We start from the raw sequence: 225172 nt of genomic DNA on the forward strand, positions 1-225172 counted from the left end.
GCGCGCGCCCGATATCCGTGCCGCTGCATTTCGCGAATGGCAAATGGCGGCTCGACCTCGATCGGCTCGAGGCTGCGGTCGGAGAGAGGACGCGCGCACTGTTCATCAACACGCCGTCCAATCCGACCGGCTGGACCGCATCTCGTGAAGACCTCGCGGCCATTCTCGCCCTGGCGCGCAAGCATGGTCTGTGGATCATCGCCGACGAAATCTATGCGCTCTATTACTATCTCGGAGGAAGGGCTTCATCCTTCTTCGACCTCGCAGAGGAGGACGACCGCATTCTATTCGTCAATTCCTTCTCGAAGAACTGGGCAATGACCGGCTGGCGCGTCGGATGGATCGTCGCGCCGCCAGCCATAGGGCAGGTGCTCGAAAACCTGATCCAGTATTCGACTTCCGGCGTGGCGCAGTTCATGCAGCGCGGCGCCGTCGCGGCCCTCGACGAGGGGGATGGCTTTGTCGACGAGAATGTCGCCAGGGCGAGGGCCAATCGCGACCATTTTTGCGATGCGCTGATTGCGACCAATCGGGTTGAAACGCTCAAGCCCGACGGGGCGCTTTACGCCTTTCTGAAGATCGACGGCGTCACCGACTCGCGGCAGGCGGCGATCGACATCGTCGACAAGAGCGGCGTCGGCCTCGCACCCGGGACAGCCTTCGGCAAAGGCGGCGAACTCTTCATGCGCGCCTGCTTCCTGCGCGATCCGGCCCAGATCGCCGAGGCGGCGGAGCGCCTGCGCGCCTACATTCTCGCTCGCTGAGGCCGATCGATAAAACGCGATCGTTTTCGCCAAGCGTGGCTTAACGACGTCGGCGAGAATAGGCGGCGAAGCCCGGCCGAGTGCGTCCGTTTTACCGATTCTGAAAGCAACACCCGTCTTTCCTGTTCCCGGGTTCACAGGGGTGGAAAGCAATCAATGGCCGTACTGGTAACCGGAGGGGCGGGCTATATAGGCAGCCATATGGTCTGGACCCTGCTTGACGCAGGGGAGCGCGTCGTCGTGCTCGACAGCTTGACGACCGGATTTCGCTGGGCGGTGGCGCCCGAGGCGCGCTTCTATTTCGGCGATGTGGGAGACCGGTCCGCTCTTGCACGGATTTTTGCCGAGAACGACATCGATGCGGTGGTCCATTTCGCCGGGTCGGCGGTGGTGCCGGACTCGGTCGCCAATCCGCTCGTCTATTACGACAACAACACGGCAAGGACGCGCACGCTGATCGCTGCGACCATAGAGGCAGGAATCCGCCGCTTCGTGTTCTCGTCGACCGCGGCGGTTTACGGCCCGCAGGACACGCCCGATCCGGTCACGGAAACGGCGACCCTGCGTCCCCAAAGCCCCTACGGCCGCTCCAAGCTGATGTCCGAGATGATGCTCGAGGATGCAGCTGCGGCCCATGATTTCAGCTATGTGGCGCTCCGGTATTTCAATGTGGCCGGCGCAGATCCGCTCGGCCGAGCCGGTCAGTCGACGCGGGAAGCCACCCATCTCATCAAGGTCGCCTGCGAGACGGCGCTCGGCAAGCGCCGCAAGGTGGACGTCTTCGGCACCGATTATCCAACGGCGGACGGCACCGGGGTTCGCGACTATATCCACGTCAGCGATCTGGTAGACGCACACGGGAGTGCACTCGCATATCTGAGAGGGGGCGGCGAGCCCCTGGTCCTGAACTGCGGCTACGGCGAGGGCTTCTCGGTGCTGCAGGTCATCGACGCGGTGCGGCGGGTTTCCGGCCGGGATTTCCGCGTCGACTACGCGCCGCGGCGGCCGGGCGACGCCGCGCAGGTCGTGGCCGATCCATCGCTAGCGCGACTCAAGCTCGACTGGGTGCCGACCCATGCGGGCCTGGAGCACATCATCCAGAGCGCTTTCGATTGGGAGAATTATCTCAGTCGCAAGAACAGTTTCGATGGGGGGGCGGAAGAGAGCCGGCGGCTCGTCGTCAACGGCTGATCCGAGTGGCGATTACAGCGCCGCGCGTCTTTTCAGACGCGCAAAGGTCGCTTTGGCTCCATGCGCCAGGCGCGGTGCGCTCGCCTCATGCCTCGTCTTCACCGAGGATCTGGCGCTCATGCGCGATCGAATGGTCGATCAGTTGCGCCCATAGCTTCGCATAGAAGTTCGGTTCTAGGCCGAGCTCGATCGCAGTCCTGCCGGCGTTTTCCTTGACCTCGGCAACGCGCGCGGGAATGTCTGCCTTCAGCTTCAGCGGGCGTTTGATCTCCGCGGCGCGGTTGATGTAGCCCCAGCGCTCCGCAAACAGCATCATCAGAGCGCGGTCGAGGCGATCGATTTCGGCACGCACATCCGCCATCGTCGTGCATTCTGCGGGTGTCTTTGACATATCCGGCTCCTGCCGGGGCGGTTGCGCCCCGTTCATCGCGCCGAACTGCTACCAAAGCGGATGCCGGCTGAGAAGGGGTAAAAGGGCCGCAGTGCCGGATGTGGTCACCTCGGCGGGCGATCATCCGGGGAAGCAGGGTGCGGTCCTGTCTCCATCCGGCGATCGCCTGCCGACGTGTCTGAAGAAATTAGCTCGGCAAGCTTGAGCGGGGCTTTCTCAATTCCCGAGCACCAGCTTTATCGCCACCCCCACCAGGCTGACGATGACGACGCCGGCAAGCCAAAGGCCGAAGAACCAGAGGAGCTTGCGCCTAAGGCCGTCGGCGCTCAATGGTAGCCCTCCTCCGGATCGACCTTGCCGCGGAAGACCCAATAGGCATAGGCGGTGTAGGCGAGAATGATCGGCACCAGGACGACGGCGCCAACGAGCAGGAAGGCGAGGCTGTCGTCCGGAGCCGCGGCGTCCCAGATGGTCAGCGACGGCGGGACGATGTAGGGATAGAAACTGATGCCGATGCCGATATAGCCAAGGACGAAGAGGCCGAGCGCGGCGATGAAGGGTTGGGTGTCGTGCCGGTCGCGAATGCCGTTCAGCAGCAGATAGAGGCAGCCGAGCACGAGCAGCGGTACGATGACACTGAAGATGGCCGTCGGCCAGCCGAACCAACGTTCGAGATAAACCGGTTCCAGAAACGGCGTCCAGAGGCTGACGATGCCCATTGCCGCGATGGTGGCGAAAGAGCAGCGCAAGGCGATGGTGCGAGCGCTGTCGGCAAGCGCGCCGCGGGTCTTCATGATCAGCCAGGTGGCGCCGAGTAGGGCATAGCCAACGACGATGGCAAGACCCGTCACGATCGAAAAGGGCGTCAGCCAATCCCACCAGCCTCCGACATAGGCGCGATCCTCGACGGGGATACCCTGGACCAGGGCGCCGAGCGCCAGCCCTTGCGCGAAGGCTGCGAGGGTCGAGCCGCCGGCAAAAGCCCAGTTCCACAAGAACTCGCCGCGGCGCGTCCGCCAGCGATATTCGAAGGCGACGCCGCGGAAGATGAGGCCGAGCAACATGGCGATGATCGGCGCGTAGAGCGCCGGCAGGACCGTGGCATAGGCGAGGGGAAAGACGGCCATCAGCCCGCCACCGCCGAGCACCAGCCAGGTCTCGTTGCCGTCCCAGACGGGGGCGACGGAATTCATCATCACATCCCGATCGTGTTTTTCGGGAAACAGCGGAAAGAGGATGCCGACGCCGAGATCGAAGCCGTCGAGAACGACATAGGCGAGAACAGAGAAGGCGATGAGCCCGGCCCAGATCAGCGGCAGGTCAATGTCCATGTTGGCCTCCATGGGGTTGAGCCGGCCCGGGCGCGACGCCGGCGGTGCGTATTGGTCCCTCGCCGAGCTCCGGCAAGGTGTCGCGCGGCAGGCGTGCCATCAGCCGCAGTATGTAGAAGGTCCCGGCTCCGAAGACGAGGAAATAGACCATGATGAAGGCGATGAGCGAAGCGCCGACGGCCGGGGCCTCGATCGGCGAGACCGAATCCGCCGTCATGAGGTGGCCATAGACCGTGTAGGGCTGGCGCCCGACCTCGGTGGTGATCCAGCCCGCGAGTACGGCCACGAAGCCGGATGGGCCCATGATAACAGCGATGCGGTGCAGCCAATCATTCGTGTGGAGCGTGCCGCGATGGCGACACCAGAGGCTCCAGAGGCCGATGCCGAGCATGGAGAACCCCATGAGCAGCATGACGCGGAAGGACCAGAAGACGATGCCGACCGGCGGCTGCAACTGTTCGGGTACCGTATCGAGGCCGGCAAGCGGTGCATCGAGCGAATGTTTCAGGATGAGGCTCGACAGCTTCGGGATTTCGATCGCGTAATCGACCCGCTTGTCCGCGGAGTTGGGAATGCCGAAGAGGATCAGCGGCGCTCCATCGAGATGGCTCTGATAGTGGCCTTCCATCGCCATCACCTTGGCGGGCTGGTGTTCGAGCGTGTTGAGCCCGTGCTGGTCGCCGGCAAAGATCTGGATTGGCGCCACGATCGCCGCCATCCACATGGCCATGGAAAACATGGTGCGGGCGCGGCGCGGCGCGGTGTTGCGCAAGAGGTGCCATGCCCCGCAGGCGCCGACGACGAAGGCGGTCGTCAGGTAGGCGGCGAGCACCATATGCACGAGTCTGTAGGGGAAGGATGGATTGAAGATCACCGCCCACCAGTCGACGGGAACGAATTGGCCCGCCTCGTTGACCGAGAAGCCGGCCGGCGTCTGCATCCAGGAATTCACCGCCAGGATCCAGGTGGCCGAGATCAGCGTGCCGAAAGCGACCATCGCCGTTGCGAGAAAATGCAGCCTCGGACCGACCCGGTTCAGGCCGAACAGCATGACGCCAAGGAACCCGGCCTCGAGGAAAAAGGCCGTCAGCACCTCGTAGCCCATCAGCGGCCCGATGACCGGGCCCGCCTTGTCGGAGAACACGCTCCAGTTTGTGCCGAACTGGTAGGACATGACGATGCCGGACACCACGCCCATGCCGAAGGCGACGGCGAAGATCGTTTTCCAGAAATTGAACAGTTCCAGATAGACATCGTCGTTCTTCCAGAGCCACAGCCCTTCGAGAACGGCGAGATAACTTGCAAGACCGATGGAAAAAGCCGGAAAGATGATGTGAAAGGAGACAGTGAAGGCAAATTGAATGCGTGCAATGAGAGTTGCATCAAAGGCTTCGAACACGGCGCAATCCTTTCGGCGCAAGGAGGATCACTTCGTCCCCGCATTGTCGCTCATCGGCGCCGCAACCGGTGTCGGCGCCGTTGATTTCATCGTGTGATTGAATCTGAGGGAAAATTGCCAAAGGTCAATGACGGCCCTGCCGCCACGTTGTCACACTGCGGCAATCTTTCGCCTGCGGCATTTTGGTCGGAAGGCGGCCTCAAGACCGTGCAAGGTAGGTTTCTGCAAGTTCCGTCCAGAAGGCGGCGCCGATCGGAAGCAGGCCATCGTTGAAATCGTAGCCGGGGTGGTGGAGCGGCTTCTCCTCGCCTGTCGCCTTCGCTCCGAGGTAGAAGTGGGTCCCCGGCCTTTCCTTGAGCATATAGGCGAAGTCCTCGCTGCCCATATAGGGACGGGCAAGGTCGATCACCTTGTCGGCTCCTGCGAAGCGGATCGCGAGGTCGCGGACGAAGTCCGTCTCCTTCTTGTGGTTGATCGTCGCGTCATAGCTGCGCTCGTAGTCGATAGTCGCGCGCATGCCGTAGCTTTCCGCCTGCGCCTCGGCAATCGTGCGGATGCGGCGTTCGAGTTCATCGCGCACGGCCGCGTCGAAGGAGCGAATGCCGACGACCATTTCGGCCCGTTCCGGAATGATGTTGCTCGCCGAGCCCCCGTGAAACGCACCGACGGTGATGACCGCCGGGTCCATCGGATGGATGTTGCGCGATACGATCGATTGCAGCGCCATCACGATGCTGGCGCCACAGACGATCGGATCGGCCGTCTCCTGAGGCTCGGCGCCGTGGCCGCCGCGGCCGTGGACAGTGATCCGCGCCTCATCCACCGCCGCCATCACCGGCCCTTCGCGGAGCGCGAACTGGCCGAAGGGCAGGGCCGGTTCGTTGTGGAGCGCAAAAATGGCGTCGCATGGAAATTTTTCGAACAGACCCTCTTCGACCATGATCCTCGCGCCGCCGAAATTCTCCTCGGCCGGCTGGAAAATGAGGTGCACCGTGCCGTCGAAGTTCCTCCGCTCGGCGAGAGCGCGGGCCGCTCCGAGCAGCATTGCCGTGTGGCCGTCATGGCCGCAGGCATGCATCAGACCCGGCGTCCGGCTTGCGTAGTCGAGCCCCGTCTCCTCGTGGATCGGCAACGCGTCGATATCGGCGCGGATACCAATGGAGCGGGAGCCGGTGCCGTTTGTCAGCGTGCCGACGACTCCGGTCTTCGCAAGCCCGTCGTGACATGATAGCCCAGGGTTTCCAGATGACGCGCGATGAAAGCGGAGGTTCGCTTTTCCTCCAGTCCGAGTTCCGGATGCGCGTGCAAATCCCGGCGGCTCGCAACGAGCTCCGGCGTGGCATTGTCGATGGCGGCGGAAAGTTTCATGTCAGGCACCACGGGTTGGTATGCGGTTTTCGAAATAACGGAAGGCCAGGACCAGAAGGCCTGTCAGGCACATGTAGATCAGCGCGAGGAGAAGCAGCGGCTCGTAGGTCAGATAGGTCTCCTGCCGAACCTTTGAAATCACCGCATAGACGTCGACGACGGTGATTGTGGCCACCAGCGGCGTGGATTTGAGCTGCAACACGGTTTCGCCAGTGAGCGTCGGCAGCGCCCGATGGACGGCACGCGGCAGCCAGATACGCCGGAATAGCGTCCAACGCCCCATTCCGTAGGCGCGCGCCGCTTCCAATTCGCCCTGTGGCACGCCCGCGAAGGCGCCGCGCATCACCTCGCCCTCATAGGCGGCGAAGGAGATCGTCAGCGCCGCCACTCCATAGGGCCAGGCCTCGCGCAGATAGGGCCAGAGGAAAGACTGACGAATTGCCGGGAATTGGGGAAAGAGCGATCCGAGCCCGTAATAGAGCAGCCAGAGCTGCAGGAGCAATGGCGTGCCGCGAACGACGGTGCAGAAGAGACGGGCGGGGCCCTTCAGGAACCACGGACCCGTCACCTGGGCGAGCCCGAGCGGGACCGCAAGCAGGAAGCCCAGGATCGACGTACTGAACAGCATTGCCAGGCTGACGAGAATGCCGGTCCCGAGCCGAGGCAGGTAGCGCGGCAGCCAATCCCAGCGCATGAAGAGGGCGATGGCCGTGACCAGCGCTCCAAAGAGCACGATCAACACGATCCGATGTGGCTTGAAGAAGCTCTCCGCTTTGGGGAGGTCTTCGGGCGCCAAGGCGAGCGCGTGCGTGGTTTCGTTGCTCATCGTCTCTCCACCAGGCCGCGGCGGGCATGCCGTTCGATGACGCCGATGAAGAGGTTGGAAACGAGGGTCAGCGCCAGGTAGAGTGCACCTGCCGCGCAAAAGAACAGGAAATAGGCTTTCGTGGCGCCGGCTGCCTGGCGGGTTACCAGCGTCAGCTCGGCAAAGCCGACGACCGCGAGCAGCGCCGTGTCCTTAGTTGCGATCAGCCAGAGGTTGGCGAGGCCGGGAATGGCATGGGACAGCATCGCTGGCAGCGTGATCCGTCTCACAACCTTGGCCGGCGACATGCCAAAGGCGCGCGCCGCCTCGATCTGACCCGCCGGCACCGCCTTGATCGCGCCGCGCAGCACCTCCGTCGAATAGGCACCCTGGACGACGCCGATGACGAAGATGCCGGCCAGCAGGCCGCTGATGTCGACCGGGCCGATTGCGACAAGGCCGAGCAACTGGTTCAGGAGATCGGTGCCCGCATAATACAGGAGCAGGATCAGCACGAGCTCCGGCACGGCCCGCACGACGGTGGTGTAGCATTCGAGCAGATCGCGCAGCACCGGCCCGCCATAGAGTTTTCCGAAGGCGCCGCCGATGCCGAGCAGGAGCCCGAGCGCATAGCCCCCGAGGGCGATTTCGATCGAGCGGAGGAAGCCCTGCAGCAGAACGCCGCCCCAGCCCGGGGCCGAAAGAGCAAGCAGGCTCCAGTTGACGAAGGAATCCATCGCGGTCAACTCCGAACGCTTCGGCCGGCGGTCTTATGATCGCCGGCCGGTTGCGGCTCAGCCGCCATAGATGTCGAAGTCGAAATACTCCTTCGAGAAGGCCTCGTAGGTGCCGTCCTCGCGGATCGCCTTGATCGCCGCGTTGATCTTGTCCTTGAGTTCGGTCTCGCCCTTGCGCAGACCGACGCCGACACCGGGGCCGAGCACCTCGACATCCTGGGCGACGTCGCCCTTGTAATCGCAGCACGCCTTGCCTTGGTCGCTCTCGAGGAAAGCGTCGAGGGCAATCGCATCCGCCTGCACCGCGTCGAGGCGACCGGCGGCGAGATCCTGATTTGCCTCGTCCTGTGTCTGATATTCCTTGATCTCCACGCCGGCAGGCGCGAAATGCTTGGTCGCATAGGCCTGGTGCACGGTCGAGACCTGCACGCCCAGCGTCTTGCCGGCGAGCCCTTCCGGCGTCGGTTGGATGTCTTCGCCCTTGGCGCCGATGATCCCGGTTGGCGTGTTGTAGTACTTGTCGGAGAAATCGATCGTCTTCAGTCGCTCCTCGGTAATCGACATCGACCCGACGATCATGTCGATCTTCTTCGCGTTGAGCGCCGGGATGATGCCGTCCCAGGCGACCGGAGTCACTACGCAATCGAGCTTGGCCGCGGCACAAACCGCCTTCATGAATTCGATTTCCCAGCCCTCCCAATTGCCATTGGCGTCGGGCGAGGTGAAGGGCGGGTAGGGTTCGGCGGCAATGCCGACCTTGACCGTTTCAGCGATGGCGGCGGCAGCGCCGGCAATCGAGAGGGCGGCGGCCAACGCCAGGAGCTTCAATGTCTTCTTCATGCTGTTCCCCTTGTGGTTGTTGAGCATTCAGGAATTCAATGAATGGAGCGGATGAATTTCTGGAGCCTTTCGGATTTCGGCGCGCCGAAGATCGCTTCCGGCGGTCCTTGTTCCTCGATGATGCCGTTGTGCAGGAAAACGATGTGGTTCGCGACGTTGCGGGCGAACTTCATCTCGTGGGTGACGAGGATCATCGTCCGCTTCTCCTGCGCAAGGTCGCCGATCACCGAAAGCACTTCGCCGACGAGTTCCGGATCGAGCGCCGAGGTCGGCTCGTCGAAGAGCATGCCGAGCGGCTGGATCGCCAGCGCCCGGGCGATCGCCGCGCGCTGCTGCTGGCCCCCTGAAAGAAAGGCAGGATAGGCGTCGCGCTTCTCGTAGAGCCCGACCCGCCTGAGCAACGCTTCGGCCATCTCCACGGCTTCGTCCCTGGATCTGCCGAGCACATGCACCGGAGCCTCGATGACATTTTCCAGGATAGTCATGTGCTGCCAGAGATTGAAACTCTGGAAAACCATGCCAAGCTGGGTGCGGATCCGCTGGACCTGCCTGCGGTCCGCCGGCACCAGTCCGCCCTTCCCATCGGGTTTCATCCGGATCTCTTCGCCGTGAACGCTGATCCGACCGGCCGAGGGCAATTCCAGCATGTTGATGCAGCGCAGCAGCGTCGACTTGCCCGAACCGCTGCCGCCGATGATCGCGATGACATCGCCCGGGCGTGCCGTTAGCGACACGCTCTTCAGCACGTTCAACGGTCCGAAATGCTTGTGGAGGTCACTGATAGCGATTGCCTCGGCCGCCTCCGTCATCGGTGACCGGTTCCCGTGGTTTGCGGGCTTCTCGAAAGCATGAAAACAGTTCCCCTTGTGGCGTGCAGCATTTTTCGGCTTGTCGCGCTGTTTCCTGCCAATATGGTTGCACTTGTGCCGTTATTATTCAAGTGTATAATAGGTGCGCCGTCCAATTTTCTGGCGGAATTCCCGCCCGAACGAACCCTCCGCAGGAGCAGCCCATGAGCCCATTCGGTTGGAAGGCAATGACTTGGACCGGAGACGCCGGGCTCCGGGGGCGGTCGTGATGCGCCGCAGCTTTCACCGCGCTCCGGAAGGCGAGCGCCGGCAGGAGCTGATCGAGGCGACGCTCGACTGCATATCCGAGTTCGGTCTCAAGGGTGCCACCGTCCGCCAGATCGCGGTCCGCGCCGGCGTGACCGCGGGGCTCGTCCGGCACTATTTCGACTCCAAGGATCAGATGATCGCGGAGGCCTACCGGGCCGTGATCGCCTCGTTGACGGAAAAGGCGAAGACAGTCGAGGGCGATCCGGCGACGCGTCTCCGGGAATTTATTTGCATCAATCTCAGCGAGCCGGTGGCCGACAGCCGCAGCGTCTCGCTCTGGGCAGCTTTCATCAGCCAGGTGAGGGTTGATCCTGTCCTGGCAGAGATTCACCGCGAAGGCTATCTGGCCTTCCGCAATGCCCTGCAGGACCTATTGAGCGATTTTCTCGCGGCCAAGGGCAGGCCGGCGAGTGCGGAGCTCTGTCGCCGCTACGCCATCGCAATCAATGGTTTGGTCGACGGGCTCTGGATCGAAGGCTGCCTCGCCGGCGATCTCTTCCGCGAGGGAGAACTGATCAGCATCGCCATGGCCTCGGTCGAATCGTTGCTTGGCCTGCCTATAGACGAATGACGGAGGGGAGAAATCACATGCGCTATGCGTCGATCACCTCGCGGCTGGCCGATCTCGGATCCGGCAAGTGGGCCCTGCACATTCGTGCGCGGCAATTGAAAGCCAGCGGTGCCGACATCATCGAACTGACGATCGGCGAACCGGACCTGCCGCCCGACCGCGCCCTGCTGGACGAGTGTCAGCGCGCCATGAACGCCGGTCGGTATCGCTACTCGAACGGCCGCGGCGAGGCAGCCGTGGTTTCGGCGATTGCGGAAAAATACCGTCGCCGCCGAGCCGACGTGACGGCGAAGAACGTCCTCTGTTTCCCCGGCACCCAGACGGCGCTTTTTGCCGTGATGCTGGGGCTGGCCGAGGCGGGCGACGGCGTGCTCGTCGGCGATCCGCTCTACGCGACCTATGAAGGCGTCATACGTGCGGCCGGCGCCCATCCGGTATTCGTAGCGCTGAAACCTGATTTTGGTTTCCACATGCAGCGGGAAGACCTGGAAAGGTCCGTCACGCCCGAATGTCGCGTGTTGCTGCTCAACACTCCGCACAACCCGACCGGCGCGGTGCTTACGGCCGCCGAAATCGCGGCGATCGGCGAGGTGGCCCGCCGCCACGACCTCTGGATCGTCTGCGACGAGGTCTACGAGGAGCTGGTCTTCAGCGGAACCTTCGTTTCACCCTTCGACGATCCGGATCTCGCCGAACGAACGATCGTCGTTTCGTCTATTTCGAAGTCCCATGCCGCGCCTGGTTTTCGCAGCGGCTGGGCCGTCGGGCCGGCTGAGTTCACCCGGCGCCTCCTGCCGGTTTCCGAAACCATGCTGTTCGGTCAGCAACCTTTCATCGCCGACATGACGGCCTATGCCCTGACGCATGAGATCGATACCGCGCGGCGGATGCGGGAGACCTATGGCCGGCGCGCGCGTCGTATAGTCGACGGTCTTTCCCATGTGCCGGGCGTGGCGGTCCTGCCGCCGGAGGCGGGGATGTTCGCCCTCATCGACGTTGCCGGCACCGGACTCTCCGGCGATGCCTTTGCCTGGGCACTGCTCGAAGAGGAACGCGTGGCGGTGATGCCGGGGGCGTCCTTCGGCACGCAGGCGAAGAACTTCCTCCGGATAAGCCTCACGGTTCCGGATGAGACCATCGACGAAGCCTGCCGTCGCATTGCAGCCTTGGCCGGGCGCCGCACGACGAGAAGGGAACGCCGCGCATGAGTGTTGCGATGAAAACCGTCGGTGAAGCTCTCGTCGAACTCCTGGAGGCAAACGGGGTCGAAGTTGTCTTCGGCATCCCCGGCGTGCACACGGTCGAGCTTTATCGTGGTCTTGCGGCTTCGAAAATCCGCCACGTTACCCCGCGCCATGAGCAGGGCGCCGGCTTCATGGCAGACGGCTATGCGCGCGTCAGCGGCAAGCCGGGCGTCGCGCTGGTCATCACCGGTCCCGGTCTCACCAATACGATTACCGCCATGGCGCAGGCCCGGCAGGATTCGATCCCCATGCTGGTGATCTCCGGCGTCAACCGCCGCGATTCGCTCGGGCATGGCCGCGGCTTGCTGCACGAACTGCCCGACCAGCATGGAATGATGACGACCCTGGCGCTCTATTCGCATACGCTGCTCAATCCGGCCGACCTGCCGCTGGTCATCGACCGCGCCTTTGCCGTGCTGCTATCCGGCCGCGCCGGTCCAGTCCACATTGAGATCCCGACAGACGTGATGGCTGATACGGTCGGGAGCCAAGCGGCAAGGCCGGCCATGGCGACCCGCCCGTGCGCCGACGGAGAAACGCTGCAGAAAGCGGCCGCCTTCTGTGCCGACGCGTCCCGGCCGGTCATTATTTGCGGCGGCGGCGCGCTGGCTGCCGAAGCGGAACTGCGTGTGTTGGCGGAACGAATCGGGGCACCCGTGGTCACGACCGTCAACGCGCGCGGCCTGTTGGCGGGTCACCCCTTGCGCGTGCCCGCGAGCCCGAGCCTCCAAACCGTGCGCGCGCTGTTCCGCGACGCGGATCTGGTGCTGGCCCTCGGCACCGAAATGGGGCAAACCGATTACGATCTCTATGCCGACGGCGGTTTCCCCGAGCTCCGAGATCTCATCCGCATCGATATCGATGCGGCACAGCTTGCGCGGGGTCCGCGCACGGCGCTCTCGATCCTCTCCGGCGCGAAGGCTGCGACGGGCGGCATAGTCGGCTTGCTCCCCGACCGAACAGCGAAGGACGACACATCGCGGGCCGAGGCGACGCGAAAGGCAGCGCTCGAGGAGTTAACATCGAAGATGCGGGCGGAGGTGGGCATCATCGACGCGATTTTTCAGGCGCTGCCGGATTGCACCATCGTGGGGGATTCGACCCAGGCGGTCTATGCCGGCAACCTCTATTGCGACGCGCCGCGGCCGCGCGCCTGGTTCAACTCGGCCACCGGCTACGGCGCGCTCGGCTATGCGCCGCCCGCAGCCGTCGGCGCAGCGATTGCTGATCCAGGGCGACCGGTCGTCTGCCTTGTCGGCGACGGCGGTTTTCAATTTTCGCTGTCTGAGATCGGATCGGCCGTCGATGCGGAGGCAAAGGTGATCTTCCTTGTGTGGAACAATGACGGCTACCGGGAGATCGAAACCCATATGCTCGAGGCCGGCATCGTCCCGGAAGGCGTCAGGCCGACGGCTCCGGACTTCCTGCTGACGGCCAGGGCTTACGGCGTCGCGGCCGTGCGATTGGTCGACATTGAGGAACTGCCGGGCGCACTCGCGGATGCGGCCGCGCGAACGGGTCCCTCGCTGATCGAAATTCACCAGACGAGGACTGTCGGCGCTACCGCCTGAGGGAGAGCGAAAGAAGAAATCCGTGGCCGGTTTCCTGCCGCGTCGCGGCACTTCAGGGTAGGGGCTGCAACAGAAGCACAGGGTTTGACTTTTTCTGCCCGGAGTGGTGTTAAAGGCGCCGGCGTTCGAATCCGGCCACGTTCTTGCGTTAGTCTCCGGATGTCGAGGCCAATTCGTCTCGTGGGCGCCAGGCGCCGAGAGAAAGGAATCGCGTCCTCAATGGACCTCCTGGGTGGCAGCAAGAGCATGCAGGCGGGCCGGCTTCTTGCCGTGCTGTGGCTGTTCTGCGCCTCCTTCGCCGTGCAGGCGATCGCTGTCGGTCAAAGCGTAACGGGTCGGAACGGTCCCGGCGCGCAGACAGGCGATATCGCCGCTCGGGACATGGGCTCTGCCGATCGTCCGGTGGCGCGTCAGGTTTTCAGGGCTGTCGCCTTGCCCGACTTCCGCTTCACCGGCGCGCGGGCGGAGGGGAAGGCGAGCCCCGGCGGCGAGCCAGATCCGGCTCTTCCACTCGCCTTTTCCGTTCTGCCTGCGGTCGTCGGTAATCATCCGGCGCCGGTCGCGCAAACGCTAGCCGTGGTCAAGGCCTCGCGCCAGAGCGAGCGCATTCGCGGCCCGCCTGCGGCCGAGAACGTCCTCGAACGTCCGGGCTCACCGACTATCGGTTCTGCCCGGCATAATGAAATCAGGCCCGGGCCGCCCGGAAAAGGCGCGTCCAGCCGTTCATGGAATTTCCAAATGCGTACATCCAGATGGGCGATTCTCGCCTATGTCGCGATCGCTATCTTCGGCTGCCTCGCGGCGCTACCCAGCATGCTGCCGCCGGCGATGCGGCAGCAATTCACGTCCGTTCTGCCGTTCGAGCCGGTCACGCTTGGCCTCGACCTCAAGGGCGGCTCGCATCTCGTGCTCGAGGTCGACGGCGCCGGCCTGCAAAAGGCGCGGCTCAACACGCTTCTCGACGACACCCGGCGCGCATTGCGCGGCGAGCGTGTCTCCGCCTCTTCGGCCCGCATCAGCGGTAATATGGTAACGGTGAGCATCCCTGATCCGGCGGATCGGGAAAGGGTGCTGCCGAAGCTGCAGGAATTGGCGACGCCGGTCAGTGTCATCGGCTTCGGCGGCTCGGCGCCAGAGGTCGAGGTGACCACGGCCGGCGACGTCGTCACGCTGTCGCTCACCGAAGCCGGCCTTGCCGATCGCATGACCAAGGCGGTCGAGCAGAGCCTGGAGATCATCCGGAACCGCGTCGACCAGGTCGGCGTCGCCGAGCCGCTGATCCAACGGATCGGCTCAAACCGCATTCTCGTGCAGCTTCCGGGCCTTCAGGATCCGACGCGCCTTCGTGAACTTCTCGGTTCCACAGCTCAAATGAGCTTCCATATGCTCGACCAGACCGTGGATGTGACGCAGCCGCCGCCGCGCGGCGTCGAGATCCTTCCCGGCGCAAATGACGGCAACCGCTATCCGATCGAAAGCCGCGTCGCGATTTCCGGTGAACGTCTTGCCGATGCCAAAGTCGGCTTCGACCAGCGTACAAACCAGCCGGTCGTGGATTTCAGCTTCGATTCACTTGGCGCTCGCCAGTTCGCGGAGATCACCCGGGAAAATGTCGGCCGGCCTTTTGCGGTCGTGCTCGACGGCAAGGTTCTGACGGCGCCCGTCATCAACGAGCCGATCCTTGGCGGTCGTGGTCAGATCAGCGGTAACTTCACGGCCGAGGAGGCAACTGTCCTTTCGGCGCTCTTGCGTTCCGGTGCCCTGCCGGCGCCGCTGACGATCATCGAAGAGCGCTCCGTCGGACCCAATCTCGGCAGCGACTCGATCCGTATGGGCCTCTATACCGGTCTCGTCGGCTTCGCTCTCGTCATCGCCCTGATGGTCGTCCTCTACGGTGCCTGGGGCATGATCGCCAATGTCGGCCTGCTGCTGCACACGATCATGACGATCGGCGTTCTCGCGCTCATCGGCTCGACGCTGACCCTGCCCGGCATCGCCGGCATTATTCTTGGCATCGGCATGGCGGTCGACGCCAATATTCTCATCAATGCCCGCATCCGGGAGGAGACAGAAAACGGCGCCGGGGCGATGAAGGCGCTGGACCTCGGCTTCAACAAGGCATACGCCACCATCATCGACGCCAACATCACCACGCTCACCGGCACGATCCTGCTGTTCTGGCTCGGCAGCGGACCGGTGCGTGGTTTCGCGGTGACGATGATGCTCGGGATCGCCATCTCGATGTTCACGTCTGTCACGATCGTGCGCTTGCTCATGCGCGAAGTCGTGATCCGCCGAAAGATGAAGAAGCTCGAAATTCCGTCGCTCTTCGGCCGGGTGCCGAAACTGCCGACCATCTCCTTCATGAAACGGCGCTTCCAGGCGATCGGCCTTTCGGCCTTCCTGTCGATCAGTTCTGTTATCCTGTTTTTCACGCCGGGCCTTAATTACGGGATCGATTTCATCGGCGGTATTCAGGTCGAAGCCGTTTCCAAGGAGAAGGTCGACTTGTCGAGGTTGCGCAGCAGTCTCTCCTCGCTCGAACTTGGCGAAGTGGCGTTGCAGGATTTCGGCAACGGCCAATCGGTGCTGATCCGCGTCCAACGTCAGCCGGGCGGCGAAAACGAGCAGACGGCGGCGCTGAACCGGATCAAGGATGCCGTGACGAATGCCGTGCCGGATGCGACGCTGGAGCGGACCGAGGTAGTCGGCCCGACAATCAGTACGGAGCTTGCGCGTTCCGGCTCGCTTGCCGTCGGTCTCGCCATGCTGGCGATCCTGCTCTACATCTGGTTCCGGTTCGAGTGGCACTTTGCGGTCGGTGCGATCGCGGTGCTTCTGCTCGACATCACCAAGACCATCGGCTTCTTCGCTTTGACCGGCGTGGACTTCAACCTGACGGCGATTGCCGCGCTCCTGACGATGATCGGCTACTCCGTGAACGACAAAGTGGTGGTCTATGACCGCATGCGCGAAAACCTACGTAAGTTCAAATCGATGCCCTTCTCCGAACTCATCGACATGAGCATCAACCAGGTGATCGCACGATGCATCTTCACCTCGGTGGCAACGGCTCTTTCGTTGGTGCCCATGGCCATCTGGGGAGGCGAGGTCGTGCGCAGCTTCGCCTGGCCGATGATCTTCGGCGTGATCATCGCTACTTCCTCGTCTATCTATATCGGAGGGCCGATCCTCCTGTTCCTCAGCCGCTGGTGGAAGGACCGGGAGGTCCGCCGTTCCGGTGCGCAGGAGGCAGGCACGCCGACGGCCTAGCGGACCCAATGGGTTCATTCGGATTTCGGGAACGGGAAGACCGCTCCCGATCCATCGCGAGACTGCAAAAAGGGGTGACTCGGACGAGTTGCCCCTTTTTCGTCCGAAAGAGCTGACTATATACGAGGCGTCCCTTGCAGGTCGATTCGACGCTCACCATGTAGCGCGATAGCCCACCTGGGGCGGCGGGATAATCTGCAGGGCAGTCTCCTGACTAGGTCTTCGAGGCATTGATTTTTCGAGACCGGTTGTCGTTTGACTGAGATGTGAGATTGTCCTAGCTTACGCAGTGTGACGCGGAAGGATTCCGCCTCCCATCGTTCATGAACCGTCGCGGCGCTTTGCGCCGCCACAAGCCAAAGGAGAGTGACATGTCAAGAACCGTCTCGACCGCCGCTTTCTGCGGCTCGCGTTCCCTTTGTCGTGCAACGGTGAAAGGTCTCATTGGCACGCTTTGCCGAATGTGACCGTTCGCACCACCGGACTTATCCCTGCCGAGAATTGAAGATCCGCGCTTGATGCGTGGAGGAGGGTTATTTGCATGAACAAGCAAGTCATCGAACATAATGGTGTGCCCGTCGGCGTCGTTGTTCCCGATGCAGATCAGGTGAAGTTTGTGGCCGTGAAGTATCAGGTCTGGGACCTCGACGCGCAGCGGTTCCGCTCGGCCGATGAGGCGCGCGCGGCGATCCGGCACCTGCTCACCGGTCAGGCTCCCCATGCCCGCCAAGGCGGTGCCGCGGCGGCATGACTTTGTCCGGCCGCGGTTTTTCCTTGTTACTGCGTGAATATCAAGTGTAAGTCCAGGCTTCAGCGCCGTGCAAATGAGATGCACGGCGCTGCGGGTGCGCACCGGTCGCCTCTTCAAAAGTCGGCATAATTTTGTATTGGCAGAGCAATTCTGTGCTATGCCGAACACATAAGCTTGTGCGCGTGTGGACGGTTGCCGACGATCCGCGCGCGGGGAGACTCTGCCGGAATGCTGACAAAAAAGGGAAAATACGGATTGAAAGCCCTTGTCGACCTGGCACGCCTTGAACCAGGCGAAACGGCCTTCATCAACGAGATTGCGCTTCGCAACAACATTCCGAAAAAATTTCTCGATACGATCCTGCTCGAATTGCGCAATGCTGGGGTGCTGCGCTCCAAGAAGGGGCCCGGCGGCGGCTACTCCTTGTCGCGCCCGGCATCGGAGATCCGCATCGGCCACGTCATCCGAACGCTCGATGGTCCCCTTGCACCCATCCGCTGTGCCAGTCGTACCGCCTATGAAGTCTGTGAGGACTGTCGCGATCCGGAGACCTGCCAGGTCCGCATCTCCATGACGTCCGTACGCGATGCGATCGCCTCCATTCTCGATTCGATGACGCTTGCCGAGTTCGCGACCGGAGCCGTATTGATTCCGGAAGTGCCTGTGGAAAAGCGCGCCGGCTGATCACAGCGGCCCGCAATATTCCTGGCGCCGTAGAAATTCGGCCCAGGGGAGCTTGGTTTGCCGGAAGAATGGGCCTATTTGGCTCCAATCGTTTTTCGCCGCGTTTCGGACGGCCGGTACGGCTGCCGATTCCGCTTCAGACCAGGGACCGAAGATGGGCTTGAGACATGTGAAAGCGGAGGGGCATTCGCGCGCTGCGGTGCTCGATTCGATCAATAGGACACTGGCGACGGCAAGCAATGGCATCAAGGTTCTCGCCGATCATGCGGCGACGGACGAAGCCTTTGCGCAGAGCCTCATCGACGCAGTCGAACTGATCGGCGAGGGCCGGGGCCGTGTCGTCGTCTCCGGCGTCGGAAAGAGCGGACATATCGGCCGCAAGATTGCCGCAACCATGGCTTCCACCGGCACCTCTGCCTATTTCGTCCATCCGACGGAAGCCAGCCACGGCGATCTCGGCATGATCACCTCGGAGGACACCCTCATCCTGCTCTCCTGGTCCGGTGAAACGGCGGAACTCGCCAACATGCTCACCTATGCCAAGCGCTTCAGCGTGCCGATCGTCTCGATTTCATCCAACCGCGACAGCATCCTCGCGCGCAATTCGGATGTTGCGCTGGTGCTGCCGAAAGTGCCGGAGGCCTGTCCGCACGGGCTGGCGCCGACGACTTCGGCCATGCTGCAGCTTGCCGTCGGGGACGCACTGGCGATCGCGCTCCTGGAGCGGCGCGGCTTTTCCGCCGAGGATTTCAAGACCTTCCATCCGGGTGGCAAGCTGGGTGCCCAATTGCGCCTGGTTCATGAACTGGCGCATGTGGCGGAACAGGTGCCGCTGCTTACAGTCGGCCGTCCGATGAGCGAGGCGGTCATCGAGATGTCCTCGAAAGGCTTCGGCGTCGTCGGCATCGTCGATGAAGGTGGCGCCTTGATCGGCGTGATCACCGACGGCGACCTGCGCCGTCACATGGCTGGCGACCTGCTCGCTCAGCCGGTCGAAGAGGTGATGTCGCATAACCCTCGCGTAGTGAAAGGCGACGTGCTCGCCAGCGCCGCCATGGAATTCATGCAGGAGCACAAGGTGACCGTGCTCTTCCTCGTCGATGAGGCGCAAATGCCGGTCGGTATCCTGCACATCCACGACCTGCTGCGCGCCGGCGTGGCCTGATCAATCGAACGGAGAGCTGGCGCGAGCGCCTGTGAGCGAATCCCGCAGCGGTGAGGGGCTTCTCTTCTCGGGTTTTTGCCGGGGCGGCGGATCTATGAAGGCGCCCGGCTGGTTGACCATGTTCCTGTGGATACGTTCGGCGATTGCTTCCGCGCCGGCATCCGTCCCCGCATGCGAGTAGAAATTGCCGCGCACCTGGATCGACGCGGCCATCAGCCGGAAAGTCGCCGCGCTCAAGTCGGGATCCGGTTGCGTCGGCGCCGCCCAGAATGCATCGAGCGGCTGCTGGTCCGTCAGCCCGGCAATATCGAAGACCGCCCGGCCGAGCACCTTGACCGGTTTGCCCTGTTTGAGGGCGTGCAGCCCGGCGGTCGAATTGACCGTGACCATGCCGGCGCTCCCGGCCATGAGAAGGTCCAGGTTACCGCCGTCGAGAAAGGCGACACGATCTTCGATGCCAAGCGCCGCCGCTTGGCTGGCGATGATCCTGCGCCAGGGAATGAGGTTGTTGTCGAGAGGGTGGACCTTGATCGCCAGCTTGCTTGTCGGGGGCGCCTGGCGTGCAAAGGAGGCGAGGATATCTCCGATTGCCTCCTCCTGGCTGTTGAAGGGGGAGTGGGCGCGCAGCTGGAAGTCGGTCTCGAGCTGCAGCGGATAGACGAAATAGGGGAGACGATCCGAGGTGAGCGAGCGGATGACGGCCTCAGCCGCCCGCTGCTGGCGCTTGGCTCCGGCAAGGCGCCTCAACCATCCGGCATATTCCGCCAGCGGATGAAAGATCCCATGCCGGTGGTAGCCCGGGAAGAGAAACCAGAGAAGGACGTTCGGCAGGTTGTACAAGAGGTCATAGGCCGCCTCGGCCAGGAATGTCTGCGAATAGCGTCGCTGCCAATCCGGCTCGGGCAGGGATGCGGCGGCCTTGAGGATCTGCTCGGGCTCGGCCGGAAAATGCGAATTGGACGACATGCCGCCGCATTCGAGGGTCAGCCAATCGGGTCGGAGATAGCCCATTTCCACGACGTAGACTGCAGCCCCGTACCTCCTGGCGGCGGCAATGGCCTTCTGGTGATAAGGCCGCTCTTCGCCGAGCAGAACGAGATCGCTGACCCCATGACAGCGAATAAATGCGTCGACATAGCCGGGCCACCTGGCAAGAGAGCCGCGATAATTGTACCCGCCGCGGCGGCGCCAGAAGATCCGGTCGCCGACGTTGAGATTGATCCGGACGCAGCGATGTCCATAGGCTTCGAGCCGGGTGGCGATCTTGGGAAAGATCGACGACGAAGGACCTTGCAGGAACAGGAATGTCCGTCGCCCCGTATGCCTGATCATTGTGCCTTCCGTCATGTCCATTCTGCAGCCGCTATTGCAGCGCATCCTTGTGCAGGTTGGCGTGCTGGAGCAATGCGCGCAGAAGGTTCCATGGATCTTCGTCCTGCGGAGGTCCGGGGCGATGCTTGGCTGGCTTGGCCTTGGCGAGCGGCACGATGAAATAGTCCGTACGCGGGTCGGGGAAGGGATCGGCGAACGATTTCAACAACGGCGCGTGGTCGCCATAGAAGGCAAGCCAGACCGGGCGGTCGAACTTTTCGAGGCTGTCGATCAGATGTTTCAGCGCGGCATCGGATTGTTCGAGGATCGCCAGATATATGTCGACGGGATTGGCGAGCTCTCCGACGCGTCCGGGTTCCCATGGTCCGTGATTGGCCATCGATGCAACGAACAAGAAGCCGCTTTCCTCCAGCGGCAGCCTCCGCGCCTCGGCGACGACCCGCTCCGTAAGAGCCGCATCCGACACATAAAGCCCGTCGCGCGCGGGATCATGGTCGAAGGCGTCTAGCATGGTGAGCTTCTCGAAGCCGAGCAACGGCATCGCCTTGTGACGCAGGAAGAATGTGCGGTCATAGGGATGGATGAAATGCGTGTGCCAGCCGGCGCGCTTCATCTTTCCCGGCCAGACGACGTCGGCATAGTGCGACGCTCGCAGATAGGGATAGCTGGCATCGACATGGATATCGTCGGGCAGCAGCCCGCTCAGGACGGCGAATTCGGTGCGCAGCGTATAGCCGCCCTCGAAGATATTGCTTAGGCGGCCCCATTGAACCGCGTGCTTGCGCAGCCGATCAATCGTCGGCAGCTTGATCGTGTCTACTCCGAAATGCCGCATGTCGATGAACGATTCCGACTGCCAGACGACCACCAGCGGCGCTTCCTCATGGCCGATGAGGTCATGGACCGCCGCAAGCAAGCGTTCCGAGAGTTCGGCAACGATCTTTTCGCGCTTTACGCCCAGCCAGATGATGAAGTGAAAGACCACAGAGCCGAAGGTGCCGAAGCGCACCGTGCTCATCTTGACATTCACCTTGCCGACGAGCCGCTGGACGAGCGCGGCGGTCGGGCGATTGACCGGGCCGTAGAAAAGCGAGATCCAGGGCGCGCTTGCGGCAAGGACCATCAGGACGATCCAGAAGAGCTTGTCCCGCGTCGGCAGGACGCTCGGTTCGAAATACATGTAAAGGCCCGAGACGCCGAAGACATACAGGAAGGCGACGATCCAGAAGACGATGTTGAGCGAAGTCGCGTAGAAGATCGACTTGTACTTGAAGACATCGGCGACGAGCGCGATGTCCGAGAAGACCAGCGGCTCGCGGATGAACTTGAACTTGGCACGGGAAATACCGGTGAAGATGATGAAGAAGCTCATCGTGCCGGCCGCCGCATAGAGCGGGCGCCAGGAAATTGCAAAGAATCCGGCAAAGACGAGCGCAACCACCGGGAGGCGGGCAAGAATGTCGACGGTGTCGTGATTGCGGCCGTAGGGAGAGGCATTCTTTCGCCGCTCCCGCTTCGGCAGCGCGAAGCGGTCGGTAAAGAAGATCACCGCACAGGAGAGAAGATAGCAGCCAAGGATCAGCGCTTTCGGGTGGTCGTGCAATTGAAAGGGAACTAGCGCCAAACCCATACCTTTGAGCCGTTTACTGCCGGCGCCGCCTCGGCAGCGGGGCTCATCGACACTTAAATCCTAATACCGGCAGGAACAAGCACGCATTCTCTCCTGCGATCACCGTCCACGACTGCGTGCGATTGCCCTGTCGAACCACCAATTGAGAAATGGCCGGACGGCCGGACCGAAGCGGCCGAGCAGTAAGAGCGTGAAGCCGAAATAAATCTCGGACCGTCCCCGTACGACGTCGTCAGCAATCTTGCTCGCAACGGCATCGGCGCTCCAGGGCCGAACTGTGCCCATGACGACGGTTGCCTCTGGCGGACGCAATTCGAGCTCCCGCTCGAGTTGCGGGGTCTCGGTATCCGGCGGAAAGGCCACGGTCACCTGGACGCCGTGGCAGCACGCTTCGGCGCGCAACGCCTGCGCAAACCCGTGCAGCGCGAATTTCGATGCGCAGTAGCCGGAATAACCATAGATGCCGATGAGCCCCGCACCGGAGGATATTATCACGATCTGTCCCTGTCGGCGCCGAACCATGTCGGGATAGACGGCGCGCACCGCATTGACGGTTCCGGAAAAGTTCGTCTCCCATTGCCGGCGGAAGGACAGGCTGGGCATGGCTACGAACGGCCCCGGCTCGACGATGCCCGCCGAAGTCACCAGTATGTCGCAGGGGCCGAACGCCTCGACGCAACGGAAGATCGCGGCGTCGATCTGATCCTCGCTCGCCACGTCGGCTGTTTCGATGCGGATGTCTTCGGCGCGGGCCCCGTGCGGCGAAACGAGCTTTTGCGCCGCCTGCTCCAACAAAACGCGCGAGCGGGCAATGAGCGAGAGCCGGGCCCCGCGACCGGCATAGAGGGAGGCGAGTGCCAGGCCTATGCCGCTCGAGCCGCCGGTGATGATCACATGAGTCATGCGGAGATCCCGCTTGCCGCCGCTGACGGCGGATCTGTTAACGTGCCGGAGCGGATGGGGGATTGAAAACCCATGCCAAATCCACCGCACACTTTTCAGCCATAGGCAGCATTAGCGCTCCGAAATCGCTTTAAGCATCTGTTCGATGTCAACCCCGCCAAGGCCGAAATTGCGCGCGGTGAGGTTGTTGAGGCGCTCTGCGGTCAGCGTCACTGTGCGGCGGATCTGCTCCTCGGTGTGGTCGCTGGTGATAAAGAAGCGAAGGCGCGCGAAACCTTCCGGAACGGCGGGATGGATGATCGGCAGGACGTTGATGCCATCCGAAAGAAGGTCGTTCGAAAGCTGCACCGCACGCAGCGAGTCGCCGACGATCACCGGTACGACCGAATAGCCGCCGCTCAAGCCCGTATCGAGCCCCGCTTCTTTTGCGAGTTTCAGGAAAAGACTGCCGTTCCGCCGCAGTGCCGCAGTGCGCTCGGGCTCGCGTTCCAGAATATCGATGCTCGCGACCGCTGCTGCGCCGAGCACCGGCGCAAGGCCGACGCTGTAGACGAAACCGCCGGCTGATGCCTTGAGCACGGCGGCGAGCGCCGCGCTCCCGGCGACATAGCCGCCGCAGCTCGACGTCGTCTTCGACAGCGTTCCCATCCAGATGTCGACCTCGTGCGGGTCGATGCCGAAATGTTCTGCCAGCCCCTTGCCCCGCTTTCCCAGCACCCCCATCGAATGGGCCTCGTCGACCATCAGCCAGAAGCCATATTCCGCCTTGAGCTTGAGCAGTGCCGGCAGATTGGCGACATCGCCATCCATCGAATAGATGCCCTCGACGATCACCATGATGTGGCGGTAGTCACCGGCAACCGTCCGCAGCACATGCTCGAGATCCGCCGTGTCGTTATGCTTGAACAGCCGGCGGGTGGCGCCCGAAAGCTTGATGCCGGCAAGTGCGCTGTTGTGGATGAATTCGTCGTGGATGACGAGGTCCTTCGGGCCCATGAGACAGCTGATGGCCGCCACGTTAGTGAGATAGCCACTGACGAAACAGACCGCGGCATCGACGCCGTAGAAGCGTGCTATCCTCTCCTCGAGCTCCATATGGACGGGCCGCTCACCGGCGACCAGCCGGCTCGCCGAGGCGGAAATCCCGAACGTGCCGATCGTCTCGCGCGCGCGCTCCACCACATCGACATGCTTGTTCAGCCCGAGATAGTCGTAGGAGGCGAAATTGATCAGCATGCGGCCATCGATCACCGTCGTCGCGCCGGCCGCCGTCTGATGCGGGCGGTAGAACGGGTTGGCGATGCCGAGCTGTTCGCTTGCGAACTTCTGCGCCATCACCTGCTTGTATTCGGCGAGGTCCTCGAAGCGGGCCTGTTGGCGACGGGGCGCGGGCGGCAATTCGCGCTCCGACCGCGCCATCCGGTTCCGCTCGGACGATTGGTGCGTGTTCCTCATCCTGTCCAGCAGGTTCTCCTTGAGACTGCTGTTCATCTTGGAGAAGCTTGGGCCGTTTCCGTCGTTGCTCATTGGCTCTGTGCTTTTTCGCGGCTGCCGTTCTCGTTCCTTGAGCCGGCGGTTCAAGGAACGAGAACGTGGATTTAGATCGACCTTTGCGCGTCTGCCAGGGCACGCGGCGCCGTGGTCGCTCCAACATGGCGTTGCGTCAACTCGGTAACGAGCTTGTCGTCGGCGCCTTCGCCTTCATCGCCCAGGTCGCGCTTGCTCACTTTTTCGTAGAGCTTGCGCGCAACATCGCCGACAGTCGTATGGTCGGCAACGCCGCTCAAGGGCATGTCGAAACCGGTGTTCTGCTGGAAGCTGATGCCGAGTTCCACCGCCATCAGGCTGTCGAGGCCGATCTCCTTGAGGATCTTGCCGCGCGTCACGGTATCCTTCGACACACGCAGGATCGCGGCGATTTCTCCCGCCACCAGATCGAACAGAATGTCTTCCGCCTCCTGTGGCGACTTGCCCTCGATCATCGCGACAAGGTCCATCGTGGTGCCCTCGGCGCCGGAGACGTGCTGGTCGGCACTGCGCAGGACCACTTCGAAGAGCGCATTGCGGGCAATCGGCAGGTTGCGCGCCGCCGCCCAGTCGATCTCCGAAATCATGACGACGCCGGCGTCGATGGTTCCCGTGTCCGCGGCGATATGGCTTGCGACCATGTCGAGCGCCATCTGGGCCTTGAGCGCCGTCTTGCCGATGCGCTTGGCGAGCAGGTCGTTGACGTCGGCGTTCTGCGTCAGATAGCCGGCATCCGCGATCGCGCCGAAGCCGACCGCCAGGCCCGCCAGGCCTTCTGCACGTCGCGTCCGGGCCAGACCTTCGAGATAGCCGTTGGCCGCGACATAGTTCGCCTGGCCCGGATTGCCGACCAATGTGGTAGCCGAGGAGAACAGGAGGAAATTGTCAAGCTGGTCTCCGCGCGTCAGCCGGTCGAGGATAGCCGCGCCCTTAGCCTTGGTGTCGATCACGACCCGGTTGCGTTCGCGGTTGAGATTGCTGATCAGCGCGTCGTCGAGCACCATCGCGGCATGCACGACGCTGCGCAACGGTGCTTGCCCCCGAAGCGTGGAAAGCAGCGTTTCGACGGCTGCGGCGTCGGTCACGTCGCAGGCGTGAAGCGAGGCGCACACGCCGGCTTTCTCCCAGCGCGACAGCATCGCCGTGGTCTCCGCGTCGGGCTGGCCGCGTCGGGAGCAAAGGGCGATCTTGCGCGCGCCTTTCTCGACCAGCCAATTGGCCGCCATGAGGCCGAAGCCGCCGATGCCGCCGACGACGAGATGCATGCCGTCCGGATCGACGTTCATGCCCGCGTTCGGCCTCGCCGTAATCTCATGCCTGCCGGTTACCGGGGGCAGCACCACGATCTTACCGATATGACCGGCATTCTGCATCAGCCGGAAGGCATTGCCGATCTCATCGAAGTCGAAGGCGCGGTAGGGAAGCGGCGTTAGCTTTCCTTCATCGAAGAGCGCGCCGATTTCCACGAAGATGCGCTTTGTCAAGCCGGGCTGGTTGACGAGAAGCTGATCCGCATCGATGCCGAAATAGCTGATATTGCGCCGGAACGGTCTCAGGCCGATCTTGCTGTCGGCATAGTAGTCGCGCTTACCGAGTTCGAGGAAGCGGCCGAAGGGCTTGACGAGCGCGAGGCTCTGCTCCATCGCCTCGGCGAAGAGCGAGTTGAGCACGAGGTCCACGCCTTCGCCGCCGGTTACGGCCCGGATATCGTTGACGAAGCCGAGCGAGCGGGAATCGAAGACGTGATCGGCGCCGAGCATCTTCAGGAAGCGCCGCTTTTCCCGGGTTCCGGCCGTCGCGATGACCGTCGCCCCGTTTAGTTTCGCCACCTGGAGTGCGGCAAGGCCGACACCGCCGGCGGCGCCGTGGATGAGGATCGTTTCTCCCGGCCGGACGCGGCCGAGCTCAACCATGGCGTAATAGGCCGTAAGAAAGGCGACGGGCAGGGTGGCGGCTGCCACCGGGTTGATTGTTCGCGGCAGTTTGGCAACGCCGGCGCGCGAGACGACCGCGTGGGTCGAGAAGGCGGAGGAGGCGATCGCCATCACGGCGTCGCCGACGACGAGGTCGTCGACACCTTCGCCGATCTCGACCACATGGCCGGACAGCTCCATGCCGATCGTCGCTCCGGCAAAGCCGTCTTCGAGCGCTTCCTCGGGCAGGAGGCCCATGGCCCACATGACGTCGCGGAAATTGAGGCCTGTCGCGGCGACCGCAACGACGATCTCTCCCGGTCCGGCCCGCGGCACGTCGGTCTCCTCCCAGGCGATGCTGCCGACCTGGGAACTGACGCGCTGGCGAATGGTCGCCGCAGCGAAGCTGCGCGTTTTACCTTCGCTCTTGCCGACGGGGCCGGGCACTGCCCGGATCTCGGAGAAGAGGCCCGAGCTGCGATCGAGCAGCCACTCGCGATTGGAGCCTTCGATTGTCAGGAGCGGCAGTGCGGAGGCGATCATCGCTTCCGCCCCCGCTTCGATCTTGTCGCTGAAATCGAGCGAATGGACGTCGAGAAACTCGTATTCATTCTCGAGCACGCGGACGAAGGTCCACAGACCTGAATTCACGCCGGAGTTCGTCGGGGCGGAAATCGGCGCGCCTCCCGGTGCAACGAGCACGAGGCGGGGACGCTCGTCCCCGCTGCCCTCTCCGACGTGCTGGCGCAGGGCTTCGGCGAAAGCGCTGAGCGCCAACACCTGCGTCTGCAACAAGGCGGAATCGTCGTCGCCGGCAGGACCGGTGGCCGGCGAGAGGAGCACTGCGCGAACCGGCCTTTCTCCAAAGGCAGCGAAGGCGCCGCGAAGCTTGACCGTGTCCGTCGCCATGTCGCCCCCAAGCGAAATGCGCATCGCATCTGCGGGCACCGCTGCCGGTCGGCTCCCTGCAGTTTCGAGTAGCAGATAGGGGATGGCGCCGGAGACAGGTCCTTGCGCCGGCTGGCCTGCCGCCCCGCGGGCTTCGATAAGGATGGCGTTGCCGTGCGGCCATTCGCGCTCGGCGATCCTGACCTCACGCAGTTTGAGATCGCTGAGGCATTTCTGCCAATGCGGTACGGCGGCAAGCTTGCCGATCGGGAACTCCGCCGTCTGGCTGCGCGCGAACCAGCCATCGCAGAGGCCGAGCGCAAAGTCGCGGAAGATCGACGGCGCGCTGACGGATGCGACCAGGGCACCGTTCTCCCGCAGCATCGACCCGAGCGCGTTGCGCACGCCGCTCTCCTCCTCGATCAGCTCATAAAGGCTGTCGGAGGCGCTCACGGCCAGATCGAAGGGACCAAGGGCGGAAAATTCACTCTTCTCGAGTATCCGCACATGTGCGTCCTGCTCGAAGGCGATCTCGAGATTGCGTTGGGCGTTGTCGCGCGGCTCGACGACGGAAAGGCGTGCTCCGTGCCGGAGCGCGAGCTCCGCGAGCCGACGCGTGAAGCCGACGGAAACGCTGCCGAATTCGACGATGCCCAAGCGGCTGCCCTTCGGCTGCCCGGCCAGGGCACGGTCCACCGCAGCGAGGACTTGCTCCATGCGCGACCGGCTTGCCGGAGAATGAACGGCCTGATGGTCGAGCGTCGCCTCGCTGATGAAGGCTCCGTTGAAGGCCAAGGCTTCGCCGCCGAACCGCGCGGAGAGCAGTGCGTCGAGGCGGCTGAGCGCCTCCCGATAAGCATTGTTGATCAGAACCGCTTCGACGGCACGATCCGGGCGCTCGCCGTAAAGCTCGCCGAGGATCTCCTCAACCGTCGGAAGGGTGAACTCCGTGGAGACCTGCCAGTGATCGTTCTGGTGTTCGCAGAGCCCTGCATCTTCGAGAGCATAAAGGCAACTCGTGAGAAAGCATTGGAACGCACGGTCCCCAGGCAGTGCATCGCTCGCGATCAGGCCCTTACCGTTCGCAAGCTTCAGAGCAATCTCCTGGCAGGCGCGATAGATGGCGGCATTGAAGAGCAGCGTCGCATTGTCGACGCCGCTTGCGGCGCCATCCTGCTCCGTCAGCCTTGCCGGCATCGACAGGAGGGGCTTCCTGCCCGGAAGTGCTGCCTCGGACAGCACCGCCTCGTAGTGAAAGGAGAGGTCGCCGAGCGTCTTATGCTTGCGCAGATAGGTGCGCCGGAAACGGCAGTCGTCGAAACGCGCGACCGCCGCGCCCTGCTCGTCGAAGAAGTGGAACCGCGCCTTGATCGAATTGGCGCTGACGCGCTCGATTTCGATCGTTGCACGGGCGATCGTCCGACCCGAATTGACAACGCGCACCGAGCCGAAGCGCACCGGGATGTAAGGCGCGCCGCCCCTGTCACCGGTGAAGCGGTCGAAGAGCGCCACCAGGCCATGGAAGGTCGCATCGATGGAGATCGGATTGAGCGCATAGCTGACAAACGGATGGCCCGGCTTTGCCGGTGCCTTCAGTTCCACGTCGATCAGCCGGTCGCCATAGGCGACGGCCTCAGCGAGCAACTGGAAGCGCGGGCCGTAGTCGAGTCCGAACTGTCTTGCCGTTTCATAGGCTTTTGCCGGCGTTACGATTCCTGTTTTTGCCACGCCCGCGAAGGACGGACAGCCCGCATTTGCGCCCGGTATGGGCTTGCGGCTCCTGGCGACGGCATGCACCGTCCAATCGTCCTCCGACAGGCGCTCGCGCGAGCGGATTTCGATGTCGCCGGTCTCCGGCGACAGGACCGTCGAGAGTTCCATGATGCGGCTGTCGCTGAGTTCGAGCGGTCGGACGATCTCCAGATTGGTGATCTCGACCTCGTCACTGCCGTAATATTGCTGCGCAGCCGAGATCGCCACTTCGATGAATCCGCTGCCCGGCAGGATGGCCTTGCCGTCTACGACGTGTTCGGCGAGATCCGGATAGAGATGCGCATCGATGTGGTTTTTCCAGCTGCCGCTGTTCGGGTCGGCGCGCCAGCCGGACAGGCGGTATGGTTTGCCGGAGCGGCCGAAGAGGTCCGTCGCGTCGCTGGTCGCTTGTGGGCGCAGTTCCACCGGCTCGAAAGGCAGGCAAGGCAATTCGACGAAGGCATCCCGCCTGCCGTAGACGCGGGGCCGGTCGACGGTGGCGCCATGCGCGACGGCGCGGGCCATAGAGGCGGAGATCGGGTCGTGTCCCGGCTCTCCCGCATCGCGCAGCAAGGTCGGCACCACCGTTGCCGGAAGCGCCGCCTGCTTCACGGTTTCCTTGACATAGGAGGAGAGGATTGGGCGGGGGGAAATTTCGACGAACAGACGGCAGCCGAGCTCGAGCGCGGCTTCGGCCGCCGCCTGGAAGCGGACCGGTTCGCGGACGTTCTTCCACCAGTATTCCGGGTCGAGTTCGGTGCCGTCGAGGGCGCCGCCGGTGACCGTCGACAAGTAGGTCAGCTCCGTGCGGCGCGGGGCAATGTCCGGTATATCGGCCAGGAAGGCTTCTTTGGCCTGATCGATGATCGGATGGTGGAACGGATAGTTGATGTCCAGAATCTGGACCGGGATCTTCGCCTTGCGCGCGGCGTCGCGGAAAGCGGTAACCTCGTGCGCCGGTCCGGAGATCGTGACCGAATTATGCGCGTTGACTGCGGCGACGCAGAGCGCGTTCAGCCCACGCGCCTGGGCGAAGGCTTCGGCCGCTTCCTCGCCAAGCATCACGGCGGCCATCGTGCCGTGGCCCGCAAGCCCGTCCTGGTGCAGCGATCGCTTGGCCACGATCGCCACGGCGTCGACGAGCGACAGCGCGCCGGCTGCGTAAGCGGCGGCGATCTCGCCGACCGAGTGGCCGAACACGGCGGCCGGTTTGATACCCATCGCCACGAGCGAGTCGGAAAGGGCCGCCTGGATTGCGAAGAGCAGCGGCTGTGCGACTTTCGTATCAGGGAGCTTCTTGTCGAGCGCCGGATCCGTCAGCAGGTCCGTCAGCGCGATGTCGGCATGGAATCGGAAGAGGGCACTGATGGACGTGAAGGATTGCCGGAAGTGCAGGTTCTCCCGGAAGGCCTCTACGCCCATGCCGGCCCATTGCGAGCCGTTGCCGGAGAAAACGAAGGCGATCGGCGCATTCTTCACCGGTGCCTCGCCGATTTCGCCGATATCGGAACCCGGCTTGTCGAGATGGCTGGCAATGGCCCTGGCGATGTCTTCGGGACTGTCACTGCGCGCAACGAAACGGTGGCGCATATGGGTGCGGTTCGCGCCCGAGGCGGCGATGATCGCGCGCGCCTTCTCCTTCGAGGCGCCGGCGAACGCGGCCTTGTAATCCTTGAGCAACAATTCCAGGCTCGACTGCGTGTGAGCGCTCGCGAGAAACACATGCCCGGAGGGCGCGGCCGCAGGTTTTTGCTCAGGCTGCACGTCCGGATCGCCGATGACGACATGCGCGTTGGCACCGCCAAATCCAAAGGAATTGACCCCCGCGAGGCGCGTACGCTTGCCCTTCAGAAGCTCGATCGGATTGGCCGTAACGCGAACATTGAGCCCATCGAAATCAATGTGCTCGTTCGGAGTGTCGAAGTGCAGCGACGCCGGCAGATAATTGTGTTCGAGCGCAAGGACGGCCTTCATCATGCCAAAGAGACCTGACGCCGGTTCGGTATGGCCGATATTCGACTTGATCGAGCCGATCGGTACCGGGGCACTGCGCTTGGCGCCGATGACCGTGCCGATGGACCAGACTTCCGCCGGATCTCCGACCTTGGTGCCCGTCCCATGTCCCTCGACGAAGGCCACCTGATTGGCATCGATGCCGTTGCCCTCGTAGATGGACCTGAGCAGGTTTGCCTGCGCCTCGCGCGACGGCAGCGAAATACCGTTTGTGCGGCCGGCGGAGTTGACGCCGGTCGCGACGATCTTCGCATAGCTCCTGTCCCGCTCCCGTCGGGCCCGGTCCGAACGGCGCAGGATGAAGACGACGCCGCCTTCGGCGCGCACATAGCCGGCGCCATCATTGTCATAGGCCCGGCAGAGACCTTCGGGAGAAAGCATGCGCGCCTGTGCGAAGCCGACGAAGGGGAGCGGATGGGCCAGCACGTTGACCCCGCCGACGATCGCCGTGTCGATCTCGCCGGCATTGAGCGCCCGCATCGCTTGGTCGAGCGCCACCAGTGAGGAGGAGCAGGCGGTATCCACCGTCATGCTCGGTCCACTCAAGCCGAAGACGTGGGAAATACGGTTGGAGACGATCGACAGCGTGTTGCCGGTCATGAAATAGGGACCGGCGGCGGCCGGGTCTTCGACCGTCAGGTTGGCGTGGTCCAGGCTCGAGGCGCCGACATAGACGCCGACATTCTCGCCATGCAGAGAGGCAACCGAGATGTTTGCGTCTTCCAGCGCGCGCCAGGCAAGCTGCAACAGCACGCGCTGCTGCGGATCCATATACATGGCCTCGCGCTGCGACATGCCGAATACGGCAGGATCGAAATCATAGATGCGATCGAGGACGCCGGCGGCGAATGTGTAGGTCTTGCCCTGCGTCCCCATGCTGGGGTGCCAGAATCGCGCCAGATCCCATCGGTCTTCGGGCACCCGGGACACGGTGCACATGCCCTGACGAAGGATTTCGAATAGCGCCTCTGGTGACTGCGCTCCAGGAGCCAGGCATGCACGCCCAATGATTTCAACTGTCATGTACGATCGAACGCTCTGAACTGTCGTTAAAGTTGTTCCAGCCCATTGCAACGTCGAACGCGGGATTGCAATGGAAGATGCTCTCCTTGGGTGAAATTTCCCCGTTTGAACCCTCTACTGTATTAGCGAGCTTTTAACCGATAGAGCCTAGCTTTCAAGCCCGAAGGCTTAGATATCCCTCGCGCAAGCTCTATCCAACACAAATAAGACGACAGTCTGTAACCGAGATTGCCGAGGTATGACCGTAAAGGCGCAGTGCCGAATAAATTTGGTTGCCGTGACTGCGGGTGACTTGTTGTGGGGCGGCGATTGTGCTTTTCAGGGACCGGCGGATTGCCTGCCGGGAAATATGCGGCGCAGAAACATGAACGGAATCATGGCTGTGCTGAATACTGGAGTATCGTGGTGAAGCGAGTGACTGCCCTTCTGATCTGTACCGCGCTTGCGGGATGTCAGGCCGTACCGGGAGAGGGGCCTCTAACGACTGATATCGTTGCGGAAGCAGGGCAGTCCGGCGCGGCGATCGGCAGGAAGAACGCCACCGTTTTCGATATTGTCGACGTCGATGGACAATCCGCCCGGCTCGTTTCCGATTATGTGGCGACGACGCTCAGCCGCCGCTTTGGAATAGGCGGCGGCGTTGGTCAAGTCGTCATCGGTGTCGGCGATCAGCTGAAGGTCACGATCTTCGAGGCGGGCAGCGACGGCCTGTTTTCCACAACCGAATCGAAGCAGACGAGCATCGATCTCGTCGTCCAGCCGGACGGCAAGGCTGCCATTCCGTATGTCGGCTCGGTCCGGTTCGCCGGCCTGACGCTCGAGCAGGCACGCCAGGCCATTCTCGAGGCCCTCAGGCAGAAAGCGGTGGAACCGGACGTCATCGTGACGAGCACGTCGACTGCCTCGCGCATCGTCACCGTTTCAGGGGCGGTCGGTCGTCCATCGGTCGTGCCGCTCAATCTCGTCAGTGAGACCATCAACGAGGTAATCGCCAAGGCGGGCGGACCCTCGGCGCAGCCCTACGAGACCTATGTCACGCTCGTGCGCGGCAAGAAGACCGGAACGGTCCTCCTGAAGTCGATCATCGAAAGCCCATCGGAGAACATTCACGTCAAGCCGGGCGACCAGATCTTCGTGACCCGCGATCCGCGCACCTTCACGATTCTTGGCCAGGTGCGGCTTAACAAGCGCGTCGAGTTCGGTTCCAACGATCTCAACCTGCTGGAGGCCGTTGCGCTTGGTGGCGGTGGTTCCGATCGGACGGTCGATGCCAAGGGCTATTTCGTCTTCCGTTACGAGGAACCGGACATCGTCATGAGTCTGTTCGGCCAGGAGCGATTCCATGCCATGCTCAAGAAAGGCATGAAGCCCGACAGCGTCGGCCGTTACCCGCTCGTCTATCGCTTCGATATGACGAATCCCGACAGCCTGATCGTCGGCCAGACTTTCCCGATCAAGAACCGCGATGTGATCTATGCATCGCGCCACCCCTCGGTCGATATCACCAAATTCATGGACTTCATCGCAAGACCCATCGGAATTGCAAATTCCGGAGTCAACATCGCCGACAATATCAACGATCTCGGCAACTGATAGCGGGCGCCCGCCTGGAGCAGGTGATCTCATCCATACCGGGCGAAATTCAATTCGCGGCGGATCATCGGCCGCGCCGTGAACATGCTTGCCGCCTCCCGCGTTCTATGATTGATCTTGCGTCCAAATCGATTTGCTGATCGCGAACACGGGATTCGCCGGATCGAGAGGAGGGACCATGGCCGAAGACGCCTTGATCGTCATCGATATGCAGAACGACTTTTGCCCTGGCGGAGCACTTGCGGTCGAGGGCGGCGACGAGATCGTGCCGGTGGTGAATCGCCTGATCGAACGGGCCCGGCACGTCATCCTGACCCAGGACTGGCACCCGCCCGGTCATTCGAGCTTCGCCTCCAGCCATCCCGGCAAGGCCCCCTTCGAAACGATCTCGATGCCCTATGGCGAGCAGACGCTCTGGCCGGAGCATTGTGTTCAGGGCAGCGCCGGTGCCGATTTCCATCCCGGGCTGCGGTGGACTTCGGCGGAGCTGGTTGTGCGCAAAGGCTTCCGCGCCGAAATCGACAGCTATTCCGCATTTTTCGAGAACGATCACAAAACGCCTACGGGGTTGGCGGGCTATCTTCGCGAGCGCGGTATCACGAAATTGCAGCTTTGCGGTCTCGCGACCGATTTCTGCGTCGCCTTTTCCGCGCTCGATGCCGTCGCGCAGGGCTTTTCGACATCGGTCGTGCTCGACGCCTGCCGCGGAATCGACCTGAACGGGTCGCTTGCGGCGATGATTGAGCGCATGCGCCAGGCCGGCGTGCAGGTCGGCTAGGGCTCTGACCCAGTGATGCCGGGCGCGAGGGCGAATGTACCCTTGACCTCCGTCCGCTTTGGCTGACACGAATCGATCACCGGGTTTAGAATCGCTCGACCGTGGTGATCCGAAGGGAGTATTCTCGCAGATGCCTAAGACCGATATTGCGCGGCGGGTCTACAACCATACCTGGAAGCTCGATCCCATTATCCGCAGCCTGCTGGACACGGACTTCTATAAGCTTCTGATGCTGCAGATGATATGGCAGCTCTATCCGGACGTCGACGCGACCTTCTCGCTGATCAACCGTACCAGGACCGTGCGGCTAGCCGAGGAAATCGACGAGCAGGAATTGCGCGACCAGCTCGAACATGCGCGCAGCCTGCGCTTCACCAAGAAGGAGATGATCTGGCTGGCAGGTAACACGTTTTACGGCCGCAAGCAGATATTCTCCCCGGATTTCCTCGCCTGGCTCGCCAAGTTCCGCCTGCCCGATTATGAGCTGTCGCGGCGCGATGGCCAGTTCGAGCTGAATTTCCGTGGCCGCTGGGTGGAAACGACCATGTGGGAAATCCCGGCGCTCGCGATCATCAACGAATTGCGTTCGCGTGCGGCAATGAAGGGTCTCGGTCCCTTCACGCTCGATGTGCTCTATGCACGAGCCAAGGCCAAGATGTGGTCGAAGGTCGAGCGTCTCAGGCAATATCCCAACCTGCGCATTTCAGACTTCGGCACGCGCCGTCGCCACAGCTTCCTGTGGCAGCGCTGGTGCGTCGAGGCGCTGAAGGAGGGCATTGGCGCGTCCTTCACGGGCTCGAGCAACGTGCTTCTCGCCATGGATACCGATCTCGAAGCGCTTGGCACCAATGCGCACGAGCTGCCGATGGTGGCGGCGGCACTCGCACGCGACGACAAAGAACTCGCCGCCGCGCCTTACAAGGTGCTGCAGGACTGGAACCGGCTTTATGGTGGCAACCTCTTGATCGTATTACCGGATTCCTTCGGCACCGCGGCATTCTTGCGCAATGCGCCGGGTTGGGTGGCGGACTGGACCGGTTTCCGGCCGGACAGCGCCCCGCCGATCGAAGGCGGTGAGAAGATTATTGCTTGGTGGGAGAAGATGGGTCGCGACCCCCGCGAAAAGCTCTTGATCTTCTCCGACGGGCTGGATGTCGACACCATCATCAGGACCTATTGCCATTTCGAAGGCCGCGTGCGCATGAGCTTCGGCTGGGGAACCAACCTGACCAATGATTTCGCCGGGTGCGCCCCGACGGAGATCGGCGGCCTCAATCCGATCTCGATCGTCTGCAAGGTCAGCGAAGCCAATGGCCGACCGGCCGTCAAGCTCTCCGACAATCCGCGCAAGGTCATCGGCGATCCCGCCGAAGTGGAGCGCTACCTGAAATTCTTCGGAACGGAGGATTTCGTCGAGCAGACCGTCCGGGTCTGACCGGCCTCACGCTTAGCGTGTCCTGCTCCTGAACTGACACGGTCCATTCCAGCGGAGATACAGGCAATGCGAATATCCGCGATCGCCCAGTCAAATAGGGCCATGGAAGCTTGATCTCGCGTCAAGGTCGTGAAGGTTCAATCCAAAGTGCTACAGCGACCTTTGCGCGTCTAATATGGCGCGCGACGCTGTAGGGGGGCGCTGTAAGGTCCGGGGGAAGCGACGGAAATCCGCACATTTCCTCCAATCATATGACTTATTGAGGCGCCTCACTATTTTCTTGAATTTCGTTCGAAATACCCCATGATGGCGCACATTGAGGTACACCTTGGGAGGGGTTCGTGCGTCAAACCTATTCACCGGATGACGTGGATGTCATGCGCGGAGCGCTCGACATCTGGTGCGCTCTGCACAATGTCGGGAAAGATGGCGCGGAGGCCAACCGGGCAGCCCGGCGGATCCTCGACCTGATGGATCAGAAGAAGTGCTCCTGCCACGAGCTCCTGGCCCGCATGGGAGACTTCATGCCGGCCCAGCATCACCAGCTTTCCTGATAGATGGCGGCTTTCGGCCAGCTCAGCTTGTAGCAGGTATGCGGAAGAGACTTGCGCTTTTCCGCCTGCGGACGGCCGGCAAAGCGTAGACGCCGAGGCCGGGGGAGTTTCCTCGTAGGTCAGGCGGTGCTGCCTCGAGCCGAGCGCCGTTCGCGCGAGATCGTCAGCGCGGTATGGAAGAGGTGATTTCGCCCGAAACGGCGGCGTTCGCTTCCGTCCTGTATTGGGACAGGGCGAGATGCAGGATGCCGCTGACCATGATCGAGACAACAAGAACGGCAATAGTGGCGCCAACACCCGATTTGATCATATCCATGTCCTTCAGAACGCAAGAATTGCGGGGCTCTACAGCGCCGCGCGTCTTAAGAGACGCGCTAAGGTCGCCGTAGCACTTTGAAGTTGCTGCACGTCTTTGCCTTAAACCGAGATCGATTTCAGGAGACGTGCAGTGACCCCCAAAGAACGCTCAATGGAGATAATCCTGTGGCAGTGATCCGTCTGTTCCCCGCGTAACTCAGGATATGGTTAAGAATGTCTTGATCCAGATCTGCACGCAGGATGCGTGGCCGAAGGTCCACACCGAGGCCGAAGTCGCCGCCTATTGCCCCTGGCGATGAGGCGCGATCACGTTTCGGACATCTTACTGGCAACCACTCGCCGGCAATTGCGTTATGCGCGAGAGCCCAGGGAGACCTTCATGAAGAAAATCGGGACAATCGTCGCGGTACTTGTTTCCGGTCAGAAGGGGACGGCGGCCGCCGAAGCCTGAACGACGAAAGCGGTCACGGCAGATGGTCGCCGCGGTACGAGGAGCACCCCCGTCGTTTTTATCGCGAGCATCGCCACAAGCGACGCGGCAATTGCAAGATCGAGCGCAAGTGGGACAAGGACGAATATAAGGAAGAGATCAAGTGCAAGCGCGGCCGTCGGGTTCCCGTCTATTATGACGTATACTGATGTCTCTGCGCATCGCCGCTAATACAGCGCCGCGCGTATTATCGGACGCGCGAAGGTCGGTGTAGCACTTTGAGCTGCTGCATGTCTTTGCCCTTAGGTCGAGGTAGATGCAGTAGGGGAACTGGCGGATCGAGAGCTCGGATGGCGGAAAGCGATGTCGCAAAAGGAAAGCGGTGAGGAGGCCCCCGGAGCGGACGTGCCTCGGCCCGACCGTCGGCTTCGCTCCGGTAGGGCGGAGCCTTCGGCATTCACAAAGACGAAGAAGGCACTTGCCGAACTGGGGCGCGCGGTCGTCAGGCTCGGCCGGGCTCTGCGCGAGGAAGTACCGGCAGCGACCCGTCAAGCCATCGGAAAATCCGGCGCGCGGGGCGTCGCTTTCCGGAAGCGGCAGAAGAAAGCCCTTTCTTCCGAGGCGAAGCCCGCGGCCGCGCCGGCAGCGCCTTCGGTGCAGATGTGGCCGAGGGGCGCCGGCCGCGGACTGGATCCGGTTGCCGGGCCCGGCCGTGGCGTCACGCGATCGGTATTGGTGCGGCGTTTCCTGGTCGGAATCGCCGCGATACTGGTGTTTTTCACCACCGTTTTCGCCTGGGCGCTTTACGACGTTCCGTGGGGCGAAATTGCCGACGGATCGCGGAAACCTGTCGTCGTCCTTGAAACAGCCGATGGCAAGCCCCTCGTCAGCCAGGGACCGCTTCAGGGCCCCTACGCCGCACGAGAAGATTTCCCGACGCACCTGATCGATGCCGTCCTCGCCCGGGAGGATCGCCGTTTCTATGCGCATGCCGGCATCGACTTCCGGGGCATCGCCCGGGCGATCTACAGAAATCTCGGCGCCGGCGAGGTCATCGAGGGCGGCAGCACGATTACGCAGCAATTGATAAAGATTCTCTATCTTGAGCGAGAGCGCACCTGGAAGCGAAAGATCCAGGAGGCGGTGATCGCCTTCTGGCTGGAGCGAAAGCTTGGCAAGGACGAGATTCTTGCGCGCTATCTGAACAACATCTATCTCGGGGCGGGGGCAACCGGCGTGCCGGCGGCCGCGCGCATCTATTTCGACAAGGACGTGCACGAGCTCAATGTCGGCGAGGCGGCGATACTCGCGGGCATCATCCGTGCTCCCTCGCAGCTCAATCCGCTCACCAATCCAGAGGGAGCCCGCCAGCAGGCGGAGCAGGTTCTTGCCGCCATGCGCGCTGGCGGCAAGATAACGCCGGAACAGGCGGAGGCGGCGCGCGCCGAGTTCGCCAGCCTCCGGCCGTCGACGCCGGCGATCCGCTCGGGCAGCTGGTTCGCCGACTGGGTGATGCAGGATGCCCGCGAGCTCGCCGGACCCTATCGCGGCACGATCAAGGTCAGGACGACGATGGTGCCGAGGCTGCAACGGATCGCCGAAAAAGTCGTCGCCGAAGCGCTCGAGCGGGAGGGCGAAAAGGCGGGAGTCTCGCAGGCGGCGCTCGTCGCCATGACTCCGGAAGGGGCCGTCGTTGCGATGGTCGGCGGCCGTGATTATTCGAAAAGCACGTTCAATCGCGCCGCGTCGGCCATGCGCCAGCCCGGCTCGGCCTTCAAATTGTTCGTCTATTATGCCGCCCTGAAGGCTGGTCTGACCCCGTTCGATCCGATCGACGACGCGCCGATTGAAATCAATGGCTGGTCGCCGGAGAATTTCGGCGGCGGTTATAGTGGTCCGGTCAGCATCGCGGAAGCCTTCGCGCGGTCGTTGAATGCGGCGACCGTCGCCCTGGAGATGGAGGTCGGCATCGACAGGGTCGTCGCCGCCGCGCGCGAACTCGGGATCGATGCCAAGCTTGTGGACACTCCAAGCCTTGCGCTGGGGTCGTCGGAAGTGAACCTGCTCGACCTGACCGGCGCGTATGCATCGGTCCGCGCGGGCCGGGCGCCCATCGAGCCTTGGGGCATTGTCTTCGTGCATGCCGACGGCCAGCCGCGGGCCTTCCGGGTGGGACCCTCCAAGCAGCCGACCATCGATATCGGCGAATACCGGCCGGATCTTGTCGGGATGCTGAGGCTCGTCGTCGAGCGCGGCACCGGCCGCGAAGCGCGCATCGATGTGCCCGCCGCCGGCAAGACCGGCACCAGCCAGAACCATCGCGACGCCTGGTTCGTCGGCTTCACCGAGCCCCTCGTCGTCGGAGTCTGGGTCGGCAATGATGACGACACGCCCATGAAGGGCGTCACCGGCGGCAAGCTGCCGGCGCGCATCTGGCGGAATTTCATGACGGCCGCCCTGGCCGAAGGCGATCCCGAGGAGCCCGGTGCCCGGGTAGCCGGCTCGGCGCCCGCCTGCAACTTCCGCGCCTGCGCCCGCGCCTACCGCTCCTTCCGGCCGGATGATTGCACCTTCCAGCCCTATGATGGGCCGCGGCGGCTCTGCGAGAAGTAGGCCGTGTCCCTGACTTCGGCTCAGGCTATTCCTGCCGCTTGCCCGCGACCGCAATCGCAACCTTCCGTCCCTCACCGGTGGCAAGCATCGCAAATCCGAGATGGGTCGGCTCGGAACCAAGAAGCGCTGCCCGGTTCTTGAAATTTTCGAGCCATTGATCGACGAAGTAACGGATATCGGCTCCGGTCGGCTGCGTGCCGCAGCCGCCGCAACCACCTGCTGCCACGGTGATCGTGCGCCACTCCCTTGCAGAACCGGAAGGCAGCAGCTCGAAAAAGCCGTCCGGCCGCTCCATGACCTTGTCGTCGGACAGGTCTTTTGGCAGGAGGCGCTGCGCAAGCGCATTGAGCGCCTCGCTCGTCTTCAAGCCCGCGCGGCCCTCCCGTTCACGTTCTGCGTTTATCAGACGCGCGGCCGCAGCAATCTGCTCCTTCGCCGAAAGCGCGACGGGCTCTTCGTCGGACTTCAGCGCCAATGGCATGCCCGGGCCGGCAAATGTTTGCACCGCAAATTGCCTGCCGCTCTCGCCGATGATGCCGAAGCCGAAGCCTTCCAGTCCCGTGGCGAGAATGTTCCTGCGATGTCCGGGACTGTTCATCCAGCCCTCGTGAAACTCGGAAACGCCCTCGGTCGTCGGCACGCTCGGGCAGCCGGTGCAGCGGGCGATGTTCTCTGCAACTTTTTCCCAGCGGCTCCCGCCGCGCTGGCGATAACGGTCACCGACCTCCTCACCTTCGGGAGCGGTATGGGAATAGTAGTTCCGCGCGAGCATGTCCTCCGCGTGGGCCTGCGCCGCGGAATTGAGTGTCTCCGTCAGGTGCAGTGGATCAAGACCATGCCGGCTGCGAGCCTCATTGACCAGGGCGAGCGCCTCGGCGCGCAGCGGCGCCAGATCCCCCGTATCGCCGACCCGCGCCGCCGCGCCGAAGCAAAGCGGCAGCAGCTGCGACGACAAAGCCTAACCTACGGGCGATTGAACTGGTGATCCAGCCCCTCACGGACCTCCTCCTCTCGGCGCCCACAGCGGGCGTTCATTGGCGCGTACGAACCGCCCTCAGTCCTCGTGGCCACGCCTCATGGCAGGGGACGAACGCAAGCTTGCCGAAGATGTTCCCCTGGCAGAACCCGCGTGGCTCTATCCAGAGGAACCGATGGCCTCGCCGGCGGTTAATCCCCAACAGCGGGATGACGGCTCATCATTCGGAGAAATCGACATGCCTACCTATCATCGGCTTCCTGACCAGCCCGTGCCGGGCGCCGTAATCGTCAAGCTCTACCGTTCCGATGGTCAGGTGAGAGGTTATGTCCGGAAGGTCACCGATGCCTCGGAGGACGACACCATTTTCCCAGGCGAGGAAATGGGACCGGAGGATGCCTTGAAGCTGGCAAAGACCCACAGCCTGGGCGCAGCACCGATCTATGTCGAGCTTGCCGAAGGCGTCGAATGGGACCCGAATTGGGGCGCAACGACCGGATGAGGGTTGAATGGCTCCGGATGGCAAAGCGCTCCAACAAGCACAAGCCCATCGACCCGACAATGGCCCGATGCCAGCATGACTGCCGCTACGGGCTGTCCTCTTTCCAACTGCCTTCGTCCATATAATGGGTCAGGAGAAAGCCGTATTGCTCAAGCCATTCGCGAATGATGAGGCGGATCAACTCGTCTCGCGTCATCTCCAGCTCTTTGCAGGCGGCATCGAGGGCCGGCTCAACATCATCGTAGGCCCTCGTCCGCTGACGCTCCACGCTGGGAAAAATCATGATCGCCCCCTACGCATTACAATCAGGAGCTTCAAGGGTCGCATAGGCGGAGGTGCAGTCAAGGCTTAGTGGCGTCGCCCAATGGGGGTAGGAGAGCAACGGGTAGACCGATGATGTGGCGCAATTCCATATTAAACCTGGGGGTTGTTGCTATTCAGACCACAAGGGCGCAAGGTCCAACCTTCAGTAGCAATATCACGGGCACTACTGCTTGAGGGCTAATTGCCCTAGCCCTCAACGAAAGGAGGACGCCATGTCTTCCACCGTAGACACGATCTCACCTTCCGATAGGCGAATGATCCAGTCTGTCTTGGATGACGCTGGCTACGACTCCGGCTTCCTTGCCGAGGACCACCACCTTTTCAACACTGCTGCGCTGCTTGTGACCAAGCTGTTCCTGGCGGGTGAGTGGTCCCGATCCGGCCTGGCGGCGAAGCTTGAGTGTCAATTGGGCAAGGCCGCCAAAAACAGGCGAACCTGCGCATTTTCGCTGCCGCGCTATGCAATCCAGGGCCTTCCAATCGAGCTACAGTCGCGAAACCTCGCCCAACAAAAAAGGCCGGGCTGAACCCGACCTTCCGCAGCCGCCTCCCGTCGCTGCCAGTACATCCGTGGTCAACGACGAGAGGGGCCGTATGGCTTTAATGTAAGCGCTGGTTGAATTTTAATCAAACGGAAATCACAGCGGCGATGCCGGAGCGGCTGGTGATCAGGCTGTGCCAGGTTTGTGCCACAGGGCTATTCAGGTGGCTGCGCTAGTAGCCGCTAAGGTGCTGTGCGTTGAGAAAAACTGGTGCTGCTAGAGAGATTTGAACTCTCGGCCTCTCCCTTACCAAGGGAGTGCTCTACCCCTGAGCTATAGCAGCATTCGGCGGCTTCGTTGCGAGCCGCATCAAGCGAGGGGCCTATTGCCATAGCTTGGCGGCAAGCGCAAGCAGCATTTCGAAGTTTTTGGTCCGGCTTGGCGGGCGGGCTGTCGCACCGTCCTGCGGACAGCCGAAGGGGGCGCACGGTTTCAATGTCTTAGCCTTGAGGTGGAGAGGGAAACCGGTCTCGCCGCATTCTAGGACTCGGCGCTGCTGGAGAGCGCCTTGCCGCTTCCGGACGTCGCGGTTTTGCGCTAATCCAGAATACATGCAGAACGATGACGACAAGGAGCGCGCACCGGGCTCAAAAAGCGGTGCGCAGGCACCGGCGAGCGGGGCGGAGGTGCGGCGTAAGCGGCTGGCGAAGAACCTGCGCGACAATCTCCAGCGCCGCAAGCAGCAGGCGCGCGCGCGTCGGGCAGGAGCGGCCGACGAGACGACCGGATTGCCTGCCGCAAAAACGGACGAATCGGAAGATTAGGTCCCTGTCCGGCGGTGAGTGGCGCAAAATTTGTGCGTTCTCGCGGTTTCCGGCATTCAACTTGCACTTCAAGGCACTTCTATTTTCACGGCATCTCCACTAAGAGACGCGCTTTAGCAACACTGGAATTTTGGAAAGGCGGGCGGCGCCCGTGCAAGAGGTCTCATGGATCGCATCAGGATCGTAGGCGGAAACGAACTTCATGGGGTCATCCCCATTTCCGGCGCCAAGAACGCCGCTTTGCCGCTGATGATCGCGTCGCTTTTGACCGATGATACGCTGACTTTGGAAAACGTGCCGCATCTTGCCGACGTCGAGCAGCTGATCCGCATCCTCGGCAATCATGGCGCCGACATTTCCGTCAACGGCCGGCGCGAGCGTCAGGGCGAGAGCTATGCCCGCACGATCCATTTTACCAGCCGCAACATCGTATCGACGACGGCGCCCTATGAGCTGGTTTCCAAGATGCGCGCGAGCTTCTGGGTCATCGGTCCGCTGCTTGCCCGCGAAGGCAAGGCGCGCGTCTCGCTGCCCGGCGGCTGCGCCATCGGCACCCGACCGGTGGATCTCTTCATCGAAGGGCTGACGGCGCTTGGAGCCGAGATCGAGATCGATGGCGGTTACGTCAACGCCAAGGCGCCGGAAGGCGGGCTTCTCGGCGGGCGCTATGTCTTCCCGAAAGTTTCCGTCGGGGCGACGCATGTGCTGATGATGGCGGCGACGCTTGCCAACGGCACGACCGTCATCGGCAATGCCGCGCGCGAACCGGAAGTGGCCGATCTTGCCCGCTGCCTCAACGCCATGGGGGCCAGGATTTCCGGCCACGGCACGAGCACGATCACGATCGAGGGCGTGCGCTCGCTGTCCGGCGCCCGCCATCGCGTGCTGCCTGACCGCATCGAAACCGGAACCTACGCCATGGCCGTGGCGATGGCCGGCGGCGACGTCATTCTCGAGGATACCGAGGCAAGCCTACTCGACACGGCGCTCGAGGCGATCCGCCGCGCGGGTGCCGAGATCAGCGAGACCAACAGCGGTATCCGGATCGTCCGCAACGGCGCCGGCATCCGCCCCGTCGACATCGTCACCGATCCCTTCCCGGGATTCCCGACCGACCTTCAGGCGCAGTTCATGGGGTTGATGACCAAATCTACCGGCGTCTCCCACATCACCGAAACGATTTTCGAGAACCGCTTCATGCATGTGCAGGAGTTGGCGCGCCTCGGCGCGAAGATCTCGCTCTCCGGCCAGACGGCGAAAATCGAGGGGGTCAGCCGGCTGAAAGGGGCGCCGGTCATGGCGACGGACCTGCGTGCCTCCGTCTCGCTCGTCATTGCCGGGCTTGCGGCGGAAGGCGAGACCGTGGTCTCGCGCGTCTATCATCTTGATCGCGGTTTCGAGCGGCTCGAGGAAAAACTGACGCGCTGCGGCGCCCATGTGGAGCGGGTCAGCGACTGATTTCCAGCTCCGCACTGAAACCGTTGCGGTTTCGAGCGCGACGTCCTATGTCCTTGGCGGTTGCGGCGCCAAAGACGCTACAGCGCCGCGCGTCGTCTCAGACGCGCAAAATCGCCGTAGCACTTTGAGTTGCTGCATGTTCCTCGTCCTTGATCGGGGACGGAGACAGGCGGTAAGCGAAGAAACAGGGATGGGTGGCATGGATGCTTTGAAACTGCTGGCACTCGACGAGGAGGACCTGGGCGTCGTTTCCGCGCATGTGCAGGACGCAGTCTTCAAGGTGGGCGGCATGGTCTATGACCCGCGCCGCGGCCAATTCTCCCTGGTGATCAATCGTTTCGTTTGGGAAAAGGTAGCGGGTGGCCGCCGCAGCTTCGAACGGCGCCGGTCCGTCCTGCTTTTCAAGCGCATTACCGCCGTTCGCTCGCTCGGCTTCGACCGCAACGACGCGGAAACGGTTCTCGACCTTCTCGCCCTGCGCTTTTCGCAAAAGGAGGAAGGGCCGGAAGGAACGATCGAATTCGTACTCGCCGGTGCCGCGTCCATTGCGCTTGATGTCGAATGCATCGAGGTGCAGCTTGCCGATACAGGCGGCGCCTGGGAAACGGCCTTCAAGCCGCGCCACCCCGAGGGCGTCTGAGCGCACCGCCAGCCATCATTAAAAGGATCAACGCATTGGCAATCAGGCTGAACTATCTCGATGCGAGCTTCGAACGCGAGTTCGCCGCCTTCCTGACGACGAAGCGGGAGGTCTCCGAGGACGTAAACGCCGCCGTGCACGCCATTATCACTGACGTCCGGGCGCGGGGCGACGCGGCGCTTGCCGACTATTCGGCCCGCTTCGACGGCCTTGATTTCGCAAAGACCGGCATGGCGGTCACGGCGGCAGAAGTCGACGCGGCGATCGATGCGGTCGAGCCGGAGGTCCTCGGCGCGCTGAAGGTCGCCGCAACCCGGATCGAGGCGCATCACCGCCGGCAATTGCCGAAGGACGACCTCTATGAGGATGCGATGGGCGTCGGTCTCGGCTCGCGCTGGACGGCGATCGATGCGGTCGGCCTCTATGTTCCGGGCGGCACGGCGAGCTATCCGAGCTCGGTGCTGATGAACGCGCTGCCGGCGAGGGTCGCCGGCGTGCCGCGGATCGTCATGGTCGTGCCTGCAAGCGGCGGCGCCATCAATCCGGCGGTTCTCGCGGCCGCGCGGCTGGCCGGCGTCGAGGAAATCTACCGCATCGGCGGCGCTCAGGCGGTCGCGGCTCTTGCCTATGGCACCGAGTCGATCGCCCCGGTGGCGAAGATCGTCGGGCCGGGCAATGCGTACGTCGCGGCGGCGAAGCGCCAGGTTTTCGGCACGGTCGGCATCGATATGATCGCCGGTCCCTCGGAAGTGCTGGTGATCGCCGATGGCGACAACGATCCGGACTGGATCGCCGCCGACCTGCTTGCCCAGGCCGAGCACGATCCCGGCGCGCAGGCGATCCTGATCACCGACGATGCCGCTTTCGCGGATGCGGTCGAAATGGCGGTCGAACGGCAGCTGAAGACATTGCCGCGGGCCGAGACGGCGATGGCAAGCTGGCGCGATTTCGGCGGCGTCATCCTGGTGCCGGATCTCGAAAAGGCGGTGCCGCTCGCCAATCGCATCGCGGCGGAACATCTAGAGCTGGCAATCACCGATCCGGATGCGATGGTGCCGAAGATCCGAAATGCCGGCGCGATCTTCATCGGCCGCCACACGCCGGAAGTCATCGGCGACTATGTCGGCGGCTCCAATCACGTGCTTCCGACGGCGCGCTCCGCCCGCTTCTCCTCCGGCCTTGGCGTGCTCGATTATATGAAGCGGACCTCGATCCTGCGACTTGGCCCCGATCAGTTGCGCGGCCTCGGTCCGGCGGCGATCGCGCTCGCGCAATCCGAAGGGCTCGAGGCTCACGCCCGCTCGGTCGCCATCCGCCTCAATCTCGGGGGAGAGGGATGAGGGCCGATCGCAACTTGCGCCTTTGCGACATCGTACTGGACGAGACGATCGGACGCTCGACGCCGGACGTGGAGCACGAGCGCGCGGTTGCGATCTTCGATCTCCTCGAAGAAAACCTGTTCGAACCCCTCGGCCATCCCGGCGGCCCCTATAGGCTCAATCTGTCGCTGGTCGACTCGAAGCTGGTTTTTGCCATCTCGACCGATGGCGGCGAGCCGGTCGCCACCCATATTCTGTCGCTCACGCCCTTTCGGCGGATCGTGAAGGACTATTTCCTGATCTGCGAGAGCTATTACGAGGCGATCCGTTCGGCGACGCCAAGCCAGATCGAAGCGATCGACATGGGACGGCGCGGCATCCACAACGAAGGCTCGCAGACGCTGATGGATCGCCTGTCGGGCAAGATCCGGCTGGATTTCGACACGGCGCGCCGGCTTTTCACGCTCGTCTGTGTGCTCTATTGGCGCGGCTAGAGGGGTGGACATGAGTGGGATCGTCTTGCACGATTTTAAGACGCCCCGTTCGATTCTCTTCATGTGCGGCATGAATGCGATCCGTTCGCCTATGGCCGAGGCGCTTGCGAGGGCGGCACTGCCGAAGGGAACCTATGTCGCTTCCGCGGGCGTCCGCCACGGCGAGCGCGATCCTTTCGTCGACGTCGTGCTGGAAGAGGTGGGGTTGACGATCGGCCGCCATCAGCCGCGCACGCTTGACGAACTCGAAGACGACTATTTCGACCTGATCGTCACGCTGGCGCCGGAGGCGCACCACCTGGCGCTCGAATTGACGCGCTCGATGGCCGTCGACGTGGTATATTGGCCGACGCCCGATCCGACGGTTGCGACCGGCACGCGCGATCAGATCGTCGGCGCCTATCGGGCGGTACGCGACCATCTGGCGGGGTTGATCGCCAGCCGGTTGACCGGCCAAAGCCTCCGCAAGGGTGCCTGACCGATACCGGTTGCGACACGGCAAAATTGCGGAAAAAGCGGCATCAAGGCGGGTTCACAAACCCGTGGCGATTGTGTAGTTTCCGGCCAAATTTTTCGACGGATGCGTGGCGCATCCGCGAATGAACGCGAGAAAGAACAACCCTGCATGGCGAAAGAAGAAGTCCTCGAATTTCCGGGCGTGGTCACCGAATTGCTTCCCAACGCGACCTTCCGCGTGAAGCTTGAGAACGAGCATGAGATCATCGCCCATACGGCGGGCCGTATGCGCAAGAACCGTATCCGGGTTCTGGCGGGCGACAAGGTGCTCGTCGAGATGACCCCGTACGACCTGACCAAGGGTCGCATCACCTACCGCTTCAAGTAAGCCCTTTTCCAGCAGGTTCAGCGCGAGAGCGCCCACCCGGTACTTCACGGCTCGATGACAGTGACCCAGAAACTGATATTGGCGTCCGGATCGCCGCGTCGTGTCGAACTTCTGGCGCAGGCCGGGATCGAGCCCGCGCGGCTGCTCCCGATGGATCTCGACGAGACGCCCAAGCGCGCCGAGCATCCGCGCTCGCTGGCGCGCCGGCTGTCCACCGAGAAGGCCAAAGCGGCGCTGGCGGCGATCAAGGGCGAGGCGGACTGGCAGGGCAGCTATATACTGGCGGCCGACACCGTCGTCTGCGTCGGCCGCCGGATTCTGCCCAAGCCTGAGCTGGTCGGCGAAGCGTCGAGCGCCCTCCACCTTCTCTCCGGCCGCAGCCACCGCGTCTATACCGGCATCTGCCTCGTTACGCCGGATCGCACGCTGCGCCAGAAGGTCGTCGACACGAAGGTGCGCTTCAAGCGGCTTACCGGCCTCGACATCGAGAGCTATCTCGCCTCCGGGCAATGGCGCGGCAAGGCCGGCGGTTACGGCATCCAGGGCATTGCCGGCAGTTTCGTCGTCAAGCTCGTCGGATCCTATTCCAATGTGGTAGGATTGCCGCTGTACGAGACGGTCAATCTGCTCGTCGGCGAGGGCTATGAGGTTCACAACAGCTGGATGGAAGGCTGAGCAAGTGAGCGGCGCTGGCAAGAAGAACGGCTCGAACGTCGAGCCCCTGCGCGCACCGCGTCCCTGCCCGGAATGTGGTCGTCCGTCGGCGCGTGAGCACTATCCCTTCTGCTCCGAGCGCTGCCGCAACATAGACCTCAACCGCTGGCTTTCCGGCTCCTACGCAATTCCTGTGGCCGACGACGAGTCGAAGGCCGACGACGGCGACGATCGCTAGAAGTGGCGAGCGGGCGAGCGGTTCCAAACGTCTGCCCAGGGCACCGGCGGTGTGCCTTCCCAGTCGGCCGAGGGGGCGACGGCCCCGCGCGATCCTCCTGAATCCCTTGGCTTTTCGCGGCTTTTTCACCGCACGCCAGATTCCTTCAAAAAAGAGTCATTTGGTGCTGGACACCGCCGAACAAGATGTTATAACCCCGCTCGCTTCCGGCGGCGAACCAAGCGCCCCGGCGGTTTCTCGAAGAAGCCGTTGCCTCACAGGCAAAAAATGCCCGGATAGCTCAGTTGGTAGAGCAGCGGATTGAAAATCCGCGTGTCGGTGGTTCGAATCCGCCTCCGGGCACCATTTTACCAGTTTCCGATCTTTGAGATGCAAACAATCGTCCACGCGTTGCGTGCGCGGCGTGAGCCATGACAATCGGAACCGTTTTTCGGAATGTTCGGTGCGCAGTTCAAGAGGGTTACAGCGCCTTTGCGCGTCTGAAAGGACGCGCGGCGCTGTCATCCTCATTGGCAAGGTGACTTCTTAACCAACTTGCCGGAAAATTCCCGATATTGGGGTGAGGAGCGGGTCGGTCGGCGGCCCGGAAACAGGCCCGCGATTATCATTCGACGGAAGGCGCGGGCGGGGCGAGGAAAATGGCCAAGCACATGATGAAGATGCTGATGAGCATCATTGCCGCGCTGTCGCTCGGCTCGCTCATGGTCCTGGTCGCCGTGCTCTGAATGCCGACGGGCCGCTGTGATTACACACCGCCTTTGCAGCCGATTGTTCAAATCTCCGAGACGTCGATCCACTCCGCCCCGATCAATTCCGCCATGCGGTACGGGTTGATATGCACCGCGGCATTTACGGCGCCTGCGGCGGGCACCACCAGGTCGAAGGCCTTGAGGGATTCGTCGCAGTAAACGCTGTGCGGCCGGACGAGGCCGAAGGGGCAGACGCCGCCGACCGGATGGCCGGTCTCGGCTTCCACTTCGTCGAGACCGAGCATGCGTGCCTTGGCACCGAAGCGGGCCTTATATTTCTTATTGTCGAGGCGTGCATCCCCGCGGGTGACGATCAGGATCACATCATCGCCGACCCGAAGCGCCAGCGTTTTGGCGATCTGCGCCGGCTCGACGCCGTGGCCCTCTGCCGCGAGCGCCACAGTCGCTGTGCTCTGCTTGAGTTCGATGACGTTGATGTCAGGGGCATTCCTGGAAAAGAATGCTTTCACCGAGTCGAGGCTCATGACGGACGATCTATTCTGTGATTGGCAATAGGGAGAGCGGCGGCAGAGCGGCACGCCGGCAGCTTTCGCAAATGCCAATCTTTCAGTCGTCGTTCGATGCGTCAAGCTCTTCCGGACGTAGCCCCTCCTGCTGCGGGGGCAGATAGCCATGGCTCGCAAACCAGTTCTCGAGGATCGCAGAGATCGCCTGCTCGCGCGTCAGGCTGCCCTGATGATCGTTGACATAGGTCTGAAGTGCGATTTCGATCTTATCGGCATAGAATTCGGTCATCTTTCCCTCCGCTCATGCGTTGCGGCGGTGATCCGCGCCTTGGGCGCCTTTCATGCAGCAGCGCGAATCTCTCCAGCGTGCCGGTCAGGCGCAGGAGATCGCTGTCGTGTCTCTACCTCCTGATTTGGTGTCTGGATCGAACCTATCCAAGGGATGGTGCAGGGGCATCGATCATCAGGCCTGCTTTACGATGCGGATCAGCACAAGCAGGATGATCGCGCCGATCGTCGCATGGATGATCGCCGCGAGAACGCCGGTGCCGAGGGTGACGCCCAGCGCCGGGAACAGGTAACCGGCGATAAGCGCGCCGATAATCCCGACGACCATATTGCCGATCAACCCGAAGCCGAAGCCGCTGACGATCAGGCCGGCAAGCCAGCCCGCAATCGCGCCGACGATCAAAAATACCAGAATACTCTCAATACCCATCATAGTTCCTTTCGGTTGTAACCTGAAGGAAAGGATAGCTCATGATCTTGGATCAGGTAGAGGGCAATTCAATCGCGCGGCCATTTTTCTGCGCAATCGGGATTTGTGGTCGCTGAGCGGCTAACCAAGCCGCTTTCGCAAGTTTCAGCGAACTGAAAAAGCCCGGTGAGAGCCGAACCGGTCGTGAAACGATCGCTTGCTCGCGCCGTGGCTTCAGACAATGCCGCCGCCCCCGCCCGCAACCGGCGGGCGCTCCGCCGCCACCCTGGCGCGGTAGCCGCTTGCGCGGTATGCCGCAACCGGCGCAATCGCACCGCCCTTTTCGAGGCGGGCCATTGCAAGGATCGGCTCGACGTCGGTCCGGAAGGCCGCCTTCAGGCTTTCCGATGCCATCAGCGCGTCATTGTCCTGCTGATAGCCCTCGAGCGCCTTGCGGTTGACGAGAAGCGCCTGGGCGTAGGCGCGGCAGACTTCCATGGCGCTCGTCATCAGGCTTTCGATAGGGTCCGTGACATTGTGGCTCTGGTCGAGCATATGTGCCGGCTCGAAGCCCTCGGCCTTGCGAACCTCGGCATCGACGAGCTCGTTGAAGACCAGGAAAAGGCGGTAGGGTTCGATCGAGCCGGTATCGAGATCGTCGTCTCCATATTTCGAATCGTTGAAATGGAAGCCGCCCAGCTTCTTGAATTGGATCAGCCGGGCGACGATCATCTCGATATTGACGTTCGGTGCGTGGTGGCCGAGGTCGACGAGGCAGAAGGCCTTGGGCCCGAGTTCCTGGGCGATCAGATAGTTCGTGCCCCAGTCCTGTACGACGGTGGAATAGAAGGCCGGCTCGAACATCTTGTGTTCGGTGAAGACGCGCCAGTCGTCCGGGAGCGCGGCATAGATCGCCTTCATCGAATCGAGATAGCGATCGAAGACGCGGGTGAAGTTGCTCTGGCCGGGAAAGTTCGAGCCGTCGCCGATCCAGACCGTCAGCGCCTTCGAGCCGAGCGCCTTGCCGATCTCGATGCATTCGAGATTGTGCTCGATCGCCTGCCGCCGCGTGGCGGCGTCTGTGTGGGTGAGCGACCCGAACTTGTAGGAATGCGCCTGGCCGGGCGCATCCGAAAAGGTGTTTGAGTTCATCGCGTCGAAGCCCAGCCCGAGCGAAGCGCCCTTTTCCTTCAGCGCCGGGAGATCCGCGACCTTGTCCCAGGGGATGTGCAGCGACACGGTCGGCGTCGCGCGGGTGAGTTCATGGATGACGCCGCAATCCTCAATCTTGTCGAAGATGTTGCGGGGCTCGCCCAAGCCCGGGAAGCGCGCGAAGCGCGTGCCGCCGGTTCCAACGCCCCAGGAGGGAACGGCAACGCCGTATGCTGCGACCTTTACCCTGATCGCGTCGATGTCGACGCCACGGCGCGCGAGCCGCTCGCCGAGGCCTTCATAGTCGCGCTTCAGTTCCTCGAGCCGTCTTGCGTTCTCGGCCTCGACGAGAGATGTGCTGATGATGACGGTCATGGCAGCCTCTCCTAGCGGGTGAAGGACTGGGCATTGCCCGCGTCGACATTGATGATATTGCCGGTTGATTTCGCCGACATGTCGGAGGCGAGAAAGAAGATGGCTTCGGCGATGTCCTCGGGGAAAACGCTGCGCTTCAGCATGGAGCGCTCGCGGTAATGCGCCTCTAGCGCGTCGACGTCCATGTTGTAGGCAGCCGCGCGCTGCTCCTTCCACTCGCCGGTCCAGATCTTCGACCCTCGCAGCACCGCATCCGGATTGACGACGTTGACCCGGATCTGTGCCGATGCGCCTTCGAGCGCCAGGCAGCGGGCAAGGTGGATCTCCGCCGCCTTGGCCGTGCAATAGGCCGCAGCGCCGGGCGAGGCGGCCAAGCCATTCTTCGAGGCGACGAAGACGACATTGCCGCCGGCCTTCTGGGCGCGGAAGATGCGGAAGGCTTCGCGCGAAACCAGGAAATAGCCGGTTGCGAGAATGTCGATGTTCTTGTTCCAGAGCGAAAGCGTCGTGTCCTCGATCGCCGCCGAGGAGGCAAGTCCCGCATTCGAAACGAGAATGTCGAGGCCGCCAAAGGCGAGAAGCGCATCGCCGAAACCGGATTCGACTGCCGCTTCGCTGGTCACGTTCATGTTGACGGCGCGGACGAAATCCTTGCCGTGACGGGCGGCAAGCTGCCCTTCGGCAGCCTCCAGCGCCCCTTGATCGATATCGGCAAGGACGACGCAGGCGCCTTCCTGCATCAGCCGGTCGGCCGTCGCCTTGCCGATGCCGCCGGCGCCGCCGGTCACGAGCGCGACGCGGCCGGCAAGGCTCTTCGGCTTCGGCATGCGCTGGAGCTTTGCTTCCTCCAGCAGCCAGTACTCGATGTCGAAGGCCTCCTGCTCGGGCAGGCCGACATAGGTCGAAACGCCCGAGGCGCCTCGCATCACATTGATGGCATTGACATAGAATTCGCCGGAGATGCGTGCCGTCGCCTTGTCCTTGGCAAAGGTCATCATGCCGACGCCCGGAACGAGATAGACGACGGCATTCGGATCGCGCATCGCCGGACTGTCTGCGCGCTTGCAGCGACCGTAATAGGCTGCATAGTCGGCGCGATAGGCGGCGATCGCCTCCGGCAGGCCGGCAAGCGTCCTTTCGACATCGGGCGCGGTGGGATCGAAATCGATCACCAGCGGCCGGATCTTCGTCCGAAGGAAATGGTCGGGGCAGCTCGTCCCGAGCGCCGCCAGGGCACCGAAGTCCCTCGACGTCACAAAATCCAGAACCGCTTGGCCGTCGTCGAAATGGCCGACCTTGTTCTCGTCGGCGCTGATCAGGCCACGGATCACCGGCATCAGCCGCTTCGCAACCGCAGTCCGCTCAGCGGCTTCAAGAATCGGTTTGACCGCTCCGCCGAAGGCCGGCACCGTGTTCTCGGCTTCGAACCAGGCAATTGCCCGGTTGATGATCTCGATCGTCGTCTCGTAGGCTTCCTTGGCCGTGTCACCCCAGGTGAAGAGGCCGTGGCTCTCGAGCACGACGCCGCGCGCCTTCGGGTTTTCGAGGCAGAATTTCCCGAGCCAGAGGCCGAGTTCGTAGCCTGGCCGCTTCCAGGGAAGCCAGCCGATCTCGTCCCCGAAGATCTTCCGCGTCAAGTCCTTGCTGTTCTGAGAGGCGGCAATGGCGATGATCGCATCCGGGTGCATGTGGTCGACATGCGCCTTCGGCACATAGGCGTGCAGCGGCGTGTCAATCGATGCGGCCCGCGGATTGAGATTGAAGGTGCAATGCGGCAGGTAGCCGACCATCTCGTCTTCGAATTCAACGCCGCGATAAATGCCCTTGAGCGCTCTCAGCTTGTCCATGTAGAGCGTGGCAAAACCGTCCATCTTTATGGTGCCGACATCGCCCCCGGACCCTTTCACCCAAAGGACTTCAACCGTTTCCCCGGTCAGCGGATCCTTTTCCATCACCTTCGCCGACGTGTTGCCGCCGCCATAATTGGTGATGCGCTTATCGGAGCCGAGAAGATTGGAGCGATAAAGGAGCCGCTCCGGCTCGCTCATTGCTGCCGCCTTGGCGTCATCCCAGAGGTTGGCCAGGCGTGCGCCTTGTCGCTTGTCGAGCATCTCGAAGTCCTCCCGGTCAGTTTTCCGCGGGGCGCTCGCGCCGCGGCGATTGGTTGACATCAGATCACATGCGGGATGCAGGATTGTCAATCAAAAACGATCAAAAGCAGTCATACTGCGCCGCACAATGAAAAAATATGATCGATACTGATTGACAATGTTTGGGCTTGATGGAAGCATGCGGCATCGGAGGAGCGCATGCACGAGAAAGAAAGACACAGGATCATCCTGTCGGCGGTGCAGGAAAAGCCGGTCGTGACCGTGCCGGAACTGGTCGAACTCACCGGCAGCTCGGAGGCGACGATCCGCCGTGATATTGCAGCGCTCCACGTGCAGAAGCGGCTCCGGCGGGTGCGTGGCGGCGCCGAGGCAATCAATCCGCCGCAATTCGTCGGCCTGGCCGGCCGGCCCTTTCGCGTCAATGAAGGCCTGCACGCGCGGGAGAAGCAGGCGATTGCCCGCGAGGCGGTGGCGCTCTGCCAGGACGGCGAGCCGATCATCATCAATGGCGGCACGACGACATTTCAGATGGTGCACTTTCTGGCGAACCGCCGGATGCAGGTCTTCACCAATTCCTTTCCGATCGCCGAGCATCTGCTCAAGCACTCGAAAAACACGGTCATGCTGTCCGGCGGTACGATCTATCGCGAGCAGAACATCATCCTGAGCCCGTTCGAAAACGACGTGACACGCAACTTCTATGCACGTCGCATGTTCATGGGTGCACAGGGGCTCGGGCCGCTCGGCCTGATGGAGGCTGATCCGCTTCTGATCCAGGCGGAGCAGAAGCTGATCGACCAGGCCGACGAGTTGGTCGTGCTCGCGGATGCTTCTAAGTTTCACAAGCGCTCGAGCCTCATTCTTTGCGGCCTCAAGCGCATCACCACTGTGATCACCGATTCGGGCATCGAGGACAGGCATGCCGCGATGCTCGAAAGTGCCGGCGTCAATCTCGTCATTGCCGACACGAAGGCGGCGAGCGACCCGGAGATCGCTTCGACATCCGCCTGAGGGCGGATCGGAGGGGGATGGAAGGCGATTCTGGCGAAGCCGGAACAGGATCGTAAGGGACTGGTTTTTGGGCCTGTGAATGTAGCCGCTGCGGCTGCACGGGCCCCAGGGAGGAGAAACTGATGAAAATCCTGAAATCATTGATGGTAACGGTGGCCGTCGCGGTTGCGCTCATGGCCAATGCGGCCCATGCGGAGAACAAGAAGATCGCGCTCGTGGTCAAAGCGCTCGGCATCGGCTTCTTCGAGGCCGCCAACAAGGGTGCCCAGGAGGCGGCCAAGGAACTCGGCGACGTCGAAGTCATCTATACCGGCCCGACCTCGACGACCGCGGAAGGCCAGATCGAGGTGATCAACTCGCTAATCGCCCAGAGGGTGGACGCCATCGCCGTTTCGGCCAATGACACCGATGCGCTCGTGCCGGCGCTGAAGAAGGCGATGGATCGCGGCATCAAGGTCATCTCGTGGGATTCGGGAGTCGCCAAGGAAGGCCGGATGATGCATCTCAATCCGTCCTCGAACGCCTTGATCGGCAACATGATCGTCAAGCTTGCCGCCGATCATCTGCCCGAAGGTGGCGATGTCGCCGTGCTTTCCGCATCGGCAACGGCCACGAACCAGAACACCTGGATCGCGGAGATGAAGAAGGTTCAGGACAACTACAAGGGCATCAATGTCGTCGCAACGGTCTATGGAGATGACCTTGCCGACAAGTCCTATCGCGAGACGCAGGGCCTCATTCAGTCCCATCCGAACCTGAAAGCAATCATCGCGCCGACCTCGGTCGGCATCGTTGCCGCCGCGCAAGCCGTGACCGACGCCGGCAAGATCGGTGAGATCAACGTGACGGGCCTTGGCCTGCCGTCCGAAATGGCCGGTCACGTCAAGTCCGGAGCGTCGAAGTCCTTCGCGATCTGGAACCCGATCGATCTCGGCTACTCGGCTACGATGATTGCTTACGACCTCATCAATGGCGCCGAAGCCAAGCCCGGCGCGGAGCTGAAGATGGGCCGCATGGGAACCGTGAAGCTCGACGAGAACAATGAAGGCGCCATGGCCGATCCCTTCGTCTATGATGCCTCCAACGTCGAAGAATTCGCGAAGATCTTCTGATCGGGGGAGGGCAAATTTGCCCCTCATCCGGCCTTCCGGCCACCTTCTCCCCCCTCGCGGGGAGAAGGGAACAAGCGGCGCCGCCCTTATAACATCGGCGCGAAGGGGTACCCTCTCCCCGCGTGCGGGGAGAGGGCTAGTCCTCGGGTAACACCCGAGGAGAGGGGCGACCCCGTCCCCAACAGGCTCGACGGTCTCTTTATCTCGAAGAGAGTGAGTGCCTTGCCCAAGACGGCTGAAGCCGAAACGGCAGCCTATTTTAAACGACTGGATTGGTGGACTCTCACTTGTTGCAGGATACGACCACACCGCGGATGAAGCCGGCTATCGCGCTCGAGGGCATATCGAAATCCTTCCCCGGTGTGCGGGCGCTCTCGGACGTCTCCCTCGCGCTTTACCCCGGTTCGGTGACCGCGCTGATCGGCGAGAACGGTGCCGGCAAGTCGACGCTCGTCAAAATCCTGACGGGCATATACCAGCCCGATTCCGGCGTGATCCGGGTCGCGGACGGGAAGACGACCTTCCCGACCGCTCTCGCAGCCGCCCGCGCGGGCGTGACTGCGATCCACCAGGAGACGGTCCTCTTCGATGAGCTCTCGGTGGCCGAGAACATCTTCCTCGGGCATGCCCCGCGCAACCGCTTCGGCCTCATCGACTGGAAGAAACTCAACGCCGATGCTGCCGCGCTGCTTCAGCGGGCAGGCGCGAATTTAGACCCGACGATCCGCCTGCGTGATCTCGGCATCGCCAGGAAGCATCTGGTGGCGATCGCCCGCGCGCTCTCCGTCGATGCGCGTGTCGTCATCATGGACGAGCCCACCGCGGCGCTGTCGCACAAGGAAATTCATGAACTCTACGCGCTGATCGAGCGGCTGAAGGCCGACGGCAAGGCGATCCTTTTCATCAGCCACAAGTTCGACGAAATTTTCCGGATCGCCGATCGCTACACAGTCTTCCGTGATGGCACCATGGTCGGCGAGGGACTGATCGCCGATGTCGCCCAGGACGATCTCGTCCGCATGATGGTCGGTCGCGCCGTCGGCGCCGTCTATCCGAAGAAGCAGGTCGAGATCGGCGAACCGGTGCTGACCGTTTCCGGCTATCGCCACCCGACCGAATTCGAGGACATCAATTTTGAGCTCAGGCGCGGCGAAATCCTCGGCTTCTACGGCCTCGTCGGCGCCGGGCGTTCGGAATTCATGCAGTCTTTGATCGGCATCACCCGGCCGTCCGCCGGTGCGGTCAAGCTCGATGGCAAGGTACTGGTCATCCGCAATCCGGCCGAGGCGATCCGCGCCGGCATCGTCTATGTACCGGAAGAGCGCGGCCGGCAGGGTGCGATCATCGGCATGCCGATCTTCCAGAACGTCACCCTGCCATCGCTTTCCCACACGTCGCAATCCGGCTTCCTGAGGCTCGCCAACGAGTTCGCGTTGGCGCGCGAATACACGTCCAGGCTCGATCTCCGCGCCGCTTCCCTCGACCAGGATGTCGGCACGCTTTCAGGCGGCAACCAGCAGAAGGTGGTGATCGCCAAATGGCTGGCGACGAAGCCGAAAGTCATCATACTCGACGAGCCGACCAAGGGCATCGACATTGGCTCCAAGGCTGCCGTCCATGCCTTCATGAGCGAACTCGCGGCGCAAGGCTTGAGCGTTATCATGGTGTCGTCGGAAATCCCTGAGATCATCGGCATGTCCGACCAGGTCATCGTCATGCGCGAGGGGCGGATCGCCGCCCGGTTCGAGCGCTCCGAACTGACGGCGGAAAAGCTGGTGCGCGCGGCGGCCGGCATCGAGGCGCAGCCTGAGGGGTGGGCCGCATGATGGCGAAGCTGCTCAAGCACCGCGAAGCTCTCCTGGTCATGGCGATCGCCGTCCTACTCGCCCTGATCGCCCTGCGCTTTCCGGCCTTCGTCGCACCGGCAAATCTGGCGCGCGTCTTTAATGACACCTCGATCCTGATCATCCTCGCCCTCGGGCAGATGGCGGTGATCCTCACCCGCTGCATCGATCTGTCGATGGCGGCGAACCTCGCGCTTTGCGGCATGGTAGCGGCCATGCTCAACACAGCCTTTCCCGGATTGCCGATCCCGCTCGTCATCGTCACCGCGATGGCGCTCGGCGCATTGCTCGGCATGATCAATGGCACGCTGGTCTGGAAACTCGCCATTCCGCCGATCGTCGTCACCCTCGGAACGCTGACGATCTATCGCGGCCTCATTTTCCTTCTGACGAACGGCAAGTGGATCAACGCGCACGAGATGAGCGTTGCCTTCAAGGCTCTTCCCCGCCTGGATATCGCCGGCGTGCCCATGCTCTCCTGGCTGTCGATCGCAATGATCGCGCTGATGTTCGTGGTCATGAGCCGCACGTCGCTTGGCCGCGCCTTCTACGCGGTCGGCGGCAATCCGCACGCCGCTATCTATACGGGTATCGATGTCGGCCGCACGCGTTTCTTCGCCTATTCTCTGTCGGGTGCGCTGGCGGGACTTTCCGGCTATCTCTGGGTATCCCGCTACGCGGTTGCCTATGTCGATATCGCCGCCGGATTCGAGCTCGACATCATCGCCGCCTGCGTCATCGGCGGCATTTCGATCGCCGGCGGCATCGGTTCCGTTGCCGGGGCCGTACTCGGAGCTCTCTTTCTCGGCGTGATCAAGAACGCGCTGCCCGTCATCAACATCTCGCCTTTCGCGCAGATGGCGATCTCCGGAACGGTCATCATCATTGCCGTCGCCGTCAACGCCCGCGCCGAGCGTCGCAAGGGTAGGGTCATTCTCAGAAAAGCGGAGGCGGTCTGATGGCTGACGCTCAACTCTCTCCCCGCTACATCCCCGATCGCCTGCAGGGGCGGGGCGCACGTCTTCTGAAGAGCTGGGAGGCTTTGCTCGTCATCGTGGCAATGGTGATCTTCCTCGGCAATTCGCTGGTCTCGCCCTACTTCCTCGACCCGTGGAATCTCTCGGATGCCACCTTCAACTTCACCGAAAAGGCGATGATTGCCTTCGCCATGGCGCTGGTCATCATTTGCGGCGAAATCGATCTTTCGGTCGCCTCGATCATCGCGCTCGCCTCGACCGCGATGGGCTATGCCGTGCAGCTCGGCTTCGATACGCCGGCGCTTGTCGCGGTCGGCCTTGGGGTCAGTCTTCTGTGCGGCGCGATCAACGGACTCCTGATCACCGGCCTGCGCCTTCCTTCCATCGTGGTGACGATCGGTACGATGAGCCTGTTCCGCGGGCTGGCCTTCATCGTGCTTGGAGATCAGGCCTTCACCGGCTACCCATCGAGCTTCTCCTGGTTCGGTCAGGGCTACGTCTGGTGGGTCTTCTCGTTCGAATTCACGCTTTTCCTGCTATTGGCCTTGATCTACGGCGTGCTGCTGCACAGGACGAATTTCGGCCGCACCGTCTATGCCATCGGCAACAACCAGACCGCCGCCCTCTTTTCGGGCGTGCGGGTCGGCCGAGTGAAATTCATCCTCTTCCTGATGACCGGGCTGATGGCGGGACTCGCCTCCGTCTGCCTCACCTCCCGGCTCGGGTCGACGCGTCCCTCGATCGCGCTCGGCTGGGAGCTCGAAGTCGTTACCATGGTCGTGCTCGGCGGCGTCAGCATTCTCGGAGGTTCCGGCACCATACCGGGCGTCGTTCTGGCGGCGCTTATCATGGGCATGGTCACCTTCGGCTTTGGCCTCCTGAACGTTCCCGGGATCGTCATGTCCATCTTCATAGGGCTGCTGCTGATTTCGGTCATCGCCCTGCCCATCCTGTGGCAACGCGCCCGCCGTCATTTCGCGCATTGAGGTAGCCATGGAAAAATACGCCTTCCGTATGCGGCTCAATCCGGGAATGGCCGAGGAATACAAGGCCCGTCACGATGCAATCTGGCCCGAATTGTCCGCGCTCCTGAAGGATGCCGGGATCTCGGATTATTCGATCCACCTGGACGAGGAGGCCAACCTTCTCTTCGGGGTGCTCTGGCGAAGCGAAGACCACAGAATGGCTGACCTGCCCTCTCACCCGGTCATGCGGAAATGGTGGGCCTACATGGCCGACCTCATGGAAACCCGCGCGGACAACGAGCCGGTCGCCGTGCCGCTCAAGACCGTCTTCCATCTGCCATGAAGACCGTTGCCGTCATCGATATCGGCAAGACGAACGCCAAGGTCGCGCTCGTCGACCTTGAGCGTTTCGAAGAGATCGCCGTGCGAAAGACGCCCAATCTCGTGCTCGCGGACGGGCCTTACCCGCATTTCGACATCGAGCGGCTCTGGCGATTCATTCTCGCGAGCCTCGCCGCACTCCATCGTGAGCACCCGGTGGAGGGGATCACCGTTACCACGCATGGTGCGACCGCGGTTCTGCTCGACGAGGAAGGCCGCCTCGCTCTGCCGGTCCTGGACTACGAGTATACCGGGCCGGATACGCTCGCCGAGGAATATGACGAGGCGCGCCCGCCCTTCCTGGAGACCGGCTCGCCCCGTCTGCCGATGGGTCTCAATATCGGCGCTCAGCTGTTCTGGCAGCAGTGCAAGTTTCCTGAACACTTCGCCAATGTCGTGTCCATCCTCACCTATGCGCAATATTGGTCCTACCGTCTCACCGGCATCAAAACCACCGAACTGACCTCGCTTGGTTGCCACACCGATCTCTGGAACCCCAGGGCGGGCACCTTTTCCACATTGGTCGACAAGCAGGGGTGGCGCGGGCTCTTCGCGCCGGTACACAAGGCGGGCGAAGTCATCGGCGGCCTACTGCAGCCGCTTGCCGAAGAAGCGGGCTTGCCGCCGGTACTGCCCGTCTATTGCGGCATTCACGACTCCAACGCCTCCTTGCTGCCTCATCTGCTGACGCGCGGCGCCCCGTTCTCCGTCGTCTCGACCGGAACCTGGGTGATCACGCTGGCCGTCGGCGGCGCGGCAGCCGAACTCGACGAGACGCGCGACACGCTGATCAATGTCAATGCGCTCGGCGACCCGGTACCCTCCGCCCGCTTCATGGGTGGCCGCGCCTTCTCGATGATTGTCGGCGAGGACCCGCCGGCGGCGTCGCCCGACGCCGAGGCGCGCGTGCTGGCGGCCGGTCACATGCTGTTGCCCTCCGTGCCGGGTGGTTCCGGGCCATTTCCTTCGGCAAGTCCCCGCTGGACGGCAGAGGAGAAGTCGCGCGACCCTTCGGAACGACTGGCCATCGTCTCCTTTCACCTGGCCCTGATGACGGCGACCTGCCTCGACCTTATCGGGGCAAAGGGAGAGATCGTTGTAGAGGGCCCCTTTGCGGCCAATGCCGCCTATCTGCGCATGCTTGCGGCCGCAACCGGACGCCCCGTGCTGGCAAACCGGCTGAGCACCACGGGAACCAGCCTTGGGGCAGCCTGTCTCGCGGCGCGCGCGCGTGTCAGGACCGGCGCGGAAGCTTTCAAGGACGAAATTCCGCCAGCCTACGGAGACTATGCGGTTGCGTGGAAGAGGGCGACCGCGCAGCATGTGAAAGCCACCGCAGGCTTGAAGCCAATTGGCGGTTGAGCGGTGAAGTGAACCGCATGGGTTTTCTTGAAGACAGAGGGCGTGGGGTCAGAAGATATTTCTGCTTGCCGCCCGATCATGCTCGATGATGACGACGATCGATATCGCGGTCATTGCCAGGATTGCGGTGATGGCGGCGCTGATTCCAAGAACAATCATTGTTCATTTCCCGAGAGCGCATCCTCATGATGTCGCTTGTGCCCGGATGGGGCAGCATGCGCAGTGGCGCCCATTCGGCTCGATTGGATACCGGACGGAAAGCAGGACCGCAATGCCAAACTCTTGTGATTGAAAAGCTGGCGGTTTGCCGCCGGAGCGAATTTAAAAGGCTGGCAGCAAAGACGCTATTGCGGTTCCGCTCCACTGAATTTTAGCGAGTCCGATAACAAGCCGGCGCTGTTAACCTTCAAGCAAGGAATTAACCATAAACATGGTCCAACACGTCGGATTGGGACAGTTGCGGCTTCCCCTCAAGGCATGACGCCGTACCGCCGTACCGGTTCCGGTCCGGTATGCAATCTTCACCAGTTTTCTTGCGGGACGGACGATCGCACACGCCTTGGGCGCGCAGATCTCATCGATTGGGCGTGACCGGCTACGGCCCCTGGCGGGCCACATCTTCCTTCCGGCAAGTTTTCGAATACGCATCGGCCGGGGTTCAGTGTGAAGCAGGAAGCGTCAGAACAGGCATGGAAGGGCCAGGCGGGCAGTCTGTTCGACCGACTGCGCTTCGCCGGCCTTGACGAGGACGCCTGCACGCTTCTGCGCGATCATCGACAAGCGCTGTCGCCGCGTATCGAGCTTGCGTTGCGTGATCTTTTCCAACGTCTGCAGTCCTATCCCGACGCCGCCCGCCACTTCGACAGCGATCGCCAGTTCGACCGTCTGCACGACTTGCAATCCTCGCATTGGAACGTTTTGACCGACGCCCGTTTCGACGGTCTCTATGCAGAGCGGGTGAAGGTCCTGGCCGATACCGAAAATCGTATGGGGCTCGATCCGCGCTGGCAAATTGCGAGTCACGCGGTGGTATTGGAACATCTGATTGTCGGTGCGATCGAGAGTGCTTGGCCCAGATACCTGCTTCCCCTCGGCAAGAGCCGCAGGAAGGAGCTTTGCGAACTGGTCGCCGCCCTTGTCCGCGCCACATTCGTCGACACCGAAATCGCGGTTTCCCTGCGCTTCAATGCCCTGCGTCAGCGACACCAGCAGCAGCTGTCGGAGCAGCGCAAGAGCGACGAGACCGAAGTAGCCGGTCTTTTCCAGGATTTCCTTGGCGCTCTTGCCGACGGCAACCTTGCGGCCCGTCTCCCGGAAAACGCGCCGGATGCCTATCGCCCGATCGGAGCGGGCCTCAATGCGGCGTTGGACCGGATCCAGGAGTCGCTGGCGGCGGCCGACCAGCGTGCCGCGGCGGCCGAGTCGCTCGCCCGGAGCCTGCGCGACCGCGCTGCCGAGTTCTCCGGCAAGGCCGGCGGCGAGGCTAAGGCGCTGTCCGGCCATGTAGCGCTGCTCGATAGCGTGACCGAGCGCATGCGCTCGGGGTCGATCCGTATCGGCGAGACCGAGACTGCGGCGAGCGAGACCCGGGTGGCGGCCGAGCGCAGCGGCGAGATCGCAGGTCAGGCGATATCGGCCATGGCGGATATCGAGGCCTCGGCGGAAAAGATCGGACAGATCATCGGCGCAATCGATGAGATCGCCTTCCAGACCAATCTATTGGCCCTGAACGCAGGCATCGAGGCCGCACGTGCCGGCGACAGCGGCCGGGGCTTCGCGGTGGTGGCACAGGAGGTCCGCGCTCTCGCGCAGCGCTCGGGGGAAGCAGCGCGTGAAATCAAGCATCTCGTCAGCGGCACGAAAGCGCAGGTCGAAGTCGGCGTCGAGTTCGTCGGCCGCACACAGGACGCGATCAGCAGCATCGTCGAACAGGTAACTACCATCAATGCCGCGGTCTCCGGCATCGCTCGGGACGCGGAGAGCCAGGTAAAGGATCTCGCTGCCACGACTTCCAGAATCGGCGGCATGTCGCAGGCGATGGGCCAGAGCGCCGCACTCGCAGGCGAGACACTGGCGTCGTCGGACGATCTCCATAGCGTGATCCTGGAACTGGGCCAGACGGTCCGCCGCTTCCGTTTCGAGCGCCAGGCGGGACCGGCGGTAAGTGCCTTCTCCCATGCGCCCGCACTGTCGCCGCAGGTCCATGAAGACGAACCGGCGACGCTGTTCAGCGATGACGCCATATCGGAGCGGCGGGTCGCCGGCTGGCGGGACTAGCTTCAGGGGCAAATTGGATTTCAGTCGAGGACGAAATGGCCAGGAAAAACACCGCAAAAAAAACGCTCAAGCTCGCTCCCGTGCTGGATCTGAACGAGGCGACCGCGCTGCACGAGAAGCTCTTGGCATTGAAGGGCAGCTCGGTCGAGATCGATGCTTCCGCCGTCGAGCGGATCGGAGCGCTTTGCGCGCAAGTGCTGATGGCGGGCGCAAGAAGCTGGAAAGAGGACCAGTCGTCCTTCACCTTTTCCCAGGTGTCGGATGCTTTCATTAAAACGACACAGCTCGTCGGCGTGGACATTGCGCCCCTGATGGCAAAGGAGATTTGAGAAAATGAAGAAGAGAGTTCTGACTGTCGATGACTCCCGGACAATCCGGAACATGCTTCTTGTCACCCTCAACAATGCCGGGTTCGAAACGATCCAGGCGGAGGATGGCGTCGAGGGCCTCGAAGTGCTCGAAAGCGCCAACCCGGATGTCATCGTCACCGACATCAACATGCCGCGCCTTGACGGATTCGGCTTCATCGAGGGCGTTCGCAAGAACGACCGCTATCGCGCCGTGCCAATCCTGGTGCTGACGACGGAGAGCGACGCCGAGAAGAAGAACCGCGCGCGGCAGGCAGGCGCCACCGGCTGGATCGTCAAGCCGTTCGACCCCACCAAGCTGATCGATGCGATCGAACGTGTAACGGCCTGAAGTCCGAGGGTAGCCTCCAATGGATATGAACGAAATCAAAGAGATCTTCTTTCAGGAATGCGAGGAGCAGCTCGCAGAACTGGAATCCGGTCTCCTGAAGCTCAACGACGGTGATCGCGATCCCGAAACGGTCAATGCCGTCTTTCGCGCAGTTCACTCCATCAAGGGGGGCGCGGGTGCGTTCGGGCTGGACGACCTCGTCTCGTTTGCGCACGTATTCGAGACGACGCTCGATTGCGTTCGATCCAACAGGCTTGAACCCACACAGGACGTGCTGAAAGTCATGCTCCGCTCGGCGGACGTGCTTGCCGATCTGACGAACGCCGCACGCGACGGCGGCAGCGTCGACGGCGCCCGCAGTCGGCAACTGATAGCCGAGCTCGAGGCGCTGGCGAATGGTGAGCTGCCACAGCCCGCAGTCGAAGCCGTCAAGGCGGCGCCAGTAGCGGAGGCGCCTCGGCCCACCGTGAACGAGGAAGGCTTCCAGCCGGTTGCATTCTCCTTCGATGAATTCGATTCGAGCGAGCCGCCGACGATCGAGCCATCCACCTTCGAGATCGTCTTCAAGCCGAAATCGGAGCTCTACTCGAACGGTAATGACGCGACGCTGCTTCTTCGCGATCTCTCGCGCCTTGGCGAGATGAGCATCCTTTGCGACATGGACGAGCTGCCGGCGCTCGATCGCATGAACCCTGAAGCGGCCTATTTCAGCTGGAAGATTTCGCTGAAGACGGACAAGGGCGAAGACGCGATCCGCGCCGTGTTCGAATTCGCCGAGTGGGACTGCGAGCTCGAGGTGGTGCTCGCGGGAGACGCGCACGCCGGGGCGGGCGAGGAGCTGCCGATGCAGCCGGTTCCTTTCGATCTGTCGCTGCTCGACGACGAGGCGCCGGCGGCCGTGGCCGAAGACGAAGATCAGAGCGCGGATCAGCCGCGCGAACTGCACGACGCGGCTGTTTCAGCTGCCGCGACCGCAAGCAACATCCTGCATATGGCGCAGACCGCCGCGCGTGCAACCGCCGAGACAGCGAAGACTGCGGCCCCCGCGCCCGTTGCTGCGGCCCAAGCGGCGGGCCAGCAGGGAGCCTCCGCCGCCACGCCGACGATCCGCGTGGATCTCGACCGCGTCGATCGCCTGATCAACCTTGTTGGCGAACTCGTGATCAACCAGGCGATGTTGTCGCAAAGCGTCATCGAGAACGACACCAATGGGACGTCGTCGATCAATATGGGCCTCGAGGAGCTGCAACAGCTCACCCGTGAGATCCAGGACAGCGTCATGGCGATCCGTGCTCAGCCCGTGAAGCCGGTCTTCCAGCGCATGTCCCGCATCGTCCGCGAAATCGCCGATATGACCGGCAAGTCCGTGCGTCTCGTCACCGAGGGCGAGAACACGGAAGTGGACAAGACGGTCATCGACAAACTGGCTGAACCGCTGACGCATATGATTCGCAACGCTGTCGACCACGGCCTTGAAACGCCCGAGAAGCGTGTTGCCGCCGGCAAGAACCCGGAAGGCACGGTGCGGCTGACGGCGAAGCATCGCTCCGGCCGTATCGTCATCGAGCTTGCCGACGATGGTGCGGGCATCAATCGCGAGAAAGTGCGTCAGAAAGCGATCGACAATGACCTCATCGCCGCCGATGCCAATCTCTCGGACGAGGAAACCGACAACCTGATTTTCCATGCGGGCTTCTCGACCGCCGACAAGATCTCCGACATCTCCGGTCGCGGTGTCGGCATGGATGTCGTCAAGCGGTCGATCCAGGCGCTCGGCGGCCGCATCAACATCTCCTCGAAGCCGGGGCAGGGTTCGATCTTTACGATGAGCTTGCCCCTGACGCTCGCGGTTCTGGACGGCATGGTGGTCACGGTCGCCAACCAGACTCTGGTAGTGCCGCTGACCGCGATCGTCGAAACGCTCCAACCGGAAGCCTCCGCCATCCACAGCTTCGGTGCCAGCCAGCGGCTGATCTCGATACGCAACTCTTTCTGCCCGCTGGTGGATGTCGGCAGGATCCTGAATTTCCGCGCGACGCAGGCCAATCCGGTCGAAGGCGTGGCCTTGCTGGTCGAGTCCGAAGGCGGCGGGCAGCGCGCCCTCATGGTGGATGCGATCCAGGGGCAGCGTCAGGTCGTCATCAAGAGCCTCGAAGCGAACTACACGCATGTTCCGGGCATCGCGGCGGCGACCATACTCGGCGACGGGCGCGTGGCGCTCATCCTCGACGTCGACGCCATCGTTGCCGCATCGCGCGGACAGTCCCTCAAGCCTGAAATGACCCTAGCTGCAGCCGGATAACATCATGACCTATGCCGCAAAAAATCTGACCACTGGCGGACGGGAGCTGATCGCTTTCCGCGTCGGCGACCAGGAATTCTGCGTCAACATCATGTCGGTCCGCGAAATACGCGGCTGGACGCCCGCGACGCCGATGCCGCATGCGCCGCCCTATGTTCTGGGCGTCATCAATCTGCGCGGGGCGGTGCTGCCGATAATCGATTTCTCGGCCCGTCTCGGTATGAAGCCGGCCGAGCCGACGGTGAGGCATGTGATCATCGTAGCCCAAGTAAACACCAGGGTCGTGGGACTGCTGGTCGACGCCGTCTCCGATATCCTGACGGTCGCCGATTCCGATATCCAGCCCACGCCGGAGATCGCTTCCGATTCCGAGCGAAGCTTCGCCCGCGGGGTGCTGGCGATCCAGGGACGCATGATCTGCCTTGTCGAACTCGATTCGGTCTTCCCGAATGAGGAAAGGGAAGCGGCATGAATTTTCAGGTGACCACCGAGCCGAAGCTCTCGCCGGACGAATGTCTCGCAAGCGGCGAATATCCGCTGACCCGTCGCGACCTTAACGAGATCGCGGCGATGATCTATGCGGACGCCGGCATCTATCTCAACGAAACCAAAGCGTCGCTCGTCTATTCAAGGCTGTCGAAGCATATCCGTAGCCTTGCCCTCGGGGGCTTTCGCGATTATTGCCAGCTCGTCGCCTCGCCCGCGGGCGCGGCGGCGCGCCGCGACATGCTCTCGCACCTGACGACCAACTTTACCCGTTTCTTCCGCGAGAACCATCACTTCGAACATCTGAAGTCGGAGGTCTTGCCGAATCTGATCTTGCGCGCAAAGCAGGGTGGTCGCGTGCGAATCTGGTCGGCGGCCTGTTCGGACGGGCAGGAGCCCTACTCGATTGCGCTCACGGTGCTGTCGCTCCTGCCGAATGTGTCGGACTACGACTTCCGCATCCTGGCAACCGACATAGATCCGAAGATCCTCGCGCTCGCCCGGGCCGGGTGCTACGACGCGACGGCGCTGGAGACGGTTGATCCCGCCATGCGCAAGCAATGGTTCAAGGAGGTCGAAGTCGCCGGCCGGTCCAAGTGGCAGATCGACGACCGCGTCAAGCGCCTGATCACCTTCAACGAGCTCAATCTGATGGCGCAATGGCCGGTCAAGGGGCCCTTTGACGCGATCTTCTGCCGCAACGTTGTGATCTATTTCGACGAGCCGACGCAGATGAAGATCTGGTCGCGCTTTGCCAGCCTGCTCGATAGCGGTGGACATCTCTACATCGGCCATTCGGAGCGGGTGTCCGGAGATGCCAAGGCGCTCTTCGACAACATCGGCGTCACCACCTATCAACATATCGGAAAGTTCCAGGGAGGTCGGGCATGAGCACTCCCGCCCGCGTTCTCGTCGTCGACGATTCGCCTACGATGCGTGGCCTGATCTCCGCCGTGCTCAATGCCGATCCGGAAGTGAGGGTCGTCGGCCAGGCCGCGGATGCGTTCGAGGCGCGCCAGGCCATCAAGCAACTCGATCCCGATGTGGTCACTCTCGACATCGAGATGCCGAATATGAACGGCCTTGAATTCCTCGAAAAAATCATGCGGCTCAGGCCGATGCCGGTCATCATGGTCTCGACGCTGACGCACAAGGGCGCGGAGGCGACGATCGCCGCCCTCGAGATCGGCGCTTTCGATTGTGTCGGAAAACCGCATGCCGGCGATCCGAACCCGTTCGACGGGCTGGTCGACAAGGTTAAGGCGGCGGCGCGTTCGCAGCGTAAGGCGATGATCACCACGAACAGCACGGCGGCGCCGGCCGTCGGCGCCGCAGCCGAATACCGTGCTAGCCGCAAGATCATCGCCATCGGCGCCTCGACGGGGGGCGTCGAGGCATTGATCGCGGTGCTGCAGAAGTTTCCGCCCAGATGCCCGCCGACCGTCATTACACAGCACATGCCGCACACCTTCACCAAGAGCTTCGCCGAACGGCTGAACAGGCTCTGTGCTCCGGCCGTCGCCGAGGCGACCGACGGCGCTCGGCTGGAAATCGGCAAGATCTACCTGGCCCCCGGCGGCGAGAGGCATCTGCAGGTCGCCAACGCGGTCGCGCCTTGCTGCCGGCTCGTCGACCGTGAGCCCGTCAACGGCCATCGCCCGTCTGTCGACGTGCTGTTCGATTCGGTTGCCGAGCTGGCGGGGCGCAATGCAATCGGGGTTATCCTGACCGGAATGGGCCGCGACGGCGCGGCTGGTCTCCTGAAAATGCGGCATGCCGGAGCACGCACCTTCGGACAGAACGAAAAGACCTGTGTCGTCTACGGCATGCCGAGAGTTGCCTATGAATTGGGCGCTGTTGAAACGCAACTCCCCCTCGGATCGATCGGGGACGAGGTTCTCAAAGCGGCAGCAGCCCGGAAGGAAGGAATCGAATAAATGTCCATCGCCGAAAAAATAAAGGTTCTGATCGTCGATGATCAGGTGACGAGCCGGCTGCTGCTCGGGGATGCCTTGCAGCAGCTGGGCTTCAAGCAGATCACGGCCGCCGGTGACGGGGAGCAGGGCATGAAGATCATGGCCCAGAATCCGCACCATCTGGTCATCTCGGACTTCAATATGCCGAAGATGGACGGCCTGGGGCTGCTGCAGGCGGTGCGCTCGAACCCCACCACCAAGAAGGCCGCCTTCATCATCCTGACGGCCCAGGGCGATCGGGCATTGGTGCAGAAGGCGGCGGCGCTCGGCGCCAATAACGTTCTGGCGAAGCCCTTCACGATCGAAAAGATGAAGGCGGCGATCGAAGCCGTGTTCGGAGCGCTGAAATGATGACAGAGGCTGCCGGCAGGCGCGTGCACGTCATCCAGGGCGAGTTCAAGGTCGTCGACGATCCCGATATCGTTCTCTCGACCATTCTCGGCTCCTGCGTGGCGGCTTGCATGCGCGATCCGGTCGCTGGAGTCGGCGGCATGAATCACTTCCTCCTGCCGGGATCCGCGGGTTCGGCAGCATCGGGCGGCGATGTCACACGCTACGGCGTGCATCTGATGGAGCTCCTCATCAATGGACTGTTGAAGCAGGGCGCTCGTCGCGATCGCCTCGAGGCAAAGATTTTCGGCGGGGCGAGGACGATTGCGCGCTTCTCCAATGTCGGGGAGCAGAACGCGGCTTTCGCACGCCAGTTCCTGATGGACGAAGGCATTCGCATCGTCGGTGAAAGCACGGGCGGCGAACATGGGCGCAAGCTCGAATATTGGCCGGTGAACGGCCGCGCCCGCCAATATGCCTTGACCGGCGTGGAAGCCCAGCGGGCGATCCAGCTCGACCAGAAGCCCGCGCCCGTGCCGAAGCCGGCGGAGAGCTCGATCGAGTTCTTCTAGAGGGTGGCCAAGCTCCAGATTTCGACAACCACGTGAGATATGACATGCAGACCTATTGCCAAAGCAACACACCTCACGCGGAAGAAGCGCTGCCGGAAGTGCTGATGCGAATCGTCACGGAGCTCCACGACGTCGCCTATCTCATCGAGCGCATCGAACCCCAGCTTCTGGACAGCAGGGATGGCGGCGCGGATGTCGACAGGATGATGGTATTCCAGGGCATCGACCTGGCGGTCCAGAAGACGCGCGGGCTGGCTGAATTCATCGACACGATCACCGCGTCCATTCCCGACAGCTGGCTGGTGGACGTCAGCACGGCCGTCAATCTCGTCAAGCTGGCGGACATGAAGAAAGCCCTCGGCAACGGCGTTCTTCGCCATGGACACTCGCAGCCGCTGACGAAAGCCTCGGGTGATTTCGAGGCATTCTGACCGGCTGACCGGCTGCGGAATCTTCTCATTCATACCGCCGCACGCGTCGTGAGTGCTCGGGCGATCGTCGCTGGCATACTGCATTCGTCTTCCGACGAATCGCCCACTTTCCAAATCCCCGTCAAGTTCGCGCAAGTTTCGCTGCTTAGCTTCGCTTCCGGGGCTGGTAGATTCGCGTGTATCGAATGTCGGCGATCGAGCCGATACCCAGCAACCCGAATGTTGGATCTACGCATGGCGACGTCGATCATGGGCGAGGCTGTCATGCGGTACTGGGTGCGGAAACAGAATGAATCTGTTCGATCAATTTTCGACGTTTACGAAGAATCTGAGTAGTCTCGGGCAGGGCAAGCTGATCGCGCTTGCCGTCGCCGGCGTCGTTGCAATCGGTGTCGTCCTTGCCGCAGCCATCTACGTCAACAAGCCGTCTTATGAAACGCTCTATGTCGGTCTCGAGCGCAGCGATGTGACCCAGATCAGCCTTGCGCTCGCAGAGGCGAACATCGATTTCGAAGTCGGTTCCGATGGCGCCAGCATCCAGGTTCCCGTCGGCATGAACGGCAAGGCGAGATTGCTGCTTGCCGAGCGCGGGTTGCCGAATAGCGCCAATGCCGGATACGAACTCTTCGACAATGTCGGCTCCATCGGCCTCACCTCCTTCATGCAGGAAGTGACGCGCGTTCGCGCGCTCGAGGGCGAGATCGCCCGAACGATCCAGCAGATCTCCGGCGTTGCCGCCGCGCGCGTCCACATCGTGATGCCGGAGCGGGGCAGTTTCCGCAAGACCGAGCAGACGCCGACGGCCTCGGTGATGATTCGAGCGAGTGCCACGGTCGGTCGCAATGCCGCCGCCTCCATCCGCCATCTGGTCGCATCATCGGTGCCGGGTCTCGATATCGACGATGTCACCATCCTCGATTCGACCGGCCAGCTTCTCGCCTCCGGCGACGACCCTGCCAACAGCGCCCTCAACCAGTCGCTCGGCGTCGTCCAGAACGTTCAGACCGATCTCGAAAAGAAGATCGACAATGCGCTCGCCCCCTTCCTCGGCATGGATAATTTCCGCACCAGCGTAACCGCCGAACTCAACACCGATGCGCAGCAGATCCAGGAGACCGTTTTCGATCCCGAATCGCGGGTCGAGCGTTCCACGCGCGTCATCAAGGAAGAACAGAAATCCAGCCAGCAGCAGCCGGATAATGCCGCAACCGTACAACAGAACGTGCCGCAGGCGGCGCCTCGTGGCGGTGCCGGGCAGCAATCGAGCGACGAGGCGGCCAAGAAGGAAGAACAGACGAATTACGAGATCAACAGCAAGACGATCGCGACCGTCAAGAACAGCTACTCGATCGAGCGCCTCTCGATCGCGGTTGTCGTCAATCGCGGCCGTCTGGCGGCCATGGTCGGCGAGCCGGCCGACCAGGCGAAGATCGATGCCTATCTCCAGGAAATGCAGAACATCGTTTCATCGGCTGCAGGCTTCGATGCCAAGCGCGGCGACGTCGTCACGCTGAAGGCGATGGACTTCGTCGAAACGCAATTGCTCGACCAGGCCGTCGCCGGCCCGGGCATCATGGAAATGCTGACGCGCAATCTCGGCGGCATCATCAACTCGCTCGCCTTCGTCGCGGTCGCCTTCGTGGTCGTCTGGATGGGCATGCGGCCGCTGGTACGCCAGATGGGCTTCGGCGGCCAGGCGGGTCAGCTCGAAGGCGAGGCGGCCGGTCTCGAACTGCCGGACTTTTCGCCGGCCGGCGCCGGCGCCGGGGGCGCCCTCATGGAAGGCTTCGGTTCCGACTTCGGCTTCGACAGCACCGACGACCTGCTCGACATGGGCGACGAGGCCGGCTTCAACCGCCGCGTCAAGGAAGGCCCGGAGCGCAGACTAGCTCGCATGGTCGAGATCAGCGAGGAGCGGGCTGCGAAAATCCTGCGCAAGTGGTCCCTCGACCAAGCCGCCTGATCGAGCAGACATACGGAACGAAAATCCCGCCTCCGCGCGGGACTTTCGTTCTCGTTTGGCGAGCCACGGGATCGCCTCCACCCGACTGAGTGTTCCGGCAGCGGCAACAGTCGATCGAAATATTGTCCGAGACCGACGTTTCCCGACGATCGGGGCGGCGAGTCGGCGACTAGATTCCGTCGTTGCGTTGGAGGCTTGCCCTGGGGATTGGTTGCCGCAATTGAGGAGATCTTAACTTTTATTTATTCCGGGGTGGCCGGCGTCAGCCATTTGCCACTTTCCCGCGCGCCCGGTTGTTTTCCGCGGAATCCAAATTGCGCGAAATATAACTTTGCGGATCGAAATAGAATTTCGTTGCCCCTTCTTGTTCTTCGGAGTTATTCTACATTCTTTCGATCTGCATTTGGTGCATTTTGGCAACAGCCAGATACATTAAAAAAACCCTCCCGGTTGTATTCGCGGCTGCCGGTCTCTTATCTGGCGTCCAGGTTGCATCTGCGAGATGCAGCTGTCGCGCATTTGGGTGCCTCCAGAGTCTCGCGCTGTCCGAATGTCGGAGGAAAAATTGTTGAATATCAACTATATACCTGATTCCTGATATCCGTTTGCGATTGCGAGGCTGGATTTTGAGGAAAGATGGTTCGCGGACTCTGCAAGAGGACGAGGATACAAACCAGCGGGCAATGTCAGTGCCATTTTAGGGGAAGCGATGTACAGTTTATAAAATGATTCGCGTCCTGGTTTTTGCGGTGGTGGCGAGTACCGGCCCGGTCGGATGTCGGTGGGGCAGGCAAGCCTATGGGGACGCCGAATTCGGCATGGGGGCTGAATGTCATGGAGATTTTGCAGGCGAAGGCAGCTCGGTCTTTCGAGGCCGCTGCGCCACGGGCGCGTGGTTGGGGCATATCGCGCGAACAGTTGATCGGAAGGCTTGGCGAAACCGTCAGCCGCAGCGGCCTCGGCAATGGACTGGCGGCGCTGACGGAATATGTCGGGGCGAGTCATTACCTCCTGGCCCGGCATGATCTCTCCCAGGACGGTGGCCTCGACTTCGTCATCTGCTCCGACTGGCCATTCGACGTCGTTCGCCGGCTCTCGCGAATCGTCGTCGGTTTGAATGCAAAGACGAGCGAACTGGACAAGTGCCTGGCGGCGCTTCAGCCATGCTTCCATCCCATGCCGGACGACATCGACCTGCCGCGTGGCATCAGCCGCTCCTATTGCATCCTCGCCTTGAATGTGGGTCGATCCCGTTTGTCGTTCATGCTCCTATTCCCGGAGGACGTCATCTTGTCTCAGGACGGGCTGCGAGACATCGGCGTGCTGGCGAGTTATCTTGCGAGCGTGAAGGCGGACGTCGCCGTACGGCAGGAGCGGGAGTTCGAACTCACCGAACGCGAGATCGAATGCCTGTTCTGGATAGCGGAAGGAAAGACCAGCGACGAAATCGCCGTCATTCTCGGCATCTCCCGCAACACGATCAACAACTACATCACCAGCGTGATGCGAAAGACGGCCACCCGGACCCGGTCGGAGGCGATTGCCCACGCAGTTCGCCACAATCTGGTGTAGGAGCGCGAGGATGGCGCATATCACGACAGGCTCGCGCTACTGCGAAGACACGGGCGGCAGCGGAAAGGCCGCCCGGGCTGCGACGCTGGTCGCACGGCTGCAAGCGATGCAGCGGCAGATCAATGCGAAGAGCTTCGCCGTCCTGCGCGTCAATGGAATGGCCGCGACGCGCAAGCTTACCTGCGTGCTCCATAATTGGGGGGCCGCGTCGGAAGTGAATGCGCACGACCTCATCAAGGTCTATGGGGAGGAGCTGCTCCAGCATCTCGACCGCTCGCCGCTGCCGGTGCTGTGGGACGGCCAGGGGCAGCATCAGGTCGCAGAGGCGTCCGATTTCGAGCCGTTCACGCATCGCTTAAGCGGCCGCAGGCTCTCCTATTCCGGGATCGGTTTTCCTGTGAGGCTTGGCGCTCAGGGGAACGGCTACGTGGTGTTTACCGGCAGCTACATGGATGCGTCCGGCGAACAGCTTGTCGAACTGCACGGACGCTGCGCCCACGTCATGACCGACATGCTGGCCGCCGATGAAAGGCGGACCGTCAAGGCGGAAGCGCTCAGCGACCGCGAGATCGCCTGCTTGCAGATGGCGGGCGACGGCCATATCAGCGAGGAGATCGCCGACAAGATGGGTCTATCCGTCCACACGGTGAACGCCTATCTCGGCGCTGCGACGACGAAACTCGATTCGGTGAACCGCATTCAGGCGATCGCCAAGGCCATACGACTCGGCTATATCAGCTGATATCTGCACCGGAGTTCGCCAAGCTCGCGAAGAATGCAGCGCCGCAGCGCCCGAGAAGACGTGCGGCGCTCGCGCATCGGCCCGAAAATCGTACCCGATCTTCGGAAAGCTCGATGCGCCGGTTCAAAGAGTTACAGCGACCTTTGCGCGTCTGAACAGACGCGCGGCGCTGTAAAGGTGCATTTCTTCTGGTCAGCTTGCCAGCGGGAGCGGATAGGACCTGACGAATTTCGCCTCCGCCAGGCTTCTGGCGAGGAAGGCCGTGTTCTCGTCGGGATCTTTCGAGGGCTTCTGGAAATTGATGTGGCTGATTTCTATGCCGGCCGTTTCCCCGGCAAGGACGAGGCGCACATAGACCGCGACGCCGCGCGGCTTCAGTTCGAGGTCGAGGGTGATCTCGGGGCAACTGTTCCAGTCGAGGCTATAGTTCCCGCCGAGGCCGAAATTGACGGTTCCGGGCTGGAAATAAAGTTCTGCAGCCGATTCCACGAGGTCGGCGAGGCTCGCATAGGACTCGAACCGCAGAAGCGCGATGAAATCCGCAGCATCGATCAGACGCAGTTCCGTTGCTATCGGACGGATCGCCTCTGCCACTATCTTTTCGCGTTCTTCGGAGAATTCGTTCTTTTTCAAGATTATGTCACCCGTCTCTGTTGCGGCTGAGCTGCGTAGACCCGGTGAATCAGCTCGGCGACCGCCTTGTAAAACACCGGTGGAATGACACTATCTACCGAGACTTGTGCAAACATGGAGCGGGCGAGCGGTGGATCTTCGAAAACGGGGATGTTGTTCTTCTCGGCGATCTCGCGGATTTTCAGGGCCACCAGATCCTGGCCCAGGGCAACGACCACCGGCGCCTCGTTTTCCTCGCGCACGTAGCGGAGCGCGACGGCGTAGTGTGTCGGGTTGGCGATGACGAGTGTGGCGCGCGGCACGGAGGCCATCATGCGCTTGCGCGCGCGGTCGCGCTGCATCGAGCGCAGCCGCGACTTGACGATCGGGTCGCCCTGCGACTGCTTCAGTTCTTCCTTCACCTCCTGCTTCGTCATCTTCAGTTGCGTGTACCAATGATGCCTGGTCCAGAACAGGTCGACGATCGCCAGCACCGCCGTCGCCAGAAGGACGACAATCATGATCTGCTTGAGGTCGGACATCATCGTCGTGAAGATCGTTACCGGATCGGAAAACATCAGGTCGAGCGTCGCGAAGTAGTCGTTCCATAGAACGAAGACGACGATGAGCGAGACGATGATGATCTTGAACAGCGACTTGCCGAATTCCACGAGCCCCGGAACGCCGTAAATGCGCTTGAAGCCCGCCACTGGCGACACCCGGTTCATCTTCGGCATGACGCGGTCGAGGACGGGGCGCGGCAGGTTCTGGAAAATCGAGGATCCGACCCCGAAGAGGATGAGCAGGACGAAGATCGGTACGAGCAGCGCAGCCGCCTTCAAGAGGATGTGCGAGACCAGACCGACGACGTCGGTCGCCGTGCCGATGCGCCAGGCTTCCGGCTGTTCGAAGATGTCCTTGAGCGCTTGCGCCGTGTTTGCCACGCCATTCGCCAGGAAGAAGACGATGAAGATGTAGATCGCCAGCGTCGAGGCGAAGACTGTCGTTTCGCGGGAAAAGGGGAGATTGCCTTTGTCGGCGGCATCGGAAAGTTTCTTCTCCGACGGCGCCTCGGTTTTGCTGTCCTTGTCCTGATCGTCCGACATGAACGGAACGCTCCCGCCGCCATAAAGTGGGATGAGAAAAGCCAACGCCGGCGCACATCCCGTGCCATGCGCGCCTGCAGAATCGATCCGCAGGCTGAGACGAGGCGCTTCTCTGGTGGACCGCGCGCGCCCCATATGCAAGAGCCGGCCACTGGTTAGGCGTCCGACTCAACAGAAATCAATGTGTGGCTTCGGATTTGGAGAAGGTCGCGACTGAGAGCCGCGATTGGGTCAGGCTGCTTCCGCCTCTTTCTCTTTGAGTTCCAGTTGTCCGCTCGCGGCGAGGCGAATCGCCTCCTGCGCAATCGACCGCCGCGCGATCGCGACGTCGCGCGGGTTGATGCCGGCGTCGCCGCCGGCCAGATCCGATTCGATCATCCGGCGCTGGCGCGCGCCGATCGACGCGAGGACCGATTCGCGCAGTTCCGCAGCCGAGCCCCGGAGCGCCATGGTGATGATGTCCGTGGAGACGTCGTTGAAGAGCTGCACGCGGCTTCTCTGCGGCATGTAGAGGATGTCGTCGAACAGGAAGATCTTCGGCCGGACCTTCTTGGCCGAGTCGGTGTTGAGCGTCTCGAGCGAGGCAAGCAGCGTATCTACTTGCTTCTTTTCGAGCTCATTCATCACTTCCGCGATCTTGGCCGGTCCGGGCGAATTGCGTTCCGCGTCCATCTCGTCGATCATCTCGACCACGCGGGCTTCGATGATGGCGGCCGCCTTGGGGCTGACATTCTTCATGTTGACCGCGCGGTTGAGAATGTCCGGTCGCTGCCTGTCCGAAAGCTGCAGCAACACCTTGGCGCCGAAGTTCGAGGGCATCATCGACAGAACGTAGGCGATGGTCTGCGGGTGTTCCTCGGCGAGCAGCTTCGAAACGGCGACAGGATCGCAGTCCTGCAGGCGGTCCCAGATGTTGGCCTCGTAGGACTGGAACGTCGCCCGGCGTCCGAGCAGCCCGTCGACCTCATCCGGCGTCAGACCTTCTTCGAGGATGCTCTCCATGGCCTTGGCATTGTCCATCAGGCCCGCGCCTTCGGTGAAGAGATCTTCGAATTCGTTGATGAGCGCTTCGAGCTCGTGGGGAGGAATGGCACGCAGCGTCTGCGCCGCGGCGATGATCGCCTGCAGTTCGCTTTGCGTGAAGAATTTCAGCAGTTTGCCCGCCACGGACTTGCCCATGGCCAGCAGCACGGCCGCCGCCTTTTCCGTCTGTGACAGCGGTTTGGCTAACGCCTGTCCTTCGAAACTTCCGAAATCCGTCATGGATTCATCCTTCGCCCAACATCGGGCTTACTTCTTGCTGCTCTTGATCTCGATGAGCTTGACACCGAACCGGGTTACGTCGCCGTCGAGGACGGTGATCTCGCCGCGGCCGATCACACGACCATTGACCATGATTTCCACGGGCTCGCCGATCTTCCGGTCGAGCGCGATCGTCGCTCCCTCGTCAAGGCCCATGAGGCTGGACACCTGCATACGGCTGGTGCCGAGCACGATCTGGACATCGATCGGGATGTCCATGATCAGGTCCATATTTGCGGTCATGCCGCTGCCCGGTGCGTCTTGTGCCGAGGAGCCGACATCGAAATCATTGCCGCCGAACCCGCTGTCGAGGTCGATGCCTCCGGGCGTGTCGGTTCCGCCGAAATCGCCGCCGAAGCCGCCGTCGGCGAAACTCCCGCCGAAGCCGGCCCCATCGGCTGCGCCGAAATCGCTACCGAAGTCCGAGAGGTCGGCCGCCGGTGCGGGCGCTGCGAAATCGGCGCCGAAATCGGTCGGGGCATTGTCCTTCTTCAGAACGCCGCGCAGGTCGTCGATTGCCTGGTCGAGTTCGGCGTCTTCCGTGAATCCCGCCTGTTCGTCGATGGATGCTGCTTTTTTTCGTACCATGTGCGGATCATTCCAGTTGAAGCTTGCCTCAGGCATTCTGAGAGGCGCGGTTTAACTCATGATGTGGCGAAGGATGTCCTGTTCGGACCCGTGCGTATCCTTGACCCGGACCGTGTATTTGGCGCCGGACCGGCCGAACTCGCAGATGTAGAGCTCCCGTCCGTTGGCGTTGACCTCGACCTGGACGTCCTGGTCGTCATGGAACGGGATCACATCGCCGAGCTGCAGCCGGCTGATGGTGTCAAGCGTCAGGCTGTCCAGCCGGATCCGCGCCTCGAGGGTTACCGCCGATCGGCGGACCTGCTCCTTGATCTGTTCCGCCCACTCGGCTTTCGCACCCGCATTCTGGCCGGCGCTGCCGGGCATGGTGATCTGGGTCTTGAGCAGCGTGCCTTGCGGAATGATCAGGCAGAAGGTCGAGAGCACCGGGCCGAGCCCGATCGTCATGTCGATGGAGGCCGCATAGACATCCGCCATCGCGTGATCCGGTTGCGGGCGGTCCTCGCTGTTGTGGGGGCGGCCGAGCACCGGTTCATGCCCGCCTGGAGCGTTGACGGCCATGCGCAGAACCTCTGCGATCCTGTCGAACACCGGCGCCGCCACGTCTATCTCGATCTTCGACAACGCCCTCGGCTCCGGCTCCTCGATCCCTGTCGGCTCGGCGCCGAGCAGCGCTTCGACGAGGGTGACGAGAACGGGACTGTCGCAGCCGATCTGGAAGTCCTCGCACCAGTTGCGCAGCGAGACGTCGCAGATGAGGAAGCCGTCGCCCAGTTCGGCGATGAGGTCGTTGCGAAGGCCCGTCTTGTATCCCGCATAGCCGATCGTGATGTCGCGGCCCGTCTCGGCCTTGAGAAGGTCCGGCAGGACTTCACCGAGGACCTGGCCGATCTCCAGGGCGGTGCGGCCGATCACCTTGTCGTCGCCGAGCGCGCCGATCATGCGCGCCAACAGCCGCTTGTCGAAGGGATGGATGTTCGATGCCGTGCTCGCAGTCATGGTATCAAGCCGCCTTGCTCTCGCTGCCGCCGCCCGGGTTCATCATTTCCTGCTCGACCGCGTCGATCGACGGCCGCTCATAGGCGGAGATCGTCTTGCGGCCATATTCGAGCGCCACCTGCGGAACGGAGCCGTTCATGTAGGCCAGCAGCGTCTGCTTGACGAGGACGTAGAGCCGGTTCTGCTTTTCGCGGACCGCCTTGATGTTGGAGACGAGTGGGGCAACGACCGAATAGGAGAGGAACACGCCGAGCAGCGTTCCGACGAGCGCTGCGGCGATCTTCGCGCCCAGCACTTCCGGCGCCTCGCTGATTGCGCCCATGGCCTTGATCACGCCGAGGACCGCGGCGACGATGCCGATGGCGGGCAGGGCGTCGCTCATGGTCGTCAGCGCGTGATAGCACTTCATCTTGTCGTGGGTGATCGTCTGGATCTCCTCGTCCATCAGCGCCTCGATCTCGTGCGATCGGGCGTTGCCGATGATGATCAGGCGCACGTAGTCGCAGATGAAGGCCGTCAGTTCCCTGTTCTGAAGGACGGTGGGGGCGGACTGGAAGATCGAGGATTCGTCGGGATTGTCGATGTGGCTTTCGATTTCGTTGCGCGACTTGGTTCTGAGATCGCGCATCAGGCTGTAGAGCACGCCAAGGGTGTCGAGATAGTGGCGCTCCTTCGGTACCTTGTGCTTGAAGGCTTCGCCGAGCGCCTTACCGGTGTCTTTCACCACCTTCATCGAATTCGCCATGATGAAGCCGCCGATACCGGCGCCGCCGATGATCATCAGCTCGAACGGCTGGTTGAGGACTTCCAGATGGCCGCCCATCGCGACGTAGCCGCCGAGAATACAGCCGAAAGTCACAAGGAGTCCGATGATGATGTTCATTGTCGATACCTGTCGCGATCGTGATTTCCCTTGGATGGAATAGGATTTCATCCTTGCGTGAGGCTGGCCGTGAAACCGATCGGCACTCCGGCCGCGGATCAGGTTCGCGCAAGCAAGTCAGGTCAGCATTTTGCCAGCGTCGGGCCCGAATCGCGTCCCGGCTTCTCTACAGGCGAAGCGGGATTCCCGCTCGAATTCGGACGGAACGGATCGTGACGACGACCTACACGAGCTACAGACTGATCACCGCCGATCTCACGAAGTCGCTTGAGCGCGTTTCCGAGCAGCCGGACGTCGCCCGCGAGACGGATTATTACCTTTCCAAGATCGGCAGCATCAAATCGCTCGACGAGTTCTTCGCCGACAGCCGGCTCTATAATTACGCGATGAAGGCGCATGGCCTCGAGGACATGGCCTATGCCAAGGCCTTCATGCGAAAAGTCCTGACCGAGGGCATCGACAGCGACGACGCCTTTGCCAACAAGCTGTCGGATAACCGCTACAAGGCGCTGGTCGAATCTCTGAATTTCGCCCGCCATGGCGAAGCGGCCACGGCCTTCGACAGCGCCCAGCAGGGGGTCGTCGGCAAATATACGCGCCAGACGCTCGAGGAGAATGCCGGGCAGGAGAATACCGGCGTCAGGCTGGCGCTCTATTTCCAGCGCACGGCTCCGGCGATCACCAGTGCCTACGAGATCATCGCCGACGAGGCGTTGGCGCAGGTCGTTCGAACGGTTCTGCAACTGCCGGACGAATTCGCCGCGACCGACGTGGACCAGCAGGCGAAAACCATCGAGAAGGCGATCGAGCTGGAGGATTTCCGGGATCCAGGAAAGCTCTCGGCATTCCTCGACCGCTTCACGGCGATTTGGGAGATCGAGCATTCATCCGACAGTTACGACCCGCTCGCAGTATTCGGTTCCTCGAGTGGCTACGGCATCTCGGCCGACCTGCTGCTGTCCATCAATAACCTGAAACTTGGGGGGCGCTGACGTGCAAACCGGCCTCTATGTCGCGCTTTCGTCGCAGATGGCGCTCGAAAAGCGCCTCAACACGCTTGCGGACAATATTGCGAATTCCAACACCGTCGGCTTCCGCGCTACGGAGGTGAAATTCAACCAGGTGCTCGGCGACACGAAGCCCACCAAGGTCTCCTATGTGTCGGAAGGCGACGAATATCTGAGCACCACCAGCGGCTCGCTGGCCCGGACCGGCGCCACGCTTGACTTTGCCGTCCGGGGGGACGCCTGGTTCTCGATCGAGACGCCCGCCGGTCCGGCGCTTACCCGGGACGGCCGCTTCACCCTGACCGAGGCGGGAGAACTTGTCACCATCAAGGGGTACCCGGTGCTCGACGCCGGCGGCGCCCCGGTCCAGGTCAACGGCGCGGCCGGCGACATAAAGGTGGGCGCCGACGGAGTCATCCACCAGAACGACACTCAGGTTGCGTCCCTCGGCCTGTACCAGGCGGATTTCAGCGGCGGCTTCATGCGTTACGACAACAGCGCCGTGATGCCTGCCATCCAGCCGGAGCCGGTGGTCGACCGATTCGACGTCGGTGTGATGCAGGGCTTCCTAGAAGAGTCGAATGTCAATGCCATTCAGGAGATGACGCAGCTCATCATGGTGACGCGCGCCTTCGACAATGTGACCGCGCTGATGCGCGACAGCGAGGGCTCGCTCGACGAGGCGATCAAGACACTCGGCGGCGCCCGCTAATACGACGGATATCTGCATGGAACGACAAGGTTCTGAGACCATTGCGACATCGACGTCACTGGCAGCCCTTGCCGGGCTCGTCGCGCGTTACGCCAATCCCGACGTCGCGATCGCACCGGGGGGGCATGTCCAGACCATTTCGCCCGGGCACTACACGGTCACCGGGCTGTCGCGGCATGTCCGGCTCGGCGATTTCGTCGCGCATAAGAGCGCGACCGGCACCCACCTCGGCGAAGTGGTCCGCGTCGAGCCGGAACGTGTCGTCGTCTGTCCGATCGAGCCTGGCGACCCGATCGGCATCCATGACGTGGTCATCCGCAAGGGAGCCTTCCGCATCGCGCCAACCGGCAACTGGTGCGGGCGCACGGTCAATGCGCTCGCCGAGCCGATCGACGGTCTCGGCCCGCTGCTGCAGGGCGAGATCCGCCGTTCGATTTCGAATGCCGCGCCGCCGTCGATGACGCGCAGACGGGTCGAGCAGGGTTTCAAGACCGGCGTGCGGGCCATCGATATCTTCTCGCCCCTGTGCCTCGGGCAGCGGCTCGGCATTTTTGCCGGCTCCGGCGTCGGCAAGTCGACGCTTCTGTCGATGCTTGCGCGCGCCGATGCGTTCGACAAGGTGGTGATCGCGCTCGTCGGCGAGCGCGGCCGCGAGGTGCGCGAGTTCATCGAGGACACGCTGGGCGACAATCTATCCAAGTCGGTCGCCGTTGTCGCTACCAGCGACGAGAGCCCCATGCTCAGGAAAATGGCGCCGCTGACCGCGGTCACAATCGCCGAGCACTATCGCGACAAGGGGGATAACGTCCTGCTCATCGTCGACAGCGTCACGCGCTTCGCGCATGCGATTCGTGAGGTGGCAACGACAGCCGGCGAGCCGCCCATCGCGCGCGGGTATCCGGCCTCGGTGTTCACGGAACTGCCGCGTCTGCTCGAGCGCGCCGGACCCGGCGCCGAGGGAACGGGCACGATCACCGCCATCATTTCCATCTTGGTCGACGGGGACAATCACAACGATCCGGTCGCCGATTCGGCACGCGGCATTCTCGACGGGCACATCGTCCTCGACCGCAGCCTTGCGGAGGAGGGGAGATACCCGCCCATCAATCCGCTTGCCTCGATCTCCCGTCTGGCGCGCAAGGCCTGGACGCCCGATCAGGAAAAGCTCGCTGCCCGCCTGAAGTCGCTGATCCACCGTTTCGAGGAAACGCGCGACCTGCGGCTGATCGGCGGCTACCGTGCTGGCGGCGATCCGGATGTCGACATGGCGATCAAGCAGGTTCCCGTCATTTACGACGTTTTGAAGCAGACGCCCGGCGAACGGCCCGCAGTCGATGCTTTCACCGACCTCGCCAACGCGTTGAAGGCTGCCGCAATGGGCAACCAGCCGGGCGCCGGCGCGCCCAGGAGGTCCTAGAATGACCGATTACGACGCGGACGAGATCGTCCGCCAGCGCCGGCGCGTCGCCAGGACGCCGGTGATCGACAGGCTGCTCGGTGCCCTGGGCCTGGCCATGGCGGCCTTCGCGACCTTCTTTCCCTGGTATGCGCTTCTCCACCAGGACGAGTTCAGCATGCCGACGCTGTGGCAGGAGACGAGCCGCGACCTTCCCGAACGTCCCGGCCGCGACGTCGTTTCCGTCTCGCCGCTGGCAATGCCGGACAAAGACGACGAGATCGCCGCCGCCATCGACCGGCTGACGACGGCGACCGTGCCCGGGCCGGAGTACGATCCGCAGGCTGACAAGAACCAGGCGGAAGCCGGACCAGACCAGCCATTCCCGGCGTCGCGCTTCAAGTTGATGCATGTCGCCAATGGCAGGGCGCTCATCGAGGATGAAGGCGGCATGTATGTCGTCCGTGTCGGCTCCGTTCTGCCGGACAACAGCCGCCTTGCGACCTTCGAGCAGCGGGACGGTCGCTGGGTGATGATCACCTCCAAGGGCGAGATCTCCCAGGCGAGGTAGGCGAAGCCCCGGCACGGCAATTCTTGCGCTTTGCATCTGTCGTTCTTTGAATCTGCGCATCGAGCTTTCCTCAAATCGGTTCCGCTTTTCGGGCCGATGCGCCGGCCTCCCGGGTGCATGTGCCCAGGGGAGGCCCGCAGCCGTCTTCGTCCCTTGCCATCACGCGGCCTGCGGCAAACCTGCTTCACGACAAGTCCCACGCAAGATTACCCCCTTAGGTTCCACGTCATAAGCAGGAGCTTTAGATGGAACCGATTCAGCTTTTCGAACTCGCGTCGCGCCAGGCTCAATGGCTGACGGTCCGCCAGAACGTCGTGGCGGGCAACATCGCCAATGCCAATACGCCGCACTACAGGGCCAGGGACGTCCTGCCCTTCGAAAGCGTGCTGCAGAGTACCGGCCTGCAGATGGCCGCCACCCATGCCGCTCATTTCACCGAAAGCCCGGAAGCAGCCCAGGTGACGGAGGTCAGCGCGTTGGACGATGTCGAGGTGCAGCAGTCCGGCAATACCGTCGCGCTCGAACAGGAATTGATGAAGACCGGTGAGATCAAGCGCGACCACGAGCTCAACTCGGGGCTCGTGAAGGCCTTTCACCGCATGATGCTCATGACCGTACGGAAGTAGACACCATGGATCCTTTGACTTCGGCCCTCAAGGTTTCGGCTTCCGGCCTGCAGGCGGAATCGACCCGGCTGCGCATCGTTTCCGAGAACATCGCCAATGCACGTTCGACCGGCGACGTCCCCGGCGCCGATCCCTTTCGCCGCAAGACCGTTTCCTTCGCGGCGGAAGTCGACCGGGCAAGCGGCGCATCGCTGGTTGAGATCGACCGCATCGGCACCGATGATTCCGAATTCAACGTCGAATTCGACCCCGGCAGCCCGGCCGCCGACGAGAAAGGCATGGTCAAGCTGCCGAACGTCAACATCCTCGTGGAAATGGCCGACATGCGTGAAGCGAACCGCGCCTATGAGGCCAATCTGCAGACCATCAAGCAGTCTCGCGATCTCATTTCCCAGACAATCGACCTGCTGAGGGCTTCGCAATAATGATCGACGCAATTCAGTCCATCGGCGCGTTTTCGGCCATGAAGAAGGCCGAGGGAGCGGAGCTGAACGCATCCACCGGGCTCCTCGTGCCGCATGCCGGCGTGGCCGCCCCGTCGCCGCAGAGCTTCGCCGAAGTCCTGGGCAACATGACCACCGACGCCATTCACTCGATGAAATCCGCAGAAGGGATATCGCTGCAGGCCATCCGCGGCGAGGCCAATACCCGTGAAGTCGTCGATGCGGTGATGACGGCGGAACAGTCGCTGCAGACCGCGATTGCCATCCGCGACAAGGTGGTCACCGCCTATCTCGAAATCGCGCGCATGCAGATCTGAAGGAACGTGTCATGAAGGCTCTCTCCATCGCCGCCACGGGCATGAACGCCCAGCAGCTGAACCTCGAAGTCATCGCCAACAACATCGCGAACATCAACACGACCGGCTACAAGCGGGCGCGCGCCGAGTTTTCGGACCTGCTCTACCAGACCGAGCGCGCCCAGGGCGTGCCGAACCGCTCGAACCAGGCGATCGTTCCCGAAGGCGCGATCGTCGGCCTCGGCGTGCAGACATCGGCGGTGCGCAACCTTCATATCCAGGGCAGCCTCGTCAATACCGGCAACAATTACGACCTGGCGCTGGTCGGCCGTGGCTGGTTCCAAATCGAGACGCCGGACGGCGAGACGGTCTATACCCGCTCCGGCGCCTTCAACACCAACGCCACCGGGCAGTTGGTCACCATCGACGGCTATACGGTCGTCCCCGGCATCACCGTGCCGCAGGATGCGAGCGAGATCGTCTTCACGTCCTCTGGTCAGGTGATGGTGCGCATCGGCAATGACACGGAGCTTCAGGAAATCGGCCAGCTGACGATCGCGAATTTCGTCAACGAAGCGGGTCTCGAGCCTATGGGCGAGAACTTGTTCCGCCAGACGCCCGCTTCCGGCGAAGCCATCGTCGGCACGCCGGCCGATCCGGGCTATGCCCAGATCAAGCAGAATTATCTCGAGTCCTCGAACGTCGATGCGGTCAAGGAAATCACCGACCTGATCTCGGCCCAGCGGGCCTATGAGATGAATTCCAAGATCATTCAGGCCGCGGACGAAATGGCGGCCACGGTGAGCAAGAACCTCAGGTAACGCAAGCAGGAGGCAAACATGACGTTTCGCCAGTCCGCCGCAAGGGCAGCAATCGCAAGCGGCGCCGTGCTTCGGGCGCAGGCCATCGGCCTTGTTGCGATCGCCGCGTTTCTGTCGCCGGCGCTTGCCGCCGGGGAACGACCGACAGCCGTCATCCCGACGCAGACGATCTATCCCGGCGAGACGCTGGAAGCCGGCATGCTGGAAGTGGTCGACGTGACCAATCCCGATATCACGGACGGCTATGCGCGCTCGCTCGACGAGGTGGAAGGCAAGGTCACGAAACGGACCCTTCTTCCCGGACGGGTTATCCTCGCATCGGCCTTGCGTGAGCAACATGCGGTCGAGCGCGGCTCCAAGGCCCTGCTGGTCTTCAGCAAGGGCGGACTGACGATCACCGCCACCGGTTCCCCGCTCCAGGACGCGGCGGTCGGCGACCTCATCCGTGCGCGCAATGTCGATACCGGCGTCATCGTTTCGGGTACCGTCATGGCCGACGGCACGATCCATGTGGTGGCGAAATGACGATCCGGGCATGCAAGTGGCTGTTGACCTTCGCCGTCGCCTTTGCGGCGACGCTGACCTTCGCGCACGGCGCCTCGCGCATCAAGGACGTGGCTTCACTGCAGGCCGGGCGTGACAACCAGCTCATCGGCTATGGCCTCGTCGTCGGGCTCCAGGGGACGGGCGACAGCCTGCGGTCCTCGCCCTTCACGGAACAGTCGATCCGCGCGATGCTGCAAAATCTCGGCATCTCGACCCAAGGGGGCGAGTCGCGGACGCGCAACGTCGCTGCGGTCCTGGTAACGGCCACGCTGCCACCCTTTGCGAGCCCCGGCAGCCGTATCGACGTGACGGTCGGCTCGCTCGGCGACGCGACCTCGCTACGCGGCGGCACGCTGGTCATGACGTCGCTTTCCGGCGCCGACGGCCAGATTTACGCGGTCGCCCAAGGCTCGATCGTCGTGACCGGCTTCAACGCCCAGGGTGATGCCGCGAGCCTGTCGCAGGGTGTCACGACGGCTGGCCGCGTGCCGAACGGTGCCGTCATCGAGCGGGAATTGCCGGCGAAGTTCAAGGATGGCTTCAACCTCGTCCTGCAGTTGCGCAATCCGGATTTTTCCACGGCCGTCGGCATGGCTGCGGCGATCAACAACTACGCCGCGACGCAGTTCGGCGGACGCATCGCCGAGGCGCTCGACTCGCAGTCGGTGCTGGTCCAGAAGCCGAAAATGGCCGATCTCGCGCGCCTGATGGCCGATATCGAGAATCTCGTCATCGAAACCGACGTGCCGGCGCGCGTCGTCGTCAACGAGAGGACGGGAACGATCGTCATCGGCCAAGACGTCCGCGTTTCCGAGGTTGCGGTCAGCTATGGCACGCTGACGGTGCAGGTGACCGAAACGCCGACGGTCGTGCAGCCGGCGCCCTTCTCGCGCGGCCAGACCGCCGTGGAGCCGAACACGACGATCGAGGCGCAGGCGGATGGCGGCACGGTGGCGATCCTCAACGGCTCCAGCCTGCGCTCGCTCGTGGCCGGTCTCAACAGCATCGGTGTCAAGCCGGATGGGATCATCGCGATCCTCCAGAGCATCAAAACGGCGGGAGCCCTCCAGGCGGAGCTTGTGCTGCAATGACCGCAGATCTCTTCCATTTCATTCGCAAGTCACGGCGCTTGGCTTTTGGGTCGGCCTGCGGGGCGTTGATGCTCGCTATGCCGGGCGCCTTCGCCCAGGACGTCACGGCACCGCCCGCCGAAAACGCGACGGCGAACGAAATCCAGCAGTTCTGCACCAATATTGCCGATGCCGCGCGCGACCAGCGTTACCTGCTGCAGCGCAAGGACTTGGAAACGCTGAAAGTAAGCGTCGACGAGCGCATCTCGGTACTCGAACAACGCCGGGCCGAATATGAGGACTGGCTGAAGCGCCGCAACGATTTCCTCAAGCAGGCCGAGCTTGGTCTCGTCGACATCTACAAGGCGATGAAGCCGGACGATGCCGCCGGCAAGCTCGAAATGGTGCGCCCGGAAATCGCCGCGGCGATCGTCATGAGGCTGCCGGCGCGCCAATCCTCGCTGATCCTCGGCGAGATGAGTGACGAAAAGGCGGCAGTGCTTACCAATATCATCTCCAGCGCCAGCGATCCGAACACCTCGAAGGAACCGTCATGAGAAAGCAATTCACGGCCGTCCTGGCCGTCGGCCTCCTTGCGGGATGTCAGAGCCAGGCCTTCAAGGAGATCGGCCAGGCGCCATCGATGAGCCCGATCGGCAGCGGCCTGCAATACACCCAGACGCCGCAGCTCGCCGCTTATCCGAAGCAGCCGCATCAGATCACCAACGGCTTTTCCCTTTGGAACGATCAACAGGCGGCGCTTTTCAAGGATGCGCGGGCGATCAATGTCGGCGACATCCTGACGGTCGATATCCGCATTGATGATAAGGCAAAATTCAGTAACGAGACCGACCGCAGCCGCACCAATTCCAGCGGCTTCAACCTCGGTGCCAGCGGCGAATCGCAAACGAGCGACTTCGGTTGGTCCGGCGATCTGGAATATGGCTCGAACACGAAGACCCAAGGGGACGGCAAAACCGAGCGGTCCGAAAAGCTGCAACTGCTCGTCGCTGCGGTCGTCACAGGCGTCCTCGAGAACGGCAACCTTTTGATCAGCGGCTCGCAGGAAGTGCGCGTCAACCATGAACTGCGCATCCTCAATGTTGCGGGCATCGTCCGGCCACGGGATGTCGATGCCAACAACGTCATCTCCTATGACCGCATCGCCGAGGCGCGGATCTCCTATGGCGGCCGCGGCCGCCTGACCGAAGTGCAGCAGCCGCCCTATGGTCAGCAGGTGATGGATCTGATCTCGCCGATCTGAGTACCAGGTGTCGGGCGCCGGAACGATCGCAACGGAACGTCATGATGGAAGAAACTGAAAACAAGCAGCCCCAATCTCCGTCAAAGATCATGACCATCGTCGTCGTCGCGGTGCTGACGCTCGTGGCAGGCGGCGGAGGGTGGCTGGCCGGCGTCGCGCTTGCGCCGCCGCCCCCGGAGCCCGGGAAGACGGCCGAAGTGTCGCCGGAGGCCACCGGCGCCGAGGGCTTGCCGAAACTCGCCACCGAGGAGAACGGCATCGTTCAGCTCGAGCCGATCACGACGAACCTCGCCTATCCTTCGGAGAACTGGATTCGCCTCGAAGTGGCGCTCCAGTTCAACGGCGCCCCCGATGTCGCGCTCGCGGAGGAGATCCATCAGGATATCGCCGCCTATCTGAAGACCGTATCCCTGCAGCAGATCCAGGGGCCGCGCGGCTTTCAATATCTCCGGGATGACATCCAGGAGCGGGTTGACCTGCGCTCTGACGGGCGCGTAACGAATGTGATGTTCAGAACCTTCGTCATTCAATGATTCGCTGATGCTCCGGATTGCTGCGTTCATAGTCGCCATGATGGCGATGTCGGGAATTGCCGGGGCGCAGAGCTTCCCTGCCGATATCCTCAATACCCCCGTCGACGGTTCGGTGGCCTCCTGGATCATCCGCACGTTCGGCCTCTTGACCGTCCTTTCGGTGGCTCCGGGTATCCTGATCATGGTGACGAGCTTCCCGCGCTTCGTCATTGCTTTCGCGATCCTGCGCTCGGGCATGGGGCTGGCGACGACGCCGTCGAACATGATCATGGTATCGCTGGCGCTGTTCATGACCTTCTATGTCATGGCGCCGACCTTCGACAGCGCCTGGCGCACGGGTATCGATCCGCTGCTCAAGAACGAGATCACCGAAACCGAGGCGATGCCACGCGTCGCGGAGCCTTTCCGCAAGTTCATGCTCGCCAACACCCGCGACAAGGACCTGCAGCTCTTCATCGATATCGCGCGCGAGAAAGGCCAGACGGTCGTCGTCAACGACCAGGTGGATCTGCGCGCCGTCGTGCCCGCCTTCATGATCTCGGAAATCCGCCGCGGCTTCGAGATCGGCTTCCTGATCATGCTGCCCTTCCTGGTGATCGACCTCATCGTCGCGACCATCACCATGGCCATGGGCATGATGATGCTGCCGCCGACGGCGATCTCGCTTCCCTTCAAGATCCTCTTCTTCGTGCTGATCGACGGTTGGAACCTGCTTATCGGGAGTTTGGTGCGCTCCTTTACGTGAGGCGGACCGTCGCCACCTCCACTCATCCTGTGCTTGTCACAGGAAGCCACGGCGCGTCGGCGCCGTGAATAGCCTTTAAGAAGCGGCTCCCTCGGCAAGACGGGAAGAGTTGAAGGACATCCCCGGCGCTAACGGCTTTCCGCTGCCCCTTGCCCCCCATACGATCGTGTTAACCTAAGATTTCACGTCTGATTAACCATGACGCGGTCCGCGCCTCTCCAACTTCCCCTGGGTTAAGTACTTGGCAATGAATGACTGCGAGTTTCGTCCTCACACGACGGGTTTGGCGTCCTTCACGAGTTGAGCGGAGCCGAGTGGCATGATGCCGGATCGCCGTGACCGGTAACGAACTCCGGTATGTCCCCCCAATCCGTATTTCGTAAGGGACAAACGAAAATGACGAGCATTCTCACCAACACCTCCGCAATGGCCGCGCTGCAGACCCTGCGCTCGATCTCCTCCAGCATGGAAGAAACGCAGGCTCATGTATCCTCCGGCCTGCGCGTCGGCTCCGCTTCCGACAACGCCGCCTACTGGTCGATCGCGACGACCATGCGTTCCGACAACATGGGGCTCTCCGCCGTGCAGGACGCGCTCGGCCTCGGCGCCGCTAAGGTCGACACTGCTTACGCCGGCATGGAATCGGCCATCGAAGTCGTCAAGGAAATCAAGGCCAAGCTCGTTGCCGCCACCGAAGACGGCGTCGACAAGGGCAAGATCCAGGAAGAGATCACCCAGCTTCAGGAGCAGCTGACGAGCATCTCGGAAGCTGCTTCCTTCTCCGGCGAAAACTGGCTGCAGACGGACGTGACGGCCGCCGGTGGCTCCGAGATCAAGAGCGTCGTCGCTTCATTCGTGCGTGACGCCTCGGGCAACGTGTCTGTCAAGAAGGTTGACTACACCCTGGACGCCACGACGGTCCTGTTCGATGAAGGCGGCACCGCCGGCATTCTCGACAATCAGACATCCATCCTGGACGACAGCGTCACCCTCACCGTCAACATGGATGGTGTTGAGACCGAGGTAACTGTCGTAAGCTACACGACGGATGACGTCATTGCTGATACGGGTAGCGTCTTCACGGGCGACTCGGCGACGGGTGGTGCGCGCAGCTACGTCAGGGTTTCTGACGACACTTGGGTAGAAGCGGTTGACCAGTCCACGGTTCCGACGCAGGAAGTTGCCTATAATGATGGCACGACATCCTGGGCGGTGGACACCACCCAGAACCCGGCTACCGTTCTTACCTCGTCCGTAGCGGACCTGACGATCGACAACACCACGACCTCTGGCCAGCTCGATCAGCTCATCCAGATGGTTGACGATGCCCTCACCTCGATGACCAGTGCGGCCGCCTCCCTGGGCTCGATCTCTTCGCGCATCGACATGCAGAGCGAGTTCGTCTCCAAGCTGAGCGATTCGATTGAGTCCGGTATCGGCCGTCTTGTCGACGCCGACATGAACGAAGAATCGACCCGCCTCAAGGCCCTGCAGACGCAGCAGCAGCTCGCAATCCAGGCGCTGTCGATCGCCAACTCCGACTCGCAGAACGTGCTCTCGCTGTTCCGCTAGTCATCCCCCGGGCGCGGGAGGCTGTACCTGCCCAGACCGACTTCCGAAGAACCGTGCCCGCAACAGGTGCGGTTCTTCACTTTTATGAGGCTGCTTCAGTATTCGTTAACCATAGTAAGGTTAGATGGGCCCATCGAAACGGCGGGTTGACCTTTTATATCAAAGGGTTAACAAGCATGACGCTGACTGCCGTTCCCGGTGCTACCGGAATGTCCCTTTATCAATCAGCCATCAAGGGGCACCATCCTATGACAAGCATTTTGACCAACATCGCGGCCATGGCCGCGCTCCAAACCCTGCGCTCAATCGGCTCCAACATGGAAGAGACGCAGGCCCACGTCTCCTCGGGCCTTCGTGTTGGCGAAGCCTCTGACAACGCCGCCTATTGGTCGATCGCAACGACCATGCGCTCCGACAATATGGCGCTTTCCGCCGTTCAGGACGCGCTCGGCCTCGGCGCCGCCAAGGTCGATACGGCCTACGCCGGCATGGAATCGGCCATCGAAGTCGTCAAGGAAATCAAGGCCAAGCTCGTTGCCGCCACCGAAGACGGCGTCGACAAGGACAAGATCCAGGAAGAGATCACCCAGCTTCAGGATCAGCTGACGAGCATTGCCGAAGCTGCTTCCTTCTCCGGCGAAAACTGGCTGCAGACGGACGTGACGGCCGCCGGTGGCTCCGAGATCAAGAGCGTCGTCGCTTCATTCGTGCGTGACGCCTCGGGCAACGTGTCTGTCAAGAAGGTTGACTACACCCTGGACGCCACGACGGTCCTGTTCGATGAAGGCGGCACCGCCGGCATTCTCGACAATCAGACATCCATCCTGGACGACAGCGTCACCCTCACCGTCAACATGGATGGTGTTGAGACCGAGGTAACTGTCGTAAGCTACACGACGGATGACGTCATTGCTGATACGGGTAGCGTCTTCACGGGCGACTCGGCGACGGGTGGTGCGCGCAGCTACGTCAGGGTTTCTGACGACACTTGGGTAGAAGCGGTTGACCAGTCCACGGTTCCGACGCAGGAAGTTGCCTATAATGATGGCACGACATCCTGGGCGGTGGACACCACCCAGAACCCGGCTACCGTTCTTACCTCGTCCGTAGCGGACCTGACGATCGACAACACCACGACCTCTGGCCAGCTCGATCAGCTCATCCAGATGGTTGACGATGCCCTCACCTCGATGACTAGTGCCGCTGCAGACCTCGGCTCCATCGGCATGCGCATCGATCTCCAGCAAGAGTTCGTCTCCAAGTTGACCGACTCGATCGACTCGGGCGTAGGCCGCCTCGTCGATGCCGACATGAACGAAGAATCGACCCGCCTCAAGGCCCTGCAGACGCAGCAGCAGCTCGCCATCCAGTCGCTGTCGATCGCCAACACCTCTTCGGAAAACATCCTCACCCTCTTCCGTTAATCGGATCAGGCATTGGGATAGTCTCCCTCTCATCGAAATCGAAACCGCGCTTCGCAAGAGGCGCGGTTTCTTGCGTTGCAGCAAAGGGCATGCGCCAGTCCGTCGCCCCCGTCGGCTCTTTACACGTTCGCCCCTTAACCCATTCTTCATGCATCCTAACCATCCATTAATCGCGTTAACCATTTGTTAACCATTGCCCATTAACGCTTTGTTAGGGACGACGGTCTGGCCGCCCAGGGCAAAAAGGCGCCAGCGCGCATGACGCCGCACCGTCGTCGTCGGCGCTTGGCCGGATGCTCCTTTCCCCTACAGGGCAAACACCAATGACCAGTATTTTGACCAATCCAGCCGCCATGGCTGCATTGCAGACCCTGCGCGCGATCAACAGAAATCTCGAAGTGACCCAGGCCCGGATTTCCTCCGGCTACCGCGTCGAAACGGCGGCCGACAACGCCGGCTACTGGTCGATCGCGACGACCATGCGTTCCGATAATTCGGCCCTCGACACCGTTCATGACGCGCTCGGCCTGGGTGCCGCCAAGGTCGACACCTTCTATGCAGGGCTCGACACCGTCGTGGAGGTCATGAGCGAGATCAAGGCCAAGCTCGTCGCGGCGCAGGAGCCGGGCGTCGACAAGGAAAAGATCAACTCGGAGATGACCCAGCTGAAAAGTCAGCTGGTTTCGGCCGCCCAGTCTGCCTCCTTCTCCGGCGAGAACTGGCTCTACAACGACGCGACGGCGGCAATCGGCACGAAATCGGTTGTCGCCTCGTTCAACCGCAGCGCCGACGGCAGCGTTACGGTTGCGAAGCTCGACTACGACACGTCCACATCCGTTCTCGTGGATGTCGAAGATGCAAGTCGTGGGATGCTCACCAAGGCGGTGGACGCGGATGCGCTCGATCCGGACACGACCGGCACGGCGCGCGAATATTACCTGCTCGCGGTCGGGACAATCCCCACGGGCGCTACTGAAATCGCGATCGATGATTCGACGACGGACGACGAACTGACGGACATGCTCCGCGTCGTTGACGATCTGATCCAGCAGCTGACCGATTCCGCCTCGACGCTCGGGGCGATCACCAAGCGCATCGAAATGCAGGAAGGTTTCGTGGCCAATCTGATGGACGTGATCGACAAGGGTGTCGGCCGTCTCGTCGATGCCGACATGAACGAGGAATCGACCCGGCTGAAGGCGCTGCAGACGCAGCAGCAGCTCGGCATCCAGTCGCTCTCGATCGCCAATACCAACTCGGAGAACATACTGCGCCTGTTCCAGCAGTAGGGGGTGTGACGAGGGGAGAAGGCAAGGCCCCTCCCCAACCCCTCCCCACAAGGGGGAGGGGCTTCATCGGCCGCTCCCGCTTCGTTCCTCTCCGCCGTTGCTGCTGGGAGAGAGGCTGAATGAAGCTGAGGGCGTGGCAAACTCCTGCCCCTCCCCCTTGTGGGGAGGGGTTGGGGAGGGGTCTTGCACAGGCCTCAACCCCGAACCTGATTCCAGCCCTTCCTTCCGCCGTGCCGCCGGTCATCGGCGCGGCGGGAGCCGGTTGGGCCGCGCTATTGCCCTGGCGCGGTCCAACACCTTCATTTTCGCACAAGTTTGACCGGATAGCCTTTCCTCGCATCGGATGCTTGCCGGCCAAGATGGTTTTGCGCCGCCGCGGGCATCGGTCAGCCTGGGTACGCCCCGGCGTGCCGATGCTGATCGAGAATGTTGGTTCTGTCGCTGTCTCGGGCGATCGGGACCGAAGGAGACATTTAAAACGTGTCATGCTCATTGGATTTCCGGGCCATGAGGCAGCCTCTGCCGGACCGGCGGTGCGCGTCGGCTTTCGCGTGCGGGCAGGGGAGGCGCCCATGAGCGCATCGCTTTCCCGCTACCTCAAGGATTTCAGCGCGCCGAAGATCGAGCTCACGCGGATGCCGCCGAAGTATTTTGCGGATCTCGATGGGGGCTTTCCCGACGGCGAGACCGCTGCGAGACCCGCCATGCCCGAGATCGACATCGATGCCGAGCGCCGTGCGGCCTTCGAAGAGGGTCGCACCGAAGCCACGAGCGAACTCGTCGCCGAGCACCAGCGGGAAATCGCCGAACTGAAGGCCCGCCATGCGGAGGAATTGGCTGCCCTAACCCGGCGCCTGCACGAGGATACCGCGCGAAATGTGGCCGCCCAGTTTTTGGAAATGACGGAGCGGCTGGCGCTCGCCCTCGGCGACCAGACGGCGCGCGTGCTGGCGCCTGTCATGGAAGACGCGCTGCTCAACCGCGCCATAGAGAATCTCGCAGACCTCATCCGGCAGGGAACCGCCGCCGGCGAGGATCTGGCGATAAGCGTCAAGGGGCCGCTTGCCCTCTTCGAGGCGCTGAAGGCTCATCTGCCCGATGACACGATGGTGTTCCGCCACGTGGAGTCTGCCGATGTCGACGTCACGGTCGAATTCGGCGATGCCATCCTAGTGACCAGGATTGCCGCCTGGTCCGATACCGTCCGGAAGGTTCTGGCATGAGCAATGAAAGCCATCATAACGGCAAGAACGAGATCATCATCGTCAAGCGTTCCAGCGGCAGCCAGGGTGATCATCACAGCGGTGCCTGGAAGATCGCCTATGCCGACTTCATGACGGCGATGATGGCCTTCTTCCTGGTCATGTGGCTGATCAACGCCGCCAACGAGGAAACGAAGGCGGCGATCGCCGCCTATTTCAATCCGGTGCAGTTGACCCAGGAAAAACCCTCCGAAAAGGGATTGAAGGATCCGGCGAAAGACGCTGAGGGCGAAGAGAAGCAGCAGCGTTCAAAGGCCGAAGGCGAGCAGTCGAAATCCGGCGGCTCGGCCAAGACCGGCGATCAATTGACGGCGACCTCCGGCGAAGAGACCAAATACTCGGACGCGGATTTCTTCGAGAACCCTTATTCCGTTCTTTCCGAGATCGCGCAGGAGGTCGGCCAACAGGCCAATATCAGCGTCAAGGGCGAGGGTGGCGCGGCTCAGTCGGGCCCGTCGACCGGTGCCGATGGCGGCGAGGCCTATCGCGATCCGTTCGATCCGGACTTCTGGACCAAGCAGGTCGAAGTCAAGCGGGCCGGCAATACGGAGAAGAGCAACGTCGCGGAGGCGCAGGAAGCTGCGCTGGGGCAGGACGACGTCTCGGAATCGATGAACGGCAAGACGCCCGCCGAGACGGCCGAGACCGCACAGACACCCACCGATGACGGGGAAGCTGCCAAGGGCGAAGCAGAGGCGCAGGATCAGGAGACACAGAAAGAGCAGGAGAAGCAGAAGGAAGCGGACGCGCTGAAGGCGGAAATCCAGAAGGCGGTCGGCGGCGAGGCCGGGCGGCTGCTCGAGGGGCTCGTCGTGTCGCCGACCGAGGGCGGTCTCTTGGTGACGATCAGCGAGCAGTCGGATGCGCCGATGTTTTCCGTCGGCTCCGCCGTGCCGCAAAAGGAACTCGTGTTTGCCATGGAGAAGATCGGCAGCCTCCTCGCCACGCGCCGGGGGGCCGTCGCCATCCGCGGCCATACGGACGGCCGTCCCTACAAGGACGGAACCTATGACAACTGGCGCCTGTCTGCGGCGCGCGCGCAAAGCGCCTATTACATGCTGGTGCGCGGCGGTCTCAGGGAAGAGCGCGTCGGCCAGATCAGCGGCTTTGCCGACCGACGCCTGCAGGTGCCGGATGATCCCTACGCGCCGGCCAACCGCCGCATCGAAATCCTGTTGCAGTCGGGGCAGGGTTGAACGCGATGCTGAAACGGCTAAGCAGGTTCCGCAAAAGTGTGCAGCGGTTTTCCGATGAGAACCTGCGTCAGACAAAGAGCAGGTCCCGCAAAAGTGTGCAGCGGTTTTGCGATCAGAACCTGCGTCAGACAAAGAGCAGGTTCGGGAAAAGTGTCCCACGGTTTTCCGATGAGAACCTGCGTCAGACAAAAGAATCCAATAAGACATTCGTGGGTTTTCCCGCGAATGTCCTATTGCGCGTCATTCTGGTGACATCGGCACTCATTGTGCCGATTGCGTCCGGCGCCGCACGGGCGAATGAGGGGCAAGACCTCGCACCGTTCAAGATGATCCGGTCGCTGCAATATATCCAGGATTCGGTCGTGCTCGGCGATCATTCCGCGAGCGAGATGCAGCGCTTTATCCTGGGTGAAATCGACAGGCGACTGCGCACGGCCGATCAGGCGCTGTTCCGTGACCCCCGCAACGTCGATGCGGCGCTCGTCTATGTCATGAGCGGCGGCAATCCGGAAACGCTGGACCTCTTGACGGACCGCGACGTCGAGGGGAACTTCGACACCCGCGTCAGCGATGCCCTGCGGCAATATCTGCGCGGCAAGGGACCGCTGATCGTCGAGCAGCTCTCCAAGGCCGCGCCCGAATACCGCAATTCCCGCATCGGCCCCTATCTTTTCCTGATCCTCGGCAACGCCACGTCGCAGCAGGATCCCGTCGCCGCGATGCAATATTACGACTGGGCGCGCCTGACGGCGCCCGGGTCCATTATCGAGGAGGCGGCGCTTCGCCGCTCCGTGGCGCTGGCGGCACAGGCTGGCAATCCCGAAAAAGGGTTTCGCTACGCATTGAACTATGCCCGACGCTATCTGACATCGCCCTATGCCAGCCAGTTCGCCGATGTCTTTGTCGAGCTGGCGGTCGTCCACTTCGGTGAGGCGGCCGAGCGGCGGGTCGACGAGGTCCTTGGCTTCATGGATCCGCCGCGCCAGCGCGAGATCTTCTTGCGCATTGCGCGGCGGGCGGCGATCGCCGGCCGCCAGCCGCTGGCGTTGCTCGCGTCCCAGCGCGCCGAGGAACTGGTCGGGGTCGGCGGTTCGCAATCGCAGCTGCTCGCAAGCTTCTATCAGGGGCTCGCCGCCGTTCCATCGGCGGATGTCTTCGCTGCTGCGCAGACGATCGCGGCCATTCCGGAGGAAAGGCTCTCGCAGCGCGACCGCGCCCTGCGGCAGGCAGCGAAGGCGATTGCCGATGCGGTTGTTCGACCACCAGAGGATGTAAGTCCCGCGCAAGCATCCCCGGCTACAGCGGAAGTGCACTTTCGCAAAGAAGGCGCGCCGGAGCCGGAGGAGACCGGAAGCGGCATGAGCCCCTTTGCCGTGCCGGCCGAGGCGGACGTGCCCAATCAAGCGGCCGCGCCGGCCGATCCGGCATTCGACGGCTTCCTTGCCGATCGGCACTCGAGGATCAAGGAGATCGATGCGCTCCTGGAGGAGGAAGGACCATGAACCCTCTTAACGAGACTTTGCGCGCTCCCGCCGCCGTCTCCGGCTCCGGTTCGCGGCAGGGCGGCCGGGATCAGCGCCCGGGCGAAGCGGGCGCCTTCGAGACCGCGGTCGTCGATGCCGCCCGGAAAAAAGGGCCGGGGCAGAAGGCGGCGCCGGACTCGGCTCAGAGTGCCGCCGACGCTGCAGCGACCGATTCGCAACTGGCGGCGGATGTGGTGCTCGATCGAAGCGGCAAGGCCATGCTGGCCGCAAGCGACGCCGTTGGGACAAGCGACGGCCTCGGGGCGGCGGTCAACGAGACCCCTTCCCAGGACGGGCAACCGCAGGTGGCCAACGCACGTCAGAAGGCGTTGACTCGCCTGCAGCAACTGGCGGGTGGGATGATACCGGAACGCGGCGCGGCCGTCGAGGACGAAGCGCCCGGTCGCACCGGAGCCGCAAAGGGCGGGAAAGCGCATCAGGCGGCGGTGAGCGCCGAAAGGGGCGATGCCGTCGACGACGAAGCGCCGGACGCCGGCACCGCTTCCTCCGAGCCCACGGCCGGCGCCGTCAATGACCTCCTGGGCCTGCTTGGTGGACCAGTGCAGGCGGCTACGAGTGTTCCGGCGGAAGGCAAGGCGACCCGTATGTCGGGAGAGCGTAACATGGCTGGTCATGCAGCGAAGATCGACGCGGGCGAACTCGCGACGGCTGACGATCATTCGGCGACCAACGGTTCCGATGACGGCGCGACGGACCAGCTTTTCCGCTTCGCCCGCGCCGATGGCAAGGGCCAGGCGGTATCCATGAATATCTCAGCGGATGGCGAACATGTTGCCGTCGAGAGCGGCGGATCATCCCCGGCAGCCAGAGCCGAAGCGATTACCGTCCTGGAAGCCCGCCGCTACCTTGGCGTGGCCATGAACCCGAATTCGGCGTCGGTTACGAGCGCGATCGCCGGTGACGCCGAATGGGTGCAGGCGCTCCAGTCGAGCCTTTCCCTGACGCAGCCGGAGGCGCTGGGCCAGGCGGGCAAGACCCTGAACACACTGAAGATCCAGATGCACCCAATCGACCTCGGCACGGTTACGGCGACGCTGCGCCTCAAGGACGACGAACTCCAGGTCGAACTGAAGGTGGAGACGGGCGACGCCTATCGGCAGTTGCGCGACGACCAGGGCGAGATGGTGAGAGCCCTTCGCGCCCAGGGCTTCGCGGTCGACCAGGTGAACATCACGCTCAGTGCCGGCGGCGACACGTCGAGCGGCAATGGCTCGCAGGCGCAGGCCGGTTCCGGTCAATCCGGGCGCGAGCGGGCCGGTGAGGGCAATGGCGAAGGACGTCAGCGGCAGGACGGCAGCCAGGCCGCCGCGGCAGAGAGGTGGACAGGCAATGACGGAACGGATGATGCGTCGACTGGCGCTGAGCGCGCTCGCGCTGGTTACGTCTACATGTAGCGCCTTGGCGAGCGCGGGCGCCTGTGAAGGTGAAATCGTCGCCGCCGCTGCGAAATATGGCATTCCCACCGGAATTCTCTATTCCGTCGGCCTGGCGGAGACCGGCCGCACGGGATCCCTTCAGCCCTATGCGATGAATGTCGAGGGCAAGGCCTATTTCGGAAGCAGCGCACGGGACGTTCTGGCACAATTCGACGCGGCGCGGGCGCATGGCGCAAAGCTCATCGATCTCGGGTGCATGCAGATCAATTATCACTTTCACGGCGAGCATTTCCGTTCGCCGGAGGAAATGCTCGATCCGCGCCGGAATGTCGAATACGCCGCCCGATTCCTGTCCACCCTGCGCGCCAGGCACGAGAGCTGGACGATGGCCGTTGCGCGCTACCACGCCGGGCCGAACAACGATCCGGCGCAAAAGCAATATGTCTGCCGCGTCATCGCCAATCTCGTTGCGACCGGCTACGGCAAGTGGACGCCGAATGCGGCGCAGTTCTGCAAATAACAATCAACAGTTGCATTTCTGACGTTCGTTCCTCATTGTGGCCACAATGCGGAGAGATTGTGACTGCAAGGACTTTTGTCGCATGGCGTTAACTTTTCCACGCGACGATAGTGGCATGGTTAACAATTGCCTACTAGATATAGATCAAATCGGCACCCATTCCTTAATCAATTGTTAAAAACCCCCCTTAATTTTATCTAGTTGTTCGTGAATCCCACGATTCGTACCTCTCAACCAGTGAGACACCCATACTGATTCGGAGGCGGACGAATGATCGTGGTGGTTGATGAACGAGGGCTTGTGAAGGAGGGCTATACGTCCCTGTTCGGGCGCGAGGGCATTCCCTCGACGGGCTTCGATCCGAAGGAATTCGGCGAATGGGTGAGCACGGCCGCCGATTCCGACATCGATGCGGTCGAGGCCTTCCTGATCGGCCAGGGCGAAAGCGCGATGGCCCTGCCGCGTGCCATTCGTGACCGCTCCGAGGCTCCCGTCATCGCCATGAGCGACACGCCGTCGCTCGAGACCACGCTGGCGCTGTTCGACTGCGGCGTCGATGACGTCGTGCGCAAGCCGGTTCACCCGAGGGAGATCCTCGCGCGTGTTGCGGCGATCCGCCGGCGCCTCAAGGCAATCGCCAACTACACTGATATCGGCGCCATTCGTGTCTTTGCCGACGGACGCGACCCGGAGATCAACGGCGAGGTCTTCGCCTTGCCGCGGCGTGAGCGGCGCATCCTTGAATACCTCATCGCCAATCGCGGCCGCCGTGTCTCCAAGTCGCAGATATTCAATGCCATCTACGGCATCTTCGACGAGGACGTCGAGGAGAATGTCGTCGAGAGCCATATCAGCAAGCTGCGCAAGAAGCTGCGCAAGAAGCTTGGCTTCGACCCGATCGATTCCAAGCGCTTCCTTGGCTACTGCATCGACTGGACCTGAGGCCGAACTGCGGGAAATCCAACCAATACAGGTTCACGCAAGGCCGGGCTTCTAGTCTCCGGAAGAAGCAGGAAACGAGGATCGAAATGAGTCTCTATGGTACCATGAGAACGGGCGTCTCAGGCATGAACGCCCAGGCCAACCGCCTCAGCACGGTGGCTGAGAACATCGCAAATTCCAGCACGGTCGGCTACAAGCGTGCATCGACTGAATTCTCCTCGATGATCCTGCCGTCGAGCAGCGGCTCCTATAATTCCGGCGGCGTCCAGACCCAGGTGCGCTACAGCATTGCCGACCAGGGGGCGACGACCTATACGAGCTCGGCCAGCGACCTTGCGATAAGCGGCGGCGGCTTCTTCATCGTCGAGGGTGCCAATGGCCAGGAATACCTGACGCGCGCCGGAGCCTTCGTCCAGGACGACCAGGGCAATCTCGTCAATGCAGCCGGCTTCACGCTGATGGGCTACGAATACCAGGCCGGCGTCGACCCGACCGTCGTCGTCAACGGATTCGATGGTCTGACCAAGGTCAATCTGGCCTCGGAAGGCCTGACGGCGACCGGCTCGACCGCGGGCTTGATGGGTGCGAACCTGCCCTCAGGCGCCGCTAATGGCGACGTATTCACGACCTCGCTCATCGTTTACGACAGCCAGGGCAACACGCGCATCCTGGATTTCAATTACGAGAAGCTTGCCGATAACCAGTGGGAACTGGAGATCATCGACCGGACGTCGAGCACGTCTCTCGGCACCGCGACCCTGGATTTCGACGCCGACGGCGTGTTGACCACCTCGCCGGCGACCTTGACACTCAATGGTGGCGCGATCAGCCCGATCGCCGGGACTGGCGCCGTTCTCAACGATATCGACATCGACTTCTCCAAGACGACCCAGCTCGGAACCTCCTTCACGCCTGACGGTGGCAAGATCGACGGGAACGCGCCGAGCAAGATTTCAGGCTACCAGATCGATTCGGACGGTGTCGTCTATATCAAGTATGCCAACGGTGAACTCGAGCCGCGCTACCGAATCGCGCTTGCCAATGTCCAGAGCCCCGACAAGCTGGTGCCGCAGTCGGGCAACGTCTACTCGCAAGGCGTTGATTCCGGCGTCATCATTACCGGGTTTGCCGGCTCCGGCAGCTTCGGCACCATTCTTTCCGGCGCGCTCGAGAGCTCCAACGTCGATATCGCTGATGAGCTGACCTCGATGATCGAATCGCAGCGCAACTACACGGCCAATTCCAAGGTCTTCCAGACCGGCTCGGAGTTGCTCGAAGTCCTCGTGAATCTGAAGCGGTAATACCAAGAAGACGGTCCCAGCATGTCGTTGTCCTCCGCAATCGCGATCGCACAGTCAGCATTCAGCACCACGGCGCAGCAGACGGCCACGGTGTCGAAGAACGTGGCCAATGCGAGCAACGCGGATTACTCGCGCCGCATGGCCATGCTGGGAACCACCGCGGGCGGCGCTCAGATCGTCTCGATCTACCGCGCGCAGAACGAGGCGCTATTCAAGCAGAACCTCGCCAGCATTTCGCAGTCATCCGCACAGAGCAGCCTGCTCGCCGATCTGGAAATCCTGAAATCCGCTCTCGGCGGCAACGACTACGAGACGGCGCCCTCGACCTATCTCTCTGCCTTCCGCAACAGTCTGCAGACCTTCGCCTCGACGCCGGGCAATTCGACCCTGGCCGCAACCGTGGTGGCAGATGCAACCGATCTCGCCAACTCGATCAGCAATACGTCTGCGGCCGTTCAGGACTTGCGTCTCGGCGCTGACAAGCAAATCGCCGAGGCGGTCGACAACCTGAATGCGCTGCTGGCACGATTCGAGATCGCGAACAATGCAGTCAAGTCCGCGACGGCGGCCGGAACGGATACGACCGCCGCGCTCGACGACCGTGACAAGCTTTTGAAACAGATATCGGAACTGGTTGGCATCTCGACGGTCACCAGAGCCAACAACGACACCGTCATCTACACAACCGGCGGCACCGTTCTCTTCGAAACCCTGGCGCGGCAAGTCAGCTTCACGCCGACCTCGGCCTACGGCGCCACCACCACCGGCAACGCCATCCTTGTCGACGGCGTGCCGATTTCGGCCGGCTCGGGTGCGGATACGACGGCGCAGGGCAAGCTTGCGAGCCTGCTGCAACTGCGCGACGACATCGCGCCGACCTTCCAGTCGCAGCTCGACGAGATGGCGCGCGGCCTGGTCGAACTCTTCCAGGAAGGCGGTTCTCCCGGGCTCTTCACCTGGGCGGATGGCAACGTTCCTGCCGCCGGCGCGATCGAAGCAGGCATGGCCAGTTCCCTGATCGTCAATCCGCTTGCGAAGTCGAATCCATTCTTGCTGCGCGACGGCGGTTTCAACGGCGTCGTCTCAAACGCGGATGGTGCGTCGGGCTATACCGACCTGCTCGACGGCTACATCGCTGCCATGGACACCGACATGACGTTCGATGCGGCGACGGGGCTCGACGGCACGAGCTCGATCATGGAGTTCGCAGCGGCATCGATCGGCTGGTTCGAGCAGATCCGCAGTGCTGCCTCCGCAGCCGCCGAGAACAAGACGGCGCTTCTGGCGCGCACCGAAGAGGCGCTCGGCAATGTGACCGGCGTCAGCATCGACGAGGAAATGTCGCTGCTCCTCGATCTGGAGCAATCCTACAAGGCATCGGCCAAGTTGATCAGTACCGTGGACGCCATGATGGCGGCCCTTCTGGAAGCCGTGAGGTAATCATGAAGACATCCTTCGTTTCAAACCTGGCAGTGCAAAATGCCATGCGCCTGACCATTCAGCAGGGTCAGACGGAACTGCTGAAGCTCGAAACGGAGATATCGACGGGCCGGCTTGCGGATGTCGGCGTCGCGCTCGGCTCCTCCACCGAACGCTCGGTCAGCCTGAGGCGGGAGCTGACGCGCCTCGAAACCCTGACCGACACGAACGCGATCGTCACCCAGAGGCTCGCTGCGTCGCAGGAATCGCTCTCGCTGATGGCGCAAGCCGCCGAGCAACTGCGCAACACGCTCGTCACCTTCAAGGGCAACGACTCGGTGGACCAGCTATCGGTCCAGAACAGCGAAATCGTGAGCGCGATGTCGATGTTCACGGCGGCCGCGAACACGTCCTTCAATGGCGAATTTCTCTTTGCGGGCATCAATACCGACGTGATGCCTTTCGAAGACTACAATGCTACCGCCTCGTCCGCAAAGGCGACCTTCGACGCCGAACTTGCCGCCTACATGACGGCGAACGGCATCGGTTCCATGAGCGACTTCACCCGGGCGCAAATGGAAGACTTCATCACCAACACGCTGGCCCCGCTGTACGACGACGACGCCCAATGGGCTGCCGACTGGTCTCAATCCTCGAGCCAGAACATGACCAGCCGCATCAGCGCGGGTGAGGTGATTCAAAGCTCGACGAACGCGACGACGGACGGCTTCCGGAAGTTCGCTCTTGCCAGCGTGATCGCGTCGGAACTCATGGACGCGGATATCAGCTCCGAGGTGCGCACCTATATCGGCGAAGCGGCGATCGGCTATGTCGCTGAGGCGATCACCGACATCACCGCCGAGCGCAGCATGCTCGGCATCTCTGAAGCGCGCGTAGAAAAGGCCAATACCTCGCTTGAGGTTCAGATCAACCTGATCAACACGCACATCACCGACCTCGAGGGTATCGACGCCTACGCGGCCTCGACCCGGATGAACACTTTGCTAACGCAGATGGAGACATCCTACACGCTGACAGCGCGGATCCAGCAGTTGAATTTGATAAATTTCCTCTGATGACGAGAGGATAAGGACAAGCATGAAGGATGTCTGAATGTATCAGTTTGCATACGCCGAGATCATGGAGGAAGGCGTAGCCGTTTCCAAGGATCGAGAGAAACAGGTCCTGAACCGCTCGATCGCGCTTTTGGAGGCGGCAAAGCAGCAGAAGGGATATGCGAGGGAGGCAATCGAGGCGATCTATTTCACACGGCGCCTTTGGATACGTTTCATCGAAGACCTGCGCACCCCCGACAACCAGCTGGACGCCGAATTGCGCGCCAATCTGATTTCCATCGGGATCTGGATTCTGAACGAAATGGAGAAGATCCGCAGGCGCGAATCCTCCAATTTCCAAGGTATTATCGACATCACCACCATCATCAGGGATGGACTGAAATGAAAAGCACACTGCGTATCTCGCTGAAGTCGGGCGAACGAATCTTTGTGAACGGCGCGGTGCTTCGCGTTGACCGCAAGGTTGCGGTCGAATTCCTGAACGACGTCACCTTCCTCTTGGAAAATCATGTCCTGCAGCCGGAAGATGCGACGACGCCGCTTAGGCAGCTTTATTTCATCGGCCAGATGATCCTGATCAATCCCGAAGGGGCAGAACAGTCGACAGCCATGTTCCGCAAGTCGGTCGTGATGCTTCTGACCTGCTTCAAGAACGAGGAAGTGCTGGCGGAACTGAAGCGCATCGACGGCCTTGTCACGCAGGGCCGCGCCTTCGAGGCACTGAAGGCGATCCGCGCCCTCTATCCGATAGAGGACCGTATCCTCAACCAGCAGGAGATGGCGCCTCAGATCGTCGAGAATATCCGCAGGGAGATTGCCCCATGGCGGTAAGCGGCGTCACGTCGAGCACTTCGACGACCAACACGCCGAGCTCAACTTCGACGAGCAATGCGGATGCGACCGATGCGACCCTGAATTACCAGAGCTTCCTCAAGCTTCTGGTTGCGCAGATGAAGAACCAGGATCCGACCGACCCGATGGATGCGAGCGAGCAGATTGCTCAGCTTGCGACCTTCTCCCAGGTCGAACAGACGATCAAGACGAACAAGAACCTCGAGAGCCTGCTGGCAAGCGAATCCCTGACGCAGGCCTCGACCTATATCGGCAAGACGATCACCAGCAGCGACGGTCAGACGAGCGGCATCGTCGCCCAGGTCGAAGTGACGTCCGATGGTGTCACGGCGATCACGACGACCGGCAAGGAGATCGCCATCCAGACCGGCATTACGGTTTCGAGCACATCGTCGGATTGATATATAAGGCGGCGGGGCGTCGACCGCTGTTGGAACAGGGGTGCGCCGCTTGACGCGAATCGACGGTGCTGTGATCCTCTTCCAATCAGCACTCCACGCCGCCTGATCGGAAGCGCAAGTCGCGGCATCTCGAAACGGCTCCTGACAGGACCATCCGAATGAACGAAGCAGACGCCCTCGACATCGTGCAGGCCGCAATCTGGACCGTGATCGTCGCCTCGGGCCCCGCGGTTCTGGCCGCCATGGTGGTCGGCGTCGTCATCGCCTTCATCCAAGCCCTGACCCAGGTTCAGGAAATGACGCTGACCTTCGTCCCGAAAATCCTGGCGGTGATGGCGACTGCGGCGCTCTCGGCGCCCTTCGTCGGCGCGCAGATCTCCATCTTCACCGACCTCATCTTCTCGCGGATCCAATCCGGGTTCTGATCGGTCGGGGAATTCCTTCCCGATACCACCCTCGCGCAAGCTTGGGCCTTTAGGTCTTCCGTCATAGTTTGGGGCAGCTTGCGTGATGGCTGCCCGCCTCTCATGAAGAGACGGAAGAGACATGGCACAACAGGCGACGCTGACCATCCCGAAACTCGCCCCGAAGAGCCGGGATATCGGCTTCGCCCTCGGGATCGTCATGATCCTGTCAATTCTGTTCCTGCCCATCCCGCCGTTCTTGATCGATCTGGGTCTCGCCTTCTCCATTGCCTTCTCGGTGCTGATCCTGATGGTTGCGCTGTGGATCCAGCGGCCGCTCGAATTCTCCTCCTTCCCGACAATCCTTCTGATCTCGACCATGACGCGCCTGTCGCTGAACATCGCGACCACGCGCGTCATTCTTTCGCACGGGCATGAAGGCCATGGTGCCGCCGGCGGCGTCATCTCCGGCTTCGCCAGCCTCGTCATGTCCGGCGATTTCGTGATCGGCCTGATCGTCTTCCTCATCCTGGTCACCGTCAATTTCATCGTCATCACCAAGGGCGCCACGCGTATCGCGGAAGTAGGCGCGCGCTTCACGCTCGACGCGATCCCCGGCAAGCAGATGTCGATCGACGCCGACCTTTCCGCCGGCCTCATCGACGAGAAGGCGGCGCAGCACCGCCGGCGGGAACTGGAAGAGGAAAGCTCCTTTTACGGTGCGATGGACGGTGCCTCGAAATTCGTGCGCGGCGATGCGATCGCCGGCCTGATCATAACGGCGATCAACATCTTCGGCGGCATCGTCATCGGCTATCTTCGCCACGACATGCCGATCAGCCAGGCGGCCGATGTTTTCGTCAAGCTTTCCGTCGGCGACGGTCTCGTCTCGCAGATCCCGGCGCTGATCGTTTCGCTTGCCGCGGGCCTGCTCGTGTCGCGCGGCGGTACGGCGGGTTCGACGGATCAGGCGGTCGTCGGCCAGCTCAGCGGCTATCCGCGCGCGCTGACGGTCGCAGCAGGCCTCGTCATTCTGCTTTCGGTCATGCCGGGGCTGCCGTTCCTGCCCTTTGCCGTGCTCGGCGGCGGCATGGCCTTCCTCGGCTGGTTCATCCCCAGGCAGATCGAGGCGCTCAATGCCGAAAAGCGCGCACAGGAAGCCGCGAAGGTCCAGGAGAGCAAGGAGGCGGACAAGGAATCCGTCAAGTCTGTACTGAAGACGGCGGAAGTCGAGCTGCTGCTCGGCAAGCAGGTCTCGACGAGATTGCTCGGCGCGCATCAGGAACTTGCCTTCCGGGTCGGCAAGATGCGCCGAAAATTCGCCCTTCAATACGGGCTCGTCGTTCCGGAGATCAAGGTCTCCGACGACATCACCATACCGGACAAGGCCTATCACATCCGCATTCACGGCACGACCATCGCGTCGAACACGGTGCGGGTCGGCGAAGTGCTGGTGGTGACCGGCGCCGGCCGCCGTCCGAGCGTGCCGGGGGACGAGATCCGCGAACCTGCCTTCGGCATGCCGGCCCTCTCTATCCTCGAGACCTTTACGGAGGACCTGAAGCGCGAGGGTTTCCACCCGATCGACAATGTTTCGGTGGTACTCACGCATTTGAGCGAGGTGATCCGCAACAACCTGCCGCAACTGTTATCCTACAAGGACGTCAAGGTGCTGATCGAGCGGCTCGATCCCGAATACCGCAAGCTCGCGGACGAGATATGCACTTCGCACATGTCCTATTCCGGCCTGCAGGCGGTGTTGAAATTGCTGCTCGCCGAGCGGGTGTCGATCCGAAATCTCCACCTGATCCTGGAAGCCGTGGCGGAACTGGCCCCGCATGTCCGCAAGACCGAGCAGATCGTCGAGCATGTGCGCGTGCGCATGTCGCAGCAGCTCTGCGGCGATCTTGCCGACAACGGCGTGCTGCGCGTCCTGAGGCTCGGCAACAAATGGGACATGGTGTTTCATCAGGCGTTGAAACGCGACGCCAAGGGCGAGATCGTTGAGTTCGACATCGACCCGCGGCATCTCGAGGAGTTCAGCGAACAGGCGACGAAAGTTATTCGTGAACATCTCGATCGCGGTATGCCCTTCGTACTGGTAAGCTCGCCCGAATCCCGTTCTTATGTGCGCATGATCATCGAACGACTCTTCGCCACATTGCCGGTCCTCTCCCATGTCGAACTGGCCAAGGGGCTTGAGATCAAGATCATCGGCTCGATTTCATGATAACCGATCCCGAGGGCACGGTTCTGGCGCTGTTTGCCGCCTTTTGCCGCATCGGCGGCTGCGTCATGATCATGCCGGGTTTTTCCACCGCCCGCGTTCCCCTTCAGGTCCGGCTGTTCATCGCCGTCGCACTGTCAATGGCCATCCTGCCGATCATGTGGACGGATATCTATCCGCAGGTGGCGGGGAAGGGGCACGCCTATCTCTATCTCGTCGCAAGCGAGACCCTCGTCGGAGCAATCATCGGGCTCGTCGCACGCTATTACGTTCTCGGGCTGCAATTTGCGGGAACCGCGCTGACGATGCTGATCGGCTTCAGCCCGCCGCCGTCGAACGACGTTCTGGAGGATACGGCGGAGAATCAGCTGACCAGCATGATCAGCTTTGCCGGGCTCATGCTTCTCTTCATGCTGGATTTCCACCACGTGCTCTTCGAGGCGATCGCGCAGTCCTATCGGGCAATGCCGATCGGCGGGGGGTTCGATCCGCAGGGCATGCTGATCACGCTTGCGAATTCGCTGGAGCAGACCTTCCTCATCATGCTGCGCCTCGCAAGCCCGTTTGTGATCTATGGCCTGCTTTTCAACGTCGCCATCGGCATGGTGAACAAGCTGGCGCCGCAGATCCCGATTTATTTCATCTCGCAGCCCTATCTCATCATGGGTGGTCTGTTCCTGCTTTACCTCGGTATCGCTGCCATGCTGCACCTTTTCGCAGACGGATTCTCGCTGGTGATGCAGGGCGGCTGAATGGATTGAGATTGCTGGTTCCCGCATCCCGCTCCTGCACGAGGACTGAAGTCTGGCGATGAAGACGCGATCGGAAAAACTGAAACGACTCGTCGCGGTACAGCGGCATCTGGAACGCATAGCCGAGACCGAACTTGCCGAGACCGCTCTCCAGCGCCAGGAACTCGCCGGCACGATCGACGTGGTCGTCGATGCCATGGGCTCGGGCCATCCCATGCACCGTATGTTGTCCGGCCACTACGCCTCGCATCTCGGACGGCTGGTCCAGAAGGAACAGATGCTGCTCGGCATCCAGCAAGTGCACGAGGCGCGTATGCTCAAGGAACGCGCCAAGGGCGACCGGCTCGAAGAGAGCATGAAGGATGCGCGCCTGGCGGAGGAGCGCGAGGCGGCGGACAATCAAATCTTCGACCTGATCGACCAGCACGTTGCGGTTCAGGCACCAGTTTCCGGTAAGGTTGAGCGGCGATAGTGGGTCAGCCGGACCACCTGCCGAAAGCGGGTTGCCGGTTCGAAACGGGATCGGGTTGCCGAATGACGCTCGCGGCAGCCGTCTTCGAGAGGATTCTGACATGGCAATTTCCCCGCCCAGCGACCTGGTGATGGACGTCGTCCGCGCAGCCGATCCGGCGGAGGTCCAGGAGGCGCAGGCGCGGCTGAAGGCCAATCGCGCCGCCTTCCAGGCGACCAGCCTCGCGGAAAGCGGCAATGGTTTTGCCGCTGCCGTTTCCGTGCTGAACGGCTCGGAGGGCTCGAGCGGCCTCGGCGACATCGCCAACCGGGGCGAAGCGAAAAAGGTTCCTGAGACCTATCGCAAATTCGAGGCGATGGTGTTGCAGAATTTCGTGAAATCGATGCTGCCGAACGACAGCGAGAGTGTCTTCGGCAAGGGCACCTCCGGTGACATCTGGAAGAGCATGATGGCGGAGCAGATTGGCGACGTTCTCTCCAAAGGCGGCGGGATCGGCATCGCTAAGGGACTGGCCGGAAATGATACTGTAGAACGCGTGAATGCGGCGCTCGACGGCAACAGTCGAAACCTCGCCGCCGGCATGGTTCAGGAATACGAGCGCAAGGCGCTCTCGGCTTATCTGACGAGCGACGAAAAAGAGAAGAACGCCTGATGCCTGCCGCCGGGATCCGAAGCGGTTCCGGACATCGGCAGTCATCAAATCAAACACGTAAGGCGCATCGCACGGAATTTGGGTGCGACGCGGCCTGGAGCGGCTCGAGGACCTCGGGTCCACCCGCCGATATCGCTTGGGAGCTGAAATATGGAAGCTGTGGCATCCAATGACCTGCGCATTCAAAACGTCCTCGGTCGCCTGGAGATGATCATCGACAACGAGAACAGCCGGATCGGCATCGATCCGAACTTCGACATGAAGACGTCGAACGCCCATAAGAGCCGCTGCCTGTATGAATTGACGATGCTGCATCGTGACGCTGCGCCCAGCGAGATCTCGCCGGCTTTCGCCTCGCAGACGCGCCACCTGCGGCAGAAGCTGCACCTCAACGCGCAAAAGGTTGAAGCGCATCTGGAGGCCGTTCGCTCCGTCGTCGATCTTCTCAAGACCGCCGCCCAGGATGCCGATGCGGACGGCATCTATACCGAAGCGCAATTCCGTTACAGCGACTTCTGATGCTTAAGCTCCTTTTCACCGGGGTTTGGGTCTGCGCCGTTACGCTCGGATCGGTCTATTTTTCGATGCAATATGCGTCGGCGCCGGTTCTCTCCGATGCGGAGGCCGAGCGGCGGGCTTCGGAGGAGTACGTGCCGGGTGAAATCGTCACCGTCCCGGTGATCAAGGACGGGGCCGTCCAGGGCTATTTCCTGGCCAAACTGTCGTTCTCTGCCAAGCGGGAAGGGATAGCGAAGCTGCACGCGCCGCTCCGCCAACTCGTTACCGACGAACTTTACGATCTGCTCGTCGGGTCGAAGTTCATCGACGTCGCCGACACCGGCTCGTTCGACTTGCCGCACTTCAAGCTCCAGGTGAAGGACGGCCTGAATGGCAAGCTTGGCAGAGAAGTGATTACCGAAGTGCTGGTCGAGCAACTCGAATATCTGAGCAAGCTGGATGTGGAGCGCGCCTCGAGCGGACAGGCCATCGCTTACGACAAGCCGGCACCCGTTGTCGACAGGAACGGCAATGTTGCCGCCGACAAGCTTCCCGAAGCGGCGGTCAAGGCAAGCGGCAGCGTCCACTGAACGAACAGCGGCCGCCGTCTCATATATCAGCCCGACGGTTCGGGCTTGTGGTCTTCTTGCCTGACCAGGCCGAACTCGGCCGTGACGCGCCCTCGCGCCACGTGGAAATAGTGGAGGGCGGCGAAGGCAAGCCCGGTTTCCGCCCAAAGCTTCACGCCGCGCGGCAGCGACGTGGTCATGAGCGCCAGGGATGCGCCGAGCCTCTTCAACCGGCCGGTCAGAGTCGGATCGCGGCGATGCGCGAGATAGGCCGAAACCCTGCCGCGGCGAAGGCTCCTGCCGCGAACCCATGCGGCGATCGCGCGATTCCCGGGCACCGTTTGCGTCACCCAGGCATCCGCGGCCCAGGCAAAAGAGAACCCTGAAGCCTTACACCGCTGGAACAGATCCAACGCGCAGCCGCCGACGACGTCCACGGCGGGATCGAGAAACGGCTGCGGCATCGCCTCAAGCACCGCCCGCGCCACGAGAATGTTGCTGGCGGAATAAAGCATCGGCACCGGTCCGGTGACGTCGTAGGGGGGCGCGAACACGGGGTGCCGCTTCCATCGCTGATCCTGCGGATGTTCGAACACCGGCAGTTGTGGGCCGCCGACGATATCCGCCCCGTAGGCTTCCTGCACAGCCATGAGGCCGTCCAGCCATTCGGGCGCCGCGACCTCGTCATCGCCGATAACGGCGATCGCATGCAGATTGGGATAAAGTTCGAGGGCCGTCGACAACGCAGCATTCAAGGCGTGGCATCGTCCATGCCTGCGACAGATGATCACCGCGGAATCGGACGGACGGCTGAGAAAGAAGGCTTTGGCTGCGTCTGCGCCCGCCGGTCGTTCCCCGCCCTCTTCGACGACCAGCGTCGCCAAAGGGACGTCGGGGCGCTGCGAAACGATCGTCTTCAGCGTTTTGACGAGGTGTTCGGGATTGCGGAACGTCGGGACCACCACGACGAGATCGACATCGGCCCTGTCTTCGAGCTCGCTTTGGAAATGGATAGAAATATCCTGCCCGTTCGGCGCCATTGAAAAACCCGTACGCAAACCTCAGGGGAAATATTAAAGCAGCCTTCCTAAACGCATGCTGAATAAAACAATTCTACCACCGAAGCGGTTTGCGCGTAATGCCAAGTGAGCCGTCGGCCGAGCGTTCGGCGACCACGCCACTGCTTGCTCTTCGAAGTGCTGCAGTGATCCTTCCACTTCTCGCACGCGGTTCCACTGCTCTCTTTCACGGATGCAAGGAAATGCGGGCGTCGCCGCGCGAGCAGACCGTCGTTCCCGTCTAGGCCCTTGCATTTATCCATTTGGGACAGCATAGGGCGCAGGCAGGCAATTGCGCCCCGGTGCGCTGACTAGAGTGTGCCGGCAATAGGGACTAACCGGGAGATATGCCGTGACGACTGTGATTGATGGCAAGGCCGTTGCCGCTTCGGTCATCGAAACCGTGAAATCCGCCACCAAGGCTCTCGAGGCCGAGACAGGTGTTCGGGCAGGGCTCGCGGTCGTCATCGTCGGAGACGATCCGGCAAGCCACGCCTATGTGTCTGCAAAGAGCAAGATGGCCAAGGAATGCGGCTTCCTATCGGTCCAGCATACCTTGCCGACGGAGACAACGCAGGAGGAACTCGCAGCGCTGGTCGCCGAACTCAACTCTGATCCGTCGATTCATGGCATTCTTGTACAGTTGCCGCTGCCGAAGCACCTGCATTCGGAGTCGATCATCCAGTCGATCCTTCCGGAAAAGGACGTCGACGGCCTGCATGTCGTCAATGCCGGTAAGGTCGCCACCGGCGATCTCGAAGGAGGGCTTGTCTCCTGTACGCCGGCCGGCGCCATGGTCTTCGTGCGCCGCACCCACGGAGAGGACCTCTCCGGCCTCAACGCAGTCGTCATCGGGCGCTCTAACCTGTTCGGGAAACCGATGTCGGCGCTGCTTCTCGCCGCCAATGCCACGGTCACGACCGCGCACTCGCGCACCGGGGACCTGCCGGCCGTCTGCCGCAATGCCGATATCCTGGTGGCGGCGGTCGGTCGCCCTGAAATGGTCAAGGCTAACTGGGTAAAGCCCGGCGCAATGGTCATCGATGTCGGCATCAACCGCGTGCCCGCACCGGAGCGCGGCGAGGGCAAGACGAAGCTCGTCGGCGACGTGGCCTTCGACGAGTGTGCCGAGGTCGCAAGCGTGATCACGCCGGTGCCGGGTGGCGTCGGACCGATGACGATCGCCATGCTGATGGCGAATACGATCATCGCTGCGTATCGCAAGGCCGGCCGCAAACCGCCGAAATTCTGAGCGTCACCCGCCGCGAAAGCAAGCCTGCAGCCGCGCATCCGTGTCGGACGCGCGGCGCTGCAGCACTTTGATGTGCAGGTCCTATATCGACTCGATTTCGGGAGGCGTGCAATCGAAGGGGGCGGTTGTCGTGAGGGCTATCGCCCCGGCGCCGAACCCGTCGAGGCGCGTACGACCAGCTCGGCGCGCCAGAGTTCCTGCTGCGGATAATCGCCGCGATTAAGTATACCGGCGATCAGGCGCGTGGCAATGCGTGCGCCGGCGGCCCTGAGCGAAGAGCGCGTCGTCGTCAGCGGCACGCTGAAATTCTCCGGCTTCAACATCGGCAGCACGTCGTCATGGGCAATGACCGAAATGTCGCGGCCGATGACGAGGCCCGCCTGATTGATCGCCCTCACGGCACCGAGGGCCAGAACGGTACTGGAGCAGAGGACGGCCGTCGGAGGGTCCGGCCGCTGCAGGAAGGATTGCATGCTCCTGTAGCCGTACTCGTCCGTCATGACCGAATGGTGGACGAGCGCCTCGTCATGATGGAGGCCCCATTCTTCGAGCGCCAGCATCAGCCCCTTTTTACGACGGAGGGAAAAGGCGAGATACTCCGGGCCGTTGATCAATGCGATCCGATGATGGCCGAGCTGGAGCAGGAGCTTGGCCGCGTCGTAGAACGCGCGCGTATTGTCGACATCGAGAAAGGGATAGTCGCGTGGTCCGCCCATCGAACGGCCGTGCACGACGAAGGGGATGGAGAGCGATTTCAGTATCGGAATGCGCGGATCGTTCCGGCGCATATAGGCGAGGAAAACCGCGTCGACATTGCCGCTCGCGGCAAGCCGCCGAAACGTTGCTTCCTCGTCGTCGGGGGCGCTCGGGTTGAGCACGAAATGGAAATCGTGCTTCAGTGCCTCCTCGGCGAGGCCCGCCAGGAACTCCCCGAAATGAATGTCGGAATCAATGCCGGATGCAATCGGCATCACGAGGCCGATCGAATAGGCTTTTCCCGTGGCGAGCCGCTGGGCCGCCCGGTTCGGACGATAGCCGGTGGTGCGCACTGCGTCGAGCACCCGCCGGCGCGTTTCCGCATTGACTTCCGGATAGCCGTTGAGCGCCCGGCTGACCGTCGTCTGGGACAGGCCGAGTAGCTCCGCCAGCTGTTTCAGATTGACCGCCATGGTCGGAATCCTCCAAAGCGCTTTGGATACGTGTGTCATTTTTGTCGTATTCACCAGCGCTTTTTCTATATGTGTACCATTCGGACCATGGCGGAAGAAAGCAGAAAATCCTTGTTTTGCATTGCAAAATTCGCGTCGCAACGCAAAACACGCTTCGTGGAGGAAATCTCTTGACTCTTTGCCGGTTGCAATGGAGTGTTGGCGAACTCAAAGCGCTTTGAATTTGGCGCGTTGACGATCCGGCCGGCGGCGAACCGTCGGGCTTTTTTCGGGAGGACTTGAACGTGAAGACATCATTGCTGATGGGAGTGGCGGCGCTCGCGCTGCTTGCGGGTGGTGCCAGTGCTGCCGACCTGAAGTTTCAGCCGGGGGAGGATTCGAAATTCAACTGGGCGAGCTTTGAGGAATTCAAGAGCGCGCATGACCTGAAGGGTCAGACGCTGACGATCTTTGGTCCCTGGCGCGGAGAGGACGAGGCGCTGTTCAAGAGCGTCTACGCCTATTTCGCCGAAGCCACCGGCGTTGAGGTCAAGTATTCGTCCTCCGAGAACTACGAACAGCAGATCGTCATCGACACCCAAGCCGGCAGCCCGCCGGATGTGGCAATCCTTCCGCAGCCGGGCCTGATTGCCGACCTTGCCTCCAAGGGCTACCTGACGCCGCTTGGCGACGAGACCAAGCAATGGCTGCTCGACAACTATTCCGCCGGCCAGTCCTGGGTTGATCTCGCGACCTATAACGGCAAGGACGGCGCGCCGGCCCTTTTCGGCTTTCCCTATAAGATCGACGTCAAGTCTCTCGTCTGGTACGTGCCGGAGAACTTCGAGGATGCCGGCTATGAAGTGCCGAAGACGATGGAGGAACTCAAGGCGCTGACCGAGAAGATCGCCGCTGATGGCGAGAAGCCCTGGTGCATCGGGCTCGGATCCGGGGGCGCGACGGGATGGCCGGCTACCGACTGGGTCGAGGACCTGATGCTGCGCACGCAGCCTCCGGAAGTCTACGACAAGTGGGTCACCAACGAAATTCCCTTTACCGATCCGGCCGTCGTCGGCGCGCTCGAAGAGTTCGGTTGGTTCGCACGCAACGACGCGTTCGTCGACGGCGGCGCCGCAGCCGTCGCGTCGACGGATTTCCGCGACAGCCCGAAAGGACTCTTTGCGTCGCCTCCGAAGTGCTACCTGCACCACCAGGCCTCGTTCATTCCGTCCTTTTTCCCGGAGGGCACGGTGGTGGGCGAGGATGCCGACTTCTTCTACATGCCTCCCTATGAGAGCAAGAAGGAACTCGGCAATCCGGTGCTCGGCGCCGGCACGCTGGCAATGATCACCAAGGACACGCCGGCCGCACGCGCTTTCATCGACTTCCTCAAGACCCCGATCGCGCACGAAGTGTGGATGGCGCAGACGAGCTTCCTGACGCCCTACAAGGGCGTCAATGTCGACGTCTATGGCAATCCGCCGCTCAAGAAGCAGGGCGAAATCCTGCTGAGCGCCACCACCTTCCGTTTCGACGGTTCCGACCTGATGCCAGGCAAGATCGGAGCAGGCGCCTTCTGGACCGGCATGGTCGACTTCGTCGGCGGCAAGTCCGCGGACGATGTTGCAGCCGACGTGCAGAAGGCCTGGGACGCCATTAAATAGTGTCGAAGCAAGCGGCGGACGACGGAGCGCGTCGTCCGCCATCCGGCCAACTCGGATTGTCCGTGGGGCGGGCAGTCGGAAACTACGGCGCCGCGCGTCATATCCGACGCACAACGGCCGCCGTAGCACCTTGAATTACCGCATGTCTTTGTCCTTAAATCGAGGGCGACCTGAGGAGACGTGCAAATTGAACGGTAGGGCCGCCAAGGTGATGTGCCGGGCGCCGGTTCCGCTCGCATGTGAGGGGAGGGATGTGTCATGCAGCTGATTGCTGCAATCGTCACGATGATAGCGGGCGTTCTGGCCTGTGCCGCCTATTTCTGGTCCACCAACTTCGTTCTCGACTGGATTTTTCCGTCAAAGGGCCTGTCGGGGGCTGCCGCGTCGCGCAATCTGCGCATCACCAATGCCATCCGGCCCTGGCTGTTCCTGGCGCCGGCCCTTTTCGCGCTGACGATCTATCTGATCTACCCGGTCGTTCAGTCCGTCTATCTGAGCTTTCACGGTCGCGCCGGACAGAATTTCGTCGGGCTGCGCAACTACGTCTGGATGCTCAATGACGGCGAGTTCCGCCAGTCGATCTTCAACAATTTCCTCTGGCTGCTCGTCGTGCCGGCGCTGTCGACCTTCTTTGGCCTCATCATCGCGGCCCTTACGGACCGCATCTGGTGGGGCAATATCGCCAAGACGCTGATCTTCATGCCGATGGCGATCTCCTTCGTGGGGGCCGCCGTCATCTGGAAGTTCATCTATGACTACCGGTCCGCGGGCTCCGAGCAGATCGGCCTCCTGAACGCCATCGTCGTTGCCCTCGGAGGCGAGCCGCAGGCCTGGATCACGCTGCCGTTCTGGAACAATTTCTTCCTGATGGTCATCCTCATCTGGATCCAGACCGGCTTTGCCATGGTCATCCTGTCGGCGGCACTGCGCGGTATTCCGGAGGAGACGATCGAGGCCGCGGTGATCGATGGTGCCAATGGCTGGCAGATCTTCTTCAAGATCATGGTTCCCCAGATCTGGGGGACGATCGCCGTCGTCTGGACCACCATCACCATCCTCGTTCTCAAAGTCTTCGATATCGTGCTGGCGATGACGAACGGGCAATGGCAGAGCCAGGTGCTCGCCAACCTGATGTTCGACTGGATGTTCCGCGGCGGCGGCGATTTCGGCCGCGGCGCCTCGATCGCCGTCGTCATCATGATCCTCGTCATTCCGATCATGATCTGGAACATCCGCAATGCGGCCAAGGAAACGGGAGGACACTGACATGACCGCGTCAAAACGCTCCCCGCTCACCTGGGTCGTCCATCTTTCCGTGCTGCTGCTGGTACTTCTCTGGACACTCCCGACCGCCGGCCTTCTGATCTCGTCGCTGCGCGACAAGGACCAATTGGCCGTTTCAGGCTGGTGGACGGCGCTTTCCACGTCGTCGCGCAACGATGTCGCGCGCGCACCGTCGCCCGAAAGCCAGGTCGAACGGGACGGCACCTTCGTCATTGCCGGCAATCTGCTGCAAGGCCAGGGCGGCGAGATTTCCGCCTTCGGCTTCTCCAGCCGCGAACCCACCGCATTCAAGCCGGGAGAGACGGCGGAACTCAATGACGGCGAGAGGCTGACCGTCCAGGCGGACGGCAGCTTTGAAATCGTCTCCAGCACCCGTATGGAAGGGTCGCGCGGTCAGCGCATATTCTTCACCGCCTCCACGCCACCACGCTTCACGCTCGAAAACTACGGCGAAGTCCTGAGTGCGGCCGGAATCGGCAGGTCCTTCATCAATTCGCTGACGGTTGCGGTCCCCTCCACCGTCATTCCGATCCTGATCGCTGCCTTCGCGGCCTATGCGCTCGCCTGGATGACCTTTCCCGGTCGGGCGATCCTGATCGCCGTCGTCGTCGGACTTCTGGTCGTGCCGCTGCAGATGTCGCTCATTCCGCTTCTGAGGCTCTATAACGACGTCGGCGCCTTCCTCGGCCTCCCGGCCAAGACCTATATGGGCATATGGCTCGCCCATACCGGTTTCGGCCTGCCGCTTGCGATCTATCTCCTGCGCAACTACATGGCCGGCCTCCCGCGAGAGATCATGGAATCGGCGCGGGTCGATGGCGCCAGCGACTTCGACATCTTCGTCAAAATCATCCTGCCACTGTCGTTCCCGGCGCTTGCCTCCTTTGCGATTTTCCAGTTCCTCTGGACCTGGAACGATCTTCTCGTCGCCATCGTCTTCCTGGGTGCCGGCAATGACCAGCTCGTTCTGACAGGACGTCTCGTCAACCTCCTCGGGTCGCGCGGCGGCAACTGGGAAATTCTCACCGCTTCCGCCTTCATCACCATCGTCGTTCCGCTGATCGTGTTTTTCGCGCTGCAACGCTACCTCGTTCGTGGGTTGCTGGCGGGCTCGGTCAAGGGCGGCTGACTTCAAGGACAAGGACCCATAGAACGCATGAACATCAATGCAACGGCGAACTCCACCTTGCAGCCCGACAAGGACTGGTGGCGCGGCGCAGTGATCTATCAGATCTATCCGCGCTCGTTCCAGGACACAAATGGTGACGGCATCGGCGATCTCAGGGGTATCACCGCCCGGCTCCCGCATGTGGCGGCGCTTGGCGCCGACGCCATATGGATATCGCCCTTCTTCACCTCGCCGATGCGGGACTTCGGTTACGACGTCTCCAACTACACGGATGTCGATCCGCTCTTCGGCACGCTCCAGGATTTCGACGAGGTGATCGCCGAGGCGCACCGACTCGGCATCCGGGTGATGATCGACCTCGTCCTGTCGCATACGTCGGACGTGCACCCGTGGTTTATGGAGAGCCGCTCGAGCCGCACCAATGCCAAGGCTGACTGGTATGTCTGGGCGGATTCCAAGCCGGACGGAACGCCGCCCAACAACTGGCTGTCGATCTTCGGCGGCTCCGCCTGGGCCTGGGATCCGACGAGACAGCAATATTACCTGCACAATTTCCTGACCGCACAGCCTGATCTGAACCTGCACAATCCGGAGGTGCAGGAGGCGCTGCTCGCCGTCGAACGCTTCTGGCTCGAGCGTGGCGTCGACGGCTTCCGTCTCGACACGATCAACTTCTACTTTCATGACAAGGAGTTGCGCGATAATCCGGCACTGGCGCCGGCGCGCCGCAATGCCTCCACAGCGCCGGCGGTCAATCCGTACAACTATCAGGAACATATCTACGACAAGAACCGGCCGGAGAACCTGGAGTTCTTGAAGCGCTTCCGCGCGGTGATGGACGAGTTCCCGGCGATTGCCGCCGTCGGCGAGGTGGGCGACAGCCAGCGCGGTCTCGAGATCGCCGGCGAATACACATCCGGAGGCGACAAGGTGCATATGTGCTATGCCTTCGAGTTTCTGTCGCCGGATCCGCTGACGCCCGCGCGGATCGCCGAGGTGCTCGAGCAGTTCCACGAAGTGGCGCCGGAAGGGTGGGCCTGCTGGGCCTTCTCCAACCACGATGTCGTGCGTCATGTCAGCCGCTGGGGTACCAGCGTCAGAGACCACGTTGCTCATGCCAAGCTGCTTTCGAGCGTGCTCATGTCGCTGCGCGGCTCCGTCTGCATCTATCAGGGCGAGGAACTGGCTCTCTTCGAAGCGGATCTTGCCTATGAGGATCTGCGAGATCCCTACGGCATCCAGTTCTGGCCGGACTTCAAGGGGCGCGACGGCTGCCGGACGCCGATGGTCTGGGAGAGCCGCCTGGACGGGGGCTTCAGCGAAGGGAGGCCCTGGCTGCCGATTCCGGCAAACCACCTGTCGCATGCCGTCGCCATGCAGGAGGGGGATCCGGATTCGGTGCTTGAGCATTACCGCCGTTTCCTGCAGTTCAGGAAAGCGCATCCGGCCTTCGCCAAGGGCGAGATCGAAATTGTAGAGACGCGCGGGCCGCTCCTCGGCATTGTGAGGACCCATGGCGACGAGCGGCTCTTCTGCCTGTTCAACATGAGCGGAGAGGCCGTGGCCGGCCACAAGCCGGGCGGCACGTTGGAACTGCTCGAAGGTCACGGCTTCGTTTCAGATATAAAGGACAACAAGATCAATCTTCCGGCCTGGAGCGCGTTTTTCGCGCGCCTGGCCTAGAAATCCGAGGGGAGGGTGCGATGACGGGCCTGTTGTTAAAAGATATCCGCAAATCCTATGGAGCGGTCGATGTCATTCACGGCATCAATCTCGACATCAAGGAGGGCGAGTTTGTTGTTTTCGTTGGCCCTTCCGGCTGCGGAAAGTCGACATTGCTCAGAATGATCGCCGGCCTCGAGGAGATCACCGGCGGCGACATGTACATCGAAAACGAGCGCGTCAACGACGTGCCGCCCTCGAAACGTGGCATCGCCATGGTGTTCCAGTCCTATGCGCTCTATCCGCATATGACCGTCTACGACAACATGGCATTCGGCATGCGGATCGCCAAGGAATCGAAGGAGGAGATCGATCGGCGCGTCCGCAATGCTGCGGAAATCCTCCAACTCACCAACTATCTCGACCGGCTGCCGAAGGCACTCTCCGGCGGTCAGCGGCAGCGCGTCGCGATCGGTCGGGCGATCTGCCGCAACCCCAAGGTCTTCCTCTTCGACGAACCGCTCTCCAACCTCGACGCGGCGCTCCGCGTCGCGACCCGCATCGAAATCGCCAAGCTCCACGAACGCATGGCGGACACGACGATGATCTACGTCACCCACGACCAGGTGGAGGCGATGACGCTCGCGGATCGCATCGTGGTTCTTTCTCTGGGGCATATCGAGCAGGTGGGCGCTCCGCTCGAGCTCTACGAGCGGCCGGCGAACCTCTTCGTTGCCCGCTTCATCGGCTCACCGGCCATGAACGTCTTCCCCTCGACAATCAAGGCGGCAGGCGCCCAGACGACGGTGACGCTCGTGGGCGGGAAGTCCGTGACGCTCGACATCGCGACCGATGCGTCGGAGAACGGAAAGACGGCGAGCTTCGGCGTGCGCCCGGAGGACCTGCAGGTCACCGAGGGCGAGGATTTCCTGTTCGAGGGAACGGTTTCGATCGTCGAGGCGCTCGGCGAAGTGACGCTGCTCTACATCGAAGGGCTGGTCGAGAGCGAACCGATCATCGCCAAATTGCCGGGCATCCTGAAGGTCGGCCGCGGCGACAGGGTGCGCTTCACCGCCGACAAAGCCAAGCTGCATCTCTTCGACGCGAACGGGCGCAGCTACCGGGTCTAGCGCATCGCCCCGAAATATCGTGACGTAATTTCGGAAGCTTCGATGCGCAGATCCAAAGAGTTGCGGCGCCGCGGCAGGGCGGAGGAAATTGCCCTTCAGGCGAATGAGGGGCAATTCCGGGGAAGTTTTTCGCTTTTCCAGCTCTTTCCACAGCCCCATTAATGCAAACGCTCTATTAAATTTCATGGGGTAGCCTGGCCGAAAATGAAACACGAAAGGTGATTTCGATGCGCAGCGAGGCCCCTGTGGTGCACCAGCACTTCCTCAACAAGGAAGAGTCCTTCATGTATGATCGGGAAACGAACTTCCCGATGGAAGACACGCGCAACGAGGCCCGGATCGAATACACAGAGAAGGGGATGCAGCACCTGTCTTCGCGCCGTTGCGAGATCATCAAGCTGTCGAAGAGCAGCGCGGTGATCGGCATCCTCACGCAGTTCCAATTGCCCCAGAACTTCTATCTGGACATCCCGAGTGCCCGCATCCCGCTGATCGGCTGTCTCCTGAAGCGCGTCCATGCCAACAACATCATCGAAGCGCGGTTCCTGCGGCTGTTGAGCGACCGCGACCTCAATCGGATCTTCGTCTACAGCACCCATCCGAACCACCGCAACCGCACGCTCGACATCTACGGCTGACGGCTGCGGCCGGAGCAACATGCTCACATGCCACACGACGAAGGATGAGACCGCGTCGCGCCACGGAGGTCATCCAAGCTTACAGCGCCGCGCGTCTTATCAGGGCGCTGCGGTCGCTGTGAACGCCGAGCTCGTAACCCTTGTCACTGGAACAGTACGCTGGCGCCGTGGTCGGCCGTTCCGGCAATCTGGCGGAACGGAGCGAAAAGCTCGCGGCCCATGCCGTATTCGTTCTCGGACAGATCGATATGCGCCGGCACGCGCGTTTTTAGCGCGATGTCTTCGATCAGCACTTCAATCGTTCCCTTGACGGCGTCGATGCGGATGATGTCGCCCTCCTGAACGCGGGCGATGGGTCCGCCATCCTTTGCTTCCGGGGTGACATGGATCGCCGCCGGCACCTTGCCCGAGGCGCCAGACATGCGGCCGTCGGTGACGATCGCCACCTTCTGCCCGCGGTCCTGCAGGATGCCGAGCACCGTCGTCAGCTTGTGCAGTTCCGGCATGCCGTTCGCCTTCGGTCCCTGGAAGCGCACGACGGCGACGAAATCGCCCTCCAGCTTGCCTGCCTTGAAGGCTGCGTTCAGTTCCGCCTGATCGTTGAAGATCCTGGCCGGGGCCTCGATGATATGGCGCTCCGGCTTAACGGCCGAGATCTTGATGACGGCCTTGCCGAGATTGCCGGTCAGCATCTTGAGTCCGCCGGTATGCTGAAACGGCTGGTCGATGCTCGCGAGCACCCTGGGGTCGGCGCTTTCCCGGGGCGCCGGCTCGCGCCTGACGCTGCCGTTCTCGCCGAGCTTCACGTCGATTGCATAGGCCTGAAGCCCTTGGCCGTGGACGGTCCTGACATCGTCATGCAGCAGACCGTGCTTCAGCAACTGGCTGATCAGGAAGCCCATGCCGCCAGCGGCGTGGAAGTGGTTTACGTCCGCAAGGCCGTTCGGATAGACGCGGGCTAGCAGCGGCACGATATCGGAGAGCTCGGAGATGTCCTGCCAGGTGAGCACGATGCCGGCGGCGCGCGCCATGGCGACGAGATGCAGGGTATGGTTGGTCGAGCCTCCGGTCGCGTGCAGGCCGACGACGCCGTTGACGATCGACCGTTCGTCGATCATCTCGCCGGCCGGCGTGAATTCGTTGCCGAGCGCGGTGATCGCCAATGCGCGCTTCGCCGCCTCCTTGGTCAGCGCATCGCGCAGGGGCGTGCCGGGATTGATGAAGGAAGCGCCCGGCAGATGGAAGCCCATAATTTCCATCAGCATCTGGTTGGAATTGGCGGTGCCGTAGAAGGTACAGGTGCCGGGGCCGTGATAGGACTTCGACTCGGCTTCGAGCAATTCGTCGCGGCCGACCTTGCCCTCGGCAAAGAGCTGTCGGATGCGAGCCTTCTCGTCGTTCGGCAGGCCCGAAGTCATCGGTCCGGCCGGAATGAAGACAGCCGGCAGGTGACCGAAAGTCAGTGCCGCGATTACCAGGCCCGGCACGATCTTGTCGCAGACGCCGAGATAGACGGCCGCGTCGAACATGTTGTGCGACAGGCCGACGCCCGCGGCCATGGCGATGACGTCACGGGAGAAAAGCGACAGCTCCATGCCGGGCTGGCCCTGCGTGACACCGTCGCACATGGCCGGCACGCCGCCGGCAACTTGCGCTACGCCGCCGGCCTCGCGCGCGGCTTCACGGACCAGGGCCGGGTAGGTCTCGAAGGGCTGATGCGCCGAGAGCATGTCGTTGTAGGAAGTGATGATGCCGAGGTTCGGAACGCGGTCGCCGGCGAGCGCCTCCTTCTCAGCGGGGGAACAGACGGCGAAGCCATGCGCGAGGTTGCCGCAGCCGAGCACGCTGCGGTGCGGTCCGTTCGCGGCGGCGCTGCGAACGCGATCAAGATAGGGTTCGCGAGTGGCTTTGGAGCGTTCGATGACGCGGGCGGTAATGGCGGCAATGCTGGAATGGGCGGACATATCACATCCTGTTCCGGAGTCTCGGGACTCCTCTTCATCCTGTCATCGACTTTACAGCGGCAGATGCTCCTGGGACGCGCAAATGTCGCCGTAAACCCTGAAATGCCGGCCCCCTGATTCAGCAGGAATCAGGAGCCTTGCAAACTGGACGTCGCGAATCGGGGCTGCGACGCCCGCACCGAGCGCGTCAGGGCGCCCAGTAAACCTGCAGCGGCGAGGCCGCACGCCGGAGCACGGCGCGGATCGGCATCTCCGCCTCCTCGCCCGGCATTTCGGCCCGGGCAAGAACCTCTTTCTTGGCGTCACCTTCGATATGCAGCACCAAATATCCGGCGTCCTGTAGGCTGGAGAACGTAAGGGTCAGGCGGGTCTCGCCGGCGCCATCGGCCTCCATGGTAATCACGCCGCGCGGTGTCGCGGGATCGAGCGCCTCCTCAAGGCGCGTTCCTCCGGGAAAGAACGATGCGGTATGCCCGTCCGTTCCCATCCCGAGCACGACGACATCGAAGGGAGCATTGATATCCGCAGTGGCCGCGCTTGCCTTGGCGGCCGCCTCCTCGGCGCTTGACGAATTGTGGTAGAGCGGCACGAAGCGCGCTTCGACGGCCCAGTTCTTGAGCAGGTTGGCGGCGACCAGCCCATGATTGGAGCGGTCACTTTCCGGCGGAACGAAGCGCTCGTCGACAAGGGTGACACTCACTTTTGCCCAATCGAGTTTACGTTTCGACAGAGCCTGGAAGAATGCCTTGGGCGTAGAGCCGCCCGATACGGCGATGCTGGCGCCGCCGCGGCTATTGACGGCCGCCCCGAGCTTGGCGCCGACGGCATCCGCCAGCGCCTCTGCCAGCATTTCACCGTTGTCGTATCTGTGCAGGATAGCGCTCATCGACCGGTCCTAGATCGTATCATTCCAGGTGCGGCCGTCGCGCTCGATCAGCGCAATCGACTGGCTCGGTCCCCAGGTGCCCGCCGTGTAGCCCTGCACCTGTTGCCCCGTCGTTTCCCAGGCCTTCAGGATCGGGTCGATCCATTGCCATGCCGCCTCCACCTCGTCGCGGCGCACGAAGAGCGTCTGGTTGTTGCGGATGACGTCGAGCAGCAGCCGCTCATAGGCATCGGCGTTACGCACATCGAAGGCTTCGGCAAAGCTCATGTCGAGCGGCACGTTCCTGAGCCGCATGCCGCCGGGACCGGGATCCTTGATCATCAGCGATTGCTTTACGCCCTCGTTCGGCTGCAGACGGATCATCAACTGGTTGGCGGAGATGCGGCCAGCGCTTTGGTCGAAGATCGAGTGCGGAATCTGCTTGAAAGTAATGACGATCTCCGACATGCGGCCCGCCATGCGCTTGCCGGTGCGGATGTAGAAGGGTACGCCTGCCCAGCGCCAATTGCTGATCTCGGCCTTGATCGCGACGAATGTCTCTGTGTTGGAAATGCCGCCTTCCAACTCCTCGAGATAGCCCTTCACCGGGCCGCCGGCCGATGCGCCGGCACGATATTGGCCGCGTACGGTCACCTGCTCGACACTGGCGCCGGTGATCGGCTTCAGCGCGCGCAGCACCTTCAGTTTCTCGTCGCGCACCGCCTCAGCATCCATCGAAGTGGGGACTTCCATCGCCACGAAGCAGACGAGCTGGAGAATGTGATTCTGCACCATGTCGCGCAGCGCGCCGGCCTTGTCGTAGTAGCCGGCGCGATTTTCGAGGCCGACCGATTCCGAGACGGTGATCTGCACATGATCGATATGGGCCGAGTTCCACAAGGGCTCGTAGAGCGCATTGGCGAAACGCAGCGCCATCAGATTCTGCACCGTCTCCTTGCCGAGATAGTGATCGATGCGGAAGATCTGTTCCTCGCGGAAAACCTTGCCGATCGTGTCGTTCAGTTCGTTCGCCGAGGCGAGGTCGCGTCCGATCGGCTTCTCGACGACGATGCGGGTGTTCTTGGTGATCAGCTTGTGATCGCGGATTCGCTCGGAAATATCGCCGAAGATTGCGGGGCCGACGGCGAGATAGAAGGCGCGGATGCGGTCCCGGCCCTCATCGAGAATCTTCTTGAGGTCGTCCCAGCCCTGCTCCGACTTGGCATCGACCGAAACGTAGAAGATGCGGCCCGTGAACTTGGCCACTTCCACTTCATCGAACTCGCCCGGCTTCAGATGTTCCTTCAGCGCGTCGGTTGCGAATCTGCGATACTCGTCATGGGAAAGGGCCGCGCGCGAGGCGCCGATGATGCGGGTAGGCTCCGTCAGTTGGCCCTCCATCTGACGGTGGTAAAGTGCCGGCAGCAGCTTGCGCTCGGCAAGATCGCCGGTTCCCCCGAAGACGACATAATCAAACGGTTCGACGGGAATGATCTGGCTGCTCATGGGATAACTCGATCTCGTTGAGGTCAGGACAGGTATAATCTAATCGATTTAAAAGCGCTAGGGTGCAACGCAATAAAACTTCGCTGCACTGCATTTTCTGCCGCTCTTCTCCTGTGCCCGGATTACGGTCTACCGATCAATTCTTCAAAGCCGGTCACGCAGGGCGTACCAGCTGAGGGCCAGGAACAGGAGGGCTGACCGGAATCGGGTTCCGCCCGGAAAAGCCGGTATTTTCAAATCCTTGAGGAGATCGAGCGGGGTGTCTTTTCCGAGCGTCAAGTCCGCATAAAGCTTGCCGCAAAAGTTGGAGAGCATAACGCCGTGACCAGAATAGCCGCCGATCGTCACGACACCCGGCATGACCTCGCGGCAGAAGGGCTGTCGCGGCATGGTGATGCCGACAGTGCCGCCCCAGGCATGGGTGATCTCGATATCGGCGAGCGCCGGGTAGATCTCCCGAATCTGGCGTCGGATATGGCTCGAAATGTCGCGCGGATTGTCGGCCGTGTAGGCTTCCCGGCCGCCGAACAGCAGCCGTCCGTCCTTCGACTTGCGGAAATAACGCACGACGAAGCGCGAATCGTCGACGGATTCGCCGCCCGGAAGAATGCCGGGGCGCCCCGTAAGGACGGTCGTTGCGCCGATGAAGGAGCGGATCGGCATGATATGACTCGCCGTCACCGGCTCGAGATTGCCGATATGGGCGTTACAGGCGATCAGCGCCCGGTCCGCCGTGATGGTGCCCCGCTCCGTCTCGATCCGGACCGCGCCGCCTTTCCCATCGATCTTCAGAGCTTTCGTCTGCTCGAAGATATTGGCGCCGGCAAGGGCTGCCTGTTTCGCCAGTCCGACCAGGAGCTTCATCGGATGGATGTGGCCGGTACCGGCGTCGCGAATGCCGAAGCGGTAATGTGACGAGCCGAGGCGGCCCGCGGTTTCCTCGCGATCCATGAAAGAGAGATGCGGATAGCCGAAGCGTTCGGCCATTACCTCGACATGGCGGCGGTACTCCTTTTCGAGACTCTCCTTGTGGCTGACCGAGAGCTGGCCGGGTACGAACTCCATGTCGATCGCGTGTTCCCGTGCGAAATCCAGCAGGTATCGTTTGGCGTTTTCCGCCATGTCGAAGAGCAGCTGTGCCCGTTCGCGGCCGACGACCTCCTCGAGATCCTCCGCCCAGGCGCGCTGGCCAGTGCCGAACTGGCCGCCATTGCGACCCGAAGCGCCATCGCCGAAGCGACAGGCGTCGATCAAGGTGACGTCGACACCCTCTTTCGCAAGGTTGTAGGCCGCTTGCAGGCCGGTATAGCCGCCGCCGATGACCGCGACGTCGGCTTTGCGCGAGCCGGCCATCGGCGGATAGAAAGGCCGTTCGGGCACGCTTGCCTCATACCAGGAGATTCCGGGCGAGATCGGGCTTTGCCAACTCATGGGGAGGCCTTCCGGGTCAGACGTTCAGGAGCAGGAATTCACGTTCCCAAGGGCTGATGACCTGCATGAAGGTCTCGAATTCGCCGCGCTTCACGCCGGCATAGATGGCGATGAATTCGGCACTGAAGACGTCGGCGAGCGAGGGTGCGGATTCGAGCAGCGACACCGCCTCGAGCAGCCCGCGCGGCAGGTCGATCTCTCCCTCGTTGGCGGTGTCCTCCGTGGGTGGCGTCGGCTCAAGGTTCTCGACGATGCCGAGATAGCCGCAGCCGAGCGAGGCAGCGAGCGCCAGATAGGGATTGGCATCGGAACTCGGCAGGCGGTTCTCGATGCGACGGGCGGCCGGATCCGAAACCGGAATGCGGAAGGCCGTCGTCCGGTTGTCGTAGCCCCAGGCAGTGTTCACCGGCGCCGCCATGTCCGGGGTCAGACGCCTGTAGGAGTTCACATAGGGAGCCATCATCGACAATGTCCTCGGCACATAATGCTGCATGCCGCCGACAAAGGCGAAGAATTCCTTGGAGGGCGAGCCGTCCGGGTTGGAGAAGATGTTGCGCCCGGTGGCGATTTCGACCACCGACTGGTGGATGTGCATGGCCGAGCCCGGCTGACCCTGCATCGGCTTGGCCATGAAGGTGGCATAGATGCCGTGCTTCAGCGCCGCTTCGCGGATCGTGCGCTTGAACAGGAAGACCTGGTCGGCAAGTTCGATCGGGTCACCATGCCTGAGATTGATCTCGAGCTGAGCCGGTCCCTCTTCATGGATGAGCGTATCGATCTCGAGGCCTTGCTTTTCCGAAAAATGGTAGATGTCGTCGATCAGTTCGTCGAACTCGTTGATCCCGGCGATCGAATAGCCCTGGCCGCCGAGAATGGAACGGCCGGAGCGGCCCTTCGGAGGGCGCAGCGGATAGTCCGGATCGTCGTTCTGAGCGACGAGGTAGAATTCGATCTCGGGGGCGACGACCGCTCTCCAGCCCCTCTTGCGGTAAAGCTCGACGACGCGCTTCAGGACATTGCGCGGCGTATAGCTGATCTGTTCGCCCTGCGAGCCGACGATGTCGCAGATCACCTGCGCCGTCGGATCTGTTTCCCAGGGAACGATGGAAAGCGTCGAAAGATCCGGCACCAGCTTGATGTCGCTATCGCGCGAATCGTAGCGGAATTGGCCGGTCTCATCGGGATATTCGCCGGAAATCGTGTGGCGGTAGATCGCCGAAGGCAGTGCAAGCGAGGTATTGGAGGTAAACTTCGAGGTCGGCATCATCTTGCCGCGTGGCACGCCGGCAAGGTCGGGGGTGATGCATTCGATGTCTTCGATGCGACGGATCTTGAGCCACTCGACCGCGTCCCGCCAGGTCTTCACGCCGCGGGCTGAATTCAGGTCAAGAGGTATCTTCGAACTTTCGCTGACCTTTGCTGTCTGCTGGGCAACACTTCTCTTGGAAGACATAAATCACCGGATTTGGCTTCGGATAGCGCATCATAGCCGCAGTTTGCCGATTGGCTACTGCATGTTTTCTCAAATCGAAATTGAATGGCGGCAGAGCCTGCGGCACCCGAAATTGCGTCAGCGAATTTTGCCCGCCCCGAGCTCCCCGAAGGCGTTGGGAATTGACATTTGGCGGGCCGCCGGGAAGGAAGGCGGAAACGTGGAGAGCTATTGCGTGGCCGAGAAGCAGGACGTGGTGATCATTGGAGCCGGCGCCGCCGGCATGATGTGCGCGATCGAGGCGGCAAAGCGCGGACGGCGCGTTCTCGTGCTCGACCACGGGAAGGCTCCGGGCGAGAAGATACGGATCTCCGGCGGCGGCCGCTGCAACTTCACCAATATTCATGCAGGGCCGAAGAACTTCCTTTCCGACAATCCGCATTTTTGCAAGTCGGCGCTCGCGCGCTATCGCCCGCAGGATTTCGTGGCGCTCGTCGAACGGCACGGAATTGCCTGGCACGAGAAGACGCTGGGACAGCTCTTCTGCGATCATTCGGCCAGGAACATCGTCCGCATGCTGCTTGCCGAGATGAAGCAGGCAGGTGCGGCGTTGAGGCTCGAAACGGCGATCTCCGCCGTCGAGCGGATCGTCTCGGGCTTTCGGGTGACCACGAGCACCGGGACGGTCGAAACGGATTCGCTGGTTGTCGCGAGCGGCGGAAAGTCCATCCCGAAGATGGGCGCGACGGGTCTGGCCTATCGTATCGCCGAGCAGTTCGGGCTGCCTGTCGTCGAGACGCGGCCGGCGCTGGTGCCCCTGACGCTCGACCAAGCGCACCTCGAAAAGCTTGGGGTTCTCGCCGGCGTCGCAGCCGATGCCGAGGTGCGTTTCGGTCAGGCCGCCTTTCGCGAGGCGGTACTCGTCACGCACCGGGGTTTGAGCGGACCAGCCATCCTGCAGATTTCCTCCTATTGGCGGGAAGGCGCGGAAATCGTCCTCAAGCTGATGCCAGAGGTCAATATTGCCGGGATCCTCAAGGCAATGCGTCGCACGAACGGGCGGCAGGCGCCGCAAACGGCGCTCGCCGAGATCCTGCCGCGGCGCCTCGCGCACTTCTTTGCCGAGGAGGCAAGGCTCACCGGGCGGCTGCTTGCCGATCTCTCCGACCGGGCGATCGAGGCGCTGGCGACCTCCATCCAGGCATGGACGTTGAAGCCCGCCGGGTCCGAGGGTTACCGCACCGCCGAAGTGACGCTCGGTGGTATCGATACCCGTGCGCTCGATTCAAAGTCGATGCAGGCACGAGACGTGCCCGGGCTCTACTTCATCGGCGAATGCGTGGACGTGACCGGCTGGCTTGGCGGCTATAATTTTCAATGGGCCTGGGCATCCGGCTTTGCTGCTGGTCAAGCGGTGTAACGACCGCTACAAAAGGGTGATTTGCTTCTTCAGCCATTGTTAATGGAAATGGCCGAACCTCGTTTTCATGGTTGCAAAGACCGCACTGGCGGAATGGCTCGCAAACTGAACGTTCCTCAGCAGCAGGATGCTTGCACCATGCAGCGCATGGCAGGCCGGGGCCTGCCAGCCAAGTGTCGAGGACAGGATGCCATGGACAAGCAACGCCGCCGCTCCCGCGCCATCGCTATTGCCCGGACCGGGGAAAGCCGCTCCGAAGCGGAACTGATCGCCTTCGCTGCGTTTCTCACTCTCTTCGCGATCGCAGTCGTCGCCGGTTTTCTCTCGTTCTGACGCGCGCGTTCCTGCCGTGCAGGCGCACTGACGGCGCTCACGACCATCGGCCACCAATCTGGGGCTCGCTGCGCTTATAGGAATTTTAATGGTTGCGCCCGAATATGGGCGCAACGTGAGTCCGCAGGGTCCCTGCTGCCGACAGGCAGTGCGGCCCCGCAATGATTGCCGGCGGGCTGGCGGCGTGCGCCGCAATGACCTTCAAAATACATCAGCCTGTTTCCGCATCGGGTGACATCCAAGCTGCAGTCTCAACGGTGCTGGCGCGAGCCGGGTCGGGGGCTTTAGGTCGCTGGGGGAGGCGAAACGCAGGCAGGGAGCCGAGGTATTTCATGCTCATTGACAGGATTCTTGCCCGTTTCAAGATTCAGACGAAGGTTCTGTTCTTCATCCTGCCTTTCGTCGTCAGCATCTCCGCCGTCGGCCTCACCGGCCTCTATGCCTCGGGACTGCTGCAGGGACGCATGGAAATCTCGAACAGCGTCCTGCAGACCTTGAGCGGCTTCAAGGATGTCTACGCGGGAATGAACCAGTTCCTGCATGAGACAACCGAGGAGAGCCGCCAGGCGGTGAAGGAGACGATTGCCGCGCAGAAGAATGTGCTGGCTGCGACGGCCGCCCATGTGGCGGGGGCAAGCGGCGAACGGGAACTCGCTGATGCGACGGCCGCTACGAGCGAGATCGAGACCCGTATCGATGGCCTTTGGACCTTGCACGAGAGCGAGCAGCAGCTCCGCCTGGCGACGCGGACCAATCTGGAAAAGCTGGCCGCCGAGCAGATGAAGATCAGCGAACAGACCAATGAACTGCAATATGCGGTGCGCAAGGACGAGAATGCGGCGAAAACCATGCTGCGCAACGCCGAAAAGCTCCTGCGCGCGAGCCGCTTCTATAGCGAATTCGCCACCGAAGTCAGCGGCGCGATAACCGTCGAGGACAAGCTGAAGGTCGCCCAAGAACGCTTTCCGATGATCGGCCGTACGCAGCGCGACATCTTCGCGCTTCTGCCGAAGGAGGAGAAATCTCTCTCCGAGACGGTCAATTCGGCTTCAGGGGCGATCGGTGCTATCATCAGAGCGCCCGCCGGGCCCGAAACACTTGCTGGTCTCTCCAAATATATCGACCGCTTCCGCAACGCGAGCTTCCGGCTCGAAGCCGCTGCCGTCGGCAAGATGCGCGAGGCGACGCAGATATTCAGTCAGCTAGACGGCAAGATTGCCAGCACTGAATCGATCTTGACGGCGATGCGCCGGCTATCCACATCGCTTACGGACATTCAGATATCTGCGGCCGCATTCCTCGGCAAGACGAGCGAGGAGAACCGCAAGGCGCTCTTGGACAAGTTCCTGGCCGTGCAGACGAACTTGACGACTTTGCGCGGCATCTCAAAGGACGCGAGTTCGTTCGACGCCTTGGCAGATGCAATCGTTCCGCTCATCAATGCAATGAAGAGGGATGGTGTCGAACTGGTCGAGATAACCGGCAAGCGGAACACCGAGTTCAACGCGGCCGGCGCATCGATCGATGAGATCTGGAATGACCTGACCGGCTTTGCCGAGCAGCAAAAGGTTGCCGCCGGCACGGAACGCAAGGAAGCCAATCAGATTTCCGTTGGAGCCACCATTGCCGGCGTCGTGATAGCGCTGCTAGCTGGCGTTGCCCTGACGTTGACGCTGAAGCGGCCGATCGGCCAGATCACGGCGGCCATGCGACGCCTTGCCGACGGCCGGCTCGATACGGCGATCGACGGCGATGGTCGACGCGACGAGATCGGCGACATGGCGCGTGCCCTTGGGGTCTTCAAAGAGAATGCCCTGTCGAAGGTCCGCATCGAGGCCGAGAGCGTCGAACAGCGCGCCCGCGCCGAGGCCGAGCGCAGCCGCAACGACGCGGAGAAGCGGGAACTCGACCGCCAGATCGACCTGGCGGTCAATGAACTCGCGGCGGGCCTCGGGCGCCTGGCGCAAGGCGATCTCTCGCAGCAGATTGAGGTACCCTTCAACGGCCGGCTCGAGCAGTTGCGGATTGATTTCAACGGATCACTCATCCGGCTGCAGGACACGTTGGCGCAGATTCGCGCCAATGCCCAGGCAATCCAGCAGAGCGGAGCCGGCATGCACCATTCGGCCGATTCGCTCTCGAAACGCACGGAGGCGCAGGCGGCCTCTCTCGAGCAGACCGCCGCGGCCGTCGACCAGATCACCGTGACCGTGCGCTCTTCCGCCGAGCGTGCGCACGAGGCGAACCAGGCCGTGTCGCAGACCAAGAAAAGTGCCGACAGTTCGGCAACCGTCGTCACGAATGCGATCGCCGCCATGGGTCGCATCGAAGACGCCTCGCGCAAGATCGAGCAGATCATCGAAGTGATTGACGACATCGCCTTCCAGACCAATCTCCTGGCGCTCAATGCCGGCATCGAGGCGGCGCGTGCGGGCGAAGCGGGCAAGGGCTTTGCAGTCGTTGCGCAGGAGGTGCGCGAACTGGCGCAGCGCTCGGCTGAGGCGGCGCACGAGATCAAGGACCTCATCAACAAGTCGACCCAGGAGGTCAATTCCGGCTCGCTGCTCGTCAAGGAGACGGGAGCCGTGCTTGCTTCGATCAGCGCCGAGATCGTAACCGTCAGTCAGCACGTAGAGATGATCGCTACCGCCAGCCGCGACCAAGCGACGGCGCTGAACGAGGTCAACGACTCCGTCAACCAGATGGACCAGATGACCCAGCAGAATGCCCTGATGGTGGAGGAAGCGACCGCGACCAGCCGGGCCTTGGCCAGCCAAGCCGATACGCTGATGATGCTGGTCGAGCAGTTTCGGTTGGAGCGGGAGAGCGGAGCGGGCGAGGTTTATCGCGCCGCCTGATTTGAGCCGCCTTACCAAATAGCAGACTGGACGCCGCGCATTTGCAAATGCGCGGCGTCAACTATTTGGTTATGGATTGGAAGCAGAGCGGCAGTCCCTTCAGTCAAGGCACCTGCTGTATCGCTCCGCCGCGCAGGGTTTTCCCTCGATTTCTACAGCGCCGTGCGCGCCGCCGCTGTTCTTGCGGAATATCCTCCGGCGGCGTCTGCGGAACAGTGCCGAAAGCATGTTCTCCGCGAAAGTCTCCTTGCACGCGGGCGACTGGATATCAAAGCGTTGATCGAGGCGGCGCCGGTTTCTCGACGCCATGTCGAATAGAAAAGCCATTGCCATCATGTCCATGGTGATGCTCCTTGTTTGCAAGCATCCCTTCTTTTATGCATCTCGGACTGTTTTACATACAGTCGAATTCCGCTTATGTTTTTCACTGATGAAAAACATGGATTGGGACATCTACCGCTGTTTCATGACCGTGGTGCGCGGCGGCGGTTTGACGGGAGCGGTGCAGGCGATGGGCCTGAGCGCCGCGACCATCGGCCGCCGCATGCTGGAACTGGAGGAGCGCACCGGCCGGGCGCTCTTCGTCCGCAGCCAGACGGGTTACACACTGACTTCCGACGGCCGCGTTCTGTTCGAGCAACTGCGCGAGATGGAAGCGGCGGCCCGCAAGGTGGAGAATTGGCAGGAGCAGGGCGACGGGGCCGTAACCATCCGCGTCGCGGCGGGGACATGGGTCTCGTGGCTGGTCGCGGAGAATTTTCCGGCGATCTGTACCGAGCGCGATTCCTTCAATATTGCGCTTTCGACAGGCGAAGCGCGGGCGAGCCTCGCCTATCGCGAGAGCGACATCGGCATTCGCGCCTTCGAGCCGGAGGAAGCCTATCTCGCGTCACGGCTGATCGGCGAAGTCGCCTATGCCGCCTATCGGCAGAGAAACGCGCCGGGCACCGTGGAACGCTGGCTGGCCGTCGGCGAAGAGGAAGCGCGTTCGGCCTATTTGCGTTGGCCGCACGAACAAGCGACAGGCCGGATCGTCGCGACGGTAACGCGCCCGCGTTCCCTGCTCGACCTTGCCCGCGCCGGGGCGGGGACGGCGGTGCTGCCCTGTTTCGTCGGCGATCTCGATCCGCTGCTGCAGCGGGCGGGCGAGGAGATCGCGTTGCTCCGACACCGGCAGTGGATCGTAATGAACAACGAGGATCGCCACAGGCGGGACATTCGAGCTGTCGTGGACCGAATGACGCGGCTCTTGCGCAGCCACGCTGATCTCTTTGCCGGAAAACGGCCGCGGCGGAACGCCGCCTGAGCCGCAGCATCGCTTGGATGTTGATGCGGATCGGCCGGCCTGGCGCCGGCCGATCCCCGGGGATTGCGTCAGCGCCGCGCGCCGGTCCGGGAGGGTTCCACCACGGATACTGGAACCAGCATCGGCCGGAAGTGCGTCCACAGCCCGGCGCCGAGCAGGATGGCGGTCGCCGCGGAAACCGCGATCATCACGCCCGCCCTTGGGTGACGATGACGGGGATCAGCAGATCGCCCCAGTTGCCGTCGCCGCCGTGATGGCGTGCCGAGCGTACGAGTTCGACCGAGACGCCTGCGTCGACCGCCTTCATGACGGCTTGGTTAAGCCGATGCAGATCATTGGCGACCATGCGGATTGCGGCCTGCTGTTCTGTTGTCATGGCCGATGATTGTTCCTCGGCCCGTTCCTTGACGCGTGTCTGGACTGTCATTGGAGTTCTCCTCTTAGGGGTTGGAACCGGATGCGGGGGGGCATTTCGGTGCCGTCCCGCTTCGGTTCGATGCATCCTGCGAGGCGCGCGAGGGGCAGGGAATGCGCGCGCCTCGCCTCCGTCATTCTGCCGCCGGGCGGAACTGGTCGTGCTCGGTCGATTCCTTCATGGCGGTTGTCGACGATTGGCCGCCGGTGATCGCCAGCGACACCGCGTCGAAGTAGCCGGTGCCGACTTCGCGCTGATGCTTGGTCGCGGTGTAGCCGTTGACCTCGGCCGCGAATTCCGCCTCCTGCAATTCCGAATAGGCGGCCATCTGCCGTTCCTTGTAGCCGCGGGCGAGTTCGAACATGCCGTAGTTCAGCTGATGGAAGCCGGCGAGCGTGATGAACTGGAACTTGTAGCCCATCGCGCCGAGCTCCCGCTGGAACTTGGCGATCGTCGCATCGTCCAGGTTCTTCTTCCAATTGAACGACGGCGAGCAATTATAGGCAAGCAGCTTACCCGGATGCGCCTTGTGCACGCCCTCGGCGAATTTGCGCGCCTGCTCGAGATCCGGCTTCGAGGTCTCGCACCAGATGAGGTCGCAATGCGGCGCATAGGCGATCGCCCGCGCGATGCAGGACTCAAGTCCGTTCTTCACCTGATAGAAGCCCTCGACCGTGCGGCCGGCGTCGTAATCGACGAAGGGCCGGTCACGCTCGTCGATATCCGAAGTGAGCAGCTTTGCCGCTTCCGCGTCCGTGCGGGCGATGACCAGCGTCGGCACGCCCATGACATCGGCAGCAAGCCGGGCGGCATTCAGATTGCGAATATGCGCCGCGGTCGGGATCAGCACTTTGCCGCCGAGATGGCCGCATTTCTTCTCGGACGCGAGCTGGTCCTCATAGTGGACGCCTGCCGCACCCGCTTCGATGAATGCCTTCATGATCTCGAAGGCATTGAGCGGCCCGCCGAAGCCTGCCTCCGCATCGGCGACGATCGGGGCGAACCAGGTGTCGACCGAAAGTCCCTTGCCTTCGGCGGTCTCGATCTGGTCGGCGCGCTGCAGCGTCCGGTTGATGCGTTTTGCGAGTTCCGGCGCAGCATTGGCCGGATAGAGCGACTGGTCCGGATACATGGCGGAGGCGGTGTTGGAATCGGCAGCGACTTGCCAGCCGGAGAGGTAGATCGCCTTCAGTCCGGCGCGGACCATCTGCATGGCCTGGTTGCCCGAAAGCGCGCCGAGAGCATTGACGAAATCTTCCTCGTGGATGAGCTTCCAAAGGCGGTTCGCGCCCATTTCGGCAAGCGAATACCGAAGCTCGACCGAGCCGCGGAGCCGCTGCACGTCTTGCGCCGAATAGGGGCGTTCAACACCGTCGAAACGTCCGTGCGGTGCACTCGGAACGAGTTTGTAAAAATCAGTCATTCTTGCCTCCTGATGAAATCGATAGCTCTTCGACTTTAGTCTCACGGCGCTTCCACCCCGTAAGTTCATATGACAGTTTTTACATTGCGCTGCGGAATGACGCCACGAAAATCGAGAGACGTGCGGATTCAAAAGGGTTACTTTGTCTTGAGTTTGACAGTGAGTTGAAGTAAATATGTAAAAAATGTAAAAGCGCGTCTGCCTGCCGATTTGTCAATGGAGTTACAAATGGCCGAGAACAAGATCTTTGCGGGGCCACGCGTCAGGCGAATTCGCAACGGCATGCAGTTGACGCAAACGGCGATGGCGGAAGCACTCGGCATCTCCCCCTCCTATCTGAACCTGATCGAGCGCAATCAGCGGCCGCTGACGGTGCAGCTTCTGTTGAAGCTGGCTTCGGTCTACAAGGTCGATCTCGACGAGTTGCAGGGCGAGGCCGGCGGGAGCCTGCAGCAATTGCGCGAGGTTTTCGCCGATCCGTTGCTGACCGGCGAACTCCCCGGAGACCAGGAACTGATCGAGGTCACCGAGGCGGCTCCGAATGTCGCGGGCGGCGTCGTCAAGCTCTATCGCGCCTATCGCGAACAGGCCTCGCGGCTCAAGGACCTGGCGGCAGTGCTGGCCGGGCAGGGCCACATGGCGGCAGTCTCGGACACGCGGCTGCCGATCGACGAGGTCAGAGAGGCGTTCGAGGCACGGCCCAATCATTTCGCGCGGATCGAGGAGGCGGTAGAAGCATTCCATGCGACCCTCTCGGCGGGCGACGATCTGGCCGGGGCGCTGAAGGCCTGGTTGAAGAAGGAGCACGGCCTGGCCGTGCGCACGCTGCCGCTGCATGTCATGCCGAACCTGCGCCGCCGCTTCGACCGCCACTCGATGCGGCTCTTTATCTCCGAACGCCTGTCACCTTTCGACCAGGCGCGTGAGGTCGCCATGGAGGTGGCATCGATCGCCTGCCATGAGGCGATCGTGGCGGAGCTTGAACAGTTCCGCCTGGCGACCGCCGAGGCCCGGCGCATCGGTCGCTTCGAACTCGCGCGCTATGCCGCCCACGCGTTGATGATGCCTTACGCCGCCTTTCACGCTGCGGCGCTTCGCGCGAAATACGACATCGACATCCTGAGAGCCCGCTTCCAGGTCTCCTTCGAGCAGGCCGCCAACCGCCTGACCATGCTGCAGCGGCCCGGTGCGGCCGGTGTGCCTTTCTTCCTGATGGAGATGGACAATGCCGGCCACCGTTTGCGCCGGGCGGGAGCGCAGGGTTTCCCCCATGCCCGCTTCGGCGGCGCCTGTCCCAAGCTAAATGTCCATGCCGCCTTCGCCGTCCCCGGCCAGATTCTCGTCGACCGCGTTGAAATGCCCGACGGCGGTGCCTTCCTGGTGATTGCCCGCACGGTCGACGGTCCGCAGGCGAGCTATGAGGAGCGGGTCAGGCGCACCGCTCTACTGATCGGCTGCGAGGCCGGGTTTGCCGATGACACCGTCTATGGTGCTGCGCGCATGCCCGCAATCGCCGTCGGGCCGGCCTGTCGCCTTTGTGAGCGGCAGGGATGTCTCGCCCGAGCCGAGCCGCCCGTGACGCGACCGCTTGGCCTTGACGAAATGACGGCGGGTTTGAGTGTCTTCGATTTTCAGTAGGCGCTGGGCCGTTTCGGCGGCAGCAGGGCTTTGCCGCGCCGACGAAACCGCGCCCCGGCCCGGCGGCAGCGGCGTGGGCGGCATCGGCTGTTAAGTGCTCGATTTTGCTCATGCTTGGCGAAACGCGAGCGCGCCGCAATACTCGCCTTTTCCGGCGCGAAAGCGCTTGAGGTTATTGCGAAACATGCCTAACCTCGGCACCGCAACGAACAACGGACGGGGCATGACCGCACGGGTAAAGATTTGCCCCGACCTGACAACAAGAGGGGAGTTTCATGTCCAAACTCATCGTCGCAACTTTGGCAGCCGCTTTGTTGGCGGGCTCGGCGACGCTTGCATCGGCACAGGAGCGGGTCGTCAACGTCTATAACTGGTCGGACTATATCGACGACAGCATCCTCGAGGACTTCACGAAGGAGACCGGGATCAAGGTCGTCTATGACGTCTTCGACTCCAACGAAATCCTCGAAACGAAGCTGCTTGCCGGCGGCTCCGGCTACGACGTCGTGGTGCCGTCCGCATACTTCCTGCAGCGCCAGATCGCTGCGGGCGTGTTCCAAAAGCTCGACAAGTCGAAGCTGCCGAACCTGTCGAACATGTGGGACATGATCATGGAGCGTACAGCCAAGTACGATCCAGGCAACGAATATGCCGTCGACTACATGTGGGGCACCACCGGAATCGGCTACAATGTCGACAAGATGAAGGAAATCCTTGGTGCTGACGAGAAGCCGAACTGGGACGTCATCTTCGACCCGGAGGTCGCCGCCAAGTTCAAGGACTGCGGTATCCACCTGCTCGATTCGCCGACCGACATTATACCTTCGGCACTCGCCTATCTTGGCCTTGATCCGGACAGCCATGAACAGGCCGATCTCGAAAAGGCGGCCGAGGTACTGATGAAGGTCCGCCCCTATATCCGCAAGTTCCATTCGGCGGAATATATCAATGCGCTGGCCAATGGCGACATTTGCCTGGCAGTCGGCTTCTCCGGTGACATCTTCCAGGCGCGCGATCGCGCGGCCGAGGCGAATGCCGGCGTGAGCGTCGACTATTCGATCCCCGAGCAGGGAGCGCAGATGTGGTTCGACATGCTGGCGATCCCCGCCGATGCGCCGCATGTCGACGAGGCCCACGAGTTCATTAACTATCTGATGAAGCCCGAGGTCATCGCCAAGGCCTCGAACTACGTCTTCTATGCCAATGGCAACAAGGCGTCGCAGCAGTTCCTCGACAAGGACGTGCTCGAGGACACCGCCATCTACCCGTCGGACGCGGTCATGCAGAAGCTTTTCACGGTGACGCCGTTCGAGCCACGGGAGCAGAGAGTGCTCACGCGACTCTGGACGAAGATCGTGACCGGCCAATAGGCGTGGAAGGAATTGCCCGGACCTCGATCCGGGCGATTTTTTGTGGGCCGATCAAACATGTATGGTGTTTCGGCCCACCAGAGAAATGGGCGTCGGTTGCCGTGCCGGGTCCATCGGCTGTGGCATCGGGGATAGATGATGAAGTCTCTCGGCAGTATACGGCGGGCCTTCGCCCCCTGGACGGATCCGGCGTCCAAACCATTCATTTCGTTCAGGAACGTAACCAAGAGATTCGGCGATTTCACCGCCGTCGACGATCTTTCGCTGAACATCTACACGCGCGAGTTCTTCGCGTTGCTCGGCGCCTCGGGTTGCGGAAAGTCGACACTCTTGCGCATGCTTGCCGGGTTCGAGCAGCCAACTTCGGGCGAGATCATCCTCGATGGCCAGAACCTCGCGGGCATCCCGCCCTACCGGCGGCCCGTCAACATGATGTTTCAGTCCTATGCGCTGTTTCCGCACATGACGGTGGAGAACAACATCGCTTTCGGCCTGAAGCAGGACGGCATGCCGAAGGCGGACATGGCCGAGCGCGTCCAGCAGATGCTGAAGCTCGTGAAGCTCGAGAAGTTTGCCAAACGCAAGCCGCACCAGCTTTCCGGCGGGCAGCGCCAGCGGGTGGCGCTCGCCCGCTCGCTTGCCAAGCGGCCGAAGGTGCTGCTGCTCGACGAGCCGCTCGGTGCCCTCGATAAGAAGCTGCGCGAGGAGACCCAGTTCGAGCTGATGGATTTGCAGCAGGAACTCGGCCTCACCTTCGTAGTCGTCACCCATGACCAGGAGGAGGCCATGACCATGGCCGATCGTATCGCCGTCATGAGCCATGGCACGGTCGTCCAGGTGGCGACGCCTGCGGAGATTTACGAGGCGCCGAACTCGCGGTTCGTCGCCGACTTCATCGGCGATGTGAACATCTTCGACGGCGCCCTCACGGGAGCCGAGGCGGGCTTTGTCCAGCTCGAAACGACCGGCGGCATTCCGATCCGGATGATGTCACCGGACGGGTTCGCGAAGGGCACGCGGGTGGCCGTCGCCATTCGTCCGGAGAAGATCAGAATCGGCCGCCAGACGCCCGCCCATGCACCCATGAATACGGCCGCGGGTGAAATCTGGGATATCGGCTATCTCGGCGACATGACCGTCTTTCACATCCGGCTGAAGAACGGACAGGTCATCAAGGCTTCGACGCTCAACGCCGTGCGCGCAGTCGAGGATCCGCTCGGCTACGACCAGGAGGTCTGGATCTCGTTCGGTGACGACGCCGGCGTCGTGCTGAAGGATTGAAGCCATGGCGAAAATTGCCTCGAGCCTGGTCAGCCGCCTGGTAATCATCATTCCCTATGCCTGGTTGTTGTTCTTCTTTCTCATCCCTTTCTTCATCGTCTTTCGCATCTCGCTGTCGCAGACCGCGATCGCCATGCCTCCCTACACGCCAGTCTTCAATCTTGCCGAAGGGCTGTCGGGCATTCTCGAAAGCATGCGCGAGTTCTCGGCGGATAATTATGTCTGGCTGACGGAGGACGCTCTCTACTTCAATGCCTATGTATCGAGCATCGTCATTGCCACCGTCTCCACTGTGCTCACGTTGCTGATCGGCTATCCGATCGCTTACGGCATGGCGAAGGCGCCGCGATCGATGCGACCGATGCTCTTGATGATGGTGATCCTGCCGTTCTGGACGAGCTTTCTTATCCGCGTCTATGCCTGGATCGCGATATTGAAGCCCGAGGGACTGCTGAACCAGTTCCTGATCGCAACCGGCCTCATCGACCAGCCGCTGATCATCCTCAACACCAACGCCGCAGTCTATATCGGCATTGTCTATTCCTATCTGCCCTTCATGGTTCTGCCGATCTACTCGGCGCTCGAGAAGATGGATCACGCGTTGATCGAAGCGGCCCAGGATCTCGGCTGCACGCCGACCGCCGCATTCTGGCGTGTGACCTTTCCGCTATCCCTGCCAGGGGTCATCGCGGGCTGCCTGCTGGTCTTCATCCCGGCCGTCGGCGAGTTTGTCATTCCGGACCTGCTCGGCGGATCGGAAACGCTGATGATCGGCAAGACGCTCTGGAACGAATTCAATGCCAACCGCGATTGGCCGGTATCGTCCGCCGTGGCGACGATCCTGCTCCTGATCCTGGTCATTCCGATTGTCTATTTCCAGAATGTCCAGTCCCGGGCCGACGGCGAGGAGAGGTGAACGATGGTCCGGTGGTCCCGCTTCAACATTGCCTCGGTCGTTCTCGGCTTCAGTTTCCTCTACTTGCCGATCGTCCTCCTGGTAATTTTCTCTTTCAACGAGTCGAGGCTCGTCACGGTATGGGCCGGCTTTTCCACCAAGTGGTACACGCAGCTCTGGTACAACAGGGGACTTCTGGATGCCGCCTGGGTCACCATCCGGGTGGCGCTGCTATCGGCGACCGTCGCAACGGTTCTCGGCACGATGGCGGCTCTGACGCTGGTGCGCTATTTGCGCTTCCGTGGGCGCGTGCTCTTTTCCGGCATGGTCTATGCGCCGCTGGTGATGCCGGAGGTGATCACCGGCCTGTCGCTGCTCTTGCTTTTCGTGGCGATCGGGCTTGACCGGGGTTTCTGGACGATCACGCTTGCGCACATCACCTTCACAATGTGCTTCGTTGCCGTTGTCGTTCAGTCGCGGCTGTTGAGCTTCGACCGGTCGATCGAGGAGGCGGCGCTGGATCTCGGGGCCACCCCGATCAGGGCATTTTTTGCCATCACCCTGCCGGTCATTGCGCCGGCGGTCTTTTCCGGTTGGGTGCTGGCCTTCACCCTTTCGCTCGACGACCTCGTTATTGCGAGCTTCACGACGGGACCGGGCGCCACGACCCTGCCGATGAAGATCTACAGCCAGGTGCGCCTCGGCGTGACGCCGGAGATCAACGCCATCTGCACGATCCTCATTGGCATCGTCGCCCTCGGTGTGGTCATTGCCTCGGCTGTCACGAGGCGCCGGGAAATTCAGCGGGAGAGGGATGAGCGCGCAGCCTTCGCGGTGAGCGGCTGATTGAGGGCGTTCAATTCGGCCCGACGAGGACCGAGAGGGGCGTGACCACGGCGTTCGGCCATGACCCGCCGACGAAGAAGCGCAGAGGCTGATCGTCGGCGGCGCTGGCGTCTTCGAGTGCTCCGGCAAAAGCCAGGCTGCCGTTGCGATAGGGTATCATGCCCGTCACGGACATTGTGCCGGATGGGCTGACGAAGCGCGCCCGATCGAGACGTGCCGTGCCGTCGGCGAAAGTCGCTTCGAAATCGGCGGTCTGGAAGTCGAACGTGGCGTCGCTTGCCTGTGACAGCGAGAAAAATTCGCCCTTGCGGACGAGGTCGGTAAAGGCATGCACGTCGAAGCCGACCAGACTGCCGTTCCTGAGCCTGTAGGTGAGGCGACCCGAGAGGTCTCCGGTCGCGGTTTCCCAGAAGGCTCGCTCGGAAGCGACATCCAGGTTCAGGATCCCATTGCCCACGGGTATTGGACCTTTCAGGCCGAAGTCGGCGAACACGGCGGCGAAGTCGGCATTCTTGAGCGTAACCTGCAGCCGACCGCCATGTTCCAAGCCCTTCGTGGAGAGCTGCACGCGGCCCGACAGACGGCCGCCAGCATAGGTGCTGTCGCCAATGTCGAGCGAAGCCCGACCGCCGTCGACCATCACACCGGTGGCGACATCTTCCAAATGCAGCGGTCCGAGGAGCACGTCCTGGGCTGAAATGCGAAGGTCCGTGCGCCAGCCATTGATATAGATTTCCGCCATCTGCCACAGCCGGTCGCTTCGCTCGGGCCGAGCGGGCATGGAGGCCGGCAGACCGTTGAAGTCGATGCGATCGAAGGCGAGGGTTCCTGCGATGTGCGGCGACCCGCCGCCCGGAAGTGCGACGTCGAGGACGCCTGTGGCGGCCGCGTCACCCATCGTCAGTTGCAGTTCGTCCAGCTTGATCGATTTTCCGCCCGTCGTCACCTTGGCATCGATGCTGAAACCGGCCGGCGGCAGCACCATGTCCGCCGATCCGCGATACCAGGCCACGAGTGTCCCAAGCGAGGGCCCGGAAAGTTGCAGGTGGCCGGAGGCAAACGGCGTGAGGGAAAGATGACCGATGCCTTCGAATGACAGGGTGAGTTGTGCCGACGTGATCGACGTTTTGACGGGCGTATTTCGCCTGGCAAAAAGGTCGAGCGGACGGTCGCAGACGAATGCCCAGGCGACCTGCTGTCCGCCAAGCATCGTCGAGAATTGTGCGCTTAGCCGATCGCCATAGGAAGGCCACTTGACCGTGCCGGCGATGCCGGAAAGATCGATGCCGTCGCCGTTGCCGGAAAACGCGTCCGATATGCGCAGCCGCCCGTTTTCGACGGCGATGTCGCCGAAAGGGCTGTCATCCTCCTGCGTTGCGGCCTCTGGGGCGATCAGCCAATGCGGCCGTTGCCAATTGAGCGTGCCGTCTGCGCGGCGCTCGATCGTGATGAGCGGCGCGACAAGCGTGATGTCGTCGAGCGCAGACTCGCCGCGAAGCGCCGAGATCAGGCTGAATGAGGCTGTGATGCGGTCGATTTGCGCAAGCAGGTGCGGCTCCGGCCCGCGCGACACGATCTTCACGGAAGGCAGCGTCACCAAGGGCTCCGGCCAGAACCGGATTTCCGGCTCGCCGCCGATCGTGGTCTTGCCGCCCGACCAGCCGTCGAGCATCCGCTCCATCGTCGCGCGCGCGTCCGTGTTCGACACGAGCAGGGGGACCGCCGCGTTATAGCCTATGGCGAGAGCAACTCCGGCCGCGGCCGACCAGGCGATATGACGGCCGCGCAGCCGATGCCTCAAGGCGCCCGATGCCCTCAGGATATGTCTTTTCATGTTGCTCCGTTTGCCGTCGCCCCGCATGACACCGTCTGGATAGGCCGATGATTTGCATAAAGCAAATGCGCCCGGCCGAAAAATGTCGTCGTCGTCGCCTCGGGGACCGGGGCATGCTGTTTATCTTGCATTGCAGCATGATATAGAAGCAGAAACAGGGAGAGGAGGAATACATGAACACAGATCGTCCTTTGTGGGTCCCGGATGCCGAGACGCTCGAGCGAAGCCCGATGGCTGAGTTCATCGCCTGGTGCGGCCGGCGCTTCGGCCGGACGTTCTCCGATTACGACGCCTTTCACGACTGGTCCGTAGCTGAGCGCGGCGATTTCTGGAGCGGCCTATGGGAGCACTGCGGCGTCCTCGGCGAGCGCGGCGAGACGGCGCTCGCCAATGGCGATCAGATGCTGGAGGCGCGCTTTTTTCCCGATGCAGAACTCAATTTCGCCGAAAACCTGCTGCGCGGCAGCGGCAACGATGATGCCCTGATTTTCCGCGGCGAGGATAAGGTCCGCTACCGGCTCTCCTGGGACGAACTGCTGCGTCTGGTATCGCGGCTGCAGCAGGCGTTCAAGGCGCAAGGCATCGGGGTCGGCGACCGCGTCGCCGCGATGATGCCGAACCTGCCGGAGACGATCGCGCTGATGCTGGCCACGGCCTCCGTCGGCGCCATCTGGTCGTCCTGTTCGCCCGATTTCGGCGAGCAGGGCGTGCTCGACCGCTTCGGCCAGATCGGTCCGAAGCTGTTCATCGCCTGCGACGGCTACTGGTACAACGGCAAACGCCAGGACGTCGACGCCAAGGTGCGCGCCGTTGCAAAGAGCCTCGGCGTGCCGACGCTGATCGTCCCCTATGCGGGCGACAGCGCCGCGCTGACCTCATCGATCACGGGCGGCATCGCCCTTGCGGATTTCATTGCCGGCTTCGAGGCAAAACCGCTCGCCTTCGAGCGATTGCCCTTTGCCCATCCGCTCTACATCCTTTTCTCCTCCGGCACCACCGGCGTGCCGAAATGCATCGTGCATTCCGCCGGCGGAACGCTGCTCCAACACCTCAAGGAACATCGCTTCCATTGCGGACTTGTGCCCGGCGAGAGACTCTTCTACTTCACCACCTGCGGATGGATGATGTGGAACTGGCTGGCGTCCGGTCTGGCAGTCGGCGCGACCCTCTGCCTTTATGATGGTTCGCCCTTCTATCCGGACGGCAACGTGCTCTTCGACTATGCGGCCGAGGAGCGCTTTGCCGTCTTCGGCACGTCGGCGAAGTACATCGACGCGGTTCGCAAAGGCGGCTTCAAGCCGGTGGAAACCCACGATCTGTCTACCCTGCGCCTCATCACCTCGACCGGCTCGCCGCTGTCACCCGAGGGGTTCTCCTTCGTATATGAAGGCGTCAAGTCCGATGTCCAGCTCGCCTCCATTTCCGGCGGCACCGATATCGTTTCCTGCTTCGTCCTTGGTAACCCGTTGAAGCCCGTCTGGCGCGGCGAAATTCAGGGCCCCGGCCTCGGCCTCGCGGTCGACGTCTGGAACGATGAGGGCAAGCCGGTCCGCGGAGAGAAGGGCGAACTCGTCTGCGCCAAGGCATTCCCGTCGATGCCCGTGAAGTTCTGGAACGACCCAGACGGCGCCAAGTACCGGGCGGCCTATTTCGAGCGGTTCGAAAATGTCTGGTGCCATGGCGACTTTGCAGAATGGACCCCACATGGCGGCATCATCATTCACGGTCGATCGGACGCGACGCTCAACCCGGGCGGCGTGCGCATCGGTACGGCGGAGATCTATAACCAGGTCGAACTGATGCCGGAAGTCGCCGAGGCGCTCTGCATTGGCCAGGATTGGCAGGGCGACGTACGCGTCATCCTTTTCGTTCGCTTGGCGCCGGGTGTCGAACTGACCGATGAACTGACGCAGGCGATCAAGAACCGCATCCGCAGGGGCGCTTCGCCGCGGCACGTGCCGGCGAAGGTCATTGCCGTTGCCGATATTCCGCGCACCAAATCCGGCAAAATCGTCGAACTGGCCGTCCGCGACGTTGTGCATGGCCGTCCCGTCAAGAACAAGGAGGCGCTGGCGAATCCCGAGGCCCTCGATCTCTTCGCGGGACTGGATGCTTTGAGGAGCTAAGCCGGTGACCATGATTTTTCTATCGGCAGTTGATTATGGCTTGACGATGATTTTTTGGTTGCGCCGAGCCGGCACAATGGTGGTCTATTCCGATACGGCATGCGCGCCGAAACGTGACGGACGACCGTTAACTTTCTTGCGCCTGCGAAATTAACCAACAGCGTTGAGTTGCATGTCATTCCCTAAAATTTTCGGATCGGGAAGTAAGGTTCTGTTAGGATTTGGCAGCGCAAGGTCTCGTTAACTTGAGGCCGACCGACCCCGGGCACGGTACCGCAGCAGAGATGCTGCCGCCGACATGACGTCGCGAGTTCTCGAGCATTTGTTGGTTAGCATCGACTTGAGGGGCGGCTCGGAGCTGCCTCTTTTTTTGTCTGCGGCAGGCTGCCGCCTTCCTGCTGTCGACCGTGAACAATGACTATCGCTAAGCGGCGCGCGGGTTCGCTCGGGCGTGCAGCCAGGCGAGCAGCAGCCACAAAAGCTGCCTCAACCAGTTGAGAAGGAGCGAGAAGTTGTAGCCGGCGGCGGCCAGGACGGCGTTGTTGGCGTCGCCGTGTTCGCTGGCGAGATAGTTGCGGCCCATGCGGTGCTCGGCCTTGAGATGGCCGATGACCGGTTCGACGGCGGAACGCCGCCGCATCTCGCGCTTAATCGCCGGCGTGACGCGGCGTTTCTGGCCGCTGGTGAAGACCCTGAACCTGTGGCTCTCCGGGGCATTGTGGCCGCGGTAGCCGGCGTCGGCGAGAATGCGGCCGATCTCGTTGCCGATGGTTTTCTCCATGTCCGGGATCACGGTCGCCAGCGTGTGGCCATCATAGGGATTGCCGGGCAAGGCCTTTGCATGCAGGGCAAACTGGCCGCCCCTCGAGCGCTTGAGCGTGGTGGCGACGGAGACCTTGACGCCGAACTCGTACGGCCTGTGCGCCTTGCCTTTGCCGATACATTCGACCTCCGGCGCGTGCAGGCTGTAAATCTTGCGGCCGCGCTGGCGCTGCCGCTGCTCCAGAACCGTCGAGGCCTGGTGGAGCGGCCAGAGGAAGATCGCCCGCAGCTTCTCGTCATCGCCGATCTGCCGGCGAACGTCGCGGACGGTGCGGCCGAGATAGGTCCTGAGGGTCCGCAGCGCCTTGTTGGCCCGCTTGAACTGCTTGGCATGGGCGTAGCGCTGGTGCTTGATCAGCGCCAGCTTGCCGATCCGCAGATAGGTCTGGCGCAGCTTCACGCCGGTCTTCTTCGCCAGCCTCACCAGTCGCTCGCGCGCCCGGTGGAGGAGCTTCGCGTCGGTCGGGAACATCACGTTCTTCGGCTGCACGGTGGTGTCGACGATCACCCGGCGTGTGTCGGCCGGCTGCATCGCCCCGGTCTTGACCGCCACCGCCAGGCTTTCCTGCAGCAGCGCGGTCAGCCGCTCCTCTCCCATGCGCCCTCGCCAGCGGGTCATCGACGAGCGGTCGAACGGCAGGTCATGGCGGAAGAACTCTTCGCCGCACAGATATTGGAAATAGGGGTTCTCCACCCAGCGGGCGCACAGCTCCTCGTCCGACAGGTTGAAGGTATGCTTGAGGATCGAAAGCCCGGCCATCAGCCGCGTCGGCAGCGGCGGCATGCCGGGGCCGTCGCTATAGACTTCACCGAAGTGGCGCTCCAGAAACGGCCAGTCGATCGCCTGCGCCAGCCGCACCAGTTCGTGCTTCATGTTGATGATCTGATCCAGCCGGGAGCGGAATAGATCCTGCTCCCCCGTCTCGCGCCGCTCGCGTGGTCTCGACATCGCCGCTCCTCGATTCACCGCCGCTAAACCGAGTGAATCACGCCGCGCTGAAGGCGCAAACCGCAAAATCAAATTGCAAGAAAAGCGCGCTTAGCCAGCGCCTTTCTTGCAACACTGTACCGCAGGAAAGCAGAAATTACAGAGCGCTTTCAGAGACGTACGGATAGTTCACGGACGACTCCTGCTCAGTCGCGCGTCTTTTCTGACAGGCAAGGAGCCGCTGTAACTCTTTGAATCTGCGCTTCACGCTTTCCGAAGATCGGGTACCATTTTCGAACCGATGCGCTACGACCGATTTTCCAGAGAACGCGAAACGAGAATGACCGGGATCATGCCGGCAATGACGATGATGATCGCCGCGACGGAGGCGTCTTCCACCCTTGCACGCGAAGCGTCCTCGTAAACGAGTGTGGCGAGCGTGTTGAAGTTGAAGGGGCGCAGCATGATGGTGGCTGAGAGCTCCTTCATCGTCTCGATGAAGACGAGAAGGGCGGCGGTTAGAACCGCCGGCCGCATCATGGGCAATAGCACGGTGCGGAGCGTCTGGGCGCTGGTCCGGCCGAGCGCGCGTGCGGCCATGTCGAGATGTGGCGAGAGCTTGTGAAAACCGGCCTCGAGCGTGCCCTCGGCCATGGTGAGGAAGCGCACCGTGCAGGCGTAGATGATCGCAAAGCCGGTCCCGCTCATGATCAGGCCGGTGGAAACGTCGAAATACGCGCGCATCCGGGCATCCAAGGCGTTATCGATTGCGGCGAGCGGGAAGAGGACACCGATCGCAAGCACCGTTCCCGGTACTCCATAGCCAAAGGAGGCAAGCCGCCCCGCGACGTCCGTGATCGGCGAGCGTCCCGTGCGGGCGGCGTAGGCGAGTACGAAGCCGAGGAACACCGACGCGAGCGCCGTCAGGCCGGAAACCAGGACACTGTGCAGGAAGGCGTCCAGGAGCCGTGGCGCGAGGAACTGGTCGAGACGCCTCAAAGCAAAGTTACCGAGGACGAGGAAGGGAACTCCAAAACCTGAGAGCACGGGAAGGAGGCAGGCGGCGGTAGCCGCCCACTTCTTCCAGCCGGCCAGCTTGACCCGCACCACGTCGTGGACGGCTGCCGTCGTCTTGTGGCTTGCAAAGCGCTGCCTGCGCCGCGCCGCGCGCTCGATCATCATCAGCCCGATGACGAAGACGAGCATGATGCAGGCGATCTGCGCCGCACCGGCGAGGCTGCCGCGGTTGAGCCAGGTGTCGTAGATGGAGAAGGTGAGCGTCTGAACGCCGAGGAATTCGACCGCGCCGATGTCGTTCAGCGTTTCCATGGCCACCAGGGTGAGGCCGATCATGATCGCCGGCCGTGCCATGGGAACCTGCACAAGCAGGAAGACCCTCACCGGGCCTGCGCCGAGGGTGCGCGCGACATCCGCAGCCGCGCGACCCTGCATCAGGAACATGGAGCGGCAGGCGAGATAGATATAGGGGTAAAGGACCGAACTCATCACCAGCACGGCGCCGCCGAGCGAGCGAACGTCGGGGAACCAGTAGTCACGGCTCGACTGGAAGCCGAAGAGCGCCCGCACCAGCCCCTGAACCGGACCGGTGAAAGTCAGGAATTCACCGAAGGCGTAAGCCGCCAGATAGGCGGGGATCGCAAGCGGCAGCACGAGGGCGGCGGAGAGCATGCGGCGCATCGGAAAGTCGCAGGTGGCCGCCAGCCACGCGGTCAGAATGCCGATGATTGCCGTGAACGCGCCGGTCAGCGACACAAGCAGGAGCGTTCGCGTGACGGCGCGCGGGACGACATTCTCCACCAGGTGCGGCCAGTCCGCATTGCCGCCGGAGACTGCAAGCCATGCGATAGCAAGAATCGGCATCAGCACGACGGCCGAAGAAAGCCCCGCCCAGCTCGCGAGCATCCGATGGGTAAGGCCGGTGCCGGAGTTGGCATGCCGTCGTCTGAGGCTTTTGGCGATGAAGTGCAATCGATCCATTCCAAGGCGATATTGCCCGACGCGCCGGAAACCGGTTCTCGCGGGTCAAGTTTTCGTTACAGCATTAGCGCATCGGCCCGGGAATCGGAACCGATTTTCGGAAGGTCCGGTTGCGCAGATTCCAAGAGGTGCAGCGACCTGAGCGCGTCTGCAAGAACGTGCGGCGGTGGAGAGCCTGAAGGCCCCGCGCGTCAGTTCGCCAGGACGCGTTGCGAGGGGAAGGCGATCTCCACCAGAGTGCCCTCGTTCGGGGCGGAATTGATCGAGAACTGGGCGCGGTTGGCCTCCGCCATGGCCTTGGTCAGCGGCAGGCCGAGCCCCGTGCCGTCGCCTCGCTTGCGCCCACCGGTCGTGACCTGCCTGAACGGCTTCATCGCCTGGTCGAGTTCGTTGCGCGTCATGCCGACGCCGGTGTCGCGGATCCGCAGGATGACGCTGCCGTTTGCCTCGTAGGCGGTCGACACCACGATCTGTCCGCCGGACGGGGTGAATCGGATAGCATTCGCCAGTATGTTGAGCGCGATCTGTTTGATCGACCGGCCGTCGGCGACGACCTCCGGCACGGAGGTCGAGAGCGATGTGCGGACGATCACGCGCTGGCTGTTGGCCTGCGGTTGAACCAGCGAAACCGCCTCGGACACCGCCTCGTTGAGATCCACGGCGCTGAAATCGAGCTCCATTTCGCCCGCTTCGATCTTCGAGATATCGAGCAGGTCGTTGACGATGTCGAGCACATGGCGTCCCGAGCGGCCGATATCGCCGGCATATTCGATATAGCGCGGATGACCGATCGGACCGAAATGCTCGCTCGCCATCATGTCGGAAAAGCCGATGATGGCGTTGAGCGGTGTGCGGATCTCGTGACTGACGCGAGCCAGGAACTCCGTCTTGTGGGCATTCGCCGTCTCCGCCGCCCGTTTGGCATTGCGCAATTCATCCTCGGTGCGTTTCCACTGAGTGATGTCGCGGATGACAGCGCAATAGCCGTTCGAGGAGGAGAGGCGGCCGATCGTCATGAACAGCGGGATGAAGCCGCCACCTGCTTCGCGTCCGATCACCTCGCGGCCATCATTGAGAACGCTCGCGACGCCGTGGCCGGAAAGCCCCTGGAGATAGTCGATCACCGCTCTCTGGCTCTCATGAGCGAAAAGGGCGGCAAAGGGTTTACCGCGCATTGCGTCCTCGTCATAGTTGAAGAGCGCGCTCGCCGACCTGTTCATCGTGCGGATGTCGCCGTCCTGGCCGAGGACCACGACGCCGTCGGTGGCGGTCTCCAGGATCGAGCGAAGCTCGTCGATTTCGGTCCGCAGCTGCGCTTCCGTTTCCGCGAACCTGACGGCGTCCTGCGGCTCGCTCGCATCTGCACGCGCTGCGGTCGGACTGATGGCGAGCATGAGCGCGCTTCGTCCTTCCCAGCGGATCGAATGCAGATGGGCGGTGACAGGTGTGAACTCGCCGCTTTCGCGGACGAGCGTCATTGTGCCGTCCGGCTTGGACGCCTGGGACTCGTCGCCAGTGGTAAAGAGCGCCGCAAGGCCCCCCTCGCGGGCAAAGGCCCCGAGATCCGCGTAGCCGGTGAGCCGCAGGAATTCCGGATTGGCGTGCAGCAGATCGTCGCCGTGATGGACGAGAAGGGCGACAGGCAGGCGGTCGAGGATCTCGCTGCTCATGGCAAGGCCCGTGCGCGCCGGAACGGCTTCGTCGCCGGCTGGCGCGCGAGACCCTTCGCTGCCGGTCGCCGGTTTGGGCGGCTTGCTCTCGATTGCCGGAGCGGATGGCGTCTCTTCGGCGAAGGGCGCTTGTGCTGCCGTTGGCGTTTCGCCTGCGGCATCCGCCGCCGGCGCGCCGAAACGGGTGCCGAGCTGCCGCGCAATCTCGCGGAAGGCGGCCTGTTCGCCGCGGGTCAAGGTTCCCGAGCCAGCCGGCCGGCGCAGGTCGAGATCGATGATCTTGTCCGAAGATGGCCGTTCCGGCGGATCGACAACGCGAAGCGCGGGCCGCTCGCCGCCAAAGGCGTCCTCTGCCGCCGTTTGTTGATCGGAGCTCGTTTCGGAATCCGAACCGGTACCGATCGCGGGCTCTGCCTCGGTTTCGGTTTCCGGCTCCGGACCAGCGGCTGCCTCTGGCTGCCCGTCCGCAGTCTCTGAGGGGGTGTTCTCCTGGTGCAGCGTGCCTCCAAGCGAAAGACCGCTCGCCTTTTCATCCACCACCGCATCGGCGCCCCGCACGATGCCGAAGCCGCGGAAACCGTCGAATTCGCGTGTTCGGGAGTAGGTGGGGAGGGCGGCGAGATCGACCGGCACCTTGAGCCTCGTCCCCTCCACCGGCCAGAGGATCGTCTTGCCCGACCAGGTATCGCGGCGATGCAGAAGCTCGTTGATCTTGTTGTCGGGGTCGAGGTCGTAGCGGGAGGCAAGCTCTTCGAAGGTCAGACCCACGACGTCGGCAGCGTTCGGCCCGACCGCGGAGGCGAATTCCTCGGAAATCTCGCTGAAACGCCCTTCCGCATCGATCTTCCAGACGAAACGGACGGCGCGCCCGCCCGGATCGAAGCTGAATTCAGTCGCCGGCGCTGCGCCTTCACGCGCGTCCCTTGCCGCCTCATCCGGCTTCTCCGGCTCTGTGGCTTGCTCGCTCGGCGCGTTCGCCTCGTTCAGAGACTCTGGCAGCGCTTCTCCTCGCGCCTCGGCGAAGGCAGCGTCGCCGACCTCCCGCGCCATCGCCGCGGTGGAGGCCGCGCCCGAAGCCGGGTCCTCCGTCATTTGCGCCGGCTGCTCCGGCACGGCCGCCTGCGTCTCGGTCGTCGAGGCAGCCGCTTCCTCCTTCGCCGGCTCGGTCGTGTTCTCGATCGCTGCGGCGGTCGCTTCCTCGATAACGGCTTCCACGGCGAAGAGGAGATGGAGAGCCGGGTAGTCGGAAATCTTGCCGATGGCGGCCGGCAACTGCCCCTTATCGGTGGCGACCGGACGCTTGATCAGCCTGTCCTTGTCGCGCGCGACTGCTGTCACGAGTGTCCGCCGTACCGGCGCCGGCAGTCCCAATCGCTCGAAGCCCGAGGACTGGGCAATGATCTCTCCCTCGTCGTCGAGCACGGCCATGTGCGTGTCCGGTCCGTCGAGGCCAGCGATCATCGCAGCGGCGCGCTCCTCGGTCGAGAGCGCCTTGCCGTTGTGCGGGGTTGTGAAGAGGACGGCCTCCTCGTCCGGCCCGATGCGGATCAGTTCCACTGTCGCATTGAGGGGAAGTCTGCGGAAGCCGGAGGACATCCGGATGAGGAGCTGCCGACGGTCGCCGACCGTGACGAGCTGGGCCGCGGCGGTGCGCAACTGGCGCAGAGAAAGATCGCCCGGGTCGAGCGCGCTGTCAATGAAGTCGTAGACCGAGGCCATGCCGAACAGCCTGGCGCCTTGATCGTTGGCCCAAAGCACCCGCGCGAGATTCTTGGAAAATAGGACAGATGCATCCCCGTGGGCAAAATGCTCCCGCACCCGTGCATGCACGGCAATGTCGATGAAGGGGTATCGTCTCGCGGGCATTGGCAGGCCTATTGACTGGTCGCGTGCGCGTTAACACTCTATTAATATCCGGCCCTATCGCGAGGGTCCAGCAGTGCCCCCTGATCCGCAGCGAGTTTCACGACGCAAGGTTAATGGGCGCCATCTTGTGCATCGCACAAAAAATGTTGCATCGCACAAAACTTTCGGTTATAAGATGTCCAACACCCACACACCAAGGAGCAAATGCCATGGCCACTGCCAAGAAGACCGAAGATGCCTTTGCGATGTCCTTCGACCCGTCGAAGTTCGTCGGGAGCTTCCGTGAATTTGCCGAAAAGGGCGCCGTCCAGTCGAAAGAGGCGTACGCCAGGATGAAGACTGCAGCCGAAGAGGCAACGAAGACGGTCGAAGCAACGTTCGAAAACGCTCAGTCGGGCTCTGTCGAACTCGGCCTCAAGGCCATCGACGCGCTGCGCACCAATGCTGAAACCTCGCTTTCGCACATGGAAGCACTACTCGGCGTGAAGTCGATCTCGGAACTCGTCGAACTGCAGACGGCCTTCATCCGCAAGCAGGCCGAGCTCGCCGTCGAGCAGGCCAAGTCGATGCAGGAAGCCACTCGCAAGGTCGCTGAGAATGTTGCCAAGCCCGGCAAGCAAGCCGCCGAAAAGGCGATGTCCAGCTTCAAGGGCGCTTGATCGTCACTCCCGTTTCGATCGATACCATTGCAAGAGACCGGGTGGCTTGCCATCCGGTCTTTTTGCTGGATAATCCGAACATAAGGCTTGCAAATCGATGTGAGTGACCGTATGTGAGCCGCCAAGCGACTTGAGGGTCGCTGCCCGAGTGCGGTTGTAGCTCAGTTGGTTAGAGCGCAGGTTTGTGGCACCTGAGGTCGGTGGTTCGAGACCACCCAACCGTACCACTCTTTTCATCCTTTCACGCGAAGATCTGATGCTCGGCCGTCACCAGTTCCTGCAGGAACGAGACGACCGTGCGCACGCGCACCAGATCGCGCGCGCTTTCGTGATAGGTCGTCCAGTAGGCGCGGCGGATCGTCGTCCCTGGCAGAAGGCGGACCAGTTCCGGATATTGCCGGGCAATGTAGTTGTGCAGGATGCCGATGCCGGCGCTGGAGCGGACGGCCTCGGTCTGACCGGTGGCGCTGGAGATTTCGAAGGAGGCGTCCCAGCTGCGCATGATCTCGGCGGAGAAATTGAGCGATGGCGTGAAGATCAGGTCCTCCACATAGCCGATGCGGCGGTGGTTCTTGAGATCGTCGACCGCCTTCGGCGTGCCGTATCGGCCAAGATAATCCGCCGATGCGTAGAGACCCAGTGTATAATCAGTGAGTTTGGACGATACGAGACGCCCCTGTTCCGGCCGCTCGATGGTAATGGCGATATCGGCCTCGCGCTGCGACAGGGAGAAGGAGCGCGGTACCGGCACAAGCTGCAGCTTGAGCTCAGGATAGCGTGCGGTCAGGCGACCGAGGCGCGGTGCCAGGAAGGAAACGCCGAAACCGTCTGGAGCGCCGATGCGCACCGTACCGGCGATCGCCGTGTCGATCCGCCCGATCTGTGACTGGGCCGCCAGCATTTCCGTTTCCATGCGCTCGGCGGCCGCGAGAAAGACTTCGCCCTCGGCGGTCAGTTCGCAGCCGCTCGGGCGCCGCACGAGAAGCCGCGTCTTCAGGGTTTCTTCAAGTGCGGTGACGCGCCGGCTGAGCGTGGCATGGTTGAGCCCGAGGCGCTTTGAAGCGGCGAGAATCTGGCCCGTCCGCGCTACGGCGAGAAACACTCTGACGTCGTCCCAGTCCATGCCGTCGCTCCAGGTGCTTTGATTTTTGCACAACGGTTCCTGAATATCGGAAATTGAATTGTTGAAATCGTAGTGCGATCATGCGCTCCAGATCAAGACCAGGAGGAACCCCCATGTATGTAATCGGACATTTCATCGACGGGAAGCGCGTCCCCGGCACGAGCGGCCGCGTAAGCAACATCTTCAATCCGGCGACGGGCGAAGTTCAGGGCACCGTGGCGCTCGCGAGCGACGCCGAGCTTGCCGCTGCGGTGGAAAGCGCCAAGGCGGCTCAGCCGAAGTGGGCGGCTACCAACCCGCAGCGTCGTGCGCGCGTCTTCATCAAGTTCGTGCAGCTCTTGAACGAGCATATGAACGAATTGGCCGAGTTGCTCTCCCGCGAGCACGGCAAGACCATCGAAGACGCCAAGGGTGACGTCGTTCGCGGCCTTGAGGTCTGCGAATTCGTCATCGGCATACCGCATCTGCAGAAGAGCGAATTCACCGAAGGCGCCGGCCCCGGCATTGACATGTATTCGATCCGTCAGCCGGTCGGCGTCGGCGCCGGCATCACGCCGTTCAACTTTCCGGCGATGATTCCCATGTGGATGTTCGCTCCGGCGATCGCCTGCGGCAACGCCTTCATCCTGAAGCCGTCCGAACGCGATCCGTCCGTGCCAATCCGCCTCGCCGAACTGATGATCGAAGCCGGCCTGCCGGCGGGCGTGCTCAACGTCGTCAATGGCGACAAGGGCGCGGTCGACGCGATCCTGACGAATCCGGACATCGGCGCCGTCTCCTTCGTCGGCTCGACGCCGATCGCCCGCTATGTCTACGGCACCGCGGCGATGAACGGCAAGCGCGCGCAGTGCTTCGGCGGCGCCAAGAACCATATGATCATCATGCCTGATGCCGATCTTGACCAGGCCGCCAATGCGCTGATCGGCGCCGGCTACGGCTCCGCCGGCGAGCGCTGCATGGCGATCTCGGTTGCCGTTCCGGTCGGCGAGGAGACCGCGAACCGCCTCGTCGACAAGCTGGTGCCGATGGTTGAAAGCCTGCGCATCGGCCCCTATACGGACGAAAAGGCTGATATGGGCCCGGTCGTCACCAAGGAGGCGGAGGCGCGCATCCGGAGCCTGATCGACAGCGGCATCGAGCAGGGCGCCAAGCTCGTCGTCGACGGCCGCGACTTCAAGCTGCAGGGCTATGAAAACGGCCATTTCGTCGGCGGCTGCCTGTTCGATCACGTCACGCCGGACATGGACATCTACAAGACGGAAATCTTCGGCCCCGTTCTGTCGGTCGTGCGTGCCAAGAACTACGAGGACGCCTTGTCGCTGCCGATGAAGCATGAATACGGCAATGGTGTCGCGATCTACACCCGCGATGGCGATGCGGCGCGCGACTTCGCCTCCCGCATCAATATCGGCATGGTTGGTGTCAACGTTCCGATCCCGGTGCCGCTCGCCTACCACTCCTTCGGCGGCTGGAAGTCCTCGTCCTTCGGCGATCTCAACCAGCACGGCACGGACTCGATCAAGTTCTGGACCCGGACGAAGACCATCACCTCGCGCTGGCCCTCGGGCATCAAGGACGGCGCCGAGTTCTCGATCCCGACGATGCGATAACCACTACAGCGTTTCTCAGACGCAAGGTCGATGCGCTAGATCTCCTCCCTCTGCTGAGCCTCCTTCGGGAGGCTCTTTTTTGTTGCATTGCGCGCGGCTATACAACTAACTAACCCCGATAAGCCGGGTGATCGTGTGACGATTCGCACTGTGGTGGACGAACCATACGGCTGATCGCCTGGGGGGTGCTCACGCAGGGCCGGCCTGTCTGATCGAGGGGATACGTCATGGTGTTGGTCGAACCATTGCCCGCGCAGCGCGTCGGGCAGGGCAGTTTCGGGCGCGCGGCCGAGGGGAACGTTCAACGTCTCTCCTTCACGGGCAGCGCCGGTGAATATTTCGGGATCTGGATCGTCAATATCCTGCTGACGATCGTCACCCTCGGCATCTATTCGGCTTGGGCCAAGGTGCGCCGCAATCGCTATTTCTATGGCAACACCGTACTGCTCGGCCGCGGCTTCGACTATCACGCCAGGGGTGGCCAGATCCTGCTCGGCCGCCTGATCGTCTTTGCCTATCTGGTTTTCTACAATGTCATGCTGACCTTCGTTCCCTTCGTCGGCATCGGCCTCGGCGTGGCTCTCCTGTTCCTGGTTCCGTGGCTGCTTGCGCGAGGCCTGCGCTTCAGCGCCAGGGTGACGAGCTACCGCAATGTCCGTTTCGATTTCCTCGGACGCGCCGGCGGCGCGTTTCTTGCCTTCGTAGTCGGACCGGTCATGGCGGCGATCACCCTCGGCATTCTGGCGCCGCTCGCCAGCCGCTGGACCTATCGTTACATCGGTAACAACCTGCGCTACGGGGACAAGGGCTTTTCGACCGCTCCCTCCCTCGGCTCGATCTACAGAACCTGGGGCATCTCCGCAGCGGTGATCGTTCTCGGGCTGCTGATCGTCGCCTTCATCGCCTTTCTCAACCTGGCGGTCGTTGCCGCAGCGGTCGGGAATCCCGATGCGCTTCCGCCGGAAATGCAGGTGTCGCTCGGCCTGCTCGCAGCGCTCGCCTATATCATGGTTCTGGCGATCTTCGGCACGGCGGCGCTCATCTATCGCGCCGGCGTCCGCAATGTCGCCTGGTCCGCCACCAGTTTCGATGGCAAGCACCGGCTCTTGAGCGACCTCTCGCGTCCGCGCTATGCTTGGATCGCCGTCTCGAACTTCGTTGTCACGCTCGTTACCCTCGGCCTCATGCGGCCTTGGGCCGCCGTTCGAATGGCGCGCTACGTGAACGAGCATACGGGCGTCCGCTTCGAAGGGAATGTCGGCGAGGTCTTCTCGTCGAGTGCAGCACAGGGTTCGGCGGTCGGCGCCGAGTTCATGGATATAGAAGGCTTCGACTTTGGCTTCTGAGACGGCGGCGATTGCCCAGGGCGAGTGGCATCCGGCGGGATCGAGCCGCTCCGTGCCCTGCCGCCTGGTCGAAGATGGCGAGCGCCTCGTCGTCTGCGACCAGACGCAATCCGAACTTGCAGGCGGCAGCTTGTCCTCGCTGGAGATTTCCGCCCGCGTCGGCCGCATTCCGCGGCGGATCACCTTTCCCGACGGGTCTCTCTTCGAAACGGGCGAAAACGATGCGGTCGACCGGTTTCTCGCTCGAGCGGGCCGAGGCCGGCAGGGCATCATCCATTGGCTGGAGCAGTTCCATCCGCGGCTGATCGCTTTCGTCGCCACAACCATCCTGCTCGGTGCGCTGGTCTACCGCATTGCGTTGCCTGCGCTCGTGGAGGTGGCCGTCGCCGTCACGCCTCCGATCGTGCCGCAGATCATGTCGGCCAGCACGCTGGAGACTATGGACCGGACGGTCCTTGGCCCTTCGAAGCTCAATGAGGCGCTACGCGGCCGAGTTCTCGACGGGTTCCGGCGCATTGCGGCGCTTTCCCAGGGCGGTGAGGCGGCTTACGCGCTCAACTTCCGCGAAGGCGGACCCGTCGGCCCCAATGCCTTTGCGCTGCCCGACGGCACGCTGATCCTCACCGACGAACTGGTGGAGCTTGCAGGCGGCGACATAGAGATGATCGTTGGGGTGCTGGCGCACGAAATCGGCCATGTCGAGCACAAGCACAGCCTCCGGCAGTTCTATCGTGCCGCGGGCGTTGCCGGTCTCGTCATGTTGATTGCGGGCGACATAGGTTCCGGCGCAGAGGACGTCCTGGTGCAGGGGAGCGGCCTGCTCGCGCTCTCCTACTCGCGCGCCGCCGAGGCGGAGGCGGACCGCCATTCCGTGGCGTTGATGATTAGGGCAGGCTTCGATCCGACCGCGATCGCCCGCTTCTTCGAACTGCTGGAGACGAAGCTTCACGACCGCTCCGAAACAAGCATTTTCTCCACCCATCCTGGCACGTCGGAGCGCCGCAAGGCCATCCTGGAGATCGCCGCAGAGCGGAAGGACTGACGGCATCTACTCTTCGCCGGCATCGCCCTACGGCACACTTTGCGCGCTTTTTCAGGCGCGCAAAGGGCGCTGTGATTCCTGGAATCTGCGCATCGGGCTGCGCACCACGCTTTCCGAAAATCGGCGACGTTTTCGGGCCGATGCGCTACTACAGCGCCGCGCGTCTTTCAGAGGCGCAAAGGTCGCTGTAACTCTTTGAATCTGCGCATCGAGCTTTCCGAAAATCCGGTACGATATTCGGGCCGATGTGCTAGGAACCTGCCGCCCGGAAGCGCTCCTCGAACTCCCGACGCAGCTCCCGCCTGACCTCGGCAGCGCGGTGGCGGCGCTCCCTTGTGCCCGGCTCAGGGGCGTAGGACGGCACGCTCGTCGGACGCCCGTCGGCATCGACGGCGACCATCGTGAAATAGCAGGAATTCGTATGCCGTCTCTCGCCGGTGCGGATATTCTCGGCCTCGACCCGGATGCCGACCTCCATCGACGTCCGGCCGGCATAGTTGATGGAGGCGCGAAAGTGGACCAGTTCGCCGACATGGATCGGCTGGCGGAAGACGACTTGATCGACCGAAAGGGTCACGGCGTACTGTTTCGAGTAGCGCGAAGCGCAGGAAAACGCGACCCGGTCGAGCAGGTTGAGGAGTGCCCCGCCATGAACCTTGCCGCTGAAGTTCGCCATGTCGGGCGTCATCAGCACGACCATTTCAAGCTGGCTCGAGTCATGCATCTTGTCCAATTTTCCCTCCGGATCCCGGCGGCGCCGCCGTTGTTTCTCAGCTTTGAAGAGAATCGCCGCTTCGTGTCTATCGGTCAATTGCAGAGGTGTCGTGCCCCTAGCGCATCGGCCCGAAAATCGTACCCGATTTTCGGAAAGCTCGATGCGCAGGTTCAAAGCGTTACAGCGACCTTTGCGCGTCTGAAAAGACGCGCGGCGCTGTAAACGAAGAACAGCGGGCTTTCGCCCGCTGCTCTATGGCGCCGTGCGTCCTTTAGGACTCACAAAGAATGCTGGACTTCGAATCTGCGCATCGACCCCGAAAGCCGAGCCCGATTTCCGGGGTCGATGCGAGAATGTGCCTCAATCTTGCGGACCTTCGTTGTAGCCCACCTTGTCGACCAGTTCCGAGGCCTTCTTGCGGTTTGCTGCGATCTCGGCGAGTGGCAGCGTATCGGGCTTGATCGGTCCGAAGGATTTGACCACTTCGGACGGTTCGACGCCCGGCATGACCGGATATTCGAAGACCTGCTCGGCATAGATCTTCTGCGCTTCGCCTGAAGAGAGGTATTCCATCAGTTTGATCGCATTGTCCTTGTTCGGTGCGTTCTTGGCGAGCGCCATGCCGGAAATGTTCACATGCGTTCCGCGGTCCTGGGCATTCGGGAACAGGACCTTGATGGCGGATGCCCACTCCTTCTGCTCTGGCTCCCGTTCGTTGGTCATCATCAGGCCGACATAGTAGCTGTTGCCGAGCGCCAGGTCGCACTCGCCTGCAAAGATGGCCTTCGCCTGGCTGCGGTCACTGCCGTCCGGCTTCCTGGCCAGGTTGTTCTTGAGGCCGGTCAGCCATGTTTCCGCCTCGGCCTCGCCATGATGCGCGATCATGGAGGCGAACAGGCCGATATTGTAGGAATGCTGGCCATCGCGGGTGCAGATTTTTCCCTTCCATTTCGGGTCTGCCAGCTCCTCATAGGTGATGTCGTCCTGGGCCACGCGGTCCCTGGAGGCGTAGACGACGCGGCCGCGGGTCGTCAGGCCGAACCAGTTGCCGTCCGGGTCGCGGAAATGCTCCGGGATGTCTTCGTTGATCGTTTCGTTGACGACCGGCTGCGTCACGCCGCCTTCCTCGGCTTCGGTTAGACGGCTGATGTCGACCGTGAGGATGACATCAGCCGGCGAGTTCGCGCCTTCCGCCTGGATGCGCTCGACGAGGCCCTTGTCGAGAAAGAGGACATTGGTCGCAATGCCGGTTTCCTTGGTGAACGCGTCCAGGAGCGGCTGAATCAGGTCCGGCTGCCGATAGGAATAGATGTTGACCTCGCCCTCGGCACGGGCCGTGACCGAGCATGCCAGGAAGGTCGCCGCCATCGACAGAATGCCGATCAGCGCTTTAGAGACGTGCATGGTGTTTCTCCATTTCTTGCTTAAACTTAACCAAGCCGATCATATTTGTTTACCGCGCCGGTGAAGGCAGTCAACCGGGAAAGGGTGAAGTTGACTGCGTTCGTATGTTTTTCCCTTTTTGGAATTGTTCCAAACTGCAATCCGTCCTATATGATGGGGAACCGAATTCTCGATTCCGGAGTGGACGATGCGTCTGACGAAGCAAACGAACTACGCGGTTCGCATGTTGATGTACTGCGCTGCGAACAGCGACAAGCTCAGCCGCATTCCCGAGATCGCCAAGGCCTACGGCGTTTCCGAGCTGTTCCTGTTCAAGATTCTGCAGCCGCTGACGAAGGCGGGCCTAGTTGAAACCGTGCGCGGGCGCAATGGCGGCGTAAGGCTGCCGAGGCCGGCGTCGGAGATCAGCCTCTTCGACGTCGTCAAGGTTACCGAGGACAGCTTCGCGATGGCGGAATGCTTCGAGGCTGGTGAAATCGAGTGTCCGCTCGTCGACAGCTGCGGCCTCAACGCCGCTTTGCGTAAAGCGCTGAATGCCTTCTTCGAAGTGCTTGAGGGCTATACGATCGACGACCTGGTCAAGGCCCGGCCGCAGATCCACTTCCTGCTGGGCATCGAGGAGCCGGCACGCCCCCAGACCTCGGCAGCCTAAGGCTTTCCGAGTGAATGAGGGCGGCTTTCGCGCCCTCTTGGCAAACGTGCGTCCTTCAGGAGGCACGCAGCGGGTTGTTGAATCCCTGCAGATTTCCGTGACCCCGTGGGGAACCCGCGTGGCAGAGAGTGCCCGTAGCGGCGCGCCTGCGCGTCGGCGCAGGCAACCTGTGCGAGCGGCCGCATTCAGAAATCGCATATTGCCGGCCATCTCTATTTGTGGAAGAATTTTTCGCCTAGACAAATTTCTGGGGCGACTTATTGCATTGCGACGGCAAATATCGTTCCATCCGTTCTTGACCGGATGGAAAATTTCTTGCCGCGTCGGAAATACGAGAACAAAAAAGCAAAACTGGGAAGCAAGCTCATGAAAAAGCTCACGACTCTCTTCGCAGCGACGGCGCTTGCCACGCTGATGGCCGGTTCCGCCTGGTCGAAAACGTTCGTCTATTGCTCGGAAGGCTCGCCGGAGGGTTTTGACCCCGGCCTCTACACGGCCGGTACGACGTTCGATGCCGCGGCGCATACAGTTTACAACCGCCTGTTGGAATTCAAGAAGGGCACCACGGAGACCGAGCCCGGACTCGCCGAGAGCTGGACGATTTCCGATGACGGCCTCGAATACACCTTCAAGCTTCGCCCCGGCGTGAAGTTTCAGACGACCGAATTCTTCACGCCGACCCGTGACCTGAATGCCGACGACGTGATTTTCTCGCTCGAGCGCCAGTGGAAATCCGACCACCCGTGGCACGGCTATGTATCCGGCGCATCCTGGGAATACTTCTCTGGCATGGGCATGCCGGACCTGATCGAAGCGATCGAGAGGGTCGACGACATGACCGTCAAGATCAAGCTGAAGCGCAAGGAAGCGCCGTTCCTCGCCAATCTTGCCATGCCCTTCGCCTCGATCATGTCGAAGGAATATGCCGACAAGCTCGAAGCCGACGGCAAGATGAACCAGCTCAACCAGATGCCCTTGGGCACCGGCCCCTTTGCTTTCGTCGGCTACCAGCAGGATGCGGTCATCCGTTACAAGGCCCATCCGGACTATTGGGACGGCAAGCAGAAGATCGATGATCTGGTCTTCTCGATCACCACCGACGCGGCTGTTCGCTATCAGAAGCTGAAGGCAGGCGAGTGTCACCTGATGCCCTATCCGAATGCGGCCGACGTCGAATCCATGAAGGCCGACCCGAACCTGAAGGTCATGGAGCAGGCCGGCCTCAACGTCGCCTATCTCGCCTATAACACGACCCAGGCACCGTTCGACAAGGTCGAGGTTCGCAAGGCGCTGAACAAGGCGATCAACAAGCAGGCGATCGTCGATGCCGTCTTCCAGGGCCAGGCAACGCCGGCGACGAACCCGATCCCGCCGACCATGTGGTCCTATAACGACAATATCGAGGACGATACCTACGAGCCGGAAGTCGCGAAGAAAATGCTGGAGGATGCCGGCGTCACCAACCTGTCGATGAAAGTCTGGGCGATGCCGGTTGCGCGGCCGTACATGTTGAACGCGCGCCGTGCCGCCGAACTGATGCAGGCCGACTTTGCCAAGATCGGCGTCAACGTCGAGATCGTCACCTACGAATGGGCCGAGTATCTCGAGAAGTCGAAGGACAAGAATCGTGACGGCGCGGTGATCCTGGGCTGGACGGGCGACAACGGCGACCCGGACAACTTCCTCGACACGCTGCTTGGTTGCGATGCGGTCGGAGGCAATAACCGCGCGCAGTGGTGCAATCAGGAATTCGACGACCTGGTGACGAAGGCGAAGGAGGCCTCCAGCATCGCGGAGCGCACCAAACTCTATGAAGACGCCCAGGTCGTGTTCAAGCGCGAAGCCCCTTGGGCAACGCTCGACCATTCGCTGTCGATCGTGCCGATGCGCAAGAATGTCGAAGGCTTCGTACAGAGCCCGCTGGGCGACTTTGCTTTCGACGGCGTTGATATTGTAGAGTAATCTTAACAACCGAACCGAAGGGGGCGTTTGCCGCCGGGCGAACGCCCCTCTTCCTTTTTGCCCGGTGGCGCCGCTAGCGAGGCCGCGCACCATGGCATGAGGTTTGACTATGTTCCGATTCTTGCTGGGGCGACTGGCGGTGCTGATTCCGACGTTCATCGGCGTCTCCATCATCGCCTTCTCCTTCATCCGTCTCCTTCCCGGCGACCCTGTGGCGCTGCTTTCGGGAGAGCGGGTCATGTCGCCGGAGCGGCATGCCGAAATATCCCACCAACTCGGCTTCGATCGGCCGATCGTCGTGCAGTATCTCGATTATCTTTGGGGTGTTGTGCGCGGCGATTTCGGCGTGTCGATCGTCACCAAGAGGCCGGTAATCGACCAGTTCTTCGAACTTTTCCCCGCGACGGTCGAACTGTCGATCTGCGCGATCGTCTTTGCCATCGTTCTCGGCATTCCCGCGGGCGTGATCGCCGCCATCAAGCGCGGCTCGGTCATCGATCAGATCATCATGGGCACGGCGCTGGTTGGATTCTCGATGCCGATCTTCTGGTGGGGCCTGCTGCTGATCATCGTCGTTTCCGGCATTTTGCAGTGGACTCCGGTTTCCGGCCGTATATCGCTCATGTTCTTCTTTCCGTCGGTCACCGGTTTCATGCTGATCGACTCCCTCTTGTCGGGGCAGGAGGGCGCGTTCCAGTCCGCCTTCAATCACCTGATTTTGCCGACGATCGTGCTCGGTACCATTCCGCTTGCCGTCATCGCCCGCCAGACGCGCTCGGCGATGCTGGAGGTGCTTTCCGAGGACTATGTGCGCACCGCCCGCGCGAAAGGGCTCTCCACCTTCCGGGTCGTCGGTATCCACGCGCTGCGCAATGCCATGATTCCGGTCGTCACCACGATCGGCCTCCAGGTCGGCGTCATGCTGGCGGGCGCCATCCTGACGGAAACGATCTTCTCCTGGCCGGGAATCGGCAAATGGATGGTCGATTCCGTATTCCGGCGCGACTATGCCGTCATTCAGGGCGGGCTCTTGATCATCGCTGGCGTCATCATGCTGGTGAACCTCGCCGTGGATCTGCTCTACGGCCTTATCAACCCGCGCATCCGGCATTGAGGAGGACGATATGACCGAAGTCACTATCGATACGTCGATATCGACCGATCCCTCCCGCCGGGCGAGGCTCGCCGAGTTCTGGTTCTATTTCTCGGAAAACCGGGGTGCCGTTATCGGATTGGTGTTTTTCCTGTTCCTGGTGGTGCTCGCCCTGGCCGCGCCGCTCGTCGCGCCGCATGACCCGACCATCCAGTTCCGCCAGTCCGTTCTGCTCCCGCCTTTTTGGGAGGAGGGGGGCCGGCTCGAGTTCCTTCTCGGCACCGATGCCGTCGGCCGGGACATGCTCTCGCGCCTCATCTACGGCACCCGCTTCTCGCTGTTCGTCGGCGTCATCGTGACGACCCTCTCCTTGACGGGCGGTATCCTGGTCGGCGTCGTCGCCGGCTATTTCCGCGGCTGGGTCGACACCTTCATCATGCGGATCATGGACATCATCCTGGCCTTCCCGTCGCTGCTGCTCGCGCTCGTTCTCGTGGCGGTACTCGGGCCGGGCCTCACCAATGCCATGATCGCCATCGCGCTCGTCTTCCAGCCGCATTTCGTCCGCCTGACGCGTGCGGCGGTAATGGCTGAGAAAACCCGCGACTATGTCGTCGCGGCAAAGGTCGCCGGCGCAGGGCACCTCAGGCTGATGTTCAAGACGATCCTGCCCAATTGCATGGCGCCGCTGATCGTCCAGGCGACGCTGTCGTTCTCGAGTGCAATCCTCGATGCCGCGGCGCTCGGCTTCCTCGGCATGGGCGCGCAGCCGCCGATGCCGGAATGGGGAACCATGCTCGCGGAGGCGCGCGAATTCATCCTGCGCGCCTGGTGGGTGGTCACGCTTCCCGGTCTCGCGATCCTGTTGACCGTGCTGGCAATCAATCTGATGGGCGACGGCCTGCGTGATGCGCTCGACCCGAAGCTGAAGAGGTCCTGACATGGCGCTACTCGAAATTGAAAACCTCGTCGTCGAATTCCAGACGGCTTCGGGCCTGTTCCGGGCGGTCGACGGCGTGTCGCTCAAGGTCCACGAGCGCGAGGTGCTGGCGATCGTCGGAGAATCCGGGTCGGGCAAATCCGTCTCCATGCTTGCTGCAATGGGTCTCCTGCCTTGGACCGCGAATGTCACGGCGGACAAGCTCACCTTCGACGGACGGGATCTTCTGACCATGTCGGCCGCCGAGCGGCGCAAGATCATCGGCAAGGAGATCGCGATGATCTTCCAGGAGCCGATTGCGAGCCTCAATCCGTGCTTCACGGTCGGTTTCCAGATCGAGGAAGTGCTGCGCATCCATATGCGGCTCGACCGGGCGGCGCGGCGCAAACGGGCCATCGAGCTCTTCGAAGCCGTCGGCATCCCCGATCCGGCCGAGCGCCTCGGCCATTTCCCACACCAGATGTCGGGCGGCCAGTGCCAGCGCGTGATGATCGCGATCGCGCTTGCCTGCAATCCGAAACTCCTGATCGCCGACGAGCCGACGACGGCGCTGGACGTGACGATCCAGAAGCAAATTCTCGATCTTTTGATGAGGTTGCAGGCAAAGCATGGCATGGGTCTCATCATGATCACCCACAATATGGGAGTCGTGGCGGAGACGGCGGATCGCGTCGTCGTACAGTACAAGGGCCGCAAGATCGAAGAGGCGGACGTGCTGTCGCTGTTCGAAGCGCCGAAGAGCAATTACACGCGCGCGCTGCTTGCGGCGCTCCCGGAAAACGCGACCGGCGACCGGCTGCCGACGATCTCCGAACTGTTCAACGATCAGCAGATCCTCGAGGGAGCCGCGCGATGACCCCTGTTCTCGAAGCCCGGAATCTCGTGCGCGACTATCATGTGCCCGGCAGCCTTTTCCGCAAGGCGCGCACCGTTCACGCGCTGAAGGGCGTCAGCTTCACGCTTGATGAAGGCAAGACGCTTGCGATCGTCGGCGAAAGCGGCTGCGGCAAGTCGACGCTCGGGCGCATCCTCACGCTGATCGATCCGGCAACGGCCGGTGAGCTGCTGATCGACGGTCGCAAGGTCGACATCGCCCGGGAGGGGCTGACGTCGGAGATGCGCCGCAAGGTGCAGATCATTTTCCAGAACCCGTATGGCTCCTTGAATCCGCGCCAGAAGATCGGCGATATCCTGACCGAGCCGCTCGTCATCAATACCAAGGTGCCGGCAAACGAGCGCCGCGACCGGGCGATGGCCATGCTCAAGAAGGTCGGTCTCGAGGAGAAGCACTATAATCGCTATCCGCACATGTTCTCCGGCGGGCAGCGGCAACGCGTCGCGATCGCCCGCGCTCTCATGCTCAACCCGAAACTTCTGGTACTGGACGAACCGGTGTCGGCGCTAGATCTTTCCGTCCAGGCGCAGGTCCTGAACCTGCTCGCGGACCTGCAGGATGAATTCCAGCTCACCTATGTCTTCATCAGCCATGACCTGTCGGTGGTGCGCTACATCGCCGATGACGTGATGGTGATGTATTTCGGTGAGGCGGTGGAATATGGCAGCCGCGACGCGGTGTTTTCCGACCCGCAGCATAGCTATACGAAGACATTGTTTGCGGCCACGCCGCGCGCCGACGTGGCCAGCATCAAGGCGCGGCTGGCGCGCAAGAATGCGGCCTGAGCCACGTCTCTTTTCGACGGAAGGAGACAACTTCTTGGAGTTCTCCTCCCGATCATGTAGAGCTTCGCCGCCCCGACCGCATGTCCTGCTGAATCGACCGCCAGTTGAGGAAGAGGACATGTCGGGATTGTAGTTGCTGCCGCACCTTTGCGCCTCCGATTGACGCTACGGCGCCGCAGTGAAAAGGCCCTGCGGCGGTCAGCCATTCCCGGCCGGCATATTCCTGCCCGGCCCCAACATCAGGATGAGGATTATGGAAATCAAGCGCTTCGAAACCGGCCCGCGGATGAGCCAGGCCGTTGTACACAATAATACGGTCTACCTGGCCGGTCAGGTCGGCAACGCCGGTGACGACGTCGCCACCCAGACGAAGCAGGCGCTCGCCGAAGTCGATCGCCTGCTCGCGCTTGCCGGCACGGACAAGACGCGCATCCTTTCGGCAACGGTCTGGCTCGCCGATATGGCCGACTTTGCCAAGATGAACTCCGTCTGGGATGTATGGGTCCCGCAGGGTCACACGCCAGCCCGCGCCACCGGCGAAGCAAAGCTTGCGACGCCTGAATATCTCGTCGAGGTGATCGTCACGGCGGCGCTGTAAGACCTGCTGCCATTGAACTAGTCATTGCGGGTACGCCGCCGGTTGCCACGCCGGCGGCGTCTTGCTTTTGCGGCTGCATGTCTTTGTCCTTACGGCGTCGCGCGTCTTTTCGAATCCGCGCAATTCCGAAAATCGATGCGCGAGACCGAGGTGGATTTGAGGGGACGTCGCTTAACAGGAACGATTTTCCGATCGATGCGTTTCTCAGCAACCCCGCATGTGACCGGTGCCTTGCGTACTCTATGGCTTACGCGATGCGGGATGGTGATGGGGTTGGACCACTTACCGTGATGCGTTGCAGTTCCTGAAGGGACAGCTTGAAACAACGGCTTGTCCTGCAAGAGTTGCGCATTCGGTTCTCTCGGAGAGACTTCGTTGAAGAAGGTACCGGTGGACACGGAAAAAGACGCAATGGCGCTTGACGCACGCCGGCGCGACGCCCGGAACGTTGTAGCCGACGAGGTTGCTGCGGGCGAGGCCCGGACGGCACTTGCGCCCGGCCATGGGGGCATGGACCCGCTGGTTGTCTGCAGCATAGTGGGCCTGTTCGTCATCGCTTGTGCGTCCGCCCTTTCCGCGCTGGCGGCGGTGCTGGTGCCGATAGCCTTTGCGATCATCGTCGGCATCGTACTGGGCAGGGCGGCGGATGGATTGACCCGCTTCGGCTTGCCGCCGCTTCTCGGCGGCCTGCTTTTGGCGCTCTGCTTCGTCGTCGGATTGTTCTTCCTGGTGAACGCCCTTCTCGTGGCCGTCACGGAGGTAGCGAGCGAAGCCCCGCGACTGGCGGAGAACATCATCGAACGGGTCTTGCCGTTCTTCAATCGCTTTAGCTGGCTGCGGCTGGCGCTCGCCCGAGGGGCAAGCGAGGAGGCGCTCGCCGATGCCGCGGTGGAAAATGCGGGTCCGCTTCTCGGCACCGTCGCCACCAGCCTCACGCCGGCGCTCATTCAAACCCTGGTATTCCTAGCGGCGCTCGTCCTGTTCCTGCTTGGCCGGATCCATCTGCGCAGCACGATCATTCTGGCGGTCCCGAGCCGCGACGGGCGTCTAGGCGCAATCCGGATTATGAACGCGATCGAGGAGGCCCTTACGCGGTACTTCGCGACCACGAGCCTGATCTACATGGCGCTTGGCGTGTTCACGATGGTGATTGCCCTGGTCGGGGGCCTGCCTATGGCGCCGCTCTGGGGCCTCTTCGCCTTCGTCTCGAGCTACATTCCCTATCTCGGGGTGACCTTGATGACACTTTCCCTGCTGGTCGGCGGCTTGATGATCCACGACGCGCTGATCGTTGCCCTGGCGCCGGTGATCGCCTTCACCGTCATTCACCTGACGATGGAGAACCTGATCGTGCCGGCAATCCTCGGCCAACGCTTCGAAATGAACCCGTTCCTCATTTTCATCGCGATCATCTTCTGGACATGGATGTGGGGTGCGGTCGGGGCCATTCTCGCCATGCCGCTTGCGCTGATTGGGATGACGATCTTCGAGCAGGTCCGCGACACGTCTAGCGAGCCTCAACTGCCGGGGTAATGCTACTGCATGTCTCCGTAATCTGACCTTGCTTCCTGCGCGTCTGATAGGATGCGCGGCGCTGTCGGTCGCGAGAATGCAGCCGCCGCGTTTCGTGGCTATCAGCGATGCCCCGCATGGGCCTGTTCGTCGAAAAACAGCGCCTGGCTGATCAGCGCCTTCACCATTTCCGGATTGAACGGCTTGGTTACCAAGAAGGCAGGCTCAGGTTTGTTGCCGGTCAGAAGCCGTTCCGGGAAGGCGGTGATGAAGATCACCGGGACGGCCGCTTCCGTGAGAATTTCGTTGACCGCGTCAATCCCGGAGCTGCCGTCGGCAAGCTGAATGTCCGCAAGCACCATCTTGGGGGATGTCTTGTGATAGAGGTCGAGCGCCTCCTTATGCGTGCGGGCAATTCCCGTCACCCGATGTCCGAGGCTTTCGACCATATCCTCGATATCCATCGCGATGAGCGGCTCGTCCTCGATGATCAGGACATCTGTTGCGACCTGCTGCGAGATTTCTTCCGACGCACTGGAAAGCAGCGTGGAAAATCCGCTCTGGTCAAGAGACATGATTTCGGCCGCCTCGTCCATCGAAAACCCTTCGACCGCGACGAGCAGGAACGCCTGCCGGGGTGCGGGCGCGATCAGCGACAGATTGGCCGCGGCCCTCCGTTCCCAGGCATACGACGACACCAACTGGGATCGGTCGACCTTCAGCTTGTCGAAAAGCGAGCAGAACAGCTTGTAGAGGCCGATTCGGTCGTTGGAAGCCGTTGGGAAGAGGCTGACGTCGTCGATGAGTTCTTCCAGCACGGCGGCGACATAGGCATCGCCTGCCGCTTGCGAGCCGGTGACGGCCCGAGCATAGCGTCGCAGATAAGGAAGATGGGGCGCAATTCTGGTGGAAAGTGACATTTAGACCTTCCTAAACTATTGTGCGTTACGATCCCGATTTTGCAGACGGTGGGGCATGCGGCGGGATACGTCAAGGTGTCGATCACGTCTTTGGGAATGCGGAGGGAATTGAGCAATCGATGACGGCATTTATCTCGACAGCGGCCGGCACGGTGCGTGGGTTCCCGCAATGAAGGGCTCCTCGAGGGGAGGTACGCGAGGCGCCGAAAGCCGGGATCCCCATGCCCACATCGTGTCGAAGCTGAAGGCGCTCTATGGGGCGGTCGAGGACGAGCCCGTGCCGCAGCATTTCCTCGACCTCCTTCGGCGACTCGACGAGGCCGAACGGAACCACTCGGGCGACTGACGCTCCGGTGCTCCAGGGGCGGGCAGGGTCGCGTAAAACACGCGACGGGCGGGTCGACGGGCGGGTGCCTGCCTTGCGAAAACCGCTCTGATCCACGCCAACTTCATCCTCGGTTCCGAATTCGAGTAGGCCTTTACAACTTGGACGCACAAAGGTGCTTAATAGCAGATAGTCACGGGGTTACCCATGACTATCTGCGTAGATTCCTCAGGTTTGCGGCAGGCACTGATCGCGGAACCCTGGGACGCTTTCGCGGAAACCCGCTTAGCAGCGGGCGGTGTAGCGGCGGCCGTAGCGGTCGCGATAGATACAATAGCCCGGTTCGCTCGCGCGGCCGATCAAGGCACCGGCAACGCCGCCGACCGCTGCGCCGACCGCAGCACCTTCGACATCGCCGCCCACGACTCCACCGATGATCGCGCCTGAGGTGGCACCGACTGCCGCACCCTTTTCCGTCTGGGTGCAGGCTGCCAAGGGAAGGATGAGAGCTGCAACGAGAAGCATTTTCTTCATGACACGTTCCTATCCTTTGGTTCTACTGATTTAAGAGGATTCCGGATTTGCTTCATCCGGTTTACTGCGAGTCCAAGCCTGCTGTCGCTGAGTGCACGGCGTATACCCGTGGATGTTTGAAGTGACAGCGCAGCGAAGGCTCGCATCCTCTTCTCCCATGTGGATAAAGAGCGCCGCCGCGGCGCTTGTTATCGCCGTGCAAACGCCGAATGACGCCTTTTGTTCCGCGTGTCGAGCGACAGTGGCGCATGCTTGTTGTGAAATCCCGGTCAAGACTAGTTCTGTCTTTTCCGCTCGGCTGTCTCAAGTTCCTCAAGTAGAGCCTGGATCCGCTTGTTGGGCTTTCCTTCCGTATGCGTTTCAAGGTCGCGCATCGTCCTGCCGATATGCAGATTGTGCTTGCGCAAATCCGCTCGGTATCCGGCGATGGTCGCCACTGTCTTCCAGATATGGCGCGAAGGAATCACCATTTCATTTCCAGTGCTTGGTCATGGTCAAACGTCCCGACGAGCCGAAGGTTCCTGCCGCCTGGGTATGCCCTTGGAGCCCGAGAAGGGCATGTTTTGCCGCCATTTGCCCCTGATGTTCAGAAAATCCGAAGTGTCGAGCAGGAGTTTGCTCCCGGAACAAAGATGAGATCCCGCGCGTTTCGAGTTCAGCAACGCAGGCAAGGAGATGGAATATGCTCTACTATGCACTCATCTTTCTAGTTATCGCCATCATTGCCGGTGTACTCGGTTTTGGCGGAATCGCCGGCGCTTCGGCTGGTATAGCCCAGGTTCTGTTCTTCCTGTTCCTCGTGCTCCTGGTGATCTCGCTCGTCGCAGGATTTATCCGACGAACATGATGGAAAGCGTCCGTTTGTAAAGCTGCCGTCTTTTGATAAGCCGCAGGGGCGGTAAAGAAGGGGTAAGTGTGCCACTGCCCCTTTTTGTATTTTGTCGGTGGACCCGTTCCCTTGCCCTTACCCGCTGGCTTGGCTATTCATGCGAATACCTTTCGCACGCATCCGAATGGCGAGCCCGATGCAATTCCTGCAAATTATTGTCGAGCGACCCATCCTTCGAGCCGATGGTCGCTGGCCGTGTTCTATCCCGGACTGTCGCGGCCTCGTGCTCTACGGCGTTTCCTTCCTTTTCAAGTTCCTGAAGGCGGTGATCGTTTATGACGGTGCCGACATGATCCTCGCGGTGTCCGGGCCAGGCGACACGGCGTTTGTTGCGGGTCTCGTCGGCGTGGAGATGATGTTCGGGTACGAGAATTTCCTCAGCCGCTTCGGTGAAGCGGAAATAGCGCGGCTATAGCCAATAGTTGAATGTAAGCGGGGCAGGTGTTCATGAAGACTGACATAGTGGTCCTCGGTGCCGGGATCGTCGGCATTTCCGCGGCGATTCATCTGGCGCGGCGTGGAAAGTCGGTGGTGCTTCTCGACCGGCGCGGCCCGGGGGAGGAGACCTCCTACGGCAACGCCGGTCTCATCCAGCGCGAAGGTGTCTTTCCCTACGGCTTCCCGCATGATTTCGGCGCTCTGTTCCGCTACGCGCTGAACAATACCATCGATGCGAGCTACCATTTCCGGGCTCTGCCGGGGCTGGTGCCGTTTCTGGCGCGCTACTGGTGGCACTCGGGCTTTACCCAGCATCGGCGGATCGCCAACCTCTACGCTCCGCTTATCGAGAATTCGATTGCGGAGCATGAGGATCTGATCGCAGCTTCCGGCGCGGGCGATCTCATCTGCAAGAACGGCTGGATGAAGGTGTTTCGCACGGAAAAGGAGCGCGACGCCGCCTACAAGGACGCCGAAGCGCTCTCCGCCGGCTTCGGCGTCAGCCATCAGAAACTTTCTGCCAGCGAGTTGAAGACCATGGAGCCATCCATCCAGGTGGAACTCGCCGGCGGCCTGCGCTGGACCGATCCATGGTCGATCCGCGACCCGCATGGCCTGAACAAGGCCTATCTCGCCTATTTCCAGTCGCTCGGCGGTCGCCTCGTCTCGGGCGACGCGGCAACCCTCGAGCACATTCTCGAGGGTGCCGGCTGGCGCGTGGCGACACCCGAGGGTCCCATGGAGAGTCGCGAGGTCGTCGTCGCCCTCGGGCCCTGGGCCGATACCGTAACTCGCAAGCTCGGCTATCACTTCCCGCTCGCGGTGAAACGCGGCTATCACATGCATTACGGCACCAGGGACGGTGCTCAGCTCAACAATTGGGTGCTCGACGAGGAGATGGGCTATTTCCTGGCGCCGATGCTGCGCGGCATCCGGCTGACGACCGGCGCCGAATTTGCCCGGCGCGATGCGCCGAAGACGCCGGTGCAATTGACCCGGGCGGAGCGGGTCGCGCGCGAGTTTTTCCCGCTGGCCGAACGCCGCGACGAGGAACCGTGGATGGGGGCACGCCCCTGCACGCCCGACATGATGCCGATCATCGGCAGGGCGCCGAGGCACGAGGGGCTCTGGTTCGCCTTCGGCCATGCCCATCACGGCATGACCCTCGGCCCGGTGACTGGTCGGGCGCTGTCCGAGGCCATGACCGGCGAGAAGACGGTGATTGATATCCTTCCCTACAGGCCCGATCGCTTCCTCGCCTGAGCTTGCAGGGGCGGAATGATCTCGCCGCGCCCGTGCGACAAGCCGATTATGCGAGCGCGAACCGGGGCTTCCCGCGCTCTCCGGCCGCGGCATATCCGCCTCGGTGCGACCGGTCGAAATTTTGTTGATTTCCATCGGAACCAACGAGCGTGTGAGGTGTTTTACCATCGCTGAAGGATAGAGGCGGACGCTAGATCTGTGCCCAGCCGACAGCCGGTACGCCTTTCGAGGCGCAGGGAGGATCTCAAGGAATGCGCAAACACACGATCGAATTCGCCGGCGAGGCTGTCGCCGCGTTGGTGCCGGCGAGCGACCAGTTTCGTTTTATCGCCGTCAAGTACAGCGTCTGGCCACTGGACGGTAAAACCTTTGCGAAGCCGGAGGACGCGGTGCGCGCGATTGCGATGCTGCACGGTCATCGCCATAGGCAGCCGATCGTCAATGCGGGCGCACGGCCCATCGGCGCGCGAGTCCCGGCAAATTCTGCTGTCGTCCTTGGGACAAGTGAACTCGCCCGACATCCAAGAGCCTGACGCCCAAGAGACGGGCTCATTTTCTCTCGTCGTCGCTCGCCGGGGTCTCCGCGTCCCCCCGTTGCCCGTCCGCGGTTCCGGCGAACTCGTCCGGCGACTTCCAGTCCAGGGCGACCTCGAGCCGGCCGAGAACCAGGAGCACGACCAGGCTCGCAAAGGCGGCGAAGGCCGCGATCCACCAGAAGCCGAAGCCGATCGCCAGTCCCACGGCGCCGGCAAGCCACATGCCGGCACCGGTGGTCAGGCCCCTGACTTCGCCCCTGGAAAAAACGATCATGCCGGCGGCGAGAAATGCGACGCCCGCCGTCACAGCCTCGAGGACTCGGATCGGATCGATGCGGACCTCGGGCCCGGAGAGGCTCGCCATGTGGACGCTCTCGATCGCCAGGATCGCGAACACAGCGGATGCCAGGCTTACGAGAATGTGTGTCCTCAGACCGGCCGGGCGCTGCCGCCTTTCCCGTTCGACGCCGATCAGCGCTCCGAGCAGGATAGCGCCGCTGAGGCGCGCGAGGACGACCTGATAGGGCGTATGGGTCGCGGAAAAGATATCGGTGACGATCTCGTTCATCGAACCGCGCCACCCTCGCCCGGGGCGGCGGCGCACTTCCGCCGCTTCTGCGACCGGAGAAGCGCGAGACACCGTCCCGCGGACGCGAAGCCCAGCTGCATCATTGGGCCGTCGGTGCCGTTTCCGGCGACTCCGGTGCCGCTTCATCGCCCGGAGGGGTAAGGGTGGCCGGCTGCGCCGGCTCGACGGTCGTGGATGAGGTGGTTTCCGGAACGTCCTCGACGCCTCTCGTCAGTTCCGCGGGTAGCCAGGCAAAGAGCGCAATCACGATTCCGACGAGCAGCGCGGACAAGAGCAGCCAGGTGCCGCGAGTGATGCCCGTTTCGCGTTCGGCGAGCGGTTGTGAAGGCTGGATCTCCCGCTCTTCCGGCGATCTGGCTCTTGATTGTTCCTCTCGGGTCATGGCACTCATCCTTTCTACCGATGCCCTGTCGGCGGCAGTATTGGCAGCCATTTCAGCGTTGGCTGACGCAGGGCACTCGACCATCAGGTACTATTGCGGCCGCCAAGGACGGGCGGCCGAATGGTAAACGTTTCAGCTATTGCAGGGTTCCGACTTGCGTCGCCTGCAACAGGCGGTTGCCGATCGAAGGTGCTCTACAGTCAGGCGGTTCCGCTGCGAAAACCGCTTTCAAATGCAAGGGGAGACGGAGAATGACGATGGCTTATGAAACCGGCGTCTTTGTCGGCCGCGTCTGGCGCCCGGATGTCGGCCCAAGCCTTGTGGTCGTCCGCAACGGCGTGTTGATCGACATCACTTCCAGTGCCGTGCCGACGATGCGCGACCTTCTCGATCTCGACGATCCCGTGGCGCACGTCCGTTCGGCGCCGGGCGAAGCCCTCGCTTCCCTTGCCGATGCCATGGCCGGGGCGGAGCGGGGGGCGGGCGAGATCCACCTGCTTGCCCCATCGGACCTGCAGGCCATCAAGGCCTGCGGTGTCACCTTCGCCCGCTCGATGATCGAGCGCGTCATCGAGGAACGTGCCGCTGGCGACGCGGGGCGCGCCGAGGCGATCCGCCAGCGGATGGCGGCGATCATCGGCGACAGCCTCCGCAACCTCAAGGCCGGCTCTGCCGAAGCCGCGGGCGTCAAGCAGGCGCTGATCGAGGAGGGCGTCTGGTCGCAATATCTGGAAGTCGGCATCGGCCCGGACGCGGAGGTCTTCACCAAGGCGCAGCCGCTCTCGGCAGTCGGCTACGGGGCTGCCGTCGGGCTCCATCCGATCTCGCGCTGGAACAATCCGGAGCCGGAGGTCGTGCTCGCGGTCTCCGCCGACGGCCGCGTCAAGGGCGCGACGCTAGGAAACGACGTGAACCTGCGCGACGTCGAGGGCCGCTCGGCCCTGCTCCTCGGAAAGGCGAAGGACAACAATGCCTCCTGCGCCATCGGTCCCTTCATCCGCCTCTTCGACGAGACCTATTCGATCGACGACGTGCGCAAGGCCGATCTCGACCTCCTGATCGAAGGCCCGGATGGCTTCCGGCTCGAGGGCACGAGCACCATGCGCGAGATCAGCCGCGATCCGCTCGATCTCGTCGCCCAGACGATTGGCCCGCATCACCAGTATCCGGACGGGCTGATGCTCTTCATGGGAACGCTCTTCGCCCCGGTCGAGGACCGCGGCGAGCCCGGCCAGGGCTTCACCCATCAGATCGGCGACGTGGTGACGATCTCGAGCCCGGCGCTCGGCAGCCTCGTCAACAGCGTGCGGCTGTCGACCGACTGCCCGCCCTGGACCTTCGGCATGGCGGCGCTGATGCGCAATCTTGCAAAGCGGGGACTGCTGTAGCTGCGTATGAGGCGCGGCGGATTGCCTCCGGGGGCAGTCCGTCGCAATCTCGGGTGCAGTGAAATCGGGGCCGATCGATAGATGAAATTGCTTGTCGCCTGCGCCATGTCCGGCGCGCTTCTCCTCTCACAAGCGGGACCTTTGTTCGCGGAGCCGCTCCGCACCGTTGGCGAGGTCAGCGATGCCCTCGGCAGATGCTGGACCCCGCCCGCTGGCATCAAGGACTCCTTCGTCACCCTCAAATTCGCCTTCCGCGCCGATGGCAGCCTCATGGGCCCGCCCCAGCCGACCGCGGTCCGCGTGACCGGCGACGAGGCGCAACGCAAGACCTTCGTCGCGGCCGCGACCGCGGCCTTGGAGGGTTGCATGCCGCTCGAGTTCTCGCAGGAAGTGGCCGACGAGATCGCGGGGGTGGTGTTTACGCTGCGGTTCAATTCGGCGGAGTGAGGGGCGGCGCCAGCGCGCCAATTTGCGCGGCCTCGGTTCTCGGTTCACAGCAGCAGGTCGGGAATAAATCATCCATCTGAAGCGTCAGTGGTAGTAATCGCCCTCGCCGCAGAGCGCCGCTGCCACGTGGCATGGGAACCGGAGGAGGAATCTCACATGCGCATTGCCCTGACAGTTGCCATCTTTGCCCTTGCCTTGCCCGCCTATGCTGCCGGTCACGCCGTCCAAATCAAGGGCATGAAATTCAATCCGGCCAAGCTGAATGTCGCCGCCGGCGACACGATCACCTTCACCAACGGCGATTCCAGACGCCATACCGCCACGGCGCTGGACGGCTCCTTCGACACCGGGCGGCTTGCCAGCGGCAAGAATGCCACCGTGCGGATCGTCACCGCTGGTAGGCATGACTTCAAATGTGTGATTCACCCGTCGATGAAAGGCACCGTCACTGCGAAATAGTGGACGGGCGGCTATACGGCATTGATGTCGCCGCGTGCCCACACACGCAAATCGCGCTGTTGGCGCCCCTGGGCGGCGGCCGGGTATCAGCGCCGGAGATGCGAAACCCCACAGCTCGGCGAGGAGGTCGAGGGGCTCCGTAACAGTCGCCGGCTCCGAGCTTTCCCTTTGCGGCCAGAACCAGTCATGTCTGCTCTACAGCTAAGTGTGGACGCGGGTCTCGCTGGCGCGGTAGGTGTCACCGCATTTGCGCTCGAGATAGCTTCTTCGCGGGCGAGCACTCCGCAACAAATGATGAAGAAGAACGGTAGGAACGCACGGGGGCTGATCGAGCCGTGAGTGAGCCCGGCAACGTCAAGCGTCAAATGGTGGGAGGCATCAACCTAAATCACAGTCCAAACGAGTCCGGCGACGGCGCAGGCAAGCAACGTCGCGATGATAGAAGCTCGGAAGCGGAAGATCGCGACCGCGGCCGCCGCCGTCAGCACGAGTGATGGCAACACCAGTGAGGATGGATCGGGGACGTCGAGCGCAAGCCATCCGAGCCTCCAAGCCACCACCTCTGCAAACAGCGTGTGCAGGCCGAACCAGACGGCAAGATTGAGGATTACGCCGACGACAGCAGCGGTAATTGCCGACATTGCGCCGGTCAGCGCCACGTTGTTGCGAAGGCGCTCAATGAAGGGCGCTCCGAGGAAAATCCAAAGGAAGCAGGGAACGAAGGTCACCCAGGTCGTCAGGATCGCCGCAAGCGTCGCCCCCGTCATCGGGTTCAGCGAGCCCGGATCACGGTAGGCTCCCATGAAACCGACGAACTGGACCACCATGATCAACGGGCCAGGCGTCGTCTCGGCCATGCCGAGACCGTCGAGCATCTCGCCGGGCTCCAGCCAGCCGTAATGCTGAACCGCCTCCTGGGCGACATAGGCGAGCACGGCATAAGCTCCGCCAAAGGTGACGACGGCCATCTGGCTGAAGAACAGCCCGATCTTCGTGAAGACATCGTCCACGCCGAGGAAGGCTGTAAGCAGCATCAAGGGAACGAGCCAGAGTGCGAAGAACACCGCCGAAACGCGAAGGGACCAGGAAAGGTTCGGACGGGCATGGGCCGGAATTTCCTCTCCGAGCAGCGAATCTTCGTCCTTCAGGACCGGACTGGACCCTGCCTTGTGGCCGCCGCCAATCCGGAAGAGCGGCGAACCAGACCGGCCGCCGACATAGCCGAATACACCCGCGGCCAAGATGATCAGCGGGAAGGGGACGCGGAAGAAGAAAATGGCGACGAAGGCGGCCGCCGCGATGCCGATCATCAGCCGGTTCTTGAGCGCCCTGCCACCGATCCGGAAGACGGCATGAACGACGACGGCGAGCACCGCCGCCTTCAGGCCGAAGAACAGCCCTTCGACGACGGTGACATTGCCGAAGGCGGCGTAGATGTAGCTCAGGCCGAGAATGGCGAGGAACCCCGGTAGCACGAACAGCGTGCCGGCGACGAGGCCGCCGGCGGTGCGGTGCAGGAGCCAGCCGATATAGACGGCAAGCTGCTGCGCCTCGGGTCCCGGTAGCAGCATGCAGTAGTTCAAGGCATGCAGAAAACGGTGCTCGCCGATCCAGCGCTTTTCGTCGACAAGGATGCGGTGCATCACCGCAATTTGGCCGGCCGGTCCGCCGAAACTCAAGGCCGCAATTCTTGCCCAGACCCGTACGGCCTCGCCGAAGGAAATCCCGTGAGCGTATTCCTGCCGCGCCGTGCCCGGCGCGGCCCTGTTTGCAGTCTCGGTCATTCACGAATCCTTTTTCGGCGATGGCCAGTTATGCGTCTCGTTGGTAGCGTCCCGGCACCAGCGGTAAAAGGCGTCATAGAGCAGCATCCCGGCCTCCAGTTGCTCAAGATCGTCGGCATACATACGCGACAGGCCGAGTGATGCCGCCAAAAGACCGGGCGCTTCTGGGGCGAGATCGAGGCGGGCGGTGTCCGCGCCGCGCACGATCGTGGCGAGCCGCTGCAGCGGTTCGGTCGAAAGACCGAATTCCTCGACCATGACGTCGAAGGTGCAAAGCTCGCCCTCGTGGCTCCAGCGGATCGGGGCATCTATGTCAAAGGGCGTCGCGCCGAAGCGCTCGCCCACCACCTCGACCTCCGACGGCGACACGTACAGGAACACTGCCTGCGGATCGACGAAGCGGCGAATGAGCCATGGACAGGCGATGCGGTCGATCTTCGGTCGCGCCCTTGTCACCCATACCGTGTGTCCGCTCGCATCCCGCTTCGGTATTGCAGAAGCGGGTACGGCTGGATAGCCCCCCTCAGCCCAGCCTTCGAAGCCGCCTTCGAGCACGTCGGCGGCAATGCCATAGTGGCGAAGCCAGGCGGCGACACCGTAGCTGAGCTTCTTGCCGCGATGGCAGATGACCACCGCTGCGTCGCGATCGAGCTCCGCAACCCACTCCTGTACGTTGCGATAATCGCGCCGCATCGAGCCTGGCACCAAACGCGGATCGGCGTCGAAATCCTCGTCGATCCGGACATCGATAAGTGCGGGGCACTTGGGTGTGCCGACAAGGCGGACAAGTTTCTCGGGGGAAATTTCAAGAAGTGACGACATGACGCGTCCTCCCGTGTGAGCGGTTGATTGGACGCGATACTTCGGCTGTCGCCTCGTGGGGTGATCGCAACCCCATGCGCCGTGTTTTCCGCTCTTTGGCCGGCGCTGTCAAGCCGCTCGGCTCGAAGGAAACGCAGAGACCTGATCACCGTGGAAGACGTCGATAATCCGCCTAGAGCGGCGACTTGGTTGGCCCGGAAGGTTGAAGCAGGAGGGCCATTGGCAACCAAGACTCTATTTCGGCATCATATCTCAATTCGACTTTTCGTAAGCCGCTAGAGCCATAAGGCCGAAGCGAGCGACCAACGATCGAGAGACCAGATCGGTGCTGCGGATTCATCCGGCGATGTTCCTTTTCGCGGCGCGCGCCCTGCGCGACATCGGCGACGGCTTCGTCGCCGTGCTGCTGCCGATCTACCTACTCACCCTCGGATTTACTCCGCTCGAAGTCGGTGTCATCGCCACCGCGTCGCTCCTCGGTTCCGCGCTGCTGACGATATGTGTCGGCTTCCTCGGAGCCCGGCACGATCACCGCCAGCTTCTGCTGGCTGGCGCGAGCTTGATGATCGCGACGGGTGTGGCCTTTGCCATTGTCCACGACTACGCGCTGCTTCTGGTCATAGCGTTTGCCGGCACGATCAATCCGTCGGCCGGCAGCGTCAGCGTGTTCGTGCCATTGGAGCACGCCGTGCTCACGCGCGAAATGACGGAGCGTGAGCGAACCAGCATGTTCGCGCGCTACAGCCTCGTCGGCGCGTTCGCCGGAGCCATAGGTGGACTCGCTGCAGCGGTGCCCGACCTTCTCGGCCCCTTTGGTCTCGAACGGCTTGGCGGCATCAGGGCCATGTTCATCCTTTACGCGTTTCTGGGCCTGCTCGGCGGCTTGCTCTACGCGCGGATCCCACGCCGCCCGGCTCCAGACGCGAGGGCCACAGCCGCGCTCGGCCCGTCGCGCCACATCGTTTTCAAGCTGGCGGCCCTATTCAGTCTCGACGCCTTCGCCGGCGGCTTCGTCGTCCAATCCCTGCTGGCTCTCTGGCTATTTGAGCGATTCGGCCTGTCGCTTTCAGAGGCCGGTGTTTTCTTCTTCTGGTCAGGCTTGCTCTCGGCTCTCTCGTTTCCTGTGGCCGCATGGATGTCGAGACGCATTGGCCTGATCAACACGATGGTGTTCACGCACGTTCCCTCCAGCATCGCTTTGATACTTGCGGCCATTTCGCCCACACTCCCCCTCGCACTGGCCTTTCTGCTTGTCCGGGCGGCACTGTCACAGATGGACGTACCGACGCGCTCATCTTACGTGATGGCCGTCGTCACAGAGGCGGAGCGGGCCGCCGCCGCAAGCTTCACCTCGGTGCCGCGCAGTCTTGCCGCCGCGGCCAGCCCCGCCCTGGCGGGCGCTCTGTTCGCCGCCTCGTCCCGAGCATGGCCGTTGCTCATCTGCGGTGCATTGAAGATCGTCTACGATCTGCTGTTGCTGATGCAGTTCCGGCGGCTGAAGCCGCCGGAGGAATCCTGACGCAATCGGCGGCGAAACCTCGTCAGCGAACGAGGATCTCCCGCATTGCGACGATCACCAGGATCAGCCCTGTGAGGGCCTCGACAGCCTTCGAGATCTTGGCCAGTAGGGTGTGCCGGGTCGCCAGCAGTTTCTCCACCCGCGTACGGAAGAAGACAGTCGCGAGTGCCACCGTGGAGAGGGTGAGGGCCACGCCCGTCATCATGACGAGTGCAAACATGATCCCGGCCACGGGCACGCCGCGCGACATGGCGAAAGTCATGACGAACAGCGTCAAGGGGCAGGGGATCAGCCCGGCCATGAATCCGACCGCGACACCTTCCCCTTCACCGTGAACATGTGGCGGGCGGAAGAAGGCGCTCCACAGCATCCAGGCTCCGATCATGCCGAGCAGGCCCCGGCTCAGATCTTCGAGCACCGGCGCCGAGCCGGCGCTCCCAAGCATCACCGACACCAGTGGCAGCGAGAACAAGGCTATGGCCACGGCCATCGTCACATGCGTTGCGGAGAGTGCCAGGGAGACCATCAGCGCACGCCGCATGCCCGCCGAAGCGCCGGTCAGGTAGGTGGCAAGCACGGCCTTGCTGTGACCGGGCGTCATCGCATGCACTGCGCCAAAAACAATACCCATGGGCAGGAAGGCGAGGAAGGCCGTCCAGCCGCCGCCGTTTGCGAAGGTTTTGATATGTTCGGCGAAGGCGAGATAGATCTCCCGCTGGATGTCCAAGATCGCTTGCAGCAATGCCTCTATGCCCAGTTCATGGAATTGGCCGCCACCGCCAGATAGCGGCCGATATTGGCGATTGAGACCAGAATCAGGAATCGCGCCAACGGCTCCCTCATGATGCCCGCCGCAATGGTGAGCGGATCGCCGATCACCGGCATCCAGCTCAGGAGCAGCGACCACTGGCCATAGCGTCTATACCACCTTCCGGCGCGATCGAGCGTCCCCCGGCCTACCGGAAACCGGCACCTGTCGCCGAAGTGCTCGACGCCGCGGCCAAGCAGCCAATTGACGGTCGACCCAAGCACATTCCCAGTGCTCGCCACGCCGATCAGTACCGCAAGCGGATAGTCGCCCGTCAGGAGAAGGCCGGCGAGGACCGCTTCCGATTGCATCGGCAGGACCGTGGCGCTGCAAAGGACACGAGAAAGAGGCCAGCGTAAACGGCGAGATCAGTCATTTCATGGTCGAGGAGGTTGCTGATCCGTATTTCATGGCCTCGATGGCCATTCGGGATGGCGGCTGTCGATGACATAGGCGTGACTATGGCGATGGCCGTTGCCGACACGTTCGGCCCCGATCAGGTGCGGATGCCCATCGGCCAGTGTCACGTGGACGTGCTCAACCTCGTCTGGATCATGCGCCGGCCAGAGCCGCATCGCAATGAAAACCGCGGCCACGGCTATTGCTCCGAGCGCTGCAAAAGTCGCCGGCAAGCCGATCGTAGCGCCGAGCCATCCCGCCAGCGGATAGGTGATCAGCCAGCAGGCATGCGACAACGCGAACTGTGCGGCAAAGAGCGCAGGCCTGTCCTCCGGATGCGACGACCGACGCAGGAGCCGGGCGGTAGGCGTCTGCGCCAGCGAATAGCCGAAGCCGATCGTTAGCCACAGCGGCAGCAGCAGCGCAAAGCTCGGCACGAAGACGCCGATGAACAGCCCGGCGACGAGAACGACCGCCCCCGCCAGCATGGCGGTACGATCAGCCGTCTTATCGAGAAGACGCGGCAGCAGAAGTGCGGCGATCATCGAGCCACCGCCAAAGGCCGCAAGCGCAAGGGCGGTCTCACGCTGAGTAAGGCCGAATTGCGCCTGGACCAGCACCACGGTGTTGACGATGACCATCGATCCGGCCGCTGCGACCGCGAGGTTGAGCGCGAAGAGGCCGCGCAGCCGCGGCGTGGCGAGATAGATGCGCAGGCCACGCGTCGTCCGCTCGTAGATGCCGCGGTGTTCTGCCGCCTTCGGACTCGGCAGAACGACCGAAACGACCAAGGCCGCCGAGGCGAGGAAGCCGACGACCGTTCCGGCAAACAGGCTGTGGAAGCTGACGACCGTCAGAAGGGCAGCCGCCAGCATGGGGCTCGCAACGCTTTCGAGATCATAGGCGAGGCGCGAGAGCGACAGGGCGCGGGTATATTCCTCCTTGTCGGGCAGGACATCTGGAATCGTCGCCTGGAAGGTCGGCGTAAAGCCGGCGGACGCGGATTGCAGAATGAAGATCAGGACATAGGCCTGCCAGACCTCGCTCACGAAGGGCAGCGACAGCGCGACCGCAGCGCGCACAAGGTCGAGGTAGACGAGCATCGCACGCCGGGGCAGCCGTTCGGCGAAGGCGGCCGCGACAGGGGCAACGCCGACATAGGCGATCATTTTGATGGCGAGCGCCGTGCCGAGCACCGCTCCGGCATCGGGTCCAGCAAGATCATAGGCGAGAAGCCCGAGCGCGACGGTGGCGAGACCGGTTCCGACGAGCGCGATCACCTGCGCCAGGAACAGGTGGCGGTACGTGCGATTGCGCAGGACGCCAAGCACGAGACGCCCCTTAGAGATACTTGGTAATCGACTTGAACTCGTCGATCGACTGGCGCTGGTCGCGCGGAAGCGCGCCCAGCGTCTCTTCGAGGCAGTGGTCGAGATGGTCCTGGATCAATGTCCGTTTCGCCTGCGCAATCGCCTTCTCCACTGCATGGAGCTGCTGGGCGATGTCGGGGCAGGGCCTGCCCGACTCGATCATGGCGATGACGCTTTTCAGGTGTCCCTCGGCCCGCTTCAGCCGCTTGACGATCTCCGGATGCCTTTCGTGTCTGTGTTCCGTCATGCTTTCTCCTATCCTCCTGGAGGGGATATTTCAAGTCGAAACAGCTCGTTTCGATTGACCTCGTGGCGCACGGCCATGATGAGTGCCCTGTCTTTCCCCGAGGGCTTGTCCATCGCGCTCGATCGGCGTGGGCATCACCTTTGGGCTACAGTTCTGGGCATCAGGTCGCCAATGACGCCAAAACGATATCCGGCACGATGGAAAATCAAGAAATTAAAGGCCTTTAGGGAGAATTGGCTGGGGAACCTGGATTCGAACCAGGACTAACGGAGTCAGAGTGTTTCACCCGCCATTGAAATGAAAGAGCTTTTTGTCTCCATGTCGCGTCTATGTCGCGTCGATTGCGAATAGGGCGCGTTCCGCAGCGGCCATTTCCGCGCCCTCGTCGATCGCAGGGAACATGTGCCCGTAGGTGTCGAACGTGACCTGAATGGAGCTATGGCCCATGCGCCCCTGTACGGCCTTCGCCGTCAGCTCCAGACCGCCGTCCGCCTTCCTGTTGATGCACCAGCTTGCGTACCAGTGCCGCAGGGCATGGAAGCCCGAATACTTCGGTGCGAGGACCGGATTGCCTTCGTCATCAACCTTGTCGGTGGCGATGGTGACGCCCGCGGCGATCTCGACCGGCCAGAGACCACGCTTGAGCATGTTCTGGTGATTCTCAATGTTCCCGGCCGTGTTCGGGAAGACAAGCCCGGCCTCGCTCTTGGGGCAAGCCAGCTTCCATTCCTTCAGCGTGTTGACGGCGATCGGGGGCAGGGGAACGGTTCGCTGCCCTGCTTCGGACTTTGGCATCCCGACATCGCCATAGCGGTCGGCGCGCTGCCTGACGTGCAGGATTGCTTGCTTCAGGTCGACGTCTTCCCAGCGGAGTCCGCGCGCCTCGCTGGCCCGGATACCGGTGAAGATCATCGTCACGAGCAGAGGGCGATAACGCCCCGTGGCAGCGTCAAGGATCGCCCGGATCTCGACATTGGTCGGAATGTCCCGTCCGACCCTCAGTTTCGCCTTGGCGCGCTTCTCTGACGCCTTCGTGCCAGAGCGGGCCTTGGACAGTTCATGCACCGCATTGCGTACAATAAGGCCGCGGCCCTGGGCATCTGCGAGAATGCTTCCGAGGCTGACCGTGATGCGCTTCACCATCGCGGCCGATCGGCCCTTCTCCCGCAAGTCATCCTGAAACGATCGAAGCCACGGCGCTGTAACCTTTGTCAGCTTCACCGCGCCAGCGAGCGGGACAATGTGCAGGTTTAGGTGTTGCCGGCGCTGATCCATCGTCGTGCGCTCGAGCCCGGCCGCATCGCCAGATTTAAGCCAGAGCTTGCCGGCTTCCTCAATGGTGATAGTGGCGCCGTCGGCGACGTGAACGCCTTCCCTGACCTCGACAGACGCCGTAGCGGCGAATTGGTCGGCATCCTTCTTTTTCGCGAAAGTCTTCAGCCGGCGCTTCCCGGCGGTGTCGGTGTAGTCGACCACCCATGACGATTTCTCTTCGCCCTTCGGTGTGGTCCAGGTGCGTTTGCGGACTGACATTGATCAACCCTCCCAGGGCTGTTTCGGCACCTGTTCTGACGCTTCCGAGGACGCGTCAATCTCGACTTGCACTAGACCCGCGGCAAGAACTCTTACGAAATCCGATATTTGGCTATCAGTTAGCAGCGCTTCTCCGAGCGACTTGACCATGATTGCCAATGTCCGGTGAGATTCCCGCAGGCTCTGCAGACTTCTTTCTTGATTGTTCATGGCTTCGAAGAGTTCGCCGCGCTCATCATAAAGCCTTTCTAGCTCGGCTTGGCTATCTTTGAGGTCATCTTCGAGCTTTGACATCGCGGAGTCAGTGTTGGCCCAAGCTTGCGCAGCTTCTTCGAACTTCTCAATTCGCCAGATGATCTCAGCGTTCATCGATCTGCCGTTGTGGTCGGCTGCCTCTTTGATCGTGTCGCGCATCCCGTCAGGGAACCTCAGAACGAACTGATCCTGCTTCGCGCTCGGAAAGTCTCCGCGTGCCATTTTCCCACCCTTGATATCGAGTGATAGTAAGTAACTATATTTCCGGCTTGCGGCAATGATAGCAAATCACTATATTTGACGTCTAGTAAATAACTATCACGCAAACGGAGACCGTGCCATGCAGTCTGATTCTCTCGATCTCATCTGGGGTGTCGAGGCCATCGGCAAGCTTATCGGCCGCAGCTATCAGCAAACCTATCACATGATCCAAAGCGGCCATCTGCCGATGGTGAAGCAGGTCGGCGAGCGTTACGTTGCCAGCCGGAAGAAACTCATCGCGTTCTTCATTGAGGATGCCGCATGAGTTGCCCCATCAACCCCGACAACGCGATCGTCGAGCAGGCCGCCATGTGGCTTGCCGACCAGGCGCAGCCCCCGCGGCCGATCGTGCCGGCATTGCGTGAACGCTTCGGCCTGTCTGCCATCGAGGCGACGGAGGCATGCGCGATGGCTGAGAAGTACCGCATGTTGCGGAGGGCGTTCGGCTAGATGGCACAGTGTCCGAAGTGCGGAAGTCACAACATCACAAAGGCAACCGTTCGCGACGTCGTTCGTGATGTTTGCCGGCGTTGCGGTCCTCTCCCGAAGAAGGGAAAGGACGTCGGCCGATGAGCAACCGGAACAAGCGCAAGGGCAGGTCCAAGTTCATAATGATCGAAGGCTACATCATGCGCACCCAGGCTTGGGACGCGCTGACGCCCGTCGATCGTGCGGCCTACCTGTTCTTCAAGTGGAAATTCGACGGACTGAACAACGGCCGGATTGCCCTTGGCTGTCGAGAACTGGCCGCAGGTATCCACGTCAGCAAGAACACGGCGAACCGCAGCTTAGATAGTCTGGAGGAGAAGGGCTTCATCGCCATGACGCGGCGGAGCGGGTTCAACGTCAAAAACCGCGCGGCGACCGAGTGGCGGTTGACCGAGTATACCTGCAACGTCACGGGCGAATTGCCCACGAAAGACTTCACCCGCTGGCCGCCCTCTGAAAAATCCACAGTCCCACCAGAGGGACACACAGTCCCATACGAGGGACAGTCGATGGCGAGAAAGAGGGCAAAACATGGTTGACAGTCCCATCTCAGGTACCGTGAAGCCGGTTTTCATCATTCCACAGTCCCACCAGAGGGACACATATAATACTGCCATGGGAGGCACGACCGATGCGTGACGGCGATCTTCCTCTGTTCGCATGGCAGCCACCATGCAAGCTGATCGCATTCCCCTTAACCAAGCGCATAGGCAAGATCCGTCGCTGTGCGGAAGTGCTCGACGGAAAGCACGGTAAAGACGCTGAAGGCTATTGGCGTCAGCAGGTGCGATACATGGCCGAACAGTTGGAGCGCGCCGGATGCAAGCCCGATGACGTTCGCCGGCAGATAGCAGAGTTCCAGCAAGCGGTTCAAAGCGAGCTCGTCCGCCGGAGCTATGAAGGCCAGTCCATCGGCAGTCATGATCCGCGGGGTGCGGCATGACCGAGGTTATCAGAGTTCCGAAGCAGAATGTTGATAACCGGCTATCCGCAATGCAACTGGCAATCATCGCGTACCTGGAGACATTTCCTGGGCCGATCGGCGACCGCATCGGACACCTTCCCCGTACCGGCGATGTAGTGGACGCTATCGGGCTCCCCCGCTCAAAGGCGGGCTTTGCCTCGGTTTCCAGATCACTCGCGCGCCTGGCGCAGGCCGGAAGGGTATCTGGACACTCCCCTTCGATTTGTACGCAGGGAAAGGGCTTGCATTGGTCTCTTACGAGGGATGCAGCATGACCGAGGAGCATCGCGCCGCCCTCGGCTGGGCTGTTCTTCATGCACCGACCAGGGAAGCCTACAGGCGATCGACAGGCGAGGACGCTGGCCCGGTCCTTGATCGGTACGTCCGTTGGGCGGAAGAGAACATCGTCGGCAAGCCGGGTGACGTCACCGACGAGGCCGAGGCGGCATGATGGGGGAGGAGACGAGGGGTCCTCAGGGGCCGCGCTTGGTCACGGGTGAGGCGACAGCGTCCGCTTTTATTAGCGCCAGAAGATCCTTGAGGGTTCCGCCGCCACTTCCGCGGGTCCCTTCCAGCCCTCAGCTAACACGGGTAGGGCGACAGTGTCGACCGTCTCTAGACATAAACAAAAAAATCTCATTTCCGTTTCCGTTTCATAGGAGAAACATATGAATATCAATGACTTGACTGTCACTGCTTCGGAAATCGGCATCGTTTTGGACATCACCGACCGGCGCGTTCGCCAGCTTGCGGACGAAGGCGTCTTCGAGAAAGCCGGCCGCGGCAAATATCCTCTCGTCTCGTGCGTGCAGGCCTTCATGGCGATGCGCAGCGCCGACGAGGCGGATGCCGACTTGCGGCAGGAGAAACTTGCCCTGCTGAAAGCGCAACGCCGACGGATCGAATTGAGCAACGAATATCGTGAAGGCATCGAGTCTGAGTACGACTGGCAGGATGCCGCGATTCAGGTGATGGCGACCTACTTTCACCTGAGATTGCGCCCGATCGCCGGCTGGCTGTTCGAGGAACTGAGGAAGCGCGGGGTCAAGGAAGACAGAGTAATCGCCGGCGAGGTGCTGAATTGGTTCATAGGATGCCGCGCCGAGGCGGAGGACAAATTGAAAGCGGCAGCGGCCGAAGCGCGCCGCCGCGGGATTGTTATTCGCGGCTTCGGCGACCTTGAACGTCTCCTGCCTCCCGGCTTCGGATTCGCCGCAGCCGATGCGGACAATGCGGACGACAAATAGTCCATGAACGCCGCCGCGCCGCCGCTCTTGCGTGCCCTAAGCCTCGTCCTGGCGGAAGCGCCCGGCGACGAGGCGGCGGCGCTGCGGTCTGCGGTCGATCGAGTGCTCGACGGCACCGCGGACTCGCTCGATGCCGAGTTAGGCTTAAAGCCTGGACCGGGCGAACGCCATTGGCGAAGCGTCGCGGCACTCCAGCGGCGGGATGATCTGATCCGCCAGGCAGCGGCTGCGCACTTCTCCGGCATGACGGCGCGCGAAGCCGCCGAGCGGATGTCGAGCGAGCTTGGCCGGTTCCGAAACTCCCACGACTGGCGCCGCTCGCGAGCCGCAACGACATGCCCGCTCCAGGGCATTAAAGCGAAATGGTGGAGCGTCCTAAAACTGAGGGACCAGCCGCTCGGAGCCTCACGCATACGGCAAATTCTGGCCAGCGAGATACCCGCTATTGATTGGCCACAGGACGGGCGATTCTCCGATCAACACTGATCGAGAAGAAAAGGGCACCGCCCCCATGATTTCCAGCAGCTTTTCCGCCTTCACCGACATCACACACCAGGGGGTGGATGTCGTCTCCCCTCCGCAATCTCCGAACTTCTTCATCGACCCAGTCGACGTGATCGAGCGTCTGCCGGCTGAAGCTCAAAGGAATCTCGCGACCTTGCGGGATCACGTCGAGTCGCTTTACGAGGCCGTTGAACGGCTGAACGTCAAACGGCAAGAAGCGTGGCAGGCTCGCGGCGAAGCGGAACTGAATTTCCGGCAGATGACCGACGCGGCCGTCGCTTCGCGTTCCGGCCGGGCAACGATCGTTGCTCAAGATGACCCGCGCGCCTTGGATGCAAAGGCAAAATTCGACAATGCCGCACGCGTGGCGCGCGAACTCGCCGACCGCTACGATACGGCGGCCGATCGTTGGCACAAGCAAAAGCGCCTCCTCAGCAAAATTGAAGCCTACATCGCCACTGCCGGCGGCCTCAAGATGGCGTTGGCCCTGAAGGTCAAATTCCCTGCCGTCGATCGACTGGCCGCGGAAGTCGATAGAATCAGCAATGAAATCAATGAATTGAAGGCGGAAGAGCACGCAATCAATTCGGCAGCTTTTCCTTCGGCTGAAGCAAAGGCGCGTGCCCGTCGAGAAATCGAAACGCTTGCCGAGCGAGGGAAGCCGCGGGTGCTGGGTATGATCGATAACGGACCGCAGGCCGGCGTCACTTGGCCCGAACTGACGGCCAAGACTCGCAACTTCGGCATGGGTATCCCGCTTCCTGGCGACGAGGTGCTTACGGCCCATGATTTGCCCGGCGCGCATCTCGCTCTGACCGCGTGGCTCTTCAAGGACCGCATGATTGAGGCGGTTGAGAGAGAGATCGACGCGGTTGCCGAAGACGATGCCGCTCTGTCGACCGAGGAACGCGCCGCACGGCTCCTCGAAGTCGAGGCCCGCATTCTCGACCTCGAGCGTATCGAGGCCGCTCTTGTCAGCAATGCCGGCGGCACCGTTGATTTCCGCGAAGACGCCGACCCGCGCGCCGTTCTCGGCGTCGACGGGCCGGCACCGCGGGAGGACTAAGTTTAATGCGCGTGGTGATGGTCTCCTTCGGTGGAAAAGAACGCTCGCCGGGGCCAGTGCGTCCCGGCGGGCGAATACCCCCGATCGATCAGCCAGCGCTTTGGTATCCGGCCCGACTCCTGCCGGTCAGCGAAGCCCCAGCCGGTTTTCAAGCATTTTCCCGGCTGGGGTTTTCCCAATTCCAGGTTAGAAAGGGCGGTAGGCCGTGAGTAAGATACTGAAAAATAACGAGCTTTGGCTCTACGGCACGGTCGGCGAGGGCGTCGCGGACGGCGAGCCGGGATTCTGCGATATCGATGTTCGCGACGCGCTTGCGCAGATTGGCGACAAGGATGTGACCGTGCGCATAAACAGCTCTGGCGGCTGGGTCGCCGACGGCCTCGCCATTCACAGTATGCTCAATTCGCACCGCGGCAGAGTCACTGTTATCGTCGACGGCGTGGCTGCGTCGATCGCCTCTGTCATTGCGATGGCCGGCGACGACATCGTCATGGCCCACGGCGCATTTATGATGGTCCACGATTCAGCCTGCGTGACGGCCGGCGACACCAATGATCACCGCAAGGCGATTGAATCGCTAGAAACGGTCAATCAATCGATTGCGAGCATCTACGTCAAGCAGACCCGCCGCCCGACCGCCGAGATCCGCAAGGAGATGGCGCAGGAAACTTGGATGACGGCCGAAGAGGCGGTGAAGAAGCGCTACGCGACTCGGGTCCAAACCAGCCGCTCTTCACAGCCGCGCGCGCTACTCATTCATGCCTACAAAAAGGTTCCGCAACAGATCGCCGCGATGGCCGGAACCGCGACGCTTTCGGCAGGCTTCAAGGCCGCAATGGATCGAGCCCAACGCGCGAAGACGGAGGAGAATTTGGAAGCGCTGATCCGCGCAAACTATCACCGCATCAAGAGTGACCCCAGTGTGCGAGCGGCGGTGGAACATCTTCGCGAGAGTTATCCCGAGGCGATCGAACGTGCTCTCAGCCGGGGCGCAAACGTCGTCGATGGCCCATGGCGCGATGTCGTCGACGAAGTCAACCATAGGAACGGTTTCTTCGCGCTCCATCCCGCCGTTGGAAAGTGAGGGCCGGTTATGTCGCAACGCTTGACTGAAATTGAGGTCGAGGGCGTCGGCACTATCCGGCATCTGAATATGTGGCAGATCTCAGCAATGCGGAAGTGTAAGGGGCCGAACCGGAACATCGCGCCTTTCGCTTTCGCCGCCGGAATGACGGTTCGGCAGTTCAAGACGCTGGCCCCTGATCTGCAGGAAGCGGTGCGGCAGGCCTATTACCGCCTCACTGCACCGCCCATTACAGAGGTCCGCCCCGAGGATGGCCGCCGACGCATTCCCCGGAAGAACGAGCGCGTGCCCGAGGAACGAATGATTGCCGATTCCGATGAAGCCGCCCCTTTGTTCCGAGATGATTGCGCCCCCGGTTTCCGGGATGATCTCGCCCCCTGTTTAGGGGGTTCTGCAGGCGATGATTGTTGTCAATTCATTCAGGCGAGGTGTCAAGCTTTGCGCGGTAGACTTCGGCGCAGACTATCGCCGCTCAGTTCGATGCGGTGGGCATTGTGAACCAGTCTGTCGAGTATCGCATCGGCATAGGTTGGGTCGCCGATGACGCCGTGCCATGCGGATACGGGAAGCTGGCTGGTAATGATCGTTGATCGACGGCCATAGCGGTCTTCGAGGATTTCGAGCAGGTCGTGACGGGCCTGCTCGTTGAGCGGTTCGAGGCCCCAATCGTCCAGTATCAGGAGCTGAACATGGCCCAAGGTCCGTTGCAGCCGGGCATACCGGCCGTCACCACGCGCGAGCGCAAGCTGGGCAAACAGCCTTGGGACACGCTGATAGAGAACTGAGCGATCGTCTCGGCAAGCCTTGTGGCCGAGGGCGCAAGCCAGCCAACTCTTTCCGACACCCGCGGGTCCGCAAATGGCCAGATTGTCATGAGCGTTGATCCAGTCGCCACCGAGCAGTTTGATGAAGAGCGCGCGATCGAGGCCGCGCTCGCTGCGATAATCGACATCTTCCGGGGTCGCCTGGTGGCGAAGCTTGGCAAACCTGAGGCGTGCCGCAAGCTTCCGATCGTAACGGGAGCTCCATTCCCGTTCGAGCAGCAGTCCGAGCCATTCGGCGTGCGAGAGATGTTCGGCTTCGCCGTTGGCAACGAGTTCACTGAAGGCCTTTGCCATGCCGGCCAAGCCCATGGCATTCAATTTATCCAGTGTTGGATGAGCAAGCATCTTTCGTTCTCCTTAGTGATAATAGCGGGGTCCGCGGATGTTGGCGTGATGGATCGGTTCATGCGAGGCGGCTCCTTTTGAGCCAGCCGTTCGGTCAAGGTGATTGTCGAGGATGGAGCGCACCGAGCCATAGGTCCGGGCCCCGATCTCGAGCGCACGGCTGCAAGCGGCATTGACCCTGTCGCGGCCAAAGCTCTTGTTAAGGCGGATGATCCCGAGACAAGCTCGGAAGCCCTGCTCGGGATGCGGTCTGTCGGCAAGGATGCGCTCGCACAACAGCGCAACATCCGGCCCCATGGCAGAGGCTTCGCGTTGAATCCGTTCAATCGTCCAATCGGCAAAGCGGCGATGCGCCGAGGGCATATGATCGGGGATCGTCGTGTGCTTGCCATTGCCGCTGGAGCGGCGATGGGCGGCAATACGCTCGCCCTTGTGGAAGATCTCGATCGTATTGGCGGTGATACGAGCCTCGACCTGCTCACGGGCGAAGCGATAGGGAACGGAATAATAGTGCCGCTCGATCTCGACGTGATAATCCAGCCCGGCACGTCGGATACGCCATTCGGCAAAGACATAGCGTTCGACAGGCAATGGTCGCAAAGCTGGACGATCCAGCTCTTCGAACAGTTGGCGGCGGGTGGCACCGACGCGGCGCAGGACCCGCTTATCGTTGAGATCATGGAGCAATTCGCCGATCGCCGCATTGACCTCGGCCAGGCTGTAGAAGATGCGATGGCGCAGGCGGCCCAGTAGCCAGCGTTCGACAATCCGAACCGCAGCTTCCACTTTCGCCTTGTCGCGCGGGCGTCGCGGCCGCGTCGGCAGGACGGCGCTCCCATAGTGAGCGGCCATCCCGCAATACGTGCGGTTGACCTGGGGATCGAAGTGGCAGGCCTTGATGATCGCCACCTTGGCATTGTCGGGAACCAGCAAGGCTGGCGCACCGCCAAAAAACTCCAGCGCCAGGATATGGCATTCGATCCAGTCGGGAAGCGTCTCGCTCCAGCGCGCCTGCGCATAGGAAAGGCTCGATGCCCCCAGAACCGCCACGAACAGATGCGCCTGCCGTGTCTTGCCCGACCGCCGATCAACGATCACCGTGACCGTGTCGCCGGCATAGTCGACGAACAGCTTGTCGCCGGCTGCGTGATCCTGCCGCATCGTCACAGGCAGCTTCATCGCCCAGCCGCGGTAAAGGTCACAGTACCGGCTGTAGCGATAGCCGTCCGGATAACGGCTGATGTATTCGTCCCACAGGATCTGCAGCGTCATGTGCTTGCGCTTCAGCTCGCGATGGACATGTGCCCAGTCCGGCTCGGGGCTCCGACGATGACCCGTCTTCGTCCCGGCCGCCTTGTAAAGCGCCGCCTCCAGGACTGCATCGCTGACATCGTCGCCCAACGGCCACGATAGCTCCGCAATGGCCGCACGCCGCAGCGTCTCGCGCACCGTCGATGGCGCAGCTCCAACCCGCACCGCAATCGACTTGTGCCCAAGCCCTTGCTCGAAGCGATATCTCAGTATCTCGCGAACACGCCGCATCTCCAGTCTCTCCGCAGGCATCCCGTTCCTTCCTCGTCACAGTTGAAGGAAGAAACTTCACACCAGCAGAACACCCATGCCAGACGCCTTCCGAAGGGGGCGGCATCATCTCGGAATCAAGGGGCGACTATTTCTCGGAATTGGGGGGCGAGATCATTTCGGAATCAGGGGGCGGATTGCATCGGAATTTGCACGAATGATCGAGCTCGGGCGCGAACTCCTGGCGATCAAGGCTCGCTTACCCAAAGGTCATTTCATGCCGTGGATCGAAGAGAAATCCGGCATCACATACAACGCCGCTCTGCGGTTCATGCGGGCTGCGAAAGAGGTAGATCAGCAGGAGCGATCGGCGGCATGATGGGCTTATTGCCGCTGGGCAAACGCGGTCTCGATGGCGTTCTTTATCTTTGAGGCGAGTTCCGGATCGTGCGTCACAAGGGCCTCTACGTCGCCTGACGAAGTCTTAAACAAAATTGTCAGTTGTTCTATGGGCGGCCAAAAAAAGAGAATAGCGAGCGAAGCCATAAAGGCCAGCGCCGTCAGGACCATAAGTAATCCGCTTCTGCCATCAATTAGAAAGACGATGCATGCGAGGAAAAGGGCGACTGTGGTCGCGATGAGAGAGTTTCTGTTATAAGTCTCTTCCCTTTTTAGGAACACAGATCCGATATTTGCGATCTGATAGGTAGCTTCGCCGATTTTCGCTGAGGTGCGCGTGATGACAATACCGCCGGCTGAGAGAATTGGTTCCATCTGATCCCCCTAACGCACTACAACCAGGAAGGCATCAGGGTCGCACAGGGCCAGTTGCAGTCAAGGATTAGGGACGCCGCCCAAAGGGGCTAGTTTGATTGCAATCCTTCTTTGCCTACAATCTCGATTTGTAGAGGCTTTCCCCGTGTGACGTCAGCGAGGCGCGTAGATGCAGGACCTGACCACTGAGCTCGGCTTAGTCGTGGACGCAGTAAAAGGCTTCCTCAACCTTGATACCGTTCTCCCGGTGCTGGTTGGGCTCTCAATCGGCTTGCTGGCCTACTTTGTGGCAAAATGGCTCATTGGCCGCGGTGGACCGATCAAAGGCAAATCATCGGTCGAGGTGCAATTCAGGAACGTGTTTGCGATCATGGATGAAGGGCGCCGACAGTCGTTGATCCGCTATCACATGGAGAAATACGAGTGCGGTCGCGAAGAGGCGATGCGCCGAGCCGTCGAGGAGCGCCAACGCGACTCCAACAGGTGGTAGGGCCTCGACGAACCACAGGATGCCTGTCTTTCCGCCAGAGAGCCGCGATAGACGGGGTTTAAATCGCTTCCGGTATCGGCGGGTAGGGTAGTAGCGGCAAATGAGCGAAAGCCAATCCATCCGCCCTCTGGTGGGGGCGTGAGGGGCAGCCGCCCAAAAGGGCTACTGTGATCGCCGGCTGTTGGGCGTACAATTCCAACATGCAGGGGGCAGTGGGAGCGGCCATATGACCCGTACGCCATCGATCATTTTCACTGTGATCGCCGCGGCGGATATGCTTGGCTTCTTCAGCGTCGGCAATGCCCACCAGAGCGGCAAACGCTGGGAATATCCGCCCGCATGCTGTCGAGGCAGCGATATGGGGGGCGACTGCGAATCCATCCCCAGGGCTGACGTTGTGAAGGGGAAACGGGGCTTTTCGGTTCACCTTCATCCCGGCGACCATCACTTAGCGACGAGAGAACACTTGTTCTTTGTTCCCTATGGAAATGAACTTCCCTCTGGCGATGGCGATTTTCACATTTGCCTCCATCCCACCGAAGACTACGTGAACTGTTTCTTCGCCCCTCCAGACGGTTTTTGAACCGATCCCACATCGGACAGACGCAAGAACGCGCTCCACGATAAAACCGCGCCGCTTTCTGCGGCTATTGCCGGCGGCGCCGGACCTGCGGTAGATTTCTGCCGTACAAGGACACCCGGCGTCAGATACCGAAGTCCTTTCCTTGCCCTTCCCTCGTGCCGCCTCACTGATCAGCAGGCGCACGAGGCGACGGGCAAAAGTCGCGAATCCCCGGAAAGAGCCCGGTTCGCCCCAACAGGTCGCATCTGCCGTGGACGCGCGGCCCTGAAGAGCAATGCCCAGGACCGGCTTCAGGCGCGCGCCGAAGGTCAGCGACTCGCCCAGCTTGTGACCGACCTTCGCGGCAGCGGGGACCGGAACACATAGTTTTTGCCTGTAAACTTCCTATATGGTAGCACGATGGTACCATGTGATTTGCCCGTACCAGCGGTAGCCAACCCAATAAGAGGAGGATGCGATGTACAGCGTTATCGACATAGCCGACGCAATCCTCAAGATTGCGAAAAGAAAGGGCAGGCAGCTTACGCCGCTTCAGCTTATGAAGCTGGTCTATATCGCGCATGGGTGGAGCCTTGGTCTTGGCCGTGGCGATCTTTTTTCGGATCGTATTGAGGCTTGGAAGTATGGGCCGGTAATTCCTGACCTTTATCAGGCGACCAAGCACTTTGGCCGTGCTCCTATTCCGTTCAGCAAGATCGATGACGGGCAGATGCCCGTTGATGCGGATGATGAACGGTTCCTGACTGAAATTGTAGATCAGTATGGGAGTATGTCGGGAACGTCGCTTTCTGCTTTGACACACAAAAGCGGGACGCCGTGGGATCAGGTCTATGTGGACGGGGTTTTCAACATCGAAATCCCAGACCGTCTAATCCAAGATCACTATCAGAAGCTCTGGGATGACAGACGAAAAACAGCCCCCTTCTAAAGAGCCTAGCATTCCCCAAAATAGCCCGCTCCCTCCACCCGAAGGGGCGGGCAAAGTGCCTTCATGGGCAAAAGACGACAAGGCAAAACTGGAAGAAAAGTTCTGGGCAGACGAAGATCGCCTTCGCGGCGTGAAACTTCAGAATGACATTCTATGGCATCGCGTCTATGGCTGGGCCGTCGTCGTAATGATGTGCTTTTTCGTGGTTGTATTCATGGCGTCTCTTGGCGCGTGGGTGCTCCACTACATTACGCCGTGGTCTTGGTTGTCGCCAGAACAGCTATCCAAAATACAATCCGTCATCTTCAGCGGAAGCCTTGGCGCTATTGTGTCGGCCTACATGCAGAAGCAGCTTTCCAAATAGAACGACATGAGCCGAAAACCATCCGACCCAAGGCCATAGGCCGACGTAGAACTTCGCGAAAATATTTGCGAAGTCGGCCGCCCAGGGCTTGAAAGTCGGTGAGCAACTGCAACTGATTTATCGCAATCCTCAATCTGTCGACCGGGATGCTCGAGCCGGAACCACGCCGGCATATCCCTCTCGTCGGCAAGTGGCGGCAATGAAGAATCGCGATCGGATTTGAGGCCTTGCTTTTACCCTACCCTTACCCTCGTTCCCCCTGGTCTTCGAGTAACTTGCCCAATCCAAAGAGGCCGCCAAAGCCTTTTCCGCTTGCTTGATTCGGAAATGGCCCGTCTAGGAGAGCTTGCGCGACCCGCTGTATCGACATCCTAGTCCCAATTGACCGCAGCCCGTTGTCTATTTCATTGATGGTGTCGATCTGCCGGATGAATTCGTCGATCGGCCAGTCCATCTCAAGATACTTAAACTTACTATTTGCAGACGTGGCGAAGAACTCGACGCCGTCAGAGTGGGGGCTACGGCGAAAGGGGGTGTGCGCGACTATATTCCTGGTTTCGCCGCACTTCCTGGCGCGTTTAGCCAAATCGTCGAAAGCTATAGCTTGCTCCTTGTCGTGAATGAAGGCGTCGACGAGGGCCCGAAGGGTTTTAATCTTGTCATCGAAGGACATGTTTCGGGTGACGATGGCTGCCCGGATCCCCTTGATTTCTAGCACATCGCTCACAGCTTCGTTGACCCCTGCTTCCAACATGGCGAAGTAGCCCATGAACCCACCCACTAGGGTGAATGCGCGTGTGTCCGGGTCCAACGCAACAAGGGAATCCCTTGTTAACCACATACTCATAGTGCCCCCATGCATATTCTGAAAAATGCTGGCATGAGAAGTTCGCCCAGGCACTCGCCAAAGGCAAGACGGTGAACGGATGCCTGTCGCCTTTCTTTAGGTTGTGCGGAAAGTCTTTGGGCGTCCCATACCCAATCGCTGAACCGCTCCGGGCAGAGCGGCAACAAAAAAGGCCGGGGCAAACCCGACCTTCTGTGATCGCCTCCCGCCGCTGCCAGTACATCCGTGGTCAGCAGCGAGAGGGACCGTATGACCTCAATGTACGCTCTGATTGCATTTTAATCAATCTGAGATCAAAAGGCGCGTTCGGCGCTATGCCTCCCTACAGCGGGAAAACGCACGGGCAAGGCTTTCCGGGTGTCTGATACCGGCCCGATGCTGGACGCGGGAAATAGGGCTGCTATGCCAGACGCCTTTAGGCTGCAAGTAGGCTGCTCGGCTTAGGTCATCAGCACTGCTTCACGCCCTCTCTGACAACCGCTAGTGTTCCTCCGACTGAACCAGTGAGGAAAATGATGCGTGACGAAATGCCAGCTATTCGGCGGCCCCTTTGGCTAGGAAGCCCTTCGCCTCCAGATCGTCGATAATGAGCTTTTCGATGTAAGCCGCGACCGTGCGTCGATCGGCTTTGGCGGCCTCCTCGAGCGCCCCTTTGACCACGGGCTCCACACGAATACCGATGCTTGCTGTCCTTGCCATGTCGATCAATCCCCATGCTGATAGCAAATGTTAGTAGACGTTAGTTGACTGCTGTTGGTAATCGTTATACAACAACTAGCGTTGGCAAACAATGACAGCATTACAGATTTGATTAACTCGATTATCCAGGAGTTCGAAATGCTTGATCGACCGATTCAGGCAGCCGCCGAAGGCTTGCCGAGAAACTGCATCTCCACCGCGCCCGCTAAAATGGTCGACGTCGTCGATCGCCTCGACGATGCTGCGGATCTCGCCCAGGCGCTGATAATGGCTGCCGGCGGGGCGACTGGTTGCGACGAGACCGAGATTGCAGCGATCACCCGCCTTGCTCTCCGAGTGGCGGAGGACATTCGCAGGGCGAAAGCCCTTCTCGAGCAAGCAAAGGAGACGCTGCAATGAATGATCTTTTCTTCGCTCCCATCCCGGCCGAGAACGTCCTGTCCCCGCGGCTTCGCGTGCATCAGGTGAATAGCGATGCGATGGAACCGGCGCTTGGCATCCGTGACTATGCGTTGATCGCGCCGATATCGAGCTACCAGGGCGAAGGCATCTATTTGGTCGATGATGGGTTCGGGGCAGACCTCGTCCGCGTCACCAACATGCTGACCAGCCTCCGCCTCACCAAAGATAACCCGCTCTATAAGGGCGAGACCTTCGTCGATCGCGACAGGTTCAACGAAGCCGTGCTCGGTATCGTCGTCGCCGACATCAAGATGCGGGACGAGCGGTTCATGAAAGAGGCGGCCCATTAGAGGGCGCCCAGATCACGAGAGATCAGCCCCGCCCTTCCGAAAGGATCGGCGGGCTTTTCATGTTGCATTCCATGTCGCATAGAGTCGCCGCGCACTACTGAGAACCATTGAAAACAAATGGAAATCAGTTGCAACATGACGCGACATGAAATGCGCAAGATTTGCGTATTTGCCTGCCGTTATCTGCTTGATTTCATTGCTGAAAGTGGTTGGCTGGGGAACCTGGATTCGAACCAGGACTAACGGAGTCAGAGTCCGCTGGTCTACCGTTAACCTATTCCCCAAGGCCCGTCGGCGGAGTCTGGCCGCCGCGTCGGTGTGGCGGGCTTATAAACAAAAGAACGGCGGATGCAAATACCTTTTGGCAAAAAAAGTGCGGCCGGCTTGTGATCTCGGCGGTCCTCGTTGCGAGCGTCTGCGCGCCGCGATGCGCCGGTTGGGCGCTGTGCCCGAGGTGCCTTCTGCCGGTGGAACTGGAGCCGCAAAAACAATTTGGCGAAAGAGGGCGGCGCTGGTACAGTCGCCGCAACGCAAAATCGAGAGAGCGCCTTGAGCGGCCGCAAGGCTTCGCCCGGCGCCATGGTTGAGACACGTGAAGGACCCCGATCACGGCGAAAAGCCGTCTGAATCCGGGGCGTCGGCAGCAGGTCGTGGCGGGGCGCAGAAGCACGCGTCGCGCGGCGGCAAGGGCAAGCGGAAGAGGCGCAAGCCGTCCGGTTCGCCGTCTGCAATTGCCAGCGGATCCGGACTGACCGGAGAGGCAGGGCGCCCCGCAGCACTGGATGAAGCGGAGCCGGCGCGCAAGCGCAAGCGGCGCCGTCGCTCCAAGGCAGCAAGGCCCCAGGGCCAGGCTGCAGCCGCCTCCGGCGGCCTTGCCGCGCATTCGGACGCGGCGTCCACGGACAGGAATGGCCAGAATCGCGGTAAGAAGGCGCGCCATCGGCGCGGGCTTCAGGGCCGGCCTTTGGCATCGCGCGGCAAGCCGCTCGCTGCCGAGCGTGCCGGCGATCAGCCGCGGCCGCGCCCGGTCGAAGCCGCCGCGCCGCAGGCTCCACAGCCGGCCCGATCTGAAAATCTGCGCACCCCTTACGTCGCCCCCGGCGACCTGCCGGCGCCGCTCTATGCCGCGCTTGACCTCGGTACCAACAATTGCCGCCTGCTCGTCGCGCAGCCGACCCGACCGGGCCAGTTCCGCGTCGTCGATGCCTTTTCGCGGATTGTCCGGCTTGGAGAGGGACTCGGTGCGAGCGGGCGGCTGTCGGACGGCGCGATGGAGCGCTCCATCGAGGCGCTGAAGATCTGCGCGGCGAAGCTCAACCTCCGTTCGATCCGCCGACGCCGGCTGATCGCCACCGAAGCGGCTCGTTCCGCCGCCAACGGCGAAACCTTCCTGAAGCGTGTGGCCGAGGAGACCGGGCTCGACCTGGAGATTATCAATCGCGAGACCGAGGCGCGGCTTGCGGTTTCCGGCTGCTCGTCGCTCGTCGACCGCGAGACCAAGTCGGTGGTGCTCTTCGATATCGGCGGCGGCTCCTCCGAAATTGCCGTGATCCGCATCGGCGAGAACCGCTCGAGCCGTCTTGCCAACCACATCACCCACTGGACGTCGCTGCCGGTCGGCGTCGTCACGCTCTCGGAGCGCCATGGCGGCGAGCATGTGACGCCGCAGAGCTTCGAGACGATGGTGCGCGAGGTCGAGGCCATGCTCGCCAGCTTCGACAGCCCGTCTGTCGATATGCTGGCAAGCGGCACCTCAGACAGCGGCTTCCACCTGATCGGTACGTCCGGAACCGTGACGACGCTTGCCGGGGTCCATCTCGACCTGCCGCGTTACGACCGTCGCCGGGTCGATGGGCTCTGGCTCTCCGATGCGCAAGTCTCGGCCATGCAGGCGCGACTGCTCTCCTGGGATTTCGCCGCCCGCGCCGCCAATCCCTGCATCGGGCCGGATCGCGCCGATCTGGTGCTTGCCGGCTGCGCCATTCTCGAGGCGATCCGGCGACGCTGGCCGTCGACGCGCATGCGGGTCGCCGATCGCGGCCTGCGCGAGGGGCTGCTGACCGACATGATGGCAGATGACGGAGCCTGGCGGCGGTCGCGGCCGCGCCGCTACCAGCGGGGCCACAATGCCCCGCCGGCTGGCGAGGAACGCAATAGGACCTACGACAAGGTCCACGAAGGTACGAAGGCATGACGAAATCCCCGATCGGGAGCAAGGGCAGCGGCCGCAAACTCGGTCAGAAGGTGAAGAAGGGCAAGCTCAAGGCCTCCTCGCGCCGCTGGCTGGAGCGCCACATCAACGACCCCTACGTGCAGCGCGCGCAGCTTGAGGGCTACCGCGCACGGGCCGCTTTCAAGCTTCTGGAGATTGACGAGAAGCACAAGATCCTCGCCGGCGCCCGGCGCATCATCGACCTCGGCGCAGCCCCTGGCAGCTGGTCGCAGATCGCCGCCAAGGTTACGCATTCGACCGACACCGATCCGCGCGTCGCGGCAATCGACTTTCTCGAGATGGATCCGATCCCCGGCGTCCGTTTCCTGCAGCTGGATTTCCTTGATCCGGAGGCGCCGGAAAAGCTGAAGGAGGCGATCGGCGGAGCGCCCGGTCTCGTGCTGTCTGATATGGCGGCGCCGACCACCGGCCATCGCCAGACCGACCATCTGCGCACCATGCATCTTTGCGAGGTGGCGGCGCAGTTCGCCGTCGAAGTGCTCGCCGAAGGCGGGCATTTCCTGGCAAAGACCTTCCAGGGCGGCGCCGAGCGCGATCTCCTCAATATGCTCAAGCAGAATTTCCGCCAGGTGGTGCATGTGAAGCCGGCCTCGTCGCGCGCCGAATCGGTCGAGATGTTCCTGCTCGCCAAGGGCTTCAAGGGCCGGCGCGCAGAGGAGGAAGCGGCCGAAGACGATGAAGCGGAGTAGGGGATGCTCCTTTATGTGACGCTCGGAACCAATGATCTCCAGCGCGCCGGCGCCTTCTATGACAGAACGCTCGCAACCCTTGGGCTCAAGCGGCGCAAGGAGGACGAGGTCGAGATCGGCTATGGTGCGGAGGAAGATCTCCGTTGCCGCCTCTGGGTCGTGACGCCCTTCAACCGCAAGGCGGCAAGCGTTGGCAATGGCTCGATGGTTGCGCTCGAAGCGGAAAGCCGCGCCGCCGTGGACGCCTTCCATGCCGCGGCCCTCGCAAATGGCGGCACGGACGAGGGCGCGCCGGGGCTCAGGTCTTTCCATCCCGATTTTTACGCGGCCTATGTTCGCGACCTTGACGGCAACAAGTTGTCGGCGGTTTGCGAGCGGCCGTATGGGGGAGATGCCCGGCAGGGAAGATGAGGTTGGCGCGGACCAGTTCGACCCTCATTTCACCGCTGTGGTCTCCGCCTCCCTGATCGGCAGCCGGTGGCCGGAAACGGATGCGCCGGCGGTCTTTGCCATGGTGAGGAACGGGATCGCGGCCAGGAGATTCGCGGCGGCGACGATCGTGAAGGCGAGGTGGAAGTCTTCAAGGCTGAGCGCTTCGCCGCTGATCGTGGTCTCGACCTCGAGGATTGCCCCGGCGAAGGCGACGCCGAGTGCGAGGCTGATCTGCTGCAGCACCGCGCTCATCGAGGTCGCCCTGCTCGCATCCGCATCGTCGATATCGGCAAAGGAGAGCGCGTTGACGCTGGTGAAGAAGAAGGAACGGGCGAAGCCGGCGACCAGCAGGACCGACAGCAGCAGGAGATAGGGCGTCGCCGGCGTGAAGAAGCCGTTCGCGAAGGTGGTGACGGCCGCGACCATTGCGGCAATGATCAGCGTCGTGCGGAAGCCGGCAAGAGCGAGCACCCGGCGCGCAAGGAACTTGGTCGCGATGGCGCCGACCGCGCCGATGAAGGTGATCAGACCTGATTGCAACGGGTTCAGGCCGAAGCCGATCTGCAGCATCAACGGCATCAGGAACGGCACCGCACCGACGGAGATGCGGAAGATGGTGCCACCGATCTGGGCTGCCCGGAACGCACCGCCGCGGAAGAGGCGGAGGTCGAGCACCGGCGCGGGATGCCGGCGGGCATGAAGGATGTAGAGGAGGGCCGCCGCGACGCCCGCCGAGACCGAGGAGAGGCCGATCGCCGACGGCAGCGCCGGCAGGCTGATGACCGAAAGGCCGAAGACGACGCCGGCGGCGGCGATGCCGCCGAGCAGGAAACCGAGAATGTCGACCGGCGGCGGGTTCCGCTGTTCCATCTCAGGTAAGTAGACGCCGGAAAGCACGTAGCCGGCAATCCCGATCGGCACATTGATCAGGAAGATCCAGTGCCAGGAGAAATAGGTCGTAATGAACCCGCCGAGCGGTGGGCCCGCCAGCGGTCCGACGAGGGCGGGTATGGTCAGCAGCGCCATGGCCGAGACGGGCTCGCTGCGTGGCGTCCCGCGCACGAGGACGAGGCGCGCGACTGGCGTCATCATGGCGCCGCCCATGCCCTGCAGGAAGCGGGAGAGCACGAAGGCGACGAGGCTGTCGGCGACGGCGCAGGAGATCGAGCCGAGGATAAAAACGAGGATCGCCGCGCGGAAGATGCGCCTGGCGCCGAAGCGGTCCGCCATCCAGCCGCTCAGGGGAATGAAGATCGCCAGCGCCACCATATAGGAGGTCAGCGCCAGCTTGAGCGTGATCGGACCGACGCCGATATCCTCCGCGATCGCCGGCAGCGATGTCGAAATGACGGTGGAATCCAACTGCTCCATGAAGAGCGCGACGGCGAGGATCATCGTGACGATTCGATTCATGCGGGATCCTCGCGCACCGGTCCGAAAGTTGTGCCGATTTTCGGGAAGCTCGATGTAGCAGATTGAAAGAGTTGCAGCGACCTTTGCGCGTCTGAAAACACGCGCGGCGCTGTAAGCGTGCGTAGCGGTTGCGCCGGTAAACGCTCGAGACGGCTTTGTCGGGGCGAAGCCGGGGATTGCGATCAAAAGCGTGTGATCCGGGTTGCCTCAAGCCGCCGCCCCTCCATTATCACGCGAGGGAGGCTTCGAAAGCACTCCATTGTTGTAGGAGAACCGCTTCGTGCCCGTCAGCTATCACTTCGACATCTGACACCAAGCCGTATGTTGCTCCGCAACAAATATGTGCAAGGCCCGGGCGATTTCCGGGTCTCCACTATTTTCATTCCGTCATATCCGTGTTACCAGCCCTCGCCAACTTCCAAGTCAAAGCCTTGAAGTCACCCGGTGGACAAGCCGCTGAGCTCCTCCGGGGATTTTTGTATATTGAAGAGGAACTGGCCATGGCGCGCATCATCGAAACGGCAACCGGTCTCGAGGCTTTGACCTTCGACGACGTTCTGCTCCAGCCGGGACATTCCGAGGTGATGCCCGGCCAGACGAACATCGCCACCCGCATCGCGCGGGACATCGAGCTCAATCTCCCGATACTTTCCGCCGCCATGGACACTGTCACCGAGGCGCGTCTCGCGATCGCCATGGCGCAGGCCGGCGGCATTGGCGTCATCCACCGGAACCTGACGCCGGCCGAGCAGGCGGAGGAGGTTCGTCAGGTCAAGAAGTTCGAAAGCGGCATGGTCGTCAACCCGGTGACGATCGGACCGGAGGCGACGCTCGCCGATGCGCTGAGCCTGATGAAGGCGCACGGCATTTCCGGCATCCCGGTCGTCGAAAACGGCGGAAGCGGCGGCCAGAAGCAGGGCCGTCTCGTCGGCATCCTGACCAATCGCGACGTGCGCTTTGCCTCCGACCCATCCCAGAAGATCCACGAACTGATGACCCGGGAAAACCTGATCACGGTCAAGGAAAGCGTCCATCAGCAGGAAGCCAAGCGCCTGTTGCACAAGCACCGCATCGAGAAGCTCCTGGTGGTCGATCCGGACGGCCGTTGCGTCGGCCTCATCACCGTCAAGGACATCGAGAAGTCGCAGTTGAACCCCAATGCGTCAAAGGACGCCCAGGGGCGGCTGCGCGCAGCCGCCGCCGTCAGCGTCGGCGATGACGGCTTCGAGCGCGCCGAGCGGCTGATCGATGCCGGCGTCGACCTTATCGTCGTCGATACCGCCCACGGCCATTCGCAGCGCGTGCTCGACGCGGTCGCCCGCGTCAAGAAACTGTCGAATTCGGTTCGGGTCATGGCGGGCAATGTCGCGACGGCAGGCGGCACCAGGGCGCTGATCGACGCGGGCGCCGATGCGATCAAGGTCGGTATCGGGCCCGGCTCGATCTGCACTACCCGCATCGTCGCCGGCGTCGGCGTGCCGCAGCTCGCGGCGATCATGGCGGCGGTCGAGGCAGCTGAGGCCTCCGGCATCCCGGTCATCGCCGACGGTGGCATCAAATTTTCCGGCGACCTCGCCAAAGCGATCGCCGCCGGCGCCTCCGCGGTCATGGTCGGTTCGCTGCTCGCCGGTACGGACGAAAGCCCGGGCGAAGTCTTCCTTTACCAGGGACGCTCCTTCAAGGCCTATCGCGGCATGGGCTCCGTCGGCGCCATGGCGCGCGGTTCGGCCGACCGCTATTTCCAGGCGGAGGTCCGCGACACGCTCAAGCTCGTGCCGGAAGGCATCGAGGGCCAGGTTCCCTACAAGGGACCGGTCGCCGGCGTCCTGCACCAGCTTGCCGGTGGCCTTAAGGCGTCCATGGGCTATGTCGGCGGCGCGACCATCAAGGAGTACCAGGAGCGCGCGACCTTCGTGCGCATCTCCGGCGCCGGCCTGCGCGAGAGCCATGCGCATGACGTGACGATCACCCGCGAGAGCCCGAACTATCCGGGCGCCGCCTGATCTTCTACGGGGCGCCGACCGGCGCCCCTTCCCTCCTGACGTTTCCCACTTGCAGCGCCGTGCCGATGCGCCGGACATTCAAGTTCGAGAGTGCCGATGACCGGTTTCGAGATATTCTGGCCCGTGCTTGCCCATGTCGCACTGATCTTCTCGCTCTACGCGCTTCTATCGAGGCGCCGCGTGGCGCTCGTGCGGGCGGGCAAGGTCGAGGCCTCGCAGTTCCGCGAGAATCGCGAGGAACCGGGCGAGAGCCTGGTCGTGCGCAACAGCATCGCCAACCAGTTCGAGCTGCCGGTGCTTTTCTATGTCTGTTGCGTGTTGCTCTATGTGACCGAGGGCGACAACCTCGCCGCGGTCGGGCTCGCCTGGCTTTTCGTGGCGCTACGCTATGCGCATGCCTTTGTGCACGTGACCAGCAACAGGCTCAAATTTCGTCGCCCGCTCTTCATGGCATGCTTTGTCACGCTCGTCGCCCTATGGGCATGGCTCGCCACCTGGATGGCGATGAACTGACAATTGCTCCGATCGTCTCACCCTTGAGACAAATCTCCCGGCCGAACTGCCGGACCTTGACGCCCGTCAAGGGGCGGCCGCCCGCTCCGCGGCTAAGCTTTAACCGTCACCGCGCCTCCTCGGAGGAGGGGAGCGGGCGCTATTCGCAAAGCCAGCATCGAGCATCGGAGGAGAATCGATATGACTATGAAAGCCGCCGTCGTACGCGAGTTCGGCAAGCCGCTCGTGATCGAGGAGTTGCCGATCCCACGCCCCGGCCCCGGCCAGGTGCTCATCAAATATGAGGCGACGGGCGTGTGCCACACCGATCTGCATGCCGCCAAGGGGGACTGGCCGGTGAAGCCGAACCCGCCCTTCATTCCCGGCCACGAAGGCGTCGGTTATGTCGCGAAGCTCGGCGCCGGCGTCAAGGGACTGAAGGAAGGCGACCGGGTCGGCGTTCCCTGGCTTCATACGGCCTGCGGCTGCTGCACGCCCTGCCGCACCGGCTGGGAAACGCTGTGCGGCAGCCAGCAGAACACCGGCTATTCGCTCGACGGCACCTTCGCCCAGTACGGCTTGGCAGATCCGGACTTCGTCGGGCGGCTGCCCGCCAATCTGGAGTTCGGGCCGGCGGCCCCGGTGCTGTGCGCCGGCGTGACCGTCTATAAGGGGCTCAAGGAAACGGAGGTGAGGCCCGGCGAATGGGTGCTCGTCTCCGGCATCGGCGGCCTCGGCCACATGGCCGTGCAATACGCCAAGGCCATGGGCATGCATGTCGCCGCAGCCGATATTTTCCCGGACAAGCTTGCGCTTGCGGAAAAGCTCGGCGCCGACCTCATCATCGACGCGAGGGCGCGCGATGCCGTCGAAGAGGTGCAGAAGCGCACGGGCGGCGTCCATGGGGCGCTGGTCACGGCGGTGTCGCCAAAGGCGATGGAGCAGGCCTACAGCATGCTGCGTTCCAAGGGCACGATGGCGCTTGTCGGCCTGCCCCCGAGCCAGATCTGCCTGCCGGTGTTCGACACGGTGCTGAAGCGCATTACGGTGCGCGGCTCGATCGTCGGCACCCGCCAGGACCTGGAGGAGGCGCTGGAATTTGCCGGCGAAGGCAAGGTTGCCGCCCACTTCTCCTGGGACAAGATCGAGAACATCAACGCCATCTTCGAGCGCATGGAAGAGGGCAGGATCGACGGTCGCATCGTTCTCGACCTCAACGGCTGAATCGGACTGGTAACGCAGTTTTGACGTCGCCACGCCGTCCGCTGACCTATGTTGTTGGCGGGCGGTTGTCGTTGTTGTGCCGCCGAGGCGGGACAGGAAAGGTGCGCGCGGTTTTCCGCCCGCATCCCACCCCGCCTCTCTAGCGCATCGGCCCGAAAATCGTAGCCGATTTTCGGAAAGCTCGATGCGCAGACTCAAGGAGTTGCAGCGGCCTTTTCGCGTCTGAAAGGACGCGCGGCGCTGTAGGACAAACAGCCGAAGGAGGGCGCCATGAACGAGCCTGTCATCACCCAGGCGATGATCGATGCCTATGACGAATACACGCATCTGACCCTGGACCGCCGCCGCTTCATGGAGAGGCTGACGGCGCTTGCCGGTTCGGCCGCGGCCGCCGCCGCGATTGCGCCGATGCTGGCCGCCAATAGCGCCAAGGCCGAGATGGTCGCTGCGACGGATGAGCGGATCAAGGGAGAGGATATCACCTATCCGGGGGCCGAGAGCGACATGAAGGGCTATCTGGTGCAACCCGCCGACGCGTCGGGCAAGCTCCCAACGGTGATCGTCATCCACGAGAATCGCGGTCTCAATCCGCATATCCGGGATGTTGCGCGCCGGGTCGCTCTCGAGGGCTTCGTCGCCCTTGCGCCCGACTTCCTCTCGCGCGATGGCGGAACGCCGGACGACGAGGACAGGGCGCGGGAGATGATTGGCGCGCTCGATGCGCAAGAAACAAATGCAAATGCGGTCGCGACCGTCGCCTTTCTGCAGGGGCATGAGGCCGGCAACGGCAATGTCGGCGCGATCGGCTTTTGCTGGGGCGGCGGTCTCGTCAACAGGCTGGCGGTAAACGCGCCCGAGCTTGATGCCGGCGTCGCCTATTACGGCTCGCAACCCGATCCGGCGGACGTGCCGAAGATCGAGGCGGCAATGCTGCTGCACTATGCGGGGCTCGACGAGCGCATCAATGCGGGCATCGAGGCCTATCGCAAGGCGCTGACAGAGAGCGGCAAGGAATTCACGATCCACACGTATGAGGGTGTGAACCACGCCTTCAACAACGACACCTCTGCCGCTCGCTACGACAAGGCCGCGGCCGATCTGGCCTGGGAGCGAACGATGGCCTTCCTCAAGGAAAAGCTCGCCTCGAGCTGATCGCGTGAGTTATATATTGACCGGTATAGGAGGGGCACGCTCTCCTATTCCGCCTCGGCGGCTGCTCTCGTCGAAACCGTCCGCGCGCATGCGACGATCGCTTCGGCAAGCGCGTCCATGTCGCGCCGGCGCGGATTGCTGCGTCGCCAGACGAGGCCGACATCGCGGGCCGGTTCGGGCGCGGCGAAAGGAACGATCCGGATCGCATTGCGGGCGGCCTCGCTCGGGACGGCAATCTCGGGAATGAGCGTCATGCCCATGCCGTTCGCGACCATCTGCAGGAGTGTGGCCATCGAGGTGGCGCCGAAGCTCGTCAGTTGCCGCCTGCCGGCGGTATTGCACACGGCCAGCGCTTGGTCTCGCAGGCAGTGGCCCTCCTCGAGCAGCAGCAGTTGCGAAAGATCCAACTGGTCCTCGGTGAGCGGCGACATCAGCACGGTCCTGTCGTTGTCGGCGACCGCCATGAAGAACCGGTCCGAAAACAGCGACCGCGTGATAATGCCGTCCGCGTCGATCGGCAACGCGGCAATAACCGCGTCGAGCCGGCCCTCGCCGAGATCGGCAATCAGCCGATCGGTCAGCGATTCCTTGAGTTCGATCTCGATCGACGGATAGCGCTGACGCAGATGCGGAATGAGCTGCGGCACGAGATAGGGCGCCAGCGTCGGGATGACCCCGAGGCGGAGGCGCCCCTCGAGTGTTCCAGGCCGCTGACGCGCGCTTTCCTCAAGCCTGTCGACATCCGCGAGAATGGCGCGTACCTGGGCCAGAACCTCCTCGCCCATGGCCGTGAGGAAAGTGCCGGCACGGCTTCTCTCCACCAGTTTGACGCCGAGATGCTCCTCCATCTCCATGATTTGCGCCGACAGCGCCGGCTGGCTGACATGGGCGAGCTCGGCCGCCCTGCCGAAATGGCGCGCGGTCGCGAGGGCGTCGAAATAGCGCATCTGTCGCAGTGTCAGCATGATCGGAAATCTCTATCGAAATTAATCGAGAATTCAATCGGAGATTATCATAAAGCCAAGCGGCAGATCGCGGAGACGGGTCCGGCAGGGCGAATTCATCCCCGAAAAGACGAAGGCCACGCCGGCAAAGTGCGTGGCCCTTCTCCGCCGGGAACCGCGATGCCTCACCAGCCCGGCAGCATGTGGCTCTGGCGCAGGCGCGGATAGCGGGGATAGCCCTTGATGTCGCCGTCGAGATCGTCATTGACGGCGATCGGCGTGATGTTGTCGAGACAGGCCGTGATGTGGTTGGTGATGGCGTTCGAAAGCGACGGCGACAGGCCGGGACGCTTCATGATGCCGATCTGCACCGGTGCCAGCGCCGGGAAGCCGTCGGCGAGCGTCAGCACCTTCATGCCCGGCCGCAGCGCCGATTCCGGCAGCACGGAAACGGCCATGCCGGCGAGTACCGCGGCCGCGACGACCGTCGACGACCAACTCGTGAACAGGATCTGATATTCCCGGCCGGTCGCATCGAGAGCCGCGCAGGCAGCCTGCCGCCACAGACAGTCGCGGCGTCCGACGGCGAGCGGTATCGGCGCGTTTTCAGGCAGCGGATGGTTGATCGAACTGACCCAGCAGAGCGGCTCCGTTCTGACCACGTCGGACGCCCTGGCCCGCGGATTGTGCGTGACGAGCGCGATGTCGAGGTCGCCCTTTGCCATCTTCTCTGCCAGATCGGCCGAGGGTTCGCAGACGATGTAGAGCTCGACATTCGGGTGCGTCTTGGCAAAGCGAACGATGATTTCCGGCATGTAGCGGTCGGCATAGTCGTCGGGCGTGCCGATCCGGAGCGTGCCCTCCAGGCGATTGTCATCGAAGGAGGCGATGGCTTCGTTGTTGAGGCGGAGCATCCGCCGGGCAAAGTTCAGCAGCCGGTCGCCCTCGACCGTCAGGCGGTTTCCGCGGCCATCCTTCATGAACAACGGCTTGCCGATGCGTTCCTCGAGGCGGCGCATCTGCATCGAGACGGCGGATTGCGTCTTGAAGACGCGTTCGGCTGCTTTGGTGAAGCTACCCGTGTCTGCAATGGCGACGAAGGTTTGCAACTGATCGATATCGAGCGGTGCGGACATGGTCGAGCATCCATAAGAGTGTTTGATGAATATCATTAAAAACATTCGTTGGACTGATCAATAAGGATTTGCGATTGATGGGTTGCAAATCACGTCGATCTCTCCGGCGAAACGATCGCCGAACTACCGAACCGTTCCCGCCTGCCTCCGCGTATGACCTCCCACGCGGGGACCGGCATCTGCGTGCCTTTAGAAAAGGAGCACCGCCATGCGCACGACCGAACACGCCCTCGACCTCATTGCCGGCAAGCCGACGCTTGTATCCCGCGCCGCAGGCATCGTCGGTGTGCTGACGGCTGTCTGGCGCCAGTACCGAAGCCGCTGCCAGATCGCACGTCTGCACGATCTCGACGATCGGCAATTGCTCGACATGGGACTGAAACGGCAAGACCTGAACGAAGCCTTGACCTCCGCGTTCTTCGAAGATGCCTCGAGCTATCTCACGCGTGCTTCGCGAAACCGGGCGAACCTCTATTACCGTGGCACCCGTCACGACTGACGTCCCCATGGCGCGTCTCGCCGGATGCGCCATTTGCGGCATGATCCGGCGCGAGGTTGCCGCCATTGCACGGATCATGCCGCAAAGTTCCAGGTACGGTGAAGAACCTAACCCTTCCCCGCAGGGTATGAGCCAATAGACCCTGCTGCTTGCCCGGTACATGCCAAGACATGTACCGGGCTTTTTTTATGCGGGTTCACCGATGGCCGTCAGCGTCCGAACCGGGCGGGCGAATTGCTCCCCATCTCGCTAGCCCGCAACCCGGCCGAGCAGATATTCAAGGGCTTACCCACGATGATCCGCTCGGATCCCTTCGGTTTGCCGCAGGTTCCGATCGGGCAACCGTGCGACACTTTACGGAACCTGCTCAGGAACCCTTGCCGTCAGACGCGCTCTTATAGCTCTCGAACAGAGCGTCGATGTTCTTCTGATATTCCTTTTGCATCTCCAGGCCGGTATCGAACATGCTGTTCATCGTTTTCGAGAACTGCGCGAAGGCGGCATTCTTCTCCGGCTCGGACCTCTCCGGCTCAGGCTTCTCCGGTTGGGGCGCCTTCTCCGGCGCTGCGCCGCCGCTGCGCATCATGTCCTGAAAGGCCTTGACGAACGGATTGTCGGCGAAAAGGTCCGGGGCCTTCGGCTCCTCCTTCGCCTTGGCAAGGCCGAAAAATCCCTGCATGGCCTGGGTGAAGGGGTTGTCGAACGGGTTCGGCGTCGGGTCCGGTTTCTTGGCGAAGCCCGTCGCTTCCATCCATTGCCGCATCAGCGTCATCATCGGATTGTTCGCAAGCGCCTCATTGGCCTGGCCCATGGTCTCCTTGAAGAGGCCGCCCATGAGCGTGGTCGCCATGACCGGCAGCATCTGCTTATAGATCTCCTGGCCGATCCCAGTCATTTGCGCCGCCTGCGCCGCGATCGCGCGCGACATCTCCTTCGAGCCGAAGAGCTGGCCGAGGACCTCGTTGCCGTCGGCCACGCCCGCGGGCGTGAAGGCCTTGCTCATGTCCTCGAAATACTTGGCATAATTGCCGGTGGAGATCGCCGTCATCAGCGATCCCAGATCGTAGGGATTGGTGGTGTTGCGTTTGAGACCCGCGGAGAAGGCGGGCATGAGCGCCGCCGTCGCCTTCGCCATTTGCTCCTGAGCAAGACCAAACTGTTTGGCCATCAGCTCGATGGCGTGGCCGTTCTGCGCCTGTACGAACATGTCAAAAAGCGGTGCCATTCCATTTCCTTCCCGGCCGAACGACGCATGTCATTGCACTATAACGGGAATCGATTGTCTGGGAACCGCTTTTTATGGGCGAGGAGCGTGCCGCTAGTACTGGTATTCCGTGAAGATCGGCTCGACCGATTGGTTCCAGCGGCCATGATAGAGCGCCAGCAGGTCTTCTGCCAGCGTCGACTTCTTGGCAAGCACCTCTTCGAGCGGTGCCAGGAATTGCCTTTCGTCGACGCCGTCGCCGTTCAGGCGGTTGCGTCGCTTCAGGCCGGCGCGCGAAATCGTCAGCACCTCGCGCGCGATGTCGAAGAGCGAAGTCGTGCCGAGCTTCGCCTTCAGCGCCTCGGCCGGCACTGCGTCGCGAAGCGCCTGAACGTCTTCGAAGCTCCAGTGGCGCGTCAGCGCCTCGGCCGCCGCCAGCGCCTCGTCGTCGTAGAGCAGACCGACCCAGAAGGCCGGCAGCGCGCAGATCTTCCGCCAGGGCCCGCCGTCGGCGCCGCGCATTTCGAGGAAGCGCTTGAGCCTCACGTCGGGAAAGAGGGTCGAGAGGTGGTTGGTCCAATCGCCCATACTCGGCTGCCATTCGGCGATCTCGCCCCTGAGGGCGCCGTTCATGAACTGCCGGAAGGTGATGTGCGTACAGTCGTGATAGTGGCCGTCGCGCACGACGAAATACATCGGCACGTCGAGCGCCCATTCGACATAGTCGGCAAAGCCGAAGTCGGGCTTGAAGGCGGCTGGCAGGAGCCCGGAGCGCCGGTTGTCCGTGTCGCGCCAGATGTCGCCCCGCCAGGACAGGAGCCCGTTCGGCTTGCCTTCGGTGAAGGGAGAGCTGGCAAAAAAGGCGGTCGCGAGCGGCTGCAGCCTCATCGAGACCTGCATTTTGCGCCGCATGTCCTCTTCGGACGAGAAGTCGAGATTCACCTGGATGGTACAGGTGCGGTACATCATGTCGAGGCCCTGCGTACCAACCTTCGGCATATAGCGCGTCATGATCGCGTAACGCGATTTCGGCATGCGCGGGGTCTCGGCAAAGGTCCATTTCGGGCTGCCGCCGACGCCCAGGAAACCGATACCGAGCGGTTCGGCGATTTCGCGGAGCACCGCCAGGTGCTGGTTCGATTCCTTGCAGGTCTGGTGCAGGTTCTCGAGCGGCGCGCCGGATAGCTCGAACTGCCCGCCGGGCTCCAGCGAAATCGCACCATTGCCGTGGATATCGGCAAGGCCGATGACATTGCCCTCGTCGATGATCGCTTCCCAGCCGTTCCGGGCGGCCATGCCAGTCAACAGGGCCTGGATGCTGGCTTCGCCGAAATAGGGCACGGGGCGGTTGTCCGCCTTGAAGAAGGCGAATTTTTCGTGCTCCGTGCCGATCCGAAACCTCTCCTTCGGCCTCGCTCCCGACGCCAGATAGGCGGTTAGGTCGGCGACGGAGGTGACCGGCGTCTGATCGGTGGTATCTCGGGCCATATTCGTCTACTTCGTTTGAGCGTCACCCGCCGGTGGGCAGGGCGGAATGGAGGGTGCTTGAACCGTAATCAAGTGCGGTGCAAGTCAAATTCTTTCAAGATGCCCTCAAAAAAACTTCGGGGAGCGGCGCGTGCCGGGAGCGCCTCGCGACCGGGACTGTTCGTGCGAGCAGTCGAGGTCGTGTTGGGTCGATGTAGCACTTTGATAGTGCTGCATGTCTTCGCCCTTTAATCGAGGTCGATTAAAGGAGACATGCAGTAGCGCCAGTCCCCGATCGTGGCCTGGATCACGGCCATGGCGGCGACCGCCGCTGTGTCGGCGCGCAGGATTCGCGGTCCGAGCGGTATCGGCGTCACGAAGACCAGGCTGCGCAGGAGCTTTCGCTCGGCCTCGGAAAAGCCGCCTTCCGGACCGATCAGAAGCGCAAGCTGCCGCTCTGTGATGGCGCTGAGGATCGGCAGCGGGTTCTGGCCGTCACAGCCCTCGTCGCAGAAGACGATGCGCCGGTCGCGCGGCCAGGTCTCAAGCAGGTCTTCGAGTTTTCGCGGTGCCTCGACGGAGGGAATGCCGAGTACGCCGCATTGTTCGGCGGCCTCGATGACGTTCGCGCGTATGCGGTCGAGATTGCCGATCTTGCCCTGCACGTGTTGGGTCATAACCGGCTGCAGCACGCCGGCTCCCATCTCGACCGCCTTCTGCACGAGATAGTCCAGCCGGCCGACCTTGAGCGGCGCGAACAGGTAGACGAGATCTGCGGCCGGAGGCTGCGGTCGCGTCTGCTCGATCGCTGACAGGACCGCCTGTTTGCGCGTCGGCATTGAAAGCTCCGCCCGCCATTCGCCATCGCGGCCGTTGAAGACCAGAATCGGCGTGCCCTCGCCAAGGCGCAACACGTTGATAAGGTAGTTGAACTGCTCCTTCGTCGCCTCGTGCCTTGCACCGGCATGGAGCGGGCTCTCTACGAACAATCGCTGCAGACGGAAATTGGCGCGCATAGCAATTCCTTTGATTCGCCGTGCGGGTCCGGATCGATTTCAGAGAACCAGGCCGGAAAGCACGAGGTAGACGAGCGCCGAAAGCAGCGCGGATGCGGGCACGGTGATCACCCAGGCGCCGACGATCGTCAGCAGATAGGAGCGGCGCACCAGCCGCCGGCGGCGTATCTCGGCGAAATTCGTCTCGACGGCTTGCGTGGGATCGGAATGGCCGCTTTTCCGTCGGACATGCTCCAGTCGCCGCTTCGAATGGCGGGTGTACCACTCGCGGAAGAAACCGACGCCGAAGACGGCGCCGACCGCGGTATGGGTGGAACTGATCGGCAGGCCGAGCGCCGAAGCAAACAGCACCGTGGCCGCCGTCGCGAGCGCCACGCAGAAGGCGCGCATGGGATTGAGACGGGTGATTTCCTGGCCGACGACGCGGATCAGCCGCGGACCGTAGAGGAGCAGACCGAGCGAAATGCCAAACGCGCCGATCAGCAGGACCCAATATGGGGCCTCAGATTTCTGGCTGGAGATCATGCCGCCTTCGGCCGCGACGATCGCGGAAAGAGGGCCGATGGCATTCGAAACGTCATTGGCCCCATGGGCGAAGGAGAGCAGCGCCGCCGCCGCGATCAGGGGCAGGCGGAACAGCTTGCGAAGCGACTGGTTGCGGTTCTCGAGTCCCTCCGAGTGCCGGCGGATCCATGGCTTGCTGAGGACGTAGCAGGTGCCGCCGACCAGTGCCCCGGCGAGCAGGCTCGTCGGAAGCGAAATGATCGCGACACGGACGAGGGCGAAAACCAGCACATAGGCGGTGAAGGCCCCCGCCGTGACCCCGAGGACGACAGGCATCCAGAGCCGGGCGGCGGCGATCTTGTCGCTGCGATAGACGACGAATTCATTCAGGAAGGCGAGGATGCAGGCGGCGAGGATACCGCCGATGAGCGGCGAGATCGACCAGCTTGCGGTGATCCCGGCAATGGTCCACCACTTGACGGCGTCAGGCCCCGCCGCCGCAAGACTCGCGCCGACGATACCGCCGACGACGGAATGGGTGGTCGAGACGGGCGCACGGGCATAGGTGGCGATGTTGATCCACGCAGCCGAAGAGATCAGCACCGCCATCATCAGCCAGACGAGCGCATCGGGGCTGACCAGTCGGCTGCCGTCGACGACGCCTGCTTCGATCGTCAGCGCAACCTTGCGCCCCGCGATCAAGGCTCCAGCTATTTCGAAGACGGCGGCGATCGCCAGGGCCGTGGCCATGGTCATCGCCCTGGCGCCGACTGCGGCGCCGACATTGTTCGTCACGTCGTTGGCGCCGATATTCATCGCCAGGTATCCGGCAAAAGCGGCGGCCGCAATGACGGTGGCGAGGCCGGATGCGCCGGTGAAATAGCTTGCGGCGATCGCCATGCTGACGATGAGGAACAGGGCAGCGAGGCCGGGGGCTGCCAGGCCCCGCATGATGAACTGGGTCGCCTCTTCCGCAAGGCTCACCTTGTCGAGGTCCTTGTCAAGTGTCGGCGTTTCCAGGCTCGGGCGCAGCTTGGCCACTGATCGTTTCTCCCTTTCATGATCGCCAGTAGCGGCGCGAGCCGGCGCATTCAAGCGGAATCGGAGCGGAGGATGGGGCGTGGCGCAGAGAGCGCGTGCGCAGGCAGTCAGCCGTTGGCGGCTTTCGGCGCCTGCGCCGCTGGGGCGCTCATTCGTTTGCCGAAGTCGAGGATAAGCTCTTTCAAGGATGGCTCGGCCACGCGGCGCGCCGCCTCCCGGCAGTCAACCCATTCCAGCCGCCGGGCGCCCTTTTCGGGGAAGTTCTTGCTAAAGTCCGCGACTTCGAGCGCGTGAACCTGGACCTTGCAGGAAATCTGCAGGCCATGGTCCATGCGCTTCTGGTAGGTATAGAAGCCGAGCGCGGCCTTCCGGATCTTCCCGTTCACGCCGGCTTCTTCATAGGCCTCGCGTTCCGCCACTTCGTGGGCGCGCTTGCCTTGCATCGGCCATCCCTTCGGAATGACCCAGCGGCCGGTGTCGCGGCTGGTGATCAGCAGAATTTCCGGCTCTCCGGTCTTCTTGCGGATACGATAGCACAGCGCCGCGTATTGCATGCGCGCCGGGCGTCGCAGCATAAGATGCACATCAGAGGCAAGCCGGTGCAGCAAGCTCAAGGGGGGTCTCACTCCTATGCGAATCAGCGGCATTCGTCATTTCGAAATTATGTCTGGTCCACCTCGCCTGTAAATGGATCGGCTGAAGATAACCGACGAAATGCGTACAAGTTCCAGAATGGAATAGCCAATCGTCATTACATCTCATGCGTGCGTCATCCATCGGCCGGAAAGCGGCGTCGCAGGCGCCCGGGCACTCACGGCTCCCGGCTGCGGTCACGCTGCAGCAGGCGCATTTGAGCGATGCGTGCCCACTCACCGCTGCGCTCCGCCTCGCGGGCGGCGGCTGCGACGAAATCGATATGGCCTTGAGCGGCGGACTTCGCCGCCTGCGGGTCGCGCGCCATAATCGCGGCATAGATCGCCTCGTGCTGCGAAAGCAGCCGGTCGCGGGCGCCGGGGGCGCCGAAGACCGTACTGCGATGAAAGAATATGCCCCGGGTCAGGAGCCTGTAGCAGGCCCGCAGCGTATGCAGCAGAATGATGTTGTGGGCGCTGTCGCCGATCGCGTTATGCAATTCGATGTCCGCCTCCAGCTCTTCGTCGAAATTGCCGCTACGGTGCGCCTCGCGCATGCGTTCAATGACACTGGTCAGGATATCGCGGTCGAAGTCCGTGGCGCGGGTGGCGGCGAGCTCGGCGGTGAGGCCCTCGAGTTCGCGCCGAAATTCGAGGTAGTCCTGCGTCGCCTTGGAATGGCGCCCGATGAGCTCGACCAGCGGCTTTGAGAAGATCTGCCCGACCACGTCGGCGACGAAGGTGCCGCCGCCGTGCCGGCTCTCGACTAGGCCGCGCGTCTCCAGCTCCTTCAGCGCCTCGCGCAGGATCGGCCGCGATACGTCGAAACGCTTGGAAAGCTCCCGCTCGCCCGGCAGCCGGTCGCCGTCGCGAAGCACGCCTTCGAGAATGAGAAGCTCGATCTGCTGCACGACCTCGTCCGCCGTGCGGCTATGGCTGATGCGGGCATAGAGGTCGATCGGGTCTTCGGTCACGGCATGTTCTCCTTCAGCGGAAACCGCTTGTCTCAAGCCTGCCGCTCCTCGGAAATCTAGCAGCCGCCGCCAAGTGGTCAAATCAGTTGTCCACTTGGCGCCCCTGAGACTGATAAAAATCAAACTGCGTCAAAGCGCCCCGTTCTTTTTGCTTCACGGATTGATAAGAAAACGGTGATGAACGCGTGAGGGGGATGAAGCGCTTCATGCCAAAAGGCAGTTTTGCATTTCCGGTCGCACCCTTGCGTGCGCAGGCATTGGGCGAGGTTCACGCGCGGCCCTACGCATTGGTCACGACGCCGAGGGTGATTTTTCAGCTCGCCTTTCTCACCGATGGCGGATCGATCGTCGATCATGCGGTGCTCTCCGAGCTCTCGCGATCCTGCGGGATCGCGCCGCCCGGACGCGACGCCAGCCACCATGCCATCCCCTGGGGGAACGGAACGCTGCGCTGGGAGCGGCATACGGAATTCTCCACCTATTTCTGGGATACGCCGGCGCCGGAACGCTTCGGTGAAGAGGTGCCGGTTCACCCGTTCGGCGACGGCTTTTCGCCGCCTGGCCTGCTGATCGCCGGCATTCGCCTCGAGATTCGTCACGACACGCCGCAGACCCGCGACGCCATCAAGCTCTTCGATCCGAAGAGCCTTTGCTACAGCGAGAGCAAGAACGGCCAGGCAGTGATCGTGACCGACTTTCGCCAGAACGGAGACGGCCTCACCCAGATCCTTGTGATCGACAGGGGGATGACCGAGGCGGGAACGGGCGCCCTGGCGCAGCGCCTGCTCGATATCGAGACCTATCGCACGCTCGCCATGCTCGGCCTGCCGCTGGCGCAATCCTTGTCGCCGGAAATTCGCCGGACCGAGGACGGCCTGACGGCGATCACGCAGCGCATGAAGGAGAATGTCCGCGAGGAAGCCGACGAGATGCTTTCCGGGATTACGCGTCTTGCCGCCGACCTCGAAGCCGGCGCCGCCCTGAGCCTCTACCGCTTCGGGGCCAGCCGCGCCTATTACGGCATCGTCCAAGAACGTATCCGCACACTTTCCGAAACGCCCGTGCCCGGCTACGAGACGATCGGCACCTTCCTCGAACGCCGGCTGGCGCCGGCCATGAGGACCTGTCAATCGGTCGAGGAACGACAGAAGAACCTGTCGACCAAGCTCGCGCGCGCGACGACACTCTTGCGAAGCTGGGTCGACGTCGAGCTCGAACGCCAGAACAGTGCGCTGCTCAATTCGATGGACCGCCGCGCCAAGCTGCAGTTGCGCCTGCAGCAGACGGTCGAGGGCCTGTCGGTCGCCGCGATCTCCTATTATGTTGTCGGGCTTTTCGGCTACCTCGCCAAGCCCTTGAGCCACCAGATTCCCGTCGATCCCGGCGTGCTCACCGGGATTGCCGTGCCCATAGCCGTCGTCGGCGTCTGGATGGTGGTCAGGCGCATTCGCCGCCATCACGAGGAGGCGGCGCACAAGTAGCATCCGCTACAGTGCCCAATAGGAAGCGAGGCCGCATAGTGCGGCGAGACAATCGACGAAGAGGAAAATCCGTTAGCATTTGCCCCGGGTGCCGCTCCAGTGGTAAACAAAAAATACCACCCTATGGCGCCATGCATGTTCTCTGAACGCGTCGAGAGCGCTATAGCATCTTGAATTTTCCGCGTGTTTCCTCAAGTCGGCAAGATTTGAGAGGCGCGCGTCAGGGCGCATCTGACTGGAGGTGCTCATGCCGGAGACGATCGGATTCCTGGAACCCAGACAGGCCGTTCTTGGCCGCCGGCGGGAGATCATCGCCGACCTCACCGATCTCCTCCCTGAGGGGTCGCTGATCAGTGACGAGCGCGGGCTGAAGCCGTTCGAGACGGACGCCTTTCTAGCCTATCGCCGCATACCATTGGCCGTGGCCCTGCCGGAGACGACGGAGCAGGTTGCCGCCGTGCTCAAATATTGCAGCCGATATGGCATTCCCGTCGTGCCGCGCGGCGCCGGGACCTCGCTGTCCGGCGGCGCCATTCCCCAGGAGGATGCCGTCGTCGTCGGCCTCTCCAAGATGTCACGCATTCTCGACATCGACCTCTTCAACCGCGCGGCGACGGTTCAGGCCGGCGTCACCAATCTCGGTATTTCCGAAGCGGCCGGGGCCGACGGCTTCTTCTACGCGCCCGATCCGAGTTCGCAACTCGCCTGCACGATCGGCGGCAATATCGGCATGAATTCCGGCGGCGCCCATTGCCTGAAATACGGGGTGACCACCAACAATCTGTTGGGCGTCAAGATGGTGCTCTTCGACGGCACTGTGATCGAGCTCGGCGGCAAGGCGCTGGATGCGCCGGGTTATGATCTCGTCGGCCTCGTCTGCGGCTCGGAGGGGCAACTCGGCATCGTCACGGAAGCGACTGTCCGCCTGATCGCCAAGCCGGAAGGTGCGCGCCCGGTGCTTTTCGGCTTCGATTCGTCCGAGGCAGCCGGGTCCTGCGTCGCCGATATCATCGCCGCCGGCATCATCCCGGTCGCGATCGAATTCATGGACAAGCCGGCGATCGAGATCTGCGAAGCCTTCGCCCAGGCGGGCTATCCGCTCGACGTCGAGGCGCTGCTGATCGTCGAGGTCGAGGGTTCCGAAGCTGAGATGGACACGATGCTTCGGAGCATCGTTGAGATCGCCCGCCGCCACGGGGTCAAGACGATCAAGGAATCGCAATCGGCGCTCGAGGCGGCGCTGATCTGGAAGGGCAGGAAATCCGCCTTCGGCGCCACCGGTCGCATCGCCGATTACATCTGCATGGACGGCACCGTGCCGCTGAGCCAGCTCTCCCATGTCCTGCGCCGGACCGGCGAAATCGTCGCGGGTTACGGCTTGCGCGTCGCCAACGTTTTTCATGCCGGCGATGGCAACATGCATCCATTGATCCTCTACGACATCAACGACCCGAAGGATGCGGCGCGCGCGGAGGCTGCCGGCAACGACATCCTGAAGCTCTGTGTCGAGGCCGGCGGCTGCCTCACGGGCGAGCACGGCGTCGGCATAGAGAAACGCGACCTGATGCGGCATCAGTACAGCCAGGCCGACCTCGATCAGCAGATGGCGGCGCGGGCGGCCTTCGACCCGCACTGGCTCCTGAACCCGTCCAAGGTCTTCCCGCTCGAAGGACGGCCCGCAGCATGATCGTTCATTTCGAGCCGCCAAGCGAGGAGGGCATTGCCTCGGTCGTCCGCTCGGCGTCGGCCGAGCGCGTCACGCTTTCGATCGTCGGCGGCGGCACACGGACGGGCCTCGGCAACCCCGTCCGGGCGGCTCGCACGCTTTCGACGCGGCGCCTCTCCGGCATCGTCACCTATAATCCTGCGGAGATGACGATGAGCGCGCTCGCGGGTACGCCGCTGTCGGAGATCGAGGCGGCGCTCGAGGCGAAAGGCCAGATGCTGTCCTTCGAGCCGATGGACCACAGGCCGGTCT

General features: G+C 62.3%; 215 protein-coding genes, 4 tRNA genes and 3 pseudogenes (2 of these 222 running past the window's edge). 149 read left to right on the forward strand and 73 right to left on the reverse strand.

The genetic code is table 11. The features are described 5' to 3' along the window. Together AC4P1R_RS00785 and galE are read left to right on the forward strand one after the other, a co-directional pair. Positions 1 to 764, forward strand: the 3' portion of a protein-coding gene (locus tag AC4P1R_RS00785; protein ID WP_492177291.1) for a pyridoxal phosphate-dependent aminotransferase. It extends 403 nt beyond the left edge of the window; the window shows 764 of its 1167 coding nt (coding positions 404-1167); the start codon falls outside the window, past its left edge; the stop codon is at positions 762 to 764. A gap of 156 nt (positions 765 to 920) precedes the next feature. Continuing rightward, a complete protein-coding gene (gene galE / locus AC4P1R_RS00790) occupies positions 921 to 1955 on the forward strand; it encodes a UDP-glucose 4-epimerase GalE (protein ID WP_151610795.1) in 1035 nt (344 codons plus the stop codon). Between the two features lie 85 nt (positions 1956 to 2040). Here the strand turns inward: galE and AC4P1R_RS00795 are convergent, their stop codons facing one another. The 8 genes and pseudogenes from AC4P1R_RS00795 to AC4P1R_RS00830 form a co-directional block, all read right to left on the reverse strand. Continuing rightward, positions 2041 to 2346, reverse strand: a complete 306-nt coding sequence (locus tag AC4P1R_RS00795) for a chorismate mutase family protein (RefSeq protein WP_069459561.1) — start codon at positions 2344 to 2346, stop codon at positions 2041 to 2043. Positions 2347 to 2672: 326 nt separating this feature from the next. Continuing rightward, positions 2673 to 3677 (reverse strand): cytochrome d ubiquinol oxidase subunit II, encoded by a 1005-nt coding sequence (gene cydB, locus AC4P1R_RS00800; protein ID WP_069459560.1) that lies wholly within the window; start codon positions 3675 to 3677, stop codon positions 2673 to 2675. Next, the gene (locus AC4P1R_RS00805) at positions 3667 to 5076 is read right to left on the reverse strand and encodes a cytochrome ubiquinol oxidase subunit I (protein WP_492177293.1); all 1410 of its coding nucleotides are present in this window, start codon (positions 5074 to 5076) and stop codon (positions 3667 to 3669) included. The genes cydB and AC4P1R_RS00805 overlap by 11 nt, the downstream gene beginning before the upstream one ends. Before the next feature lie 199 nt (positions 5077 to 5275). Then, a pseudogene (locus AC4P1R_RS00810) lies at positions 5276 to 6444 on the reverse strand (M20 aminoacylase family protein). Position 6445: 1 nt separating this feature from the next. Continuing rightward, complete coding sequence (locus AC4P1R_RS00815) at positions 6446 to 7270, reverse strand: ABC transporter permease (protein ID WP_069459557.1); 825 nt, start codon at positions 7268 to 7270, stop codon at positions 6446 to 6448. Next, positions 7267 to 7986: an ABC transporter permease gene (locus tag AC4P1R_RS00820; protein WP_069459556.1), complete on the reverse strand. Its 720-nt coding sequence runs from the start codon at positions 7984 to 7986 to the stop codon at positions 7267 to 7269. The genes AC4P1R_RS00815 and AC4P1R_RS00820 overlap by 4 nt, the downstream gene beginning before the upstream one ends. Before the next feature lie 57 nt (positions 7987 to 8043). After that, positions 8044 to 8826: a transporter substrate-binding domain-containing protein gene (locus AC4P1R_RS00825; RefSeq protein WP_492177294.1), complete on the reverse strand. Its 783-nt coding sequence runs from the start codon at positions 8824 to 8826 to the stop codon at positions 8044 to 8046. A gap of 35 nt (positions 8827 to 8861) precedes the next feature. Continuing rightward, entirely contained in the window at positions 8862 to 9635 is a 774-nt protein-coding gene (locus AC4P1R_RS00830) for an ABC transporter ATP-binding protein (RefSeq protein ID WP_492177295.1), read from the reverse strand. Between the two features lie 265 nt (positions 9636 to 9900). Here AC4P1R_RS00830 and AC4P1R_RS00835 point away from each other — a divergent pair, with 265 nt between their 5' ends. The 7 genes from AC4P1R_RS00835 to AC4P1R_RS00865 all read left to right on the forward strand — a co-directional run bounded on the left by AC4P1R_RS00835 (position 9901) and on the right by AC4P1R_RS00865 (position 19203). Further along, positions 9901 to 10515, forward strand: a complete 615-nt coding sequence (locus tag AC4P1R_RS00835) for a TetR family transcriptional regulator C-terminal domain-containing protein (protein WP_492177766.1) — start codon at positions 9901 to 9903, stop codon at positions 10513 to 10515. A gap of 17 nt (positions 10516 to 10532) precedes the next feature. Next, positions 10533 to 11723 carry a pyridoxal phosphate-dependent aminotransferase gene (locus AC4P1R_RS00840; protein WP_492177296.1) on the forward strand — a complete coding sequence of 397 codons (1191 nt, stop codon included), beginning with the start codon at positions 10533 to 10535 and terminating at the stop codon, positions 11721 to 11723. Beyond that, positions 11720 to 13330: a 5-guanidino-2-oxopentanoate decarboxylase gene (locus AC4P1R_RS00845; protein ID WP_492177297.1), complete on the forward strand. Its 1611-nt coding sequence runs from the start codon at positions 11720 to 11722 to the stop codon at positions 13328 to 13330. The genes AC4P1R_RS00840 and AC4P1R_RS00845 overlap by 4 nt, the downstream gene beginning before the upstream one ends. Before the next feature lie 738 nt (positions 13331 to 14068). Then, complete coding sequence (secD, locus tag AC4P1R_RS00850) at positions 14069 to 16603, forward strand: protein translocase subunit SecD (RefSeq protein ID WP_069459550.1); 2535 nt, start codon at positions 14069 to 14071, stop codon at positions 16601 to 16603. Between the two features lie 541 nt (positions 16604 to 17144). Beyond that, the gene (locus AC4P1R_RS00855) at positions 17145 to 17354 is read left to right on the forward strand and encodes a hypothetical protein (protein WP_069459549.1); all 210 of its coding nucleotides are present in this window, start codon (positions 17145 to 17147) and stop codon (positions 17352 to 17354) included. A gap of 228 nt (positions 17355 to 17582) precedes the next feature. Further along, positions 17583 to 18038 carry an RrF2 family transcriptional regulator gene (locus tag AC4P1R_RS00860; RefSeq protein WP_069459548.1) on the forward strand — a complete coding sequence of 152 codons (456 nt, stop codon included), beginning with the start codon at positions 17583 to 17585 and terminating at the stop codon, positions 18036 to 18038. A gap of 154 nt (positions 18039 to 18192) precedes the next feature. After that, entirely contained in the window at positions 18193 to 19203 is a 1011-nt protein-coding gene (locus AC4P1R_RS00865; protein WP_069459547.1) for a KpsF/GutQ family sugar-phosphate isomerase, read from the forward strand. Here the strand turns inward: AC4P1R_RS00865 and AC4P1R_RS00870 are convergent, their stop codons facing one another. The 5 genes from AC4P1R_RS00870 to AC4P1R_RS00890 form a co-directional block, all read right to left on the reverse strand. Next, positions 19204 to 20550: a capsule polysaccharide biogenesis protein gene (locus AC4P1R_RS00870; RefSeq protein WP_151610800.1), complete on the reverse strand. Its 1347-nt coding sequence runs from the start codon at positions 20548 to 20550 to the stop codon at positions 19204 to 19206. 16 nt (positions 20551 to 20566) lie between these two features. Then, positions 20567 to 22165 carry an LTA synthase family protein gene (locus AC4P1R_RS00875; protein WP_151610801.1) on the reverse strand — a complete coding sequence of 533 codons (1599 nt, stop codon included), beginning with the start codon at positions 22163 to 22165 and terminating at the stop codon, positions 20567 to 20569. 99 nt (positions 22166 to 22264) lie between these two features. Further along, positions 22265 to 23068, reverse strand: coding sequence for an SDR family oxidoreductase (locus AC4P1R_RS00880; RefSeq protein WP_069459544.1), 804 nt, complete (start codon positions 23066 to 23068; stop codon positions 22265 to 22267). A gap of 111 nt (positions 23069 to 23179) precedes the next feature. Next, complete coding sequence (locus AC4P1R_RS00885) at positions 23180 to 24595, reverse strand: aminotransferase class I/II-fold pyridoxal phosphate-dependent enzyme (RefSeq protein ID WP_069459543.1); 1416 nt, start codon at positions 24593 to 24595, stop codon at positions 23180 to 23182. Between the two features lie 71 nt (positions 24596 to 24666). Next, positions 24667 to 32184: a type I polyketide synthase gene (locus tag AC4P1R_RS00890; protein ID WP_492177298.1), complete on the reverse strand. Its 7518-nt coding sequence runs from the start codon at positions 32182 to 32184 to the stop codon at positions 24667 to 24669. Positions 32185 to 32589: 405 nt separating this feature from the next. Here AC4P1R_RS00890 and AC4P1R_RS00895 point away from each other — a divergent pair, with 405 nt between their 5' ends. The 4 genes from AC4P1R_RS00895 to AC4P1R_RS00910 all read left to right on the forward strand — a co-directional run bounded on the left by AC4P1R_RS00895 (position 32590) and on the right by AC4P1R_RS00910 (position 36544). Further along, entirely contained in the window at positions 32590 to 33777 is a 1188-nt protein-coding gene (locus AC4P1R_RS00895; protein ID WP_069459541.1) for a polysaccharide biosynthesis/export family protein, read from the forward strand. 178 nt (positions 33778 to 33955) lie between these two features. Beyond that, positions 33956 to 34555, forward strand: a complete 600-nt coding sequence (gene pncA / locus AC4P1R_RS00900) for a bifunctional nicotinamidase/pyrazinamidase (RefSeq protein ID WP_069459540.1) — start codon at positions 33956 to 33958, stop codon at positions 34553 to 34555. A 130-nt stretch (positions 34556 to 34685) separates the two neighbouring features. Continuing rightward, a complete protein-coding gene (gene pncB / locus AC4P1R_RS00905) occupies positions 34686 to 35990 on the forward strand; it encodes a nicotinate phosphoribosyltransferase (RefSeq protein WP_225190570.1) in 1305 nt (434 codons plus the stop codon). A 341-nt stretch (positions 35991 to 36331) separates the two neighbouring features. Continuing rightward, a complete protein-coding gene (locus AC4P1R_RS00910; protein ID WP_083265370.1) occupies positions 36332 to 36544 on the forward strand; it encodes a hypothetical protein in 213 nt (70 codons plus the stop codon). A 163-nt stretch (positions 36545 to 36707) separates the two neighbouring features. Here AC4P1R_RS00910 and AC4P1R_RS00915 read toward each other — a convergent pair whose 3' ends face one another. After that, the gene (locus AC4P1R_RS00915) at positions 36708 to 36854 is read right to left on the reverse strand and encodes a hypothetical protein (protein WP_106407894.1); all 147 of its coding nucleotides are present in this window, start codon (positions 36852 to 36854) and stop codon (positions 36708 to 36710) included. Positions 36855 to 37241: 387 nt separating this feature from the next. On the opposite strand from AC4P1R_RS00915, the pseudogene AC4P1R_RS00920 reads away from it, so the two are divergent. Together AC4P1R_RS00920 and AC4P1R_RS00925 are read left to right on the forward strand one after the other, a co-directional pair. Further along, positions 37242 to 37501 (forward strand): annotated as a pseudogene (locus AC4P1R_RS00920) (hypothetical protein). 154 nt (positions 37502 to 37655) lie between these two features. Further along, complete coding sequence (locus tag AC4P1R_RS00925; RefSeq protein ID WP_492177300.1) at positions 37656 to 39905, forward strand: PBP1A family penicillin-binding protein; 2250 nt, start codon at positions 37656 to 37658, stop codon at positions 39903 to 39905. Positions 39906 to 39930: 25 nt separating this feature from the next. Here the strand turns inward: AC4P1R_RS00925 and AC4P1R_RS00930 are convergent, their stop codons facing one another. Beyond that, the gene (locus AC4P1R_RS00930; RefSeq protein WP_492177301.1) at positions 39931 to 40860 is read right to left on the reverse strand and encodes a CAP domain-containing protein; all 930 of its coding nucleotides are present in this window, start codon (positions 40858 to 40860) and stop codon (positions 39931 to 39933) included. 259 nt (positions 40861 to 41119) lie between these two features. Between AC4P1R_RS00930 and AC4P1R_RS00935 the strand changes: the two genes are divergently transcribed. After that, complete coding sequence (locus tag AC4P1R_RS00935; protein ID WP_069459992.1) at positions 41120 to 41383, forward strand: hypothetical protein; 264 nt, start codon at positions 41120 to 41122, stop codon at positions 41381 to 41383. An 85-nt stretch (positions 41384 to 41468) separates the two neighbouring features. Here the strand turns inward: AC4P1R_RS00935 and AC4P1R_RS00940 are convergent, their stop codons facing one another. After that, a complete protein-coding gene (locus AC4P1R_RS00940) occupies positions 41469 to 41666 on the reverse strand; it encodes a ribbon-helix-helix protein, CopG family (protein WP_069459535.1) in 198 nt (65 codons plus the stop codon). A 253-nt stretch (positions 41667 to 41919) separates the two neighbouring features. Between AC4P1R_RS00940 and AC4P1R_RS00945 the strand changes: the two genes are divergently transcribed. Then, complete coding sequence (locus AC4P1R_RS00945) at positions 41920 to 42234, forward strand: hypothetical protein (RefSeq protein ID WP_492177303.1); 315 nt, start codon at positions 41920 to 41922, stop codon at positions 42232 to 42234. Positions 42235 to 42457: 223 nt separating this feature from the next. On the opposite strand, the gene AC4P1R_RS00950 is transcribed toward AC4P1R_RS00945, so the two are convergent. After that, positions 42458 to 42532 (reverse strand) — tRNA-Thr (locus AC4P1R_RS00950). 268 nt (positions 42533 to 42800) lie between these two features. On the opposite strand from AC4P1R_RS00950, the gene AC4P1R_RS00955 reads away from it, so the two are divergent. From AC4P1R_RS00955 to AC4P1R_RS01000, 10 genes are all read left to right on the forward strand, one after another. Beyond that, a complete protein-coding gene (locus tag AC4P1R_RS00955) occupies positions 42801 to 43013 on the forward strand; it encodes a hypothetical protein (protein WP_069459533.1) in 213 nt (70 codons plus the stop codon). A 165-nt stretch (positions 43014 to 43178) separates the two neighbouring features. Continuing rightward, entirely contained in the window at positions 43179 to 44471 is a 1293-nt protein-coding gene (murA, locus tag AC4P1R_RS00960; protein WP_069459532.1) for a UDP-N-acetylglucosamine 1-carboxyvinyltransferase, read from the forward strand. A gap of 199 nt (positions 44472 to 44670) precedes the next feature. After that, on the forward strand, positions 44671 to 45111 hold the full coding sequence (locus tag AC4P1R_RS00965; RefSeq protein ID WP_069459991.1) for a DUF2948 family protein: 441 nt from the start codon (positions 44671 to 44673) through the stop codon (positions 45109 to 45111). A 35-nt stretch (positions 45112 to 45146) separates the two neighbouring features. Further along, the gene (gene hisD / locus AC4P1R_RS00970; RefSeq protein WP_151610804.1) at positions 45147 to 46451 is read left to right on the forward strand and encodes a histidinol dehydrogenase; all 1305 of its coding nucleotides are present in this window, start codon (positions 45147 to 45149) and stop codon (positions 46449 to 46451) included. Continuing rightward, entirely contained in the window at positions 46448 to 46924 is a 477-nt protein-coding gene (locus tag AC4P1R_RS00975; protein WP_069459530.1) for a UPF0262 family protein, read from the forward strand. Before hisD ends, AC4P1R_RS00975 begins: the two co-directional genes overlap by 4 nt. Before the next feature lie 10 nt (positions 46925 to 46934). Further along, positions 46935 to 47402, forward strand: coding sequence for an arsenate-mycothiol transferase ArsC (locus AC4P1R_RS00980; protein WP_151610805.1), 468 nt, complete (start codon positions 46935 to 46937; stop codon positions 47400 to 47402). A 147-nt stretch (positions 47403 to 47549) separates the two neighbouring features. Further along, entirely contained in the window at positions 47550 to 47768 is a 219-nt protein-coding gene (infA, locus tag AC4P1R_RS00985) for a translation initiation factor IF-1 (RefSeq protein WP_004435948.1), read from the forward strand. 54 nt (positions 47769 to 47822) lie between these two features. Next, complete coding sequence (locus AC4P1R_RS00990; RefSeq protein ID WP_151610806.1) at positions 47823 to 48443, forward strand: Maf-like protein; 621 nt, start codon at positions 47823 to 47825, stop codon at positions 48441 to 48443. 4 nt (positions 48444 to 48447) lie between these two features. Beyond that, positions 48448 to 48660, forward strand: a complete 213-nt coding sequence (yacG, locus tag AC4P1R_RS00995; protein ID WP_069459527.1) for a DNA gyrase inhibitor YacG — start codon at positions 48448 to 48450, stop codon at positions 48658 to 48660. Between the two features lie 269 nt (positions 48661 to 48929). Next, positions 48930 to 49005: transfer RNA gene (locus tag AC4P1R_RS01000), tRNA-Phe, on the forward strand. A gap of 427 nt (positions 49006 to 49432) precedes the next feature. On the opposite strand, the gene AC4P1R_RS01005 is transcribed toward AC4P1R_RS01000, so the two are convergent. The 5 genes from AC4P1R_RS01005 to AC4P1R_RS01025 all read right to left on the reverse strand — a co-directional run bounded on the left by AC4P1R_RS01005 (position 49433) and on the right by AC4P1R_RS01025 (position 54211). Next, positions 49433 to 49894 (reverse strand): YbaK/EbsC family protein, encoded by a 462-nt coding sequence (locus tag AC4P1R_RS01005; protein WP_069459526.1) that lies wholly within the window; start codon positions 49892 to 49894, stop codon positions 49433 to 49435. An 82-nt stretch (positions 49895 to 49976) separates the two neighbouring features. Beyond that, a complete protein-coding gene (locus AC4P1R_RS01010) occupies positions 49977 to 50165 on the reverse strand; it encodes a hypothetical protein (RefSeq protein ID WP_069459525.1) in 189 nt (62 codons plus the stop codon). Between the two features lie 174 nt (positions 50166 to 50339). Continuing rightward, positions 50340 to 50594 carry a GlsB/YeaQ/YmgE family stress response membrane protein gene (locus AC4P1R_RS01015; protein ID WP_069459524.1) on the reverse strand — a complete coding sequence of 85 codons (255 nt, stop codon included), beginning with the start codon at positions 50592 to 50594 and terminating at the stop codon, positions 50340 to 50342. Positions 50595 to 50807: 213 nt separating this feature from the next. After that, positions 50808 to 52100 (reverse strand): L-rhamnose catabolism isomerase, encoded by a 1293-nt coding sequence (gene rhaI / locus AC4P1R_RS01020; RefSeq protein WP_492177304.1) that lies wholly within the window; start codon positions 52098 to 52100, stop codon positions 50808 to 50810. An 11-nt stretch (positions 52101 to 52111) separates the two neighbouring features. Then, on the reverse strand, positions 52112 to 54211 hold the full coding sequence (locus AC4P1R_RS01025) for a bifunctional rhamnulose-1-phosphate aldolase/short-chain dehydrogenase (protein WP_069459522.1): 2100 nt from the start codon (positions 54209 to 54211) through the stop codon (positions 52112 to 52114). A gap of 198 nt (positions 54212 to 54409) precedes the next feature. Between AC4P1R_RS01025 and AC4P1R_RS01030 the strand changes: the two genes are divergently transcribed. From AC4P1R_RS01030 to visR, 20 genes are all read left to right on the forward strand, one after another. Continuing rightward, positions 54410 to 55222, forward strand: coding sequence for a DeoR/GlpR family DNA-binding transcription regulator (locus AC4P1R_RS01030; protein WP_069459521.1), 813 nt, complete (start codon positions 54410 to 54412; stop codon positions 55220 to 55222). 122 nt (positions 55223 to 55344) lie between these two features. Then, the gene (rhaS, locus tag AC4P1R_RS01035; RefSeq protein WP_069459520.1) at positions 55345 to 56334 is read left to right on the forward strand and encodes a rhamnose ABC transporter substrate-binding protein; all 990 of its coding nucleotides are present in this window, start codon (positions 55345 to 55347) and stop codon (positions 56332 to 56334) included. Between the two features lie 314 nt (positions 56335 to 56648). Next, positions 56649 to 58160: a sugar ABC transporter ATP-binding protein gene (locus AC4P1R_RS01040; protein WP_492177305.1), complete on the forward strand. Its 1512-nt coding sequence runs from the start codon at positions 56649 to 56651 to the stop codon at positions 58158 to 58160. Beyond that, positions 58157 to 59137, forward strand: coding sequence for an ABC transporter permease (locus tag AC4P1R_RS01045; RefSeq protein WP_069459990.1), 981 nt, complete (start codon positions 58157 to 58159; stop codon positions 59135 to 59137). The genes AC4P1R_RS01040 and AC4P1R_RS01045 overlap by 4 nt, the downstream gene beginning before the upstream one ends. Continuing rightward, positions 59137 to 60141 carry an ABC transporter permease gene (locus tag AC4P1R_RS01050; RefSeq protein WP_151610811.1) on the forward strand — a complete coding sequence of 335 codons (1005 nt, stop codon included), beginning with the start codon at positions 59137 to 59139 and terminating at the stop codon, positions 60139 to 60141. Before AC4P1R_RS01045 ends, AC4P1R_RS01050 begins: the two co-directional genes overlap by 1 nt. Before the next feature lie 7 nt (positions 60142 to 60148). Continuing rightward, the gene (gene rhaM / locus AC4P1R_RS01055; RefSeq protein ID WP_069459517.1) at positions 60149 to 60463 is read left to right on the forward strand and encodes an L-rhamnose mutarotase; all 315 of its coding nucleotides are present in this window, start codon (positions 60149 to 60151) and stop codon (positions 60461 to 60463) included. Then, the gene (locus AC4P1R_RS01060; RefSeq protein ID WP_492177306.1) at positions 60460 to 61863 is read left to right on the forward strand and encodes an FGGY-family carbohydrate kinase; all 1404 of its coding nucleotides are present in this window, start codon (positions 60460 to 60462) and stop codon (positions 61861 to 61863) included. Before rhaM ends, AC4P1R_RS01060 begins: the two co-directional genes overlap by 4 nt. Before the next feature lie 663 nt (positions 61864 to 62526). Further along, entirely contained in the window at positions 62527 to 64140 is a 1614-nt protein-coding gene (locus AC4P1R_RS01065) for a globin-coupled sensor protein (RefSeq protein WP_492177307.1), read from the forward strand. Positions 64141 to 64175: 35 nt separating this feature from the next. Then, positions 64176 to 64469 carry an STAS domain-containing protein gene (locus AC4P1R_RS01070; RefSeq protein WP_069459514.1) on the forward strand — a complete coding sequence of 98 codons (294 nt, stop codon included), beginning with the start codon at positions 64176 to 64178 and terminating at the stop codon, positions 64467 to 64469. A gap of 4 nt (positions 64470 to 64473) precedes the next feature. Next, complete coding sequence (locus tag AC4P1R_RS01075; RefSeq protein WP_034851747.1) at positions 64474 to 64839, forward strand: response regulator; 366 nt, start codon at positions 64474 to 64476, stop codon at positions 64837 to 64839. 19 nt (positions 64840 to 64858) lie between these two features. Further along, positions 64859 to 67141 (forward strand): chemotaxis protein CheA, encoded by a 2283-nt coding sequence (locus AC4P1R_RS01080; protein WP_225190580.1) that lies wholly within the window; start codon positions 64859 to 64861, stop codon positions 67139 to 67141. Between the two features lie 4 nt (positions 67142 to 67145). Next, positions 67146 to 67613 (forward strand): chemotaxis protein CheW, encoded by a 468-nt coding sequence (locus tag AC4P1R_RS01085; protein ID WP_069459512.1) that lies wholly within the window; start codon positions 67146 to 67148, stop codon positions 67611 to 67613. Beyond that, positions 67610 to 68518: a protein-glutamate O-methyltransferase gene (locus AC4P1R_RS01090; RefSeq protein ID WP_151610815.1), complete on the forward strand. Its 909-nt coding sequence runs from the start codon at positions 67610 to 67612 to the stop codon at positions 68516 to 68518. The genes AC4P1R_RS01085 and AC4P1R_RS01090 overlap by 4 nt, the downstream gene beginning before the upstream one ends. Further along, a complete protein-coding gene (gene cheB, locus AC4P1R_RS01095; protein ID WP_225190581.1) occupies positions 68515 to 69564 on the forward strand; it encodes a protein-glutamate O-methylesterase CheB in 1050 nt (349 codons plus the stop codon). The genes AC4P1R_RS01090 and cheB overlap by 4 nt, the downstream gene beginning before the upstream one ends. Then, positions 69565 to 69954: a response regulator gene (locus AC4P1R_RS01100; protein ID WP_034851752.1), complete on the forward strand. Its 390-nt coding sequence runs from the start codon at positions 69565 to 69567 to the stop codon at positions 69952 to 69954. After that, on the forward strand, positions 69951 to 70505 hold the full coding sequence (cheD, locus tag AC4P1R_RS01105; RefSeq protein ID WP_225190582.1) for a chemoreceptor glutamine deamidase CheD: 555 nt from the start codon (positions 69951 to 69953) through the stop codon (positions 70503 to 70505). The genes AC4P1R_RS01100 and cheD overlap by 4 nt, the downstream gene beginning before the upstream one ends. Before the next feature lie 44 nt (positions 70506 to 70549). After that, a complete protein-coding gene (cheT, locus tag AC4P1R_RS01110) occupies positions 70550 to 70936 on the forward strand; it encodes a chemotaxis protein CheT (protein ID WP_069459508.1) in 387 nt (128 codons plus the stop codon). Positions 70937 to 71225: 289 nt separating this feature from the next. Further along, positions 71226 to 72899 carry a flagellar basal-body MS-ring/collar protein FliF gene (gene fliF, locus AC4P1R_RS01115; protein WP_069459507.1) on the forward strand — a complete coding sequence of 558 codons (1674 nt, stop codon included), beginning with the start codon at positions 71226 to 71228 and terminating at the stop codon, positions 72897 to 72899. Positions 72900 to 73733: 834 nt separating this feature from the next. Then, entirely contained in the window at positions 73734 to 74471 is a 738-nt protein-coding gene (visN, locus tag AC4P1R_RS01120) for a transcriptional regulator VisN (protein ID WP_151610818.1), read from the forward strand. 10 nt (positions 74472 to 74481) lie between these two features. Then, positions 74482 to 75213 (forward strand): transcriptional regulator VisR, encoded by a 732-nt coding sequence (visR, locus tag AC4P1R_RS01125; RefSeq protein WP_069459506.1) that lies wholly within the window; start codon positions 74482 to 74484, stop codon positions 75211 to 75213. Between the two features lie 192 nt (positions 75214 to 75405). Here the strand turns inward: visR and AC4P1R_RS01130 are convergent, their stop codons facing one another. The 6 genes from AC4P1R_RS01130 to motA all read right to left on the reverse strand — a co-directional run bounded on the left by AC4P1R_RS01130 (position 75406) and on the right by motA (position 80703). Then, positions 75406 to 75846 (reverse strand): BspJ family T4SS effector nucleomodulin, encoded by a 441-nt coding sequence (locus AC4P1R_RS01130; RefSeq protein WP_069459505.1) that lies wholly within the window; start codon positions 75844 to 75846, stop codon positions 75406 to 75408. Positions 75847 to 75848: 2 nt separating this feature from the next. Continuing rightward, positions 75849 to 76931 carry a flagellar biosynthesis protein FlhB gene (flhB, locus tag AC4P1R_RS01135; RefSeq protein WP_069459504.1) on the reverse strand — a complete coding sequence of 361 codons (1083 nt, stop codon included), beginning with the start codon at positions 76929 to 76931 and terminating at the stop codon, positions 75849 to 75851. Between the two features lie 231 nt (positions 76932 to 77162). Continuing rightward, entirely contained in the window at positions 77163 to 78194 is a 1032-nt protein-coding gene (fliG, locus tag AC4P1R_RS01140) for a flagellar motor switch protein FliG (protein WP_069459503.1), read from the reverse strand. A gap of 27 nt (positions 78195 to 78221) precedes the next feature. Further along, positions 78222 to 78821 carry a flagellar motor switch protein FliN gene (fliN, locus tag AC4P1R_RS01145; RefSeq protein WP_492177309.1) on the reverse strand — a complete coding sequence of 200 codons (600 nt, stop codon included), beginning with the start codon at positions 78819 to 78821 and terminating at the stop codon, positions 78222 to 78224. A gap of 51 nt (positions 78822 to 78872) precedes the next feature. Beyond that, positions 78873 to 79820: a FliM/FliN family flagellar motor switch protein gene (locus tag AC4P1R_RS01150; RefSeq protein WP_069459501.1), complete on the reverse strand. Its 948-nt coding sequence runs from the start codon at positions 79818 to 79820 to the stop codon at positions 78873 to 78875. Between the two features lie 4 nt (positions 79821 to 79824). Beyond that, positions 79825 to 80703, reverse strand: coding sequence for a flagellar motor stator protein MotA (gene motA / locus AC4P1R_RS01155; protein WP_069459500.1), 879 nt, complete (start codon positions 80701 to 80703; stop codon positions 79825 to 79827). Positions 80704 to 80915: 212 nt separating this feature from the next. Between motA and AC4P1R_RS01160 the strand changes: the two genes are divergently transcribed. The 36 genes from AC4P1R_RS01160 to AC4P1R_RS01335 all read left to right on the forward strand — a co-directional run bounded on the left by AC4P1R_RS01160 (position 80916) and on the right by AC4P1R_RS01335 (position 112502). After that, complete coding sequence (locus AC4P1R_RS01160; protein ID WP_069459499.1) at positions 80916 to 81695, forward strand: DUF1217 domain-containing protein; 780 nt, start codon at positions 80916 to 80918, stop codon at positions 81693 to 81695. Between the two features lies 1 nt (position 81696). Further along, positions 81697 to 82422, forward strand: coding sequence for a flagellar basal-body rod protein FlgF (flgF, locus tag AC4P1R_RS01165; protein ID WP_492177310.1), 726 nt, complete (start codon positions 81697 to 81699; stop codon positions 82420 to 82422). Positions 82423 to 82438: 16 nt separating this feature from the next. After that, positions 82439 to 83839, forward strand: coding sequence for a flagellar protein export ATPase FliI (fliI, locus tag AC4P1R_RS01170; protein ID WP_069459497.1), 1401 nt, complete (start codon positions 82439 to 82441; stop codon positions 83837 to 83839). 1 nt (position 83840) lies between these two features. Next, positions 83841 to 84389, forward strand: a complete 549-nt coding sequence (locus AC4P1R_RS01175; protein WP_225190585.1) for a flagellar protein — start codon at positions 83841 to 83843, stop codon at positions 84387 to 84389. 245 nt (positions 84390 to 84634) lie between these two features. Continuing rightward, positions 84635 to 85015: a flagellar basal body rod protein FlgB gene (flgB, locus tag AC4P1R_RS01180; protein ID WP_069459495.1), complete on the forward strand. Its 381-nt coding sequence runs from the start codon at positions 84635 to 84637 to the stop codon at positions 85013 to 85015. 5 nt (positions 85016 to 85020) lie between these two features. Beyond that, positions 85021 to 85440 carry a flagellar basal body rod protein FlgC gene (gene flgC, locus AC4P1R_RS01185; protein ID WP_492177311.1) on the forward strand — a complete coding sequence of 140 codons (420 nt, stop codon included), beginning with the start codon at positions 85021 to 85023 and terminating at the stop codon, positions 85438 to 85440. Beyond that, positions 85440 to 85775, forward strand: a complete 336-nt coding sequence (fliE, locus tag AC4P1R_RS01190) for a flagellar hook-basal body complex protein FliE (RefSeq protein ID WP_492177312.1) — start codon at positions 85440 to 85442, stop codon at positions 85773 to 85775. Before flgC ends, fliE begins: the two co-directional genes overlap by 1 nt. An 11-nt stretch (positions 85776 to 85786) precedes the next feature. Beyond that, positions 85787 to 86575 carry a flagellar basal-body rod protein FlgG gene (gene flgG / locus AC4P1R_RS01195; protein WP_069459492.1) on the forward strand — a complete coding sequence of 263 codons (789 nt, stop codon included), beginning with the start codon at positions 85787 to 85789 and terminating at the stop codon, positions 86573 to 86575. A gap of 18 nt (positions 86576 to 86593) precedes the next feature. Then, positions 86594 to 87100: a flagellar basal body P-ring formation chaperone FlgA gene (flgA, locus tag AC4P1R_RS01200; protein ID WP_083265367.1), complete on the forward strand. Its 507-nt coding sequence runs from the start codon at positions 86594 to 86596 to the stop codon at positions 87098 to 87100. Continuing rightward, the gene (locus AC4P1R_RS01205) at positions 87097 to 88212 is read left to right on the forward strand and encodes a flagellar basal body P-ring protein FlgI (RefSeq protein ID WP_151610828.1); all 1116 of its coding nucleotides are present in this window, start codon (positions 87097 to 87099) and stop codon (positions 88210 to 88212) included. Before flgA ends, AC4P1R_RS01205 begins: the two co-directional genes overlap by 4 nt. Next, the gene (locus AC4P1R_RS01210; RefSeq protein ID WP_151610829.1) at positions 88209 to 88748 is read left to right on the forward strand and encodes a MotE family protein; all 540 of its coding nucleotides are present in this window, start codon (positions 88209 to 88211) and stop codon (positions 88746 to 88748) included. Before AC4P1R_RS01205 ends, AC4P1R_RS01210 begins: the two co-directional genes overlap by 4 nt. Beyond that, on the forward strand, positions 88745 to 89455 hold the full coding sequence (gene flgH / locus AC4P1R_RS01215) for a flagellar basal body L-ring protein FlgH (protein WP_069459489.1): 711 nt from the start codon (positions 88745 to 88747) through the stop codon (positions 89453 to 89455). The genes AC4P1R_RS01210 and flgH overlap by 4 nt, the downstream gene beginning before the upstream one ends. Before the next feature lie 44 nt (positions 89456 to 89499). Beyond that, positions 89500 to 89988 carry a flagellar basal body-associated FliL family protein gene (locus AC4P1R_RS01220; protein ID WP_069459488.1) on the forward strand — a complete coding sequence of 163 codons (489 nt, stop codon included), beginning with the start codon at positions 89500 to 89502 and terminating at the stop codon, positions 89986 to 89988. Between the two features lie 7 nt (positions 89989 to 89995). Then, positions 89996 to 90733, forward strand: coding sequence for a flagellar type III secretion system pore protein FliP (gene fliP, locus AC4P1R_RS01225; protein WP_069459487.1), 738 nt, complete (start codon positions 89996 to 89998; stop codon positions 90731 to 90733). Positions 90734 to 91129: 396 nt separating this feature from the next. Beyond that, positions 91130 to 92305, forward strand: coding sequence for a flagellin N-terminal helical domain-containing protein (locus tag AC4P1R_RS01230; protein ID WP_492177313.1), 1176 nt, complete (start codon positions 91130 to 91132; stop codon positions 92303 to 92305). Positions 92306 to 92553: 248 nt separating this feature from the next. Next, positions 92554 to 93729, forward strand: a complete 1176-nt coding sequence (locus tag AC4P1R_RS01235; protein ID WP_492177314.1) for a flagellin N-terminal helical domain-containing protein — start codon at positions 92554 to 92556, stop codon at positions 93727 to 93729. Positions 93730 to 94052: 323 nt separating this feature from the next. Beyond that, positions 94053 to 95018 carry a flagellin N-terminal helical domain-containing protein gene (locus tag AC4P1R_RS01240; protein WP_492177315.1) on the forward strand — a complete coding sequence of 322 codons (966 nt, stop codon included), beginning with the start codon at positions 94053 to 94055 and terminating at the stop codon, positions 95016 to 95018. 572 nt (positions 95019 to 95590) lie between these two features. Continuing rightward, positions 95591 to 96241, forward strand: a complete 651-nt coding sequence (locus AC4P1R_RS01245) for a hypothetical protein (RefSeq protein ID WP_492177316.1) — start codon at positions 95591 to 95593, stop codon at positions 96239 to 96241. After that, positions 96238 to 97476 carry a MotB family protein gene (locus tag AC4P1R_RS01250; RefSeq protein WP_492177317.1) on the forward strand — a complete coding sequence of 413 codons (1239 nt, stop codon included), beginning with the start codon at positions 96238 to 96240 and terminating at the stop codon, positions 97474 to 97476. Before AC4P1R_RS01245 ends, AC4P1R_RS01250 begins: the two co-directional genes overlap by 4 nt. 209 nt (positions 97477 to 97685) lie before the next feature. Beyond that, positions 97686 to 98978, forward strand: coding sequence for a chemotaxis protein MotC (motC, locus tag AC4P1R_RS01255; RefSeq protein WP_069459986.1), 1293 nt, complete (start codon positions 97686 to 97688; stop codon positions 98976 to 98978). Beyond that, positions 98975 to 100414 (forward strand): flagellar hook-length control protein FliK, encoded by a 1440-nt coding sequence (locus tag AC4P1R_RS01260; protein ID WP_069459482.1) that lies wholly within the window; start codon positions 98975 to 98977, stop codon positions 100412 to 100414. The genes motC and AC4P1R_RS01260 overlap by 4 nt, the downstream gene beginning before the upstream one ends. Next, positions 100350 to 100916: a transglycosylase SLT domain-containing protein gene (locus AC4P1R_RS01265; protein WP_492177318.1), complete on the forward strand. Its 567-nt coding sequence runs from the start codon at positions 100350 to 100352 to the stop codon at positions 100914 to 100916. Before AC4P1R_RS01260 ends, AC4P1R_RS01265 begins: the two co-directional genes overlap by 65 nt. A 270-nt stretch (positions 100917 to 101186) precedes the next feature. Continuing rightward, positions 101187 to 101858 (forward strand): transcriptional activator Rem, encoded by a 672-nt coding sequence (rem, locus tag AC4P1R_RS01270; RefSeq protein WP_069459480.1) that lies wholly within the window; start codon positions 101187 to 101189, stop codon positions 101856 to 101858. Between the two features lie 86 nt (positions 101859 to 101944). Next, entirely contained in the window at positions 101945 to 103159 is a 1215-nt protein-coding gene (locus tag AC4P1R_RS01275; protein WP_069459479.1) for a flagellar hook protein FlgE, read from the forward strand. Between the two features lie 21 nt (positions 103160 to 103180). Continuing rightward, complete coding sequence (gene flgK / locus AC4P1R_RS01280; protein WP_069459478.1) at positions 103181 to 104599, forward strand: flagellar hook-associated protein FlgK; 1419 nt, start codon at positions 103181 to 103183, stop codon at positions 104597 to 104599. Between the two features lie 2 nt (positions 104600 to 104601). Further along, complete coding sequence (locus AC4P1R_RS01285) at positions 104602 to 105654, forward strand: flagellar hook-associated family protein (protein WP_069459477.1); 1053 nt, start codon at positions 104602 to 104604, stop codon at positions 105652 to 105654. A 37-nt stretch (positions 105655 to 105691) separates the two neighbouring features. Beyond that, positions 105692 to 106039, forward strand: coding sequence for a flagellar biosynthesis regulator FlaF (gene flaF / locus AC4P1R_RS01290; protein ID WP_069459476.1), 348 nt, complete (start codon positions 105692 to 105694; stop codon positions 106037 to 106039). After that, positions 106036 to 106485: a flagellar biosynthesis repressor FlbT gene (flbT, locus tag AC4P1R_RS01295; RefSeq protein WP_069459475.1), complete on the forward strand. Its 450-nt coding sequence runs from the start codon at positions 106036 to 106038 to the stop codon at positions 106483 to 106485. Before flaF ends, flbT begins: the two co-directional genes overlap by 4 nt. Beyond that, the gene (flgD, locus tag AC4P1R_RS01300) at positions 106476 to 106907 is read left to right on the forward strand and encodes a flagellar hook assembly protein FlgD (RefSeq protein ID WP_069459474.1); all 432 of its coding nucleotides are present in this window, start codon (positions 106476 to 106478) and stop codon (positions 106905 to 106907) included. Before flbT ends, flgD begins: the two co-directional genes overlap by 10 nt. A 158-nt stretch (positions 106908 to 107065) precedes the next feature. After that, on the forward strand, positions 107066 to 107332 hold the full coding sequence (gene fliQ, locus AC4P1R_RS01305) for a flagellar biosynthesis protein FliQ (RefSeq protein ID WP_069459473.1): 267 nt from the start codon (positions 107066 to 107068) through the stop codon (positions 107330 to 107332). A 121-nt stretch (positions 107333 to 107453) separates the two neighbouring features. Beyond that, entirely contained in the window at positions 107454 to 109541 is a 2088-nt protein-coding gene (flhA, locus tag AC4P1R_RS01310) for a flagellar biosynthesis protein FlhA (protein WP_069459472.1), read from the forward strand. Then, positions 109538 to 110290, forward strand: coding sequence for a flagellar biosynthetic protein FliR (gene fliR, locus AC4P1R_RS01315; protein WP_069459471.1), 753 nt, complete (start codon positions 109538 to 109540; stop codon positions 110288 to 110290). The genes flhA and fliR overlap by 4 nt, the downstream gene beginning before the upstream one ends. A 58-nt stretch (positions 110291 to 110348) precedes the next feature. Further along, positions 110349 to 110762 carry a hypothetical protein gene (locus AC4P1R_RS01320; protein WP_069459470.1) on the forward strand — a complete coding sequence of 138 codons (414 nt, stop codon included), beginning with the start codon at positions 110349 to 110351 and terminating at the stop codon, positions 110760 to 110762. A 100-nt stretch (positions 110763 to 110862) separates the two neighbouring features. After that, positions 110863 to 111414: a rod-binding protein gene (locus tag AC4P1R_RS01325; protein ID WP_069459469.1), complete on the forward strand. Its 552-nt coding sequence runs from the start codon at positions 110863 to 110865 to the stop codon at positions 111412 to 111414. A 150-nt stretch (positions 111415 to 111564) separates the two neighbouring features. Beyond that, on the forward strand, positions 111565 to 111933 hold the full coding sequence (locus tag AC4P1R_RS01330; protein ID WP_069459468.1) for a hypothetical protein: 369 nt from the start codon (positions 111565 to 111567) through the stop codon (positions 111931 to 111933). Next, complete coding sequence (locus AC4P1R_RS01335; RefSeq protein ID WP_151610837.1) at positions 111933 to 112502, forward strand: hypothetical protein; 570 nt, start codon at positions 111933 to 111935, stop codon at positions 112500 to 112502. The genes AC4P1R_RS01330 and AC4P1R_RS01335 overlap by 1 nt, the downstream gene beginning before the upstream one ends. Before the next feature lie 26 nt (positions 112503 to 112528). Here AC4P1R_RS01335 and AC4P1R_RS01340 read toward each other — a convergent pair whose 3' ends face one another. Next, entirely contained in the window at positions 112529 to 113521 is a 993-nt protein-coding gene (locus AC4P1R_RS01340) for a glycosyltransferase family 2 protein (protein ID WP_069459466.1), read from the reverse strand. 370 nt (positions 113522 to 113891) lie between these two features. On the opposite strand from AC4P1R_RS01340, the gene folD reads away from it, so the two are divergent. Beyond that, the gene (gene folD, locus AC4P1R_RS01345) at positions 113892 to 114791 is read left to right on the forward strand and encodes a bifunctional methylenetetrahydrofolate dehydrogenase/methenyltetrahydrofolate cyclohydrolase FolD (protein ID WP_069459465.1); all 900 of its coding nucleotides are present in this window, start codon (positions 113892 to 113894) and stop codon (positions 114789 to 114791) included. A 137-nt stretch (positions 114792 to 114928) separates the two neighbouring features. Here folD and AC4P1R_RS01350 read toward each other — a convergent pair whose 3' ends face one another. After that, entirely contained in the window at positions 114929 to 115960 is a 1032-nt protein-coding gene (locus tag AC4P1R_RS01350) for a substrate-binding domain-containing protein (protein ID WP_069459985.1), read from the reverse strand. Between the two features lie 284 nt (positions 115961 to 116244). Between AC4P1R_RS01350 and AC4P1R_RS01355 the strand changes: the two genes are divergently transcribed. From AC4P1R_RS01355 to AC4P1R_RS01380, 6 genes are all read left to right on the forward strand, one after another. Then, positions 116245 to 117603, forward strand: coding sequence for an ABC transporter substrate-binding protein (locus AC4P1R_RS01355; protein ID WP_069459984.1), 1359 nt, complete (start codon positions 116245 to 116247; stop codon positions 117601 to 117603). A 258-nt stretch (positions 117604 to 117861) separates the two neighbouring features. Next, on the forward strand, positions 117862 to 118869 hold the full coding sequence (locus AC4P1R_RS01360) for a carbohydrate ABC transporter permease (protein WP_069459464.1): 1008 nt from the start codon (positions 117862 to 117864) through the stop codon (positions 118867 to 118869). A gap of 1 nt (position 118870) precedes the next feature. After that, a complete protein-coding gene (locus tag AC4P1R_RS01365; protein ID WP_492177321.1) occupies positions 118871 to 120016 on the forward strand; it encodes a carbohydrate ABC transporter permease in 1146 nt (381 codons plus the stop codon). 27 nt (positions 120017 to 120043) lie between these two features. Beyond that, on the forward strand, positions 120044 to 121699 hold the full coding sequence (bglA, locus tag AC4P1R_RS01370) for a beta-galactosidase BglA (RefSeq protein WP_069459462.1): 1656 nt from the start codon (positions 120044 to 120046) through the stop codon (positions 121697 to 121699). 20 nt (positions 121700 to 121719) lie between these two features. Beyond that, the gene (locus tag AC4P1R_RS01375) at positions 121720 to 122808 is read left to right on the forward strand and encodes an ABC transporter ATP-binding protein (protein ID WP_069459461.1); all 1089 of its coding nucleotides are present in this window, start codon (positions 121720 to 121722) and stop codon (positions 122806 to 122808) included. 227 nt (positions 122809 to 123035) lie between these two features. Continuing rightward, the gene (locus AC4P1R_RS01380; RefSeq protein WP_069459983.1) at positions 123036 to 123446 is read left to right on the forward strand and encodes a hypothetical protein; all 411 of its coding nucleotides are present in this window, start codon (positions 123036 to 123038) and stop codon (positions 123444 to 123446) included. A 143-nt stretch (positions 123447 to 123589) separates the two neighbouring features. On the opposite strand, the gene edd is transcribed toward AC4P1R_RS01380, so the two are convergent. The 5 genes from edd to AC4P1R_RS01405 all read right to left on the reverse strand — a co-directional run bounded on the left by edd (position 123590) and on the right by AC4P1R_RS01405 (position 130665). Next, entirely contained in the window at positions 123590 to 125410 is a 1821-nt protein-coding gene (gene edd / locus AC4P1R_RS01385) for a phosphogluconate dehydratase (RefSeq protein WP_069459460.1), read from the reverse strand. Positions 125411 to 125597: 187 nt separating this feature from the next. After that, the gene (gene pgl / locus AC4P1R_RS01390; RefSeq protein WP_492177322.1) at positions 125598 to 126296 is read right to left on the reverse strand and encodes a 6-phosphogluconolactonase; all 699 of its coding nucleotides are present in this window, start codon (positions 126294 to 126296) and stop codon (positions 125598 to 125600) included. A 9-nt stretch (positions 126297 to 126305) separates the two neighbouring features. Beyond that, positions 126306 to 127781, reverse strand: coding sequence for a glucose-6-phosphate dehydrogenase (gene zwf / locus AC4P1R_RS01395; RefSeq protein WP_069459458.1), 1476 nt, complete (start codon positions 127779 to 127781; stop codon positions 126306 to 126308). Positions 127782 to 127925: 144 nt separating this feature from the next. Then, positions 127926 to 129212, reverse strand: a complete 1287-nt coding sequence (locus tag AC4P1R_RS01400; RefSeq protein WP_069459457.1) for an NAD(P)/FAD-dependent oxidoreductase — start codon at positions 129210 to 129212, stop codon at positions 127926 to 127928. 16 nt (positions 129213 to 129228) lie between these two features. Beyond that, positions 129229 to 130665, reverse strand: a complete 1437-nt coding sequence (locus tag AC4P1R_RS01405; RefSeq protein ID WP_069459456.1) for a glutamine synthetase family protein — start codon at positions 130663 to 130665, stop codon at positions 129229 to 129231. A 214-nt stretch (positions 130666 to 130879) separates the two neighbouring features. On the opposite strand from AC4P1R_RS01405, the gene AC4P1R_RS01410 reads away from it, so the two are divergent. The 3 genes from AC4P1R_RS01410 to AC4P1R_RS01420 all read left to right on the forward strand — a co-directional run bounded on the left by AC4P1R_RS01410 (position 130880) and on the right by AC4P1R_RS01420 (position 135255). Beyond that, a complete protein-coding gene (locus AC4P1R_RS01410; protein WP_069459982.1) occupies positions 130880 to 132064 on the forward strand; it encodes a BaiN/RdsA family NAD(P)/FAD-dependent oxidoreductase in 1185 nt (394 codons plus the stop codon). A 192-nt stretch (positions 132065 to 132256) separates the two neighbouring features. Continuing rightward, positions 132257 to 132397, forward strand: coding sequence for a hypothetical protein (locus tag AC4P1R_RS01415; protein WP_165614727.1), 141 nt, complete (start codon positions 132257 to 132259; stop codon positions 132395 to 132397). A gap of 332 nt (positions 132398 to 132729) precedes the next feature. After that, positions 132730 to 135255 (forward strand): methyl-accepting chemotaxis protein, encoded by a 2526-nt coding sequence (locus tag AC4P1R_RS01420; protein WP_151610842.1) that lies wholly within the window; start codon positions 132730 to 132732, stop codon positions 135253 to 135255. A 99-nt stretch (positions 135256 to 135354) separates the two neighbouring features. On the opposite strand, the gene AC4P1R_RS01425 is transcribed toward AC4P1R_RS01420, so the two are convergent. Next, a complete protein-coding gene (locus AC4P1R_RS01425; protein WP_151610843.1) occupies positions 135355 to 135597 on the reverse strand; it encodes a hypothetical protein in 243 nt (80 codons plus the stop codon). 88 nt (positions 135598 to 135685) lie between these two features. Between AC4P1R_RS01425 and AC4P1R_RS01430 the strand changes: the two genes are divergently transcribed. Continuing rightward, entirely contained in the window at positions 135686 to 136561 is an 876-nt protein-coding gene (locus tag AC4P1R_RS01430; protein WP_069459453.1) for a LysR family transcriptional regulator, read from the forward strand. A gap of 187 nt (positions 136562 to 136748) precedes the next feature. Here the strand turns inward: AC4P1R_RS01430 and AC4P1R_RS01435 are convergent, their stop codons facing one another. Continuing rightward, positions 136749 to 136988, reverse strand: coding sequence for an SMc00767 family acetate metabolism repressor (locus tag AC4P1R_RS01435; protein WP_069459452.1), 240 nt, complete (start codon positions 136986 to 136988; stop codon positions 136749 to 136751). Positions 136989 to 137109: 121 nt separating this feature from the next. Continuing rightward, complete coding sequence (aceA, locus tag AC4P1R_RS01440; protein WP_492177323.1) at positions 137110 to 138399, reverse strand: isocitrate lyase; 1290 nt, start codon at positions 138397 to 138399, stop codon at positions 137110 to 137112. Positions 138400 to 138627: 228 nt separating this feature from the next. Between aceA and AC4P1R_RS01445 the strand changes: the two genes are divergently transcribed. The 5 genes from AC4P1R_RS01445 to AC4P1R_RS01465 all read left to right on the forward strand — a co-directional run bounded on the left by AC4P1R_RS01445 (position 138628) and on the right by AC4P1R_RS01465 (position 144429). Next, positions 138628 to 140037, forward strand: coding sequence for a helix-turn-helix domain-containing protein (locus tag AC4P1R_RS01445; RefSeq protein ID WP_069459450.1), 1410 nt, complete (start codon positions 138628 to 138630; stop codon positions 140035 to 140037). 275 nt (positions 140038 to 140312) lie between these two features. After that, on the forward strand, positions 140313 to 141407 hold the full coding sequence (locus AC4P1R_RS01450) for a polyamine ABC transporter substrate-binding protein (protein ID WP_069459449.1): 1095 nt from the start codon (positions 140313 to 140315) through the stop codon (positions 141405 to 141407). A gap of 138 nt (positions 141408 to 141545) precedes the next feature. Beyond that, positions 141546 to 142688 carry an ABC transporter ATP-binding protein gene (locus AC4P1R_RS01455; RefSeq protein WP_069459448.1) on the forward strand — a complete coding sequence of 381 codons (1143 nt, stop codon included), beginning with the start codon at positions 141546 to 141548 and terminating at the stop codon, positions 142686 to 142688. A gap of 4 nt (positions 142689 to 142692) precedes the next feature. Continuing rightward, complete coding sequence (locus tag AC4P1R_RS01460; RefSeq protein ID WP_069459447.1) at positions 142693 to 143604, forward strand: ABC transporter permease subunit; 912 nt, start codon at positions 142693 to 142695, stop codon at positions 143602 to 143604. A 3-nt stretch (positions 143605 to 143607) separates the two neighbouring features. Next, entirely contained in the window at positions 143608 to 144429 is an 822-nt protein-coding gene (locus AC4P1R_RS01465; RefSeq protein ID WP_069459446.1) for an ABC transporter permease subunit, read from the forward strand. Between the two features lie 10 nt (positions 144430 to 144439). On the opposite strand, the gene AC4P1R_RS01470 is transcribed toward AC4P1R_RS01465, so the two are convergent. Then, positions 144440 to 146263, reverse strand: coding sequence for an AsmA family protein (locus AC4P1R_RS01470; RefSeq protein WP_069459981.1), 1824 nt, complete (start codon positions 146261 to 146263; stop codon positions 144440 to 144442). Between the two features lie 173 nt (positions 146264 to 146436). Between AC4P1R_RS01470 and AC4P1R_RS01475 the strand changes: the two genes are divergently transcribed. Next, entirely contained in the window at positions 146437 to 148389 is a 1953-nt protein-coding gene (locus AC4P1R_RS01475; RefSeq protein WP_069459445.1) for an acetoacetate--CoA ligase, read from the forward strand. A gap of 424 nt (positions 148390 to 148813) precedes the next feature. Here AC4P1R_RS01475 and AC4P1R_RS01480 read toward each other — a convergent pair whose 3' ends face one another. From AC4P1R_RS01480 to AC4P1R_RS01490, 3 genes are all read right to left on the reverse strand, one after another. Further along, entirely contained in the window at positions 148814 to 150160 is a 1347-nt protein-coding gene (locus AC4P1R_RS01480) for an IS5 family transposase (RefSeq protein WP_492176801.1), read from the reverse strand. 285 nt (positions 150161 to 150445) lie between these two features. Continuing rightward, positions 150446 to 152128 carry an ABC transporter permease gene (locus AC4P1R_RS01485; RefSeq protein ID WP_492177325.1) on the reverse strand — a complete coding sequence of 561 codons (1683 nt, stop codon included), beginning with the start codon at positions 152126 to 152128 and terminating at the stop codon, positions 150446 to 150448. A 200-nt stretch (positions 152129 to 152328) separates the two neighbouring features. Beyond that, complete coding sequence (locus tag AC4P1R_RS01490) at positions 152329 to 155673, reverse strand: ATP-binding protein (RefSeq protein ID WP_492177326.1); 3345 nt, start codon at positions 155671 to 155673, stop codon at positions 152329 to 152331. A gap of 209 nt (positions 155674 to 155882) precedes the next feature. Here AC4P1R_RS01490 and AC4P1R_RS01495 point away from each other — a divergent pair, with 209 nt between their 5' ends. Next, positions 155883 to 156332: a phasin gene (locus tag AC4P1R_RS01495; RefSeq protein ID WP_225190597.1), complete on the forward strand. Its 450-nt coding sequence runs from the start codon at positions 155883 to 155885 to the stop codon at positions 156330 to 156332. A 150-nt stretch (positions 156333 to 156482) separates the two neighbouring features. Next, positions 156483 to 156559, forward strand: a tRNA-His gene (locus AC4P1R_RS01500). Positions 156560 to 156573: 14 nt separating this feature from the next. Here the strand turns inward: AC4P1R_RS01500 and AC4P1R_RS01505 are convergent. Further along, the gene (locus AC4P1R_RS01505; protein ID WP_273361183.1) at positions 156574 to 157455 is read right to left on the reverse strand and encodes a LysR family transcriptional regulator; all 882 of its coding nucleotides are present in this window, start codon (positions 157453 to 157455) and stop codon (positions 156574 to 156576) included. 113 nt (positions 157456 to 157568) lie between these two features. On the opposite strand from AC4P1R_RS01505, the gene AC4P1R_RS01510 reads away from it, so the two are divergent. From AC4P1R_RS01510 to AC4P1R_RS01520, 3 genes are all read left to right on the forward strand, one after another. Then, the gene (locus AC4P1R_RS01510) at positions 157569 to 159065 is read left to right on the forward strand and encodes a CoA-acylating methylmalonate-semialdehyde dehydrogenase (protein ID WP_273361182.1); all 1497 of its coding nucleotides are present in this window, start codon (positions 157569 to 157571) and stop codon (positions 159063 to 159065) included. Positions 159066 to 159292: 227 nt separating this feature from the next. Further along, positions 159293 to 160411: a YjgN family protein gene (locus AC4P1R_RS01515; RefSeq protein ID WP_492177329.1), complete on the forward strand. Its 1119-nt coding sequence runs from the start codon at positions 159293 to 159295 to the stop codon at positions 160409 to 160411. Continuing rightward, entirely contained in the window at positions 160401 to 161453 is a 1053-nt protein-coding gene (locus AC4P1R_RS01520; RefSeq protein WP_492177330.1) for a M48 family metallopeptidase, read from the forward strand. Before AC4P1R_RS01515 ends, AC4P1R_RS01520 begins: the two co-directional genes overlap by 11 nt. Positions 161454 to 161703: 250 nt before the next feature. On the opposite strand, the gene AC4P1R_RS01525 is transcribed toward AC4P1R_RS01520, so the two are convergent. Together AC4P1R_RS01525 and AC4P1R_RS01530 are read right to left on the reverse strand one after the other, a co-directional pair. Next, positions 161704 to 162177, reverse strand: coding sequence for an acyl-CoA thioesterase (locus AC4P1R_RS01525; protein WP_492177768.1), 474 nt, complete (start codon positions 162175 to 162177; stop codon positions 161704 to 161706). Positions 162178 to 162528: 351 nt separating this feature from the next. Further along, positions 162529 to 163572 (reverse strand): Fe(3+) ABC transporter substrate-binding protein, encoded by a 1044-nt coding sequence (locus AC4P1R_RS01530; protein ID WP_069459436.1) that lies wholly within the window; start codon positions 163570 to 163572, stop codon positions 162529 to 162531. 187 nt (positions 163573 to 163759) lie between these two features. Between AC4P1R_RS01530 and rirA the strand changes: the two genes are divergently transcribed. From rirA to AC4P1R_RS01570, 8 genes are all read left to right on the forward strand, one after another. Continuing rightward, on the forward strand, positions 163760 to 164224 hold the full coding sequence (rirA, locus tag AC4P1R_RS01535; RefSeq protein ID WP_069459435.1) for an iron-responsive transcriptional regulator RirA: 465 nt from the start codon (positions 163760 to 163762) through the stop codon (positions 164222 to 164224). Between the two features lie 366 nt (positions 164225 to 164590). Continuing rightward, positions 164591 to 166186 (forward strand): ABC transporter substrate-binding protein, encoded by a 1596-nt coding sequence (locus AC4P1R_RS01540; RefSeq protein WP_069459980.1) that lies wholly within the window; start codon positions 164591 to 164593, stop codon positions 166184 to 166186. 109 nt (positions 166187 to 166295) lie between these two features. Continuing rightward, the gene (locus AC4P1R_RS01545) at positions 166296 to 167300 is read left to right on the forward strand and encodes an ABC transporter permease subunit (protein ID WP_069459434.1); all 1005 of its coding nucleotides are present in this window, start codon (positions 166296 to 166298) and stop codon (positions 167298 to 167300) included. 10 nt (positions 167301 to 167310) lie between these two features. Then, positions 167311 to 168219, forward strand: a complete 909-nt coding sequence (locus AC4P1R_RS01550; RefSeq protein ID WP_069459433.1) for an ABC transporter permease subunit — start codon at positions 167311 to 167313, stop codon at positions 168217 to 168219. Between the two features lies 1 nt (position 168220). Continuing rightward, complete coding sequence (locus AC4P1R_RS01555; protein ID WP_083265366.1) at positions 168221 to 169075, forward strand: ABC transporter ATP-binding protein; 855 nt, start codon at positions 168221 to 168223, stop codon at positions 169073 to 169075. Continuing rightward, positions 169072 to 169899 (forward strand): dipeptide ABC transporter ATP-binding protein, encoded by an 828-nt coding sequence (locus AC4P1R_RS01560; RefSeq protein WP_069459432.1) that lies wholly within the window; start codon positions 169072 to 169074, stop codon positions 169897 to 169899. The genes AC4P1R_RS01555 and AC4P1R_RS01560 overlap by 4 nt, the downstream gene beginning before the upstream one ends. Positions 169900 to 170152: 253 nt before the next feature. Continuing rightward, positions 170153 to 170497: a RidA family protein gene (locus AC4P1R_RS01565; RefSeq protein WP_069459431.1), complete on the forward strand. Its 345-nt coding sequence runs from the start codon at positions 170153 to 170155 to the stop codon at positions 170495 to 170497. Positions 170498 to 170887: 390 nt separating this feature from the next. After that, entirely contained in the window at positions 170888 to 172030 is a 1143-nt protein-coding gene (locus AC4P1R_RS01570; protein WP_425353240.1) for an AI-2E family transporter, read from the forward strand. Between the two features lie 101 nt (positions 172031 to 172131). On the opposite strand, the gene AC4P1R_RS01575 is transcribed toward AC4P1R_RS01570, so the two are convergent. Beyond that, entirely contained in the window at positions 172132 to 172929 is a 798-nt protein-coding gene (locus tag AC4P1R_RS01575; protein ID WP_151610854.1) for a response regulator, read from the reverse strand. A gap of 169 nt (positions 172930 to 173098) precedes the next feature. Between AC4P1R_RS01575 and AC4P1R_RS01580 the strand changes: the two genes are divergently transcribed. After that, complete coding sequence (locus AC4P1R_RS01580) at positions 173099 to 173275, forward strand: NepR family anti-sigma factor (protein WP_165614726.1); 177 nt, start codon at positions 173099 to 173101, stop codon at positions 173273 to 173275. Positions 173276 to 173539: 264 nt separating this feature from the next. Here the strand turns inward: AC4P1R_RS01580 and AC4P1R_RS01585 are convergent, their stop codons facing one another. Next, a complete protein-coding gene (locus tag AC4P1R_RS01585) occupies positions 173540 to 173788 on the reverse strand; it encodes a YMGG-like glycine zipper-containing protein (protein ID WP_069459429.1) in 249 nt (82 codons plus the stop codon). A 275-nt stretch (positions 173789 to 174063) separates the two neighbouring features. Next, positions 174064 to 174258: a hypothetical protein gene (locus AC4P1R_RS01590; protein ID WP_069459428.1), complete on the reverse strand. Its 195-nt coding sequence runs from the start codon at positions 174256 to 174258 to the stop codon at positions 174064 to 174066. 212 nt (positions 174259 to 174470) lie between these two features. Here AC4P1R_RS01590 and AC4P1R_RS01595 point away from each other — a divergent pair, with 212 nt between their 5' ends. The 4 genes from AC4P1R_RS01595 (at position 174471) to AC4P1R_RS01610 (ending at position 176911) form a co-directional block, all read left to right on the forward strand. Beyond that, positions 174471 to 174635: a DUF1328 domain-containing protein gene (locus AC4P1R_RS01595; RefSeq protein WP_069459427.1), complete on the forward strand. Its 165-nt coding sequence runs from the start codon at positions 174471 to 174473 to the stop codon at positions 174633 to 174635. Positions 174636 to 174813: 178 nt separating this feature from the next. Beyond that, entirely contained in the window at positions 174814 to 175092 is a 279-nt protein-coding gene (locus tag AC4P1R_RS01600; protein WP_273361703.1) for a hypothetical protein, read from the forward strand. A gap of 32 nt (positions 175093 to 175124) precedes the next feature. Next, entirely contained in the window at positions 175125 to 176378 is a 1254-nt protein-coding gene (locus AC4P1R_RS01605; protein ID WP_069459425.1) for an NAD(P)/FAD-dependent oxidoreductase, read from the forward strand. Between the two features lie 251 nt (positions 176379 to 176629). Further along, entirely contained in the window at positions 176630 to 176911 is a 282-nt protein-coding gene (locus tag AC4P1R_RS01610; RefSeq protein WP_069459424.1) for a hypothetical protein, read from the forward strand. Between the two features lie 16 nt (positions 176912 to 176927). Here AC4P1R_RS01610 and AC4P1R_RS01615 read toward each other — a convergent pair whose 3' ends face one another. Both AC4P1R_RS01615 and AC4P1R_RS01620 read right to left on the reverse strand, forming a co-directional pair. Continuing rightward, positions 176928 to 177482, reverse strand: a complete 555-nt coding sequence (locus AC4P1R_RS01615) for an MgtC/SapB family protein (protein ID WP_492177332.1) — start codon at positions 177480 to 177482, stop codon at positions 176928 to 176930. Between the two features lie 100 nt (positions 177483 to 177582). Beyond that, positions 177583 to 177885, reverse strand: coding sequence for a hypothetical protein (locus AC4P1R_RS01620; protein ID WP_151610856.1), 303 nt, complete (start codon positions 177883 to 177885; stop codon positions 177583 to 177585). A gap of 251 nt (positions 177886 to 178136) precedes the next feature. On the opposite strand from AC4P1R_RS01620, the gene AC4P1R_RS01625 reads away from it, so the two are divergent. The 3 genes from AC4P1R_RS01625 (at position 178137) to AC4P1R_RS01635 (ending at position 180179) form a co-directional block, all read left to right on the forward strand. Continuing rightward, positions 178137 to 179273, forward strand: coding sequence for a fumarylacetoacetate hydrolase family protein (locus AC4P1R_RS01625; RefSeq protein ID WP_069459421.1), 1137 nt, complete (start codon positions 178137 to 178139; stop codon positions 179271 to 179273). Between the two features lie 81 nt (positions 179274 to 179354). Next, positions 179355 to 179720, forward strand: a complete 366-nt coding sequence (locus tag AC4P1R_RS01630; RefSeq protein WP_069459420.1) for a UCP034077 family protein — start codon at positions 179355 to 179357, stop codon at positions 179718 to 179720. A 156-nt stretch (positions 179721 to 179876) separates the two neighbouring features. Continuing rightward, on the forward strand, positions 179877 to 180179 hold the full coding sequence (locus tag AC4P1R_RS01635) for a cupredoxin domain-containing protein (protein ID WP_151610857.1): 303 nt from the start codon (positions 179877 to 179879) through the stop codon (positions 180177 to 180179). A gap of 383 nt (positions 180180 to 180562) precedes the next feature. Here AC4P1R_RS01635 and chrA read toward each other — a convergent pair whose 3' ends face one another. Beyond that, positions 180563 to 181963 (reverse strand): chromate efflux transporter, encoded by a 1401-nt coding sequence (gene chrA / locus AC4P1R_RS01640; protein ID WP_151610858.1) that lies wholly within the window; start codon positions 181961 to 181963, stop codon positions 180563 to 180565. Continuing rightward, complete coding sequence (locus tag AC4P1R_RS01645) at positions 181964 to 182785, reverse strand: chromate resistance protein ChrB domain-containing protein (protein ID WP_151610859.1); 822 nt, start codon at positions 182783 to 182785, stop codon at positions 181964 to 181966. Between the two features lie 346 nt (positions 182786 to 183131). Here AC4P1R_RS01645 and AC4P1R_RS01650 point away from each other — a divergent pair, with 346 nt between their 5' ends. Then, positions 183132 to 184304: an MFS transporter gene (locus AC4P1R_RS01650; protein WP_192803732.1), complete on the forward strand. Its 1173-nt coding sequence runs from the start codon at positions 183132 to 183134 to the stop codon at positions 184302 to 184304. A 22-nt stretch (positions 184305 to 184326) separates the two neighbouring features. On the opposite strand, the gene AC4P1R_RS01655 is transcribed toward AC4P1R_RS01650, so the two are convergent. The 6 genes and pseudogenes from AC4P1R_RS01655 to AC4P1R_RS01680 all read right to left on the reverse strand — a co-directional run bounded on the left by AC4P1R_RS01655 (position 184327) and on the right by AC4P1R_RS01680 (position 189138). Next, complete coding sequence (locus tag AC4P1R_RS01655) at positions 184327 to 185046, reverse strand: nickel/cobalt transporter (RefSeq protein WP_069459416.1); 720 nt, start codon at positions 185044 to 185046, stop codon at positions 184327 to 184329. 5 nt (positions 185047 to 185051) lie between these two features. Continuing rightward, positions 185052 to 185488: pseudogene (locus AC4P1R_RS01660) on the reverse strand (YqaA family protein). A gap of 31 nt (positions 185489 to 185519) precedes the next feature. After that, positions 185520 to 186842 carry an MFS transporter gene (locus tag AC4P1R_RS01665; protein WP_492177333.1) on the reverse strand — a complete coding sequence of 441 codons (1323 nt, stop codon included), beginning with the start codon at positions 186840 to 186842 and terminating at the stop codon, positions 185520 to 185522. Positions 186843 to 186852: 10 nt separating this feature from the next. Further along, on the reverse strand, positions 186853 to 187128 hold the full coding sequence (locus AC4P1R_RS01670; RefSeq protein ID WP_069459414.1) for a metal-sensing transcriptional repressor: 276 nt from the start codon (positions 187126 to 187128) through the stop codon (positions 186853 to 186855). Between the two features lie 327 nt (positions 187129 to 187455). Next, positions 187456 to 188661, reverse strand: a complete 1206-nt coding sequence (locus AC4P1R_RS01675; protein WP_492177334.1) for a tyrosine-type recombinase/integrase — start codon at positions 188659 to 188661, stop codon at positions 187456 to 187458. A gap of 3 nt (positions 188662 to 188664) precedes the next feature. Then, on the reverse strand, positions 188665 to 189138 hold the full coding sequence (locus AC4P1R_RS01680) for an Arc family DNA-binding protein (protein WP_492177335.1): 474 nt from the start codon (positions 189136 to 189138) through the stop codon (positions 188665 to 188667). Between the two features lie 118 nt (positions 189139 to 189256). Here AC4P1R_RS01680 and AC4P1R_RS01685 point away from each other — a divergent pair, with 118 nt between their 5' ends. The 9 genes from AC4P1R_RS01685 (at position 189257) to AC4P1R_RS01725 (ending at position 194531) form a co-directional block, all read left to right on the forward strand. Then, positions 189257 to 189442 carry a hypothetical protein gene (locus AC4P1R_RS01685; RefSeq protein WP_492177336.1) on the forward strand — a complete coding sequence of 62 codons (186 nt, stop codon included), beginning with the start codon at positions 189257 to 189259 and terminating at the stop codon, positions 189440 to 189442. After that, entirely contained in the window at positions 189439 to 189627 is a 189-nt protein-coding gene (locus AC4P1R_RS01690; RefSeq protein WP_492177337.1) for a hypothetical protein, read from the forward strand. Before AC4P1R_RS01685 ends, AC4P1R_RS01690 begins: the two co-directional genes overlap by 4 nt. A 119-nt stretch (positions 189628 to 189746) precedes the next feature. Beyond that, complete coding sequence (locus AC4P1R_RS01695) at positions 189747 to 190205, forward strand: GntR family transcriptional regulator (RefSeq protein WP_492177339.1); 459 nt, start codon at positions 189747 to 189749, stop codon at positions 190203 to 190205. Positions 190206 to 190297: 92 nt separating this feature from the next. Further along, on the forward strand, positions 190298 to 190609 hold the full coding sequence (locus AC4P1R_RS01700) for a DUF6074 family protein (protein ID WP_492177340.1): 312 nt from the start codon (positions 190298 to 190300) through the stop codon (positions 190607 to 190609). A 292-nt stretch (positions 190610 to 190901) separates the two neighbouring features. Beyond that, on the forward strand, positions 190902 to 191081 hold the full coding sequence (locus AC4P1R_RS01705; RefSeq protein WP_492177342.1) for a hypothetical protein: 180 nt from the start codon (positions 190902 to 190904) through the stop codon (positions 191079 to 191081). 217 nt (positions 191082 to 191298) lie between these two features. Next, complete coding sequence (locus tag AC4P1R_RS01710; RefSeq protein ID WP_492177343.1) at positions 191299 to 191877, forward strand: hypothetical protein; 579 nt, start codon at positions 191299 to 191301, stop codon at positions 191875 to 191877. Between the two features lie 3 nt (positions 191878 to 191880). Then, positions 191881 to 192363: a hypothetical protein gene (locus AC4P1R_RS01715; RefSeq protein ID WP_492177344.1), complete on the forward strand. Its 483-nt coding sequence runs from the start codon at positions 191881 to 191883 to the stop codon at positions 192361 to 192363. A 25-nt stretch (positions 192364 to 192388) separates the two neighbouring features. Next, complete coding sequence (locus tag AC4P1R_RS01720; protein WP_492177345.1) at positions 192389 to 193447, forward strand: hypothetical protein; 1059 nt, start codon at positions 192389 to 192391, stop codon at positions 193445 to 193447. A 205-nt stretch (positions 193448 to 193652) separates the two neighbouring features. Further along, positions 193653 to 194531, forward strand: coding sequence for a head maturation protease, ClpP-related (locus AC4P1R_RS01725; protein WP_492177346.1), 879 nt, complete (start codon positions 193653 to 193655; stop codon positions 194529 to 194531). 431 nt (positions 194532 to 194962) lie between these two features. Here AC4P1R_RS01725 and istB read toward each other — a convergent pair whose 3' ends face one another. Together istB and istA are read right to left on the reverse strand one after the other, a co-directional pair. Then, positions 194963 to 195700 carry an IS21-like element helper ATPase IstB gene (gene istB / locus AC4P1R_RS01730; protein WP_069456399.1) on the reverse strand — a complete coding sequence of 246 codons (738 nt, stop codon included), beginning with the start codon at positions 195698 to 195700 and terminating at the stop codon, positions 194963 to 194965. Between the two features lie 12 nt (positions 195701 to 195712). Then, entirely contained in the window at positions 195713 to 197242 is a 1530-nt protein-coding gene (istA, locus tag AC4P1R_RS01735) for an IS21 family transposase (protein WP_083265144.1), read from the reverse strand. 196 nt (positions 197243 to 197438) lie between these two features. Between istA and AC4P1R_RS01740 the strand changes: the two genes are divergently transcribed. Further along, positions 197439 to 197600 carry a DUF3102 domain-containing protein gene (locus AC4P1R_RS01740; RefSeq protein WP_492177347.1) on the forward strand — a complete coding sequence of 54 codons (162 nt, stop codon included), beginning with the start codon at positions 197439 to 197441 and terminating at the stop codon, positions 197598 to 197600. 5 nt (positions 197601 to 197605) lie between these two features. Here AC4P1R_RS01740 and AC4P1R_RS01745 read toward each other — a convergent pair whose 3' ends face one another. Next, on the reverse strand, positions 197606 to 197995 hold the full coding sequence (locus AC4P1R_RS01745) for a DUF6232 family protein (protein WP_492177349.1): 390 nt from the start codon (positions 197993 to 197995) through the stop codon (positions 197606 to 197608). A gap of 169 nt (positions 197996 to 198164) precedes the next feature. Between AC4P1R_RS01745 and AC4P1R_RS01750 the strand changes: the two genes are divergently transcribed. From AC4P1R_RS01750 to AC4P1R_RS01765, 4 genes are all read left to right on the forward strand, one after another. Next, positions 198165 to 198485 carry a hypothetical protein gene (locus AC4P1R_RS01750; RefSeq protein WP_492177350.1) on the forward strand — a complete coding sequence of 107 codons (321 nt, stop codon included), beginning with the start codon at positions 198165 to 198167 and terminating at the stop codon, positions 198483 to 198485. Positions 198486 to 198711: 226 nt separating this feature from the next. Beyond that, positions 198712 to 199068: a hypothetical protein gene (locus AC4P1R_RS01755; RefSeq protein ID WP_492177351.1), complete on the forward strand. Its 357-nt coding sequence runs from the start codon at positions 198712 to 198714 to the stop codon at positions 199066 to 199068. 457 nt (positions 199069 to 199525) lie between these two features. Further along, a complete protein-coding gene (locus tag AC4P1R_RS01760) occupies positions 199526 to 199996 on the forward strand; it encodes a Panacea domain-containing protein (protein ID WP_492177352.1) in 471 nt (156 codons plus the stop codon). Next, on the forward strand, positions 199968 to 200360 hold the full coding sequence (locus AC4P1R_RS01765; RefSeq protein ID WP_492177353.1) for a hypothetical protein: 393 nt from the start codon (positions 199968 to 199970) through the stop codon (positions 200358 to 200360). Before AC4P1R_RS01760 ends, AC4P1R_RS01765 begins: the two co-directional genes overlap by 29 nt. A 244-nt stretch (positions 200361 to 200604) precedes the next feature. Here AC4P1R_RS01765 and AC4P1R_RS01770 read toward each other — a convergent pair whose 3' ends face one another. Together AC4P1R_RS01770 and AC4P1R_RS01775 are read right to left on the reverse strand one after the other, a co-directional pair. After that, positions 200605 to 201129, reverse strand: coding sequence for a hypothetical protein (locus AC4P1R_RS01770; protein ID WP_492177354.1), 525 nt, complete (start codon positions 201127 to 201129; stop codon positions 200605 to 200607). 612 nt (positions 201130 to 201741) lie between these two features. Continuing rightward, the gene (locus tag AC4P1R_RS01775) at positions 201742 to 201906 is read right to left on the reverse strand and encodes a hypothetical protein (protein ID WP_492177356.1); all 165 of its coding nucleotides are present in this window, start codon (positions 201904 to 201906) and stop codon (positions 201742 to 201744) included. 81 nt (positions 201907 to 201987) lie between these two features. Here AC4P1R_RS01775 and AC4P1R_RS01780 point away from each other — a divergent pair, with 81 nt between their 5' ends. Beyond that, a complete protein-coding gene (locus AC4P1R_RS01780; protein WP_492177357.1) occupies positions 201988 to 202305 on the forward strand; it encodes a hypothetical protein in 318 nt (105 codons plus the stop codon). Further along, on the forward strand, positions 202302 to 202658 hold the full coding sequence (locus AC4P1R_RS01785) for a hypothetical protein (protein ID WP_492177358.1): 357 nt from the start codon (positions 202302 to 202304) through the stop codon (positions 202656 to 202658). Before AC4P1R_RS01780 ends, AC4P1R_RS01785 begins: the two co-directional genes overlap by 4 nt. 210 nt (positions 202659 to 202868) lie before the next feature. Here the strand turns inward: AC4P1R_RS01785 and AC4P1R_RS01790 are convergent. Further along, a tRNA-Gln gene (locus AC4P1R_RS01790) sits at positions 202869 to 202942 on the reverse strand. 308 nt (positions 202943 to 203250) lie between these two features. On the opposite strand from AC4P1R_RS01790, the gene AC4P1R_RS01795 reads away from it, so the two are divergent. From AC4P1R_RS01795 to AC4P1R_RS01805, 3 genes are read left to right on the forward strand one after another with little or no spacing between them, the layout of a single operon-like run. Beyond that, entirely contained in the window at positions 203251 to 204852 is a 1602-nt protein-coding gene (locus tag AC4P1R_RS01795; RefSeq protein ID WP_069460280.1) for a Ppx/GppA phosphatase family protein, read from the forward strand. Beyond that, complete coding sequence (locus tag AC4P1R_RS01800) at positions 204849 to 205580, forward strand: RlmE family RNA methyltransferase (protein WP_069460281.1); 732 nt, start codon at positions 204849 to 204851, stop codon at positions 205578 to 205580. The genes AC4P1R_RS01795 and AC4P1R_RS01800 overlap by 4 nt, the downstream gene beginning before the upstream one ends. Before the next feature lie 3 nt (positions 205581 to 205583). Then, entirely contained in the window at positions 205584 to 205991 is a 408-nt protein-coding gene (locus AC4P1R_RS01805) for a VOC family protein (protein ID WP_069460282.1), read from the forward strand. A gap of 24 nt (positions 205992 to 206015) precedes the next feature. Here AC4P1R_RS01805 and AC4P1R_RS01810 read toward each other — a convergent pair whose 3' ends face one another. After that, positions 206016 to 207425 (reverse strand): DHA2 family efflux MFS transporter permease subunit, encoded by a 1410-nt coding sequence (locus AC4P1R_RS01810; RefSeq protein ID WP_492177359.1) that lies wholly within the window; start codon positions 207423 to 207425, stop codon positions 206016 to 206018. A gap of 500 nt (positions 207426 to 207925) precedes the next feature. Between AC4P1R_RS01810 and guaB the strand changes: the two genes are divergently transcribed. From guaB to AC4P1R_RS01830, 4 genes are all read left to right on the forward strand, one after another. Next, positions 207926 to 209428 (forward strand): IMP dehydrogenase, encoded by a 1503-nt coding sequence (guaB, locus tag AC4P1R_RS01815; protein ID WP_492177360.1) that lies wholly within the window; start codon positions 207926 to 207928, stop codon positions 209426 to 209428. Between the two features lie 96 nt (positions 209429 to 209524). Continuing rightward, entirely contained in the window at positions 209525 to 209941 is a 417-nt protein-coding gene (locus AC4P1R_RS01820; protein ID WP_069460285.1) for an MAPEG family protein, read from the forward strand. A gap of 180 nt (positions 209942 to 210121) precedes the next feature. Next, entirely contained in the window at positions 210122 to 211144 is a 1023-nt protein-coding gene (gene adhP, locus AC4P1R_RS01825; RefSeq protein ID WP_151610878.1) for an alcohol dehydrogenase AdhP, read from the forward strand. A gap of 270 nt (positions 211145 to 211414) precedes the next feature. Continuing rightward, entirely contained in the window at positions 211415 to 212296 is an 882-nt protein-coding gene (locus AC4P1R_RS01830) for a dienelactone hydrolase family protein (RefSeq protein WP_069460287.1), read from the forward strand. 44 nt (positions 212297 to 212340) lie between these two features. Here the strand turns inward: AC4P1R_RS01830 and oxyR are convergent, their stop codons facing one another. Then, positions 212341 to 213261 carry a hydrogen peroxide-inducible genes activator OxyR gene (oxyR, locus tag AC4P1R_RS01835; protein WP_069460288.1) on the reverse strand — a complete coding sequence of 307 codons (921 nt, stop codon included), beginning with the start codon at positions 213259 to 213261 and terminating at the stop codon, positions 212341 to 212343. A gap of 164 nt (positions 213262 to 213425) precedes the next feature. Further along, entirely contained in the window at positions 213426 to 214376 is a 951-nt protein-coding gene (locus AC4P1R_RS01840) for a LysR substrate-binding domain-containing protein (RefSeq protein ID WP_069460289.1), read from the reverse strand. 208 nt (positions 214377 to 214584) lie between these two features. Between AC4P1R_RS01840 and AC4P1R_RS01845 the strand changes: the two genes are divergently transcribed. Then, positions 214585 to 214875: a YjiS-like domain-containing protein gene (locus AC4P1R_RS01845; protein WP_069460290.1), complete on the forward strand. Its 291-nt coding sequence runs from the start codon at positions 214585 to 214587 to the stop codon at positions 214873 to 214875. A 367-nt stretch (positions 214876 to 215242) separates the two neighbouring features. On the opposite strand, the gene AC4P1R_RS01850 is transcribed toward AC4P1R_RS01845, so the two are convergent. From AC4P1R_RS01850 to AC4P1R_RS01875, 6 genes are all read right to left on the reverse strand, one after another. After that, complete coding sequence (locus tag AC4P1R_RS01850; RefSeq protein WP_069460291.1) at positions 215243 to 216100, reverse strand: DUF937 domain-containing protein; 858 nt, start codon at positions 216098 to 216100, stop codon at positions 215243 to 215245. Positions 216101 to 216193: 93 nt separating this feature from the next. Continuing rightward, entirely contained in the window at positions 216194 to 217567 is a 1374-nt protein-coding gene (locus AC4P1R_RS01855; RefSeq protein ID WP_069460292.1) for a glutamate--cysteine ligase, read from the reverse strand. A gap of 227 nt (positions 217568 to 217794) precedes the next feature. Next, entirely contained in the window at positions 217795 to 218562 is a 768-nt protein-coding gene (locus AC4P1R_RS01860) for a 16S rRNA (uracil(1498)-N(3))-methyltransferase (RefSeq protein WP_069460293.1), read from the reverse strand. A 39-nt stretch (positions 218563 to 218601) separates the two neighbouring features. After that, on the reverse strand, positions 218602 to 220107 hold the full coding sequence (locus tag AC4P1R_RS01865) for an inorganic phosphate transporter (protein WP_273361280.1): 1506 nt from the start codon (positions 220105 to 220107) through the stop codon (positions 218602 to 218604). A gap of 107 nt (positions 220108 to 220214) precedes the next feature. Further along, a complete protein-coding gene (locus AC4P1R_RS01870) occupies positions 220215 to 220721 on the reverse strand; it encodes an NUDIX hydrolase (RefSeq protein WP_083265417.1) in 507 nt (168 codons plus the stop codon). A gap of 197 nt (positions 220722 to 220918) precedes the next feature. After that, positions 220919 to 221713 carry a FadR/GntR family transcriptional regulator gene (locus AC4P1R_RS01875; protein ID WP_069460296.1) on the reverse strand — a complete coding sequence of 265 codons (795 nt, stop codon included), beginning with the start codon at positions 221711 to 221713 and terminating at the stop codon, positions 220919 to 220921. Positions 221714 to 221919: 206 nt separating this feature from the next. Between AC4P1R_RS01875 and AC4P1R_RS01880 the strand changes: the two genes are divergently transcribed. The 3 genes from AC4P1R_RS01880 to glcE all read left to right on the forward strand — a co-directional run. Continuing rightward, positions 221920 to 223194 (forward strand): DUF3422 family protein, encoded by a 1275-nt coding sequence (locus tag AC4P1R_RS01880; protein ID WP_151610884.1) that lies wholly within the window; start codon positions 221920 to 221922, stop codon positions 223192 to 223194. A gap of 247 nt (positions 223195 to 223441) precedes the next feature. Further along, complete coding sequence (locus AC4P1R_RS01885; RefSeq protein ID WP_069460297.1) at positions 223442 to 224881, forward strand: FAD-linked oxidase C-terminal domain-containing protein; 1440 nt, start codon at positions 223442 to 223444, stop codon at positions 224879 to 224881. After that, positions 224878 to 225172: the beginning of a glycolate oxidase subunit GlcE gene (glcE, locus tag AC4P1R_RS01890; protein WP_069460298.1), read on the forward strand. Its footprint extends 917 nt past the window's final position; only the first 295 of its 1212 coding nucleotides appear in the window; it begins with the start codon at positions 224878 to 224880; its stop codon lies beyond the right edge, outside the window. The genes AC4P1R_RS01885 and glcE overlap by 4 nt, the downstream gene beginning before the upstream one ends.

It is taken from the genome of Sinorhizobium sp. Y406, assembly GCF_058732025.1.

Excerpts from the sequence above, each read along its gene's own strand:
- AC4P1R_RS01750 (WP_492177350.1), top strand. The coding sequence starts at position 198,165 with ATGCAGGACCTGACCACTGAGCTCGGCTTAGTCGTGGACGCAGTAAAA.
- istB (WP_069456399.1), bottom strand. The coding sequence starts at position 195,700 with ATGCTTGCTCATCCAACACTGGATAAATTGAATGCCATGGGCTTGGCC.
- AC4P1R_RS01810 (WP_492177359.1), bottom strand. The coding sequence starts at position 207,425 with ATGAATCGAATCGTCACGATGATCCTCGCCGTCGCGCTCTTCATGGAG.
- flgH (WP_069459489.1), top strand. The coding sequence starts at position 88,745 with ATGAGAAAGCAATTCACGGCCGTCCTGGCCGTCGGCCTCCTTGCGGGA.
- AC4P1R_RS01575 (WP_151610854.1), bottom strand. The coding sequence starts at position 172,929 with ATGTCACTTTCCACCAGAATTGCGCCCCATCTTCCTTATCTGCGACGC.
- AC4P1R_RS01610 (WP_069459424.1), top strand. The coding sequence starts at position 176,630 with ATGCGCAAACACACGATCGAATTCGCCGGCGAGGCTGTCGCCGCGTTG.
- AC4P1R_RS01260 (WP_069459482.1), top strand. The coding sequence starts at position 98,975 with ATGAACCCTCTTAACGAGACTTTGCGCGCTCCCGCCGCCGTCTCCGGC.
- AC4P1R_RS01685 (WP_492177336.1), top strand. The coding sequence starts at position 189,257 with ATGCAGTCTGATTCTCTCGATCTCATCTGGGGTGTCGAGGCCATCGGC.
- AC4P1R_RS00865 (WP_069459547.1), top strand. The coding sequence starts at position 18,193 with ATGGGCTTGAGACATGTGAAAGCGGAGGGGCATTCGCGCGCTGCGGTG.
- AC4P1R_RS01840 (WP_069460289.1), bottom strand. The coding sequence starts at position 214,376 with ATGTCCGCACCGCTCGATATCGATCAGTTGCAAACCTTCGTCGCCATT.
- pgl (WP_492177322.1), bottom strand. The coding sequence starts at position 126,296 with ATGAGCGCTATCCTGCACAGATACGACAACGGTGAAATGCTGGCAGAG.
- rem (WP_069459480.1), top strand. The coding sequence starts at position 101,187 with ATGATCGTGGTGGTTGATGAACGAGGGCTTGTGAAGGAGGGCTATACG.
- AC4P1R_RS01785 (WP_492177358.1), top strand. The coding sequence starts at position 202,302 with ATGAATGATCTTTTCTTCGCTCCCATCCCGGCCGAGAACGTCCTGTCC.
- AC4P1R_RS01530 (WP_069459436.1), bottom strand. The coding sequence starts at position 163,572 with ATGCACGTCTCTAAAGCGCTGATCGGCATTCTGTCGATGGCGGCGACC.
- aceA (WP_492177323.1), bottom strand. The coding sequence starts at position 138,399 with ATGACTGATTTTTACAAACTCGTTCCGAGTGCACCGCACGGACGTTTC.
- AC4P1R_RS01025 (WP_069459522.1), bottom strand. The coding sequence starts at position 54,211 with ATGCTCGACAAGCGACAAGGCGCACGCCTGGCCAACCTCTGGGATGAC.
- AC4P1R_RS01415 (WP_165614727.1), top strand. The coding sequence starts at position 132,257 with ATGGACAAGCAACGCCGCCGCTCCCGCGCCATCGCTATTGCCCGGACC.
- AC4P1R_RS01275 (WP_069459479.1), top strand. The coding sequence starts at position 101,945 with ATGAGTCTCTATGGTACCATGAGAACGGGCGTCTCAGGCATGAACGCC.
- fliE (WP_492177312.1), top strand. The coding sequence starts at position 85,440 with ATGATCGACGCAATTCAGTCCATCGGCGCGTTTTCGGCCATGAAGAAG.
- AC4P1R_RS01705 (WP_492177342.1), top strand. The coding sequence starts at position 190,902 with ATGACCGAGGAGCATCGCGCCGCCCTCGGCTGGGCTGTTCTTCATGCA.
- AC4P1R_RS00825 (WP_492177294.1), bottom strand. The coding sequence starts at position 8,826 with ATGAAGAAGACATTGAAGCTCCTGGCGTTGGCCGCCGCCCTCTCGATT.
- AC4P1R_RS01770 (WP_492177354.1), bottom strand. The coding sequence starts at position 201,129 with ATGGGCTACTTCGCCATGTTGGAAGCAGGGGTCAACGAAGCTGTGAGC.
- AC4P1R_RS01680 (WP_492177335.1), bottom strand. The coding sequence starts at position 189,138 with ATGGCACGCGGAGACTTTCCGAGCGCGAAGCAGGATCAGTTCGTTCTG.
- flgG (WP_069459492.1), top strand. The coding sequence starts at position 85,787 with ATGAAGGCTCTCTCCATCGCCGCCACGGGCATGAACGCCCAGCAGCTG.
- flgB (WP_069459495.1), top strand. The coding sequence starts at position 84,635 with ATGGAACCGATTCAGCTTTTCGAACTCGCGTCGCGCCAGGCTCAATGG.
- fliR (WP_069459471.1), top strand. The coding sequence starts at position 109,538 with ATGATAACCGATCCCGAGGGCACGGTTCTGGCGCTGTTTGCCGCCTTT.
- visR (WP_069459506.1), top strand. The coding sequence starts at position 74,482 with ATGGCGCATATCACGACAGGCTCGCGCTACTGCGAAGACACGGGCGGC.
- murA (WP_069459532.1), top strand. The coding sequence starts at position 43,179 with ATGGATCGCATCAGGATCGTAGGCGGAAACGAACTTCATGGGGTCATC.
- AC4P1R_RS01715 (WP_492177344.1), top strand. The coding sequence starts at position 191,881 with ATGAACGCCGCCGCGCCGCCGCTCTTGCGTGCCCTAAGCCTCGTCCTG.
- AC4P1R_RS01720 (WP_492177345.1), top strand. The coding sequence starts at position 192,389 with ATGATTTCCAGCAGCTTTTCCGCCTTCACCGACATCACACACCAGGGG.
- AC4P1R_RS00925 (WP_492177300.1), top strand. The coding sequence starts at position 37,656 with ATGTCGCAAAAGGAAAGCGGTGAGGAGGCCCCCGGAGCGGACGTGCCT.
- visN (WP_151610818.1), top strand. The coding sequence starts at position 73,734 with ATGGAGATTTTGCAGGCGAAGGCAGCTCGGTCTTTCGAGGCCGCTGCG.
- AC4P1R_RS01505 (WP_273361183.1), bottom strand. The coding sequence starts at position 157,455 with ATGGACTGGGACGACGTCAGAGTGTTTCTCGCCGTAGCGCGGACGGGC.
- fliN (WP_492177309.1), bottom strand. The coding sequence starts at position 78,821 with ATGGTACGAAAAAAAGCAGCATCCATCGACGAACAGGCGGGATTCACG.
- AC4P1R_RS00890 (WP_492177298.1), bottom strand. The coding sequence starts at position 32,184 with ATGACAGTTGAAATCATTGGGCGTGCATGCCTGGCTCCTGGAGCGCAG.
- AC4P1R_RS01005 (WP_069459526.1), bottom strand. The coding sequence starts at position 49,894 with ATGAGCCTCGACTCGGTGAAAGCATTCTTTTCCAGGAATGCCCCTGAC.
- AC4P1R_RS00980 (WP_151610805.1), top strand. The coding sequence starts at position 46,935 with ATGAGTGGGATCGTCTTGCACGATTTTAAGACGCCCCGTTCGATTCTC.
- guaB (WP_492177360.1), top strand. The coding sequence starts at position 207,926 with ATGGCGCGCATCATCGAAACGGCAACCGGTCTCGAGGCTTTGACCTTC.
- AC4P1R_RS01320 (WP_069459470.1), top strand. The coding sequence starts at position 110,349 with ATGAAGACGCGATCGGAAAAACTGAAACGACTCGTCGCGGTACAGCGG.
- AC4P1R_RS01590 (WP_069459428.1), bottom strand. The coding sequence starts at position 174,258 with ATGGTGATTCCTTCGCGCCATATCTGGAAGACAGTGGCGACCATCGCC.
- secD (WP_069459550.1), top strand. The coding sequence starts at position 14,069 with ATGCGTACATCCAGATGGGCGATTCTCGCCTATGTCGCGATCGCTATC.
- AC4P1R_RS00840 (WP_492177296.1), top strand. The coding sequence starts at position 10,533 with ATGCGCTATGCGTCGATCACCTCGCGGCTGGCCGATCTCGGATCCGGC.
- adhP (WP_151610878.1), top strand. The coding sequence starts at position 210,122 with ATGACTATGAAAGCCGCCGTCGTACGCGAGTTCGGCAAGCCGCTCGTG.
- AC4P1R_RS01545 (WP_069459434.1), top strand. The coding sequence starts at position 166,296 with ATGTTCCGATTCTTGCTGGGGCGACTGGCGGTGCTGATTCCGACGTTC.
- AC4P1R_RS01675 (WP_492177334.1), bottom strand. The coding sequence starts at position 188,661 with ATGTCAGTCCGCAAACGCACCTGGACCACACCGAAGGGCGAAGAGAAA.
- AC4P1R_RS00860 (WP_069459548.1), top strand. The coding sequence starts at position 17,583 with ATGCTGACAAAAAAGGGAAAATACGGATTGAAAGCCCTTGTCGACCTG.
- AC4P1R_RS01455 (WP_069459448.1), top strand. The coding sequence starts at position 141,546 with ATGAAGTCTCTCGGCAGTATACGGCGGGCCTTCGCCCCCTGGACGGAT.
- AC4P1R_RS01710 (WP_492177343.1), top strand. The coding sequence starts at position 191,299 with ATGAATATCAATGACTTGACTGTCACTGCTTCGGAAATCGGCATCGTT.
- AC4P1R_RS01085 (WP_069459512.1), top strand. The coding sequence starts at position 67,146 with ATGACCTATGCCGCAAAAAATCTGACCACTGGCGGACGGGAGCTGATC.
- pncA (WP_069459540.1), top strand. The coding sequence starts at position 33,956 with ATGGCCGAAGACGCCTTGATCGTCATCGATATGCAGAACGACTTTTGC.
- AC4P1R_RS01880 (WP_151610884.1), top strand. The coding sequence starts at position 221,920 with ATGCCAAAAGGCAGTTTTGCATTTCCGGTCGCACCCTTGCGTGCGCAG.
- AC4P1R_RS01480 (WP_492176801.1), bottom strand. The coding sequence starts at position 150,160 with ATGTCGAGACCACGCGAGCGGCGCGAGACGGGGGAGCAGGATCTATTC.
- AC4P1R_RS01495 (WP_225190597.1), top strand. The coding sequence starts at position 155,883 with ATGGCCACTGCCAAGAAGACCGAAGATGCCTTTGCGATGTCCTTCGAC.
- AC4P1R_RS01250 (WP_492177317.1), top strand. The coding sequence starts at position 96,238 with ATGAGCAATGAAAGCCATCATAACGGCAAGAACGAGATCATCATCGTC.
- flaF (WP_069459476.1), top strand. The coding sequence starts at position 105,692 with ATGTATCAGTTTGCATACGCCGAGATCATGGAGGAAGGCGTAGCCGTT.
- AC4P1R_RS01205 (WP_151610828.1), top strand. The coding sequence starts at position 87,097 with ATGACGATCCGGGCATGCAAGTGGCTGTTGACCTTCGCCGTCGCCTTT.
- zwf (WP_069459458.1), bottom strand. The coding sequence starts at position 127,781 with ATGAGCAGCCAGATCATTCCCGTCGAACCGTTTGATTATGTCGTCTTC.
- AC4P1R_RS00915 (WP_106407894.1), bottom strand. The coding sequence starts at position 36,854 with ATGATCAAATCGGGTGTTGGCGCCACTATTGCCGTTCTTGTTGTCTCG.
- AC4P1R_RS01220 (WP_069459488.1), top strand. The coding sequence starts at position 89,500 with ATGGAAGAAACTGAAAACAAGCAGCCCCAATCTCCGTCAAAGATCATG.
- AC4P1R_RS01325 (WP_069459469.1), top strand. The coding sequence starts at position 110,863 with ATGGCAATTTCCCCGCCCAGCGACCTGGTGATGGACGTCGTCCGCGCA.
- AC4P1R_RS00870 (WP_151610800.1), bottom strand. The coding sequence starts at position 20,550 with ATGACGGAAGGCACAATGATCAGGCATACGGGGCGACGGACATTCCTG.
- AC4P1R_RS00940 (WP_069459535.1), bottom strand. The coding sequence starts at position 41,666 with ATGATTTTTCCCAGCGTGGAGCGTCAGCGGACGAGGGCCTACGATGAT.
- AC4P1R_RS01650 (WP_192803732.1), top strand. The coding sequence starts at position 183,132 with ATGTTCCTTTTCGCGGCGCGCGCCCTGCGCGACATCGGCGACGGCTTC.
- cheD (WP_225190582.1), top strand. The coding sequence starts at position 69,951 with ATGATGACAGAGGCTGCCGGCAGGCGCGTGCACGTCATCCAGGGCGAG.
- AC4P1R_RS01340 (WP_069459466.1), bottom strand. The coding sequence starts at position 113,521 with ATGGCGCCGAACGGGCAGGATATTTCTATCCATTTCCAAAGCGAGCTC.
- AC4P1R_RS01765 (WP_492177353.1), top strand. The coding sequence starts at position 199,968 with ATGACAGACGAAAAACAGCCCCCTTCTAAAGAGCCTAGCATTCCCCAA.
- AC4P1R_RS01885 (WP_069460297.1), top strand. The coding sequence starts at position 223,442 with ATGCCGGAGACGATCGGATTCCTGGAACCCAGACAGGCCGTTCTTGGC.
- AC4P1R_RS00965 (WP_069459991.1), top strand. The coding sequence starts at position 44,671 with ATGGATGCTTTGAAACTGCTGGCACTCGACGAGGAGGACCTGGGCGTC.
- AC4P1R_RS01210 (WP_151610829.1), top strand. The coding sequence starts at position 88,209 with ATGACCGCAGATCTCTTCCATTTCATTCGCAAGTCACGGCGCTTGGCT.
- fliG (WP_069459503.1), bottom strand. The coding sequence starts at position 78,194 with ATGACGGATTTCGGAAGTTTCGAAGGACAGGCGTTAGCCAAACCGCTG.
- AC4P1R_RS01635 (WP_151610857.1), top strand. The coding sequence starts at position 179,877 with ATGCGCATTGCCCTGACAGTTGCCATCTTTGCCCTTGCCTTGCCCGCC.
- AC4P1R_RS01540 (WP_069459980.1), top strand. The coding sequence starts at position 164,591 with ATGAAAAAGCTCACGACTCTCTTCGCAGCGACGGCGCTTGCCACGCTG.
- rhaM (WP_069459517.1), top strand. The coding sequence starts at position 60,149 with ATGGAAAAATACGCCTTCCGTATGCGGCTCAATCCGGGAATGGCCGAG.
- AC4P1R_RS00855 (WP_069459549.1), top strand. The coding sequence starts at position 17,145 with ATGAACAAGCAAGTCATCGAACATAATGGTGTGCCCGTCGGCGTCGTT.
- AC4P1R_RS01445 (WP_069459450.1), top strand. The coding sequence starts at position 138,628 with ATGGCCGAGAACAAGATCTTTGCGGGGCCACGCGTCAGGCGAATTCGC.
- AC4P1R_RS01800 (WP_069460281.1), top strand. The coding sequence starts at position 204,849 with ATGACGAAATCCCCGATCGGGAGCAAGGGCAGCGGCCGCAAACTCGGT.
- AC4P1R_RS00815 (WP_069459557.1), bottom strand. The coding sequence starts at position 7,270 with ATGAGCAACGAAACCACGCACGCGCTCGCCTTGGCGCCCGAAGACCTC.
- AC4P1R_RS00820 (WP_069459556.1), bottom strand. The coding sequence starts at position 7,986 with ATGGATTCCTTCGTCAACTGGAGCCTGCTTGCTCTTTCGGCCCCGGGC.
- AC4P1R_RS01830 (WP_069460287.1), top strand. The coding sequence starts at position 211,415 with ATGAACGAGCCTGTCATCACCCAGGCGATGATCGATGCCTATGACGAA.
- AC4P1R_RS00875 (WP_151610801.1), bottom strand. The coding sequence starts at position 22,165 with ATGGGTTTGGCGCTAGTTCCCTTTCAATTGCACGACCACCCGAAAGCG.
- AC4P1R_RS01550 (WP_069459433.1), top strand. The coding sequence starts at position 167,311 with ATGACCGAAGTCACTATCGATACGTCGATATCGACCGATCCCTCCCGC.
- edd (WP_069459460.1), bottom strand. The coding sequence starts at position 125,410 with ATGTCCGCCCATTCCAGCATTGCCGCCATTACCGCCCGCGTCATCGAA.
- AC4P1R_RS01040 (WP_492177305.1), top strand. The coding sequence starts at position 56,649 with ATGAAGCCGGCTATCGCGCTCGAGGGCATATCGAAATCCTTCCCCGGT.
- cydB (WP_069459560.1), bottom strand. The coding sequence starts at position 3,677 with ATGGACATTGACCTGCCGCTGATCTGGGCCGGGCTCATCGCCTTCTCT.
- AC4P1R_RS01075 (WP_034851747.1), top strand. The coding sequence starts at position 64,474 with ATGAAGAAGAGAGTTCTGACTGTCGATGACTCCCGGACAATCCGGAAC.
- AC4P1R_RS01775 (WP_492177356.1), bottom strand. The coding sequence starts at position 201,906 with ATGGCAAGGACAGCAAGCATCGGTATTCGTGTGGAGCCCGTGGTCAAA.
- AC4P1R_RS01755 (WP_492177351.1), top strand. The coding sequence starts at position 198,712 with ATGACCCGTACGCCATCGATCATTTTCACTGTGATCGCCGCGGCGGAT.
- AC4P1R_RS01365 (WP_492177321.1), top strand. The coding sequence starts at position 118,871 with ATGACCGCGTCAAAACGCTCCCCGCTCACCTGGGTCGTCCATCTTTCC.
- AC4P1R_RS01585 (WP_069459429.1), bottom strand. The coding sequence starts at position 173,788 with ATGAAGAAAATGCTTCTCGTTGCAGCTCTCATCCTTCCCTTGGCAGCC.
- AC4P1R_RS01240 (WP_492177315.1), top strand. The coding sequence starts at position 94,053 with ATGACCAGTATTTTGACCAATCCAGCCGCCATGGCTGCATTGCAGACC.
- AC4P1R_RS01380 (WP_069459983.1), top strand. The coding sequence starts at position 123,036 with ATGCGCAGCGAGGCCCCTGTGGTGCACCAGCACTTCCTCAACAAGGAA.
- chrA (WP_151610858.1), bottom strand. The coding sequence starts at position 181,963 with ATGACCGAGACTGCAAACAGGGCCGCGCCGGGCACGGCGCGGCAGGAA.
- AC4P1R_RS01070 (WP_069459514.1), top strand. The coding sequence starts at position 64,176 with ATGGCCAGGAAAAACACCGCAAAAAAAACGCTCAAGCTCGCTCCCGTG.
- AC4P1R_RS00935 (WP_069459992.1), top strand. The coding sequence starts at position 41,120 with ATGCCTACCTATCATCGGCTTCCTGACCAGCCCGTGCCGGGCGCCGTA.
- AC4P1R_RS01845 (WP_069460290.1), top strand. The coding sequence starts at position 214,585 with ATGCGCACGACCGAACACGCCCTCGACCTCATTGCCGGCAAGCCGACG.
- AC4P1R_RS01245 (WP_492177316.1), top strand. The coding sequence starts at position 95,591 with ATGAGCGCATCGCTTTCCCGCTACCTCAAGGATTTCAGCGCGCCGAAG.
- AC4P1R_RS01335 (WP_151610837.1), top strand. The coding sequence starts at position 111,933 with ATGCTTAAGCTCCTTTTCACCGGGGTTTGGGTCTGCGCCGTTACGCTC.
- AC4P1R_RS01820 (WP_069460285.1), top strand. The coding sequence starts at position 209,525 with ATGACCGGTTTCGAGATATTCTGGCCCGTGCTTGCCCATGTCGCACTG.
- AC4P1R_RS01435 (WP_069459452.1), bottom strand. The coding sequence starts at position 136,988 with ATGACAGTCCAGACACGCGTCAAGGAACGGGCCGAGGAACAATCATCG.
- AC4P1R_RS01555 (WP_083265366.1), top strand. The coding sequence starts at position 168,221 with ATGGCGCTACTCGAAATTGAAAACCTCGTCGTCGAATTCCAGACGGCT.
- flgD (WP_069459474.1), top strand. The coding sequence starts at position 106,476 with ATGGCGGTAAGCGGCGTCACGTCGAGCACTTCGACGACCAACACGCCG.
- AC4P1R_RS01620 (WP_151610856.1), bottom strand. The coding sequence starts at position 177,885 with ATGACCCGAGAGGAACAATCAAGAGCCAGATCGCCGGAAGAGCGGGAG.
- rhaS (WP_069459520.1), top strand. The coding sequence starts at position 55,345 with ATGAAAATCCTGAAATCATTGATGGTAACGGTGGCCGTCGCGGTTGCG.
- flgK (WP_069459478.1), top strand. The coding sequence starts at position 103,181 with ATGTCGTTGTCCTCCGCAATCGCGATCGCACAGTCAGCATTCAGCACC.
- AC4P1R_RS01045 (WP_069459990.1), top strand. The coding sequence starts at position 58,157 with ATGATGGCGAAGCTGCTCAAGCACCGCGAAGCTCTCCTGGTCATGGCG.
- AC4P1R_RS01050 (WP_151610811.1), top strand. The coding sequence starts at position 59,137 with ATGGCTGACGCTCAACTCTCTCCCCGCTACATCCCCGATCGCCTGCAG.
- flhA (WP_069459472.1), top strand. The coding sequence starts at position 107,454 with ATGGCACAACAGGCGACGCTGACCATCCCGAAACTCGCCCCGAAGAGC.
- AC4P1R_RS01605 (WP_069459425.1), top strand. The coding sequence starts at position 175,125 with ATGAAGACTGACATAGTGGTCCTCGGTGCCGGGATCGTCGGCATTTCC.
- AC4P1R_RS01510 (WP_273361182.1), top strand. The coding sequence starts at position 157,569 with ATGTATGTAATCGGACATTTCATCGACGGGAAGCGCGTCCCCGGCACG.
- flhB (WP_069459504.1), bottom strand. The coding sequence starts at position 76,931 with ATGTCGGACGATCAGGACAAGGACAGCAAAACCGAGGCGCCGTCGGAG.
- bglA (WP_069459462.1), top strand. The coding sequence starts at position 120,044 with ATGAACATCAATGCAACGGCGAACTCCACCTTGCAGCCCGACAAGGAC.
- AC4P1R_RS01420 (WP_151610842.1), top strand. The coding sequence starts at position 132,730 with ATGCTCATTGACAGGATTCTTGCCCGTTTCAAGATTCAGACGAAGGTT.
- AC4P1R_RS00830 (WP_492177295.1), bottom strand. The coding sequence starts at position 9,635 with ATGACGGAGGCGGCCGAGGCAATCGCTATCAGTGACCTCCACAAGCAT.
- oxyR (WP_069460288.1), bottom strand. The coding sequence starts at position 213,261 with ATGCTGACACTGCGACAGATGCGCTATTTCGACGCCCTCGCGACCGCG.
- AC4P1R_RS01100 (WP_034851752.1), top strand. The coding sequence starts at position 69,565 with ATGTCCATCGCCGAAAAAATAAAGGTTCTGATCGTCGATGATCAGGTG.
- pncB (WP_225190570.1), top strand. The coding sequence starts at position 34,686 with ATGCCTAAGACCGATATTGCGCGGCGGGTCTACAACCATACCTGGAAG.
- AC4P1R_RS01855 (WP_069460292.1), bottom strand. The coding sequence starts at position 217,567 with ATGGCCCGAGATACCACCGATCAGACGCCGGTCACCTCCGTCGCCGAC.
- AC4P1R_RS01745 (WP_492177349.1), bottom strand. The coding sequence starts at position 197,995 with ATGGAACCAATTCTCTCAGCCGGCGGTATTGTCATCACGCGCACCTCA.
- AC4P1R_RS01465 (WP_069459446.1), top strand. The coding sequence starts at position 143,608 with ATGGTCCGGTGGTCCCGCTTCAACATTGCCTCGGTCGTTCTCGGCTTC.
- AC4P1R_RS01360 (WP_069459464.1), top strand. The coding sequence starts at position 117,862 with ATGCAGCTGATTGCTGCAATCGTCACGATGATAGCGGGCGTTCTGGCC.
- AC4P1R_RS01560 (WP_069459432.1), top strand. The coding sequence starts at position 169,072 with ATGACCCCTGTTCTCGAAGCCCGGAATCTCGTGCGCGACTATCATGTG.
- AC4P1R_RS01285 (WP_069459477.1), top strand. The coding sequence starts at position 104,602 with ATGAAGACATCCTTCGTTTCAAACCTGGCAGTGCAAAATGCCATGCGC.
- AC4P1R_RS01015 (WP_069459524.1), bottom strand. The coding sequence starts at position 50,594 with ATGGGTATTGAGAGTATTCTGGTATTTTTGATCGTCGGCGCGATTGCG.
- AC4P1R_RS00795 (WP_069459561.1), bottom strand. The coding sequence starts at position 2,346 with ATGTCAAAGACACCCGCAGAATGCACGACGATGGCGGATGTGCGTGCC.
- AC4P1R_RS01490 (WP_492177326.1), bottom strand. The coding sequence starts at position 155,673 with ATGCCCGCGAGACGATACCCCTTCATCGACATTGCCGTGCATGCACGG.
- AC4P1R_RS01525 (WP_492177768.1), bottom strand. The coding sequence starts at position 162,177 with ATGCATGACTCGAGCCAGCTTGAAATGGTCGTGCTGATGACGCCCGAC.
- AC4P1R_RS00880 (WP_069459544.1), bottom strand. The coding sequence starts at position 23,068 with ATGACTCATGTGATCATCACCGGCGGCTCGAGCGGCATAGGCCTGGCA.
- AC4P1R_RS01645 (WP_151610859.1), bottom strand. The coding sequence starts at position 182,785 with ATGTCGTCACTTCTTGAAATTTCCCCCGAGAAACTTGTCCGCCTTGTC.
- AC4P1R_RS01515 (WP_492177329.1), top strand. The coding sequence starts at position 159,293 with ATGGTGTTGGTCGAACCATTGCCCGCGCAGCGCGTCGGGCAGGGCAGT.
- AC4P1R_RS01625 (WP_069459421.1), top strand. The coding sequence starts at position 178,137 with ATGACGATGGCTTATGAAACCGGCGTCTTTGTCGGCCGCGTCTGGCGC.
- AC4P1R_RS01460 (WP_069459447.1), top strand. The coding sequence starts at position 142,693 with ATGGCGAAAATTGCCTCGAGCCTGGTCAGCCGCCTGGTAATCATCATT.
- cheB (WP_225190581.1), top strand. The coding sequence starts at position 68,515 with ATGAGCACTCCCGCCCGCGTTCTCGTCGTCGACGATTCGCCTACGATG.
- AC4P1R_RS01175 (WP_225190585.1), top strand. The coding sequence starts at position 83,841 with ATGACCGATTACGACGCGGACGAGATCGTCCGCCAGCGCCGGCGCGTC.
- AC4P1R_RS01405 (WP_069459456.1), bottom strand. The coding sequence starts at position 130,665 with ATGTCTTCCAAGAGAAGTGTTGCCCAGCAGACAGCAAAGGTCAGCGAA.
- AC4P1R_RS01850 (WP_069460291.1), bottom strand. The coding sequence starts at position 216,100 with ATGGCACCGCTTTTTGACATGTTCGTACAGGCGCAGAACGGCCACGCC.
- AC4P1R_RS01580 (WP_165614726.1), top strand. The coding sequence starts at position 173,099 with ATGAAGGGCTCCTCGAGGGGAGGTACGCGAGGCGCCGAAAGCCGGGAT.
- flbT (WP_069459475.1), top strand. The coding sequence starts at position 106,036 with ATGAAAAGCACACTGCGTATCTCGCTGAAGTCGGGCGAACGAATCTTT.
- AC4P1R_RS01600 (WP_273361703.1), top strand. The coding sequence starts at position 174,814 with ATGCAATTCCTGCAAATTATTGTCGAGCGACCCATCCTTCGAGCCGAT.
- AC4P1R_RS01330 (WP_069459468.1), top strand. The coding sequence starts at position 111,565 with ATGGAAGCTGTGGCATCCAATGACCTGCGCATTCAAAACGTCCTCGGT.
- AC4P1R_RS01150 (WP_069459501.1), bottom strand. The coding sequence starts at position 79,820 with ATGACTGCGAGCACGGCATCGAACATCCATCCCTTCGACAAGCGGCTG.
- AC4P1R_RS01265 (WP_492177318.1), top strand. The coding sequence starts at position 100,350 with ATGACGGAACGGATGATGCGTCGACTGGCGCTGAGCGCGCTCGCGCTG.
- AC4P1R_RS01740 (WP_492177347.1), top strand. The coding sequence starts at position 197,439 with ATGATCGAGCTCGGGCGCGAACTCCTGGCGATCAAGGCTCGCTTACCC.
- AC4P1R_RS00955 (WP_069459533.1), top strand. The coding sequence starts at position 42,801 with ATGCAGAACGATGACGACAAGGAGCGCGCACCGGGCTCAAAAAGCGGT.
- AC4P1R_RS01400 (WP_069459457.1), bottom strand. The coding sequence starts at position 129,212 with ATGAGTTGGCAAAGCCCGATCTCGCCCGGAATCTCCTGGTATGAGGCA.
- AC4P1R_RS00975 (WP_069459530.1), top strand. The coding sequence starts at position 46,448 with ATGAGGGCCGATCGCAACTTGCGCCTTTGCGACATCGTACTGGACGAG.
- AC4P1R_RS01010 (WP_069459525.1), bottom strand. The coding sequence starts at position 50,165 with ATGACCGAATTCTATGCCGATAAGATCGAAATCGCACTTCAGACCTAT.
- AC4P1R_RS01670 (WP_069459414.1), bottom strand. The coding sequence starts at position 187,128 with ATGACGGAACACAGACACGAAAGGCATCCGGAGATCGTCAAGCGGCTG.
- AC4P1R_RS01350 (WP_069459985.1), bottom strand. The coding sequence starts at position 115,960 with ATGGCGGTCAATCTGAAACAGCTGGCGGAGCTACTCGGCCTGTCCCAG.
- AC4P1R_RS01230 (WP_492177313.1), top strand. The coding sequence starts at position 91,130 with ATGACGAGCATTCTCACCAACACCTCCGCAATGGCCGCGCTGCAGACC.
- AC4P1R_RS00945 (WP_492177303.1), top strand. The coding sequence starts at position 41,920 with ATGTCTTCCACCGTAGACACGATCTCACCTTCCGATAGGCGAATGATC.
- AC4P1R_RS01060 (WP_492177306.1), top strand. The coding sequence starts at position 60,460 with ATGAAGACCGTTGCCGTCATCGATATCGGCAAGACGAACGCCAAGGTC.
- AC4P1R_RS01470 (WP_069459981.1), bottom strand. The coding sequence starts at position 146,263 with ATGAAAAGACATATCCTGAGGGCATCGGGCGCCTTGAGGCATCGGCTG.
- AC4P1R_RS01860 (WP_069460293.1), bottom strand. The coding sequence starts at position 218,562 with ATGCGCGCCAATTTCCGTCTGCAGCGATTGTTCGTAGAGAGCCCGCTC.
- fliQ (WP_069459473.1), top strand. The coding sequence starts at position 107,066 with ATGAACGAAGCAGACGCCCTCGACATCGTGCAGGCCGCAATCTGGACC.
- rirA (WP_069459435.1), top strand. The coding sequence starts at position 163,760 with ATGCGTCTGACGAAGCAAACGAACTACGCGGTTCGCATGTTGATGTAC.
- flgA (WP_083265367.1), top strand. The coding sequence starts at position 86,594 with ATGACGTTTCGCCAGTCCGCCGCAAGGGCAGCAATCGCAAGCGGCGCC.
- AC4P1R_RS01630 (WP_069459420.1), top strand. The coding sequence starts at position 179,355 with ATGAAATTGCTTGTCGCCTGCGCCATGTCCGGCGCGCTTCTCCTCTCA.
- AC4P1R_RS01430 (WP_069459453.1), top strand. The coding sequence starts at position 135,686 with ATGAAAAACATGGATTGGGACATCTACCGCTGTTTCATGACCGTGGTG.
- AC4P1R_RS01690 (WP_492177337.1), top strand. The coding sequence starts at position 189,439 with ATGAGTTGCCCCATCAACCCCGACAACGCGATCGTCGAGCAGGCCGCC.
- fliI (WP_069459497.1), top strand. The coding sequence starts at position 82,439 with ATGGAACGACAAGGTTCTGAGACCATTGCGACATCGACGTCACTGGCA.
- AC4P1R_RS01235 (WP_492177314.1), top strand. The coding sequence starts at position 92,554 with ATGACAAGCATTTTGACCAACATCGCGGCCATGGCCGCGCTCCAAACC.
- AC4P1R_RS00990 (WP_151610806.1), top strand. The coding sequence starts at position 47,823 with ATGACAGTGACCCAGAAACTGATATTGGCGTCCGGATCGCCGCGTCGT.
- infA (WP_004435948.1), top strand. The coding sequence starts at position 47,550 with ATGGCGAAAGAAGAAGTCCTCGAATTTCCGGGCGTGGTCACCGAATTG.
- AC4P1R_RS01595 (WP_069459427.1), top strand. The coding sequence starts at position 174,471 with ATGCTCTACTATGCACTCATCTTTCTAGTTATCGCCATCATTGCCGGT.
- rhaI (WP_492177304.1), bottom strand. The coding sequence starts at position 52,100 with ATGACCGTCATCATCAGCACATCTCTCGTCGAGGCCGAGAACGCAAGA.
- AC4P1R_RS01760 (WP_492177352.1), top strand. The coding sequence starts at position 199,526 with ATGTACAGCGTTATCGACATAGCCGACGCAATCCTCAAGATTGCGAAA.
- AC4P1R_RS00885 (WP_069459543.1), bottom strand. The coding sequence starts at position 24,595 with ATGAGCAACGACGGAAACGGCCCAAGCTTCTCCAAGATGAACAGCAGT.
- AC4P1R_RS01030 (WP_069459521.1), top strand. The coding sequence starts at position 54,410 with ATGCACGAGAAAGAAAGACACAGGATCATCCTGTCGGCGGTGCAGGAA.
- fliF (WP_069459507.1), top strand. The coding sequence starts at position 71,226 with ATGAATCTGTTCGATCAATTTTCGACGTTTACGAAGAATCTGAGTAGT.
- motA (WP_069459500.1), bottom strand. The coding sequence starts at position 80,703 with ATGAACATCATCATCGGACTCCTTGTGACTTTCGGCTGTATTCTCGGC.
- AC4P1R_RS01425 (WP_151610843.1), bottom strand. The coding sequence starts at position 135,597 with ATGGACATGATGGCAATGGCTTTTCTATTCGACATGGCGTCGAGAAAC.
- AC4P1R_RS01375 (WP_069459461.1), top strand. The coding sequence starts at position 121,720 with ATGACGGGCCTGTTGTTAAAAGATATCCGCAAATCCTATGGAGCGGTC.
- fliP (WP_069459487.1), top strand. The coding sequence starts at position 89,996 with ATGCTCCGGATTGCTGCGTTCATAGTCGCCATGATGGCGATGTCGGGA.
- AC4P1R_RS01080 (WP_225190580.1), top strand. The coding sequence starts at position 64,859 with ATGGATATGAACGAAATCAAAGAGATCTTCTTTCAGGAATGCGAGGAG.
- AC4P1R_RS01475 (WP_069459445.1), top strand. The coding sequence starts at position 146,437 with ATGAACACAGATCGTCCTTTGTGGGTCCCGGATGCCGAGACGCTCGAG.
- galE (WP_151610795.1), top strand. The coding sequence starts at position 921 with ATGGCCGTACTGGTAACCGGAGGGGCGGGCTATATAGGCAGCCATATG.
- AC4P1R_RS01450 (WP_069459449.1), top strand. The coding sequence starts at position 140,313 with ATGTCCAAACTCATCGTCGCAACTTTGGCAGCCGCTTTGTTGGCGGGC.
- cheT (WP_069459508.1), top strand. The coding sequence starts at position 70,550 with ATGCAGACCTATTGCCAAAGCAACACACCTCACGCGGAAGAAGCGCTG.
- AC4P1R_RS00845 (WP_492177297.1), top strand. The coding sequence starts at position 11,720 with ATGAGTGTTGCGATGAAAACCGTCGGTGAAGCTCTCGTCGAACTCCTG.
- AC4P1R_RS01090 (WP_151610815.1), top strand. The coding sequence starts at position 67,610 with ATGAATTTTCAGGTGACCACCGAGCCGAAGCTCTCGCCGGACGAATGT.
- AC4P1R_RS01700 (WP_492177340.1), top strand. The coding sequence starts at position 190,298 with ATGCGTGACGGCGATCTTCCTCTGTTCGCATGGCAGCCACCATGCAAG.
- flgC (WP_492177311.1), top strand. The coding sequence starts at position 85,021 with ATGGATCCTTTGACTTCGGCCCTCAAGGTTTCGGCTTCCGGCCTGCAG.
- AC4P1R_RS01565 (WP_069459431.1), top strand. The coding sequence starts at position 170,153 with ATGGAAATCAAGCGCTTCGAAACCGGCCCGCGGATGAGCCAGGCCGTT.
- AC4P1R_RS01615 (WP_492177332.1), bottom strand. The coding sequence starts at position 177,482 with ATGAACGAGATCGTCACCGATATCTTTTCCGCGACCCATACGCCCTAT.
- AC4P1R_RS01805 (WP_069460282.1), top strand. The coding sequence starts at position 205,584 with ATGCTCCTTTATGTGACGCTCGGAACCAATGATCTCCAGCGCGCCGGC.
- istA (WP_083265144.1), bottom strand. The coding sequence starts at position 197,242 with ATGCGGCGTGTTCGCGAGATACTGAGATATCGCTTCGAGCAAGGGCTT.
- AC4P1R_RS01695 (WP_492177339.1), top strand. The coding sequence starts at position 189,747 with ATGAGCAACCGGAACAAGCGCAAGGGCAGGTCCAAGTTCATAATGATC.